This window comes from Lysobacter sp. DMC97 (genome assembly GCF_056313745.1).
Genome location: NZ_JBQUZR010000003.1, coordinates 449497 through 646054 on the forward strand (window position 1 = coordinate 449497; position 196558 = coordinate 646054).

Annotated in this window: 193 protein-coding genes, 5 tRNA genes and 1 pseudogene (1 of these 199 cut by a window edge); 129 read left to right on the forward strand and 70 right to left on the reverse strand. The window is 68.3% G+C overall.

Annotated features, from left to right (window positions below):
• The 6 genes from ACT53Q_RS08195 to ACT53Q_RS08220 all read left to right on the forward strand — a co-directional run.
• Positions 1–819, forward strand: partial view of a serine hydrolase gene (locus ACT53Q_RS08195; RefSeq protein WP_476186165.1) — the 3' portion only. The gene continues 402 nt to the left of window position 1, outside the view; only the last 819 of its 1221 coding nucleotides appear in the window; the start codon falls outside the window, past its left edge; its stop codon occupies positions 817–819.
• On the forward strand, positions 816–1517 hold the full coding sequence (locus ACT53Q_RS08200) for an ion channel (protein WP_476186166.1): 702 nt from the start codon (positions 816–818) through the stop codon (positions 1515–1517). Before ACT53Q_RS08195 ends, ACT53Q_RS08200 begins: the two co-directional genes overlap by 4 nt.
• Before the next feature lie 102 nt (positions 1518–1619).
• A complete protein-coding gene (locus tag ACT53Q_RS08205) occupies positions 1620–3908 on the forward strand; it encodes a winged helix-turn-helix domain-containing protein (protein ID WP_476186167.1) in 2289 nt (762 codons plus the stop codon).
• A gap of 124 nt (positions 3909–4032) precedes the next feature.
• A complete protein-coding gene (locus ACT53Q_RS08210; protein WP_476186168.1) occupies positions 4033–4992 on the forward strand; it encodes a helix-turn-helix domain-containing protein in 960 nt (319 codons plus the stop codon).
• A 154-nt stretch (positions 4993–5146) separates the two neighbouring features.
• Positions 5147–8179: a TonB-dependent receptor domain-containing protein gene (locus tag ACT53Q_RS08215; RefSeq protein ID WP_476186169.1), complete on the forward strand. Its 3033-nt coding sequence runs from the start codon at positions 5147–5149 to the stop codon at positions 8177–8179.
• A 175-nt stretch (positions 8180–8354) separates the two neighbouring features.
• Positions 8355–9326, forward strand: coding sequence for an aspartyl/asparaginyl beta-hydroxylase domain-containing protein (locus ACT53Q_RS08220; protein WP_476186170.1), 972 nt, complete (start codon positions 8355–8357; stop codon positions 9324–9326).
• Positions 9327–9768: 442 nt separating this feature from the next.
• On the opposite strand, the gene ACT53Q_RS08225 is transcribed toward ACT53Q_RS08220, so the two are convergent.
• Complete coding sequence (locus tag ACT53Q_RS08225) at positions 9769–12753, reverse strand: SEFIR domain-containing protein (RefSeq protein ID WP_476186171.1); 2985 nt, start codon at positions 12751–12753, stop codon at positions 9769–9771.
• Entirely contained in the window at positions 12746–12955 is a 210-nt protein-coding gene (locus ACT53Q_RS08230) for a hypothetical protein (RefSeq protein WP_476186172.1), read from the reverse strand. The genes ACT53Q_RS08225 and ACT53Q_RS08230 overlap by 8 nt, the downstream gene beginning before the upstream one ends.
• 161 nt (positions 12956–13116) lie before the next feature.
• Here ACT53Q_RS08230 and ACT53Q_RS08235 point away from each other — a divergent pair, with 161 nt between their 5' ends.
• The gene (locus ACT53Q_RS08235) at positions 13117–13374 is read left to right on the forward strand and encodes a hypothetical protein (protein WP_476186173.1); all 258 of its coding nucleotides are present in this window, start codon (positions 13117–13119) and stop codon (positions 13372–13374) included.
• A 307-nt stretch (positions 13375–13681) separates the two neighbouring features.
• Here the strand turns inward: ACT53Q_RS08235 and ppa are convergent, their stop codons facing one another.
• From ppa to ACT53Q_RS08250, 3 genes are all read right to left on the reverse strand, one after another.
• Entirely contained in the window at positions 13682–14236 is a 555-nt protein-coding gene (gene ppa / locus ACT53Q_RS08240) for an inorganic diphosphatase (protein WP_476186174.1), read from the reverse strand.
• 82 nt (positions 14237–14318) lie between these two features.
• Positions 14319–14900 (reverse strand): DUF805 domain-containing protein, encoded by a 582-nt coding sequence (locus tag ACT53Q_RS08245; RefSeq protein ID WP_476186175.1) that lies wholly within the window; start codon positions 14898–14900, stop codon positions 14319–14321.
• A gap of 321 nt (positions 14901–15221) precedes the next feature.
• On the reverse strand, positions 15222–17765 hold the full coding sequence (locus ACT53Q_RS08250; RefSeq protein WP_476186176.1) for a sodium-translocating pyrophosphatase: 2544 nt from the start codon (positions 17763–17765) through the stop codon (positions 15222–15224).
• 329 nt (positions 17766–18094) lie between these two features.
• On the opposite strand from ACT53Q_RS08250, the gene ACT53Q_RS08255 reads away from it, so the two are divergent.
• Positions 18095–18604 carry a hypothetical protein gene (locus ACT53Q_RS08255; RefSeq protein ID WP_476186349.1) on the forward strand — a complete coding sequence of 170 codons (510 nt, stop codon included), beginning with the start codon at positions 18095–18097 and terminating at the stop codon, positions 18602–18604.
• 12 nt (positions 18605–18616) lie between these two features.
• On the opposite strand, the gene ACT53Q_RS08260 is transcribed toward ACT53Q_RS08255, so the two are convergent.
• From ACT53Q_RS08260 to ACT53Q_RS08285, 6 genes are all read right to left on the reverse strand, one after another.
• Positions 18617–19510 carry a hypothetical protein gene (locus ACT53Q_RS08260; RefSeq protein WP_476186177.1) on the reverse strand — a complete coding sequence of 298 codons (894 nt, stop codon included), beginning with the start codon at positions 19508–19510 and terminating at the stop codon, positions 18617–18619.
• A gap of 139 nt (positions 19511–19649) precedes the next feature.
• Positions 19650–20585, reverse strand: a complete 936-nt coding sequence (locus tag ACT53Q_RS08265) for an alpha/beta hydrolase (RefSeq protein ID WP_476186178.1) — start codon at positions 20583–20585, stop codon at positions 19650–19652.
• Positions 20582–21172: a DUF3106 domain-containing protein gene (locus tag ACT53Q_RS08270; protein WP_476186179.1), complete on the reverse strand. Its 591-nt coding sequence runs from the start codon at positions 21170–21172 to the stop codon at positions 20582–20584. The genes ACT53Q_RS08265 and ACT53Q_RS08270 overlap by 4 nt, the downstream gene beginning before the upstream one ends.
• A complete protein-coding gene (locus tag ACT53Q_RS08275; protein ID WP_476186180.1) occupies positions 21169–21708 on the reverse strand; it encodes a hypothetical protein in 540 nt (179 codons plus the stop codon). Before ACT53Q_RS08275 ends, ACT53Q_RS08270 begins: the two co-directional genes overlap by 4 nt.
• Positions 21705–22289 carry an RNA polymerase sigma factor gene (locus ACT53Q_RS08280; RefSeq protein WP_476186181.1) on the reverse strand — a complete coding sequence of 195 codons (585 nt, stop codon included), beginning with the start codon at positions 22287–22289 and terminating at the stop codon, positions 21705–21707. Before ACT53Q_RS08280 ends, ACT53Q_RS08275 begins: the two co-directional genes overlap by 4 nt.
• Positions 22290–22358: 69 nt before the next feature.
• Positions 22359–22706 carry a hypothetical protein gene (locus ACT53Q_RS08285; RefSeq protein WP_476186182.1) on the reverse strand — a complete coding sequence of 116 codons (348 nt, stop codon included), beginning with the start codon at positions 22704–22706 and terminating at the stop codon, positions 22359–22361.
• 106 nt (positions 22707–22812) lie between these two features.
• Between ACT53Q_RS08285 and ACT53Q_RS08290 the strand changes: the two genes are divergently transcribed.
• The 6 genes from ACT53Q_RS08290 (at position 22813) to ACT53Q_RS08315 (ending at position 27839) form a co-directional block, all read left to right on the forward strand.
• On the forward strand, positions 22813–23142 hold the full coding sequence (locus ACT53Q_RS08290; RefSeq protein ID WP_476186183.1) for an NAD(P) transhydrogenase subunit alpha part 2: 330 nt from the start codon (positions 22813–22815) through the stop codon (positions 23140–23142).
• Complete coding sequence (locus tag ACT53Q_RS08295) at positions 23139–24551, forward strand: NAD(P)(+) transhydrogenase (Re/Si-specific) subunit beta (RefSeq protein WP_476186184.1); 1413 nt, start codon at positions 23139–23141, stop codon at positions 24549–24551. Before ACT53Q_RS08290 ends, ACT53Q_RS08295 begins: the two co-directional genes overlap by 4 nt.
• Before the next feature lie 333 nt (positions 24552–24884).
• Positions 24885–26180, forward strand: coding sequence for an AAA family ATPase (locus tag ACT53Q_RS08300; protein ID WP_476186185.1), 1296 nt, complete (start codon positions 24885–24887; stop codon positions 26178–26180).
• Positions 26177–26641, forward strand: a complete 465-nt coding sequence (locus ACT53Q_RS08305; protein ID WP_476186186.1) for a hypothetical protein — start codon at positions 26177–26179, stop codon at positions 26639–26641. Before ACT53Q_RS08300 ends, ACT53Q_RS08305 begins: the two co-directional genes overlap by 4 nt.
• A 302-nt stretch (positions 26642–26943) precedes the next feature.
• Positions 26944–27126 (forward strand): hypothetical protein, encoded by a 183-nt coding sequence (locus ACT53Q_RS08310; protein WP_476186187.1) that lies wholly within the window; start codon positions 26944–26946, stop codon positions 27124–27126.
• 140 nt (positions 27127–27266) lie between these two features.
• Positions 27267–27839, forward strand: a complete 573-nt coding sequence (locus ACT53Q_RS08315) for a hypothetical protein (RefSeq protein WP_476186188.1) — start codon at positions 27267–27269, stop codon at positions 27837–27839.
• Between the two features lie 25 nt (positions 27840–27864).
• On the opposite strand, the gene ACT53Q_RS08320 is transcribed toward ACT53Q_RS08315, so the two are convergent.
• Positions 27865–28185 (reverse strand): glutaredoxin domain-containing protein, encoded by a 321-nt coding sequence (locus ACT53Q_RS08320; RefSeq protein ID WP_476186189.1) that lies wholly within the window; start codon positions 28183–28185, stop codon positions 27865–27867.
• 185 nt (positions 28186–28370) lie between these two features.
• Here ACT53Q_RS08320 and ACT53Q_RS08325 point away from each other — a divergent pair, with 185 nt between their 5' ends.
• Complete coding sequence (locus ACT53Q_RS08325) at positions 28371–28703, forward strand: helix-turn-helix domain-containing protein (RefSeq protein ID WP_476186190.1); 333 nt, start codon at positions 28371–28373, stop codon at positions 28701–28703.
• Positions 28704–28973: 270 nt separating this feature from the next.
• Here ACT53Q_RS08325 and ACT53Q_RS08330 read toward each other — a convergent pair whose 3' ends face one another.
• Positions 28974–29201: a hypothetical protein gene (locus ACT53Q_RS08330; RefSeq protein ID WP_476186191.1), complete on the reverse strand. Its 228-nt coding sequence runs from the start codon at positions 29199–29201 to the stop codon at positions 28974–28976.
• Positions 29202–29517: 316 nt separating this feature from the next.
• Here ACT53Q_RS08330 and ACT53Q_RS08335 point away from each other — a divergent pair, with 316 nt between their 5' ends.
• The 7 genes from ACT53Q_RS08335 to ACT53Q_RS08365 all read left to right on the forward strand — a co-directional run bounded on the left by ACT53Q_RS08335 (position 29518) and on the right by ACT53Q_RS08365 (position 34761).
• On the forward strand, positions 29518–30378 hold the full coding sequence (locus ACT53Q_RS08335; protein ID WP_476186192.1) for a CPBP family intramembrane glutamic endopeptidase: 861 nt from the start codon (positions 29518–29520) through the stop codon (positions 30376–30378).
• 60 nt (positions 30379–30438) lie between these two features.
• Positions 30439–30744 carry a hypothetical protein gene (locus ACT53Q_RS08340; protein ID WP_476186193.1) on the forward strand — a complete coding sequence of 102 codons (306 nt, stop codon included), beginning with the start codon at positions 30439–30441 and terminating at the stop codon, positions 30742–30744.
• 211 nt (positions 30745–30955) lie between these two features.
• Complete coding sequence (locus ACT53Q_RS08345; protein ID WP_476186194.1) at positions 30956–31171, forward strand: hypothetical protein; 216 nt, start codon at positions 30956–30958, stop codon at positions 31169–31171.
• 12 nt (positions 31172–31183) lie between these two features.
• A complete protein-coding gene (locus ACT53Q_RS08350; RefSeq protein WP_476186195.1) occupies positions 31184–31621 on the forward strand; it encodes a DUF1843 domain-containing protein in 438 nt (145 codons plus the stop codon).
• Positions 31622–31716: 95 nt separating this feature from the next.
• Positions 31717–33165, forward strand: coding sequence for a GDL motif peptide-associated radical SAM/SPASM maturase (locus tag ACT53Q_RS08355; protein ID WP_476186196.1), 1449 nt, complete (start codon positions 31717–31719; stop codon positions 33163–33165).
• A 296-nt stretch (positions 33166–33461) separates the two neighbouring features.
• Complete coding sequence (locus ACT53Q_RS08360) at positions 33462–34175, forward strand: hypothetical protein (RefSeq protein ID WP_476186197.1); 714 nt, start codon at positions 33462–33464, stop codon at positions 34173–34175.
• 133 nt (positions 34176–34308) lie between these two features.
• Complete coding sequence (locus tag ACT53Q_RS08365) at positions 34309–34761, forward strand: hypothetical protein (RefSeq protein WP_476186198.1); 453 nt, start codon at positions 34309–34311, stop codon at positions 34759–34761.
• Positions 34762–34830: 69 nt separating this feature from the next.
• Here ACT53Q_RS08365 and ACT53Q_RS08370 read toward each other — a convergent pair whose 3' ends face one another.
• Positions 34831–35946: a Kelch repeat-containing protein gene (locus tag ACT53Q_RS08370; protein WP_476186199.1), complete on the reverse strand. Its 1116-nt coding sequence runs from the start codon at positions 35944–35946 to the stop codon at positions 34831–34833.
• Between the two features lie 315 nt (positions 35947–36261).
• Here ACT53Q_RS08370 and ACT53Q_RS08375 point away from each other — a divergent pair, with 315 nt between their 5' ends.
• From ACT53Q_RS08375 to ACT53Q_RS08385, 3 genes are all read left to right on the forward strand, one after another.
• A complete protein-coding gene (locus ACT53Q_RS08375) occupies positions 36262–36711 on the forward strand; it encodes a DUF4279 domain-containing protein (protein ID WP_476186200.1) in 450 nt (149 codons plus the stop codon).
• 104 nt (positions 36712–36815) lie between these two features.
• Positions 36816–37304: a hypothetical protein gene (locus ACT53Q_RS08380; protein WP_476186201.1), complete on the forward strand. Its 489-nt coding sequence runs from the start codon at positions 36816–36818 to the stop codon at positions 37302–37304.
• A gap of 13 nt (positions 37305–37317) precedes the next feature.
• Positions 37318–37674, forward strand: coding sequence for a hypothetical protein (locus tag ACT53Q_RS08385; protein WP_476186202.1), 357 nt, complete (start codon positions 37318–37320; stop codon positions 37672–37674).
• A gap of 10 nt (positions 37675–37684) precedes the next feature.
• Here the strand turns inward: ACT53Q_RS08385 and ACT53Q_RS08390 are convergent, their stop codons facing one another.
• Both ACT53Q_RS08390 and ACT53Q_RS08395 read right to left on the reverse strand, forming a co-directional pair.
• Positions 37685–38332 carry a response regulator gene (locus ACT53Q_RS08390; RefSeq protein WP_476186203.1) on the reverse strand — a complete coding sequence of 216 codons (648 nt, stop codon included), beginning with the start codon at positions 38330–38332 and terminating at the stop codon, positions 37685–37687.
• The gene (locus tag ACT53Q_RS08395) at positions 38329–39516 is read right to left on the reverse strand and encodes a sensor histidine kinase (protein ID WP_476186204.1); all 1188 of its coding nucleotides are present in this window, start codon (positions 39514–39516) and stop codon (positions 38329–38331) included. Before ACT53Q_RS08395 ends, ACT53Q_RS08390 begins: the two co-directional genes overlap by 4 nt.
• Positions 39517–39660: 144 nt before the next feature.
• Here ACT53Q_RS08395 and ACT53Q_RS08400 point away from each other — a divergent pair, with 144 nt between their 5' ends.
• The gene (locus tag ACT53Q_RS08400) at positions 39661–40368 is read left to right on the forward strand and encodes a hypothetical protein (RefSeq protein ID WP_476186205.1); all 708 of its coding nucleotides are present in this window, start codon (positions 39661–39663) and stop codon (positions 40366–40368) included.
• 65 nt (positions 40369–40433) lie between these two features.
• Here ACT53Q_RS08400 and ACT53Q_RS08405 read toward each other — a convergent pair whose 3' ends face one another.
• From ACT53Q_RS08405 to ACT53Q_RS08455, 11 genes are all read right to left on the reverse strand, one after another.
• Positions 40434–40646: a hypothetical protein gene (locus tag ACT53Q_RS08405; protein WP_476186206.1), complete on the reverse strand. Its 213-nt coding sequence runs from the start codon at positions 40644–40646 to the stop codon at positions 40434–40436.
• A gap of 72 nt (positions 40647–40718) precedes the next feature.
• Positions 40719–41969 (reverse strand): glycosyltransferase, encoded by a 1251-nt coding sequence (locus ACT53Q_RS08410; protein WP_476186207.1) that lies wholly within the window; start codon positions 41967–41969, stop codon positions 40719–40721.
• Complete coding sequence (locus tag ACT53Q_RS08415) at positions 41966–42562, reverse strand: hypothetical protein (protein WP_476186350.1); 597 nt, start codon at positions 42560–42562, stop codon at positions 41966–41968. The genes ACT53Q_RS08410 and ACT53Q_RS08415 overlap by 4 nt, the downstream gene beginning before the upstream one ends.
• Positions 42563–42564: 2 nt before the next feature.
• Positions 42565–43788, reverse strand: a complete 1224-nt coding sequence (locus tag ACT53Q_RS08420) for a glycosyltransferase (protein WP_476186208.1) — start codon at positions 43786–43788, stop codon at positions 42565–42567.
• Positions 43767–44717 carry an NAD-dependent epimerase/dehydratase family protein gene (locus tag ACT53Q_RS08425; protein ID WP_476186209.1) on the reverse strand — a complete coding sequence of 317 codons (951 nt, stop codon included), beginning with the start codon at positions 44715–44717 and terminating at the stop codon, positions 43767–43769. Before ACT53Q_RS08425 ends, ACT53Q_RS08420 begins: the two co-directional genes overlap by 22 nt.
• A gap of 10 nt (positions 44718–44727) precedes the next feature.
• Positions 44728–45606, reverse strand: a complete 879-nt coding sequence (locus ACT53Q_RS08430; RefSeq protein ID WP_476186210.1) for an MBL fold metallo-hydrolase — start codon at positions 45604–45606, stop codon at positions 44728–44730.
• Between the two features lie 11 nt (positions 45607–45617).
• Positions 45618–46619 carry a 3-oxoacyl-ACP synthase III family protein gene (locus ACT53Q_RS08435; protein ID WP_476186211.1) on the reverse strand — a complete coding sequence of 334 codons (1002 nt, stop codon included), beginning with the start codon at positions 46617–46619 and terminating at the stop codon, positions 45618–45620.
• Positions 46620–46748: 129 nt separating this feature from the next.
• The gene (locus ACT53Q_RS08440; RefSeq protein WP_476186212.1) at positions 46749–47906 is read right to left on the reverse strand and encodes an isovaleryl-CoA dehydrogenase; all 1158 of its coding nucleotides are present in this window, start codon (positions 47904–47906) and stop codon (positions 46749–46751) included.
• A gap of 140 nt (positions 47907–48046) precedes the next feature.
• On the reverse strand, positions 48047–49147 hold the full coding sequence (locus ACT53Q_RS08445; RefSeq protein WP_476186213.1) for a Glu/Leu/Phe/Val dehydrogenase dimerization domain-containing protein: 1101 nt from the start codon (positions 49145–49147) through the stop codon (positions 48047–48049).
• 261 nt (positions 49148–49408) lie between these two features.
• Positions 49409–50680, reverse strand: coding sequence for a 2OG-Fe(II) oxygenase (locus ACT53Q_RS08450; RefSeq protein ID WP_476186214.1), 1272 nt, complete (start codon positions 50678–50680; stop codon positions 49409–49411).
• The gene (locus ACT53Q_RS08455) at positions 50677–52230 is read right to left on the reverse strand and encodes a phospholipase D family protein (RefSeq protein ID WP_476186351.1); all 1554 of its coding nucleotides are present in this window, start codon (positions 52228–52230) and stop codon (positions 50677–50679) included. The genes ACT53Q_RS08450 and ACT53Q_RS08455 overlap by 4 nt, the downstream gene beginning before the upstream one ends.
• A 166-nt stretch (positions 52231–52396) precedes the next feature.
• Here ACT53Q_RS08455 and ACT53Q_RS08460 point away from each other — a divergent pair, with 166 nt between their 5' ends.
• The 3 genes from ACT53Q_RS08460 to ACT53Q_RS08470 are packed head-to-tail and all read left to right on the forward strand — an operon-like array spanning position 52397 to position 58168.
• Positions 52397–55996, forward strand: coding sequence for a methylmalonyl-CoA mutase family protein (locus ACT53Q_RS08460; protein WP_476186215.1), 3600 nt, complete (start codon positions 52397–52399; stop codon positions 55994–55996).
• A complete protein-coding gene (locus tag ACT53Q_RS08465; RefSeq protein WP_476186216.1) occupies positions 55996–56676 on the forward strand; it encodes a DEAD/DEAH box helicase family protein in 681 nt (226 codons plus the stop codon). Before ACT53Q_RS08460 ends, ACT53Q_RS08465 begins: the two co-directional genes overlap by 1 nt.
• Positions 56677–56728: 52 nt before the next feature.
• Positions 56729–58168 (forward strand): hypothetical protein, encoded by a 1440-nt coding sequence (locus ACT53Q_RS08470; RefSeq protein WP_476186217.1) that lies wholly within the window; start codon positions 56729–56731, stop codon positions 58166–58168.
• On the opposite strand, the gene ACT53Q_RS08475 is transcribed toward ACT53Q_RS08470, so the two are convergent.
• Positions 58149–58892 (reverse strand): hypothetical protein, encoded by a 744-nt coding sequence (locus ACT53Q_RS08475; RefSeq protein WP_476186218.1) that lies wholly within the window; start codon positions 58890–58892, stop codon positions 58149–58151. The two genes, ACT53Q_RS08470 and ACT53Q_RS08475, sit on opposite strands and share 20 nt — an antisense overlap.
• Between ACT53Q_RS08475 and ACT53Q_RS08480 the strand changes: the two genes are divergently transcribed.
• From ACT53Q_RS08480 to ACT53Q_RS08495, 4 genes are all read left to right on the forward strand, one after another.
• Positions 58891–59979, forward strand: coding sequence for a dTMP kinase (locus ACT53Q_RS08480; protein WP_476186219.1), 1089 nt, complete (start codon positions 58891–58893; stop codon positions 59977–59979). The two genes, ACT53Q_RS08475 and ACT53Q_RS08480, sit on opposite strands and share 2 nt — an antisense overlap.
• Positions 59980–60286: 307 nt before the next feature.
• Positions 60287–60490 carry a hypothetical protein gene (locus tag ACT53Q_RS08485; protein ID WP_476186220.1) on the forward strand — a complete coding sequence of 68 codons (204 nt, stop codon included), beginning with the start codon at positions 60287–60289 and terminating at the stop codon, positions 60488–60490.
• A 102-nt stretch (positions 60491–60592) separates the two neighbouring features.
• Positions 60593–61048 carry a hypothetical protein gene (locus tag ACT53Q_RS08490; RefSeq protein ID WP_476186221.1) on the forward strand — a complete coding sequence of 152 codons (456 nt, stop codon included), beginning with the start codon at positions 60593–60595 and terminating at the stop codon, positions 61046–61048.
• A gap of 209 nt (positions 61049–61257) precedes the next feature.
• Entirely contained in the window at positions 61258–61746 is a 489-nt protein-coding gene (locus tag ACT53Q_RS08495) for a hypothetical protein (RefSeq protein WP_476186222.1), read from the forward strand.
• An 815-nt stretch (positions 61747–62561) separates the two neighbouring features.
• On the opposite strand, the gene ACT53Q_RS08500 is transcribed toward ACT53Q_RS08495, so the two are convergent.
• Both ACT53Q_RS08500 and trmY read right to left on the reverse strand, forming a co-directional pair.
• Entirely contained in the window at positions 62562–63260 is a 699-nt protein-coding gene (locus tag ACT53Q_RS08500; RefSeq protein ID WP_476186223.1) for a DUF2306 domain-containing protein, read from the reverse strand.
• 306 nt (positions 63261–63566) lie between these two features.
• Positions 63567–64163 carry a tRNA (pseudouridine(54)-N(1))-methyltransferase TrmY gene (gene trmY / locus ACT53Q_RS08505; protein WP_476186224.1) on the reverse strand — a complete coding sequence of 199 codons (597 nt, stop codon included), beginning with the start codon at positions 64161–64163 and terminating at the stop codon, positions 63567–63569.
• A 250-nt stretch (positions 64164–64413) separates the two neighbouring features.
• Between trmY and ACT53Q_RS08510 the strand changes: the two genes are divergently transcribed.
• Positions 64414–65022, forward strand: coding sequence for a hypothetical protein (locus tag ACT53Q_RS08510; protein ID WP_476186225.1), 609 nt, complete (start codon positions 64414–64416; stop codon positions 65020–65022).
• A gap of 176 nt (positions 65023–65198) precedes the next feature.
• A complete protein-coding gene (locus ACT53Q_RS08515) occupies positions 65199–65747 on the forward strand; it encodes a hypothetical protein (RefSeq protein WP_476186226.1) in 549 nt (182 codons plus the stop codon).
• Between the two features lie 34 nt (positions 65748–65781).
• Here ACT53Q_RS08515 and ACT53Q_RS08520 read toward each other — a convergent pair whose 3' ends face one another.
• Genes ACT53Q_RS08520 through ACT53Q_RS08530 form a run of 3 tightly spaced genes read right to left on the reverse strand, consistent with a single transcriptional unit; the run spans position 65782 to position 68543 of the window.
• On the reverse strand, positions 65782–66039 hold the full coding sequence (locus tag ACT53Q_RS08520) for a hypothetical protein (protein ID WP_476186227.1): 258 nt from the start codon (positions 66037–66039) through the stop codon (positions 65782–65784).
• Positions 66036–67373 (reverse strand): TFIIB-type zinc ribbon-containing protein, encoded by a 1338-nt coding sequence (locus ACT53Q_RS08525; RefSeq protein WP_476186228.1) that lies wholly within the window; start codon positions 67371–67373, stop codon positions 66036–66038. Before ACT53Q_RS08525 ends, ACT53Q_RS08520 begins: the two co-directional genes overlap by 4 nt.
• Positions 67374–67391: 18 nt before the next feature.
• Positions 67392–68543, reverse strand: a complete 1152-nt coding sequence (locus ACT53Q_RS08530) for an SPFH domain-containing protein (protein ID WP_476186229.1) — start codon at positions 68541–68543, stop codon at positions 67392–67394.
• Here ACT53Q_RS08530 and ACT53Q_RS08535 point away from each other — a divergent pair.
• Both ACT53Q_RS08535 and ACT53Q_RS08540 read left to right on the forward strand, forming a co-directional pair.
• The gene (locus ACT53Q_RS08535) at positions 68542–69162 is read left to right on the forward strand and encodes a hypothetical protein (protein WP_476186230.1); all 621 of its coding nucleotides are present in this window, start codon (positions 68542–68544) and stop codon (positions 69160–69162) included. The two genes, ACT53Q_RS08530 and ACT53Q_RS08535, sit on opposite strands and share 2 nt — an antisense overlap.
• Positions 69163–69208: 46 nt before the next feature.
• On the forward strand, positions 69209–70273 hold the full coding sequence (locus tag ACT53Q_RS08540; RefSeq protein WP_476186231.1) for a hypothetical protein: 1065 nt from the start codon (positions 69209–69211) through the stop codon (positions 70271–70273).
• Between the two features lie 27 nt (positions 70274–70300).
• On the opposite strand, the gene ACT53Q_RS08545 is transcribed toward ACT53Q_RS08540, so the two are convergent.
• From ACT53Q_RS08545 to ACT53Q_RS08565, 5 genes are all read right to left on the reverse strand, one after another.
• Complete coding sequence (locus ACT53Q_RS08545; protein ID WP_476186232.1) at positions 70301–70522, reverse strand: hypothetical protein; 222 nt, start codon at positions 70520–70522, stop codon at positions 70301–70303.
• A gap of 36 nt (positions 70523–70558) precedes the next feature.
• Positions 70559–70813 (reverse strand): hypothetical protein, encoded by a 255-nt coding sequence (locus tag ACT53Q_RS08550; RefSeq protein ID WP_476186233.1) that lies wholly within the window; start codon positions 70811–70813, stop codon positions 70559–70561.
• A 30-nt stretch (positions 70814–70843) separates the two neighbouring features.
• On the reverse strand, positions 70844–71143 hold the full coding sequence (locus ACT53Q_RS08555) for a YkgJ family cysteine cluster protein (protein WP_476186234.1): 300 nt from the start codon (positions 71141–71143) through the stop codon (positions 70844–70846).
• Positions 71140–71799, reverse strand: a complete 660-nt coding sequence (locus ACT53Q_RS08560) for a class I SAM-dependent methyltransferase (protein ID WP_476186235.1) — start codon at positions 71797–71799, stop codon at positions 71140–71142. The genes ACT53Q_RS08555 and ACT53Q_RS08560 overlap by 4 nt, the downstream gene beginning before the upstream one ends.
• 236 nt (positions 71800–72035) lie before the next feature.
• Positions 72036–73058: a TIGR00266 family protein gene (locus ACT53Q_RS08565; RefSeq protein ID WP_476186236.1), complete on the reverse strand. Its 1023-nt coding sequence runs from the start codon at positions 73056–73058 to the stop codon at positions 72036–72038.
• Between the two features lie 144 nt (positions 73059–73202).
• On the opposite strand from ACT53Q_RS08565, the gene ACT53Q_RS08570 reads away from it, so the two are divergent.
• The 4 genes from ACT53Q_RS08570 to ACT53Q_RS08585 all read left to right on the forward strand — a co-directional run bounded on the left by ACT53Q_RS08570 (position 73203) and on the right by ACT53Q_RS08585 (position 78638).
• Positions 73203–74330 carry a DUF7832 domain-containing protein gene (locus tag ACT53Q_RS08570; protein WP_476186237.1) on the forward strand — a complete coding sequence of 376 codons (1128 nt, stop codon included), beginning with the start codon at positions 73203–73205 and terminating at the stop codon, positions 74328–74330.
• Positions 74331–74473: 143 nt separating this feature from the next.
• The gene (locus ACT53Q_RS08575; RefSeq protein WP_476186238.1) at positions 74474–75358 is read left to right on the forward strand and encodes a hypothetical protein; all 885 of its coding nucleotides are present in this window, start codon (positions 74474–74476) and stop codon (positions 75356–75358) included.
• A gap of 80 nt (positions 75359–75438) precedes the next feature.
• Positions 75439–77484, forward strand: coding sequence for a M13 family metallopeptidase (locus ACT53Q_RS08580; protein ID WP_476186239.1), 2046 nt, complete (start codon positions 75439–75441; stop codon positions 77482–77484).
• 227 nt (positions 77485–77711) lie between these two features.
• Entirely contained in the window at positions 77712–78638 is a 927-nt protein-coding gene (locus ACT53Q_RS08585; protein WP_476186240.1) for an acyltransferase, read from the forward strand.
• A 1-nt stretch (position 78639) separates the two neighbouring features.
• Here ACT53Q_RS08585 and ACT53Q_RS08590 read toward each other — a convergent pair whose 3' ends face one another.
• Positions 78640–79482, reverse strand: coding sequence for a class I SAM-dependent methyltransferase (locus ACT53Q_RS08590; RefSeq protein WP_476186241.1), 843 nt, complete (start codon positions 79480–79482; stop codon positions 78640–78642).
• 82 nt (positions 79483–79564) lie between these two features.
• Positions 79565–80767: an extracellular native short-chain-length polyhydroxyalkanoate depolymerase PhaZ7 gene (phaZ7, locus tag ACT53Q_RS08595; RefSeq protein ID WP_476186242.1), complete on the reverse strand. Its 1203-nt coding sequence runs from the start codon at positions 80765–80767 to the stop codon at positions 79565–79567.
• A 183-nt stretch (positions 80768–80950) separates the two neighbouring features.
• On the opposite strand from phaZ7, the gene ACT53Q_RS08600 reads away from it, so the two are divergent.
• The 5 genes from ACT53Q_RS08600 (at position 80951) to ACT53Q_RS08620 (ending at position 86245) form a co-directional block, all read left to right on the forward strand.
• Positions 80951–81898 (forward strand): M14 family metallopeptidase, encoded by a 948-nt coding sequence (locus ACT53Q_RS08600; protein ID WP_476186243.1) that lies wholly within the window; start codon positions 80951–80953, stop codon positions 81896–81898.
• Positions 81899–82027: 129 nt separating this feature from the next.
• Positions 82028–82759, forward strand: a complete 732-nt coding sequence (locus ACT53Q_RS08605) for a hypothetical protein (RefSeq protein WP_476186244.1) — start codon at positions 82028–82030, stop codon at positions 82757–82759.
• A 250-nt stretch (positions 82760–83009) separates the two neighbouring features.
• Positions 83010–84656 carry a flavin monoamine oxidase family protein gene (locus ACT53Q_RS08610; protein ID WP_476186245.1) on the forward strand — a complete coding sequence of 549 codons (1647 nt, stop codon included), beginning with the start codon at positions 83010–83012 and terminating at the stop codon, positions 84654–84656.
• An 87-nt stretch (positions 84657–84743) separates the two neighbouring features.
• Positions 84744–85487: a restriction endonuclease gene (locus ACT53Q_RS08615; protein WP_476186246.1), complete on the forward strand. Its 744-nt coding sequence runs from the start codon at positions 84744–84746 to the stop codon at positions 85485–85487.
• A 53-nt stretch (positions 85488–85540) separates the two neighbouring features.
• Entirely contained in the window at positions 85541–86245 is a 705-nt protein-coding gene (locus tag ACT53Q_RS08620; protein ID WP_476186247.1) for a hypothetical protein, read from the forward strand.
• Between the two features lie 18 nt (positions 86246–86263).
• Here ACT53Q_RS08620 and ACT53Q_RS08625 read toward each other — a convergent pair whose 3' ends face one another.
• From ACT53Q_RS08625 to ACT53Q_RS08635, 3 genes are all read right to left on the reverse strand, one after another.
• Entirely contained in the window at positions 86264–87382 is a 1119-nt protein-coding gene (locus ACT53Q_RS08625; RefSeq protein WP_476186248.1) for a DUF1615 domain-containing protein, read from the reverse strand.
• A 108-nt stretch (positions 87383–87490) separates the two neighbouring features.
• Complete coding sequence (locus ACT53Q_RS08630) at positions 87491–88261, reverse strand: hypothetical protein (RefSeq protein WP_476186249.1); 771 nt, start codon at positions 88259–88261, stop codon at positions 87491–87493.
• 129 nt (positions 88262–88390) lie between these two features.
• Positions 88391–89413: an L-threonylcarbamoyladenylate synthase gene (locus ACT53Q_RS08635; protein ID WP_476186250.1), complete on the reverse strand. Its 1023-nt coding sequence runs from the start codon at positions 89411–89413 to the stop codon at positions 88391–88393.
• Between the two features lie 105 nt (positions 89414–89518).
• On the opposite strand from ACT53Q_RS08635, the gene ACT53Q_RS08640 reads away from it, so the two are divergent.
• From ACT53Q_RS08640 to ACT53Q_RS08650, 3 genes are all read left to right on the forward strand, one after another.
• Entirely contained in the window at positions 89519–89785 is a 267-nt protein-coding gene (locus ACT53Q_RS08640; RefSeq protein ID WP_476186251.1) for a DksA/TraR family C4-type zinc finger protein, read from the forward strand.
• A 346-nt stretch (positions 89786–90131) separates the two neighbouring features.
• A complete protein-coding gene (locus ACT53Q_RS08645) occupies positions 90132–91610 on the forward strand; it encodes a hypothetical protein (protein ID WP_476186252.1) in 1479 nt (492 codons plus the stop codon).
• Positions 91611–91757: 147 nt separating this feature from the next.
• Positions 91758–94322: an alpha/beta hydrolase family protein gene (locus ACT53Q_RS08650; protein WP_476186253.1), complete on the forward strand. Its 2565-nt coding sequence runs from the start codon at positions 91758–91760 to the stop codon at positions 94320–94322.
• 6 nt (positions 94323–94328) lie between these two features.
• Here ACT53Q_RS08650 and ACT53Q_RS08655 read toward each other — a convergent pair whose 3' ends face one another.
• The 3 genes from ACT53Q_RS08655 to ACT53Q_RS08665 all read right to left on the reverse strand — a co-directional run bounded on the left by ACT53Q_RS08655 (position 94329) and on the right by ACT53Q_RS08665 (position 98308).
• A complete protein-coding gene (locus ACT53Q_RS08655) occupies positions 94329–96164 on the reverse strand; it encodes an extracellular catalytic domain type 1 short-chain-length polyhydroxyalkanoate depolymerase (RefSeq protein ID WP_476186254.1) in 1836 nt (611 codons plus the stop codon).
• A 131-nt stretch (positions 96165–96295) separates the two neighbouring features.
• Positions 96296–97213, reverse strand: a complete 918-nt coding sequence (locus tag ACT53Q_RS08660) for a hypothetical protein (protein ID WP_476186255.1) — start codon at positions 97211–97213, stop codon at positions 96296–96298.
• A 210-nt stretch (positions 97214–97423) separates the two neighbouring features.
• Positions 97424–98308 carry a UbiA family prenyltransferase gene (locus ACT53Q_RS08665; RefSeq protein WP_476186256.1) on the reverse strand — a complete coding sequence of 295 codons (885 nt, stop codon included), beginning with the start codon at positions 98306–98308 and terminating at the stop codon, positions 97424–97426.
• A 181-nt stretch (positions 98309–98489) separates the two neighbouring features.
• Here ACT53Q_RS08665 and ACT53Q_RS08670 point away from each other — a divergent pair, with 181 nt between their 5' ends.
• The 5 genes from ACT53Q_RS08670 (at position 98490) to ACT53Q_RS08690 (ending at position 105456) form a co-directional block, all read left to right on the forward strand.
• Positions 98490–99308, forward strand: a complete 819-nt coding sequence (locus ACT53Q_RS08670) for a DUF2189 domain-containing protein (RefSeq protein WP_476186257.1) — start codon at positions 98490–98492, stop codon at positions 99306–99308.
• A 66-nt stretch (positions 99309–99374) separates the two neighbouring features.
• Positions 99375–99722, forward strand: coding sequence for a zinc ribbon domain-containing protein YjdM (locus tag ACT53Q_RS08675; protein WP_476186258.1), 348 nt, complete (start codon positions 99375–99377; stop codon positions 99720–99722).
• Between the two features lie 320 nt (positions 99723–100042).
• Positions 100043–101461, forward strand: coding sequence for an alpha-amylase family protein (locus ACT53Q_RS08680; RefSeq protein WP_476186259.1), 1419 nt, complete (start codon positions 100043–100045; stop codon positions 101459–101461).
• Between the two features lie 322 nt (positions 101462–101783).
• Positions 101784–103691 (forward strand): diguanylate cyclase, encoded by a 1908-nt coding sequence (locus ACT53Q_RS08685; protein ID WP_476186260.1) that lies wholly within the window; start codon positions 101784–101786, stop codon positions 103689–103691.
• A gap of 412 nt (positions 103692–104103) precedes the next feature.
• Positions 104104–105456 carry a TIGR03013 family XrtA/PEP-CTERM system glycosyltransferase gene (locus tag ACT53Q_RS08690; RefSeq protein ID WP_476186352.1) on the forward strand — a complete coding sequence of 451 codons (1353 nt, stop codon included), beginning with the start codon at positions 104104–104106 and terminating at the stop codon, positions 105454–105456.
• Between the two features lie 24 nt (positions 105457–105480).
• On the opposite strand, the gene ACT53Q_RS08695 is transcribed toward ACT53Q_RS08690, so the two are convergent.
• The 4 genes from ACT53Q_RS08695 to ACT53Q_RS08710 are packed head-to-tail and all read right to left on the reverse strand — an operon-like array spanning position 105481 to position 110657.
• Positions 105481–106635, reverse strand: coding sequence for a glycosyltransferase (locus ACT53Q_RS08695; RefSeq protein ID WP_476186261.1), 1155 nt, complete (start codon positions 106633–106635; stop codon positions 105481–105483).
• Positions 106636–106645: 10 nt separating this feature from the next.
• Complete coding sequence (locus tag ACT53Q_RS08700) at positions 106646–108733, reverse strand: NAD-dependent epimerase/dehydratase family protein (RefSeq protein ID WP_476186262.1); 2088 nt, start codon at positions 108731–108733, stop codon at positions 106646–106648.
• Positions 108730–109929: a glycosyltransferase gene (locus ACT53Q_RS08705; RefSeq protein ID WP_476186263.1), complete on the reverse strand. Its 1200-nt coding sequence runs from the start codon at positions 109927–109929 to the stop codon at positions 108730–108732. The genes ACT53Q_RS08700 and ACT53Q_RS08705 overlap by 4 nt, the downstream gene beginning before the upstream one ends.
• A complete protein-coding gene (locus ACT53Q_RS08710; RefSeq protein WP_476186264.1) occupies positions 109926–110657 on the reverse strand; it encodes a hypothetical protein in 732 nt (243 codons plus the stop codon). Before ACT53Q_RS08710 ends, ACT53Q_RS08705 begins: the two co-directional genes overlap by 4 nt.
• A gap of 130 nt (positions 110658–110787) precedes the next feature.
• Here ACT53Q_RS08710 and ACT53Q_RS08715 point away from each other — a divergent pair, with 130 nt between their 5' ends.
• The 9 genes from ACT53Q_RS08715 to ACT53Q_RS08755 are packed head-to-tail and all read left to right on the forward strand — an operon-like array spanning position 110788 to position 120789.
• Complete coding sequence (locus ACT53Q_RS08715; protein WP_476186265.1) at positions 110788–111891, forward strand: polysaccharide deacetylase family protein; 1104 nt, start codon at positions 110788–110790, stop codon at positions 111889–111891.
• Between the two features lie 4 nt (positions 111892–111895).
• Positions 111896–113224: an O-antigen ligase family protein gene (locus ACT53Q_RS08720; protein WP_476186266.1), complete on the forward strand. Its 1329-nt coding sequence runs from the start codon at positions 111896–111898 to the stop codon at positions 113222–113224.
• Complete coding sequence (locus tag ACT53Q_RS08725) at positions 113221–114768, forward strand: oligosaccharide flippase family protein (protein ID WP_476186267.1); 1548 nt, start codon at positions 113221–113223, stop codon at positions 114766–114768. Before ACT53Q_RS08720 ends, ACT53Q_RS08725 begins: the two co-directional genes overlap by 4 nt.
• Positions 114765–116123, forward strand: a complete 1359-nt coding sequence (locus ACT53Q_RS08730) for a phenylacetate--CoA ligase family protein (protein ID WP_476186268.1) — start codon at positions 114765–114767, stop codon at positions 116121–116123. Before ACT53Q_RS08725 ends, ACT53Q_RS08730 begins: the two co-directional genes overlap by 4 nt.
• Positions 116120–117259, forward strand: coding sequence for a glycosyltransferase (locus ACT53Q_RS08735; RefSeq protein WP_476186269.1), 1140 nt, complete (start codon positions 116120–116122; stop codon positions 117257–117259). The genes ACT53Q_RS08730 and ACT53Q_RS08735 overlap by 4 nt, the downstream gene beginning before the upstream one ends.
• A complete protein-coding gene (locus tag ACT53Q_RS08740) occupies positions 117256–117933 on the forward strand; it encodes a polysaccharide deacetylase family protein (protein WP_476186270.1) in 678 nt (225 codons plus the stop codon). The genes ACT53Q_RS08735 and ACT53Q_RS08740 overlap by 4 nt, the downstream gene beginning before the upstream one ends.
• A gap of 28 nt (positions 117934–117961) precedes the next feature.
• The gene (locus tag ACT53Q_RS08745; protein ID WP_476186271.1) at positions 117962–119167 is read left to right on the forward strand and encodes a hypothetical protein; all 1206 of its coding nucleotides are present in this window, start codon (positions 117962–117964) and stop codon (positions 119165–119167) included.
• Positions 119164–119913, forward strand: coding sequence for a glycosyltransferase family 2 protein (locus ACT53Q_RS08750; RefSeq protein WP_476186272.1), 750 nt, complete (start codon positions 119164–119166; stop codon positions 119911–119913). The genes ACT53Q_RS08745 and ACT53Q_RS08750 overlap by 4 nt, the downstream gene beginning before the upstream one ends.
• Before the next feature lie 9 nt (positions 119914–119922).
• A complete protein-coding gene (locus ACT53Q_RS08755; protein ID WP_476186273.1) occupies positions 119923–120789 on the forward strand; it encodes a hypothetical protein in 867 nt (288 codons plus the stop codon).
• Positions 120790–120818: 29 nt separating this feature from the next.
• Here ACT53Q_RS08755 and ACT53Q_RS08760 read toward each other — a convergent pair whose 3' ends face one another.
• The 3 genes from ACT53Q_RS08760 to hemA form a co-directional block, all read right to left on the reverse strand.
• A complete protein-coding gene (locus ACT53Q_RS08760) occupies positions 120819–121322 on the reverse strand; it encodes a pyridoxamine 5'-phosphate oxidase family protein (RefSeq protein ID WP_476186274.1) in 504 nt (167 codons plus the stop codon).
• Between the two features lie 322 nt (positions 121323–121644).
• Entirely contained in the window at positions 121645–122733 is a 1089-nt protein-coding gene (gene prfA / locus ACT53Q_RS08765; protein WP_476186275.1) for a peptide chain release factor 1, read from the reverse strand.
• Positions 122705–124069, reverse strand: coding sequence for a glutamyl-tRNA reductase (gene hemA, locus ACT53Q_RS08770; RefSeq protein ID WP_476186276.1), 1365 nt, complete (start codon positions 124067–124069; stop codon positions 122705–122707). The genes prfA and hemA overlap by 29 nt, the downstream gene beginning before the upstream one ends.
• 116 nt (positions 124070–124185) lie before the next feature.
• Between hemA and ACT53Q_RS08775 the strand changes: the two genes are divergently transcribed.
• From ACT53Q_RS08775 to ACT53Q_RS08815, 9 genes are all read left to right on the forward strand, one after another.
• Positions 124186–125934, forward strand: a complete 1749-nt coding sequence (locus tag ACT53Q_RS08775; protein WP_476186277.1) for a tetratricopeptide repeat protein — start codon at positions 124186–124188, stop codon at positions 125932–125934.
• Entirely contained in the window at positions 125931–126593 is a 663-nt protein-coding gene (lolB, locus tag ACT53Q_RS08780; protein ID WP_476186278.1) for a lipoprotein insertase outer membrane protein LolB, read from the forward strand. Before ACT53Q_RS08775 ends, lolB begins: the two co-directional genes overlap by 4 nt.
• A 5-nt stretch (positions 126594–126598) precedes the next feature.
• Entirely contained in the window at positions 126599–127522 is a 924-nt protein-coding gene (gene ispE, locus ACT53Q_RS08785; protein ID WP_476186279.1) for a 4-(cytidine 5'-diphospho)-2-C-methyl-D-erythritol kinase, read from the forward strand.
• A 96-nt stretch (positions 127523–127618) separates the two neighbouring features.
• A tRNA-Gln gene (locus ACT53Q_RS08790) sits at positions 127619–127694 on the forward strand.
• 248 nt (positions 127695–127942) lie between these two features.
• A complete protein-coding gene (locus ACT53Q_RS08795) occupies positions 127943–128902 on the forward strand; it encodes a ribose-phosphate diphosphokinase (protein WP_476186280.1) in 960 nt (319 codons plus the stop codon).
• A 103-nt stretch (positions 128903–129005) separates the two neighbouring features.
• A complete protein-coding gene (locus ACT53Q_RS08800; protein WP_476186281.1) occupies positions 129006–129662 on the forward strand; it encodes a 50S ribosomal protein L25/general stress protein Ctc in 657 nt (218 codons plus the stop codon).
• 106 nt (positions 129663–129768) lie between these two features.
• Positions 129769–130347 (forward strand): aminoacyl-tRNA hydrolase, encoded by a 579-nt coding sequence (pth, locus tag ACT53Q_RS08805; RefSeq protein ID WP_476186282.1) that lies wholly within the window; start codon positions 129769–129771, stop codon positions 130345–130347.
• Between the two features lie 83 nt (positions 130348–130430).
• On the forward strand, positions 130431–131522 hold the full coding sequence (gene ychF / locus ACT53Q_RS08810; protein ID WP_476186283.1) for a redox-regulated ATPase YchF: 1092 nt from the start codon (positions 130431–130433) through the stop codon (positions 131520–131522).
• A gap of 141 nt (positions 131523–131663) precedes the next feature.
• Positions 131664–132026, forward strand: coding sequence for a VOC family protein (locus ACT53Q_RS08815; RefSeq protein ID WP_476186284.1), 363 nt, complete (start codon positions 131664–131666; stop codon positions 132024–132026).
• 34 nt (positions 132027–132060) lie between these two features.
• Here ACT53Q_RS08815 and ACT53Q_RS08820 read toward each other — a convergent pair whose 3' ends face one another.
• Positions 132061–132957, reverse strand: a complete 897-nt coding sequence (locus ACT53Q_RS08820) for an SDR family oxidoreductase (protein ID WP_476186285.1) — start codon at positions 132955–132957, stop codon at positions 132061–132063.
• A 113-nt stretch (positions 132958–133070) separates the two neighbouring features.
• Here ACT53Q_RS08820 and ACT53Q_RS08825 point away from each other — a divergent pair, with 113 nt between their 5' ends.
• Complete coding sequence (locus tag ACT53Q_RS08825; protein ID WP_476186286.1) at positions 133071–133505, forward strand: winged helix-turn-helix transcriptional regulator; 435 nt, start codon at positions 133071–133073, stop codon at positions 133503–133505.
• Positions 133506–133615: 110 nt separating this feature from the next.
• On the opposite strand, the gene ACT53Q_RS08830 is transcribed toward ACT53Q_RS08825, so the two are convergent.
• The 3 genes from ACT53Q_RS08830 to ACT53Q_RS08840 form a co-directional block, all read right to left on the reverse strand.
• Complete coding sequence (locus tag ACT53Q_RS08830) at positions 133616–136699, reverse strand: TonB-dependent receptor domain-containing protein (protein WP_476186287.1); 3084 nt, start codon at positions 136697–136699, stop codon at positions 133616–133618.
• Between the two features lie 140 nt (positions 136700–136839).
• Positions 136840–137919 (reverse strand): FecR family protein, encoded by a 1080-nt coding sequence (locus ACT53Q_RS08835; protein WP_476186288.1) that lies wholly within the window; start codon positions 137917–137919, stop codon positions 136840–136842.
• Complete coding sequence (locus ACT53Q_RS08840) at positions 137894–138622, reverse strand: RNA polymerase sigma factor (RefSeq protein WP_476186289.1); 729 nt, start codon at positions 138620–138622, stop codon at positions 137894–137896. Before ACT53Q_RS08840 ends, ACT53Q_RS08835 begins: the two co-directional genes overlap by 26 nt.
• Positions 138623–138643: 21 nt before the next feature.
• On the opposite strand from ACT53Q_RS08840, the pseudogene ACT53Q_RS08845 reads away from it, so the two are divergent.
• From ACT53Q_RS08845 to ACT53Q_RS09080, 48 genes and pseudogenes are all read left to right on the forward strand, one after another.
• A pseudogene (locus ACT53Q_RS08845) lies at positions 138644–139180 on the forward strand (cyanophycinase); the annotation flags it as partial.
• Between the two features lie 489 nt (positions 139181–139669).
• Complete coding sequence (locus ACT53Q_RS08850) at positions 139670–140626, forward strand: isoaspartyl peptidase/L-asparaginase family protein (RefSeq protein WP_476186353.1); 957 nt, start codon at positions 139670–139672, stop codon at positions 140624–140626.
• A 118-nt stretch (positions 140627–140744) separates the two neighbouring features.
• Positions 140745–140830: transfer RNA gene (locus ACT53Q_RS08855), tRNA-Tyr, on the forward strand.
• A gap of 25 nt (positions 140831–140855) precedes the next feature.
• Positions 140856–140929: transfer RNA gene (locus tag ACT53Q_RS08860), tRNA-Gly, on the forward strand.
• 68 nt (positions 140930–140997) lie between these two features.
• Positions 140998–141073, forward strand: a tRNA-Thr gene (locus tag ACT53Q_RS08865).
• 39 nt (positions 141074–141112) lie between these two features.
• Positions 141113–142303 (forward strand): elongation factor Tu, encoded by a 1191-nt coding sequence (gene tuf / locus ACT53Q_RS08870; protein ID WP_476186290.1) that lies wholly within the window; start codon positions 141113–141115, stop codon positions 142301–142303.
• A 168-nt stretch (positions 142304–142471) separates the two neighbouring features.
• Positions 142472–142547: transfer RNA gene (locus tag ACT53Q_RS08875), tRNA-Trp, on the forward strand.
• Between the two features lie 91 nt (positions 142548–142638).
• Positions 142639–143022, forward strand: coding sequence for a preprotein translocase subunit SecE (secE, locus tag ACT53Q_RS08880; RefSeq protein WP_476186291.1), 384 nt, complete (start codon positions 142639–142641; stop codon positions 143020–143022).
• A 26-nt stretch (positions 143023–143048) separates the two neighbouring features.
• Positions 143049–143609: a transcription termination/antitermination protein NusG gene (nusG, locus tag ACT53Q_RS08885; protein WP_476186354.1), complete on the forward strand. Its 561-nt coding sequence runs from the start codon at positions 143049–143051 to the stop codon at positions 143607–143609.
• A 109-nt stretch (positions 143610–143718) separates the two neighbouring features.
• Entirely contained in the window at positions 143719–144147 is a 429-nt protein-coding gene (gene rplK, locus ACT53Q_RS08890) for a 50S ribosomal protein L11 (RefSeq protein WP_476170386.1), read from the forward strand.
• Between the two features lie 4 nt (positions 144148–144151).
• The gene (rplA, locus tag ACT53Q_RS08895) at positions 144152–144850 is read left to right on the forward strand and encodes a 50S ribosomal protein L1 (protein ID WP_476186292.1); all 699 of its coding nucleotides are present in this window, start codon (positions 144152–144154) and stop codon (positions 144848–144850) included.
• Positions 144851–145339: 489 nt separating this feature from the next.
• Positions 145340–145870, forward strand: coding sequence for a 50S ribosomal protein L10 (rplJ, locus tag ACT53Q_RS08900; protein WP_476186355.1), 531 nt, complete (start codon positions 145340–145342; stop codon positions 145868–145870).
• Positions 145871–145942: 72 nt separating this feature from the next.
• Positions 145943–146314: a 50S ribosomal protein L7/L12 gene (gene rplL / locus ACT53Q_RS08905; protein ID WP_476170384.1), complete on the forward strand. Its 372-nt coding sequence runs from the start codon at positions 145943–145945 to the stop codon at positions 146312–146314.
• Between the two features lie 395 nt (positions 146315–146709).
• Positions 146710–150879, forward strand: a complete 4170-nt coding sequence (rpoB, locus tag ACT53Q_RS08910; RefSeq protein ID WP_476186293.1) for a DNA-directed RNA polymerase subunit beta — start codon at positions 146710–146712, stop codon at positions 150877–150879.
• 68 nt (positions 150880–150947) lie between these two features.
• On the forward strand, positions 150948–155213 hold the full coding sequence (gene rpoC, locus ACT53Q_RS08915; RefSeq protein WP_476186294.1) for a DNA-directed RNA polymerase subunit beta': 4266 nt from the start codon (positions 150948–150950) through the stop codon (positions 155211–155213).
• Between the two features lie 373 nt (positions 155214–155586).
• Entirely contained in the window at positions 155587–155961 is a 375-nt protein-coding gene (gene rpsL / locus ACT53Q_RS08920; protein ID WP_476186295.1) for a 30S ribosomal protein S12, read from the forward strand.
• Between the two features lie 114 nt (positions 155962–156075).
• On the forward strand, positions 156076–156543 hold the full coding sequence (rpsG, locus tag ACT53Q_RS08925; RefSeq protein WP_476186296.1) for a 30S ribosomal protein S7: 468 nt from the start codon (positions 156076–156078) through the stop codon (positions 156541–156543).
• 110 nt (positions 156544–156653) lie between these two features.
• Complete coding sequence (gene fusA, locus ACT53Q_RS08930; protein WP_476186297.1) at positions 156654–158771, forward strand: elongation factor G; 2118 nt, start codon at positions 156654–156656, stop codon at positions 158769–158771.
• Between the two features lie 66 nt (positions 158772–158837).
• Entirely contained in the window at positions 158838–160028 is a 1191-nt protein-coding gene (gene tuf, locus ACT53Q_RS08935) for an elongation factor Tu (RefSeq protein WP_476186290.1), read from the forward strand.
• A 553-nt stretch (positions 160029–160581) separates the two neighbouring features.
• The gene (rpsJ, locus tag ACT53Q_RS08940) at positions 160582–160893 is read left to right on the forward strand and encodes a 30S ribosomal protein S10 (RefSeq protein ID WP_005408208.1); all 312 of its coding nucleotides are present in this window, start codon (positions 160582–160584) and stop codon (positions 160891–160893) included.
• Positions 160894–160904: 11 nt separating this feature from the next.
• Entirely contained in the window at positions 160905–161555 is a 651-nt protein-coding gene (gene rplC / locus ACT53Q_RS08945; RefSeq protein WP_476186298.1) for a 50S ribosomal protein L3, read from the forward strand.
• 11 nt (positions 161556–161566) lie between these two features.
• A complete protein-coding gene (rplD, locus tag ACT53Q_RS08950) occupies positions 161567–162172 on the forward strand; it encodes a 50S ribosomal protein L4 (RefSeq protein WP_476170376.1) in 606 nt (201 codons plus the stop codon).
• On the forward strand, positions 162169–162465 hold the full coding sequence (gene rplW / locus ACT53Q_RS08955) for a 50S ribosomal protein L23 (protein ID WP_476170375.1): 297 nt from the start codon (positions 162169–162171) through the stop codon (positions 162463–162465). The genes rplD and rplW overlap by 4 nt, the downstream gene beginning before the upstream one ends.
• 10 nt (positions 162466–162475) lie before the next feature.
• Complete coding sequence (gene rplB / locus ACT53Q_RS08960; RefSeq protein WP_476186299.1) at positions 162476–163303, forward strand: 50S ribosomal protein L2; 828 nt, start codon at positions 162476–162478, stop codon at positions 163301–163303.
• A 6-nt stretch (positions 163304–163309) separates the two neighbouring features.
• Positions 163310–163576: a 30S ribosomal protein S19 gene (gene rpsS / locus ACT53Q_RS08965; protein WP_476170373.1), complete on the forward strand. Its 267-nt coding sequence runs from the start codon at positions 163310–163312 to the stop codon at positions 163574–163576.
• Between the two features lie 10 nt (positions 163577–163586).
• Positions 163587–163922: a 50S ribosomal protein L22 gene (gene rplV / locus ACT53Q_RS08970; protein WP_476170372.1), complete on the forward strand. Its 336-nt coding sequence runs from the start codon at positions 163587–163589 to the stop codon at positions 163920–163922.
• Between the two features lies 1 nt (position 163923).
• Entirely contained in the window at positions 163924–164688 is a 765-nt protein-coding gene (gene rpsC, locus ACT53Q_RS08975; RefSeq protein ID WP_476186300.1) for a 30S ribosomal protein S3, read from the forward strand.
• A 3-nt stretch (positions 164689–164691) separates the two neighbouring features.
• Entirely contained in the window at positions 164692–165105 is a 414-nt protein-coding gene (rplP, locus tag ACT53Q_RS08980; protein ID WP_386823126.1) for a 50S ribosomal protein L16, read from the forward strand.
• Positions 165105–165290 carry a 50S ribosomal protein L29 gene (gene rpmC / locus ACT53Q_RS08985; RefSeq protein ID WP_137851365.1) on the forward strand — a complete coding sequence of 62 codons (186 nt, stop codon included), beginning with the start codon at positions 165105–165107 and terminating at the stop codon, positions 165288–165290. Before rplP ends, rpmC begins: the two co-directional genes overlap by 1 nt.
• A gap of 12 nt (positions 165291–165302) precedes the next feature.
• Complete coding sequence (gene rpsQ, locus ACT53Q_RS08990; protein ID WP_476170369.1) at positions 165303–165566, forward strand: 30S ribosomal protein S17; 264 nt, start codon at positions 165303–165305, stop codon at positions 165564–165566.
• A 16-nt stretch (positions 165567–165582) separates the two neighbouring features.
• Positions 165583–165951, forward strand: coding sequence for a 50S ribosomal protein L14 (gene rplN / locus ACT53Q_RS08995; RefSeq protein ID WP_476170368.1), 369 nt, complete (start codon positions 165583–165585; stop codon positions 165949–165951).
• A gap of 14 nt (positions 165952–165965) precedes the next feature.
• Positions 165966–166280, forward strand: coding sequence for a 50S ribosomal protein L24 (rplX, locus tag ACT53Q_RS09000; protein ID WP_476186301.1), 315 nt, complete (start codon positions 165966–165968; stop codon positions 166278–166280).
• An 11-nt stretch (positions 166281–166291) separates the two neighbouring features.
• Positions 166292–166834 (forward strand): 50S ribosomal protein L5, encoded by a 543-nt coding sequence (gene rplE, locus ACT53Q_RS09005; protein ID WP_476186302.1) that lies wholly within the window; start codon positions 166292–166294, stop codon positions 166832–166834.
• 17 nt (positions 166835–166851) lie between these two features.
• Entirely contained in the window at positions 166852–167157 is a 306-nt protein-coding gene (gene rpsN, locus ACT53Q_RS09010) for a 30S ribosomal protein S14 (protein WP_476170366.1), read from the forward strand.
• Positions 167158–167363: 206 nt separating this feature from the next.
• Complete coding sequence (rpsH, locus tag ACT53Q_RS09015; RefSeq protein ID WP_476186303.1) at positions 167364–167759, forward strand: 30S ribosomal protein S8; 396 nt, start codon at positions 167364–167366, stop codon at positions 167757–167759.
• Between the two features lie 13 nt (positions 167760–167772).
• Positions 167773–168300 (forward strand): 50S ribosomal protein L6, encoded by a 528-nt coding sequence (rplF, locus tag ACT53Q_RS09020; protein ID WP_476186304.1) that lies wholly within the window; start codon positions 167773–167775, stop codon positions 168298–168300.
• A 56-nt stretch (positions 168301–168356) separates the two neighbouring features.
• Positions 168357–168710, forward strand: coding sequence for a 50S ribosomal protein L18 (gene rplR / locus ACT53Q_RS09025; RefSeq protein ID WP_476170363.1), 354 nt, complete (start codon positions 168357–168359; stop codon positions 168708–168710).
• Positions 168711–168898: 188 nt separating this feature from the next.
• The gene (gene rpsE, locus ACT53Q_RS09030; RefSeq protein ID WP_476186305.1) at positions 168899–169438 is read left to right on the forward strand and encodes a 30S ribosomal protein S5; all 540 of its coding nucleotides are present in this window, start codon (positions 168899–168901) and stop codon (positions 169436–169438) included.
• Positions 169431–169613, forward strand: coding sequence for a 50S ribosomal protein L30 (gene rpmD, locus ACT53Q_RS09035; protein WP_476170361.1), 183 nt, complete (start codon positions 169431–169433; stop codon positions 169611–169613). The genes rpsE and rpmD overlap by 8 nt, the downstream gene beginning before the upstream one ends.
• A gap of 4 nt (positions 169614–169617) precedes the next feature.
• On the forward strand, positions 169618–170052 hold the full coding sequence (gene rplO, locus ACT53Q_RS09040) for a 50S ribosomal protein L15 (RefSeq protein WP_476186306.1): 435 nt from the start codon (positions 169618–169620) through the stop codon (positions 170050–170052).
• A 7-nt stretch (positions 170053–170059) separates the two neighbouring features.
• A complete protein-coding gene (gene secY, locus ACT53Q_RS09045; protein WP_476186307.1) occupies positions 170060–171397 on the forward strand; it encodes a preprotein translocase subunit SecY in 1338 nt (445 codons plus the stop codon).
• 420 nt (positions 171398–171817) lie between these two features.
• Entirely contained in the window at positions 171818–172174 is a 357-nt protein-coding gene (gene rpsM / locus ACT53Q_RS09050; protein WP_476186308.1) for a 30S ribosomal protein S13, read from the forward strand.
• Between the two features lie 12 nt (positions 172175–172186).
• Positions 172187–172579, forward strand: coding sequence for a 30S ribosomal protein S11 (rpsK, locus tag ACT53Q_RS09055; RefSeq protein ID WP_476170357.1), 393 nt, complete (start codon positions 172187–172189; stop codon positions 172577–172579).
• Between the two features lie 28 nt (positions 172580–172607).
• On the forward strand, positions 172608–173234 hold the full coding sequence (gene rpsD / locus ACT53Q_RS09060) for a 30S ribosomal protein S4 (RefSeq protein ID WP_476186309.1): 627 nt from the start codon (positions 172608–172610) through the stop codon (positions 173232–173234).
• Between the two features lie 155 nt (positions 173235–173389).
• Positions 173390–174388 carry a DNA-directed RNA polymerase subunit alpha gene (locus ACT53Q_RS09065; RefSeq protein WP_476170355.1) on the forward strand — a complete coding sequence of 333 codons (999 nt, stop codon included), beginning with the start codon at positions 173390–173392 and terminating at the stop codon, positions 174386–174388.
• A gap of 66 nt (positions 174389–174454) precedes the next feature.
• Positions 174455–174826 carry a 50S ribosomal protein L17 gene (rplQ, locus tag ACT53Q_RS09070; protein WP_476186310.1) on the forward strand — a complete coding sequence of 124 codons (372 nt, stop codon included), beginning with the start codon at positions 174455–174457 and terminating at the stop codon, positions 174824–174826.
• 207 nt (positions 174827–175033) lie between these two features.
• The gene (locus ACT53Q_RS09075) at positions 175034–175546 is read left to right on the forward strand and encodes a disulfide bond formation protein B (RefSeq protein ID WP_476186311.1); all 513 of its coding nucleotides are present in this window, start codon (positions 175034–175036) and stop codon (positions 175544–175546) included.
• A gap of 64 nt (positions 175547–175610) precedes the next feature.
• The gene (locus ACT53Q_RS09080; RefSeq protein ID WP_476186312.1) at positions 175611–177005 is read left to right on the forward strand and encodes a class II 3-deoxy-7-phosphoheptulonate synthase; all 1395 of its coding nucleotides are present in this window, start codon (positions 175611–175613) and stop codon (positions 177003–177005) included.
• Positions 177006–177319: 314 nt separating this feature from the next.
• Here the strand turns inward: ACT53Q_RS09080 and ACT53Q_RS09085 are convergent, their stop codons facing one another.
• From ACT53Q_RS09085 to cydP, 7 genes are read right to left on the reverse strand one after another with little or no spacing between them, the layout of a single operon-like run.
• A complete protein-coding gene (locus ACT53Q_RS09085) occupies positions 177320–177787 on the reverse strand; it encodes a hypothetical protein (RefSeq protein WP_476186313.1) in 468 nt (155 codons plus the stop codon).
• 52 nt (positions 177788–177839) lie between these two features.
• Positions 177840–178160, reverse strand: coding sequence for a cyd operon YbgE family protein (locus ACT53Q_RS09090; RefSeq protein WP_476186314.1), 321 nt, complete (start codon positions 178158–178160; stop codon positions 177840–177842).
• Positions 178126–178269 (reverse strand): cytochrome bd-I oxidase subunit CydX, encoded by a 144-nt coding sequence (gene cydX / locus ACT53Q_RS09095; RefSeq protein WP_476186315.1) that lies wholly within the window; start codon positions 178267–178269, stop codon positions 178126–178128. Before cydX ends, ACT53Q_RS09090 begins: the two co-directional genes overlap by 35 nt.
• Before the next feature lie 12 nt (positions 178270–178281).
• A complete protein-coding gene (locus ACT53Q_RS09100) occupies positions 178282–178677 on the reverse strand; it encodes a NifB/NifX family molybdenum-iron cluster-binding protein (protein WP_476186316.1) in 396 nt (131 codons plus the stop codon).
• A 7-nt stretch (positions 178678–178684) separates the two neighbouring features.
• Positions 178685–179827, reverse strand: coding sequence for a cytochrome d ubiquinol oxidase subunit II (gene cydB, locus ACT53Q_RS09105; protein ID WP_476186317.1), 1143 nt, complete (start codon positions 179825–179827; stop codon positions 178685–178687).
• A gap of 12 nt (positions 179828–179839) precedes the next feature.
• Positions 179840–181408, reverse strand: a complete 1569-nt coding sequence (locus tag ACT53Q_RS09110; RefSeq protein WP_476186318.1) for a cytochrome ubiquinol oxidase subunit I — start codon at positions 181406–181408, stop codon at positions 179840–179842.
• Positions 181405–182055, reverse strand: a complete 651-nt coding sequence (gene cydP / locus ACT53Q_RS09115; RefSeq protein ID WP_476186319.1) for a cytochrome oxidase putative small subunit CydP — start codon at positions 182053–182055, stop codon at positions 181405–181407. The genes ACT53Q_RS09110 and cydP overlap by 4 nt, the downstream gene beginning before the upstream one ends.
• Between cydP and ACT53Q_RS09120 the strand changes: the two genes are divergently transcribed.
• Complete coding sequence (locus tag ACT53Q_RS09120) at positions 181982–183334, forward strand: sigma-54 interaction domain-containing protein (protein WP_476186320.1); 1353 nt, start codon at positions 181982–181984, stop codon at positions 183332–183334. The genes cydP and ACT53Q_RS09120 overlap by 74 nt on opposite strands.
• 48 nt (positions 183335–183382) lie before the next feature.
• Here the strand turns inward: ACT53Q_RS09120 and ACT53Q_RS09125 are convergent, their stop codons facing one another.
• Together ACT53Q_RS09125 and typA are read right to left on the reverse strand one after the other, a co-directional pair.
• Positions 183383–183874, reverse strand: coding sequence for a DUF2127 domain-containing protein (locus ACT53Q_RS09125; protein WP_476186321.1), 492 nt, complete (start codon positions 183872–183874; stop codon positions 183383–183385).
• Positions 183875–183881: 7 nt separating this feature from the next.
• Positions 183882–185741 (reverse strand): translational GTPase TypA, encoded by a 1860-nt coding sequence (gene typA, locus ACT53Q_RS09130; RefSeq protein ID WP_476186322.1) that lies wholly within the window; start codon positions 185739–185741, stop codon positions 183882–183884.
• A gap of 122 nt (positions 185742–185863) precedes the next feature.
• Between typA and ACT53Q_RS09135 the strand changes: the two genes are divergently transcribed.
• The 3 genes from ACT53Q_RS09135 to ACT53Q_RS09145 all read left to right on the forward strand — a co-directional run bounded on the left by ACT53Q_RS09135 (position 185864) and on the right by ACT53Q_RS09145 (position 187304).
• Positions 185864–186088, forward strand: coding sequence for a hypothetical protein (locus tag ACT53Q_RS09135; protein ID WP_476186323.1), 225 nt, complete (start codon positions 185864–185866; stop codon positions 186086–186088).
• A gap of 146 nt (positions 186089–186234) precedes the next feature.
• Positions 186235–186726 carry a macro domain-containing protein gene (locus ACT53Q_RS09140; RefSeq protein ID WP_476170340.1) on the forward strand — a complete coding sequence of 164 codons (492 nt, stop codon included), beginning with the start codon at positions 186235–186237 and terminating at the stop codon, positions 186724–186726.
• A gap of 83 nt (positions 186727–186809) precedes the next feature.
• A complete protein-coding gene (locus ACT53Q_RS09145) occupies positions 186810–187304 on the forward strand; it encodes a peptidylprolyl isomerase (protein WP_476186324.1) in 495 nt (164 codons plus the stop codon).
• A gap of 58 nt (positions 187305–187362) precedes the next feature.
• Here ACT53Q_RS09145 and ACT53Q_RS09150 read toward each other — a convergent pair whose 3' ends face one another.
• Positions 187363–188205, reverse strand: a complete 843-nt coding sequence (locus ACT53Q_RS09150; RefSeq protein ID WP_476186325.1) for an AraC family transcriptional regulator — start codon at positions 188203–188205, stop codon at positions 187363–187365.
• Between the two features lie 101 nt (positions 188206–188306).
• Here ACT53Q_RS09150 and ACT53Q_RS09155 point away from each other — a divergent pair, with 101 nt between their 5' ends.
• On the forward strand, positions 188307–188864 hold the full coding sequence (locus ACT53Q_RS09155) for a carboxymuconolactone decarboxylase family protein (protein WP_476186326.1): 558 nt from the start codon (positions 188307–188309) through the stop codon (positions 188862–188864).
• A 61-nt stretch (positions 188865–188925) separates the two neighbouring features.
• On the opposite strand, the gene ACT53Q_RS09160 is transcribed toward ACT53Q_RS09155, so the two are convergent.
• From ACT53Q_RS09160 to ACT53Q_RS09170, 3 genes are read right to left on the reverse strand one after another with little or no spacing between them, the layout of a single operon-like run.
• Positions 188926–189516, reverse strand: a complete 591-nt coding sequence (locus ACT53Q_RS09160; RefSeq protein WP_476186327.1) for a hypothetical protein — start codon at positions 189514–189516, stop codon at positions 188926–188928.
• Positions 189513–190697, reverse strand: coding sequence for a M48 family metallopeptidase (locus tag ACT53Q_RS09165; protein WP_476186328.1), 1185 nt, complete (start codon positions 190695–190697; stop codon positions 189513–189515). Before ACT53Q_RS09165 ends, ACT53Q_RS09160 begins: the two co-directional genes overlap by 4 nt.
• Positions 190698–190702: 5 nt before the next feature.
• Positions 190703–191455 (reverse strand): hypothetical protein, encoded by a 753-nt coding sequence (locus ACT53Q_RS09170; RefSeq protein ID WP_476186329.1) that lies wholly within the window; start codon positions 191453–191455, stop codon positions 190703–190705.
• A gap of 165 nt (positions 191456–191620) precedes the next feature.
• Between ACT53Q_RS09170 and ACT53Q_RS09175 the strand changes: the two genes are divergently transcribed.
• The 3 genes from ACT53Q_RS09175 (at position 191621) to prpE (ending at position 196172) form a co-directional block, all read left to right on the forward strand.
• Positions 191621–192826: an aminotransferase class I/II-fold pyridoxal phosphate-dependent enzyme gene (locus tag ACT53Q_RS09175; protein ID WP_476186330.1), complete on the forward strand. Its 1206-nt coding sequence runs from the start codon at positions 191621–191623 to the stop codon at positions 192824–192826.
• A gap of 200 nt (positions 192827–193026) precedes the next feature.
• Positions 193027–194010 (forward strand): malate dehydrogenase, encoded by a 984-nt coding sequence (locus tag ACT53Q_RS09180; RefSeq protein ID WP_476186331.1) that lies wholly within the window; start codon positions 193027–193029, stop codon positions 194008–194010.
• Positions 194011–194270: 260 nt separating this feature from the next.
• On the forward strand, positions 194271–196172 hold the full coding sequence (prpE, locus tag ACT53Q_RS09185; protein ID WP_476186332.1) for a propionate--CoA ligase: 1902 nt from the start codon (positions 194271–194273) through the stop codon (positions 196170–196172).
• The last annotated feature ends 386 nt before the right edge of the window (positions 196173–196558 follow it).

Consider the following 196558-nt stretch of genomic DNA (forward strand, 5'->3'; position numbering starts at 1 on the left):
ACCTTCGCGCGCGGCCTGCGCCGCACCTTCACGATCAGCGAGAACCGCCCGTTCAACCGCTGGTACGAACTGCTCGGCGGCGATCGCGTCCACGCGCGGCTGGCGGCGTTGGGTTACCCGCATGCGCGGCTGATCGCGCGGCTGGGTTCGCCCGATCCCGAGGCCAACCGGCGCACCGGCGGCGGCACGCTGCGCGGCGCCGATGGCCGCGTCCTGGCCCGCTGCGCGCCGACGACCGCCGAAGCGCGGCGGTTCCCGTTCGGCACGGCGCTGCGCGGCGAGGGCTGGCTGGGCGACGACGGCGTGCTGGTGCCGGGTCCGCATGACTTCTCGCACGCGAACTTCCTGCCGCTGGTGGACAGCCTGCGGATGCTGCAAGCGTTCCTGGCGCCCGGGACGGTGCCGCCCGCGCAGCGCTGGCGGATCGACGGTGCGCTGCGCGACCGCCTGCTGCGCGCGCTGGCCCTGCGGCCGCGCGAGAGCGAAGACCCGGTCTACCCCGAAGCCGCGCATCCCGACGGCGAGGCGCGCTGGTTCTTCGTCGGCGATGGCACGCAACGGTATCCGGAGGGATTGACGGTGTTCGGCAAGAGCGGCATGGCCTACGGGTCCCTGAGCGAAGTGGCGTGGGTGGTCGACCGCGACTCCGGCGCGGAATGCCTGCTCGCCGCCAGCGTGCTGTGCAACGCCGACGGCATCTACAACGACGACCGCTACGAATACGAGAGCGTCGGACTGCCGTTCCTCGCGGCGTGGTCGCGCGCGGTGCTCGCCTGCGAGCGCGAGGCGCGCGCCGGCGCCGCAGGGCGCACGCGATGAGCGCCGACCTGCGCCGCTGGATGCGCCATCCCTCGCGCACGCTGCTGCTGGTGCAACTGGCGGCGCTGCTGCTGTATCCCTTCGTCGGCCACACGCCCGCGGGGCAGGTGGTGTCGACCGCGATCAGCGTCGGCGTGCTGTCGGCGGCGGTGTGGATGGTGCATCGCTCGCCGCGGCCGGGCTGGGTGGCGGGCGTGCTCGCCATCGTCGGCGTCGGTGCGTGGACCGCGTCCGTGCTGCTCGGCGCGCCGACGCCGGAGGCGCCGTCGTCCGTCGCGAAGATCTTCGGCACGCTCGGCGCGCTCGGTTACGCCGCCGCGTACTTCTACGCCGCGATGTCGCTGATCACCTACATGATGGGCGACCAGCGCGCGACCCGCGACGAACTGTGGGCGGCGGGCGCGACGTTCATGCTGTTCGTCGAGGCCTACGCCTGGGTCTACGTGCTGTGCCAGCTGTGGGAGCCGCACGCCTTCCAGTCGCCGGCCGGCACCGATCGCGCGCCGGTGTGGGTGGAGCTGCTGTTCCTCAGCGCCACCAACTTCTCCGCCACCGGCCTCGGCGACATCCTGCCGCTGTCGCCGGTGGCGCGGGTGATCACGATCGTCGCGCAGTGGAACGGCGTGATGTACATGGCGCTGATCGTCTCGCGCTTGGCCGGCATGATCGGACGCCGCAGCAGTGACCCGACGCCCTGACGCCCGTGCACATCGTGACGCCTGCGCCGCGCCCGCAGGCACGGGCACGCGTCGGCCGGCGGCGACGCCGGGGCCCGGCCGCTTCGCCGCCGCGGGGGCGCCATGCTGAAGTCGCACCGCAACCTGCTGGAACCACGTCCCTCCGACCGCCTGCGCATCGGCGACCGCGTGGTCGACATCCCGCTGCGCGAGATCGCGCCGGTGGCGGGCGGCGATGCGATGCGGGTGACGCTGAAGTCGCTCGGCGTGCTGATGGTGCTGGTCGCGCACGCCGGCCGGCCGGTCGGCCGCGAGGCGCTGCTGGAATGGGTGTGGCCGGACACGCTGCCGACCGACGACGTGGTCACCCAGGCGATCACGCAATTGCGCAAGGCGCTGGGCGACGACCGCGAACGCCCGCGCTACATCGAGACGCTGGCGAAGCAGGGTTACCGGCTGATCGCGCCGATCGAGTGGCTGGAGGGTGCCGATGCGCCGGCGTCGCCCGCGGAGTCGGCCGTTTCCGACGCCGTTTCCGATGCCGTTGCGGTGCCTGCCGCGATGCCCGCACCGGGCCGCGGTGCACGGCGCGCGTGGGCGGCCATCGATGCCGTCGGCGTGCTGCTGCTGGCCGCGGCCATCGCCGGCGCGTGGTGGTGGCAGCGCGACGCGCGTGCGCCGGTGTCGCCCGTGTCGCCATCGGCCGCGGCGACGGTCGCGGAACCGGTGGACGTGCAGCGTGTCGCGACTTCGCGCCTGAGCGAGGACTCGCCCGCGCTCTCGCCCGACGGCGCGCTGCTGGTCTACGCCCGCAGCGTCGAGGGTGACGACAGCGGCGGCAGCGAGCTGATGCTCCAGACCGCGGCCTCGGTGACGCCGCGCCCACTCACCGAGCCCGCGCCGGGGCGGCGCGACCTGTTGCCTGCGTGGTCGCCGGACGGCCGCGAGATCGCGTTCCTGCGCCGCGCCGGCGCGACCTGCCGGGTGATGCTGATGCCTGCCAGCGGCGGCACGCCGCGCGAGATCGGCGACTGCCTGGCCGGCGCGGCGGACATCGCGTGGTTCCCCGATGGCCAGTCGCTGGTCGGGGGCGGCGGCGAGTCCGGCGCGCGGCAACTGCACCGCATGCGCATCGACGAAGGCACGTGGCGGCCGATCGCGTACGCCCGCAGCGACGAGGACATCGACCTGCATCCGCGGGTGTCGCCGGACGGGCGCTGGATCGTGTTCCAGCGCAATCTCTCGCTCGGCGACCTGTGGCGCATCCCGGTCGCGGGCGGCACGCCGCAGCGGCTGACCACGCTGCGCACCAACTTCTTCGGCGTCGCCTGGACGCGCGACAGCGCCGGGATCGTCTATGCGCGCTACACCAGCGAGGGCGCGATGCTGGTGCAGCAGCGCCTGGCCGATGGCGCGACCGCCGAGTATCGATTGCCCGGCAACGGACTGACCTCGCCGGCCACGTCGCTGCACGGCGACACGCTGGCCTTCGCGATCGAACAGGGCGAATCGCGGCTGCGCACGCTGCGCCTGCAGGACGGCGAGCATGCGCTGGCGCGCAGCGAGCTGCTGTTCCCGTCGACGCGGTCGGACCTGCTGCCGGCGGTGTCGCCGGACGGCCGGCAGATCCTGTTCATCTCCGATCGCGACGGCGCGATGCGGCTGTGGTGGGCGGACCTGGGCCGGCCCGATTCGCTGCGCGCGCTGGACGGCTTCGAGCCGATGGCGCGTTTCGTGCCGGTGTGGCGCGCGGATTCCGAGCGCGCGCTGGTGATCGCCGACCATCCCGACGGCCGCAAGACGGTGGTGGAGATCGAGCCGCGGCAGGGCCGGGTGCGCACGCTGCCGGTGCCCGACGCGGTGCCGGTGCATGTGGCGTACCACCCGGACCCGCGGCGCCTGCTGGTGGTGGCCGAGCGCGGGGCGGGGCGGCTGGGCCTGACCCTGTACGACCGCACCACGACCCCGTGGCGGCCGCTGGCGCAGGTGGCGGACGCGATCCTGGCGGTGCCGGACCCGGCGGCGCACCGGATCGTGTTCGTGCGGCCGCTCAAGCCGGAGATCTGGCAGACCGATCTGGACCTCGGCGCGGCGAAACGCGTCGACGAGGTGGGCTACCAGCCGCGGACCCGGACCCTCGTCGCGCAGCCCGATGGCGTGCGCGTGCTCGACGGCTCGCCCGCCTGCGGCTGGCTGTGGCGCCGGGTGGCCGGCGGCGCGGGACCGGCCGATGCGCAGTGCCTGGGCAAGCCGGCCAGACCCGTGTCCGGCGTGGCCCTGCTGCCGTCGCCGCCGCGGCTGCTGGCCGCCACCTGGGACGCCTCGAACATGGACATCGGCCTGCTGCCGCTGTCGGCGCTGGCCCTGCCGCCGACAGCGCCGCCGGGCGCGCGAACCGACGCAAGGCCTTGATCCGCAAGGTTTCGGAACGATTTCGGAACACTTTCGCGCCGATTTAGGTGAAATCTCGGCGCGATTTCCTGCCGCCGCGTCGCGGCCGGGCCACACCGGAGCCAGTCCCCCAAGGAGTGGCGCCATGCAGGCCGAAACCCGAAGTCCCGTTTCCCGTGCTTCCCACCCGCGGCTTCCGTTTCCCCCCTTCTTCGCGGACCGGGGCGGCGCGCTGTCGCTGTCGCCGCTGTCCGCGGCCGCCGACGTGCGCTGGCCGGCGGTGGCGCGGCTGGGCAGCCTGCGCCTCGGGGCCGGCGCGTTCTCGATCTGGCTGCAGGTGCGCGGCGAGGCCGAGGTGCGGGCGCGCGAAGGCCGGTTCGTGCTGCGGCCGGGCGACTGGCTGGCGTTCGAGCGCGACTCCATGCCCGAACTCATCGCCGGCCGGCACGGCGTGACGCTCGGCCTGGTGCTGCCGCCCGGTGGCAGCCGGCATGCCTGCGACCTGCTGCCCGGGCACGGGCGGATGTCGCGCGGCGACCTGCGCATCGCATTGCGGCTGTGGCGCAGCGGCCACGTCGCCGCGGCGCGACGCGACGCCACCGGCGACCGCGCCGTGGCGGCGATGCTGCGGCACCTGGCGATCCAGCAGCGCGACCTCGACCATGCCGTCGGCCGCTGCCCGGGGCGGTCGCTGCGGCGCAAGCGCCAGGTGCTCGGTCGCCTGCAGCGCGCGCGGCTGTTCCTCGAAGGCCACCGCGATCGCGTGGTGCGCCTGACCGAGCTGGCGGAGCTGACGAGCTTCTCCAGCTGGTATTTCTCCAAGACCTTCCACGGGCTGTACGACGAAAGCCCGCAGGCGGCCTCGGTGCGACTGCGGCTGGAGCGCGCCTGCGAACTGCTCGCGCGCACCGACGATGCGATCGGCGACGTCGGCGCGGCCTGCGGCTTCGACAACGGCTGCAGCTTCGCGCGCGCGTTCCGCACGCGCTTCCGCACCACCGCCAGCGCGTGGCGCGAGGAAGCACGGCGCGGCGCCAAGATCGGCACAGGCAGGCAACCGTCCATGCAAGGCGATGCCCGCGACGCGTCCGTAACGTGTCCATGACGTGATCCACAACGATTGATTCACGCGCGATGCGCGACGGCCGCGCCGCGTGCCGTCGGCATCGTCCGCACACCGCGTGCCGCAGGGGTGGCCTGCGGCCTTCACTTCCGATCCCGTGCGCCTTCACCGGTGCGCATCCGCCATGGAGACTCCGATGACCCGTTCGCCCGACAAGTCCGTCCTGCGCCCGGCCGCGTTGCCCTTCGCGATCGCCGCCGGCCTGCTGCCGGTCGTGTTCGCGCCGGCCGCGCTCGCCCAGGACACCGCTGTTCAGGACGCACCGCCGAAGGACACGCTGGACACGGTCGTCGTGACCGGTTCGCGCATTCCGCGCGCCGCCGAGGTCGAAGGCACGTCGCCGGTGCTGTCGATCGACCGCGCCGCGATCGAGGCCACCGGCCTGACCTCGGTCGGCGACGTGCTGTTCAACATCACCGCCAGCGACGGCGGCGCGCTGCGCAACGTCACCACCGCCACCAACGGCAGCGACGGCACCCAGAACGTGTCGCTGCGCGGCCTCGGCCCGACGCGCACGCTGGTGCTGGTCAACGGTCGCCGCTGGGTGACCGCGGGCATCACCAACTCGGCGCTGGTCGACCTCAACTCGATCCCGATCTCCGTGGTCGAGCGCATCGAAGTGCTGAAGGACGGCGCTTCGGCGATCTACGGGTCCGACGCGATCGCGGGCGTGATCAACGTGATCACGAAGAAGAATTTCGACGGCGCGGCGATGAACGCCTACCTCGGCGGCTACACGCAGGGCGATGGCTTCCAGCAGTCCTACGACTTCACCGTCGGCGCAAGCAACGACCGCTGGAACGCGGTGATCAGCCTCGCCTGGCAGCGCCAGGAACCGGTGTACGCCGGCGATCGCGAACGCTCGTCGGTGCCGGTCTACGGCGGCGGCGACATCGCGTCGGGCGGGGCCTTCGGTTCGGGCAGCAGCGAGCGCGGCAACTTCGTGCGTTGCGCCGGCGGGTTCACACCGACCTCGACCGGCTTCCAGACCTGCACGCCGGTGGCGGGCGGACCGTACACGCTGCGCGAAGGCCGCCCCGGCACCACCGCCGGCGATTTCCGCACCTTCATCGGCTACACCACCGACGGCTCCGGGCATTCCGACCGCTACAACTTCGCGCCGGTGAACTACCTGCTGCAACCGATCGATCGCTTCAGCGTCTACGCGCAGGGCGGTCTGCGCCTGACCGACCGCATCAACGCCAACGCGATGGCGGCCTACGTCAAGCGCGATTCCAACCAGCAGCTGGCCGAGGTGCCGCTGACGATGGACACGCGCGGCCTGGCCGGGCCGCAGTGGGCGTTCGCGCCGACCGCCGGCAACGTGTTCAACCCGTTCGGCGAGAACCTGCGGCAGGCGAGTTTCCGTTCGATCGCGGTCGGGCCGCGCAAGCCGTACTTCGACAACGACAACACCGCCGTCACCCTGTGGCTGGACGGCCAGTTCGACTTCGCCGGCCGCGACTTCTACTGGGACGCCGGCTATTCGTGGCTCGACTCGCGCATCGCGCAGCGCGGCAGCAACTTCATCAACCTGTTCAACCTGCGCCAGGCGGTGGGCGATTCGCGGCGCAATCCGGTGACCGGCGCGCTGGAATGCCTCGACGGCGGCGGCGCGGTGATCCGCGGCTGCGTGCCGTACAACGTGTTCGGCGGCCCGGACCTCGGCCTCGGTGCCGGCGTGATCAGCCGCGACGAATACGACGCGATGAACGCCTACATCCGCTACACGCTGAACTCGCAGCAGCAGATGACGACCAAGGACTACTTCGCCAACCTGTCCGGCTCGATCATCGAACTGCCCGCCGGCCCGCTCGGCTTCGCGGTGGGCGTGGAGCACCGCCGCACCGCGTTCGTGAACTCGCCGGATGCGCTCGTCGCCGGCGGCGGCTCGTCGTCGAACTTCACCGAGCCGACCGAAGGCCGGGTCAACGTCGACGAACTCTATGCCGAACTCAACGTGCCGCTGCTGGCCGACCTGCCGGGCGTGAAGCTGCTGGAGATGAACCTCGCCGCGCGCCGTTCCGACTACGATTCCGAGGGCCGCTTCGGCGGCAGCATCGTGCGCCCGGACATCGGCGGCGACACCTCGCGCAAGCTGGGACTGAAGTGGCAGGTGTTCGACGACCTGATGCTGCGCGGCACGTATTCCGAATCCTTCCGTGCGCCGGACGTGCTGGACCTGTACCTCGGCGGTTCGGAAAGCTTCCCGGCCGCGATCGATCCCTGCAACACGCTCAACATCGGCCTGCCGACCACCGACGCGACGCGCTGCACCGCCGACGGCGTGCCGGGCGGCGGCGTGGTCCAGCCGAACGGACAGATCCGCTCGCTGGCGGGCGGCAATCCGCAGCTCACGCCCGAGACCGGCACCACCCGCAGCCTCGGCGTGGTCTACAGCCCGTCGTGGGCGCCGGGCCTGAACGTCACCCTGGACTGGTACCGCATCACCCTCGACAACGTGATCTCCTTCCGCGGCACGCAGGCCATCCTCACCGCCTGCTACGCCACGCCGGGTACGCCCGGCGCCGCCACGGACGATGCGCAGCGCGCGCTGTTCTGCTCGTTCATCGGCCGCGACGCCACCGGCAACCTCGTCGACGTGCGCCAGAGCCTGTTCAACCTCACGACCGGGCAGGTCGAGGGCTACGACCTGCAGGTCGTCTACGCCCTGCCGGAGACCCGCCTGGGGCGGTTCACGCTGCAGTGGGACAACACCTATTCGGTCGAGAACACGCTGTTCGGCAAGGTCGGCGAGTACAACGGCGCGCCGTCGTGGCGGCTGCGTTCCAACCTCACCGCCGGCTGGCGCAAGGGCGACTGGGACGCGACGTGGGCGATGCGCTACTACTCGGGCATGGACGAGCTGTGCCCGTCCGGGCCGAACTACTTCGAGTACGGCATCACCCCGACCGAACTGTGCGACCAGGAAGTGCACGACGCCAACGGCAACATCCTGCGCTACGAGAACCGGATGGGCTCGCGGCTGTACCACGACGTGCAGGTAGGCTGGAAGACGCCGTGGAACGGCCGGGTGGTCGTCGGCGCGCGCAACGTCTTCGGCCGCGAACCGCCGATCGCGCGCAACGCGTTCGCGCATTCGTTCGACGGTGCCTACGACCTGCCCGGCGGCGGCTTCTTCTACCTGCAGTACAACCAGAAATTCTGACCCGGCGCGTCGGCGCCCGCCGTTTCCCGCCTGCTGGCCGCCCCTTGCCCGGCCACGGCCCCGGTGTCGCCACCGGGGCCGCTTCTTTCCGGCGCGGCGGATTTGACCCCGCGCAACCGGGCGCCGGCGGGAATCGGCCTACAATCCGGCATCGTCGCCGTCCGGGTCTTCGGCCTTGAAACTCCAGGTTCCCTTCATCCAGCTGCCGCTGCGCTTCGACGCCGCGGCGCTCGCCGCCGAGATCGATGCGCTGGGCGAATCCGTATGGAAGCCGCACCCGCAGGGCTTCGCCGGCAACTCGATGCTGCCGCTGCTGGCCAGCGACGGCGATCCCAACAACGAAGCCTTTTCCGGCGCGATGCGCCCCACACCCGCGCTGCAGCAGTGTCGCTACCTGCGCCAGGTGATCGCCAGCTTCGGCGCCACCATCGGCCGCACCCGGCTGATGCGGCTGGCAGGGCAGGCCGAGGTCAACCGCCACGCCGACCAGGGCTACTACTGGGTCGAGCGCGTGCGCGTGCACGTGCCGCTGGTGACGCAGCCGACGGTGCGTTTCGAGTGCGATGGCCACACCATCCACATGGCCGCCGGCGACTGCTGGATCTTCGACACCTGGCGCCAGCACAGCGTGGTCAACGATGCCGAGCGCGCGCGCATCCATCTGGTCTGCGACACCGTCGGCGGCGGCGCGTTCTGGGATCAGGTCGCGCAGGGCCGCCCGCACGACACGCCCGCGAACGGCTGGCAGCCGCGCTTCCTCCCGCCGGGCACCGATGCGCCGGACACCTTCGCCTGCGAGACCTTCAACGTGCCCGTGGTGATGACGCCATGGGAACTCGCCCAGCACCTGTCGTTCCTGTTCGGCGAATGCCAGCCGCACCCGCAACTGGCGCAACTCCAGCAGCACGCCGCGCGCCTGCTGCGGCAGTGGAAGGGGCTGTGGGCGCAGCACGGTGACGGCCCTGAAGGGCACGCCGCGTTCCGCGCCGCGTTCGATGCCTTCGCCCAAGCCGCGCGTCCGTTCGCGCAGGGCCTGATGCTGCGCAACGAGATGCCGTGGATGCAGGTGATGATGGTGATGCTGTCCCGCACCGCCGTCGCGCCCGCGGGGCTGCGGGCGAACAAGCCGCAGGGCGAGTACGCCTGAGCGTGCGATCGGCGGCGTGGCGGCCTGAGCCGCCTTTCGGCTGTCGGAGCTGCGGTCGCTGCTTTGGCGCTTTTTGCTCGGTAGAGCGGCATTCATGCCGCTGCTTTTCGAGATGAAGCCAAACGCAGCGGGCTGTTGAACACCAGGCCGCTGCTTTTGCTTCTGACGATAGGGCTCAAAAAAAGCAGCGGGCTGAAGCCCGCTCTACCGAGTCGGTATCGGCGATGTGCGCGTAGCCGGCGAACACGTTGAAGCTGCGAGATCCGTGGGTGTCCCGGTGCCGTCTCTGGCAGGCATACAGGCGGGGCTGAGAACCGCTGCCACGGCGTCCGAACGCATACCGGGAAACGGGTTGTCCCAAACATCTTGCGGGTCATTCCGGATGAGGGGTGTCCCGGTTCGGCGGTTCAGGTTTCGGCGGCAGTGGCGGCTGAAGTCATTTTTATCCGCTGCCCCCGATCGCCGCTTCGGCATCGGCAAGTTCCTGGTCGCGACGGCCGTAGCCGAGGGTCCGGATGAGGGTAGCGGCTTGGGCCAGTTCGGCTTTCGCATCGACGTCCATCCTTCCGCCTTCCCGCTTCACACATGCGGCGAGTCTGGCTCGTGTCAGGCGGATATCGGCGAGGAAGAGCGGCATGGGGCCGCGTTCGGCGATCTGCTGGGCTTCGGCCAGGTGCTTCAGGGCGAGGTGGTGCTCGCCGCGGACGAAGTGGTAGAGCGCGGCGGCGAGCAGGCCGCAGGGAAGGTAATGCATCTGCCCTGCGGCGCGGAGGCCGTTGACGGCGGCGGCGACGTGCGGCAAGTCGAGCGTCGGTTGCGGGAGCGGGTTCGCCAGGATCGCCCGGATCAGCCCGACGCGGGCGAGGGTCAGGCGATCAAGCGCGATGGTAAGTAACGGGGCGTTTGGGTCAATCGTCATCCAATTGAGAGTCGTCGTCCCTCGCCGTTCGACATCGGCCAGTCCATCTGAGAATTGAGATTTGGAATTTGAGAGGGGCTGATTGAGCAAGTGCTGCCACGCGGCCTGTTCGGCGGGGGCCAGCAGCCAGTCGCAGTATTGGAAGCCCCGCAGCGAATAGAGCAGGTCGAACTGCGGCTGATTTTCCTTCTGCATCCGTTCGGCCTCGGCGTAGAGTGTGCCGGCGTCCATCCGCTGGCCGGACTGGTGCAAGGCATCCGCCGCCTTGGCGCGACCTGCCATCCGCCAGAACGCATCGCCGCTCTGGTCGGCGTGGGTGATCGACTGAAGGGCGTCGGTCACGGCATCCGACAAGCAGCCCAGTGTCACCTCCAACTCGCTCAGGTTGCTGGCACCGATCGCCGCTTGCTTCCAGTTCTTCTGCTGAACCCGCATCTCCAACCCGGCACGCATCGGTTGCAGCGCTTCTGTCAAGCGGCCGAGGGCGCGGAGGCGGAATGCGGCCTGGCTCAGCAGCCAAGCATGAGCAGCTTCGGTCAGGTTCGGTGACGCCTGGGTCCACGGCGCGTCGAAGAAGGCGGCCACCGCCGCGAGGTCGGCCCCGATCGCTCCGAGTTTTTTCGTGCTGTAGAAACCGTTGCTGTCCGTGCCGCGGAGGATGCGGTCGCGGTAGACCTTCTCGCGCGCCTCCTGCTGTCGTCCGGCGAGGCAGCCGTGGGTGACGGCTTCGTAGAGCGGGGCCAGGCCGTCGATGCCGTCCGGCTGGTGCGGCGTGCTCTCGCACAGGTAGTCGAACAGCCGCGAGTGGGCCGCCCGGAACGCCGCCGGCTGCTCCCGCTGCAACTGCGCCGCGAAGTACTCGCGGATCAGCGGGTGGGCGTCGATCGCGTCGGCCGAGTTCGAGAGCAGGTCCACCTCGCTCAGCCGTGTCACCGCGATGTTCCATTGCTGCGGCGACAGCGTCACCAGCGCGTCGGTCAGCCCGGGAATCGCCGGTTCCGCCCGCAGGGCCTGCAGGCAACCCTTCGCCATCGGCCGGTCGAACAGGCCGGTCAGCCGCAGCACGGCCAGTTCGCGCTGGCGCTCGGGTCCGCCGCTCTTCAGCCAGCGCTCGTAGGCGACCATCACCTTGAACGCCGAACGGCCCTGGTGCTCCCGGTCCGCCGCTTCGAACTTCACCTCGCGGTAGTGGCGGATGTCGCGGTCCTCATAGGCGTCGGCGATGAAGCGCCCCAGCAGGCTGAGGGTCAGCGCGTGGCCGCCGGCATCCTGCCATGCTGCGTGCAACTCCTCGTCCGTGCCGACGATGTTCAGGTCCCGCAGCAGCGCGACCGCCGCTTCCTTGCTCAACTTGTCGAGTTTCTGCGCTTCGGTGTTGGCGAGTTTGTCGATGTCCGTCAGGTGTTCGCGGGTGGTGATGACGACCAGCCCGGGGTTTTCGGCGGCGAGTTCGCGCAGCAGCGCGTCCAGCGCCTGGTCCTTCAGCCGCCCGGCCTGGGGATCGTTTGGCGGGTATTGCAGCGGTTCGATGCCGTCGAGGATCAGCAGCGTGCGGTGCCGGCGAATCAGCTCGGCCAGCCGCTCGCCTCGTTCATACGGTCCGCCGACGGTCGGATCCGGGTCGCCGAAGAAGGCGAGTGCCTTGGCGATGAACAGGTCGGCGGAGGTCTGCCGGCTTTCGCCGGTGCCCTGGCTGTAGAAGCTCCAGTCGAAATAGCGCTCGACGCCGGGCCAGCCCGTCGCCGAGAAGCGTGTCTGCACCCAGTGGAACACCAGCGAGGTCTTGCCCGCCCCGCCCCAGGCCACCAGCGTGTAGACATTCAGCGTCCCCTTCGCCCACGCCGCATCGAGTGCTTCCAGCTCCGTTTCGCGGCCGAACAGCACGCGCGGCGCGTGTTTGTCCAACTGCGTCCTCGCGATATTGCGGGTGACATCGGACGTGGTGGTGTCGGCTTCGGCGGCTGGCGAGGCGGGCGGGAAGGACAGCGGCTCGCCCGTCGCCCGAGGCTTGCGTTTCAGGCTGCCCACCGGCCCCGGGACGACACCGCTCTGGTTCAGCAATGCGTCGTACAAGGCCTGATAGCCCGCATCGGAATCCATGACATGAAACGTCTGTCCCCGCAGCGGTTCGGGAACATGAGGCGCGTCGGTATGTGCGAAGAGCACGGGAACAAACTTCGTCGAAACGCTGCGGGCGTCATACAGCGACTGGGTCATCAGTGCGCCTTCCCAGTCCACGCCTTTGCCTTTGCCCGGCACCTCCCGTCCGCGAAACCGGCGGTAGTACGTTTCCGTGCAGACGCACAGAACGTGCGTCGCTTGATCCAGACCGTTCAGCATCCATCGCGGCCAACCCTCGGGCGGCGATCCCCTTTCGACGTAGCGGTCGAGGATCGTTTCGATGCCGTCTGCCCGCAGACGCTCCGAAAGCGCCAGCACCCGCTCCCGATGTTCGTCGGAGTCATGGCTATAGCTGATGAAAATGCAAAGGGGCATTTGCTCAGTCATGGCAGCGCTCGAAACTATGGGATCCGTTCTTGAATGCGCAGTCACTTTCTGCACGCATTGCCGCGAAGTGACGCACCACGTGCGGGGCCGGTTCGTTCCCCACGTTGCCCGGGATCGACGAGTCCTCCGCAGCGACGGCGGTCGCCGAGGGTTCGGATGCGGGGGTGGCCTGGGCGCATTCGGCTTCTGCATCGACATCCATTCTTCAGCCTTCCTCCTTGAAGCTTCCGGCGAACTTCGCTCGCGTCGGGTGGATGGCGGCGAGGAAGAGCGGTGCGGGACCGCGTGTGGGCAGTCCAAGCGTCCTTTTCGAAGAGTCTGGCGAGGACGCGGCGGCCGCGCAAGGATCGCCCCCCGGAACTGGTGCTAGTCCAGCACCACGCCGCGCGCCTGCTGCGGCAGTGGAAAGGCCTGTGGGCGCAGCACGGCGACGGCCCCGATGGCCACGCCGCGTTCCGCACCGCCTTCGACGCCTTCGCGCTGGCCGCGCGTCCACTCGCCCAGGGCCTGACCCTGCGCAACGAGATGCCGTGGATGCAGGTGATGATGGTGATGCTCTCGCGCACCGCGGTCGCGCCCGCGGGACTGCGGGCGAACAAGCCGCAGGGCGAGTACGCCTGAGCGAGCGACCGATCGGTGGCGCAGCCGTCTGGTTCGCCTCTCGGCCATTGAGACGAAGTCGCTGCCTCGTCGCTCCTGCTCGGTAGAGCGGCCTTCAGGCCGCTGCTTTTACGCCCTAGCGAGTGCTCGATCGAAAGATCGGCACGACCGGCCTTCGGCTGTCGAAGACTTGGTCGCTGTTCTTCTCTGGTTCTTTGAAAAGCAGCGGCCTGAAGGCCGCTCTACCGAGCACGAGAAAAGGGGATTCCCACGAAAAAGCCCGCGCAGTGCGCGGGCTTCTTGCTGTTCCGTCGAACGGTCGCGATGCTCAGAAATGCGGCTTCTCGCCTTCCGGGGTCGCGTTGTAGCGCTCGATCGACTGCAGGATGATCTGCTTCGCTTCCTCGGCGCCGCCCCAGCCGTCGAGCTTCACCCACTTGCCCTTCTCGAGATCCTTGTAGTGCTCGAAGAAGTGGCCGATGCGCTCCAGCCAGTGCTGGCTGACCTGGTCGATGTCGGCGATGTGCGCGTAGCCGGCGAACACCTTTTCCACCGGCACCGCGAGCAGCTTCTCGTCGCTGCCGGCCTCGTCCTTCATGCGCAGCACGCCGACGGGGCGCACGCGGATGACCGAACCGGGGACCAGCGGCAGCGGCAGGATCACCAGCACGTCGGCCGGGTCGCCGTCGCCGCAGAGGGTGTGCGGGATGTAGCCGTAGTTGCAGGGGTAGCGCATCGGGGTGGACAGGATGCGGTCCACGAAGATGGCGCCGGTCTCCTTGTCGACCTCGTACTTGACCGGTTCGGCGTCCTTGGGGATCTCGATGATGACGTTGACTTCGTCCGGCGGGTTCTTGCCGGTGGGAACCAGGTCCAGGCCCATGGGGCGCTCCAAATCGGTACGGAAGAGAGGCGCGCATTCTACGCCGCCGGTTGCTGCGTCGCAGCATCCCCGGCCGGCGCACTCACCCCGCGGGCTTCGCTGGCTCGGCCTCGCGGGGCTTCGCGGGATAGGTCAGCAGCCAGAGCAGGACGAGGATGCCGGCAACCGGCGCGAGGCTGATCAGCTGCCACCACGGGTTCATGCCGGCGTCGCGCAGGCGGCGGGTGCAGGCGGCGATCCACGGGATCAGCACCACCAGACCGGCGATCCGGACGGGCATCGGCCCCATCGCCTCGCCGAGGGCTTCGCCGAAGGCGAGCACCATCGTCACCGCGAGCGCGAACCACCAGAAGTCGGGGCGCGAGGTCGTGCCGCGGAAGTCGAGGCCGCGGATCACGCCGTCGCGCATGGCGTCGAGCGCCGGCTGGCTGGGCGAGGGCGGGCGGACCAACAGGGTCTCGGCCGGCACCTCGAACACCGCGGCGAGGGCGCGCAGGGACTCGGTCGAGATCTTCGCGCCGGCTTCCAGGCGCTGGATGGTCCGCAGGTTCAGGCCGGAGAGTTCGGCCAGTTGCTCCTGCGACCACTGGCGGGCGCTGCGCAGCTCGCGCAGGCGGGTGCTGTCGATGTGCAGGCTGGCGGAGGGCGGGGCGCTGGGTGGCATGGGGGCGGGCGGCGGGGGGCTCGGCGGCAAGTGGTCGGAGGACATGGGGAGTTTCCGTGCGATGGGCCCGCCGGCATGGCCGGCCCGTGGCACGGGATCATGGTGAGGCAAGCCCGGCAGCGTGACGACATCGCCCCGCCACGGACCCGCCACGGGCACGACATGGTCGTTTCGCCTGCCCATGCCGGGTCCGATGCGGCCTGCGGCGGCCCGGTGTCGGCCCGGTTGCGGTGTTCGTCCGGCGGGACTCGCCTGGCGAGGCCGGGAACGCGAACGGCGGCCCGGAGGCCGCCGTTCGAGGGGTGCTGCAGTAACCGGGGATCACTCCACCGTGACTTCCACCCGGCGGGCTTCGTCGGCGTTGGTGCCGCCGCTGGTCGCCTGCGGCTTGCGCAGGTCGATGCGGTCCCCGGCGACGCCGGCGTCGGTCAGGGCCTTGGCCACGGCCTGGGCGCGCTTCTTCGCCAGTTCAGCGTTCTTCGCCGGGTCGCCGCTCAGGTCGTGGTAGCCGGAGATCGCCGCCTTCGCCTCCTCGCTGCCCTTGAGGGTCATCACGACGTGCGAGAGGGTGGTGGCGGCGTCGGCCGGCAGGTCGGCCGAACCCGCGGCGAAGTACAGCGTCGCGGTGTGCGCGGCCGCATCCGCCGGCTCGGCGGCCGCGGTGCGCACGGCGTCGGCCGAGGCCGGCATGGCGTCGTCCTTCTTCGCGGCTTCGGCGGCGGCGGCCGCGGCTTCGGCCGCAGCGGCGGCGGCCGCGGCAGCCGCGGCGACGGCGTCGTCATGGCCGGCCGGCGTGCCGCCGGCGGCTCCCGAGGCCTGGCTCATGTCCAGCGGCAGCAGCGGCACCAGCAGCAGGGCGACGATGTTGATGATCTTGATCAGCGGGTTGATCGCCGGGCCGGCGGTGTCCTTGTACGGGTCGCCGACGGTGTCGCCGGTCACCGCGGCCTTGTGGGCCTCGCTGCCCTTGCCGCCGTGGTGGCCTTCCTCGATGTACTTCTTGGCGTTGTCCCAGGCGCCGCCGCCGGTGCACATGGAGATGGCGACGAACAGGCCGGTGACGATCGTGCCCATCAGCAGGCCGCCCAGCGCGGCCGGGCCGAGGAACCAGCCGACGAGGATCGGGATGATCAGCGGCAGCATCGACGGGAAGATCATTTCCTTGATCGCCGCGCGGGTCAGCAGGTCGACCGCCTTGTCGTACTCCGGCTTGCCGGTGCCTTCCATGATCCCCTTGATGTCGCGGAACTGGCGGCGGACTTCCTCCACCACCGCGCCGGCGGCGCGGCCCACGGCCTGCATGGCGTAGGCGCCGAACAGGAACGGGATCATGCCGCCGATCAACAGGCCGATCAGCACCTTCGGATCGTTGATGGCGAAGATCGCATCGCTGTAGGCATCGCCCATGCGCTCGTGCAGCTTGTGCGCGTAGTCGGCGAACAGCACCAGCGCGGCCAGGCCGGCCGAACCGATGGCGTAGCCCTTGGTCACGGCCTTGGTGGTGTTGCCCACCGCGTCGAGGGCGTCGGTCGTCTTGCGGATGTCCTTGCCCAGCTCCGACATTTCGGCGATGCCGCCGGCGTTGTCGGTGATCGGGCCGTAGGCGTCGAGGGCGACGATCACGCCGGCCATCGACAGCATCGACACCGCGGCCACCGCGATGCCGAACAGGCCGGCGAGGCTGTGGCAGCCGTAGATCGCGGCGGCGACCGCGAGCACCGGCAGCGCGGTCGACTTCATCGACACGGCGAGGCCGGCGATGACGTTGGTGCCGTGGCCGGTTTCGGAGGCCTTCGCGACCTGCTGCACGGGGGCGTACTCGGTGGCGGTGTAGTACTCGGTGATCACCACCATCGCCGCAGTCAGCGCCAGGCCGATCAGCGCGCAGTAGAACACCGGCATGGCGTTGGCGACGATCATCTGCTGGGTGACGAAGTAGAAGCCGATCGCGGACAGCACGCCCGCGACGATCAGCCCCTTGTACAGCGCCTTCATGATCTTGCCGTCGCTGCCGACCTTCACGAAGAAGGTGCCGACGATCGACGCGACGATCGACACCGCGCCCAGCACCAGCGGGTAGAGCACGCCGCCGTTGCCGTAGGTGGCGAACGAGATGCCGGCGATCAGCATCGCGGCCACGATCGTCACCGCGTAGGTCTCGAACAGGTCGGCGGCCATGCCGGCGCAGTCGCCGACGTTGTCGCCCACGTTGTCGGCGATGACGGCCGGGTTGCGCGGGTCGTCCTCGGGGATGCCGGCCTCGACCTTGCCCACGAGGTCGGCGCCGACGTCCGCACCCTTGGTGAAGATGCCGCCGCCGAGGCGGGCGAAGATCGAGATCAGCGACGAGCCGAACGCCAGGCCGATCATCGGCTGCAGCGCGGCCTTGATGCCGGCCTCGTCCGTCGCGCCCTTGCCGACGAACCAGTAGTAGCCGGCCACGCCGAGCAGGCCGAGGCCGACCACGAGCATGCCGGTGATCGCGCCGCCGCGGAAGCTGACCGCCAGCGCGTCGTTGAGGCCCTTGGTGGCGGCCTGCGTGGTGCGCACGTTGGCGCGGACCGAGACGAACATGCCGATGAAGCCGGCCACGCCCGACAGCACCGCGCCGATCGCGAAGCCGATCGCGGTCGGCCAGTCGAGGGCCAGGCCGATCACCGCGAACAACACGACGCCGACCACGGCGATGGTCGTGTACTGCCTGCGCAGGTATGCGCCGGCGCCTTCCTGGATCGCCGCGGCGATCTGCTGCATGCGTTCGTTGCCCGCGGGCTGCGCCATGATCCAGCGCGCGGACACGATGCCATACAGGATCGCGATGGCCGCTGCGACCAGTGCGATCCACATTGCGTGTTGCTCGAGCATGAAACCCTCCCCAGAGTCGGAAATCGCTGCGAAAAACGGCACGGAGGCATCCTCCGCCGGACCGTACGTGACCGTGTGGCCTCGCGGCCGCAACGGACAACCGCCCGACTATGGCACAGCCGCCGCGCCGGGTGGAAACGGCGACGACGGGCGCGCGATGGCCTTCACGGTTGGTGCGTCGCAGCATGCCGGCAGTCGCGGCACGCGGATTTGATCCAGCCCAAGTTCACGCGCATTCGGGCACTGTCCGGGGCGTTTCCGTCCCCGTCTTCCGGATTCCCTGCATGCGCCAGCCGCCCCGTCGCTTCGTCCGCCCGCTGCCGATGGCGATGCCGTTGGCCCTGGCGCTGCTGTGGCCTGCCTGGCTGGCCGCGCAGGCCCCCGAGGTGAAGCGCGACCCGTTCCCGGCGCAGGCCGTGGGCCAGGTGCACACGCTGCGCATCATTCCCGAGACCTGCGCTTACCTGCAGGGACGCTTCGTGGCCGATCCCGCGAAGCCCTATCTGCTCGGCGCCGCGCGCACCGCGCCGCGCTGCCAGCCGCGGGCGCGGCTGGTCGACCCGGCGAAGGCCGCGCCTTCGACGGCCGGTGGCTGGATCCTCAACGACGAACTCCGCGTGCCGAACGCCACCTGCCCGAAGCAGGTGGCCGTGGTGCGGATCTGGCGCAAGCCCGCTGCGTCCGCGCCGCTGCGCCCCGACGCCCAGGGCCGGCCGCGCATCTATCTCGAAGACGCCAAGCAGCAGGCCGCGGCCGGCCGGCTCAATGCCTTGCCGCAGTTCGCGGCGGTGCTGACGGTGGAAGGCGGCGGTTGCACCGCCGCCACACCGGGACGCTGACGTCCCTGCCGATCAGGGCGTACCCGATCCCGTTGCGGCCGTGGCCGGCGGGGGCGTGGCCGGCGCTTCCGCTGCCGGTTGCTCCGGGGCTGCGTCGGTCGGGGCGGGTGCCGCCGTGCCCGCGTCTTCCGGAGCCGCGGCGGGCGTGGCCGCCGGGGTGCCGGCCGGTTGCAGGCGGAGGAGCGGGTTCACGTATTCGGCGGGGATCGCCGGGATCTTGTCCTGCGGGATCTTGAACTGGTCCTTCGCCAGCAACTGCACGCACAGCCAGCCCAGGCCGTTGAGGATGTCCTTGGTCAGCTGCGCGCGATCGGCACGGAGGTTCTCGAGGGTCGGCTTGATCGGATTGGCCTGGGTGTTGGCGCCGCAGACCGCCTGGCTCATCGACTTGCCGGTCTTGGCGTCGACCAGTTGCACTTCCGCGGCGTAACCGACCCAGTAGTGGCTCCAGTCCGTCGCGTAGTAGCCGTAGTTCCAGCCCAGCGAACGCACGGACAGCACCACGTCGGCGTCCGCGGCGTGCAGGGCGGCGATCTTCGCCGGCTTCTTTTCCTCGGTCACCGTCGTGTCGACCGGTTTGACCTGCAGGCCGTAGGTGTCCTGCAGCAGGGCGCCGAGGCGGTCGCGCAGCAGGATCGAAGGATCGGGGATCTCGTTGTTCTTCACGAAATCGTTGCCGGCCTTGACCATGCCGGCGACGCCGAGCAGACCGAAGCCGGCCTTGCCCGCCGTCATCGCCATGAACGACGGCGTTTCGTGCAGCGTCACCGCCGCGGTCTTGCCGCGCAGCGCCGCGGCATCGGCATCGCTGATCGGCGTCGGGGCCTTCGCGGCCTGTGCGCCGAGCGGCAGAAGAGAGAGCGCCATGGCGGCGGCGAGCAACGGAAAGCGGATATGCGTGTTCAAGAATCCCCCTGTGACCTCATGGGCAGCGCGGTTCGCTGCGAGGGCGCTTTCTAGCATCGACCGCGCGTCGGAGCAACGAAGGTCGTGCATTTCGCCGGAATCGTCGGCGATCGGCCTCGGCAACGCGGCGTCGCACGGCTCAGGGCCGAGGGGCGATGTCCGACGGTGCCGGCAGCCTTTCGCCGGTCGCATCGTCGCGATCGAGTCGCAGGCCCGCATCGCGCAGGAACGTCTCGACCGTGCGGGTGTAGGCGTTGTCCTCGCCGAGCCGGCGATTGATGCCGCCGTGATCCAGCGCCACCGGCAACAGTTGCGTGCGGGTGCCGAAGCTCGCGGCGCGGGCGAGGAAGTCGCGATTGCGCGTGCAGGCATCCGGGCGCGCTTCGGCGCACACGGCGAGGATCGGTGCGGTGGCCGTCTTCAGCCTGTGGCGCGGCGAAGCCGCCTGCCAGAACGCCGGATCGCTGCCGAAGGCCTGCGCGAACAGCGGGCGGTCGGGCGGGGCGTGCATCGTCGCCACCACGTCGACGGCGGCCGAATCCAGCAGCACCGTCGCCCGCCATGGCCGCACGCCGGCGTCGCGTTGCAGGTCGGGCGAGGCCGCCAGCAGCGCGACGAGATGCGCGCCCGCGGAGTGGCCGATCAGCGCGAAGGCATCGGGATCGCCGCCGGCCCGCGCGGCGCGCGCCTGCGCCCAGGCCAGTGCGCGACCGACGTCGCGGGCCTGTTCGACCGGATCGACGGCCGGCACCCGGCGATAGTCGACCGACACCACGATCGCCCCGAGCGCATTCCAGCGCCGGCGCTTGGCGTCGATCGCCGAGGGCGACGCCTTGTCGCCGCCCTGCCAGCCGCCGCCGTGCACATACACGATGGTTGGCGCATTGACCGGATTCGACGGCAAGTACACGTCGACGCGCTGGTGCGGGTCCGGGCCGTAGGCGAGGTCGCGCAGCGTCGCGGCCGACGGCGCCGCTTCGGCCGACGGCGTGGCGGCGCGGAAGAACGGGCTCGCGGCCAGCACCGCGAGGAAGGCGAGTAGCGGCCAGGGCGTGCCCCGCCGCCGCAGGCTCACAGCGATCCCTGACCGTTCCGGCGCCGGTTGCGCAGCCATTCGCGGCGCTGTTCGGGCGTCATCGATTCCCACTGCCGGCGCGCCTGCTCGCGCTGTTCGGGCGGCATGGCCCGGTACTGCTGGCGCAGTTCGCGGCGATCGTCCTGCGGCAGGCTGCGGAGGTCGTCCTGCAGTTCGCGGCGCTGGTCGGGAGGCAGGCCGCCATTGCGCGGCTGGCCCTGCCCGCGGGACTGGCGATAGGCGGAGAGTGCGCGTTCGCGTTCCTCCGGCGACATCTGCTCCCAGCGGTGCTGGCCGTGCATCGCCTGGCGGCGCTGGTCGGGCGTCATCTGCCGCCAGCGTTCGGCGTGCTGCAGCATCCGCGCGCGCTGGCCCGGATTGCCGTTCCAGCGCTCGCGCACCACGGCCATGATCGCGTCGCGCTGCGTCGGCGAGAGGTGGTCCCAGTCGGGCAGCGACGCCGGCGCGGCGGTGCCTGGCCGCATAGGCGGCGGCGGGGGACGCGACGCGGACTGCGCGAACGGCGTGGCGGCCGGCGCCAGCAGGCCCGCGCACACCAGGAGCAGCGACAGGAACGAGCGGTTCATAGCGACTCCGGGGCGGTGGACGGGTCGCCCTGCGCGGCCAGCCACAGATAGAAATCGGGGCTTTCGTCGATCGTGCCGAGGTCGCCGATCGCCTCCGCGGCGTCGAAGTCGGCGGCGGTCCAGTCGGCGGGCAGCGCGTCGACGGCGACCACGTCGCCGGCCTGCGCGGCGGCGACCTGCTGCGGTGCCGGTGCGGGTGCCGGCAGCGCGGGAGCGGGGGCGGGCGGTGCCGCGACGGGCGTGGCGTCGGCGACGGCCGGTGCGGCCTGCGCCGATGCGTGGCCGGCGTCGTCCGCGGGCGAGCGCAGGAACAGCAGGCCCACCGTCAGCGCCAGCGCGGCGCTGCCGCCGACGGCCAGCATCGGCCACAGGCGGGCGCCGGCCGGGGCCTCGCCCTTGAGCGCGGCGCGCCGGCGCTGCACGAGCTGCGCCTGCACCCGCGGCGACAGGCGGTCGAGCGAGGCCGCGTGGGCGCGCCGTGCGGCGGCGTCGAAGGCGGCATCGGTCGGGGCGGGGTCGGGGCGGTCCGAGGTCATCGGAAATCCTCCAGTCGTTTCTGCAGGGTGTCGCGGGCGCGGGAGAGATGGGTCTTCACCGACCCCTCGCTGCAACCCATGATCCGCGCGGTGGTGGCGACATCGCAGTCCTCCAGCACGCGCAGGGTGAAGGCTTCGCGCTGCCGCGCGGGCAACGCGCGCAGGGCCTCGGCCAGGGTGTCGTAGGCCTCGCGGTGATCGTGGGCCTGCGACGGATCGGGGGCACCGTCCGGCGCCTGTTCGGTCCAGTCGATGTCGTCCTCGCCGTCGCGCGACGACTTCGGCGACACCAGCCAGCGCATCCGGAACAGCCCCCGCCGCTGGATGTCCACGATCCGGCTGCGCAGGATGCTCCAGAACAGCGGCGTCCATTCGTCCGACGGCCGGTCGCGATAGCCCATCATCCGGATCATCGCGTCCTGCACCGCGTCCAGCGCGTCCTCGCGGTGGCGCAGCCCCAGTTCGGCGAACCGGAACGCGCGCGCCGAGATGCCTGCCAGGAAGGCATCGAAGGAAAGGCCCCCGACCGCCCCCGGGGAGGGAACGGCGGGGACAACGCGCTGGCCTGCGTCCGGACTCACGCGCGAAAGCTTATGCGGTGCTGCGGGGGTGGCGCGACCGCGGGGCGAGCCGTCCGCCATGGGCGGCGCTCAATGCCGGTGGTCCCAGCGACGCTCGGCGCGGTCGCCGCGACGGTCCCAACGCTGTTCGGCCTGGTTGCCCTTGCGGTCGAAGCGGGCGTCGGCGCGGTCGCCTTCGCGCGCCAGCCGCGTGGCGCGCTGGTCGTGGCCGTTGGCCTCGGCGTGCGCGGCGCGCTGGTCGAAGCGGCGTTCGAGGCGATCGCCCCGGTGGTCGAAGCGGGCCTCGGCCTGCTCGCCGCGGCGGTCGAAACGGTGGTCGATGCGGTCGCCGCGATCGGCGGCGAGGGCGGTGCCTGGGGTGATCAGCGTGCCGAGCAGCGCGCCCAGCGCGAGGGGAAGGGCAAGGAGCGATTTCATCGGGAGGGTCCTGTCGGAGTAGTCGGGGGCTTGCCGGCCGGCGGGACAGAGAACGCCCCGCCGTTGCGACGGTTGACAGCCCTTTCGCATTCATCCCGCGGTTATGATGCGGACAGACCCTGGGGAAGAGAGGACATCGTCCGTGGATGGTTTCGTAGCGCTCTACATCTTCATGCTGGCGGCCATCGCCGGCCATGTGATCATTTCGCGGGTGCCGGTGATCCTGCACACCCCGCTGATGTCCGGCAGCAACTTCATCCACGGCATCGTCCTGATCGGCGCCATGGTGGTGCTGGGCCACGCCGAGACGCCGCTGGAGAAGGCGGTCGGCTTCCTCGCGGTGCTGCTGGGCGCCGGCAACGCCGCTGGCGGCTACGTCGTCACCGAACGCATGCTCGACATGTTCAAGTCCTCGAAGAAGGGGGACAAGGCATGAGCGCCGCCGATCTGCTCTCCCTGCTGGTCAAGGCCAGCTACTTCGTCGCCGCCACGCTCTTCCTGCTGGGCCTGCAGCGCATGGCCTCGCCGAAGACCGCGCGCAGCGGCATCCAGTGGGCCGGCGTGGGCATGGTGCTGGCCACCGCCGCCACCTTCTTCCTGCCCGGCCTGCACAACCTGCCGCTGATCGCCGCCGCCATCGCACTCGGCCTCTCGGTCAACTGGGTCTGGGGCAAGAAGGTCGCCATCACCGACATGCCGCAGATGGTCGCACTGTTCAACGGCATGGGCGGCGGCTCGGCCGCGGCCATCGGCGCGGTGGAACTGCTGAAGATCTCGGCCAGCTTGCACGGCCCGCGGATCGTGGGCCCCCACAACGCCACGCTCGCACTGGCCGTCATCGGCGCGCTGATCGGCGCCGTGTCGCTGACCGGCTCGATCATCGCCTGGGCCAAGCTCGACGGCCGCATGGACAAGCGCTACACCTTCCCCGGCCAGCAGGTGCTCAACGCGCTGGTCGCGATCGCCGCGGTCGTGCTCGGCGCGATGGCGCTGTACACGCTGCAACTGCCGTACATCGTCGGCTTCTTCGCCGCCGCGCTGGCGCTGGGCGTGCTGATGACCCTGCCCATCGGCGGTGCCGACATGCCGGTGGTCATCTCGCTCTACAACGCCTTCACCGGCCTCGCGGTCGCGTTCGAAGGCTACGTGCTGGGCAACGAGGCGCTGATCATCGCCGGCATGATGGTGGGCGCCGCGGGCATCCTGCTCACCCGCCTGATGGCGAAGGCGATGAACCGCTCCATCAAGTCGGTGCTGTTCTCCAACTTCGGCGCCACCGGCGAGGCCCAGGCCATCACCGGCAGCCAGAAGCCCATCGACGCCAGCGACGTCGCCGCGATGATGGCCTTCGCCGAACGCGTGGTGATCGTGCCCGGCTACGGCCTCGCCGTCGCCCAGGCCCAGCACAAGATCTGGGAACTCACCCAGCGCCTGATCGAGCGCGGCGTGAAGGTGAAGTTCGCCATCCACCCCGTCGCCGGCCGCATGCCCGGCCACATGAACGTGCTGCTCGCCGAAGCCGGCGTGCCGTACGACCTCATCGCCGACATGGACGACATCAACCCCGAGTTCGCCAACACCGACGTCTCGCTGGTCATCGGCGCCAACGACGTGGTCAACCCCGTCGCCAAGACCGACCCCGCCTCGCCGATCTACGGCATGCCCATCCTCGACGTCGTCAACAGCAAGAACACCATCGTCATCAAGCGCGGCAAGGGCACGGGGTTTGCGGGTATCGAAAACGCACTCTTCTATGCCGACAACACGCGGATGCTCTACGGCGATGGGGCGGACATGGCGAGTCAGCTCGTGAGCGAGTTGAAGGCGTTGGATGGGGGGCATTGAGTTTGTAGGGTGGTGGTGAGCGTAGCGAACCCCACCCTAGACAGCGGTGGCCTATATGAACGGCTGTGAATCAAGCGGGGGGGGCAGCTTATCAGCGGCGTCGCAACTGTAGCGCTACCGACTGGCTGACTTTGCTGCAGATCATTGTTCTTGATCGGCAGGGTTTTTTGCTTAATGGAGGTGGTAATGCTGCATGGGCTGTGGCGGATTAGTCATCCAGTTTGTGTTGGGGATGAGGAGCCCGAGGAAGGTATGTGACGGTGCGGCATCGTTCGAAAAATCATGTTGAAACGATGCTATTGCATCATTCGATTCTGAAGGAGGGTGTCGAACGTGGCAAATAACTTTCTTCGCGAGCTTTCTCTGCAGGACTTCCGTGCCCACAAAAAAACTGGGCCGATCAAGTTGTCGCAACTAAATATCTTCATTGGGGCAAATAATTCAGGCAAAACATCTGTTTTGGCCGCAATAGAGGTTTTTTTGCGAACGATGACGGGTGAGAGTAAGAAGCCTTTGGTTATTGATGGGGTTCCGCAATTTAGTTCATTTGATGCCGCCGTGCGAAAAAATTGGTCGAAAGGTGTTCCTCGTGCGAACCATTTTTCGATGCAGTTTGTTGTCAAGTCGCCCCAAGCTGATTTTCCAATTTCACTTGAGTATAAGCTCGTCCAATCTGAGTACGGCGGCGGCATTGAGACAATCCGCATGGTGGCGAAAGCCGGATCTGAAATGATTGATCTGGATTTCAAAGAGATGATCGTCAATTGGAAGTCTCTCACCGATTCAGGATCGCAGTCTTTGGATGGTGTCCCTGCGTTTTTTTACAGGTTGATACCTGTGTTTTTTATGGCTCAGAAACAAGAGCTGGCATCGTTGGCAGGAAGGTTTGGGCAGGTAGTTGGTGGGCAACGCAGGGATCTAGAGGTCGTAAATCCACACCGACCTGCTCCAAGATCAATCTACGTTCTTGATGATCCTGGGTTGCGCTCCGAGGACAGGGAATTGGTGAAATTCCTTGTTGAGTGCTGGTCAAGAGATGATCAGTGGAGCAAGGCAGTTCGAAGCAGAATCGAGCTTGGTATGAAGCGGCTGGGTTTGGCGCAAAGCTTTGATGTAAAAGAGGCTTCCGGGAGAAAGAGTGGTGGGGTTTTTGAAATAATAGTATCTCCGACAAAATCAAGGCAGAAAGTTTCAATTGCAGATGCTGGGTTCGGCTTAAGTCAAGTTTTGCCCTTGATTGTTGCTGATGCGCGATTGGAGGAGGGATTTCTCTTGGCGTATCAGCCTGAGCTTCATTTGCACCCTCTTGCCCAATCGCGTTTAGCGGACGTTTTCACGGATTCGGTGCGTCGAGGCAATCAGATTTTCGTCGAGACACATAGTGTCGATTTTGTTCTTGGTGTTCAAAGATTGATTGCAAATGGATCTCTTGATTCGGATTCGGTTGCTCTTTTTTTTGTCGAGAACAGTGGCGCTAGTGCGGATGTGCAACGTGTTGGATTCAATGATAAAGCAGCACCAGACCGTCCGTTCCCTAAGGGTTTTATGGATGTCTCTCTGGACACCGTTAAAGAAATTTCGCTAGCAAGGATGAAAAAAAATTCTTCTTCTCATGGGTCAAAGTCATGAGATATTACGACACCAATATATTTCAGCATGCGCAGAACCAAAATGCTGATGCCTATCTGGATTGCAATAGAATATTGAACCCGGAATCTGTGAGTTGGCATGTTTCGGTAAACATGCAGTTAATAAATTCGGAGAGCTCTGTTGGAGATTATGCGGAGCAGGTGTTGTCTTTCTTGGTGGTTTCGAGTGTCCACGGAATTGCGGTGAATTATGTTTCCGATAGCGATCTTCGTGCGTCAAAAAGGGCTAACAGAGCGCTAAAAAAATCTTTAGAGAAGTTTTTAGAGCCAATTGATATTGGTCACGCCCTTTCTTCTCTCGCGTTTCAATGCGAGTTTTTGGTAACTAGTGATTCTGATTTCTGGGATCCTTCAATAAAGTCGGGATCTGATGGCGATCGTGTGGAGCGGCTTATTTCCGGTGTGGGTGTTGTCCCTTGTAGGCCTCGTGATTGCATTTAATTTAAAGCCGTAAGGCGCATACGCTTCGTGGGGTGCATAAGCGAAGCGTCATGCACCTTCATTGGGCGCGATGTTGGCGGGCTATGACGGCGCATGACGCCTTCGGCTTATGCGCCCTACAAAAGAAAAAGTCTACGCAGACAGGTTAAAGGTACCCACCGTTGTCGTCCCAGCATCGCATCGTGCTCGGCGCGTCAAGGTCGAGGCGAGTTGCTGCGCAAACCTTGACGCGCCTGCGCGCGATGCGGGTTGGACTCGCCAACGGCGCTCACTCCGGGCGTCGGGCGAAACGGGGTTCCGCCATGTCCAAGCCGCAGTTCCAGCCGTCCAACGTCCTCATCGTCGAAGTCCCGCCGCAGTTCATCGCCCTGTGCGAAGCCAGCGGCGCCAGCCCGCAGGCCACCCTGCGCGGCATGGCCGCCATGCTCTGCGGCCTGCAGTACGATGCCGACAGCCGCCTGGTGCCGCTCGACGGCGCCGTGTGAGGGTGTTCCCGGGTGCGGGCATCGCCTGCGCCCGATGCATCGTGCGAATCTGCAAACGACGTCGGCGTCGTGCTGCGGCTTCCGTTCGAAGCACATGATCCGGCGGCATCCGAAGACACCGCCGCAGACCGGAGGATCGCGTGGAATCAATTGCCGAATACGGGTTTTATCCCGTCACGATGGCGTTCGTGCTCGGCGTCATGTACCTCCATGTCGGCCTCCGCAGCAGGTCAAGCCTCGTCGCGCTGGTGTCCCTTGTCCTCATGCTGGCCTGGTCGTACCTGGCGCATTGGGTGGTGCATGAATTTGTCATCGCCCCCGATGACGTCACGTTCGAGCGGGTGGGCCAGTATTCCGCGCATCCCGTCCTCGACGCGGTCAACGCGGTGGTGACGATCGTGCTGACACTGGTCTTCGTGGTCTCGTTCCTGCTTTCGGCCATTTCCGTTTCCGTGCGCCTGTCGCAGGCATCGACCATGCCGTCGGCACAACCGGGAGTCGATCGTCGGGCGACGAAGGTCCTGTGGATCGCTGCCGCCGCATCCACCGCAATTGCGTTGTCAGCGGCCTCGGTATTTCGCCATCTCGCGGCGATCGGCCCCGAAGATGCCCGCTCGATCCTCGCCGCCGCCATCGCCTTGACGGGCGCCTTCTGTGGCCTGTTGCTCGCCACGATCGCGATCCGCCGGAAGTTAATCCAGGCTGGCAGATAACGCGCAAGGCGGGCTTGAGCCCGCCCTACGGCCGAGCGCTCGCCGTGGACAACATCCGTTGGAGATCGCCGGAATCGAGGCGGTCCATGATGGTGTCGTAGCCGCCGACCAATTCGCCATGGATGTACAGTACCGGGGGCGGCGTCGAATGGGTTGCATTCTGCAGGGAGCGCTTGATGTCCGGGTCCTGCAATATGTTGATCGTGCAGGGGCGGCAGCCGACGTCGTTGAGACATTGCACGACCGAGGCGCCGAAACTGTCCATCGGAAACGCCGCGTTGCCCCTCATGAACAGCACGATCGGGTTTTCTTCGAGTATTTTCTGGAAATCATCACGGGTGGACATGGGAGGTCTGCTTCCGGGTGCATTCGGTGTTGCGCGACCGGCTTCGTGTGGGCGGTGGCGCGCTTGTTCCCGCAATGTAGCGCGTAGGGTGGGCCCCAGGCCCACCCCCGCGTAACGACATCGTCGTGATGGTGGGCCAGGGGCCCACCCCACAGGGGTATCGGTTCGACGGAGGAAGTGATCGCATGGCAAGGCGCGCGCAACCGAAGGACGGCGTCCCGCAGGCATCGGTGACGCCCCATGCCACGCTGCCATCGGCGGCGGGAACTGGCGGCGGCGACGGCGGCAGACCGCCGTTGCCCGGTGTCGTGCTGGCACCGCAACCGACCGCGCTGACCGCTCGGGAAAAGCAATGCCTGCAACTGGCCGCACGGGGCATGCGGCGCCGTGACATCGCGGCGATGCTCGGCACCAGCCTCGCGACGACCTCCTTCTACCTGCATAGTGCCGCGAAGAAGCTCGGCGCGCCTGACGTGCAGACGGCGATCGCATGGACGTCGCCGGGCGAGGTGTCCTGATGCGCCGGATTCGAATGACGCAGGCCAGATCATCGATCTGGTGATTTCGGGTCGGTCATCGCCGGGGGCAGAGTGTCCCGCGTGATAGCGGGGCGAATCGCGCTTGCTCCCATCGCCCGCACTGCATGCGCCGGCATCGAACTCGCAAGGCGGGCTTGAGCCTGCCCTACGGCCTGGATGGGGGCATTGAATTTGTCGCAATGGCTGGGTTGTCGGCCCAGCCATTGCATGTTTCACGAAGCTTGGCCGTTGATTCGCCTTGCTTTCTGCTCAGTCGCGACGACCATCGACGAGCGGGGTGGCCGCGGATTTCGCGGGCTGATAGCCATAGAGGCAGTAGTAGTAACCGGCCTGGCATTCGCTCTCCGGATAATTTTCCGCCAAGCATGCGCGGAATCCCGCTCTGCATTCCTGCGGATTACCGGCATGGCTGCTGGAAATCGGGAAAAGAATAGCGATAGATATCACGAATGCGCCGATCTTCATCATGGTCTTCATGAACAACTCCTTTTGTTGCTCCCCTGTGGTCCGAGTACAGGTGGGGAGATGCGTGGATGCATGAGCGAAGCGTCATGCACCTGACTTGTAGCATGCGGCATCGGTGGGGAACAGTGATGCAGGATGCTGTTGGCGTATGGTCGGATCGGTCATCGCCGAGGGTAGAACGCCCGATGGTGACGATGGGGTGAGGGCCTGCCTCCACGAAATCGAGGCTGCGAATCCCGCTTGCGCCCACCGCCTGCACCGCATGCGCTAGCATCGACCGCGCCGTGCAGCGAGGCCTGCACCTTTCGCAACGACAGGACTGCACGCCATGGACGACCTCGCCGCTTCGCCGCGCCGTACCGCCTCGCCGAAGCGGGCGCTGGCCGTGTTCTTCGCCGTGCTGGTGCCCGCGACGGTCCTGATCGAGACGCTGCTGATCACCGGCGTGTTGCGCAAGTCCGCGCTCGCCTTCTTCCTGCTGATGTGGACGCCGGGCGTCGCCGCGCTGGTCGCGAAGTTCGCCTGCGATCGCAGTCTGCGCATCGGCTGGCGCCCCGGGCCGCCCGGGTATCTGGCCATCGGGTTCTTCCTGCCGATCGTTTATGCGCTGGTGTACTACGGATTCGCGTGGTCGTCCGGCTTCGGCGACTTCTCGCTCGCGGGGCTCGCGGCGGAAGGCGATTACGCGGCGGACTGGGGCGGATTCCGGCGCTACGTCGTCATGCTGCTGACCTCGGGGCTGGCGATCGGCGTGCTGTTCGCGCTGGGCGAGGAGATCGGCTGGCGCGGCTTCCTCGTGCCCGTGCTGCTGCGCACGCGCTCGTTCCTGCAGGCGAGCCTGATCGTCGGCGCGCTGTGGGCGGTGTGGCACTTCCCGCTCATCGTCACCGGCGATTACGGCGACCCGTCGACGCCGCTGTGGTTCCGGCTCGGCTGCTTCTTCGTCTCGGTGCTGGCGATCTCGGTGGTGCTGACGTGGCTGCGGATGAAATCGAACAGCGTCTGGCCCTCGACGCTGCTGCACGCCTCGCACAACCTCTTCATCCAGTCGCTGTTCACCCCGCTCACGCATGCGAACGCGAGCAGCGGCTACGTGATCGGCGAGTTCGGACTGGGGCTCGCCGCGACGACGCTGCTGGCAGCGTGCGCGGTGCTGTGGTGGCGACGGCGCGGGATCGCGTGGTCGTAAGCCGGTATCCTCGGGGCGCCGCAACTGGCCATTTCCCGTTTCCCGGAGCCGCGATTGCCCATGCCGCCCTCGCTGCCGATCTTCCTCGCCCTCGCGGCCGCGTTCTGGGGCGCGAGCGTCTTCATCGGTCGGCGCGGCGGCGTGCGCGATCTGCCCGGCAACTGGACGATCGTGCTGGTCGCCATGATGGCTGCGCTGCGCTCGCTGTACGAGGATCGCCTGCCGCTCAATGACTGGTCGAAGAACGCGCTGTGGCTCGCCATGCTGGCGGTGCCGTACCTGTCGTTGCAGTGGTTCTTTTCGCGCCGGAAGCGGCGGCAGGCGGATGCGCCGGACACGGACGCCGAGCCGCGACGGGAAGGCTGATGCGGCGCGCCATCGCGGCCTCGCGTGCGGCGTGTTCGTGCGTTTCGATCACGATTGATTCCATCACTCGAAACATGTGGAAGCATTCGCGATCCATCGGGAAATCCAGCATTTCGCGTGCATTGAAAATACGAATCGCGTTCGTCGCCATTTGCCTTGACAACGACGAAAGCGCGGTCCTAGATTGACCGCAGGAAGCTTGGACAAGGACATGTCGCAGCATGCCATCGCGCATCGCGCCATGGACACGGTGCGGGTTTCCGACAGGGGGTCGTCGACATTCGGCATCGTTGATCCGGTGCGCGCGATGCCGCTCTCCCGCATCCCGGTGCAGTTCCTTCTTCGGCATGGGCCGGCCCCACTGCATGTCCGGTTGTGCAGGATCTTTCCAGACAAGGAACTGGTGATTCGTTTCGTCCATCCATGACGGAGATTGCCGATGTCGACCCCGAACCCGCATTTCATTCCGCTGTACGGCGTGGCCATGCAGGACGCGCTCAAGAGCGGCACGCTCGCCGATCTGCAGAAGGCCCGCGACGACGCAGTGAAGTTCCTGTCCGACGCGGCCGACGTCGCGCGCCTGCTGCCGCAGGTGGAGAAGGCCCTGGCCGCGCAGGGCGGCGTCATCCGCCCGCTGTACGCGGTCACCATCCAGGACGCGCTGGCGCGTGGCGACCAGGCCGAGATCGGGCGCATCAAGGGCGAGATCGCCGCGTATGCGCAGATGATCGCCAATCCCGAGAGCGGCGCGGTGTCGGTGACGCCGTACGGCCTCGCGATCCAGCAGGCGAAGGATCGCGGTGATCAGGCCGAAGTCGATCGCCTCACGAAAGTCGCCGAAGGCCTGCTGGCGCAGTTGAACGCCGGCAAGACCTGATCGACGCAGTACCGGTTCTCCGGGGTGGCCGGCCGTTCCATGCAGGGATGGGCGGTCGGCCGCCTTCTTCTCATGCACGCATGGCAGGGGACGAGATGGACGAGCTGACGAAGCCGCAACCGGCGCGTGCGCGCAATCTCAACGACCTCAACCGGCACGTGCCGGTGCACGTGGTCTGGGAAATCACGCTGTCGTGCAATCTCAAGTGCCAGCACTGCGGTTCGCGTGCGGGCAAGCGTCGGCCCGACGAACTCAACACGGCCGAGGCGCTGTCCGTCATCGACCAGCTGGCCGCACTGGGCACGCGCGAGATCACGCTGATCGGCGGCGAAGCCTACCTGCGGCGCGACTGGCTGCAACTGGTCGAGCGCATCGCGCACCACGGCATCCGCTGCGGCATGCAGACCGGGGCGCGCGCGCTGACCCGCAAGCGACTCGAGGACGGCAAGCGCGCCGGGCTGTTCGGCATCGGCGTGTCGCTCGACGGCATGGAGGATCTGCACGATCGCGTGCGCGGCGTGAAAGGCGCCTGGCAGGAAGGCATCCGCGCGATCGAGACCGCGAAGGAACTCGGCCTCGGCGCCAGCTGCAACACGCAGATCGGCGCCGAGACGATCGACCACCTGGAGCCGCTGTTCCACAAGCTGATCGAGGTCGGCGCAAGCCACTGGCAGCTGCAGATCACGGTGGCGATGGGCAATGCGGTCGAGAACGACCACCTGCTGCTGCAGCCATATCGCATCCTCGAACTGATGCCGCTGCTGGCGCGGCTCTACACCGAAGGCGTGTCGCGCAACTTCCTGCTGACCTTCGGCAACAACCTCGGCTACTTCGGTCCGTACGAACACCTGTGGCGCGGCTTCGGCGACGAGCGCCTGCACTGGAGCGGCTGCGCGGCCGGGCAGAACGTGATCGGGCTGGAAGCCGACGGCACCATCAAGGGTTGCCCGTCGCTGGCGACCGAAGGCTACGGCGGCGGCAACGTGCGCGACGCCACCGTCGCCGACCTGTGGAACCATTCGCCGGAACTGCATTTCGGGCGGCTGCGCGACATCGAGTCGCTGTGGGGCTTCTGCCGCACGTGCTACTACGCCGATGTCTGCCGCGGCGGCTGCACGTGGACGTCGGACTCGCTGTTCGGCAAGCCGGGCAACAATCCCTACTGCCACTACCGCGCGCTCGAACTCGAGAAGCGCGGCCTGCGCGAGACGATCCGCAAGGTCGCGCCGGCGCCGGACAAACCGTTCGCGATCGGACGCTTCGAGCTGATCGAATCGCCGATTCCCGGTCGCGATGTCGTCGCCACGCCGCCCGCGCTCGAACCGTTCGTGCCGCTGCGCACGCCGGACGCACCGCTGCCGAAGCTCGCGCTGTGTCGCAGCTGTTCGCAGTACGTCTGGCCGCACGAGCGCACCTGTCCGCATTGCCATGCCGACATTGCCGCGGCGGACGCCGCGCATGCGCAGGAAGCCGCGCGGCAGAAGGCGATCCTGCAGGAGCTGCGTTCGGTGCTGGATCGCCTCCGGCAGTTGACGACGCCCTGAGCCGCGCCGCCGCCTTCGCGTCGCGATGCGTGAGATGACGCATCGCCATCCTCATTCCCGACGGCGCGGCCGATCCGCATCACCGAACCGCAACGCAGCGGCATGCGTCGCGATCCGTCTCTCTCGCCCCCTCCCATGGGCGCCGGGCACCGCCTCGCGGTGCCCGGTTTTCGTCGTGCGTCTCCGTCGATTTCGTTGCCGCATGCCTCCGCTTCGGCGATGATCCCGGGCCGTGTCGTCCGCCGTCGACGACCGTGCGGCGCCACGGAATTTCCCCATTCCACAAGGAGCGTTTCATGCAGGCTGGAGCTTCCCTTCCGTTGTCCGATGCGTTCGCGTGCTGGCGGGCCGTGCTGCCCGATGGCCGCCGGTTCGATCTCTGCCTCGACAAGGCCGGGCTCTACGACGGCGCCGCGCGCGGCTTCGCCACGTTGTCCGCCGGCGAGGAACCGCTGCCCTTCTCGGTCGACGGCCGCGCCGAAGGCGAGCGAGTCGACGTGGCGCTGGTCGGGCGCGGGCATGCGCAGGCCTTCCATTTCGTCGGCGTGCGTCGCGAGCAGGGATTCGAAGGCGAACTCCGCGAACCGGCCACGGGTGCCGTGCACGCGATCACGTTCGCACGCGCGCCGGTGCACCCGAAGGCCGCGATGCCGCTGAAGGGCGGCCCGGATCCGGTGCCGGTCAACGTGACCTACGACGTTTCCACGAGCGGCGGCTCGTTCCGTTTCGCCAACTTCACGATCATCCCGTGGCCGATCGGCACCTGGCGCGGCAGTCGGCTGTGGGGCGCCACCGACGGGTTCGTGTACCTGAGCTTCAGCGTCATCGACCTGTTCGAGGACGTGCTGGTGTGGAGCATGACCGTCGGCCTGTCGCCGGTGGGCACGCTGTACTGCCGCCGTTCGCAGCTGGGCCCGAACAAGACCGCCGATCTCGTCGACGGCACGGTGCTTTGGCTCGATGATCGCTGGACCAAGGTCACCGGCCACATCACCCAGAACCAGCGCTGATCTCGATCAGGTCGATGCGACTGCGCCGATGCGGTCGCGCACGATGCGCGGCCGCACGGCTCGCGTTGCCGCCAAACCGGATCAAGTCCGTCATGGGATGATGCGGCGTCGACGGGCGACGTGGAGGCGGACGATGACGCGATGCCTGCGGGCGATCCTGATTGGCGGTGCGATCGGCGGCGCGGGCGATCTCGCGTTCGCGCTGGTCAACGCCGCCGTGCACGACAGGACGCCGATGTTCCTGCTGCAACTGATCGCGAGCGGCGCCTTCGGCCAGGCCGCGTTCGACGGCGGCCTGCCGATGGCGGTGGCCGGTGCCGCCTTCCATTTCGCGCTGTCGTGGCTGTGGGCCGGCGTCTACGTGGCCGCATCGCGACGCCTGCCATGGCTGATCGCGAAGCCGTGGTCGTCGGCCTTCGCGTTCGGCACGCTCGTGTTCCTCGCGATGCGGCTGGTCGTGCTGCCGCTGTCGGCGTTTCCGTTCCCGGTGTCGTTCAAGCCGGTGCCGAGCCTGCTCGACCTGCTGTCGCACCTGTTCCTGTTCGCGCTGCCGATCGCCTGGGCGACGCGGCGCTGGTGTCGCTGAGCCGCCGATACGCATTCGCGGACGATGCAGGAGACGCAGGGCGGCGAACCGCCCCGCGTCCCCCTTCGCTCACTCGCTGTAGAGATCGCTGCTGGCGAGCACGACGTAGGTCGGCGACTTGCCGCCCGCGATCACCGCGACGCCGTTGCCCGCGAGCGCGCCGCTGGGCATGCTGCGCCCGGTCGACAGGTTGCCCGCGAGGCTCCACGTGTTGGTGACGGGGTTGTAGAGCTCGGCGCTGGTCAGCGTGTTGGGCCAGCCGGCGGCGATCAGCACCTTGCCGCTCGGCATGCGCAGCGCGACATGCTGTTGGCGCGCGGCGGACAGCGTGCCGGCGGAGCTCCAGCTGTTGGTCGCGGGCGAATACAGTTCCGCCGTCGCGACCGAGCCGTTGTCCGCGGCGCCGCCGACCACCAGCACCTTGCCGTTGCCGAGCGTGGTCGCGGTGTGCATGCTGCGCGCCGCTGCGAGCGTGCCCGCCGGGCTCCACGTGTTGGTGGCGGGGTTGTAGATCTCCGCGCTGGCGAGCTTCACGTAGCCGATGCCTTCGCCGCCGGAGACCAGCACGCGGCCATCGGGCAGCAGCGCGGTCGCGGGCTCGCGACGCGCGGTCGCCAGCGGCGCCATCGTCGTCCACGTGTTGGTGGCGGCGCTGTAGCGTTCGACCGTGGCCTGCGGCGTGCCGTTGGTGATGACGCCGCCGACCGCGAGCACGTCGCCGTTCTGCAACTGGGTCATGGCGATGCCGTAGCGGCTCTGGTTGAGCGAGCCGGCGCCGGTCCAGGTGTTGGTCGCCGGGTTGTAGAGCTCGGCGGTGCTCTGGATGCCCGTGGCGCCGAGGCCGCCGGCGACCAGCACCTTCCCGCTGGGCAGCACGGCGAGGCCGGCCAGGTAGTGCGAGGCGATGCTGTACGAACTCTGCGTCCAGGTGTTGGTGGCGGGGTTGTAGAGGTCCGCGGTGTAGAAGGCGAAGGCGGAACGCTTGGCGTCGGCGCCGCCGACGACCATCACCCGGCCGTCGGGCAGCGTGATCGCGCTGGTGCCCATGCGCGCGTTGGTCATCGCGGGGCCGGGCGTCCAGCCGGCGGCCTGGGCGAAGCCGGTGACGGCGAGCGCGGAGGCCAGCAGGCCGAGGCCGAGCGCGCGGCGGGTGGAAGGGGTACGACGGGACTGCGTGTGCGTCATGGTCATCCTTTGTGTGCGACGTTGGGGAGTGCACCGTGCGCGCCTCCATGCGCCCGCCGGCGCGACCGGCCCGCGACGGGTCGGCGTGTCCGATGCGCGCGCAGGGCGCACGCATCGCGCGGCGTGTCCGTCGCCGCGGAAAAGTGGGGGGGAAGTCCGCCGGGCGCAGCGTCGGGCGTGCGTCGCGGGAAGGAAAGGATGCGCCCGGGCCGTATCACCGTTCGCGACTGGCGGCATCGCGGCGATGGACGCGCGCGGCGGCACCGGGGCGGACGATGCCGGACGGCGCGCCAGACTGCGCGCTAGACTGCGCCGATGGGCATCGCACACCACTCCCGCTGCACCCTGCGGCTGTACGGCGACGCGCTCGATCCCGATGCCGTCACCGCCGCACTGGGCTGCGTACCGTCGCGCGGCTGGCGCAAGGGCGACCAGCGCGTATTCCCGAAATCAGGGCGGGTGGCGATCGAACGCACCGGCGGCTGGGCGCTGTACGCCGAGGATCGCGAACCCGAGGACCTGCCCGCGCAGATCCGCGAGGTGCTGGATCGATTGAACGACGATCCCGCGGTGTGGGCCGACCTGCGCACGCGCTGCCGCATCGACATGTTCTGCGGCGTGTTCATGGGCTCGCGCAACGACGGCCTCGAATTCGAGCCCGAACTGCTGCATGCGCTCGCCGTGCGCGGCATCAAGCTGTCGCTGGACATCTACCACGCCGAGGACGCGGACGACGCCGGCGCCCCGCCCGTGCCGGCAGCCTGACGCCGCCATCGGCGCACGGGCCGCGTATGATGCCCGGGCCGTTCCGGGGAACGTCCGCAGGACGGGAACGGCGCATCGCACACACACATCACGGGGGCATCATCATGGCGGCATGCGGCGCTTGCGGCACGACCATCCTGTTCGGCGGCGTGGACCATCAGGGTCGACGCTACTGCAACGCGCAGTGCGCGCAGAACGGCGCCATGCTGCAGCTGGCCGGCCAGGTGCCGGACGCCGAAGCGCAGCTGCTGGCGTCGAAGATCCACGCCACGCGATGCCCGAAGTGCGGCGGCGCGGGCCCGGTGGACGTGCACAACGCCTACCAGGTGTGGTCGGCGCTGTTCATGACCAGTTGGAAGACCGTGCGCCAGATCTCCTGCCGCCGCTGTGCGGTGAAAGCTCAGGCGCTGCACCTGGTCGGCAGCGGGTTGCTGGGCTGGTGGGGATTCCCGTGGGGCCTGATCATGACGCCGGTGCAGATCGCGCGGAATATCGGCGCGATGTCGACGCCGCCGTCGCCCGCGCGGCCCTCGCGCGACCTCATCGAACACGCACGACTGGTGATCGCGCAGCACGTCGCGTCGTCACAGTGAGTGAACGACGCCCGTGACGCGGGACAGTGAACGCAAGCCCAGCACCCCGCCTGCCTCGCAAGTGGAGGCAGGTGCGCCGGCGCACGGGATGTGGCGGGAAACGCTGCGCATCACAGGACTTTTCCTGCTGGGGGCGATCGGCGTCCTCGTCTACATCGTCCTGACAAGCTTCGGCGCACCGTACTGGACGAAACTCCTGTCGATCTGGGCATTGTCGATCCCGTTCGTCCCGGTGCAGCGCCGGCATCACTTGCGCAAGACCGGTGGCGACCGCAGTCGGGCGACCTGGACGGCCGCAATCATCCAGGTGGCGCTGTTCGGCGTGCTGATGCTCCTGGCGCTGGACTTCATGCTCCACAGCGGGGCATGAGGCCGTATCGCTACAGCAACCGCTGCGTGATCGCCTTCAGCACCGCATGCGTGCGGTCGCGGCAGTCGAGTTTCACCAGCAGTTCGGAGATGTAGTTCTTCACCGTGCCTTCGGACAGGTGCAGGCTGCGACCGATTTCCTTGTTCGAATAGCCGCCGGCGACGAGGCGCAGGATCGAGCGTTCGCGTTCTGTCAGGCGCACACCGCTGCTGCCGGCTCTGTCGTCGCGCCACGCCGCGCGCACCGGTCCCAGGCTCACCGGCTGCAGCAGCGTTTCGCCCGCCGCCACGCGCAGGATCGCGGCCTTGAGGTCCTCGGGCGAAGCGTCCTTGAGCAAAAAGCCCTGCGCACCGGCCTCCACGGCCTGCATCATCAGCGTCGGATCGTCGAAGGTGGTCAGCAGGATCACCGGCGTGGCGTCGCCGCGTTCGCGCAGCGTGCGCAGCAGGCCGATGCCGCCGAGCCCGGGCATGCGGATGTCGCTGACGATGAGGTCCACCGGTCGCTGCGGCAACGCGGCGAGCAGGCGCTCGGCGTCCTGGCTTTCCAGCGCGATCTCGATGCCGAGGTCGGCCAGCAGGCTCGACAGCCCGCGCAGCACCAGCGCCTGGTCGTCGCACAGCGCGATGCGCACCGCGCGGGTCGCCGGCGCGGTCATGACGCGTGCTCCGGCAGCGCCACGGTCAGGCGCAGTCCGCGCGGCGGCGTGGGCGCGAACGCGAGCGTGCCGCCCAGCGCCTCCACGCGCTCGCGCATGCCGGTGAGGCCGTTGCCGGGTCGCAGGTCCGTCGGCGCGAGGCCGTCGTTCTCGACGAGCAGTTGCAGGCCGTCGGTGACGCGATGCAGGCGCAGGTCGATGCGTCCGGCGCGACCGTGGCGCAAGGCATTCGTGATCGCTTCCTGCGCGCAGCGCAGCAGCGTCTCGGCCCGGTCGATGTCGTCCACGCGCAGGCTGTCCTCGATGTCGATGCCGATGCGCACGCCGGGCATCGGCCGCGCCAGCGCTTCGAACGCGGCGCGCAGGTCGACGCCGTCGTGCGCGCGCAGCGCACCGACGACCTGGCGGATCTGCGCGAGCAGGTCGTCGGCGAGCGCAGTCGAGACGCGCACTTCCTCGCGATCGGCGAGCGCGGGATCGCGCGCCAGCCGGGCGAGGTTGAGCTTCAGCGCGGTCAGACTGTGCCCCGCGACGTCGTGCAGTTCGCGCGAGAGCTTGAGCCGTTCGCCGGCACGCGCGGATTCCTCCAACAGCAGGCGCGTCGCCATCAGTTCGGCGTTGACCTGCGCGAGGTGCTCGCGGGCGCGTTCGCGGCTGGCGGCGTAATGGCCGGTCAGTGCGGCGAACGCCTGGAAGCCGGCGACCGGCACCAGCGACAGCGCCACCATCGACGGCTGGTGGGTGCGCGCATACCACAGTCCGGCAAGGCCAGCGTCGAGCAGCGCGATGAAGCCGATCGCGGATCGCACCGGCATCACGGTCGCGGCCTGCGCGGCGACGATGATCAGCAGCACCGCGGTCTGCCCCGCCTTCAGGCAGGCTTCGGCCGCAACCACCGCCAACCCCTGCAGCAGCACGCCGGCGACGATGCGGCGGTCCGGCGCGCGATGTTCCGGCACCGTGGTGGCGACGAACAGCGCGAGGAAGGCGAGCAGGCAGGCGACACCGGCCCATTGCGCCGGCTCGCCGGCGCGCAGCTGCGACACGTTCAGCGCCACGACCGACACGGCGCACCAGGTGACGTAGGCCGCGATGTTCAGCGGCGTGAACAGCCGCTGCCGCAGCGTGCCGGTGTGCGGCTGGATGAAACCGGGCGAAGCGTCGGCGGAAGGAGCGGTCGGCATGGCGCCAGCATGGCAGCCGCGACGGCACGCCGGAAGTCCGCGGAGGCACGAGGTGACTTTTCTCACCCCCTGCGGGTGACCTCGGGCAGGTACCGGCCACGACGGCCGATCCGGAGACTGTCCGCATTCCCGCAGGAGTTCGCCATGGACACGTTCTACCGCCTTCTGGTCGCCGCGCACGGTCTCGTCGGTCTCGTCGCCCTCGTCACCTTCTGGATCGCGGCGGCCGCGAAGAAGGGCTCACCGCTGCACGTCCGCACCGGCAAGGTCTACATGGTCGCGATGATCGGCATCATCGTCACCGCGACGCCGATGGCGGCCATCATCGGCCTGCGCGGCCACCTGGTGAACGCGCTCTTCCTCGGCTACCTGGCGATCATCACGTCGACCGGCGTGTGGCTGGGCTGGCGCGCGGTCAAGCGCAAGCGGGACCAGACCGGATTCCGCGGCGTTGCCTATGTCACCGTGGCAGTGCTGAACCTGCTGGCGGCCGCGGTGGTGCTGGCGACAGGCCTCGAGATCGGCAACGCGCTGCTCTCCGGTTTCAGCATGGTCGGCGTCATCGGCGGCGTGCAGATGCTGGCGCGCCGCCTGCGGCCGCTGGCGGAAACGCGCTGGTGGCTGCGCGAACACTTCGGCGCGATGATCGGCTGCGGCGTCGCCACCCACGTCGCGTTCCTCTCGATCGGCCTGGGCCGGCTGATCGAGGCCGCGGGCCTGCAGGCGCCATCGTGGTTCGGGATGGTCGCGTGGTTCCTGCCGCTGGCGCTGTCGATCGTGGTCGGCATCCGGCTCAACCGGAAGTACTTTCCGAAGCGTGCGCCCGGCGCGTCGGTGACAGCAAGCGCCTGAATCCGCGCCGCCGGACGACCGCCCCGCCGATCGCGGGGCGGTCGCGTTCCGGTACCGCGATGCCGTCAGCGGGCCACCATGCAGCCGTTCATCGCGTAACACGCTTCGCGCTGTTCCCAGCAGACATCGATGCTCGTGCCGCTGCGCACGCACTGGCGGTACTGGTATTCGCAGAAGGCACAGCCGTCCTGCGATTGGGCGAACGACGACGCGAACAGCAGCGTCGCGGCGAAGCACAGCAGGGTCTTGCGAGTGAGGCGCTTCCTCGTGCGTTCCATCTTCGGCTCCTTGAAGCGTGGCATTGGCCACGGGTGCCCCCTGCGAGCCGGAGCATAGCACCGGCTGCGGGATCAGCAGCCCAGCCGCGCGCGCACCAGCGCGACCACGCGCGCTTCGGCCAGGCCCGGCCGCAGGGCGTCGACGAAGCGGTCCGGTCGCAGGTCGTGATTGCCGTCGAGCACGCGCCGTAGTGCCGGCCCGATCTCGCGCGGGTGGCGCAGGCGGAGCGCGACGCCCGCGGCATCGAGCCGCGCGGCATGGTCGAACTGGTCGTAATCGCGCGGCAGCACCAGCGCCGGCACGCCGGCGCGCAGGCATTCCCACAGCACGCCGGCGCCGCCGTGATGCAGCACCGCACGCATCCGCGGAATCCACGTCGGGTAATCCACCCAGCGATGCCGATGCAGTGCGACATGTGTGCCGGATGCGCCGTCGTCGAGGCGGCCGTCGCTGAAATGCAGTGCGATGTCCGGCTGCGTCTGCGCGACGGATTCGAGCGTCATCGCGAGCGCATCCTTCGCGAAGCCGAGATGCGTGCCCAGTGTCGCCAGCACGAGCCGGCGATCGTCCGGGCAAGCGTTGTCCGGCGGCGGCGCACCACGATCGGGCGGGCTCCACAGCATCGGCCCGACGAACTGCAGCGACGCCGGCCACGCGCGCTCGAATTCGAGTTCGCGCAGACCCAGCGCGAGGATGCACTCGTCGGAATAGGCGGCCTCGCTGCCGTCGTCGCGATACAGCGACGGGAATCCGAGCGCCGCCAGTCGCCGGCCATGCAGGCGATGCACGCCGCGCTTGAACGTGCGCACGGCGCGCGCGGCGACGGCATCGCGCGCGCGGCCGAACGCACCGGTGCCGGGCAACCAGCCGCCGAGATACGCCGGCGGCCCGCCGGGCGCTTCGATCACGCAGGGCGACGGATGCGAGGTCCACCACGGGATGCCGCGCCGCCGCGCGACCGCACCGGCCACGGGCAGCGTGAAGTCGGCGATCAGTAGCTCGGGTCGCTGCGTCGCGTAGCGCGCGTCGAGCGCGGCCGCGAAGGCGTCGAGCAGATCGAGGCTGCGCCGGAACTGCGCATGCAGCCGCAGCGGATGGCTGCCGACCGGATGCGGCGGATCGGTGATCGCATGCAGTGCCGCGTCCGCGCCGGGCACCACGGCCACGCCGTCGAGTCCGGCCGCGCGGATCCGCGCCTGCGCGCCGTCGGTGCTGACCACGGTGACATCGGCGATGTCGCGCAGCGCGCGCCCGATCGCGAGGATCGGATGCAGGTGCCCGGCGAACGGCGGCGCGAGCAGGTCGATGCGCGGGCGGCTCATGTCGTGCCCCGCAGCCAGCCGAACTGCGCACGCGCGGCGTGGACGACGGCCTCGTGATCGAGGTAGTCCATGTGTCCGCAGGGCAATGCCTGCGGCGCGGGACCATCGGCGGGACCGAACCAGCGCGCGATGCGGTCGCGGTCGCCGCGCAACTGCACGCCGGCGATGCCGCTCGGCCAGCGCGGTGCGACACTGCCGTACGCGACGACGCGCAGCCGTGCGCGCACTCCCGCTTCCATCGGTGCGAGCAGCAGATCGAGCAGACCCAGTCCGCAACTGCCGACCAGCAGCAGCGTGCGCGGCGTCGAATCCAGCCATGCGCGCGCGGCAACGATGTCATGCGATGCGAACGGCGACAGCGCGCCGCGGCGTGCGGCCAGGTACTGGCGGCCGTTCGCGACGCTGGCACGCAGCAGCGGCACCGGGCGCCAAGGCGCCGTGCCGACATTCCACGGGAAATTCAGCGCGACGGGGTCGATGCCGTCGGCGTCGGTCGCGAGCGCATCGAGCGTGCGCCGCTGCGCCGGCGACAGCGCGCAGCGCCCCGGATCGCTCTGCCCGGTGAGGAAGGCGATCCGCGGCCGCGGCGCCATGGTCACGGCAGTTCCTCGAAGCGATCGTTCGCGAGCACCCGATAGCGATGCGAACGCCAGCGGATGCGGCGATCGAGCAGCGCGTGCAGCAGGTGCAGCGGCAGCAGCAGCGCGATCAGCAGCGACAGCGCGGGCTCGGCCTTCGTCGTCGTGCCCGCGCAGGCGCGCTGCAGCGCGCGTCGCCCGAGCTCGTGTGTGGCGGCGCCGACGACGAGCGCGACGGCGCCCGCCCACGTCGGTGCGCAGGCGAACGCGACGAACGCCGCCAGCGGCAGCAGCGACGGCAGGCCCTGGCCGAAGAGGATGCGCAATTGCTGCGACATCGGCTGGGACTGCATCAACAGGTGCGCGAACAGCATCCAGCGATGCATCTGCCGCGTGTAGGCCGCGAGATCGGGCAGTGCGGTGCGCATCCACACCGGTTCGCGGCACTGCGCGATGCGGCCGCCGGCGGCGAGCACGGCCTGCGCCATCGCCAGATCGTCGGTGAGATGGCGCAGTCGCGGCGCGAAGCCGCCGATCGCGTCCAGCGCGTCGCGACGCATCGCCCAGCACATGCCGTTGATCGTGGGCGAACGGTCGCCGAGGCGCGCCGGCAGGTAGGTGATCGGCGCGTGGTCGTTGACGAAGCGCGCCAGCAGACGTGATCCGCGTCCCGGTGCCGGCAGGTAGGCGGGCAGTGCGGTCGCGATCGCGGGCGCATCGCAGGTGGCGGCGCTGCGCACCAGTGCGGCGAGCAGCGCGTCGAGCGTCGCCGCCGGCAGCCGCGCATCATCGTCGAGCACGAGCACGATGCCACCGGCGCATTCGACGAGCGCGCGATCGAGCTTGAACAGCTTCGGATTGAGGCCGGCGGGGCAGGGCGGATGCAGCGTGACCCGCACGCGCGCCGCATGCGCGGCCTCGCGCGCCAGCACGCCGCGCACGATGCCCGCGGCGGCAGGATCGTCCTCGTCGATCAGCCAGTGCAGCGTCGCGCCGCGCGCACCCAGCGTGCGCAGGCTCGCGCCGAGCGCTTCGCCGAGCGTGGGATCGCCGCTGCGGATCGGTTGCAGCACGTCGACCTGCGCGAAGCGATCGGGCACATCGTCGCGCGAGGGCAACGCACGATCGCCGCGGAGCGAATGCCACGCCAAGGCCTGCCGCAGCGCTTCGACCAGCGGCCAGGCCACGCACAGCGCGGTGGCGACGAGCGCGGCCGGCGTCACGGCTGCGTCCTCTGCCACGCGACGAAGTCGTCCACGCCCTGCGCCAGCGTGCGCGACGGTGGGCCCAGCACCGCGACGGCCTTCGCGATGTCGAAGGTCTTGCCGAAGGCCAGCACGTCGACGCCGAAGCGCGTCACCGGTGGCTCGCCGCGCAGCGGCAGGACGGTCCACGCGAGTTCGGCCGCGTGCGCCGCGATTCGCGCGGCGCGATACGGCACGACGCGCGTCGGCGGCGGCAGGTCGAGGCGGCGGAACACCTCGGCGAGGAAGTCCTGCATCACCACCGGTTCGCCCTGGCTGAGGTTGAACGCACCGATCGCCTCGGGCCGCTGCGCCGCGCGCAGCATGTAGTCGACCAGCGCGTCGACGCCGATGAGATCGCCGACTGCGGGCGTATCGCCGCGCACGATGATCGGCAACTTGCCGCGCTTCGCCGCGGCGAGCAGGCGCGGGAACAGCACGGTGTCGCCGGGCCCGAACACCGCGCGCGGGCGCAGGATCGTCCACGCGCCCTCGTAGTCGCGCACCAGCGTCTCGCCGGCGGCCTTGGTCTCGGCGTAGGTGTTGGCGAAGCGCGGGCCGATCGGATCGTCCTCGCGGATGCCGAACTGGTCGCGCGGCTGGTAGTGCACGGAACTCGACGAGATGTAGACGAGCTTCGGCCGGCCATGCGCGCGGCACCAGTCGACGACGTGGCGGGTCGCGTCGACGTTGTGGCGCAGGTACTCGCGGCGCGGCGCGAACGGCGACGACAGCGCCGCGGCGTGGATGACGACATCGGGGGTGAAATCGAGGTCGAACGGCTTCGACAGGTCGATCGCGCGGTAGTCCGCATCGGACAACGTGCGGCGACCGACGCCGAGCAGCTCCAGTCCGGGCGTGCCGCGGAAGCGCTGCATGAAGCGGCCGCCGATGAAGCCCGAGGCGCCGGTGAGCAGCAGTTTCATGGCCGGCCCTTCATGGCGTGCCCCGCATCGCGGCGGGCAGTCGTGCGTAACTGGCTTCGCAGTGCGACGGCAGGAGACAGTGACTGTCGTCGCCGTGATCGAGCACTGCCTGCAGCTTCGCCAGCGTCGCGTGCTGCAGTGTCCAGTCGTCGCTGAGCGAGCGAGTCGCGGCCGATGGCGCATGCGCATGCCGCGCGTCGTCGATGCGCCACGTCGCATCGCCGGCGAGCAGGACTTCGCGGTCGTCCTCGTGGCGCAGCAGCAGGCCGAAGTGGCCGCGCGCGTGGCCCGGCAGCGGCACTGCGCGCAGGCTGCCGTCGCCGAGCAGGTCGAGGCCGTCGCCCAGCGCCTGCCAGCCGGTCGGCAGCGGAATGCGCGGCAGCGTGTCGATGGCGACGTGGCGGCGGTCGAAGTCGTCCGGCAGCAGCGCCTGCAGCGTCGCCTTGCGCAGGCGCGCGATGCGTCCGGTCGTGCGCGCGAAGCGCAGCGCCGCGTCGCCGCACCAGAGGCGGGCGCGCGGCAGATCGCGCAATCCGGCGATGTGGTCGGCATGCAGGTGCGACGCGAACACGCCGGCGATTTCGTGCGCGGCGAGGCCGTGGCGCGCGAGCTGCGGCAGCAGGCATTCCTCCGGCGGCAGCGTCACCGGCGTCGCCCAGCGATACAGGCGTTCGGGGAAGGCATCGGTGGCGCGCAGGAAGTGCTCGGCGTAACCGGTGTCGAACAGCAGTGCGCCGGCGTCGGGATGGCGGATCAGGCCGACCAGCGCGGGAAAGGTCGCGCTGCGCAGACCACCCCCGCGCAGCGCGAGGCATTCGGGATGCGTGCAGTGGCCGACGCGCAGCACGGTCAGCGACGTGCGCGGGAAGGCGGTGTTCGACGATGGCACCGTCGCCACCGTCACAGCCGCAGCACCGCGCCGCCTAGGGTGACGCCGGCCGCGGTGCCGATCAGCAGCGCGGTGTCGCCCGGCTTCAATCGGCCACCGGCGAGCGCATGGTGCAGCGCCGTCGGCAGCGAGGCCGAGACCTGGTTGCCATGCGTCGCGAACAGATCCTCGATGCGATCGCGCGGCAACCCGAGGCGCTTGAACACGTGCTCCATGCCCAGGCGCGATGCCTGGTGCGGGATCACGCGGTCGATCGTCGCAAGATCGCGTCCCGCATCGGCGAGCAGGCCGTCGACGAAGCCCTCGAAATGCTCGGCCGCGATGCGGTACAGCCGCTTGCCGTCCATGCGGAACGTGCAGACGTCGCGATAGTCGCCGTCGTGGCGCGAGGGCGGCAGCCGCGAACCGCCGCCGGGAATCTCGCAGGCGTGCGCGCCTTCGGACCAGGTCTCGAAGCGTGCGGCGAGCAGCGCCGGGCCGCTGTTCGCATCGCCCGCTTCGAGTATCGCCGCTGCTGCACCGTCGCCGAACAGGCCGAAGGTGTCGAGGTCGCGCGGATCGAGCGCGCGCGAGGCGAGGTCGCAGGACACCAGAAGCACGCGGCGATGGCGTCCGGTCGCGAACAGCGACGCGATCACGTCGAGCCCCATCAGGAACCCGATGCAGCTTGCGTTGATGTCGAAGGCGGCTGCGCCGCGCAGCCCGAGTTCGCGATGCAGCAGTGCGGCGTTGCAGGGCATGGCCTGATCGTGGCTGGCATTGGCGCAGACGACGGCATCGAGCGCGTCGATCGTCAGGCCCGCGGCGTCGAGGGCGACGCGCGCGGCCTCGGCGGAGACCTGCGCGGCGTTGCGATCCGGTTCCACGCCGCGGCGACGTACGCCGGTGCGGGCTTCCACGGTGCCGGGTGCGAGGCCGAGCCGCGCGTCGAGCGCCGTGCTGTCCAGCCACGATGCCGGCGTCGAAAGACCGGTGCCGAGAAGACGCAGCGGGCGGGGCAGTGGGGACGGCATGACGGGACGCGATGGAGACTGCGTGCACTGTAGCGTGCGGGGCGCCGGATGTCCGGCGCGCGATGCGTCATGGTGCGCCGGTCGCGCGCGACGCGACCGGCGGTCGCATCGGCCGCGACCGCGAAAGCCTCAGAAATTGCCGTTGAACAGCTCGCGGCCGATCAGCATGCGCCGGATCTCGTTCGTGCCGGCGCCGATTGCGTAGAGCTTGGCGTCGCGCAGCAGGCGGCCGGTCGGGTATTCGTTGATGTAGCCGTTGCCGCCGAGCGTCTGGATCGCCTCCAGCGTGACCTGCACCGCGGCCTCGGAGGCGTGCAGTAGGCAGCTGGCGGCGTCGATGCGCGACTTGTAGCCGGCGTCGTAGTCGCGTGCCACCTGGTAGGCGAAGGCGCGGCTGGACTGCAGTGCGGTGTACATGTCGGCGATCTTCGCCTGCATGATCCCGAACGTGCCGATGGCCTGGCCGAACTGGCGGCGGTCGCGGACGTAGGGCAGGGCGACGTCGAGCGCGGCCTGCATCAGCCCGATCGGGCCGCCGGTCAGCACGAGACGCTCGGTGTTCAGGCCGCTCATCAGCACCTTCACGCCGTTGTTGACCTCGCCGAGCACGTTCTCCGCGGGGATCTCGCAGTGCTCGAACACCAGTTCGCAGGTGTTGCTGCCGCGCATGCCCAGCTTGTCGAGCTTCTGCGCGGTGCGGAAGCCCTTCATGCCCTTTTCCACGATGAACGCGGTCATGCACTTGGAGCCCAGCTCGCGGCTGGCGGTACGCATGTAGACCACCAGCACGTCGGCCTCGGGGCCGTTGGTGATCCACATCTTGTTGCCGTTGGCGATCCACGTGTCGCCCTTCAGCTCGGCGCGGCAGCTCATCGAGCCGACCACGTCGGAGCCGGCGCCGGGCTCGCTCATCGCCAGCGCGCCCTTCCACTCGCCGCTGCACAGCTTCGGCAGGTACTTGCGGCGCTGGGCGTCGTTGCCGTTGGCGTACAGGTTGTTGACGCAGAGGTTGGAGTGCGCGCCGTAGCTCAGGCCGACCGAGCCGGACGCGCGGGAGATTTCCTCCATCGCGACCAGGTGCGCCAGGTAGCCCATCTCGCTGCCGCCGAACTCCGCCGGCACGGTGATGCCCAGCAGGCCGAGTTCGCCGAGCTTCGGCCACAGGTCCTGCGGGAACGTGTTCTCTTCGTCGATCTGCGCGGCACGCGGCGCGATCTCGCTTTCGGCGAAACGACGCACCGCCTCGCGGAGCGCATCCAGTTCTTCATCCAGGGGAAACGGACGCATCGGCACAACCTTGTCGACGAAGTGAGGAAAAACCCGGTAGAGCGGCCTGACCAGCCATTCGGCTGTTGAATACCAGGCCGCTGTCGCGTGCCCTGCACGGCATGAGCGGCCTGAAGGCCGCTCTACCGGAAAGGCGCGATCTAATGACCGCGCATGCGCCCGAGGAAACGCGGGGCGGCGCGGCCCATCGGGAGCTTCAGCTTGCCGATCGCGGCGATGCGCTCCTCGGCGAGGCGGTCGGCGGCGCGGTAGGTCGGGATGCCATCGCGGTCCGAGATCTCGTAGATGCGCGCGAGGTTGTGGTAGATCGTGCGCATCATGCGCATCGCGCGTTCGCGGTTGTAGCCGTCGATCTCCAGCGACACGTTCATCACGCCGCCGGCGTTCACGGCGTAGTCCGGCGCATAGACGATGCCGCGCTTCATCACTTCGTCGCCGATCGCGTTGTTGGCGAGCTGGTTATTCGCGGCGCCGCAGATGATCTTGGCCTTCAGGCGCGGCAGCGTGTGTTCGTTGATGGTGCCGCCCAGCGCGCACGGCGAGTAGACGTCGGCCGGGACGTCGTAGATCTCGTCCGGAGCCACGGCCTCGACGCCGTATTCCTCGACCGCGTGCGCGATCAGGTCCTTGTTGATGTCGGTGACGAAGATCTTCGCGCCGCGCTCCTTGAGCAGCTTCACGAACTCCATGCCGACGTGGCCGAGGCCCTGCACCGCGTAGCTGTGGCGACCGACTTCCTCGTCGCCGTACTTCTTGTTGAGTGTGGCCATCAGGCCCTGCAGCGTGCCGTAGGCAGTGAACGGCGAGGGATCGCCCGAACCGCCATGGACCTGGTGCACGCCGGTGACGAATTCGGTCTCGCGGTAGACGTATTCCATGTCGTTGACGTCGATGCCGACGTCCTCGGCGGTGATGTAGCGGCCGCCCAGCGAATCGACGAACTTGCCGAACGCGCGGAACAGCGCTTCGGACTTGTCCTTCGACGGATCGCCGATGATCACCGCCTTGCCGCCGCCGATGTTGAGGCCGGCCACCGCGTTCTTGTAGGTCATGCCGCGCGAGAGGCGGAGCACGTCGTTCAGCGCGTCCTGCTCGGTCTTGTACGGCCACATGCGCAGGCCGCCAAGGGCGGGGCCGAGCACGGTGTTGTGGATCGCGATGATGGCCTTCAGGCCGGCGTCCTTGTTGTGGCAGAACACGACCTGCTCATGGCCGTTGTTTTCGATGTGTTCGAAGATCATCGGAAGCTCCCTTGCGCCGGTGGCCGGGCTCGAAGATACGGCTCGGTACGTTGCAAGTCGTTGAATTGATGGAAGTCAGCGTCGTGTTCATGCGGCAGGGGGTGGCCGCAGGCGCGCAAGTGTAATGCAACCGCACCATCCGGTCGTGTGGCGCTGCGGCATCGGTCTTTCGGCACGTGCAAACGCGCGTCATCCGGTCATGCGAAATGCGCGGAAACGTCGTCGGCGGACGTGTTCAGCAGGCCTGTTCAGCCGTCATGTTCAGCAGACGCGATAGCGACCCTGGCGGATCCACAGCGTCGCCAGCCATTTCTCGCCTGTTTCCACCGGCGTGCCGGCATGCAGCGAATCCGGATCGGGCGAGCCGTCGGCATGCAGGTTGTCGAACACCACCGCGCGACCTGGAAACGGTTCCACGCGCAGGCCCGGCACCGGGAATTCGGTGGCGCCGCCGGCTTCGACCGCGTTGAGATAGACGATCACCGTGCGCGTGCGGTTGCCGGCATGCGGACGGTCCATCTGGATCGTGCCCGGCGGCAGGTAATCGCGATGCGGGCGGTACTGCTGGCCCGGCTCGTAGCGCAGCACGGTGAGCTGTTCGGCGTTGGGCAGATCGATGCCCGCGGCCGCCGCCATGCGCAATTGCGCGAGGCGCAGCGCGCTGTTCTCCAGCAGCGGATCGAAGCAGGTTTCGCTGCTGGTGCGCAGTTGCAGCGTGTGCGGCACGCCGGTGATCGGATCGGCGGTCTGCGATGCATGCAGGTGCGGCTGTGCGCTGGCGATGTACAGCCGGCATTCGTCGGCGGAAAAGAAGCGGTCGATCACCGACACGCGCGGCAAGGCGCTCAGCGGCTGCGCCGGCGGCGGATGCAGCGCATCTTCCAGCGCGAGCTGGCGTGGCGCGCCGCTCGCGGGTTCCGGCGGCGGCAGCATAAAAGCGGGCAGGCGACGCAGACCGTTCGCTTCGAGCTGCGTCCACAGGTCCGCGGCGGCGGCGGGATCGGCTTCGCAGCCTTCGCCGTGCGCCAGGCGTTCCGCGAACAGCGCCGCAGCGACTGCGCTGCCGCGGGCGGCGGCGCGCTGCAGCAGTTGCAGGCACAGTGCCTGGTCCTCGGGATGCGCCTTGCGTCCGAAGTGGATCGCCGCGGTCAGCAGCGCCGGCGGGAAATCCGCCTGCACCGCGCGCAGGATGCGTTCGTTGATGCGCCCGTCGCGCGGCAGCACGGCACCGCCGATCGCGATGTTCGCCAGCAGTTCGCTCGCGGCCGGATGTCCGGCCTGCTCGGCGCGCTGGAGCCATTGTGCCGCGGCCTCCGGCGCCGGCGCGCCGGCCATGCCGTAGAGGCGCATCCGCGCGTATTCGAGCTGCGCGTGCGGGTGCCCGGCCTCGGCCGCGCGCAGCAGCCACGCCTGCGCCTCGGGCATGCGCTGGGCGTCGATCAGCGCCATCGCGAGTCGCAGCGCGTCGTCGGGTCCGCCCGATTCGGCGGCGCGTTGCAGGGTGTCGAGGGAAGCGATGGCAGCGACGTTCACAATTGCGACTCCACGGGAAGCCAGGACACGACGCGCGCGAGGACGCGCTGCGTCGTCGTCGTGTCCGGCGGGACATCGATGATCTGCGGCGGACGATGCGTGCGGTCCACCCAGCGGGTTTCGCCGTCCGCGCCGAGCGTGACCCGATAGCTCAGCTCCGGCCCGGACAGGCGCAGGTATTCCTGGCGCAGCGCGCGCGCCAGTCCGGCGTCCTCGAACAGCACGCCCATCTCGGTGTTGAGGTAGGCCGAGCGCGCATCGAGGTTGAACGAGCCGATGAACCCGCGCGCGTCGTCGACGACGTAGGCCTTGGTGTGCAGGCTGGCGCCGCTGCTGCCGAACAGGCTGCTCTCCGGCGTGCCCTGCGCGCGGATCTCGTACACGTGCACGCCGCCGCGCAGCAGCGCTTCGCGGTAGTTGCGGTAGCCGCCGTACACCGCGGGCACGTCGTTGGCCGCCAGCGAATTGGTGATCACGCCGATCGACTTGCCGGTGCGCGCCAGTTCCGTCAGCGCGGCGGCGCCGTCGTCGCCGGGCACGAAGTAGGGCGAGATCAGCAGCGCCTGCTGCTTCGCGCCGGCGATGTCGCGGGCGATGCGATCCACCAGCCAGCCGCCGGTGGCGTCGTCGCGCCCCTTCAGCGGCGGATCGGCCTGCAGGTGGATGCCGGCGCTCCAGAACGGCACCAGCTGCTGGCGCGCGTAATCCTGCACGCGCGCCGAGCTGTCCAGCCGGCGCAGGTAGCGCTTCGCGTCGGGGCCGGCGGCTTCGGTCTCGATCTCCTGCGCCAGGCTGTCGAAGCCGGCCTTCGGCGCGTCGGCCAGCGCCGACAGCGGCACCACCGCGGGGCTGTTCCAGTAGCGATCGAAGATCGCGCTCGTTTCCTGCACGGCCGGACCGAACAGCACCATGTCGAGGTCGCGGAAGTTCACGTCCTCGCCGGCGCCGAAATACTCCACGCCGATGTTGCGCCCGCCCACCACCGCCACGCGGTTGTCGGCGATCCACGCCTTGTTGTGCATGCGGTGGTTCACGCTGAAGAAGCGCTGCGCCAGCTCGACCACGCGCGCCAGCCCGGTGCGGTTGCGGAACGGGTTGTAGAGCCGGATCTCGATGTTGGGATGGCCGTCGAGCAGCAGCAGCTTCGAGTCCATGCCCTTCGCGTTCATGTCGTCGAGCAGCATGCGCACGCGCACGCCGCGCTCGGCCGCGCGCCAGACCTCGCGCGCCAGCAGCCGGCCGGCGAGGTCGTCGTGCCAGATGTAGTACTGCAGGTCGAGGCTGCGCCCGGCGCGCTGTGCCGACAGCGCGCGGGCGGCGAAGGCGTCCACGCCGTCGTTCACCAGCAGCGCCCCGGTCTGGCCTGGATGGGCCGCCAGCAGCGGGGTCAGTTCGCGATCGAGCGCGGTCGCCTCCGCCTGAGGCGGCAGCGCAGCGGACGGCTTGCCGGTGGCGGGCGGGGTCAGGTGGTCGGCCAGCAGCAGCCCGCTGAACGCCAGCGCCGCCAGCGAGAAGGCGCCCCAGCCGAGGATCCGCAGCGCCCGCCGCATCGTCATCGCCGCCATCCGCCACCTCGCGCCCGAACCGTGCGCGGGAGTATCCACGCCGCCGCCGGCCGCCGGCAAGGCGACCCCGGCGCAGCGGGACCGTCGGCACGGGGCCGACCCGGACCGGCACGCTAGAATGGGCATCATTCGATTCCAGCACGGAGCGCGCATGAGCACGCCAGTCGCCCACACCGCCGAAGGGCACGTCCCCGCCTCCCGCACCGAAGCCGCACCGCTGCGCTTCGTCACCGCGGCCAGCCTGTTCGACGGCCACGACGCCGCGATCAACATCATGCGCCGGCTGATCCAGGCGCAGGGCGCCGAGGTCATCCACCTCGGCCACAACCGCAGCGTCGAGGACGTCGTCCGCGCCGCGCTGCAGGAAGACGCCGACGCCATCGCGCTGTCCAGCTACCAGGGTGGCCACGTCGAATACTTCAAGTACATGGTCGACATGCTGAAGGAGCGCGGCGCCGGCCACATCAAGGTCTTCGGCGGCGGCGGCGGCACCATCACGCCGGAGGAGATCCGCGAACTCCAGGCCTACGGCGTGGAGCGCATCTACCACCCGAACGACGGCATGCACATGGGCCTGGTCGCGATGATCGAGGACGTGGTGCGCCGCGCCGGCGCGGCCCGCCTGCCGGTCGAGAAGCCGCATCGCGTCGGCTTCGACGACGAGATCGAGATCGGCCGCATGCTGTCGGCGATCGAGGAAAGCGCCCTCGACGAATCCGAACTCGCCCACCTGCGCAAGGAATGGCAGCTCGCCGGTGGCAAGACGCCGGTCGTCGGCATCACCGGCACCGGCGGCGCCGGCAAGTCGTCGGTCACCGATGAACTGCTCAATCGCTTCCTCGCCAACTTTCCGGAAATGCGCATCGCCGTGATCTCGGTCGACCCCACCCGCCGCCGCACCGGCGGCGCGCTGCTGGGCGACCGCATCCGCATGAACTCGCTGCGGTCGAAGCGCGTGTTCATGCGCTCGATGGCGACCCGCCGCCAGCACATGGCGACGAACGTCGTGCTGAAGGACTGCATCGGCTTCCTCAAGTCGCTGGGCTACGACCTCGTCATCGTCGAGACCGCCGGCATCGGCCAGAGCGATTCGGAGATCGTCGACCTCGTCGACTTCCCGATGTACGTCATGACCAGCGACTTCGGCGCGCCCAGCCAGCTCGAGAAGATCGACATGCTCGACTTCGCCGAACTGGTCGTGCTGAACAAGTTCGACAAGCGCGGTGCCGAGGATGCCCTGCGCGACGTGCGCAAGCAGTGGAAGCGCAACCGCGTCGCCTTCAACGTCGCCGACGAGGACGTGCCGGTCTACCCGACCATCGCCAGCCAGTTCAACGACCCCGGCATCAGCTGGATGTTCGCGAACCTGTGCCGGCTGCTGCGCGAGAAGCTGCATCTTGAACCCTCCCCTTCAAGGGGAGGGCAGGGTGGGGATGGGGTTGCGTCCCGCTGCGACTGGCATCCGCAAGTCGACACCGCCCTCAAGGAGCCCCGCGCCACCGTCCTCATCCCCGGCCAGCGCGTGCGCTACCTCGCCGAGATCGCCGAACAGGGTCGCGGCATCAACCGCCGCATCGAATCGCAGGCCGAGATCGCCGACCGCGCGCAGGCGTACTGGCAGTCGCTGGAAAGCCTCGGCGACCCGGCGCTGCCGAAGATGCTGGAGCTGTACGCCCCCGATGCTCTGCTTCCCTCTCCCCCCGGGAGAGGGACCGAGGGAGAGGGTACGGCGGCCGGTGACGCATCCGCTGCGCCGAACCCTCTCCCCAACCCCTCTCCCGAGGGGAGAGGGGCTCAAGCCGTCGACCGCACCCTCCTCACCCTCCGTCAGCGCTACAACGACGCCGTCCAGTCGCTCGACAGCGAAGCGCTCAAGCTGCTGCGCGAATGGCCCGCGCGCCTGAAGTCCATCGTCGAGGAGGTCAACGAATACCAGGTCCGCGACAAGACCATCCGCGTCGAGAACTACCGCGAATCCCTCTCGCACCAGAAGATCCCGAAGATCGCCGCGCCCACCTACAAGAGCTGGGGCGAACTGCTGACCTTCCTGCAGAAGGAAAACCTGCCCGGCTACTACCCGTACACCGGCGGCGTGTACCCGTACCGCCGCACCGGCGAAGACCCGATCCGCATGTTCGCGGGCGAGGGCACGCCCGAGCGCACCAACCGCCGCTTCCACTACCTCAGCGTCGGCCAGCCGGCCGCGCGGCTGTCCACCGCGTTCGACAGCGTGACGCTGTACGGCGAAGACCCGGCGCCGCGCCCCGACATCTACGGCAAGATCGGCAACTCCGGCGTCAACATCGCCACGCTGGACGACATGAAGAAGCTGTACTCCGGCTTCGACCTCTGCGCTCCCAGCACCTCGGTGTCGATGACCATCAACGGCCCGGCGCCGATCATCCTCGCGATGTTCATGAACACCGCGATCGACCAGCAGGTCGAGAAATACCTGCGTGCGGATCAATCGCGCTGGGACGCCGCGCACGCGAAGATCGAGGCGATGTTCGACGGTCGCCAGCGCCCCGAATATGGCGGCCTGCTGCCCGAGACCAACGACGGCCTCGGCCTCGGCCTGCTGGGCGTGACCGGCGACCAGATCGTCGACGCCGAGACCTACGCCAACATCAAGGCGCAGACGCTGTCGACCGTGCGCGGCACGGTGCAGGCCGACATCCTCAAGGAAGACCAGGCCCAGAACACCTGCATCTTCAGCACCGAATTCGCGATGCGGATGATGGGCGACATCCAGCAGTACTTCGTCGAGAAGAACGTCCGCAACTTCTACTCGGTGTCGATCAGCGGCTACCACATCGCCGAAGCCGGCGCGAACCCGATCAGCCAGCTCGCCTTCACCCTGTCGAACGGCTTCACCATCGTCGAGTACTACCTCGCCCGCGGCATGAAGATCGACGACTTCGCGCCCAACCTGTCATTCTTCTTCAGCAACGGCATGGACCCGGAATACACCGTCATCGGCCGCGTCGCCCGCCGCATCTGGGCACGCGCCATGCGCGAACGCTACGGCGCCAGCGCCCGCAGCCAGATGATGAAGTACCACATCCAGACCAGCGGCCGCAGCCTGCACGCGCAGGAGATCCAGTTCAACGACATCCGCACCACGCTGCAGGCCCTGTACGCGCTGTTCGACAACTGCAACAGCCTGCACACCAACGCCTACGACGAAGCCATCACCACGCCGACCGAAGAGAGCGTGCGCCGCGCCGTGGCCATCCAGATGATCATCAACAAGGAACTGGGCCTCAACTTCTGCGAGAACCCCTGGCAGGGCAGCTTCATCGTCGACAAGCTCACCGACCTCGTCGAGGAAGCCGTCTACAAGGAGTTCGAAGCCATCAGCGAACGCGGCGGCGTGCTCGGCGCCATGGACACCATGTACCAGCGCGGCAAGATCCAGGAAGAGTCGCTGTACTACGAACACAAGAAGCACGACGGCAGCCTGCCCCTGATCGGCGTCAACACCTTCCTGCCCAAGGACCACGGCGGCGACATCGTCACCGAGATCGAACTGATCCGCAGCACCGAGGCGGAGAAGGGGCAGCAGATCGCGAATGTGGCGGGGTATCAGGCCCTGCGCAACACGCAGGAAGGACTGGGCTACCTGCAGAAGACCGCCCGGGATCGCGCCAATGTGTTCGCGGCGCTGATGGAAGCTGTCAAATCTTACAGTCTGGGGCAGATCTCACATGCGCTCTATGATGTGGGTGGAGAGTACCGGAGGAATATGTAGTGATATCTCATGACTGTCTGAATCCCGCTGAGTCTATTTTCAAGAAGAGTGTAATTGCATTTGCAGGTCTTCCGAGCTCTGGCAAGTCATCTACAGCGAAGGCCCTAGGTGTGCTCACGGGCTCGGAGACTTTTCTTGAGCCAGAGGAATCGGTTTGGCCGGACTTGGTTCGCCAGCGAAATGAAGTCGGATTTTTTACGGCTCTAACGTGGTTTCGATCGGCCCGAATACCTCATTTGTATGCGGCCAATAGTATTAGAGCTTCAGGAAAGTGCGCAATTGTTGATAGTTATTACGATGTGTTGGCCGCAGATTATCTTGGTCATCCTGCTTTTCATTGGCTCATCGATCCACAAGACCCCTATTTTTCTGTGGCAGATTTAATGGCGAGAAATGATTGGGTGCTCTTGCCAAAAGCGGATGTCATTGTTTTCTTGAGCATGGACGAGTCCACGTGGGTTGAATTCATGAGGCGTCGCGACCGAAATTTTGATCGCTCTGCAGGTTTGAATCATTTTTTTGACATGCAGGGAAAAATATTGAGTGCATGCAGGCGAGCAGTGGAGGAGCATGGTGGGAAAATCATTGTTGTCGAGCAACGCGCATCAGCTCCAGAGGAAACGGCTGAGCGAGTCTTGAAATCTATCTTGGCCAGCTTTGAAGTGACTTTTGATGCATAGCTCGGTTGCTCTAACTCTTTCGCGGGGTCTCTTGCGAATCAAACAAGGCCAAATGGAAGTGGTCCTGCTTTGTGGTCATCTTCTGCCATCCCAATCAGGATGTGCGTTTAGATTGATCCGAGAGGGTTTGGCGGAGCTTGATCTGATTGCTGCCCAAAGCGTTTTTGAGTTCAAAGAAACGCTCGAAAATGCTTTTGGGACCCATGGTTATGCGTCTGAAGTCGTGGGTCGAACTCCTGATCCATTACAATTTGCTCGAATTTGTGCGGCATGGTTTGATGGGGCGAGTGGGCGAAGTGGCGAGGCGCTTGCAGGCTATTGGCTTGCAGATGCATATCTGCGAGAAGTGAGCTTTGATGAGTCTGTTGCGCTAACCATATTTTTGGCGAGTGGTAAGGTGTCATCGCCTAGAACCAATCTTGTAAATGTGCGCCGTTATCCAAGCGGAGGAATTTCAGAAAAGCAGGCTCTCTTGCTTCCTCCTCTTCTTAGGGCATTGTCTGCGGAATGCGGGTGGTGTTCTTCGTTCTTGGTCGCAAGGAAGCTGGCTCACACAGGGGGGACACGCGACAAATTGGCTGTTTTGCCGGGTCTAAGGCTCAGTTCGATAAATTCACTTCGTGAATGGGATCAGTTGCGATCCCCGGTGAAGTATTTTTCCGCAGATGCAGATTTTTGCCCTAGAGATGCTGTCATGTACCGTATCAGATCAGAGACTGGAACGGTTGCTGATTTTGGTTTGATGGCTGCCAGCATAATGTCGAAGCACATATCAGCGCCTGCTGATATTGTCATTCTTGACATTTTATATGGCGAATCTGCTTTCTTGCCTACTCAAGAGTGTGCAATCGATTTTTCACGGTGGTGCCGTGAAATCGGAGCTTCGCATGGCTTGGCTGTAACGCCTGTTGTGCGTCCCAGTCGCCAAATGCTCGGGCGTGCTGTGGGTTCAAGCACGGAGATTCTTGAGGCCGTCCAAATATTAAGAGGTGAGAGGGATTATTCTTCGGCACGTACAGAGATTGAAGTCTCAAAGAGATTTATTGCGCATTTTTTGGCGGATACAGGCAAAAGAAATTTTTCTGTAGAAAAAAAAGTTGAGCAATTGATTTCATCAGGAGATGCATTTAATTCATTGTGTGATCTGTGGTTGGATCATCATATTGACAAGGCTTTTCTGCAGTGCATTCAGAAGAATCCAAGCGATGCCCTTGTCGGTGACTTGCATGCCTCTGTTGAGCGAGCTCCGGAGACTGGGGAGATTAGTTGGCGCGCGATTGATTTGGCTGATTTAGTTAATAATAATATTAATTTTCACAGGGCAGCGTCGGCGGGGGGCGGAGAGGTTGGTAGGGGTGGAGTTGAGATATTGGTTGAAGATGGTAAGCAAGTGAGTAGGGGTGATCCGATTTTGATCTCTTATAGAGAAGAAAGCGATAGCGCATTATTAAATTTTCGTCAAACATATGATATTAAGGTGTTTCATGGGTGACTGGAGTGGCATGATCCCATAGGACTTCAAAGTCTTGGAGTTGTCTATCAAAAACCCAGCCTGGACCTAATTTGAATGTGAGTGCGGTTGCGCTTCCTCCTGATTGCGGATATGGGCCCGTATACATTATGTCATCAATTCTATACACCATCATCGACAGGTGCCTATTGATGATGCGGATAGAGACACCTTCAATTGGGCCAAGTTTGCGCATTAGAGCGACGAGCGCGGCTTTATATTGCCCTGGAGATTGCTTTTCTGCGCGTTCCATTATCAATGAGGCATTGGATTCTGGATCTACTAGAAGTATTCTGGCGTTGATTGGGTTGCCGCTCGCGGAGCGATCGATGAAAATTTGTTCATTCTGCTCGCTGAAGTAACGGAGAGAATAGCCGGTGACATCTATTGTTTTCGCGCACTTAACCAATTCATGGTACTCGTCAAGGTTTCTTTTTTTGTATGCAGCTTGAATTCCTGTTGATATCAGGTCATTGACGCGAAGTTGCTCTCCATCTTTAATACTTTCTATTGCAAGCAGGGTGATAGACACTACTGCGGTCGCTATAAGGGAGGTTCCTAGTGACAAAGTTAAATCGTTGCCTATGAAGACAAGAATGATCCCTAGGGTCATAAAAAAGGCGAAAATAGCGACAGTGGCCCCAGTAGTAGTAGCAATAGCCTTTCGCGCATCAGCAATCTTGTAACGCAAAGAGGTTTTAGTCATGGCAGTAGGCTCATCTGGGCTGTTGATTGTTGTGGAAGGAGGGGATGGCCTTGGCAAGTCTACCCAAGTTAGATTGTTGAAGGAACAGCTAGATGCAATGGGGTTTCGAGTGATGCTGCTCGATTTCCCAAATAAGCAAGGTACCCCCATAGGTCGACTAATTGGAGAGTATTTGCGAGGCGAACATGGGGAGGTTTCTCCAGAATTCCTGAGTTTGGCGTTCGCGACAGATAGGCTCGTCTCGTCCGAATTTATTTTGCGGCACCTTGACCAAGGCGATGTGGTTCTTTGTGATCGCTTTGTAAGATCAAATATTGCGTTTCAAGGAGCGAAAATTTCGGATTTTGCGCGAAAAAAGAGGCTTGGAGAGATGCTGGAGTGGCTAGAATTTGATGTCCATCGCTTGGCAAGGCCGGACATAGAGATTGTGTTGACTGCGCCTGAAGATTTTTATAATAGCGGGGCTCACTTGGCTCGTGAAATTGATGTGTCTCGGAAATATCTTGATGAGCAGGCGGATATACATGAAGGGTCGCCGCGCTTGCAGTTGGCAGTAAATGAATATTTCTGTCAGCTTGATGATTCCTCGTGCCTACATAAGATTAACATATATAAGGATGGGGTCAGAAAAACGAAGGATAACCTGCGGCGAGAGATATGGAGTTGCGTGAATAGTTTTTTTCATTCTTCTCCATATCAGTGGGGTCGTTCTATAAAGATGACCGATAAGATTGCCGGCGTTTGGTCTTCGGCGGCTATTTGCGAAAAAGTTGATGAGGTTTTCGATGCTCTTTCTCCAGCGGAGATGAGGCGATTGTTTAATATATATCGTCAGATAAATGAATCAGATATCGACGGAGACAGGCGCGCGGATCGCGATTTTCTTATCGAAGGAATTTCTGGGCGTGGCCTTGTGCTTTTGTATGCTTTCGGACTTGAAGAGGCTGATGTTCTTCTTTATCTCCCTCAGGATTTGAGAAATAAAAAAATCGAGCAAGTTGCAGAGGAGGCCGGCGTGCCGACCCACATTGTACGCAGGGTGGCCATACTTGGTTCTAAGGGAATGTCGAGGCTTCTTGATTCTTGAAAGGTATGTGCAAACTCGTGAAGCGGGCTTCAGTCAGCCCTACGCTTGGCAGAATGATATTTTTTCGTAGGGCGGGCCTTTGGCCCGCGGATGCCGAAGCGGACATAACGGCAGGTGCGCCGAGTTTAAAGGCGGAAGACTGGTAGCATGATACGTTTGCCCGCCGTTGTCGTCCCAGCATCGCACCGTGCTCGGCGCGTCAAGGTCAAGGCGAGTTGCTGCGCAAACCTTGACGCGCCTGCGCGCGATGCGGGTTGGACTCGCCAACGGCGGCCACAGTGGCTGCCGGGCGAAACGGAGTGCCGTCATGTCCAAGCCCAAGTCGCCGCCCGCGTCCCGCGCCGCGGTGTCGAACGTCCTGCTGGTCGAAGTCCCGCCCCAGTTCATCGCCCTGTGCGAAGCCAGCGGCACCCGCCCGCAAGCCGCCCTGCGCGGCATGGCCGCCATGGTCTGCGGCCTGCGCTACGACGACGACAACCGCCTGGTGCCGCTGGAAGGTGCGGCCGCGTAAGCTTCGCCGGGCGCAGGCAATCCCGCGCCTGGCGTTCTTCCCGATGACGGAGTCCCTGCGTCGAATCGATGCGAGAATCGCGGGGCCGAATCCACCCTCCGCGTGATGACGATGAAATGTCGCTTCCTCCTTCTGGCGTGCGTGTGTGGCTTGTCTGTTGCGTGCTCGCTTCCCCGGGACCCGTCCGCGGAGAACGTCTTCCCGATCCAGACGCTTCAAGGCGATTGGGGATGGACCGGTCTCGATGAATGCACGAAAGGGCCGATCAGGTTCCGCTTCACCGATGCATCCCGACGGATGCATCTGTCTCACTTGACCGAAGCGCCGGATGGCAGCAAGCAGTTGCCGCGGGTCGAGACGTCCTACACCGTTCTTGGCGGATCGCCCGATCGCTTGCACCTGCGAATGGATGGGGATGAAAAGGGCGAAGACGGACTGCCCGTGACCTGGGATCTGGTCCTCTTCGACGAGAATACCTACCGCTGGCATCGCAGCGACTGGCCACCGGGCGGCCATACCAAGGCGGTGCGACGCTGCGGACAATCACCGCGCGCGTGATGAGCGAGAAGCTTCGCGACCTTCGAGGTGGCGCCGGCTTCATCGCTGGTGACGGGCCGTAGGCCGGGTCATCGACCCAGCGCTTTCCGGGCCGGAAATGCTCGGATGCGTAGCACCCGGCTTGCGGGTTTCATCAGTGCCGGCTCGATACGCGCATCCATGTTCTTTCCGAATGTCATGGCGGATCCTGCCACTCCACGAGGGCGACAATGCGACTTGCCGAGCAGGTGATTGATTCCGTCCAGTGGAACGAAATCGAGGTGCTGCGTGGCCATGGCGATGACCTCGCGGATTCGCTCAGGAAGTTTGTTCGCGTCGGCTCTGCAGATGAAGCCGCTGTCCTGTGGGAAACGCTCGAGGGCGTCGCCTTCGCGCAGAACACGATTTGCGGTGCTGCGGTGCCGGTCGTGGACGTGATGCTGGCCGTGCTCGCCGACCCGCCTCCGGACTTCCCGCGGCCGTGGGCCGTCGAAGTGCTTCGGTTCATCATCGCTGGCGACTCGGCGTCTGACCCATCTCTCAGGCGTGCGTGCCTGCAACGCGTCGCGCGAGGTCATTGGTTGTTGGCTGCGGAAGCCTGTCGAACCGATCTCGCTGACTATCGTGATGCGCTGATCGACGTGCTGGATGTGGTCGATCAGGCTCTGGGGCAGATGGTGGCTGGCGCTGTGGCACCAGATAGCAAGTTGCCCGGGTAAGGCCAAAGGCCGCACTCGGGAATTCCGGTGAGGCATGCATTCCTTCTTCCCGGGTGCGCGCGTTGCGCTTACCCGGGCTACGAACCGCGGTCAGTCGCGAGACGTCCGCCCCGGGCACACAAAAAATCTGACACCCCCGGCGCCCGCCGCCGGATCGCCGCGTTGCCCTTCGGACTCGCACCTTTGCCCCATTTTGGTGCGTCGCTGCCCCTCGAAGGGCCGGCGTTGCCCCTTTTACCGGCAACGATGCCGCTTTTTTCGCCACCATTGCCCTTCCGAAGAGTCGGCGTCGGCACTTCGAGGGCCATCGATGCCGCTTTTTTCGCCACGCGTGCCCCTTTTCGGGGCAACGTTGCCGCTCGGAGCGGCATGCATGCCCCTTTTGGGTGCAACGTCGGCGCTTTCACCGGCACGCGTGCCCCTTTTCGGGGCATTGTTGCCCCCTGAAAGTGCCGACGATGGCCCTCGGAGCGGTAGCGATGGCGCTTTTTTCGTCGCTGATGGCGCTTTGAACGGCGGCGGTGCGGGTGAAAGCGACAAGGCAGGGGCTGGTGGTTGCGGTGCCGCGAGGTCGAGGACGGGTTGGGGTGCGGTGCTTTGCCGGGCGTCTATTGCCGGGGCATGCCGGGATGGTGGGCCAGGGGCCCACCCTACGAGGCTGTGTGGCGACGTCAGACCAGCCGCGGTCCCCGCTGAACCGCTTCGACGCCTTGCTGCTGCGATGGTGCCTGCGTCGTCTGCTCGACAGTCTGCTGCTGGGCGAGCCGTGAGACCTGCTTTCTGCTTCGGGCGAGCGATGACCCGACGCGATGCCGTCAACCGTACTCGCGATGCGCCGCAGGAAACGTCTGTGCTGGCCCCGGTGTCCCCTGCGCGCGGCGCGAACGCCGGACGATCCATTCGGCCACGAGGCAGTTGATGCAGAACCCGAGCCAGGTCACCGTGGCCGCTTCGAACTCGGTGGGATTGCCGTTGATCAGGTAGGCGGGAATGAAATACAGGCGTGTCGTCGACAGCGACAGGCCGATCGCATAGCCACGGACCACCCACGCGCGATGCCGATCGATCCGGCGCTGCACCGCGGCGCGCCAGGCGAGCACCAGGGTGGCGAGCATCGCCAGCGAAAACAGCACCATCGCCGCGCGTTTGAAATAGCCGCCGCGCAGCGGAAACACGAACTCCACGCCCAGTCCGGTCGCTGCGGCGATCAATCCGCAGACGAGGAAGACGCGTCCCGTCACCCGATGGAGCTTGGGCCGGTCGCGACGGATCCACGGGATGAACTGCAGCGGGCCCAGCAGCATGAACACCGTGCCGGACAGGATGTGGATCGCCGGCATCCAGGGCTGCTCCACATACACCTGGAAGACCGGGTCGGCGACCGGTTGACCCGTGGCCATGGAATGGCCGGTGATCAGGAATCGCATGATTCCCGAGAAGACCACGATGCCGCCGTACAGCCACAACACGATCGGCACCCAGCCGATCGCCCGTTTCCTGCCTGCCGAATCCATTCCTCGACTCCCCGAACTCCCCGCTGGCGATGGTACCCGGAAACGACCGGGCTGGCTGGGCGCGGGGCGATGGCGATTGCGGCGGAGCGTTGCTGATCTTGTTCGAGTGGAGGCGCTGTCTGCGGAACCTGTTCCGGCGCATTGCCGGCACTCGGTCAGGTCGGCGGGCGCGTGGCGACACGGTCCCATCACTTGGACGACGCGGCGATCGGGCGTGAAGCCGGCATCGCGCCAAGCGCATAGACATGTCCGCAACCGTGGATGCTGCGGCGGACGTCCTGCCGACAGTCGCGCGCTCGGGCCGAGCTAATGCCGCTGATCCAACTCGTGATGGATCAGGGTCACGCACTGCGAGGCGAACAGCATGGTCGGTCCGAGTGCGATCGGTTTCGCGCCCATGCGTTCGAGGCCGGGGATGGTCTTCTTCGGCATGGGGATGTGGTCGGTGAGCAGGAAGCAGGGGTTGTCGGTGAACGCCTGTTCGCGGATCGGCGTGCCCTTGCGGTCCATGAGGAACAGCTGGTGGTCCGCGGACAGCGCCTGCACCAGTTTCTCGAAGCTGATCGTCTGCACGGTGACGCCGGATTCGACGGGGCGGGTTTCTTCCTTGGCCATGCCGCGCGATGCGTCCAGTGCCTTGGCGACCTTGGTCAGCAGCGAGCGTTCGTCGAAGCCGCCGATGTCGTGCATGGCGTTGATGTCGAAGCGCACGGTGCGGGAGAAGTCGCGGGTGCTTTCCAGTACCAGGTAGACGATGACGTCGGGTCGGTGCGATTGCGCCACGAACAGCGCGTTCATCAGCGTATGCGCGAGGATCTCGGTGTGCGCATCCCCGCCCACCGATGCCCACAGGGCCTGGCTCTCGGTGGGGGCGGCGCGTGCCCGGAGTACGAAGGTCCGCATGCGTGTTCCCGCTGTCTGGTCGTGCACGGCACCCGGCGTGCCGCGGGCATTGTCGCGCGGAAGCGGTGCCGGCGGCCATGGCGCGGAACCGTGCTGGCAGATGACGTCAGGCCCGGATTCGCCACGCCCGCGACGCCGGCGGCAGACGCAATGCCTCATGCCGTGCGATCCTCGCGTGGCGGCCGTTCGGCGCAATCGCCATGGCCTCGCAGCAAGGCAATATTCCCCTGGCCACCAAGGAGCATCGCGCATGGCCCATGTCACGCTGATCAACAGGACGAACGAGATGGTGCGCCTGGCCTTGTTCATGGCCCCGGTGCTCAACCCCAACCTCGGCAGCATCGCCTGGAAAATCGCGTCGCCGCCGCCCGGCGGTTCGACCACGATCGAGATTCCCGACGATTTCGCGGTGCAGGCGCGTTATTCCAGCGATCCCGCCAATCCCTCGCGTCTCGACACCGAGACGGCGGCCGTTGCGTTCACGGAGTACACGGCGAGCTTCGCCATCGAGGGCGAAGCATCCGGAGACGGGCAGGCCACCGGCGCGGTCATCCGCCAGTTGTTCACCGATCTGGTGATGAACGAGGTGCGGGTCGTGAACCACTATCCGATCGGCGTCGAGCTCTCGATCCTCAAGGGCGGCGACCCGATCCATGCGTCGCAGGTGCTGTGGCCCGGCGGCATGCTGATGGAGGACCTTCGCGGCGCGATCCACGTCGCCGTCGTGTCGCAGTTCGCGGTCGCCGGCGGGCGACTGGTGCAGGAGGAGATCAGCATGACCCGGATCGATGTACTGCCCGGCGACACGCTCGTGGTCACGGGATCGATGTGGACGGGGTATGCGTTGTCGCGGGGGTAAGGGCCCCGCGTGCGCGTGCAGCGCACGCAGCCCGTCGACATCGATCGATCCGCACGCACCCGCTTCCATCTCTGCGAATTCATGCGCTCCGGCGGCTTCGCATGGTTGCCGGATCCGGAAACCAACCGGGCCGCATTCGCCGTAAGCTGCCCGCACCCCTCCGACAAGGACGCCCCATGAGCTTTCTGACCCTGCGCAACAACACTGCCTACATCGCCCAGTTCGTGGTGTCCCGCGGCCAGCAGGTGATCGCGCGCATTCCGGGTCTCGCGCCCGGCGCGCAATTGCAGGTGCCGACCGCGGCGGTTTACCAGGTCGTCGCCACGACGGTGATCGAGGGCAACACGTACACGTCGGCGCCGCTGGAGGTGACCGGTGCCGCCGGCTTCCTCGCCCAGGTGCGGCAGCATGCCGCGCAGGGCACGTACCAGTTCGAAGCGGTGCAGATGGCCAGCACGCGGCCCGACGAGTTGCAGTTCCGGAAGACCAGCCTGTCTCCGGTCACCTTCACCATCGCCAGGAACGGGGTCATGTTGCAGACCGTGGTGGTCGCCAACAGCTTCCAGATGGTGACGCTGAACATCGGCGACACCTACAGCATCTTCGCGGTCATCAACGGCGTCACGACCGACACGGTGACCACCACCGATCCCGACGCGACGATCACCGCCATCGCCGACACGAGCGACCTGAAGTTCGGTTACGTCACATTGCAGGTCGGCTGAGGCGAACGGCAGCCGACGTGCGCGATCGGGGCGCTTATCCGTCCTGCAATCGCTGCACGCGCTGCCGGTACGCCCTGACGTTGTCGCCGTCGATGCGGCGCTCGCGCGTGCCGTTGTTCTCGCCGATCTTGTCGTCGTCGAGGCGTTCGACGGGCTTGGCGTCGATGCGGGTCTCGCGCTCGAAACCGTGCGACTTGTCGGTGTTGCGGTAGTACCGGTACAGGGTCCAGTACAGCGCGGTGGCGCCGGCCGGGCCGGCCAGCAGGATCCAGAGTCCGCCGTCGTCGCTCATTGGGAACCTGCCACGATCGCGATCGCGATGGTTTCGAGGATGGTGCCGGTGGCGAGCGCGGCCAGCAGCAGTTTCCACTGCTGCACGGGCACGCTGCCCATGGTTTCGCCGGTGCGGCCGTTGACCGCGATGTAGTGCAGCATGCCGCCATTCGCGCCGGGCTGGTGGTACGAGTACAGCCACACCGGCAGGTACATCGACACCCAGCGCGTGCCGTGCACTTCGAGGCGTTCCTGCTCCCAGCGCACGCCGCGGTCGTAGCGGTTCACCGACGCTTCGACCTGCGCGCGCGCGATCGACAGCAACTGGTCTTCCAGCCGCGGCTTGAGCTGCTCGACGTTGCTGTTGCGCTTCTCCGAGCTGAAGCCGGCGAGGTAGGACGCGTTCCACTTCACCGCGTTCTTGGTGTCGAACGGCAGGATGGTGTTGATGATGTTGTTGGTGTTGACCTTGGTATCGAGGTTGCCGCGTTCGCTGGACGATTCTAGCGGCAGGTCGTCGACGGTGAAGTCGACATGGCGCCCGACGCGGTAGACGTCGGCGTCGTAGTAGGTCTTCTTGTTGTTGTCGCTGCCGCGGGTGTATTCGCGCGTCTTGATCTCGCCCTCGCCGAAGAGGTCGGCGCTGGCGTTGCCGTCGACGATCATGTACGGCAGGTAGACGCCGATGACGTTCTCGGGCGTGAACTGTTCCTTGAATGCCTTCAGCGCGAACAGCCGTCGCTTGTCGACGAACTGGCGGATGCGCGCGACCGCGTCGTCCTTCTTGATGTGGAAGGGCAGCACGGCGTCGGGGACGGCGCCGTTGGCCACCTGTTCGTTCACGCCGAAGACGTGGCGGCACCAGTGGCAGCGCGCGGTCATCGCGTTCTCGGTGTTGACCGTGACCTCGGCGCCGCAGCCGCTGCACTTGAAGCTCATCATCACCTTGGCATCGGCGGCGATGTCGCGCGCGCCCGAGGCGATGACGGTGCCCCTGAGCTGGTCGATGCCGTCGCCGAGCCCGAACAGCTCTTCGACCCGCGCGCCGTCCCACTCGTGGCGGCAGTAGAGGCAGACCAGCAGATCGGTGCCTGGCTTGTGGCGGATGTCGGTCGAACCGCACTTGGGGCAGCGGTTCATGCCGTCGGCGAGTTCCGTCGACGCGGTGTCGATCGCGACCGGGTCCGGCGCCTCCAGTTCCTTGCGGATCGGGTCGGGCAGGGTGGCCGGGTCGACGGGCAGGGTGCCGGGGAGCGGCGGCACGTCCCGCGGCGACCCCGGGCCGTCGACGCGCGGCGGCAGCGGGGGCGGCGAGGACGGCGGCAGCGGTGGCGGGACTCTCGGGTCGGTCATGGTCGCTGCGCCTGCGGCTTACAGACCGAGCGCCTTGGCCTTGAGCGCGTCGTAGTCGGACTGGGTGATCAGGCCGAGGTCGAGCATCTCCTTCGCCTTCTTCAGCTTGGCGACCGGGTCGTCGGCCGCCGGCGCGGGCGGTGCGACCGGCTGCTGCAGGCCGGCGAAGCCGCCGGTCATGCCGGTGGCCATGCCGATGCCCATCAGGCCCGCGGCGCCGCCGGTCTCGCCGGCGGACTGGATGCCCTGCGCCACGCTGGCCTGCAGGTTCGCATTGCCGCGCGCGCCGGACAGCGCGTCGGCGCGCTGCACGGTCTTCAACAGCTCGCGGGTGTTGGCGTCGTACTCGATCGAGACGATGGCGGTCTTGACGATCGCCAGGCCGCGGTCGGACTTCCACTGGTAGCCCTGCTCGACGGCGTCGGAGAGGCTCTTCGCGAAACCCACCGAATCCTGCTGGATCTTGGTGATGCGGTTGCCCTTGCTCGGGTCGTTCGTGTACAGGCTGAAGGCCGGCGCGAGCGAACCGACGACTTCGTTGAACAACTGGCTGGCGGCCGCGTTGTCGAGGTCGGTGAAGTCGAACACCTTGCCCGGCTGCAGGTAGCTGGCGGGCACGAAGTTCTTCACGAACAGGATCGGGTCGACGATCTTCAGCGTGTACGAGCCGCGCGTGATCGCGCCGACCTGGGTGTTGAGGAAGGCGTCGTCCCAGTAGATCTCGGACTGCGTGCCGAAGCGGTTGTCCGGCAGTTCCTTCAGGGAGACGAAGAACGCCGCCTGCTGCGAGCCCGGCTGGCCGCCGAACTTGAAGCGCTCCCAGCTCTGGGTGATCAGCGACGACACGAGGCCGTCGCCGGCGAAGATCGACTTGGAGTTCAGGTCGTCCGAGCGCCACTCGTAGCCGCCCGGCTCGGCGACGAACGCCGTGACCTTGCCGTCCTGGAACAGCAGCAGGCCGTAGCCCTCGGGCACGATGATCTTCGAACCGTTGGTGATGATGTTGGAGGAGCCGTGGGTGTTGGACCCGCGCCCGGCGTTGGTGCCCTGCGGCACGGCCGCGAACAGCGCCGCCGTCGACGGCAGACCGGCCGGCACCGTGTAGAAGTCCTTCCACTGGTCCGCGAGCGTGCCGCCGACCGCACCCACCACCGCCTGTACGAGACCCATGACCGCTCTCCGCAATTTCTGGCCGGACGACATGTCCGCCGTGCAGCGCACTATAACGGCGGATCCACGGCGGACGGGACATGTCGATCGTCATGTGGTGCACGTGAGCGGGAACCGGTCGGGCGGGCGGTATGCTGCGCCGAGGGCCGGTCGCACGTCGCGATCGGAGGGGAGGCGGCCGATGCGGCATCGGACGGGACGATGGGCGCGATTCGCGAGATTCGCCGCGCGGTGGTGGTGGCGCATCGCGTCGTTCGGCCGTCCTGTCACCAGCACGCCGTGGAATCGCGAGAGGCACTGGCCCAGCGGGGACTACGACGAGATCGCCGAGATCGATCTGACGGACGAGGCGATCGTGGGCCGGCTCGCGCGTCCGCTGCTCCGCGGCGTGCAGGACGGCATGGGGCCGTGGCGGGCCGAGGGGTTCCGGCTGTCCACCGGCGAGGTCATGGAGCTGATCTTCTACGAGTATTACGAAGGACAGTGCTACATCCTGCGTGTCGATCAGGGCACGCCGATCGCCGCCGCGATCGCGCACTTCCTGGAAGCGTTCGACCTCGACGAGACCGCCGTGCGCTGGCGACTCGATGTCCATCTGAAAGACAGGGCAAGCACCTAGGCGGCGGTATCCTGTCGGCTTGCCTGCCGTCGTCCACGGATTCGCCATGATCGTCCGCACGTCCCTGTCGAAGCTCTTGCTCGTGCCCTTGCTGTCGCTCGCCGTCGCCGGCTGCGAGTGGCCGAACGGGTCGCCGCCGCGCATGGGGCGGACGCCGCCTGTCGATGCGCAGGCGCCTGCCGATGCGCAAGCGCCGAATGCGGCAACGCCGCCGAAACCGATGCCGACCAAGCCTTTCGATTTCGGCGCACCGCCGTCGGCCGGACCGGCGACGGCCTGCGGCTTTCCGGCGCTGCCGGCCGATGCGCACCTTTACGCCGCGGGTGCATACGGCGGCGCGAAGGCGGATTTCCAGATCGACGAGAGCGGGCACGAGGCGACGACGATCCGGGTGGCGGTGAACAAGCCGGGCGAATCGGTCGCGCTGCTGCTGGGGGCGTACGAGCCGACGGTGTGGAGCGTGGGCTGGTCGCCGCGGACGCGGGTCGTCGCGGTGCTGGTCAGCGGCTATCACGCGCAGCGGGTGTCGGGCGTGCCGGCGAACGTGCCGGTGATCGTGAGCACCTACGACAACCGCGGTGCCTGCGGCTACGCCCATGTCGGCGACGACAGCGCGGGCGCCGTCGAGGCCCTCGCGCAGCGTGCGTTCGGGCGCCTGCCCGAGGCCACGTACGTTGCGCGCGACGGGCATGCACTGATCGGTGGCGCCGTGGCGGATGCGGCGCTCGTCACCGATGCGTCGGCGCGCGATGCCGCGAGCTTCGCGCTGAAGGATGCACCGCCCGCCGGCGATGCCGGGTTGCAGGCGGCGCTGCAGGCAGGCGTGCTGCGCCTGGCCACCGATGCGGACGTTGCTGCATGGCGCGAGGCCCATCGCCGGCAGTTGCCCGCGGGGATGACGGACGACATGCGCGCGCCTGCAGTGATGCAGGATCGCGCGTACGTCGTGCTCAAGCCCTTCCGCATCCCGGCCGGGCTGTACGGCGCGCACCTTGCGGTCTTCTACGTCGCCGAAGGCGTGCCGCTGCCGACCGGCGATCCCGGCCACTCGCCGATCTACGACATGAACTCCGGGCGCTGCCTCGGTGCCGTCTGCGGCATGGGCCGCTAGCGCGCGTCGCGCGCTGCGGCGTGTGCGTCACTCGCCGGCGGGCTTCCGCAGATGCACGCGCGGCGCGGGGGCTGCCGGGGCCGCCGGCTCGGCAGGCTCGGTCGGCGCAGGCGAGGGTGCGGCATCGCTGCCGGCGGCGTTGGCTTCGGCCGCACGCGCTTCGCGGCGGCGCGCATCCTTGGCTTCCTGTTTCTTTTTCTTGGCCAGCTCGCGCTGGCGTTTCTCGAACGAATAGTTGGGTGTGGCCAAGACGGGCTCCTGTCTGGAAATGAAGGGGAAAGGTGTTCAGCGACGGCGCTTGCCGGCGGGCGTCGGCGCGACGGACGGGGCCTCGCCTTCGATGCGCGTCAGCGTGCGTGTCACGCCCAGCACCTCGATGCGACCGCCGGCGCGGCGGAAGGCGGCCAGGTCTTCGGCGATGCGTTCGCTGGTGAGTCCGGTGTTGCGACTGCCGCGTTCGCCTGTCTTCTGCGGTGCGAAGGGCGGGCGAGCCTTGGACGGCGACGCGGCGATGGGGTCAGGCGTTTTGACGCGGGGCATGTCGATGCTCCTGGGTTCGGTCGGGTTCGATCAGTAGAGGACGAGGGGAATGCCGCGTGCGAGCCGATCCGCGTGTTCGCTGCGGACCGATCGGCAATACGGACCGGCTTCGACGAAGCGCCGGCACACATCGGGGCGCGTCTCGTAGATCGAGCACAGGCCGCTCGATCCCTCCACGGCCACGCACCAGCCGTCCTCGTCGCGCGCCATCACGTGCAGCCCGGCGGCGGTGTGGGTGGTGAGGTGCCCGGGGACGCGGTCTTCCGGCTGCAGGACCACGGTCAGGCGGCAGCACACGGCGTCGCAGTTGCGGCAGGAGACGAGGCTCATGCTGCCAGCCCGCGACGGTAATGCAGCAATCGACCGCGCTTCGCGATGTCCTCGTCGTCCATGGCGCAGCGTTCCTCCTCGACACCGAATCCCTGCGTCTCGAGGTGGCGCGTGAACGCCGCGCTCTGGCCGCGTCCGGGATCGGTGATCAGCACTTCGCAGGCCGGGCGTGCGTGGCGCTCGACCACGCGCGACAGCAGGTCGGCGTGCCCGCGCTCGTACAGCACGTCGCTGGCGATGATCATGTCGAAAGCGCCCAGCGTCGGCAGCGGCTGGTCCCAGCGCAGTTGCCGGTAGTGCAGCGCCGGCAGCGCGTTCAGCGCGGCGTTGTAGGCGAGGAACGGCTCGGCCAGCGGATGGATGTCGGAGGCCACGACCTCGGCGCCGCGCCGTTGCAGGACCAGACTGGCCAGGCCGATGCCGCAGCCGAGTTCGAGCACCCGCTTGCCGGTGACCTCGGCCAGCGCCATCGCCCGGGCGAGGAGGCGTTCCGAGGGCCACAGCTGGCCGAACAGGCTCCATTGTGCGGAGGAAATGCCGAGTCGGGCGCCGTGGCCGTCGGGGTCGGCGAATTGCTGGCGGTCGCTCAGGACCCGCAGACGGTAGGCGTGCCCGCCGATCTGGACGGTGAGATTGCGTGTGGTGAAGCCGGGCAAGTCGCTCCCCTGGAAGCGTCGCCCGGTGTGCGGGCGATGACGCATGGAAGGAAGCGAAGCGGCGACGAAGGTCGCGCGGGACGCGCAGTGGCAGGAGACGACCTGCCGCGGGATCATAGCAGGCCCGCGGCAGGCCATGGCGGAAACCGGGCAATCCGCAGGTGCGGCCTGCCCGGTTCAGGTGGGTCGATTCAGGGTCTGCCGGTTCCGGGCATGCCTGTCCGGGGCTGGCCCGTTCAGAACCCGTTGTCGCCGTCCAGCAGACGCCCCAGCCCGCCGAGCACCGAGCCCTCGTCGCGACCGCCGCCGCGCTGCGGGGCCGCGGCCAGCATGCGGCCGGCCATGCGCGAGAACGGCAGCGACTGCAGCCACACCTTGCCCGGGCCGGTCAGCGTGGCGAGGAACACGCCTTCGCCGCCGAACAGCATGCTCTTGATGCCGCCGACCGCGCGCACGTCCATGTTCACGGTGTCGTGGAAAGCCATGACGCAGCCGGTGTCGACGTCCAGGCGTTCGCCCGCGCGCAGTTCGCGCTCGATCACGGTGCCGCCGGCGTGCACGAACACCCAGCCGTCGCCTTCCAGCTTCTGCATGATGAAACCTTCGCCGCCGAACAGGCCGGTGAGGATCTTGCGCTGGAAGTGGATGCCGACCTGCACACCGCGCGCGCCGGCGAGGAAGCTGTCCTTCTGGCAGATCAGGCGGCCGTTGTGTTCGTCCAGCTTCATCGCCAGCACGGTGCCGGGGTAGGGCGCGGCGAACGCGACGTGCGCCTTGCCGGTGCCGGTGTGCGTGTAGACCGTGGTGAACAGGCTCTCGCCGGTGACGACGCGCTTGCCGGCGGCCATCAGCTTGTCGAGGAAGCCGCCGCCCTGGCCGGAATGCGAGCCGTTGCCGAAGACGGTGTTCATCTCGACGTCGGCGTGCTTGTACATCAGCGCGCCGGCTTCGGCGATCGCGCTTTCGCCGGGGTCGAGTTCCACTTCGACGAACTGCATGTCGTTGCCGACGATGCGGTAGTCGATGTCGTCGTTGCGCAGCGTGCCGCGCGCGCCGGCTGCGGTCGGCAGCGGCGGCGGCAGCGGGGCCTGCGGGCCGGTCGCACGCAGTTCGGCGACTTCGGCGACCGGGCGCCACGCGGTGAAGCCCTCGCGCCAGCACTGCGTGGCCGGATGCTGCCGTGCGTACGCCTGCGCGGCGGCGTCGTCGAGCGGGCCGATGCGGTCGCCGCCGGCGGCGTGGAAATACCAGTGGTTCATCGTGCGATCCTTCGGTGGGGTGGAATGGCGCACACGCTAGCAGGCGGCACCGTGCGGGACCCGTGCCGCCGGTCACGACGCATCCCGGCGGTGGCCGTCCGGGCGCCTGCCTATACTCTGCGGTCCGCCGAACCGCCGCCCGCGATGAAATACGACGACGCCGAGTACTACTTCCTCGAGTTCGAGACCGACCTGCCCAACGAGAACGGCGGCCGCCACATCGGATTGTTCCTGGAGTGGGCGATCCTGCGCGGGCTGGCGGGCGACACCTTTGCCGACGAGGCCGACGCGCTGCGGGCCGGGACGACGACCGGGCTCGACCTGCTGTTCGAACACTGCGACGGCAAGCTGCTCGACGACGATCTGAACGAGGAAGGCAACGCCTTCGCCGCCGCTTGCTACGAGCGCTTCGTGCTCAACGACTTCATCGAGGCGATGAACTGTGCGCCCGATGCCGGCGTCGACGCCATCTTCGGCGCCGACCTCACGCCGCAGCGGCATGCACGCGTGCTGTGGCAACTGGACCGGCGCTACGCCGAGTGGCGCCGGGGCTTCGGTTTTCCGGCACGCGCCGACGTGCTGGAACGGCTGGTCGACGCGCTGCAGCCGGTCCTCGACGCCGCGCGGTTCCAGCGCATGCCGCCATCGGTCTGGAGCCAGATCGCCGACGTCGCGACCTTCGAGCGCAAGGTCGGCGATGCCGTGCAGTCCGTGAATCTGTACGCTGTCGACGATCCCGAGTGGTTCCACGGCGTGCGACTGGAATGCACGCTGCACGTGCCGGCGCTGTACGACGCCATCCTGCGCGAGAAGACCGAAGACCAGGGCGTCGTCACCTCGCTGCAGAATTCGGCCGAAGTCCCGTTCGCACGGCTCGCCGACGGCTGGGCGGGGGCGGTGCAGGACTATCGCCGCGACCAGTCGGGCTTCTGGCTCTTCCGCGAGGACGACCTCGCGCCGCTGCTGGCCTGGCTGGCCGCGCGCGTGAAGACCTTCGTGCTGCCGTTGCTGCGCAGCCTGGACGGCATCGACGGACTGGCGCTGGCCCACGGCACCCGGCCGATGTCGGCGTCGCCGCTGTTCCTGCCGCACGATCCCTATCCCGCGTTGCTGGCCGCCGAGATGGCGAAGCATCCGCGCCTGCGCGGCATGCTCGACGAGACCGAGGCGGCGATCCTCGCGCTCGCACCGCGTGCGCACAGCCGTGACCAGGACGGCGCGCTGGCGCTGATCCCGCGCCTGCGCGACCGCGCGCGCGGCTGGATGCCTTGATGCCCTGACGTCGCGGCGCGCGGCAAGTGATGAAGGTCATGGCAGGGGGCGTCGGTCGCCATGCGTCTCCTGAAATGCGGTGCAGTGCAGGATCGATTCCCGATTCGGGGCTCGTGTCGCGTCCCCCTCTTCGGAAATCCTCCATGAAACGATCGATCCTCTCCGCCGCGCTGTGCCTGTCGTGCGCGAATGCCCTGCCTGCGACGACCGCCTTCGCGGCGCAGGCGTACAGCCCCTATCCGCCCGCCGGCACCTACGACGCCAGCGACGCCGCATTCGAGCGCCAGCTGACGGTACGCCGCGACGGCAGCTTCACGCTGGAGGTCATGCAGAAAGGACGACCGGGCAACCTGCGCAGCGGCGCGGGCGAAGGCCGCCTCGCGGACGCGCCCGGCGGTTGGCGCTACGCCGAAGGACGCTGCAGCATGGCCCTGCGCCGCGCAGCGGGCGGCATGCAACTGCATGTCGACGGCTGCGCCGGAGAGTGGGGCGACGTGCCGTTCGATGGCAAGTACGTGCTGCAGGGCGCGGCGCCGGTCGCACCGCCTGCGCCTGCGGCGTCGCCGGCAGTGCCCGGCGGCGCCGGGCTCCCGTCGCGCAGGGAATTGAACGATGCGTGGTCGACGCTGGATGTCGGCAGCATGGCCGGCAAGACCGTGATGGTGATGGCCAGGCCCGTCGCGGGCGGATCGGAGGACGCCGCCCTCGAACGTTTCTCCCGGGCGGTGTTCGTCATCGACACGACCAGCGATTACGCGTCGCTGTCGCGCGCGGAGATGGCGCGTCCGCCGCTCGCGCTCGTGGAGATCCCGCTGCCCGCGACCGGCCCGGGCCAGGGGCTCGCATTCGAGATCGAATGCACGAGCGGGAAGATCGAGGACGTCGTCGTGGTCAGCATCGCGAGCGCGCACGGCGACAAGCCGATGTCGTACCGACGCGCCGGTGCGTGGGTGCTCGACGGCAGTCTGCACGCCGTGGAGATCAAACCTGCCGCCAAGGTCGAATGCCCGGTGCAGCCCGGCTACTGAGCGCGCCGCATGACCTCCGGCGCTTGCCCGGGGAGGGCGCCGTCGGCACAGTGCGCGCTTTCTTCCCGAGCGAGACCGCCATGACCCCGTCGCTTGCCCCGTTCCGCGTCGCGCTGCTCACGGCCGCGCTGGCGTTCGCCTCCGGCACCGCCTTTGCCGCCGACGCGCCGCAGGATTTCCTCGCCGCGCACCTCGACACCTCGGTCGATCCGGGCGTGGACTTCTTCCAGTACGCGAACGGCGGATGGCTGAAGGCGCACCCGATCCCGGCGTCGGAAGCGGCGTGGGGCATCGGCAACGAGGTCGAGGAAGAGTTGTACGCGCGGCTGCGGACGATCAGCGAGAACGCCGCGACGTCGCAGGCCGCGACGGGCAGCGACCAGCAGAAGATCGGCGATTTCTGGTCGACGGCGATGGACACGGCGCGGGCCGATCGCCTCGGCATCGCGCCGCTGCGCGACGAACTGGCGCGGGTCGACGCGATCACGACGCCGGCCGGCGTCGTCGACACCGTGTTCGCGTGGAAGCAGATCGGCGTGCCCGGCCTGTTCAGCCTGTTCGTCGCGCAGGACGACAAGGACAGCGCGACGATGGCGGTGCAGGCGTACCAGGGCGGCCTTGGCCTGCCCGAGCGCGACTTCTACTTCAACAAGGAAGCCGGCGTCGCGAAGATCCGCACCGAGTACGTGGCCCACATCGCGCGCACCTTTGAACTGCTGGGCCGCAAGCCCGCGGACGCGAAGGCGGCGGCGCAGCGGGTGATGGCGTTCGAGACCGCACTGGCGAAGGCCTCGCGCAAGCTCGAGGACCTGCGCGACCCGGAGAAGAACTACAACAAGATGTCGCCGGCGGAACTGACCGCGAAGTACACGCCGTCGATCGACTGGCGCGCGCGCTTCGCCGAGTGGGGCCTGCAGCCCGACTACCTGCTCGTCGGCCAGCCGGAGTTCTTTGCGGCCGAGGAGAAGTTGCTGCACGCGACGCCGGTGTCCACGCTGAAGGATTACCTGCGCTACCACCTCGCCGACGCCTACGCGCCGTACCTGTCGACCACGTTCGATGCCGAGCATTTCCGCTTCCACGGCAAGGCGATGTCGGGTCAGGAAGAGCAGCGCCCGCGCTGGAAGCGCGTGGTCGACGAAGAGAACGACGCGCTGGGCATGGTGCTGGGCCGGATCTTCGTGAAGGACTATTTCCCGGAAACCTCGAAGCGTCGCTACACCGCGATGGTCGAGGCGATCCGCGGCACCTTCCACGACCGCATCCAGCGCCTGGACTGGATGAGCGACGCGACCAAGGCCAAGGCGCTGGCGAAGCTGGCCGCGGTCACGCCCAAGGTCGGCTATCCGGACACGTGGAAGGATTTTTCGACGCTGCAGATCGGTCGCGATTCGTATGCCGCGAACGTGATGGCGGCGGCGCGCTGGCAGTTCCGCGACAACCTGTCGAAGTTCGGCAAGCCGGTGGACCGCACCGAGTGGGGCATGACCCCGCAGACCTACAACGCCTACTACAACCCGTCGAACAACGAGATCGTGCTGCCGGCGGCGATCCTGATGATCCCGGGCACGACCGATGCGCAGGTGGACGACGCGGTCGCCTACGGCTACGTCGCGGCCAGCACCATCGGCCACGAGATCACCCACGGTTTCGACGACCAGGGCCGCCAGTACGACCAGCAGGGCAACCTGTCTGGCTGGTGGTCGAAGGAAGACGAGGACCGCTTCAACGCCGCCGCGCAGAAGATGGTGGCGCAGTTCGATGCCTACGAGCCGCTGCCGGGCCTGCACATCAACGGCAAGGCCAGCCTGGGCGAGAACATCGCCGACTACGGCGGCGTGCTGCTGGGGCTGGAGGCGTTCCAGAAGACCGAGCAGTACCGCAAGGGCGAGAAGATCGGCGGCCTCACCCCGACCCAGCGCTACTTCCTGGGCTATGCGCTGGGCTGGATGATGCAGCAGCGTGAACAGGTGCTGCGCAGCCGCCTGCTGTCGGACGTGCACGCCCCGGCGAAGTGGCGCGTGCTGGCGCCGATGTCGAACATCCCGGAGTTCTACGAGGCGTTCGGCGTCAAGCCCGGCCAGCCGATGTGGCGCAAGCCGGAAGACCGGGTGAAGATCTGGTGACGTCCCCGGCCGGGGCAGCGCACCGCGCCGCCCCGGTCCGTCGCGGTAGCCTTGCCGGCCCCGATGACAGGCCCGATCGCCGGCCCGATCTCCTGCCGATCAGGCCGCGGCCGGGCCCGCGGGTGTGACCGGTACCCGAAATGCCGCGATCGGGGCCCTATTGCCGTCATCGTCGACGTAGGACAATGGCCCGCCTTCTCCTTGGCTGTCGACGACCGGTGTCCTTCATGCTCTGGCTGCGCGTGGTTCCGATCCTGCTGCTCATCGCGGCGAACACCATGCTGCACGTCCCGCCGCTGATGGTGGTGGCGGTGTTCAAGGCGCTGCTGCCGTTCGAGAAGGTCCGGCTGGCCTGCAATCCCGTGCTGACCGGGCTGGCGGCGAGCTGGATCGCGGTCAACAGCGCGATGATCGACCGCTTCACCCGCACCCGCTTCCACGTCGAGGAAGCGGTGTCGCCGCGGATGGACGGCCATTACCTGGTACTGGCCAACCACCAGAGCTGGGTCGACATCCTCGTCCTGCAGAAGCTGTTCAACCGGCGCATCCCGCTGCTGCGCTTCTTCCTGAAGCGGCAGCTGTTCTGGGTGCCGATGCTGGGGCTGGCGTGGTGGGCGCTGGATTTCCCGTTCATGGGCCGCTACACCAAGAAGCAGATCGCGAAGCGCCCGGAACTCGGCCATCGCGACCGCGAAGTCACCCGCCGCGCCTGCGAGAAATTCCGCAGCATCCCGGTGTCGGTGATGAACTTCGTCGAGGGCACCCGCTTCACGCCGGAGAAGCACGCGCGGCAGCTGTCGCCGTACCGGCATCTGCTGAAGCCGAAGTCCGGGGGCGTGGCGTTCGTGATCGACGCCATGGGCGACAGCCTGCACTCGGTGCTCGACGTCACCATCGTCTATCCCGGCGGCCGGCCGACGATGCTGGACCTGATGGGCGACCGCATTCCCGAAGTGCGCGTGGCGGTGCGCGAGCGGCCGATCCCGCCGGCGCTGGTCGGCGGCGACTACCAGGCCGATGCCGCCTACCGCGTGCAGTTCCAGCGCTGGCTCAACGGGATCTGGCAGGACAAGGACGCGGAGATCGCGCGCCTGCTGGGCGAACCCGACCTGCCGCCGGTGCCCGCGACCGCCGCCGCCGCGACCGCGGACTGAGTCAGCGGCGCACGCCAAGCACGCCGTCGAGCGCGAGTTCGGTCCGGAACCCGGCCTTCTCCAGCCGCTTCGCCACTTCGCGCGGCACGTCGCGGCCGCTGGTCAGCGCGTTGGGCGTGCCGGTGTAGTGGAACAGCCGCGCATCGCGCCGCGCCACGCGCGCGAGCTGGTCGTAGAACGCCTGCGAATACAGCTCGCCGGCGATGCCGAAGCGCGGCGGATCGTGCAGCAGGGCGTCGAATGCGGCGTCGGGCAGCTGCGTGATCGCCTGCGACACGTCGCCGTGCGTGAGCGACAGCCGACCGCCGTGTTCCGGTGCGTCGGGATCGGGCGACCACGGGTTGAGCGTGCGCAGCCACAGCACGTCGGCGTTCTTCTCGAACGAGACGATGCGCGCGGCGCCCGCCTCCAGCGCGCAGGCGGCGAAATAGCCGAGACCGCCGCAGGTGTCGAGCACCGCCCGGCCCTGCGGCCGCACCAGCGCGACCTTGCGCCGCGCGTCCTCGACCGGCGAGGTCTTCGCCGTGGGCAGCATCTTGATGCCGTCGATCTCGAACGTCGGCGCGCCCCAGTCGGTGGGCACGAGCTTGATCAGGCCGCCGGAGAAACGCGAGACCGGCGCGAAGTCGTCGCCGTCCCAGGCGTGGATCGTGCGGTCCTTCAGCTTGCCGGGCCACGGGTAGCGCAGGTCGCGCCAGGTCCAGCCGTCCGCGTCGAGCCGCGACGTGTCGGTGCTGCGGCCGAGGTCGAGCGAACCGGTCCACACCTCGGCGCTGGCGTCGCGCGCAGCGACCAGCGCCTCGGCGAGCGCGCGGGTGAGCAGGGGGCCGGCGTACTTCGGCACGGGGACGTTCCGCGGGAGGGGCGGGCAGGATACCCGTCACGCCTCCCGCATGTCGCCCGATGCCCGCATCGGGACCGCAGGATCAGCGGTTGAACGCGGGCCCGTTCACGCCGGCATAGCCGTTGGCGCAGCCGGTGGTGCAGGTGGTCGCCAGCATGTTGTAGGCGATGCGGCCGGCGTTGGTCTTCGAGCGGAAATGGCCGACGCCGTTGCTGGTGTCGCCGCCGCCGGCGTTGTACGGGCTGCCGTCGTTCCAGTTCCAGTCGTAGGCGTAGGCGCTGCTGCCGATGCCGATGTCGACCTGCGCCTTCACGTTGCTGGTCGCGTTGAACAGCGCGCCGCTGCTGCATCCGCCGGCGTAGCTGGTGGTGAAGCAGTGGACCTGGTCGTAGAGGCCGGCGGTGATGGTGTAGAAGCTGATCGACGGATACGCCGTCGGCATCGCGCGCAGGCTGTCGCTGCCGCTGCCGGTCCAGCGGTTGTAGCCGTAGAAGGTGACGCCGGTGCTGGGGTAGTAGCCGAACGTGTAGTAGTTGTACGGATACACGTACGCTTCGGCGTTGCACGTCGGCGCCAGCGGCGACTGGTAGCCGGTCGAGTAGCACGTGTTCAGGCCGCGCAGGCCGCCGCCGATGTTGACGAAGCGGCGCACGCTGCCCTGGATGCCGTAGTACTTGACCGTCGCCAGCGCCATGCTCGAACCCATCGAGTGGGCGACGATGTCGACCTGGCTGCGGCCGGTGTAGGCCTTCACCGCGTCGATGAAGGTCTTGAGGATCTGGTACTTCGTCGGGCTGTGGTAGTTGTTCTGCGGCGATCCGCGCTCGCTCGACGACAGGTAGGTGATGCCGAACAGTTCGCAGTCGCTGTAGCCGCGCGCCTTGAACTCGTCGTACATCGAATTGGCCGGCGTGGTGTAGCCGCTCACCGCGCCCGGTGGCATGTCGAAGCTGATCGCGCTGTCGCCGTTGCCGGGGATGAACACCACCGGCGTGCGCGTGGCGGTGCAGCCGGACGTGCCGCCGAAGCCGCCGCTGCCGACGCCCGGGTTGAAGCCGCCGGCGTACTGGGTGGCGGTGCCGGTGCAGGTGAAGCCGTTGTTGGTGCCGCAGTCCAGCGCCTGCGCGCGGCCGGGCAGCAACAGGGCGGTGGCGCCGACCATCGGCAGGGCAAGGGCCAGCAGCGCGGACGCGGCGGCGGAAGCGAACATGCGGGAAAGCGGCGTGCCGGCGAGCGGCATGCTCGCGGACGACGTGACGGGGAACTTCGACGTGCTGCGCGACATGGGCATCCTCTCCGCTGGGTCGGTACGACGATGATGACGACCGATCCGACCGATAGTGATCCGCGGCATCGCCCCGGCCTATTGCCCGAAAGGGCATGACGCGGCGCAGCATGCGCGTTCCGTGACGCGAGGCCGGCTGCCCGGCACTACACTCTGCGTCCCGACCGCCGCCGACGACACGCCATGACTCAGACCTTTCCCGCCATCGGCACGCCCGGTCAGCCCTGGGGCGCGGCGGAGATCGCCGAATGGCGGTCGCGCCAGCGTCGCCGCCGCAGCTACGCCGACGACGTGCTGGCCGCGATCGAGCGCCTGCGCGACCGGTTCGACGTCGAGCGCTATGGCGAGATCGACGATGGCGACGGCGGGCGGCATCCGCTGTTCGCGGTGCGCAGCCGCGGCTGGGACGACGCACGGCCTTGCGTGCTGGTCACCGGCGGCGTGCACGGCTACGAGACCAGCGGCGTGCACGGCGCGCTGCGCTTCCTCGACCACCATGCGGCGGCTTATGCCGATCGCGTGAACCTGCTGGTGGCGCCCTGCGTCAGCCCGTGGGCCTACGAACACATCCAGCGCTGGAACGCGCAGGCGATCGACCCCAACCGCTCGTTCCGCGAGGACAGCCCGGCGCCGGAGTCGGCCGCGCTGATGCGCTTCGTCGCGCCGTGGCGCGACCGCTTCGCGCTGCACATCGACCTGCACGAGACCACCGATTCGGACGAATCCGAATTCCGGCCCGCGCTGGCCGCGCGCGACGGCAAGCCGTTCGAGCCCGGCACCATCCCCGACGGCTTCTATCTGGTCGACGACACCGAGGCGCCGCAGCCGGACTTCCAGGCCGCGGTGATCGCCGCCGTGGCGCAGGTCACCCACATCGCGCCAGCGGACGCGCAGGGCGAGATCATCGGCTCGCCGGTGGTGGCGCCGGGCGTGATCCGCTATCCGCTGCGCGAACTCGGCCTGTGCGCCGGCCTCACCGACGCGCCGTACCGCACCACGACCGAGGTCTACCCCGACAGTCCCCGCGCCACGCCCGGGCAGTGCGATGCCGCGCAGGCCGCGGCGGTGTGTGCCGCAATCGATTTCGCGCTCGCCGTACCCCCGGTCGGGCGAAGCCTGCCGCCTGTCTGAATCGTGGCCGTCCGGTCGCCCGGGCTGTGACGTCGCGCATTGACCGGCCGCCGGCCGGCCCTTAGCGTCGCCGGCAGTCGGCGCGACCCCCCGCGCCGAGCGAGGACGTCCCTTCGCTCAGGAGAGCCCATGCGCGTGGAGCGCCGTTTTTTCCCGGACAGGACCCGGATCCTGTTCTTCGATCTCGAGTACTACGTCCCGGCGCCGGATCGCGCGCGGCACACCCGCAGCGGCATGCGCTTCTCGCCGCACCTCCCGGACCACAAACTGCTGGGCGGCGCCTTCCTGACCTACCTGCCGATGCTCGACCGGGTGACCCGGCGCACCGAGTTCTGGGTGTGGTCGCACGACGACGAGACCGCGATGCTGCGCGCGCTGACCGCGCACCTGCAGGCCGAGTGGAAGCCCTACGCCGACGCGCGCCAGGAAGGGTCGCCGATCCTCGCCGGCATCGGCATCGGCCACAGCGACGTGCCCTGCCTCGTGACGCGGATCGCGCAGCACGGGATCCTGGACGCGGTGCAGGCCCACGATCTGCTGTACGGCTGCCGCCAGCTGGACCTGGGCGTGGCCAGCTTCGGCCAGTTCGCGCTCAACCACCCGTACTTCGCGTATCCCAAGACCAAGCGCCAGCTCTACGAGAAATACGCCGGCGGCAAGCGCATCGACCCCGGCCGGTCGGTGTGGGACCTGTACGACCGCGGCGACCATGCGGCGATCGAGACCCGCTGCCGCGAGGAGGTCGAGGACGCGCTGGCGATCTACCGGGCGATGTGCGAGACCAAGCACCAGACCGACGCCGCGCTGAAGCGCCTGAAGCAGCTGCGCAAGCGGTTCGCGGACGAACTGGCCCCGGCCTGAGCCGGGCGGCGATGGGCGTCCGGCCGAAGCGGCGGGCGACCCCGTCGATCCGGCGGGCATCCGCGGCGGCACCATCGCCGCCGGTTATGGCACACTCCCCACGGGCCCGCGCGCCGGGGGAAACGCGCCGCGGGCAAGGGGTACGACGGACGGACCAGGGACGGGTGTCGCCGTGAGGCGACCCGGCCTTCGTCATGGCCGAACATATTGTGAAGACATCGGGGGGAACCACATGAGCGGAAGTTCGATGATGGCGCGTCTGCAGCGCCTGGCAGGCCTGGCGGCGCATTGCGAAGCCACGGGCGCGAGTGCGCAGGAAGCGATCGAGCATCTGGACGGTCCGCGCGACGCCGGTCGCCGCCGGTTCACGACGGGCGCGATGGCCGGTGCGGTGGCCGCGGCCGCCGGCGCCGGGGCGATGAGCCCGATGGCGATGGCCGGCGCGGCGAAGCTGCGCAAGGCGCTGGTGACGGGCAACGGCGGCGTGGCGGTGGTCGGCGCCGGCATCGCCGGCCTGAGCTGTGCGTTCGAACTGGGCCGCAACGGCGTCGCCGCCCAGGTCTACGAGGCCTCCGGCCGCGTCGGCGGCCGCTGCTTCAGCCTGCGCGGTGCGTTCGGTCCCCAGGTTGCCGAGCGCGGCGCCGAGTTCATCGGCGGCTCGCACCACACCATGCTGGGCTACGCCCGCATGTTCGGCCTGCAGCTCGAGGATTTCTCGATGCTGCCCGGTTCCACCCGCTACCACTTCGACGGCCGCGTCTATTCCGAGGCGCAGGTGGTCGACGAATTCCGCGGCTTCGTCGGCGCCATGCGCGAGGACCTCGCGCTGATCGGCACGCCCACCGCCGAGCGCCACAACGTCGCCGACGAGACCTTCGACCTGATGAGTCTCGACGACTACCTGACCCTCAACGGCGCCGGCGGCCTGCTGCGCAAGGTGATCGGCGCGGCCTACGCCGCCGAGTACGGCGCCGGCATCGACGAACTCAGCGCGATCGGTTTCCTGCGCTTCCTGCACGGCGACAAGCGCGGCAAGTTCGCGCAGGTCGGCGCGTTCGGCGGCGACGGCTTCCACGTCGTCGACGGCAACGACCGCATCGCCACCGAGCTGGCCGCGCGCCTGCCGTCGCCGGTGCAGACCGGCCATCGCCTGGTCGCGGTGAACAAGCTCGCCGGCGGCCGCGTGCGCCTGACCTTCGACGCCAACGGCCGCACGTTCCAGCGCGACCACGACGTGGTGGTGCTGGCGCTGCCCTTCAGCGTGCTGCGCGACGTGCAGATCGACGCCAGCGTCGGCTTGCCGGACTGGAAGCGCTTCGCGATCCAGCAGTCGGCGATGGGCGACAGCGCCAAGCTGATGGTCGGCTTCAACCAGCCGTACTGGTACATCAAGCACGGCACCAACGGCACCACCTACAGCGACCGCTCGCGCGTGCAGGCCACGTGGGAAACCAACCCGGCCAACGGCAGCGAGACGCGTGCGGTGCTGACCGGCCTGATCGGCGGCGCGGCCGCGCGCAGCTTCGATCCACGCAACCTGACCGCCGAGACCTCGCGCTTCCTCACCGAGCTCAACACGGTGATGCCGGGCGCGTTCCAGGCGGTGCAGCGCAGCGCCAGCGGCGACCCGGTGTCGTTCGCGCAGCACTGGTCGAACAACCCGTACAGCAAGGGCGCGTACACCTGCCATCGCCCGGGCTACTTCACGATGATCGCCCACAACGAAGCCAAGGCCGTCGACAACGTGCTGTTCGCCGGCGACCACACCAGCAGCTTCTACGAGTGGCAGGGCTTCATGGAAGGCGCCGCGCTGTCCGGCCTGCGCGCCGCGGGCGAGACGCTGGCGCTGTCGCAGAGCCGCAGCTTCTTCGCCCGCGCGATGCGGGCGATGGCCTGATCGGGGAACCCGCATGACGTCGCCCGCCGGTCTCGGCGGGCGGCGCGCTCCCGCCACGCGACGTACGATGCAGCCAGGGAGGCCGGCATGTCGCGATTGAAGAACGTCCGCACGCGTCACGACGACGCCCTCAGCCGGATCGGCTGGGAGGAATTTGAACGCGTGCTCGCCGCGTACTACCGCGACGTCGGCTGGTGGGTCGAGCACGTCGGCACCGGCGGCACGGGCGCGACGTTCGACGGCGGCGTCGACTTGCGCCTGCGTCGCGATGCGCAGGTGGTGCTGGTGCAGTGCAAGCACTGGAACGCGAAGCAGGTGACGCACAACGCGGTGCACGAACTGCTCGGCATTCTCGTCACCGAGGGCGCGACCGGCGCGATCCTGATCACCAGCGGCGAATTCACCGACGCCGCGATCGCCGCCGCGCAGCGCACCGACAAACTGAAACTCATCGACGGCCGCGGCGTGCGCGACATGCTCGGCGACGACGCGTTCGCGCCGCCCGACACCGCGCCGGAGGTGTCGCCGCGACGCACATCGCCGCGCCCGGGCGCGAGCCTGCGGCTGTTGCTCCCGATCGTCGCGCTGCTCTGCGCGATCGGCTTCGTGCTCGTGGTGCGCGAGATGCTGGCGCGCACTGCGTCGACCGCAGGCGAGCCACCTGCCGTCGAAGCGCGCACGACGCCGGTCGTCGTCGCGACGCCGGCCATCGCACCGGCGCCGCCACCCGTCGAAGCGCCGCCGCCGCCCACCGCGGCCGAGATCCGCGAATCGCAGCGCAAGGCCGACGAAGCGATGCGCACGATCGAGGACACAACGCCGGAGATGTAGCCGGCGGTCACTTTCCGACGGATGGCCGGGGTCGCCCGGATCGCGCTCGTAAGATGTCGTCGGACCGCAGGGGGCGGGAGGACATGATGAACCGGATGTGCATCGTCTTCGGCATGACGGCCGTTCTGCTTGCGGGATGCGGACCCGCCGCTGAAGACGCGACGGAGTCTCGGCCGCAGCAGGCCGGTCGGCCGATGGACCCGGTGACGACCACCGGGCGCATGGCGGTGATCGAAGGCGCCGCCGTCCTCGGCGATCGCGAGGCTTCGCGCGAGCAGATGGAAGCGCTCACCCGCGATTACATGCAGGCGATCAAGCTCGCGGACGCCACACGCGTGGTCGATCACGAGGCCGCGCGCCGTGCCGCGCGACAGATCGCGGGCGTGCGCTCGTTGGCCTGGATCGACCGCGAGAACCTGCTCGTGATCGTGTCGAGCAACGAAGCGCGTTCCTACGCGACGATCGACGCCATCTGCCTCGCGCTCGAACCGCTCGGGGATACGCTTGGCGTCGTCGTGCATCTGCAGAGTGGCGCGGCCGTCGACGTCGACGATCTCGGCATCCTCAGCCGGAATTGCCAGCTGGCGCCCGGCGAGCGTGCATTGCTTCAGTCGCAGCGCGTCGTCGACGTCGTGCCGGCGGACGTGCAGGCCCAGCATCGCGCCGACAATCCCCGTGCAGCGTTGGATCGCCGTGAACGGGAGCGGCGCAACCGGGAAGCGATGCGGATCATCGAGCAGTCGACGCCGGAGATGTAACCGGCGCCGGCGTCGCACTCAACCCTTCTTCGCGCGCCCCATGCAGCGGCGGTAGCGGCCGTCGACGCGCTTGGCGAACCATTCGGTCGTGAGGTGGCGGGTGATCTTCGGGCTGTGCAGGTCGATCTTCGGCAGCAGCGCGCGCGGCAGCGGCTTGCCCGCGCGCTTGTCCGCCAGCGCGAAGGTCTTGGTGTACAGCGCGGTGTCGGCGAACGACGCGTCGGTGCCGTCCTCCAGATCGCTGCGGATCTGTGCCGGCGTCATGCCGAGCTTGCCGGCCAGCGCGAGCGCGGCGGTTTCGGTCGCGCCCTGCGTGCTGCCGTCGTCGCCCTTGCCGTAGCGGACGAGATCGCCGTCGAGCTGCAGCTTGGTGCCGCCGACCACGCGCAGCGCGTTCTGGAACGCCGCGTTGCGGCTGGCGTAGTGGCCGGCGTTGAAGTCCGCGAAGCGATACAGCGGCTTGTCGTACGGCGCGTCGTAGCCCAGCAGGTGCGCGATGCCGAAGTACACGCCGCCGCGACGCGAGAACACCTCGTGCCGCACCGAGCCGGCGAAGGCATACGGATACGGATGCCGCTTCGCGTGATCCTCGGCGAAGCCGATCGAGACCTGCATCGGTCCGCCGGTGTGCACGGGATTGAGCCGCGCCAGCAGCCGCGAGCCCATCGGCACCTGCGCGATCATTTCCTCGAACAGGTCGCTGAGCTGCTTTTCGGTCTTCGCATCGGTGATGCGCGTTTCCCAGGTGTCGCCGCCGGGCGATTTCAGTTGCAAGGCGCCACGGACCACGAACGCCGGGATGTGGTGGCGCGCGGCGCGGGCCTCGATTTCCTTCAGCGCGATCGCACCCAGCCCCGGCACGGTCGGGTCGGCGACGAACCCCGATTCCTGTTCGATCACCGCGATCGCGGTGCAGAGGTTCGCGGACGAGGGTTCGATGTCCAGTGCCGTGAACGCGGACTGCAGGTCCGCGGCCCAGCCGGGGCGATCCTGGGCGTTCGCCGGTATCAGTCGCTGGAGGCGGGCGCGCACCTGTTCCGGGCTCGACGATTCGTCGTCGGCGCAGCCGGCGAACAGGAAGGCGAGGGAGAGGCAGAACGCGACGCGGCGCGCGCGGAACGGGGTCGGGGCGGTCATCGCCCGCGACTGTAGCCGCGGGCGCGGGTGGCGGGAAGGCGGTGCGATGGCGTCACCGCCGTCACCGCGGTCACGCCGGCCGTACGGGGCGGCGGGCGCGGGCCGGACTCAGTGCAGGCTGTCGGTGATCGAAATGTAGCCGTTGCAGTCGCCGGTGCCGCTGACCATCGCGAGTGCATACAGGTCGTGCGCGAAATCCGGGCCGCTGTAGACGTAGCCGGTGCCGGCGGACGCGCCGCTCACGCCGGCGCCGGTGCGGAAGACGGTCTGGCCGCTGATCCGGTTGGCGGCGTAGGCATCCGCGTACAGCGACACCCGCGACGGCACGCCGACGGGGCGGCTGACGATGCCGGTGGCGTTGGCGAGGGCGCGCGCGTAGTAGTAGTTGAGCCCGCCGCCGCCGTTGTCGAGGTAGTAGCCGGTGGTCGCGTCGATCCATGCCTGCGCGGTGTAGGTGATGGTGCGCGTGCCGTTGAAATAGCGGCAGAAGAGCAGGCCGCTGGTACTCAGCTTGGCGTTGTCCGTGCCGGTGCCGGCACGAGCGGTGGCGAGCCGCGCCTGCGTCGCTTCGAGCCGGCGCACCAGCGTCCGCGTCTTCATCTCGGTGCGCGCATCGTCGCCGACCCGGGCGCGCAGCGCGGCGAGGTCGTAGCGCAGGCCGGCTTCGCCGAGGGCGACGGTCTTGCCTGCGAGCGGGCCGCGGACGACCTGGTAGACGCCGGGGGCGGCCGCTTCGACCTGGTCGCCGTAGTCGCGGAGGAACTGGGCTTCGCTTTCGATGCGGAAGCCGTTCGGGGCGGTCGCCGGACCGGCGAAGGCGTTGCCGGCGAGCAGCAGGGTGGCGCAGGCGGTGGCGAGCGAAGACATCTTGCGCGTCATGGAACGGAGCTCCTGAAGGGGATCGTCTGGCGCGGCGCCCGGGGCGGCCGCGGACCCGCGGGGCGGGTTCCCTTCCTCCAGCGGAATCCGGTGCCGGACCGGATCACGCCCCGGCGCGCGTTCGCGTCGTCAGGCGATGTCGCCGGGTGCGGCGCTGGCCGCGCGGGCGAGACGGTCGTGCACGTCGCGCCAGTCCTCGTCCGCGGGCGGACGCTCCAGCCAGATCGCGTCGACGCCCGCGGCGTCGGCGGTGTGCAGCGCGTCGTACAGCAGGCGGGCGTAGCCGGCCTTGTCGGTCGGCATGGCGATGCGCAGCGCCACGCCGGTCGCGGGCAGGTCAGGCGTCTGCGCGAGCAGCGCGATGCGCGCATCCGCGGGCAGCCTCGCCAGCCGCGCGCGCAGGGCCTCGGTGGCGAACACGTGCAGCGGCGCATGCGGCCGGTAGTGCACGGCGACGTTGCCCGGCACTGCGGTGTCGTGGGCCTCGGGGAAGGCGACGGCGACGCCGAGCACGTCTTCGAGCTGGCGGCGCGTGATCGGCCCCGCGCGCACGATCCGCGGCGCGTCGCCGGTCAGGTCGCCGCTCAGATCAACGATCGTCGATTCCAGCCCCACCGCGCACGGGCCGCCGTCGAGCACGGCGTCGATGCGGCCGCCGAGGCCGGCCAGCACCTGGTCGGCGGTGGTCGGGCTCAGCCGCTGGTAGGGATTGGCCGACGGCGCGGCCACGCCGCTGCCGAGCGCGCGCAGCACCCGCAGCAGCACCGGGTGGTCTGGCATGCGCAGGCCGATGCTGGGGCGGCCGCCGGTGGCGGTGTCCGGCACGTGGTCGGCGCGGTGCAGCAGCAGGGTCAGCGGGCCGGGCCAGAACGCCGCGGCCAGCCGCCGCGCGGCCTCCGGCACGTCGCGGGCCCAGTCGCCGAGCCACGCCGCGTCGCCGAGGTGCACGATCAGCGGATGGTTCGCCGGCCGACCCTTGGCGGCGAAGATCCCGCGCACGGCCTCCGGGTTCATCGCGTCGGCGGCCAGCCCGTAGACGGTCTCCGTCGGCACCGCGACCAGCCGACCCGCGCGCAGCAGGCGCACGGCCTCGGCGACATCGGCGTCGCGCGCGGCGTCGAGGCGGCGGGTGGCGAGGGGGGCGGCAGGCATCGCGACAGGGTAACAAACCGGCCCCGCGCGCCTTCCCGGTGCAGGTCCGACGCGACCGGACTACCATCCGGACTCGCCCCGTTTTCCCGTGCGAAGGAGACTCCCATGGCCACCGGTTGGGCCGGCGACGGCGCCGTGCAGGACCAGATCGACGCAACCGTGAAGGACGGCATCGCGCGGGCGCGCAGCCGCCTGCGCGAGGGGCCGGGCCTGGAGCGTTGCGAGGACTGCGACGCGGTGATCCCCGAAGCGCGCCGCCGGGCGATCCCGGGCGTGCGCCTGTGCGTGCCCTGCCAGGAAGCGCACGATCGCGAGGAGGCCGGCCATGCCGGCTACAACCGCCGCGGCAGCAAGGACAGCCAGTTGCGCTGAACGGTGGCGTGGGCGCGACGGCATCGGCGCCCCGCATCGCGCCGGCGCCTCCGGAAGCCGGCGTCGATCGATCCCGCAAGCGTGCGGCGTGCCGGGGACCGTCCGTCGCCGGTCGATGTGACCGGCGTCCTGTTTCGCCGTTTCCGCTGGCCGTCGCCGGCGGCCCGGGGCGTTGGACCGGATGGCGATCGCCGATCGCCAGGCGGTTCATCGGAAGGAGCGCCCGACGCGCGCAAGGCGCGCAGGCATCGCGTCGTGGCCCGGCCGGAGACGCCGCCACGATGCACGCCGGGACCTCGCGTCCGCGAACCGTCTTCCTGGATCCTCTCGAAAAGGAAGACGCCACATGAACGCATCCAGAAGAACGGCACTGACGCTGGCCTGCCTGTCGCTGCTGCCCGCCGCCGCGATGGCCTCGAACTGGGAAATGACCTCGGGCCTCGCGACCCAGAAGGAACTCCACACCGGCAACCGCGAGGTGCGCGCCTGCGCCGGCGGGGGCTCGGTCAGCGTGGGCACGGCCACCCAGGCCGGCGGCAACACCGACATCCTGATCGAGCGGCTGAACGTCTCGGCCGGCCTGATCTGGCGCAACCAGTACGACACCGCCGGGCGCCCCGAGCGGGCGGCCAAGGTCGCGGAGTTCCGCGACGGCACCGGTTTCGCCGTGGTCGGCAGCCTCGATCCCGTCCCCGGCGGTGCGCTGAACTCGTACTTCACCATCGCCAAGTTCGACTGCAACGGCAACCCGGTGTGGCGCTTCTATTACGGCGACAACGTCGACTACAACAGCGGCTTCGACATCCTGCAGACCACCTCCGGCGACGCCGCGGCCGGCACCGCCGTCGGCGATCTCGTCGCGCTGGGCAAGTACTACAAGCCCGCGGCGGGCGGCCTGCCGGCGGTCTACCGGCCGCGGATCGCGCGCACCCGTTCGACCGGCGCGGCGATCTGGGTCCGCGATTACCAGGCCGCGATCGCCGGCGATTTCGAACTGCAGGCCATCGCCGAACTGCCGCCGGTCGCGCCCAGCCTCACCGGCGACCTCGTCGCGGTCGGGAGGATCAACGGCGAGACCGCGCTGATGCAGGTCAACGGCAACAACGGCAGCGTGGTCTGCACCGCGCGGACCGTCGGCCTCGGCACCGCCCAGTACCACGACGTGGTCGGCGTGAAGACGGCCGGCGGCCCGGAAGTGCTGGCGATCGGCGAGACGATGCCGACCGCCGGCGGCACGCAGCAGGTCTACCTCGCGCGCTACGTGCCCAACTGCCTGCTCCGCGTGCACACCGTCTGGGGCAGCAGCACGGACCGGCAGATCGGCTGGAGCAACGACCTCACCCTCGCCACGACCTACACCGGCGCGCCGGCGGGCGTGCTGGTGATCGCGGGCGAGGTCAACGGCCCCTACGGCACGGTGCTCAACAGCCAGGACGCCTTCACCCACCTCGCCCATCCGCAGTCGCTGCTGCCGTACGTGCTGCCGAGCGGCGCCCCGGTCATCGGCAAGCGCTACGGCACGCAGGGCCCGCTGGCCGAGAAGGCCTACGCGGTGTCGGCCGGGAGCAACGGCGCCTACTTCGCCGGTGCGTCCAGCACCGACTGGCTGGCGAACGGCGACCCGCTGCACGCGCTGACCGTGCGCCCCGATGCCAGTTCGTTCAAGACCGTGTGCTCGGTCGACTGGAACCCGCCCGCGAACGCGCTGCCGCTGTCGAGCAACGTCTACGCCGTGACGATCCTCGCGAAGACGTTCAACCAGCTGTCGGTGCCGACCCGCATCCCGCTGCCGAACCAGCAGCCGTGCTGCGCGATCGTGCCTTGAAGACCGTGCCATGACGACGGCGTGACGCGCCCCGCCAGGTGCGCGTCCGTCGCCGCCATGCGGACCGGGACGATCGAGGTCGTCCCGGTCCGCGCGGGCGATCGGCTATCCTGCGGCCGCCGAGGCCGGGGATCGCAGGGGAACGCAATGGGCAGCATCGACAGGCGGCATTGCCGGATCGTGGCGCGGGTCCGCAGGATGGTGTGGCTGGTGCTGGTGTGCCTGTTGGCCTGCGTAGCGCCGGCGCAGGCGATCATGCGCGAGGTCGATCCGGGCGAAACGCCGCGGCTCGGTGCCGCCGAAGGATTGCTGCTGATCGCCGTCGACACCGACGTCGAACTGACGGCGGTGCGGATCTCGCGGCAGGGCATCAATCTCGACATGCGCACGCTGCGCGGCGTGAAGATCGGTCGCAGCCAGCGCCTGTATGCCGTGCCCGCCGGCCGTTACCGCTGGGCGTCGGTCGACTACGTGGGCGAATTCCGCCTCTCGAAGGATCCGGAATTCGGTTTCGAGGTGAAGCCCGGCGTGATCAACTACCCGGGCGATCTCGTGTTCCGCTCCACGGGCTGGCTGAGCGCGATCGTCCACGTCAGCAACCGGGGCCTGCGCGCGATGGACGCGCTGGCGCCGGACCATGCGGCACTGTTCGCCACGCAGCGCTTCGCCTTCACCGGCCATTACCCCGATCCGTTCCCCGAGTTCTACCGGCAGGCGATCGCCACTGCGGGGCGTCCTGCGGAAGACGGGACGGTGGATCCGCCCGAACCCGGCACGCTGCCGCTGTCGCTGCGCGAGCTGTGGTGGCCCAGCCGCGTGCAGATGATCGAGTTGAATCCGCGTGGCGACCTGTTCGCGGAAGCCGTGCTGTTCCGCAAGCCCGCCGCGCGGAAGGAGAAGAACGGCGCCGGAGAGCGGGGCAGCGAAGCCAAGGCCGAGGACGAACCCGACTGGCGCTGGGCGATCGACCTCGTCGACCTCCGGCAGGACAAGGTCGTGCGGCTGTTCGAATCGCCCAAGCCGGTGTCGCGCCTGGACTGGGCCGACGACCGCTCGCTGATCATGAGCATCGGCGGTGCCAACGAACCGGACGCGCTGGTCGTCGCCAATGTCATCGACGACGCGCAGGGGCGGCGCTACGACAAGGTCATCGTGCCGCGCGTCGGCGCGCTGGTGAAGGTGCTCGACAACGAGCCCGGGCACATCCTGTTCGCCTCGGTCAGCGGCAGCAGCGTCGCGGTGCACAAGCTCGACATCCGCACACAGGCGGCGATGAAGCGGTTCGACTTCACCACGTCGCCGCGCTACGACCGCGGCATCACCGACGGCCGCGCCTTCTTCGCCGATGCCGCCGGCCGCATCCGCCTGGCGATCACCGTCGACAAGGCCGGCAAGCGCGTGCTCGTGCATGGCGGCGACGGCGTGTTCCGCAAGGTGCTGACGCTCGACGAGGACACCGATTTCGAGCCGATGGCGCTGTCGGCCGACGGCGCGCTGGTCTACGGCACGGCCGAGCGCGATCGCGGCCAGCGCGAACTCGTCGAATTCGATCCCGCCACCGCGCAGATCACCCGCACCGTGTTCTCGAAGCCGGGACGCGACGTGATCCGGCCGATCATGTCGGTGAAGGGCGAACTGATCGGCGCCAGTTACTACGAGAACGGCCTGCTCTACACCCAGTATTTCCGCGACGCCGACGCCACGCTCTACCGGCGGCTAAACGCGGCCTTCCCCGGCCGTTCCGCGACGATCCTGCAGGCGACCCCGGAGCGGCGGAAATTCCTGGTCGGCGTCGGCGGCAGCGACAAGCCGATGGACGTCTATTTCTTCGACGCCGACGCCAACACGGCGTCGCTGGTCAGCGAGACCATGCCGTGGCTGGCCTCGCGCACGTTCGCGCCGGCGACCGCGCTGCGCACGAAGAGCCGCGACGGTTTCGAGATCGAGGCCTACCTGACCCTGCCGCCGGGCGCGAAAGGCAAGGTGCCGCTGGTGCTGTTCCCGCACGGCGGTCCGATCGGCGTGCGCGACGACCGCTACTTCGATCCGGAAGTGCAGATCATCGCCTCGCTCGGCTACGCGGTGCTGCAGGTCAACTTCCGCGGCTCGGAAGGCTTCGGCACCGCGTTCCGCAAGGCCGGCGAGCGCAGCTACGGCACCGCGATCGAGGACGACATCGACGCGGCGCTGGCCGCGGCCCTGGCGCAGTATCCGCTCGATCCCGATCGCATCTGCGCGGTCGGCGCCAGCTACGGCGGCTATTCGGCGATGGTGACCGCGATCCGCTGGCCGGGGCGGCTCAAGTGCGTGGTGTCGATGGCCGGCATCAGCGATCGCGCCCTGTTCTTCACCGCCAGCGACAGCGCCCGCAGCGAAGAGGGACGCAAGCTGATGGAGCGCGTGATCGGCGATCCCAATACCGAGATGGACGACATGCAGCGCAACTCGCCGCTGTATCGCTACAAGGAACTGACGCTGCCGATCCTGCTGGTCCACGGCCGCGAGGACCTGCGGGTGGACTACGAACACACGCGACGGCTGGTGCGGATGCTCAATCTCGCCGGCCGGCCGCCGGCGCTGATCGCGCTGGACCACGAAGGCCACGGCTTCGACGCCGACGCCGACAAGACCCGGGTCTGGAGCGCCGTCGCCGGCTTCCTCCGCGCCCATCTCGGCAACGCGCCGGCGCCTGTGACGGCGCCGGCGCATTGAGGAACATCAGGGCTGGTACGTCACCGTCAGCGTCGCGCTGGCGGCGTTGCCGATCCACAGGTAGTTGGTGGCCGCCTGGTTGGCGCTGAAGCGCAGGCGCAGTTGGGTGCGGCCGGTGCGGTTGACGGCGGACAGGCCGGCCGCGGAGAACAGGTTGCTGGTCTGGGTGCCGCCGGTGAACGGCGTGAGCTGGGCGGCGGCGCTGGCGGTGACGGCCGCGCCCCAGTCGGGCGTGCCGATGGTGCACACGTCGATGCAGCCGTTGTTGACGTCGATCACGAGCGTGTTGCCCGCGGGATCGCTCCACGGGTCGCCCGAGGCGCTGCGGTAGGTCACGGTGACCTTCGCCGACAGCACGGTCGCGGTGTCGGGGATCGACGACGTGTCGAACGACAGCACGCTGCGGTTGAACTTGCCGTCGGTGCCGCGGCCGATCGCCAGGCCCAGGCTGGATTCCAGCGTGCCCACCGCCGGCGAGGTGCCGTTGGCGGCAGCCTTCACGTAGCCGTCGTTGGCGTCCTCGTTGGTGAAGGTGACGGTGACCGGCGTGCCGCCGCCACCGCCGCCGGTGCCGCCGCTGACGGTGACGTTCACCTGCGGCGAGCTGCCGGTGTTGCCGGCCAGGTCGACGGCGCGTGCGGTCAGCACGTGCGCGCCGTTGGTCGCGGTGGTGCTGTTCCAGGCGTAGGCGTAGGGCGAGGTGGTGTCGCTGCCGAGCAGCGCGCCGTCGAGCAGGAATTCCACGCGATCCACGCCGATGTTGTCGCTGGCGGTCGCCGTGATATTGACCGTGCCCGACACGCCGGCGCCGTTCGCGGGCGCGGTGATCGTCGCCGTCGGCGGCACGCCGTCGAGGTTGTCCAGGCCGAAGAAGCGCGCGATGTAGTAGCTCGAACAGATGTTCACGTCGAGGATGTATGCGCCCGCGGTGCCGCACTGGCTTTCGCCGGTGCCCGGGTCGACCGGCGTGCCGTGGCCCATGCCGGTGATGGTGTACGTCTCGACGCGGGCGACGCCGGCCGCGGTCTTGTAGACCTTGTGCGGATAGCCGGCGACGGTGTCGCTGACGTCCGCGGTCTGGTCGATGCCGTGGACGTTGGTCCACTGCTCCATGCTCTCGGTCAGGTTCATCGGCCGCACGGTGAAATCGGAATCGCCGTGCCAGATCGACACGATCGGCCACGGCCCGGTCCACGTCGACGCCGCGCGCACCTTGTCGCCCCACTGCGCCGGCGTGAGGTCGCTGCCGGGATTCATGCAGCTGAAGGCCGCGCTCTGCGACGTCGCGCAGCGATACGGCAGGCCGGAGAGGATCGCGCCGCCGGCGAAGACGTCGGGATACGTCGCCAGCAGCACCGAGGTCATCGCGCCGCCGGCCGACAGCCCGGTGACGTAGATGCGCGAGGTCGCGACGCTGTGGTCGGCGACCATGCGATCGACCATCTGCTTGATCGACAGCGCCTCGCCCTGGCCGCGCGCGGTGTCGCCGGCCTCGAACCAGTTGAAGCAGCTGCTGCTGTTGTTCGCGCTCTGCTGCTGCGGCAGCAGCAACGCGAAGCGGTAGCGGTCGGCGAACAGTTGCCAGCCGGTTTCGGCATCGTAGTTCGCGGCGGTCTGCGCGCAGCCGTGCAGCGCGACGACCATCGGCGCGCCGGCGGGCAAGCCGCTCGGCACGTACTTGAACATGCGCAGGTTGCCGGGATTCGTGCCGAATCCGGTGACTTCGGTCTGTGCGAACGCGGGGCCTGCGAACGCGGCGAGGCAGAACAGCATCAGGAGCAGGAGTCGCCGATGGAGTCGGGCGACGGAACGGGGCACGGCGTGTGCGGCGACGATCGACATCGGCGGATCCTCTGCGGGAGACGCGCGCAGTGGGCCACACGCCGCTGTTCGCGGACATTGGTCGATGGGGCAAGCTGCGCCGCAGCATGCGCAGTGCGACAAGCGCAAAGCGTGATGCGCGACCGCATCGCTCACGCGCCGGCGCGATCCTCCGGCGATCGCCACCACGCGGTGCCGCTCGCCGGCGGGTCGGACGGCGTGCGGTCGGTGCCTTCGATCGCATCCAGCCAGCGCCCCGGGCCCACGGCCTTCCAGCGCTCGATCAGGCGCTGCACCGAGGATCGGCTCTGCGCGGCCACGCCGAGGCTGCCGCGCGGCCTGCCATCGGTCCAGTCCTCGACGCTGCCGATCCCGGGCACGCGCAGGTCGCACAGCGCTTCGACGGCCGCGCGTTCCATGCAGCGCACGGACACCGCGAACGTGCGGAATCCGGAAGTCTGCAAGCGTTGCAGCGCGTTGTAGACCGGCACGCGGCTCTGGTGGAACAGGCGTTCCCCGGCCGGTGCGACATCGTGCAGCACCACGTCGCCATAGCGGTAACCGCTGTCCGGCAACGGCACGTTGATGAGGCTCGCGCGCACCGGATCGAGGCGTCGCGCGAACACCGTTTCGCTGCGGCCCCAGGCCTCCAGCCGCAGCGCGGCGACGCCGAAGGGCCGCTCGATCGCGCCGTCGCCCGTCGCCACCTCGATGCCGCAGGCCGACCAGTGCCGCCACGCGTCCTCGCGGTCGCCCAGTGCGGTCGCGGCGAGCGCGGCGTTCCACCGTGCCGTTTCGGCGTCCGCGGGATCCTCGTGCAGCGCCAGCGCGCACAGGCTGTGGTGCCGCGATGCCGGCCAGTCGCGCTGGTACTTCGCGATCCGCCCGAGCATGTCGTGCGACGCGGCGTGCGCGGGATTGCCCGCGAGCAGCGCCTCGAAGGCCGCGCGCGCCGCGGGCAGGTCGCCGGCGTCGAAGGCGGCACGGGCGCGCGCCGCGAGAGGCGCGACGGCGTCGTCGTCGAGCGCACGCGCGGTGCCGGCATCGGGCTGGGTCACGGGCGCGGTCATGGGCGATCCCCGGAGGCCAGCGGCCATCCTGCCATTCCCGTACCAGTGCGCAAAGCGGGCGCTCGGCAGGTCATTGAAAAACGATCATCCAGATCGTTTTTCATCTCGCCAGTCCGGTACAGGCCCGGACTGGCTCGCGACGAATCAAGCGCTTGCTTTGTCGTCGCGGCCATCCCTGGTCGCGCTGACAGGCTGCTTTTCGACAGCCTGTCAGCGCGGCGCGGCGAACAGGGCCGCCGCCATCAGCGCGCCGTGCAGGTGCAGGGTCGCGAGCGTGGCGACGATCGCGGGCCGCAGCCGCTGCGGCGTCGCGGCATGGCGCGCGACCTCGCGGGCGGCGAACAGCGCCAGCGGCAGCGTCGCCAGCGACCACAGCGCCGTCGTCGGCAGCGCATCGAGGGCCACGCCGGCGACGACCGCCGCATGTGCGAGCAGCGCGATCGCCGCGTACAGGCGCGCGGCCCCGCGCGGCCCGAGCGCGACCGCCAGCGTGCGCTTGCCCGCACGCGCGTCGCCGTCGGCATCGGGCAGGCCGTTGACCAGCAGCAGGTCGGCGACCAGCAGCGCATAGCCCGCGGTGGCGGCGATCGGCAGCAGGTCGACATGGCCGCGTTGCACCAGGTCAGCGCCGATCGCGACCAGCCACCATGCCGCCGCCACCGTCGCCTCGCCCAGCTGCCGCGTCATCAGCCGCAGCGGCGGCATCGAATAGGCCCAGCCGAGGCCGAGCCCGACGCCGCCGATCGCCCACACCGCCGGCATGCGCAACCACAGCGCCAGCGCGATGCCGCCGAGCGCGCACGCACCGAGCAGCGCCAGCGCGAACCGCCGCGTCTGCGCGGCATCGACCTCGCCGCGCGCGATCAGGCCCGCGCCGCCGGTGAAGGGTGCGATGCCGCCGGTGTTCGCCGCGTCCGCGCCGTTGACCGCATCGGCGTAATCGTTGAGCACGTTGGCCGCGGCGTGCGCGAGCACCGCCAGCAGCAGCGTCGCGAGTGCCAGCGGCGGCGAGAGGCGAACGCCCGAGGCGTGCGCCGATGCCAGGCCGATCGCGACCGCGACGACGGTGGCGGTGAGGAAGGCCGGGCGGGTCATGCGCCAGAGTGTCGGGGCGTCGGGCAGCGCGACGCGGGTCCGGAGCGGTGTCGTGGCGTGTGTGGAAGATGGGTCGGTCATCACGGCATGGTAATCGCCCGTGGCCCGGCGTCGCGGGGCTTCCGCCGCGGCGCCGGCGGTTGTAGGGTGATGCGATGCGTTCCAGACGCGGGAGGGCGTCATGGAAGAGCAGTCCGGCCAACCGCCGTCGCCTCGCGACGGCGACGCGGCAGCGTCGCAACAAGACGACGCGCCCGTCCGCCCCTTCGTCGTGCCCTGCGCGACGCTCGGCTTCGATGCGCCCTGGCGCTGGCTGCGCGCGGGCTGGCGCGACCTGCGCGCCGCGCCTGCGCTGACGTCGGTCTTCGGCGTGGTCATCCTGCTGGTCAGCGCAGGCATCTCGCTGCTGGCGTGGAAACTCGGCCGTTTCGCGCTGCTGGCGACGCTGCTGTCGGGCTTCGTCTACGTCGCGCCGCTGATCTGCGTCGGCCTGTATTGCGTCAGCCGCGCGCTGGAACGCGGGCGCACGCCGCTGCTGGCGGAATCGTTCGTGCTCGCGAAGCGCGTGGCCGGGCAGGCGGGCGTGTTCGCGCTGGCGCAGGGCGTGATCGTGCTGCTGTGGTCGCGCGCCGGCATGATGGTCGGCGCGTTCTTCCCGATCGACGAGAGCAACGCCGACACGGTGTGGCAGTTCCTCGCGATCGGCTCGGCGGTCGGTTCGATCTTCGCCGCGCTGACCTTCGCCGTGGCCGCGTTCTCGCTGCCGATGATCGCCGACCGCGACGTCGACATGGTCACCGCCTGCGTCTCCAGCATCAACGCGGTGCTGCGCAACAAGGGTGTGATGGCGCTGTGGGCGGGGATCATCGTCGTGCTGACCGCGGCGGGCTTCGCGACCGGCCTGCTCGGGCTGGCGCTGCTGATGCCGTGGCTGGCCTACGCGGCCTGGCACGGGTATCGCGAGACGCTGGACGCCGCCGCCTGGCCCGCGCTGGAGTGAGCCGGCACTCGGCCGGTCGGTGGCGCGATCGGCGATAATCGCGGTTTCCCTCCCACGGACACCGCGATGACCGCCCTGCCGAACTGCCCGCTCTGCGCCATGCCCAACACCTACGAGGACGGCGACAACTTCGTCTGCGCCGACTGCGGGCACGAGTGGCCGATCGCCGGTGGTGCCGGCGAGGCATCGGGCGAAGCGACGACGGTGCGCGACAGCAACGGCAACCTGCTCGCCGATGGCGACACCGTGGTGGTGATCAAGGACCTGAAGGTGAAGGGCTCGTCGATCCCGCTGAAGCAGGGCACGGTGATCAAGCACATCCGCCTGGTCGACGGCGACGCCGAGCACATCGAAGGCAACTCCGACAAGATCAAGGGCCTGGTGCTGAAGACCTGCTTCCTGCGCAAGGCCTGATCCGCGCACCGCGCATGTGCCTCGATGCGCATCGAGGCACATCGCGACGATCGCACCGCTCCGCCTGCGCATGCGCGTGAATCGTATTCATGCGCGCATTCGTGATCGTCGTCGACGAGCTTTTCCCTGAAAACGTATGCACCTGCGCGTGCTGCGGCGCGATGCGGTCCTAGCATGCGTCGGCATCGCGGCAGGGAGCCGCGATGCGTCGCCTGCATGCGGGATCGCCATGCCGCCGCCACCGTCGCCATCGCCGCGACGGCGCAGGGACGCGTTCAATCGCCACGGCGTGGCCATGCCCGGTCACAGGGAGAAACCGCATGTCGTCCGAATCGAAGTCCGTCGCCCGTTCCGCCACGCTCCGCGCCTGCACCGTCGCCCTGCTCGCGGCCTCCGCCGTCGGCCAGGCCCGCGCCGATGCCGTGCTCCATGCCTTCAACTGGACCTACGCCGACGTGCAGGCGCACGCCGCGGACATCCAGTCCGCCGGCTACAAGGCGGTGCTCGTCGCGCCGGCCTATCGCTCCGAAGGCAGTGCGTGGTGGGCGCGCTACCAGCCGCAGGATTACCGGCTGATCCACAATCCGCTGGGCGACACCACCAGTTTCCGCAACATGGTCACCGCGCTGCGCGCGAAGGGCATCGACGTCTACGCCGACGTGGTGCTCAACCACATGGCCAACGAATCCGCGCAGCGCAGCGACCTGAACTACCCGGGCAGCCGCGTGCTCGGCATCTACGCCGGCAATTCGGCGTACTACGGCGGCCTGCGGATGTTCGGCAACCTGAGTTTCAATTACCTCAGCGGCAGCGACTTCGGGCCCGCCAACTGCATCAGCAACTACAGCGACGTGTGGCAGGTGCAGAACTGGCGCCTGTGCGGCGGCGCCGGCGATGCGGGCCTGCCGGACCTGACGGGCAGCAGCTACGTCATCGGGCAGCAGCAGGAATACCTGCGTCAGCTGAAGGCGCTGGGCGTGAAGGGCTTCCGCATCGACGCGGCCAAGCACATGCCGTTCTCGCACATCAACGGCGTGCTGACCGCCGACATCAAGAGCGGCATGTACGTGTTCGGCGAGATCATCACCGGCGGCGGTGTCGGCAACAGCGAGTACAACCAGTTCCTGCAGCCGTACCTGCAGAACACCGATCACGCCGCCTACGATTTCCCGCTGCAGGCGCAGCTGCGCAGCGCGTTCGGCCTCGGCGGCAATCTGGCGACGCTGTCGGATCCCGCCTCCGTCGGGCAGGCGCTGCAGGGCAACCGCGCGCTGACCTTCACGATCACGCACGACATCCCGAACAACAGCGGCTTCCGCTTCATGCTGATGGACCCGACCGACGAGACGCTGGCCTACAGCTACCTGTTCGGCCGCAACGGCGGCAAGCCGATGGTGTTCTCCGACCACAACGAAAGCGGCGACAACCGCTGGGTCAACGCCTACCTGCGCAACGACATCAAGGGCATGGTCCGCTTCCACAACGCCGTGCAGGGCACCGACATGCAGGTGCTGTCGTCGAGCAGCTGCCACCTGCTGTTCCGCCGTGGCAGCCTGGGCATCGTCGGCATCAACAAGTGCGGCAGCACGGTCAACACGACGATCAACATGAACAACAGCGTCCTGTGGTGGTACGCCAACTACACCGACACGCTGGGCTCGGGCAGCGTCGTCAACATCGGCAGCGCCAGCTACACCTTCAGCCTGCCGGCCCGCAGCGCGCGGATGTGGCTGCGCTGAACCGGTGCCGCCGCGGCCCGTGTTGCCCGGTTTCGCGGGCACGGGCCGCGGCGGCGACATGAATCGCGGCCCCCTCCGGAGGCAAATCCGCGGCCGGAACGCGATCCAGGCCGCAAATTTCCGGTGGTTGCGCCCCTAGAATCGCCCCATGCGCCTCCCGGGGTTCCTCCGGGAGGCACGACGATCGATCGGCCGCAGGGGGCGGAACATGCATCGAGAGCCCATGACCCGCCTCCGGGTCGCCCGTGGCGTGGCGTGCGGTGGCAGCCACCGCACGCTGCGTCCTCCGCGATCGCGCCGCTGCGTGCCAGACTGAGACGGCATGCCGATCCGGAATCCCCGTTCCCTGCGCCGATGGTGGCTGCTGCTGGCCTGGGCGGCCAGCTTCGCCCTGTCCGCCGCGCCGGCCCCGGCCTCCGCGCCGGCGTCGACCGCGCAGGTGCGTGCGCTGATGGCGCAGGCCGACGAGGAAGTCGAGCGCGATCCCGATGCCGCGCTGCGCATCCTCGCTCGCGCGATCGACATGGCCGATCGCCTGGGCGATGCCGCGCTGCGCCGCGAGGTCGAGGTCGACGCCTGCGACGCGCGCGGCGTGCTCGCGCCTGTGGCCGCGCAGGCCCAGGCCGAGGCCGGATTGCGCGCCGCGTGGACGGCGAAAGACGGCAAGGCGGCCGCCGGTTTCCACGCCTGTCGCGGCGCGGCGCTGGATCACCAGGGGCATCCGGTGGAGGCGGCGGTCGAATACGAAGCCGCGGTGATGCAGGCCGAACGCGCCGAGAGCCGCGATGTCCTGGCCGACGCGCTCGCCGTGCGCGGCGAGAGCCGCCACTACCAGGGCCGCTACGACGAAGCCATCGCCGACCTCGATCGCGCCTACGCGATCAGCGTCGAACTGGGCCTGGTCAGCGAGCAGCGCTATGCGCTCAACGCCATCGCCAACGTCTACAGCGACGAGAACGTCGGCGAGTACGACAAGGCCATCAGCTACTACCGGCAGCTGCTCGAACAGGATCGCGCCGCCAACGCGCGCCTGGGCGAAGCGACGACCCGCTACAACATCGCGTCCGCGCTGGAGAAGAAGGGCGCCTACGCGCAGGCATTGACGGAATACCGGCAGGCGCTGGAGACCTACACCGCCGCGGGCGACCGCAGTTCGACCGCCGAGACCGAGCGCGCGATCGGTTCGCTGCTGGTACGGCAGGGCAAGGCGGAGGAGGCGCTGCCGTGGATCGAGCGGGCGCAGGGCCGTTTTGCGGACCTCGGCGACGAGGAGAGCTTCGAACGCTGCCGCCTGCCGCACGCACGGGCGCTGCGTGCGCTGGGCCGCCTGCGCGAGGCCGGCGCCGAGCTCGATCTGGCCGAGCGCCATTTCCGCAGCAGCCAAAATCCGCGCTTCCTCGCCAGGATCTATGCGGAGATGGCCGAGCTGCACGCCGCCGCCGGCGACTGGCGCAAGGCGTACGAGGCCTCGGTGGCGTATCGCAACGCGCAGGCGCAGCTCGATCGCCGCGCCCGCGAGGAACAGACCTCTCGACTGCGCGTGCAGTTCGACACCGCCAAGAAGGAACAGGAGAACCGCGCGCTGCTGATCGAGAACGCCCATCGCGGCGAGGCGCTGCGATCGGCGGAACGCATGCGCACGCTGCAGCGGGTGACGATCATGCTCGGCGCGGCCCTGCTGCTGCTGCTCGGCATGATGGCGCTGCAGCAGCTGCAGAAGGGGCATCGGCTGCGCCTGCTGGCGATGACCGACGACCTCACCGGCCTGCCGAACCGGCGCGGCATCCTCGATGCGCTCGAGCGCGGGCTGTCGGCGCATCGCGAAGACGGCCGGCCGCTGTCCATCGCGGTGTTCGACATCGACCACTTCAAGCACATCAACGATGCCCACGGCCACCATGGCGGCGATCGCGTGCTGGAGAGCATCGCCGCGGTCGCGCGCGCGCGGACGCCCGAGGGCGGCAGCGTCGGCCGGCTGGGCGGCGAGGAGTTCCTGATGGTCCTGCCCGGCATGGACGCGACTGCCGCATGCCGGGTGGCCGAGGCGTTGCGCGAAGCGGTATCCGCGGGCGCCGGTCTCGGCCTGCCGGACGACGCGACCCGCGTGACCATCAGTCTCGGTGTCGCCGGGGCGCAGGCCGACGAGCGCAGCGAGACCCTGCTGCGCCGGGCCGACGATGCGCTGTACCGCGCCAAGCGCGAGGGGCGCGACCGCACCGAACTGGGCTGAGTGCCCGCGCGGCATCGGGAGCGGGGCCGGCGAGGCGTTCGATTTTCCGATGCGAGTCTGTTGAAGATTTCGAACGATTGTTTCCGTCGATCGGATTCGTTCGCGGCAGGGCCTCGTCTTGCCTGCATGGATGGAACGATGCGGGCCGCCTGTCGTGGCCTGGTTTCACGATTTGTGACGTTGATCGATACTGTGACGGGGGCAGGATGCCGCGTGGCGTGGAAAACGCACCGCCTTGCCCGACGACAGGGGGTGGTCTGCACAGGGGGAATGTGCGGGACGATCGAAGCCGTCCGTCCATCGCGACGGAGGGACTCGTTCGTCGCGCGCCTGTCCGCCGTCCCCGTTCACGTCTTTCAGGGGGACAGGATTGAAGACCGTTCGATCGAGTCGGAAGCAGCACGCCATCCGCGTGCTGTGGTGTACCGAAACCTGCGCGTTGATGCTGGCGGTGCTCATGGCCGCGCGCCTGCGCTTCCACGGCGATCCCTTGGGGATGCAATCGTTTGCCGTCGGCATCGCGCCGCGCGCGCTGCTGGTCGCGCTGTGCGTCACCGGGGCGATGTTCACCTTCGGCCTGTACCAGAGCTACGTCCGCCACCGGCGGATCGACCTGCTGCTGCGCATCGCGCTGTCGTTCGTGCTGGGCGGCGTGGCGCTGCTGACGATCTACTACGTGGTGCCGGGCACCTACATCGGCCGCGGCGTGCTCGCGATCGCGCTGGCGACCGGCGCGTGCGCGGTGATGGCGATCCGCTGGCTGGTGTCGCGGCTGTCGGCCGCGCAGATGCTGAAGCAGCGTGTGCTGATCTACGGCGCGGGCAACAACGCGAACCTGATCAACACCCGGCTGCGCCGGAAGAGCGATCGCCAGTCGTTCAACGTCCTCGGTTTCGTGCCGGCGCCGAACCAGCCGATCCACGTCGATCCCGAGCACGTGATCCACACCGACGAGACGCTGTGCACGCTGGCCGACCGGCTGGACGTGGACGAGATCGTCATCGCGCCGGACGAGCGCCGCGGCGGCATGCCGATGGAACAGATGCTCAAGTGCGTGCAGCAGGGCGTGCTGATCACCGACCTGTCGACCTTCTTCGAGCGCGAGGCCGGCATGGTCCAGCTCAACGTGGTCGATCCGTCGTGGCTGGTGTTCTCCGGCGGCTTCGACTACTCCACGCCGCGACGGCTGACCAAGCGCTTCTTCGACCTGCTGGCCGCCGGTGCGCTGCTGGCGGTGGCCTGGCCGGCGATGCTGCTGACGGCGATCGCGGTGAAGCTGGAATCGAAGGGGCCGGCGATCTACCGGCAGGTGCGCGTGGGCGAACACGGCCGCCATTTCGAGATCGTGAAGTTCCGCAGCATGCGCGTGGACGCCGAGAGCGACGGCGTGGCGCGCTGGGCGCAGCCCGGCGACGACCGCAGCACGCGCGTCGGCAAGTTCATCCGCAAGACCCGGCTCGACGAGTTGCCGCAGCTGCTGCTCGTCATCACCGGCGAGATGAGCTTCGTCGGCCCGCGCCCGGAGCGCCCGCAGTTCGTTGAGATGCTGGCGCAGGAAATCCGCTACTACGACGTGCGCCATTCGGTGAAGCCGGGCCTGACCGGCTGGGCGCAGCTGCGCTATCCGTACGGCGCGTCGGTCCGCGACGCCAACGAGAAGCTGAAGTACGACCTGTTCTATGTGAAGAACCACGGCATGATCTTCGACCTGATGATCATGCTGCAGACGGTCGAAGTGGTGCTGTTCGGACGCGGCGCGCGCTGATCGCGCCGCGGGTCCTGCGCACGGTCAGCGGCGCGCTTCGGCGAGGGCTTCCTCGCAGGCGAGCAGCGTGTCCGCCGCGACCGCGTCCCAGTCGCGCGAGAAGCGTCGCGCCAGCGCATCGGTGTCCCAGCTGCGATCGAGCGCATCGCGCAGCCCGCCCGCGAGCGCCGTCGCATCGCGTGCCGGCACCAGCAGGCCCGACGCGGCGTCGACGACTTCCGGAATGCCGCCGACCGGCGTCGCCACCACCGGCCGGCCGCACGCCAGCGCCTCGACCAGCACGTTGGGATGGCCTTCGGAATAGCTCGGCAGCGTGACGACATCCGCCGCCGCCATCCAGCGCGCGACGGCCTGCGCGTCCTGCGCGCCGGGCAGGTGCAGCCGATGCGGTGCCGCGGCGACGCGTGCATCGAGTTCGGCGCGCATCGGGCCATCGCCGACCAGCGCGAACTGCAGTCGCGGCCGCGACGACGCCAGCGAGGCGGTCGCGTCGAGCAGTTCGCGCAATCCCTTTTCCGGCACGAGCCGGCCGACGTAGACCACCAGTTCGGCATCGGCATCCAGCCCCAGCGCGGCGCGCGCGGCGGCGCGATCCTGCGGATGGAAGATCGAGGCATCGCAGCCGTTGGGGATCGCGCGGATGCGCGCCGGATCGGCGCCGTAATCGCGCACCGCGACGCGGCCGAGGTCCTCGCTGACCACCAGCAGGCGCCGCGCGGACTGCACCACCGGCTCCGTCAGCCGGCGGCTGATCGCGTCGCGCACGCGCAGGTCCGAGCCGCGCGCACCGGCGACCAGCGGCACATTCGCGTGCCGCGCCGCGCGCATCGCGCCGTAGGCGTCGGGATACAGCCAGTACGACAGCACCACGTCGGGCGCGAATGCGCGCAGCGGCGCGTGCAGCGCGTGCGCGCAGAGCGCGCCGTTGAACGGCCGGCTGATCGCGGGCAGCGCCGGGTATTCGACGTACTGCACGTCGATCCCGGGCACGACGTGCGCGGGATCGGCGGCACGGAACAGGTAACTGCGCGGCCGCGCCCAGCGCGGATAGGTCGCGATCGGGCTGAGCACGCGCACGTCGGCCAGCCGCGACAGCGCGCGCACGGTCTGCAGGATCGGCCGGCCGCGGTTGGGCTCGCCAGCGATCGGGAACTGCGAGGTGACGATCAGCAGGCGCATGCGGCGACCGTCAGCGCTTCTCGGCGCCGAAGGTGATGTCGAGTCCGCGCTTCACGCCCACGCGCGGCGTCCAGCCGAGCACGTCGCGCGCCGCCGACACGTCGAAATTCGCCAGCGGCCGCAGCGAGCGCACGCGGTAGCGGGTCAGCGGAACGTCGCGCTTCAGCACCTTGCCGAGCAGCTCGACGCCGATCGCCAGGCACATGAACACCCATTGCGGCACCCACAGCTTTTTCAGCGACGCGCCGAGTTTCGCCTGGCAGCGGCGCAGGTAGGTGGTGCGATCGACGGTGTCGGTGGCGACGAGGTTGAAGGTGCGGCCCAGCGCCTTCGGGTTTTCGGCAGCGAGCAGCAGCGCGTCGACCACGTCGTCGCGATACACCAGCGGCAGCGGGCGGCGACCGCTGCCGATCGCGACCCAGCGGCCGGCCAGCGCGATGGTGCCGTTGGGCGTGACCTGCTCCGCGCCGGGGCCGAAGATCTGGCCGGGACGCAGGATCACCGCCGGCAGGCCGTCGTCGACGATCGCGCGATGCACCGCGTCCTCGGCGGTCAGCTTGGTCTGGGTGTAGGCGCCGCGCCATTGCGGGTACGGCTCGAAGCGGTAGTCCTCGGTCAGCGTTTCGTTTTCGCGGCGACCGGCGTGGTCGAACACGCTCATCGAACTCACGTACACCAGCCGCGGGCTGCCGTGCTTGCGGCACGCATCGAGCACGTTGCGCGTGCCCCACACCGTGCCGGATTCGAAATCGCGCGGGCCGCCGCGCATCGCCGCGCCGACGTGGTAGACGATGCCCGCGCCGGCGACGGCGTGGTCGACGATCCGCGGATCGCCGAGATCGCCGATGACCTGCTGCACGCCGGCGTCGTCGCGGAACGCGGCGACCGGGCGACGCACCAGCACGCGCACGGTCTGGCCGCGTTCGCGCAGCGCGGCGACCACGGCCTTGCCGAGGAAACCGGCGGCGCCGGTGACCAGCGCATCGGCCGGCGGCAGCGCGACGTAACGCGATGCCAGCTGCTGCGTGCGTTCGCGATCGGGCGCGGCGCACAGCGGATCGAGCAGGCGCGCGATCCGCAAACCGTCCTCGGCGGGGAAGGGCGGCGCCTCGCCGCGATGCACGGCGCGCGCGAACGCTTCCGCGCCGGCGCGGATGCCCGGCGACGGCTTCAGCCGGCCGGTCGCGAAGCGCAGCACGTTCATCGGGATGCGCACGCTGTCCTTCACCGCGGCGAAGAAGCCGTTGAGCAGGATGCCGATGAACTTCGGCCCCGGCAGTTCGCGATGCACGCGGCAGGTCTGGGTGAACCGATCGACCTCGATCCGGCCGCGCTTGCCGCGCACGGTCAGCCGGTTCTCCATCGGCCGCGCGTTCCACGACAGCAGCAGCCGGCCGACACCGGTGGCGGTCAGCGCCTGCGCCTGCCATTCGTCGAACGCGATCTGGGGGTTGTCGCCGCGCGACTGGTACTGCACCTCGGCCTGCGCGATCGGGCCGAGGAACGCCTCCAGCGTGTACAGGCCATGGACGCCGAGGTCGCGGAACGCATACGAACCCTGTGCGACCAGCCCCGGCAGCGGGCCGCCGGCGTAGGGCGGATAGTCGGAGTTGCGCATGATGTCGACCGAGCGCACGTCGCCGATCGCGCCGCTGCGGACGGTGGCCAGCGCCTGCATCAGCACCGGGTCGAAGAGATCGGAATGGTTCACGCCGAGCGTCAGCCCGGTGGCCTTGGCCTTCGCGAGCATGGCTTCGCAGTCGGCGGCGCTGTCGGCCATCGGCTTCTCGACCAGCACGTGGCAGCCCATGTCCATCGCCTGGATCGCCAGCGTCGCGTGCGAGGCCGGCGGCGTGAGCACGTAGACGACGTTGGGCGTCGCATCGGCCAGTTCGCCCAGCGTGGCGGCGACGCGCGCGATGCCGAAGCGCTTCGCGAGCGCCTGCGCGGCGTCGAGATTGCTGTCGCAGAGGCCGACGAGGTCGACGAAGTCCAGCCGCGACAGCGCGGCGAGATGGTGCGTGGCGACGTAGCCCGCGCCGATGATGGCGACGCGGAGACGGGCGGGCGGGGACGTGCTGGTGGACGACAGGGTCATGAACGGACTGCGGAAGGAGGATTCGGGGAAAGCCGCGCGGCGACTTCGGCGAGGACGGCGTCGACGCGCGCGTCCCAGGTCTGGTCGGCGACGGCGGCCATGCGCGCGGCGACGGCCTCGGGCGCATCGTCGGCGACGGCGGCATCGAGCGCGGCGAGGAACTGTTCGCGACCGTCGACCAGGCGCACCACATGCGCGAACTTCTCGATCTCGGGATTGCGCACGCTGACCACGGCCTTGCCGGCGGCGAGGTATTCGCGCAGCTTCAGCGGATTCGCGTTGGCGACCTGGCGGTTCAGGCGGTACGGGATGATCGCGGCGTCGAACGCCTTCGACCACTGCGGCAGGCTCGCGTACGGCTGCGCGCCCGCGAGGCGCACGTTCGGCAGCGCGCGCAGGTCGTCGACGTTCACGTGGGCGTGGCCGACCAGCAGGAAGGTCCACTGCGGGCGCTGCTGCGCTAACCACTGGATCAGCGGCACGTCGATCCATTCGTGGATCGAGCCGATGTAACCGACGACCGGCCGCGGCAGGTCGCGCGCCAGCGCGGGCACCGGCGTCGCCGGATCCTGCGCCTGCGCGAACAGGGCGACGTCGACGCCGTGCGGCGAAAAGACCGTGTGCGCGTTGAGCGCGCGCTTGGCGTCGAGCAGCGCCGGCGGCGCGACGCAGAGCAGGTCGGCGCGACGGCTCAGGGCCTCGTCGCGCTGCGCGATCAGCGCGGCGTCGACGCCCGGATGCGCGGCGTAATCGTCGATGCAGTAGTAGACGACGAGGTCCTCGCCGAGCCGCCCCGCATGCACGCCCGGATGCGGCACGACGAACCACGAGATGCGCTTGCGGATGCCGGCGAGGCGCAGCGCGCGGCGCACCGCCCAGCGGCCGAACAGGCGATTGAAGGCGTCGACGCCGGGCAGGCGGCGGAACGGCAGTTGCGGCACCGTGCAGTGCCAGAGGCCGTCGGCGACGCGCGTGGGCCGCCTGAATGCGGCGAGCAGCTTGCGCGCCGCGCGCTTGAGATCGCGGCCGGAGGCGTTCGGCGCGCGCATGCCGGGCGAATCGACGTACAGCACCGGCAGCCGCTGCGCGAGCCGGGTCGCGACGTGGTGGCTGCTGGTGCGGTTCTCGGCGAACCAGTCGTTGCCGAAATACACGATGCCGTGGCCCGCGAGCGCAGGCGGCGCGGGCTCGGTCATTCGCAGGGGCCTTCGGCGTCGGACGACGGCGTCACGTCGGCGACGTCCACCGGCAGCGTCCGCTCGGCCGCACTGTGCCAGCCGGCGACGCGGTCGCAGCGGAAATCCACCCAGGACGGGCCGTAGTGCCAGCGCAGCGCATGCATCTCGAGCGGTTCCCCCAGGCGCTTGCGCACCGTGTCTTTGTCCTGTCCCGTCGCGAGCCAGTTGGACGGGGCCGGGGCGGCGTCTCCGATCGCGTTCCGGACCGCACCGCTCCCCACGGCAGCGGCCAGCGCGACGACGAGCGCCACCGCCATGACGGCGATGGTCGCCAGCGGATAACGCGACATTCTGCCGAATCCGGCCGCGGGATGCGATGCGGCCGCGGCATCCGCGCGTCGCCACGTCGGCGTTTCGGCGGCGGTCGGCGCTGCCGGTTCCGCCATCGGCGAGGCGCGTTCCGCCGCGGGGCGCACGAGCCGCAATCCCGGCGCCGGTGCGCCCGGCAGGCGTCCGAAACGGGCATGGAACGCGACCGCTGCGGTGTAGGCCCGGTTCAAATGCTGCAATCGTCCGGTATCCTCCGCAGTCCCGCCGAGATCGGGGTGCAGCCGGGCGACGCGACGTCGCCGGGCGAGGCGCAGTTCGGCGAGCGAGCAGGTCGCATCGAGCCCGAGTTCTCGGTACATCGCCGCGAAATCCGGCGGTGCAGCATCGGGCGGCGTACCGCGGTCCTGTTCGCCCATGCGCGTGCGTCCCCGTTGCCGCCGTGCCGATCAAACGCGCAGTGGACCGCGTCCGGCCGGGCTTTGCAAGCGCGGTCGGATGCCGTGGACGGCGGCCGGTGGGGACGGGAAATGACGTAAGGCAGAGGTGATGGGGGATCCGGAACAGGGGGCGCAGGTGCAGGCGGAGAACGGCGGCGAGCCGTCGGCCGGTCTCAGGCCGCGGCTGGCGCGCGCGCTGCACCGCATCGGGACATTGCCGCTGGCAGGGCGTCTTCGTGGCGCGCTGCGCGGCGATGTGCGCATCCTCGCCTACCATCGCGTGCTGGAGACGGCGGTGCCGGACGATTTCCGCTTCGATCCCGATCTGGTCAGCGCTTCCGCGGAAGGTTTCCGCGAACAACTGCGCATCGTCCGCCGGCGGTTCTCGCCGATGCGCTTCGACGAACTGCTGGCGCGGCTCGACCGTGGCCGCCGGCTGCCGCGCCGCGCGGTGCTGATCAGCTTCGACGACGGCTACGACGACAACCACCGCGTCGCCTATCCGCTGCTGCGCGAGGCCGGGTTGTCGGCGATGTTCTTCGTCTCCACCGGCCACATCGATTCCGGACGTCCCTTCGCCTACGACTGGCTGGTGCACATGCTGTGCAGCGTGCAGGACGCCCACCTGCATGCGCCGGAGCTGGGGCTCGACCTGCGGTTGCCGGAAACGCTGGCGGCGCGGCGGGCGCTGGCGGCGCACGTGCTCGATCGCCTCAAGCGGCTGTCGGCGGAGGCGCAGCAGGCACTGGTCGACCGCCTGCAGGCGGACTGGGACATGCCCGACACCGCGGGCCATCCCGATTGCCGGCCGATGACCTGGGCGCAACTGCGCGAGATGCGCGAGGGCGGCATGGAGATCGGGTCGCACGGCGTGCGCCACCGCATGCTGGCGAAGATGCCGCGCGAGGAGATGCGCGCGGAGCTGGAGGCCTCGCGGCAGGCGATCGAGCGCGGGATCGGCGTCGCGCCGCTGGCGGTGTCGTACCCGGTCGGCGGCGTCGATGCCTACGACACCGCGGTGCTGGAGGCCGCGCGATCGGTCGGCTACGGCGTGGGCTGCAGTTACCTCGCCGGCGCGCAGCCGCTGCGCTGCGGCGCGCGCCACGACTGGCGGCGCATCCCCGTGGAGCGCGCCACCGACCCGGCCTGGTTCGAGGCGATGCTGTCCCTGCCCGAGATCTTCTGCTACCGCTCGCGCAGCAGGACGGGGTAGGCGCATGTTCGTCGCGCTGCTGCTGTATCTGCTGCTGGTGCTGATCCGGCCCCAGGACTATCCGGCGCTGGCGGACTACGCCACCCTGCCGCTGCAGCCGGTGGTACTGCTGATCGCGGCCGGGTTCTGGATGTTCTCGCCGAACAAGCGCTTCGAGGCGCCGCAGTACGTGCTGCTGGCCTGCTTCTTCATGGCGATGCTGGCCTCGCACGTGTTCAACGGCTGGGTCGGCGGCGCGATCGAGCAGTTCGGCAAGTTCGCGCCGATCGTGCTGGCCTACGTGGTGTTCGCGAACGGACTGGACCGGCGCAGCCGGATCCTGAAGGTCATGGCGGTGTTCGCCTTCTGCGGCGCGGTGCTCGCGGTGCACGGCATCGAGCTGGCGACCACCGGCCAGAGCTGGACCGGGATCGAACTGTCGCAGGGCACGCGCATCCAGTACGTCGGCATCTTCAACGATCCCAACGACCTCGGCATGCTGTTCGTGGCCTGCGTGCCGATGGCGGCGTACCTGGGCAGTCGCGGCGGCCTGATGGGCCTGCGCCGGCTGTTCTGGACGATCGCGCTGGGCGTGCTGGTCTACGGCGTGTATCTCACCGATTCGCGCGGCGCGCTGCTCGCGCTGCTGGCGGTGATGGGCGTTTACATCTGGCAGCGTCGTGGCCTGATGACCGCCGGCGCGCTGGGGGCGATGGCGGTCGGCGTGCTGCTGGCGCTGCCGTCGCGGTTCAGCGAGATCGATCCCGAGGAGGAATCGGCGCAGGGCCGCGTCGAATCGTGGTTCGAGGGGCTGCAGATGTTCCGCGAGCATCCGCTGTTCGGCGTCGGCCCCGACCAGTACACCGACTACAACCCGCTGACCGCGCACAATTCCTTCGTGCTGGTGCTGGCCGAGACCGGCATCATCGGTTTCACGATCTGGCTGGCGTTCGTGATCTACGGCTTCCGCATGATGTGGACCGGCTCGCGCCCGCTGGGCGAACTGACCTGGGAAAGCGACGCCGCGCCTGCAGCCGACGGCGACGCCGAGAGCGCGCTGGCCGAACTCGACGCGATCGAGGCCGACATGGCCGAAGGCCGCGCGATCTCGATGACCCTGCTGCTGTCGCTCGTCGGGTTCTTCACCGCGTCGTTCTTCCTCAGCCGCAGCTACGTGATCGTGCTGTACCTGCTGTCGGCGCTGGTGGTGGCGCAATACACCGACCAGCGGCGCGGGGACCCGGGATTGCCGGTCTTCGTGCTGGGCGACGATCTGCTGCTGTGGCCGGTGGTCGGCGTATGCAGCGCGATCGGCCTCTACATCGTGGTCAAGATCCTGCTGGTGATGCAATGAGCCTGCGCGCACGGACCCTGCGCAACACGATGTTCTCCTCGGTGGCGATGTACACCGAGTACGTGCTGGGCATGGTCACGTCCATAGTCATTGCCCGCCATCTCGGGCCCGAGGGCTTCGGCGCCTACGGGGCCGCGATCTGGCTGGTGGGCATGGGCGTGGCCGCGACCAACTCCGGCACCGCCACCACCGCGATCCGCTTCGTGGCCGAACTGCGCGGCGCCGGGCGCGAGGAGCTGGTGCGGCCACTGGTGGCCTACCTGCGCCGCGTGCAGCGCACGTTCCTGGCGGCGGTGCTCGCGATCGGCGCGCTGGCGCTGTGGCTGGCGGGGTCGAAGGTCGCGCCGGGCTTCGACCATCGCCTGCTGTTCGGCTTCCTCGTGGTCTCGATCGCGCTGCGCTCCAGCTACATGTTCAACATCGGCGTGGCCAAGGGGCTGGAGGATTTCCGCATCAACGCGCGGGTCGCGCTGGTGGCTGCGCCATTGAATCTGGTGCTGGCGGCGTTGGTGGCGTGGCTGGACAAGCCGGTGGAATGGCAGCTCGGCGTGTTCCTGGTGTCCGGCGCGGTGTTCTTCGCGATGTCGTGGACGCAGGTGCAGGCGCTGCTGCCGCCGGGCGAAGGCCGGCCCGCGCTGCCCGCCGACCTCGTGCCGCGCATCCGCCGGCAGATGCTGTACGCGACGATGATCGTCACCGTCGGCTTCGTCGTCGCCAGCGAGGTCGAGGTGATGTTCCTCAACGCCGGTGGCCTGGCGCACGACGCCGGCCAGTTCAAGGTCGGTTACCAGCTGGCCAGCGGCGCGGCCACGCTGGTGCCGGGCGTGTTCGCCGCGCTGCTGCTGCCGATGATGGCCAGCGCGCTGACCCAGGGCCGTGCCGTCGCCGGCAGCCGCTTCGCCGCGTCGACGGTCTATCTCACGCTGCTGGCCGCGCCGCTGACGACGTTCGGCATCGCGCTGTCGGGCGCGCTGGTCCACGTGTTGTACGGCGCGCGTTACGACAGCGCGGCGTCGGTGTTCGCGCTCTGCCTCGCCGGCAGCGCGCTGCTGGCCACGGCGCAGGGGGCCACGAGTCTGTTGATCAGCGCCGATCGCCAGCGCCTGGTGCTGATCCTGATCGTGACCTGCGGGCTGTCGAAGCTCGCGCTGGATGCTTGGCTGATCCACGCCGACGGCCTGCGCGGCGCGCTGATCGCCTTCGCCGTCGTCGCGGCGTTCAATGTCGTCGCCAACTTCACGCTGGCGATCCGCGAGTGCGGCGTGTCGCCGGACTGGGCGCGGCTCGGCCGCATCCTGCTGGCCGGCCTCTGCGCCTCCGCGCCGGCGGCGCTGCTGGCGGTGTGGCTGCCGCCGCTCGCCGCGTTGCTGGCGGGCGCGGCGTGCGCGGCGACCTACCTGCCGTGGACGCTGGCGCTGCGCTGCTGGTCGCGCAATGACATCGCGCACATGCTGCAACTGCACGCGCGGCTGATGCGCGGCCACCCGCGCTTCCTCGCGCGCCTGTTCGCGTGGGGCGATGCGCGCATGGAGATCACCGCATGAGTCTGTACGCACCGCTGTTCCGCCGCGTGCTGTACCCGGCCTACGAGTCCGGACTGCGTCGGCGCGACACGTTCGCCCACCTCGCGCGGTACGAACGTGACCAGTGGCGCTCGCCCGACGAGTTGCAGGCGCTGCAGTGGCAACGGCTGCAGGCCCTGATCGCGCACTGCTGGGAGCATGTGCCGTTCTACCGGCAGTGGTGGGGCGACGCGGGCGTGACCGCCGCCGCGGACATCCGCGATCGCGACGACTACGCGCGCCTGCCGGTGCTGACGAAGGCAACGATCCGGGAACATTTCGAATCGCTGATCGCACCGTCGCGCCGCGACGGCCTGTATTTCAAGGCGACCGGCGGTTCCACCGGCGAGCCGATGCGCTTCGGCTACACCCGCGAGAGCTACGAGCGCCGGGTCGCGGTGATGTACCGCGGCTATGGCTGGAGCGGCGCGCACCTCGGCCAGCGCACGGTCTACCTGTGGGGCGCGCCGGTGGCGGCGCCGGCCGGCTTCGGGCTGTTCAAGGACCGGCTGTACCACGCGGCGTTCAACCGGCGGATGCTCAACGCCTTCGACATGGACGAACGGCGCATGGCGGAGTACGCCGACGTCATCGACCGTTTCCGCCCGGAAACCATCATCGGTTACGTCGGGCCGCTGTACGAACTGGCGCGCTGGATCGAGCGCCATGGCCGTACGCCGCATCGGCCGAAACGCGTGCTCGGCGCGGCCGAGGCGCTGCTGCCGCACCAGCGCGAGACGATCGAGCGCGTGTTCGGTGCGCCGGCCTACGACACCTACGGCTGCCGCGAGGTCATGCTGATCGCCGCCGAATGCGAGGCCCGCGATGGTCTGCACATCAACACCGACCATCTGCACGTCGAATACGTCGGCGCTCATGCCGGCGCCGACGTCGACGGCCCGCGCGAACTGGTGATCACCGACCTGTCGAACGACGGCATGCCGCTGATGCGCTATCTAAACGGCGATCTCGGCACACCGGGCAAGACCACCTGCGCCTGCGGCCGCGGCCTGCCCAAGCTGGCGAAGGTCGACGGCCGCAAGCTCGACGCGCTGCGCACCGCCGACGGCCGCCTGCTGCCCGGCGAATACTTCGTGCACACGCTGATGAACCTCCGCGGCTTCAGCAAGTACCAGGTGGTGCAGCGCCGGATCGATGCGCTGGTCGTGCGCCTCGTGCCCGAGCCGGATTACGGCCCGCACGTCGAGGATGCGATCCGCACGGAACTGCGCAAGCTGGTCGGCGACAGCATCGCGATCGAGTTCGAGCAGGTCGACCGGATCGCGCTCACCGCCAGCGGCAAGCACCGCGTCACCCTCTGCGAGCTGCCGTCGTGAGTGGTACGCACATCGCCCCCGGCACGCTGGACATCGTCCATGTGGTCGAGACGCTGGAGCGCGGCGGCCTCGAACGCATGGTCGTCGATCTCGCCGCCGCGCAGCGCGCCGCAGGGCATCGGCCGCAGGTGATCTGCCTGTACCGTCCCGGCCTGCTGGCCGCGGAGCTGCCGGCGCTGGGCATTCCGCTGCACGATTGCGGCAAGCGCAGCGGCTTCGACGTGCGCGCCCTGCGTCGCCTGCTCCACTGGCTGCGCGCGGCACCCGGGGCGGTGCTGCACACCCACAACGCGAACGCGCACTACCACGCCGTGCTCGCCGCGACCGGGCTGCCGCTGTCGCGCATCGTGAACACCCGGCACGGCATGGGCGCGTCGCAAACGCGCGGCCGACTGGAGTGGCTGTATCGCCGCGCGATGCGTCGCACCGATGCCGTGGCCGCGGTCTGCGAGGCCGCGCGCGCCCTGTTCGCTGCGCACGGCGTGAACCCGCGCGGTGCGCTGCTCGCGGTGCCGAACGGCATCCGCATCGAACGCTTCGAGGCGTCGACGCCGACGCACCGCGCCGCCCTCCGCGCCGCGCTGGGATTGTCGGAAGACACGCGCATCGTCGGTACCGTCGGCCGGCTCAATCCGGTCAAGGATCAGTCGATGCTGCTGCGCGCCTTCGCGCGCGTGCACGGCGGCATGGCGGACACCGCGCTGGTGCTGGTCGGCGACGGCCCGCTGCGCGAGACGCTGGCGACGGAAGCGGCGGCGCTCGGCATCGGCGATGCGGTGCGCTTCCTCGGCGATCGCGGCGACGTCGATGCGTTGTTGCCGGGCTTCGACATCTTCGTGCTGTCCTCGCGCAGCGAAGGCTATTCGATGGCGCTGCTCGAAGCCTGTGCCGCGGGCTTGCCGATCGTCGCGACCGATGTCGGCGGCAACCGCGAGATCGTGCGCGACGGCGTCAACGGCCGCGTGGTGACGGGCGGCAGTGACGTCGTGCTGGCCGAGGCGATCGCGTCGCTGCTGCGCGATGGCGACGCCGCGGCGGCGATGGGCCGCGCCGGCCGCGACTGGGCGCTGCGCGAAGCGTCGGTGGACGCGATGATGCGTCGTTACGACGCGCTGTACGAAGGACGCCTGCCGTGAATCCGAGACCCAGGAAACTCCAGCTGCTGCGCTGGCTGCCCGATCGCTGGGTCCTGACCCGCGGCGAAACGGGCCGGCGCGTGCTGCATCTCACCTTCGACGACGGCCCGAACGAGACGCACACGCCGCCGCTGCTGGACCTGCTGGCCGCGCACGACGCGCGCGCCGACTTCTTCCTGATCGGCGATCGCGCCGAGCAGTCGCCGCAACTCGTCGAACGGCTGGTGCGCGAAGGCCATGCCCTCGGCAATCATTCGTGGCACCACCGCCACTTCGATGCACAGCCGCCGGCCGCGCAGCGCGCCGAGATCGACCGCACCGATGCGCTGCTGGCGCGCTTCGATGGACGCACGCGCCACGATTTCCGCCCGCCGCGCGGACTGCTGCCGCGCGGCCTGATGCTGGACTGCCTGCGCCACGGCACGCGCATCGCCTACTGGTCGTACGACACGCTCGACTACAGTCGGCGTCCGGTGGCGGAGCTGATCGCGTCCGCGCGCCGGCATCCGCCGCGGCCGGGCGACATCCTGCTGATGCATGACGACGCCGAAGCGTCGCTGTGCCTGCTGGAGACGATGCTGCCCGAGTGGAAGGCGGCGGGCTTCACGTTCAAATCGTTGCCGCCGTGTCCGCGCGAAGACCGCGCGGAGCGGTCGCGGAAGGGCACCCCATGATCGATACCGACACGATGCGGAGGCGGACATGACCCCGGCCTGGCTCCTCGCGATATCCGCTGCCGCCTGTGCCGCCGCGTTCGCGGTGCTGCTGGTCCTGCGCGGCATGCGCCGGCGCAACATGCACCTGTGGCTGCGCGACTATTTGCGCCCGCGCCCCGCGGCGCCCGCGGATGGTCCGGTGCACGTGCTGTTCTGTTTCGTCGACCACTTCGAGCCGATGTGGAAGGGTGGCGATCTGGAGACACAGCGCCGCCGCGTCGATCGCTGGTGCACCGAATACCGCGCGATGGCGGAGAAGCATCGCGATGCCGACGGCCGTCCGCCGCAGCACGGCTTCTTCTATCCGGAAGAGGAATACGCCGAGGAGCACCTCGACAAGATCGCCGCGCTGTGCAGCGACGGTTACGGCGAGATCGAGGTGCACCTGCATCACGATAACGACACCGAGGCGAACTTCCGCGCCTCGCTCGGCCGCTTCTGCAAGGTGCTGCACGAGCGCCACGGCGCGCTGCCGCGCGATCCCGAGACCGGGCAACTGCGCTTCGGCTTCATCCACGGCAACTGGTGCCTGGACAATTCGCGCGCCGACGGCCGCTGGTGCGGACTCGACAACGAGCTGATCCTGCTGCGCGAACTCGGCTGCTATGCCGACTTCACGCTGCCGTCCGCGCCCAGCGACACGCAGACCGCGACCGCCAACCGCATCTACTACGCCACCGACGATCCCGACGCACCGAAGTCGCACGACACCGGCGCACCGGTGAAGGTCGGTGGCGGCACGCAGGGCGACCTGATGATCGTGCAGGGGCCGCTGGGCCTGAACTGGCGCGAACGCAAGAAGGGCCTGGTGCCGGCGATCGAGAACGCCGACATCCGCCGCAACTGCCCGCCGACCGAGGCGCGCGTCGACCTGTGGGTGAAGACCGGCATCCACGTCGAGGGGCGGCCGGAGTGGGTGTTCGTGAAGATCCACACCCACGGCACGCAGGAGCACGACATGGACACGCTGCTGGGCGCACCGGTCGACGCCATGCACGACTACCTCGAACGCGCCTACAACGACGGCAAACGCTACGTGCTGCATTACGTCAATGCGCGCGAGATCTACAACATCGTGAAGGCGGCCGAAGCCGGCGAGACCGGCGATCCGGGGCAGTATCGCGACTACCTGCTGCCGCCGCCGCGCGCCTCGTGGGCGGGCGGCCGCGCCGCACGGACGACCTCGGCATGAGCACGGCGAAGGTCAGCGTCGTCATGCCGGCGTACAACGCCGCGGCCACGCTGTACGCCTCCATGGTCTCGGTGCTGGCGCAGAGCCACGCCGACCTCGAACTGCTGGTCATCGACGATGCGTCCGCCGACGCCACGCCGGAGATGATCGCCGAGGCGGCGGCGCGCGATCCGCGCGTCGTGCCGATCCGGCAGCCGCGCAACGCCGGCGTCGCCGCCGCGCGCAACGCCGGGCTGGAAGCCGCGACCGGCACGCACATCGCGTTCCTCGACAGCGACGACCGCTGGCGTCCCGAGAAACTCAGGATGCAGCTCGCGCACCTGCGCGCCACCGGCGCGATGATCGGCTACACCGCCTACCGCCGCTTCGATGCACGCGATGCGACGCTCTCGATCGTGCGGCCGCCCGCCGAAGTCGGGTATGCCGACATGCTCAAGAGCAACCGCATCGGCAACCTCACCGGGCTCTACGACCGCGCGATCGGCGACGGCCGCTTCGAGAAGATCGGCCACGAGGACTACGTGTTCTGGCTGGCGATGGTGCGCAAGGCCGGCCGCGCGCATCGCGTGCCGACCGACGAACCGCTCGCCGACTACCTCGTCCGCGACGGTTCGCTGTCGGCCGACAAGCGCAAGGCCGCGCAGTGGCAATGGAACATCTACCGCAACGTCGAACAGTTGGGGCGCGTGCGCTCGGCGTGGTACTTCGCGCACTACGCGGCGATCGCGGTGGCGAAGCGGCGCTGAGGGTGGACGATGCGAATCTCCGCGAAGATAAAGCTAAAACACCCTTTGACAATTTTCCTGATAAAAGTCGGGGGTGTATTTCCTCTCTTGTTTGAGGATGGGGTTGTTGCTATTGATAGAAACATCTTGTCAAAAATATCTGGAAATAAAATCTCAAAGGCAGACGAATATTGGATTGGATTTCTTAATTCGGATAAATTCTTAATAAATCCCATTCTCTGTGCGTACGAGGGAAATTTGAGGAGAGTTCCGAATTTTAATGAATTTATTGATGAGCTTTCTTTGGCTTCAGAAAAAATATCGAAATTTCTTCCCGGTGCAAAGTTGATTCAGCACAAAGACGAGGATTTGTCTGGCATCTATTCTGTTGTTTTGGATTTGCAGTCAAGGCAATCAAATGAGGTTGATTTCTTGCTTGAGGCTTGTCCGCTGCTTGCAGAGAAATGCTCTGATTCAAAGTTGAACGGAAAGTTTGATGAAATAATTAAATTGGCAAGAAGCTTTGATCTGGTTTCAAGATCCTTGAGTGTTATTGCGGTGATTTCTTGTTTGTATGAGGATAAAAGAAATTCAGAAAAATCATATGGTCGTCTGGTGCTAAAGCCAAAAAAAGCCTACGGGAAAGAGATGGCGCATAACGCAATCTCAGACCTTAGGGCTTTGGAATTTTTAGCTATGTCTCAGGCTTATGGGTTGGGGGGAATAAGTCTGTGTACTGCAGATCGTGGGCTTGCTGGGTTCTGGAGGGCATTGAATGTATGGATTCCAGCGCCGGGAAGGATGCCGCCTGTGTTCAATGTTGAGTTGACGCCTGAGTTGTTTCCTAGGTATTCCGGTGAAATTTCAGATCTCCGCGATCAGATTTTCGGGTTCTAGAATTTCATTGCGAAAGGACTTTGACGCAGTCAAGCCGCCGCGCTCGGCACGATGATCTCGTTCTCGTTCATCACGCCGGGGTTGCCGGTGATCGCGGCCGCGGCGAGGTAGATGAGTTTGCCGACCAGCGTGCCCGGGCCGTTCCAGTACTCGGCGCGTTCGACTTCGACGCGGATCAGCGTGAGATTGGGATCATCCTTGCCCTGCGGGAAGAAGATCGACATCGCCGGCGACCACAGCGCGTCGATCTTCTCGCGGTCCTGCACCAGGCGTGCGGGGCCGGAGACCGATACGAAGCTGTTGGCGTGATGGTCGGCGAAGGACAGGCCGACGTGCGGACGGGCGCGGATTTCGGTGGCCTTCTCGCTGTCGAGGCCGGTGGCGAACCAAAGCACGCCGGCTTCGTCGAAGTCCAGCGCCTGCAGTGGGCGGGCGACCACGCTGCCGTCGTGGGCCACGGTGTTGAACATCGCGATCGGCAGGGACTTCAGCATTGCGCGCAGCGGCGCGAGATCGTTCGGCTGTGCTGACATCGGGCATCTCCGTGGCGGGGCGGGTGGGGCCGCATTCTGCGCATGCCGCGCCTCGGGAATGCGGTCCGGTGCGCGCGAATGCCGCGAAAGCCCGGTTTCGTTCGGAGTACGCTCAGATTGCGCCGCGGCGTCGTGCGCGACGCGCGGATGCGCACGACGCGATCACGCATCCTGCATGCCGCGCACGCGGGAAGCGTTCAGCCTGCGCCGCTCGGCTCTGCTTTTCTGTAGGAGCGACGTGAGTCGCGACAGGCTGCGGAAAGCGCTGCGGTTGCCTGTCGCGACTCACGTCGCTCCTGCAAAGGCAAATGCAATGCCGCGATCAGACGCCCTGCGCGGTCAGCTGTGCCAGCGCGTCGGCCTGGTGTTCGCGCGACAGGCGTTCGATCAACGGGTCGATGCCGCCTTCCATGATGTTCGGCAGGTCGTACAGGGTCAGGCCTTCGACGCGGTGGTCGGTGATGCGGCCCTGCGGGAAGTTGTAGGTGCGGATGCGCTGGCTGCGGTCGCCGCTGCCGACCTGCAGTTTGCGTTCCTGCGCCTGCGCGGCCTCGCGCTTCTCGGCTTCGGCTTCCACCAGCATCGCCTTCAGCCGCTTCATCGCCTTGTCGCGGTTGGCGTGCTGGCTGCGCTCGGTCTGCGATTCCACGACCACGCCGCTCGGCACGTGGGTGATGCGGATCGCCGATTCGGTCTTGTTGACGTGCTGGCCGCCGGCGCCGGAGGAGCGGAAGGTGTCGACCTTCAGGTCGGCGGGATTGATCTCGATGTCGACCTCGCCGGTGTCCTCGGCGATGATCGCCACGGTCGCGGCGGAGGTGTGGATGCGGCCCTGCGATTCGGTCTCGGGCACGCGCTGCACGCGGTGCGTGCCGGACTCGAACTTCAGTTTCGAGTACGCGCCGCGGCCGTCGACGCGGGCGATGATCTCGCGGAAGCCGCCGTGCTCGCCGGGATTCGCGGACTCGACCTCGACCTTCCAGCCCTGTCGCTCCGCGTAGCGCGCGTACATGCGGAACAGGTCGCCGGCGAAGATCGCGGCCTCGTCGCCGCCGGTGCCGGCGCGCACTTCGAGGTACAGGCCGCCGTCGTCGCGGACATCCTTCGGCACGAGCTGCGCCATCAGCGCGTCGTCGAGCGCGGCGAGGCGCGCCTGTGCGGCGGCGATCTCTTCCTCGGCCAGTTCCGCGAGTTCGGCGTCGCTGCGCATCGCTTCGGCGGACGCGAGGTCGGCGCGGGCGCGGCGTTCTTCGGTCAGACCGGTCGCGATCGGTTCGAGCTGCGCGAATTCGCGCATCAGCCCGCGGTAGCGCGCGGCATCGGCGACCGTCGCCGGATCGGCGAGCAGGCGTTCGATTTCCTCGCGGCGCTCGGCCAGCGCTTCAAGCTTGCGGCGCAGGGTCGGCGTCATCGCGGGCTTGGCGGGCGTGGTCGGGGTGCAGTTGGTGGTCGACCGCGTCGGACAGCGCCGTGTGCGACGGCGCGCGATGCGGGAACAGCCGCTCGGCGGCGCGGACGACGTCGACGTCGCCGTTGAGGGCGGCCTCGCGCACGGCCGTGGTGGGTGCGTGCAGCAGGCGATTGGTGAGCGTGTGCGCGAGCTGTTCCAGCACTTCGGCCGGGTCGCGGCCGGCGGCGAGCAACTGCCGCGCCTTCGCCAGCGATTCGTCGCGCGCGGCTTCGCCGTGCGCACGCAGCGACTTCAGCGTGCCGTGGTGCGCGCTGGCGGCCAGCGTCTCGACGAACCGCGCGACCTGCAATTCGACGATGGCCTCGGCGGCGTCGGCGGCTTCGCGGCGGCTGCGGCGGTTGTCCTCGATCACGCGTTCGAGGTCGTCGACGGTGTAGAGGAACACGTCCTGCAGTTCCGCGACGTCGGGCGCGATGTCGCGCGGCACGGCGAGGTCGAGCAGCAGCATCGGCCGGTGCCGGCGCTGCTTCAGCGCCGCGGCGACTTCGGCGCGGTGCAGGATCGGATCGCGCGCCGCGGTCGCGGAGAAGACGATGTCGGCTTCGGACAGGTGCTTGTCGAGTTCGGTCAGCGGCAGCGCGACGCCGCCGTGGCGGGTCGCCAGCTCCTGCGCGTGGGCGAGGGTGCGGTTGGCGAACAGCAGCCGCTTCGCCTTCGCCTGCACCAGGTGCAGCGCGGTGAGTTCGATGGTCTCGCCGGCGCCGATCAGCAGGATCGTGCTCTCGGCCGGCCGGGCGAAGGTCTCCTCGGCCATGCGCACGGCCGCGGAGGCCACCGACACCGGGTTGGCGCCGATGCGGGTGTCGGTGCGGGCGCGCTTGGCGGTGACGAAGGCCTGCTGGAACAGCCGGTCCAGCCGGTTGCCCAGCGTGCCGGCGCCGCGCGCGGCCGACCAGGCCTGCTTCACCTGGCCGAGGATCTGCGGTTCGCCCAGCACCAGCGAGTCGAGGCCGGTCGCGACCCGGAACAGGTGGCGCACGGCCGCGTCGTCGCGGTGCCGGTACAGGTAATCGTGCAGTGCCAGCGGGGCGCGGGTGCCACCGCCGTCCTGCGGATGCGCCGCCAGCCAGTCGACGAGGGCGTCGCCGTCGCCGCCGGTGAGGGCGTAGATCTCGGTCCGGTTGCAGGTCGACAGCAGCGCCACTTCCTCCACCCCCGGCAGCGCGCGCAGCGCGGCGAGGGTGGCCGGCAGGGTGTGTTCGGAGAACGCCACCCGCTCGCGCAGGGACACCGGCGCGGTCTGGTGGTTGAGTCCGAGGGCGACGAGATGCGACATGAAGACTGGGGCAGGACGACTTGGGGCAGGACGACTGGGGCCAGACAGCCGGGGCAGGTCCGTTCAGGCGGTTCGGGTAAGCTGGCGATTCCTCGTATTGTACGGCCCTACCGCCGATGCCCCCACGTTTCCGCCTGCCACTTTCGTCGCGTCGCCCGCGTCCGGCGTCGCTGCTCCCGGGGTTGGGCCTGGCGTTCGCGCTGGCGGCGGGGGCCGTCCCGGCGAAGCCGCCGGCGGCCGCGCCCGATCCGCTGACGCCGGCGATGGCCGGCGAATACGCGCTGCAGGCCGGCAAGCTCGACGAAGCCGCGCACTGGTACCTGCAGGCCGCCCGCGCCGCCGACGGCGACGCCGTGCTGGCCGAGCGCGCCACCCGCATCGCCATGCTCGCGAAGGACGACGCCAGCGCCGCAGCCGCGCTGAAACTGTGGCGTGCCCGCGTGGCCACGCCGACCTCCGCGATCCGCGCCGCCGAAGCCGGCCTGGCGCTGCGCCGCAAGGACGAGAAGACCGCCTTCCGCCTGCTCGACGGCCTGATGCGCGGCGAGCGCGGTGCCAAGCCCGATCCCGACGGCTGGCGGCACGCGCTGCTGGCGCTGGACGCCGGCTCCGGCGATCCCGAACTCGCCGGCCGGCTGCTTGGCCGCCTGCTCGACGCCGTGCCCGATCGCCTCGACGCGTGGCTGGCGTTCGGCGAGTTCTCGCAGCAGCTGCAGCGCGACGACCTGGCGGCGAAGATCGTCGACCGGGTGATCGCGCGCTTTCCCGACGAACCGGCGGTGGGCCTGCTCCAGGCCAGCCAACTGCGCGAAGCGGGCAAGGACGACGAGGCCCGCAAGGTGCTGGACACGCTGCTGGCCGCGCCGCGGGCCACCCCCGAACTGCGCGCCGCCGTCGCCCGTGAATACGGTGCGATGGGCGACAACCCGCGCGCCGCCGCGGTGCTGGCCGAAGGCCCGCAGAGCGACCGCAGCTACACCCTGCGCGCCGCCTACCTCGCCCAGGCCGAGGACAAGGCCGGCATCGCGAAGGTGTACGAGGAACTGAAGCGCGACTCCGCGGCGCCCGATCCCGATCGGCGCCTGCTGCTGGGCCAGATCGCCGAATACATGGAACAGTACCCGCAGGCGCTGGACTGGTACGCCAGCGTCCCCGGCGGCCCGCAGCGCTGGCAGGCGCGCCTGCGCAGCGCGAGCGTGCTGCACAAGCTCAAGCGCCAAGACGAGGCCTACGCCCGCCTGCACGAACTCCAGTCGGACGCCTCCGCCGCCGAGGAAACGCAGCGCGACGCGTATCTCGTCGAATCCGAACTGCGCAAGGACGACAACGACGCCGCCGGCGAACTCGACGCCTTCACCCGCGGCCTCGCCGCGTTCCCGGACGAAGTGCAACTGCTGTACGCCCGCGCGCTGATGTGGGAACGCCGCGACGACATCGCCCGCGCCGAGGCCGACCTGCGCCGCGTGCTCGCGACCGACGCCGACGACGTCAGCGCGCTCAACGCGCTGGGCTACACGCTGGCCGATCGTACCGACCGCTACCGCGAGGCGCTGGAGCTGATCTCGCGCGCGCTGGCCGCGCAGCCGGACAACGCGGCGATCATCGACAGCCATGGCTGGGTGCTGTACCGGCTGGGCAAGCCGGAGGAAGCGCTGACCGAACTGCGCCGCGCCTTCACCAAGCAGAAGGACGCGGAGATCGCCGCGCACGTGGCCGAAGTGCTGTGGAAACTCGGCCGCAAGGACGAGGCGATGAAGTATTTCGTCGAAGCGCGCGACATTGACCCCGAAAGCCGCTCGCTGCAGCGCGCGCTGGAAGCGACCGGCGCGACGCTGCCGCCGGCACCGGCCAAGCCCGCGGCATGAGCGGCGCACGCCTCCGGACGCTCCGTGCCGCCGGCGCGCTGCTCGTGCTGGCGCTCGCCGGCTGCGCGACCACGGCGGAGACGGTCCGCACGCCGCCGGCGGCGGAAGCGATCACCGCCGCCGATGCGACGCGGCAGGCGTGGTGGGCCGCGTACCCGGCCTGGGCGTTCTCCGGTCGCGCCGCGATCGAAAGCGGCGGTCGCGGCGGCAACGGCCGCATCGAATGGCAGCAGCACGACGCCCGCCGCTACGAGATCGCGCTGAGCGCGCCGATCACCCGCCAGAGCTGGCGGCTCAGCGGCGACCTGCATTCCGAAGCCGGGCGGATCGACGGCCTCGAAGGCGGTCCGCGCGATGGCGAGGACGCCGAAGCCCTGCTGCTGGAGACGACCGGCTGGCAGGTGCCGCTACAGCAGATCGGCGACTGGGTCCGCGGCATGCCCGCGGATGCGATGCCGGTGGCCGGGTTGGTCCACGACGCCGACGGGCGGCCGGCGCGTTTCGAGCAGGCCGGCTGGACCGTGCGCTACACCGGCTGGCGTCCCGGCGCCGCCGGCGGGCCCGACCTGCCGGCGAAGATCGAGGCCGAGCGCCGCGACGGCGCCGCCGTCGCGCGGGTCCGGCTGGTGATCGAGGACTGGACCTTCGCTGCGCCGTGAGCCCGATGTCCGACGATCTGTCCCTGGCCCCCGATGCCGACGGCTGGTCGGTGTGGCCGGCCCCCGCCAAGCTGAACCTCTTTCTCCGGATCGTGGGGCGCCGCGACGACGGCTACCACCTGCTGCAGACCGTGTTCCGGCTGCTGGACGACGGCGACACCCTGCGCCTGCGGGTCCGCGACGATGGCCGGATCGTCCGCCACGGCCCGTCGGTGCCGGGCGTCGCGGCCGACGACGACCTGACCGTGCGTGCCGCCAAGTCCCTGCAATCGGCAGCGAACACGTCGCTGGGTGCGGACATCATCGTCGAAAAGCGTACGCCGACCGGCGCCGGCATGGGCGGCGGTTCCAGCGACGCCGCGACCGTGCTGCGGGCGCTGGGCCGGTTGTGGGGCTGCGCTCTGGGCGAAGACGCCCTGGCCGACCTCGGTCTGGCCCTCGGCGCCGACGTGCCGGTCTTCGTCCGTGGCCGCAACGCCTGGGCCGAAGGCCTCGGCGAACGCCTGACCCCGCTGGACCTGCCGCCGGCCTGGTATCTGCTGCTGGCGCCCGGCGTCCACGCTGCCACCGCCGGTCTGTTCCAAGCCCCTGAATTGACGCGCAATGCGGCGCCCGCGACAATATCGGACTTCGTTTCGGACCCATTCCTGCAAGGGCAGGCGCTCGGCAACGCGTTCGAGCCCGTCCTGCGTCGCCGCGAACCCGCCGTCGAGGCTGCGTTCGTGCTGCTGCGCAGCGTCGGCACGCCGCGTCTGACCGGCTCCGGCAGTGTGTGCTTCGTCGAATTCGCCGACCGCGGATCCGCCGAAAACGCGCTGGACGCGCTGACGCCACGGCTGTCGCCGGGGCAACGCGCCTGGATCGCCGCCGGTGCGCCGCGCTCGCCGCTGCTGGATGCGCTCGACACGCAAGCATCGAACGTCCGCTGACACGGGGGCGGCCATGGCTTCCTCGGCATGGCGGTGCGCGATGCCGTTCGGCGTGTCCGCGAGGACGGGCCGGGCGGCCGTCGCGAGACCTTCCGGAGGGGCGTCGCCAAGTGGTTAAGGCACCGGGTTTTGATCCCGGCACTCGTAGGTTCGAATCCTTCCGCCCCTGCCATCCCGGTCTTGCGCAGTCCGCTTCAACGCAGTCGTTCAAACGCAGTTCGTTCCAACGTACTCGTTCCATCCAGTTTTCCGCAGTCGTTCGTCGTCGGTTGTCAGGTTGTCGGTCGTCCGCGGCAGGAAGCGCGGATGCGAGGCGCACAGCGCCGAACGCGGGGTTTCCCGCGACGCGAAGCGGAAGTCGGACCGGAGGTCCGGTGTCCGCCCCTTCCACCGCCAAGGTCAGAGCGAAGCGGAGCCCCCATGCAGGACGATCGTCAGTTGTTGATCTTTTCCGGTAATGCCAACCGGCCGCTGGCCGATGCCGTGTGCAAGGAACTCGGGGTGCGCCCGGGCAAGGCCCTGGTCTCGCATTTCTCGGACGGCGAAGTGCAGGTCGAGATCGAGGAGAACGTGCGCCGGCAGGAAGTGTTCGTGGTCCAGCCCACGTGCGCGCCCAGCGGCGAGAACCTGATGGAGCTGCTGGTGATCATCGACGCGCTCAAGCGTGCGTCGGCCGCCAGCGTCACCGCGGTGGTGCCGTACTTCGGCTACGCCCGCCAGGATCGCCGCCCGCGCTCCTCGCGCGTGCCGATCACCGCCAAGGTCGCGGCCAAGATGTTCACCGCCGCCGGCGCCGACGGCGTGCTGACCGTCGACCTGCACGCCGACCAGATCCAGGGCTTCTTCGACATCCCGGTCGACAACGTGTACTCGTCGCCGCTGCTGCTCGCCGACATCTGGCGCGCCTACGGCACGGACAACCTGATCGTGGTGTCGCCGGACGTGGGCGGCGTGGTCCGCGCCCGCGCCATCGCCAAGCGCCTCGACGACGCGGACCTCGCGATCATCGACAAGCGCCGGCCGCGCGCCAACGTCGCCACGGTGATGAACATCATCGGCGACGTGAACGGCAAGACCTGCGTGCTGGTCGACGACATCGTCGACACCGCCGGCACCCTCTGCGCCGCCGCGGCGGCGCTGAAGGCGCAGGGCGCGCAGCGCGTGATCGCCTACTGCACCCACCCGGTGCTGTCGGGGCCGGCGATCGACAACGTCACCAAGTCGCAGCTGGACGAACTGGTGGTGACCGACACCATCCCGCTGTCGGACGCGGCGCGCGCCTGCCCCCGCATCCGCCAGCTCAGCGTCGCCGAGCTGCTCGCCGAGACGATCCGCCGGGTCGCGTTCGGCGAATCGGTCAGTTCGCTCTACGTGGACTGACCTGCCGCATTCCCCGGCTCCGGCCGGAACCCGGCTCCCCTGGTCGCGGGGGAGTCGCATCGCCGCCGCGAGGCGGTTCAATCGCAAGCAAGAGAGTTGTCCAATGGCCATTACCCACGAAATCAAGGTCGAACGCCGCACGGACGAAGGGAAGGGTGCGAGCCGCCGCCTTCGCCATGCCGCCAAGATCCCCGCCATCGTCTACGGCGGCGAACTCAAGCCGGTCAGCATCCAGATCGACCACGAAGCCATCTGGCTCGCCAGCCAGCACGAGTGGTTCTACTCCTCGATCCTCGACCTGAGCCTCGGCGGCGACGTGCAGAAGGTGCTGCTGCGTGACATGCAGCGCCATCCGTTCAAGCAGCAGATCATGCACCTGGACTTCCAGCGCGTGAACGAGAACGAAGCGCTGCGCACCGCGGTGCCGCTGCACTTCCTCAACGAAGACAAGTCCCCGGCCGGCAAGTCGGCCGAAGTGGTCGTCACCCACGAGCTGAACGAAGTCGTGATCGAGTGCCTGCCGAAGGACCTGCCGGAGTTCATCGCGGTCGACCTGTCGGAGCTGGCCGTCGGCCAGATCATCCACATGTCGGACCTGAACCTGCCGACCGGCGTGTCGATCCCGGAACTGAAGCTGGGCAAGGAACACGATCTCGCGGTCGTGATCGCCAAGCACGGCAAGGAAGAGGCCGAGTCCGCCGATGCCCCGGCCGCCGCCGAAGTGCCGGCTGCCAAGGTCACCAAGAAGGACCAGAAGTAATCGTCGCCTCGCGACGATGACTTCGACGGTAGAGCGGGCTTCAGCCCGCTTCGTCTCCTCCGGAGGCGGGGCAGCGGCCTGAAGGCCGCTCTACCGGACCGATCCGATGGCAGGCCTCCGCCTCATCGTCGGGCTGGGCAATCCCGGTCCCGAACACGCCAGAACCCGGCACAACGCCGGGTTCTGGTTTGTGGACGCCCTCGCGCAGCAGTGCGGGGCGCGGTTCGGGCTGGAGAGCAAGCTCTTCGGCGAGACTGCGAAGGTCGAGATCGCCGGGCAGACCGTGTGGCTGCTCAAGCCGGCCACGTTCATGAACCTCAGCGGCAAGTCGGTCACCGCCGCGCTGCGCTACTGGAAGATCGAGCCCGAGGAGATGCTGGTCGCCCACGACGAGCTGGACCTCCCGCCGGGCGTCGCGCGCTTCAAGTTCGACGGCGGCCACGGCGGCCAGAACGGCCTGCGCGACATCATCAAGCTGCTGGGCCACGGCAAGTTCCATCGCCTGCGCGTCGCCATCGGCCATCCCGGCCACAAGGACAAGGTCACGCCGTGGGTGCTGGGGCGCCCGGGCAAGGACGACGAGGCGCTGATCCTGCGCGCGATCGACGACGCGCTGTCCGCACTGCCGCTGGCGGTGCAGGGCAACGTCATGGACGCGATGACGAAGCTGCACACCCCGAAATGAATGCGTGACTGAATCCAGACGTCGGCGGCCGGGCGCGAATCCGGCCGCCGACGTCTGCATTCCGAACCGGACGAACACAGCACATGGGCATCAAATGCGGCATCGTCGGCCTGCCGAACGTCGGCAAGTCGACGCTTTTCAACGCGCTGACCAAGGCGGGCATCGCCGCGGCCAACTTCCCGTTCTGCACCATCGAGCCGAACGTCGGCGTGGTGCCGGTGCCGGATCCGCGCCTGGGCGCGCTGGCCGAGATCGTGAAGCCGGAGCGCGTGCTGCCGACGGCGGTGGAGTTCGTCGACATCGCCGGCCTGGTCGCCGGCGCGGCCAGCGGTGAAGGCCTGGGCAACAAGTTCCTGGCGCACATCCGCGAGGTCGACGCGATCACCCACGTGGTGCGCTGCTTCGAGAATCCGGACGTCATCCACGTGAACAACAAGGTCGACCCGATCGCCGACATCGAGACGATCGACACCGAGCTGGCGCTGGCCGACCTGGAATCGGTCGAGAAGGCGCTGCAGCGCGCCGAGCGTTCGGCCAAGACCGGCGACAAGGACGCGAAGGCGCGGGTCGAAGTGCTGGCGCGCATCCGCGCCGGCCTCGACCAGGGCACGCCGGCGCGCGCGCTGGGCCTGTCCGACGACGACCGGCTGGCGGTGCGCGACCTGTTCCTGCTCACGCTGAAGCCGGTGATGTACGTCGCGAACGTGCTGGAGGACGGCTTCGAGAACAATCCGCACCTCGACGCCGTGCGCGCGCGCGCCGTGGGCGAGGGCGCCGAGGTGGTGCCGGTGTCGGCGGCGATCGAGGAAGAGCTGAGCCAGCTCGACGACGCCGACCGCGACACGTTCCTGGCCGACCTCGGCCTGGACGAGCCGGGCCTGAACCGCGTGATCCGCGCCGCGTACAAGCTGCTCGGCCTGCAGACCTATTTCACCGCCGGCGTGAAGGAAGTGCGCGCGTGGACGGTGAAGGCCGGCGCGACCGCGCCGCAGGCCGCCGCGGTGATCCACACCGATTTCGAGAAGGGCTTCATCCGCGCCGAAACCATCGCCTACGACGACTACATCAAGTATCGCGGCGAATCCGGTGCGCGCGACGCGGGTCGCCTGCGCCTGGAAGGCAAGGAATACCGCGTGCAGGAAGGCGACGTGCTGCATTTCCGCTTCAACGTCTGACGCCGCCGCTCTACGCGTTCCGCACACGCCCCGCCTCGCGCGGGGCGTGTCGTTTCGGGGCTTGCTGCGCGCTTGCGCCCGTCGTTCGCGTGCGCCGAGAATGCCGGTGCCGACGACCGTCGGCGCGACTGCGAGGTCTCCATGCGGATCGATCGCGTCATCCCGATGCAACCCGTCGCCCATCTGGCGAGAGCCATCGACTTCTACGAATGCCTCGGCTTCACCGTCGCCGACCGCAACGACGACTGGGGCTGGGCGCTGCTGTCCTGCGGCGACAGCCGGATCATGCTGGACCAGTCGATCAACACAGGTTCGCCTGCGTATCGCGCGGCGGTGCTGTACCTGTATCCCGACGACATCGTCGCGTACCACCGCACGGCGCGGGAACGCGGCCTCGACGTGCCGGAACTGCACACGACGTTCTACGGCATGACCGAATTCCGCATCGACGATCCCGACGGCAACCGGCTGTGGATCGGCCAGGATACCGGCGCCGCGCCTTGAGTCGACGCGGCGCGGTGTCGATGGCATTCCCGGCTCAGCCCGCCAGCGCAGCGAGCGCCGGTGCCTGCTCGGCCAGCCAGTCCTCGAACGGCCGCGGGTCCTGCCCGGTCAGCGCGCGGTAGTCGCCGGTGACCGTGGCCACGCGGCCGGCGGCGGTGTTGGTGTCGAACGAGGCGAACACCTGCGCCAGCGGTTCCGGCAGGCCGGCGCCGACCATGCCCTGCACCAGCGCCTCGACCGGCACCGGCACCACGGCCAGCGGCTTGCCGGTCGCCTGCGCGACCGCGGCGGCGATCTCGCCCGTGATCCAGGCGCGGTCGCCACTGAGGGTGAAGACGCGCTTGCCGTTGCGGCCGTCGGCCAACGCGGTGGCCGCGGCCCGGGCCAGATCGTCGCGGGCGATGTGGGCGATGCCACCCTGGCCGGCGGCGCTGTACCACTGCCCGTTCGGCAGCGCCGACGGCAGCCACAGGAACAGGTTCTCGAAGTACCAGTGGTTGCGCAGCACGGTCCAGCCGGGCAGGGCGCTGGCGGCCAGCGCCTGTTCGGTGCCCAGGTGGTCGGGCGCGATCAGCAGTGGGGAATCCTCGGGCTCGGGCATCGAGGTGTAGACGACGTGGCGCACGCCGGCGGCCTCGGCCGCGGCAATGGCCGCGCGATGCTGCGCCAGGCGGCGGCCGGGGCGATCGAGGGCGTCGGTGCTGATCAGCAGCAGGCGGTCGCCGCCGGCGAACGCCGTCGCCAACGAGGCGGCGTCGTCGAAGTCGGCGGCCCGGACGGTGACGCCACGGGCGGCCCAGGCGGCCAGGCTGTCGGGCTTGCGGGTGGTGGCGATGATGTCGCCGGCGGGGACGCGCAGGGTATCGAGCAGGTGCGCGAGCACGCGCTGGCCGAGATGGCCGCCGGCGCCGGTGACGATAAGCTTGGACATGGGGATGTTTCGAGAGTAAGTCTCAAATCGAGACCATGTGCATAATAGGGACCGGAATCGCCTCGACAAGCAGGCACTTCCGCCGCCGCTGGTCACCTTCAGGGAACCACCCCATGCCGTCCGACGTCGTTTCCGTCCCGCCCGCCCACCCCGACCCCCGCAGCGCGGCCGATCATCTCGTCGCCGGCTGGGAAGACTGGCGCGAGGGCGGCCAGCCGAGCGAGGCCTGCCCCGTCCGCAATGTGCTCGACCGCATCGGCGACAAGTGGAGCGTCCTGATCGTGCTCACGCTGGCCGGCGCCCCGCACCGGTTCGGTGCCTTGCGGCGCGCGGTGCCGGACATTTCGCAGCGCATGCTCACCCAGACCCTGCGCGACCTCGAACGCGACGGCCTGCTGTCGCGCACCGTGCACCCGACCAAGCCGCCGAGCGTGGAATACGCGCTCACGCCGCTGGGCGACTCCTTGCTGGTGCCGCTGTCGGGCCTGGTGCGCTGGGCCGACGAACACCATGCGGAGATACTCGCCGCGCGTGCGCGGATGGACTGAGCCGCAGCGGCTGCGATCCGCCGATCGCGGGCGAAAAAAAAGCCCCTCCATCCGGAGGGGCCTGTCCACTTCCTTGCGGTGCATGCTGCGCGGGGGAGGTCACCCGAAGGTCAGAGGCTTCCGTTGCCGCCGAACTTCCAGGTGAAATCGAGGTAGACCGTGCGGCCGATCGAGTCGAACCACGACACGTCGTAGTAGGGATACGAGGTGTAGGTGCGGTCCTTCGGCGGCATTTTGTCGAACACGTTGTCGACCGCCAGGCCGACGCGCATCGCGTCGTTGATGCGATAGCCGGCGGTGAGGTTCCAGCGCCAGGTCGACCCGATCCATGCGCTGTTGCCGTCGGCCGGGTCGTAGACCTGGTCGTACGAGTCCGAGGTCGGCAGCTTGCCCAGGCGCGTGCCGTGCACGCCGGCGGACCACTGCGCGCGGGTCCAGGCGACCGAGAGGCTGGTCTTGGTGCGCGGGATGTCGAAGCCGCTGTTGACCGCCAGCTCGTTCTCGACCGGATCGCCGCTGTAGCGCTGGAAGTCGTGGCTGCGGACCCAGCTGTGGTCGAGGCCGAAGCGGAAGTCGCCGGCCGCGGTTTCGAGCTTGTAGTGCGCGCTCAGGTCGACGCCGCTGGTGTTCTCGCGGGCGACGTTGATCGGGTTGACGAACACGCCGTACAGGCTGCCGTTGACGCGGGTGATGCGGCCGAGCGCGTCGACGCAGGTCGGCGACGCCGGATCCAGCGAGCCGAGGCGGCAGCTGGCCTCGTTGCGCAGGATCTCGTCGACGCTCATGTCCTGCACCTGGTCGCGCATGCGGATGTCGAAGTAGTCCAGCGACACGTCGAAGGCAGGCGACGGCGACCACACCAGGCCGGCCGTCCACGACGTGCTGGTCTCCGGGTCGAGCTTGCGGTTGCCCTGACGGGTGCGGATCAGGTGTTCGTCGTAGTCCGAGCAGTCGTTCGCGCCCGGGTCGTCGCTGAAGCAGCCGTAGTAGTCGATGCCCGAGGTCTCGTCGTTGCCGACGCCGGCGTAGAGGTAGTGCAGGTCGGCGGCGCGGAACGCGGTGCCGTACGAGCCGCGGACCAGCAGCGACTCGACCGGGCGCCACTCCAGACCGCTGCTCCAGGTCAGCTTGCCGATGCTGTGGCCGGAATAGCGGTACTGGTCGTAGCGGGCGGCGACGCTGGCGTTCACCGTCTCGTGCAGCGGTGCACGCAGCTCGCCGGCCAGTGCCCAGCGGTTGCGGCTGCCGTGGCCGTCGGAGTCCTTCCAGCTGTAGTAGTAGAACTCGGTGGCCTTGGCGTCGGGATGCAGGTCGTAGGCCTGGTTGCCGAATTCGACGACGCCGGCGAAGCCGACCGGACCGGCCGGCAACTGGAAGAGATCGGCGTTGGTCAGCGTCAGCGACACCGTGTCGGTGCGCGAGGTCGGGTGGTAGGTGCTGCGGCCGGAGATCGCGTCGTACTGCGCGCGGGTCAGCGGCGTGTACAGGCGCGCCGGGTCGGCGTCGAAGATCGGGAAGCCGTCCGGATCGGTGCCCAGCTGCGGGCCGAGGAACAGCGCGTTCGCCGACGCGGCGACGATCTGCGGCCAGCCGATGGTGGCGTGGTACTGCGAATGGCTGAGCGTGGCCTCGTAGTCCCAGTTGCCGCCCAGCGGGCCGGTGAAGCCGGTGGCGATGCCGAAGGTCTTCTGCGTGCTGCGGATCATCCCGCGGTTCAGCCCGCCCATTTCCTCGGGGCTGAACTGGCGCTGCCAGTATTCGACCTGGCCGGTGGCCTGGTTGAAGAAGTAGCCGTCCTCGTTGCCGTCGGGCGCCTGGTAGCTCCACGAGGTCACGTCGCGGAACAGCCCGATCTTGTGGTAGCCCAACTGCACGTCCGCGAACCACTGGTGGCCGTTGCCCAGCGTGTAGTTGAACGCGCCGTAGGCGTTGAGGCCCTTGCGCTCGCTGAGGATGGTGCCGTAGCCGATCGCCTTGTCGCTGCCGCAGTAGTAGCCCGGGCCGTAGTCATCGAGGATCGGGTCGTACGGGCCGAAGCCGGGGCGGGAGGCGTAGTAGGTCGAGCCGCGGTTGAGCGACGACAGCGCGTCGCACGCGGCCTGGCCCGGATCGAGGTATTCGTCGTCGTAGTTGGTGCGCAGGAACGCGCGGCGCGCCGCCTGCGAACGCGCGGTCGGGCCGTCCTGGGTGGAATCCTGGATCGCGCGGTCGTAGGCCCACAGCGGGCGCTGGACCTGCAGTTCGGCGCCGATCACCGCGTCCAGGCCGCCGCGTTCGAAGCCCGTGGACAGCGACACGTCGTAGGACTCGCCGCCGCCGCGGGTGGTGTCGCCGTAGCGCACGTCGACGGTGGTGCCGTCGGCCTGCTTCTTCAGGATGAAGTTGACCACGCCGGAGATCGCGTCCGAGCCGTACACCGCGGACGCGCTGCCGGTCAGCACCTCGACCCGGTCGACCATGCCCAGCGGGATGCTGGAGATGTCGGTGAAGTTGCTGCGGCCCTGGAACGGCATCGGGAAGTCGGCGATGCGGCGGCCGTTGACCAGCACCAGGGTGTGGTTCGGGCCGAGGCCGCGGAGGTCGACCTGCTGCGCGCCCGGCGAGAAGTCGGCGCCGCTGGCCGACTGCTGGCTCTGGGTCTCACCGGAGTTCTGGGTCAGGCTGCGCAGCACTTCCGGCACGGTGGTGAAACCGCCGGCGCGGATGTCGCGGGCGTTCAGCACCGTCACCGGCGCCGGGCCCTCGATCTTCGCGCGCGGGATGCGCGAACCGGTGACCTGCACGCTTTCCAGCTGCTGCGGCTGCGGGGGCGTCGTCGCGGCGGCGCCCCCGCTGGAAGGTTCCGACTGCGGGGCCGGCTCCGGAGCGCGCTTGGGGGTGTCGTTGCGGACGATTACCACGGCACCGGAGGTGTCGTCGCGGCGGGAGGCGAAGCCGCTGTTGCGCAGCAGGCGCTGCAGCGCAGTGTCGGCGTCGGGTGCCGACTGCACGCCCGAGGTGCGGGCGCCGCGCAGCTGGTCGCTGCGGTAGACCAGCTGCGTCCCCGACTGTCGGGCCAGGGTGTCCAGCGCGGAGGCGAGGTCGCCTGCCGGAATGGTGATCGGCGCACCGGGGGCGGTCGAGCCCTGGGCATGGGCCTGCAGCGCGAGGCTGCAGGCTGCGGTCAGCAGCAACAGTCGGAACGGTCTGGACATGGTTTCCCCTTGGTCCCCGGAATGCATATGGCGGCGCGGCATGCGCCAGCCCGAATTGTCGGGACGAACGGCTGCGATGAATCCCTCCGCCGGCCGGACTTCGACGAAAGTCGCATGCCGCGTGGCCCCGGCCCGGGTCGTCAGCGCGTGTGCAGGACGATCAGCGTCCCGCGGGTCTCGGCGCGCACGCCGAAGCCCTGCTCCAGCAGGCGGACGAAGCCCTCGGGGTTGGACCAGCGGAAATTCCCGCCGATCCGCAGCGCCGCCACGTCGGCGTCGCCCATCACCAGCTTCTGCGTGTTGTAGCGGTTGAATTCCTCGGCCGCGACCGACAGCGGGGTGTCGTCGAAGTACAGCCGGCCGCCGCGCCATTCCACGGCGCGCTCGGCTTCGGCCAGGGTGCCGCGGTGGACGGTCACGCCGCTGCGGGTGGCGATGGCGATGCTGCCCGCCGGCAGCAGCACCGGTTCGGCGCCGATCCGGCCCGGCTGGGCCGGGGCCTCCAGGCGCACCACGCCCTCGGTCACCACCACGCGCAGCGCCTCGCCGTCGCGGCGCACCGAGAACCGGGTGCCCACGGCGATGGCGCGGCGGCCGTCGGCGGCGACCACGAACGGCCGCGACCGGTCCTTCGCCACTTCGAAGAAGGCTTCGCCGTCGAGCAGGTCGATGTGCCGCTCGCCGGGCGACATCGCCAGCGCGATCCGGCTGTCGCTGCTCAGCGTCGCGTGCGAGCCGTCGCTCAGCCGCACGGTGTCGAGCCGGCCCAGCGTGGTGGCGTACTCGACCGGGACGGCCGTGCTGGTCCACCGCTTCCAGCCGAACGTGCCCGCCGTCCCCAGTGCCAGCAGCACGACAGCCGCGGCCGCGTACGCACGGAGACGCGAGCGCGGCGCCTGCGGGCGGGCGGCACGGCGGCGCACCGCCTGCCAGTGCGGATCGGGCGGGGCGTCGTCGGTGTCGGTGGTGTCCGCCTCCGGCGGGGCCGGCCAGAAGCTGCGCTCGGGCGGGCCCATGGCCTCGCGGCCCGCGGCCAGCGCCTTCAGCCGGCCGCTCTCTTCCCAGGCCGCTTCCAGACGCAGGAACGCCACCCGGTGCGCGGTCGCGGCCGCCAGCCAGGCCGACAGGCGCGCGTCGTCCGCGGCGGTCCAGCCGTCGCCATCGCGCTGCGCCAGCCAGTCGGCGGCGACGCGTTCAATCTGCCTGCTGTCCGCGGACACCGCGCGCTCCCGCAGGCCACGCGGCGCCATCGGCGTCCGCGTGCGGCCGTTCGCCGCCGTAGTAATGCCCGGCGATCAACCGCACGCCGTGGGCCAGATGTTTTTCCACCGTTTTCTCGCTGATTCCCAGTTTGGCGGCCACGACCTTCTGCGGCAGTTCTTCCACCCGCCGCAGCCATACCACCTCCCGGCAGCGGTTCGGCAGCCGGTCGAACGCCTCCGCCAGCCGGCGCAGGGCCTGGCGCCCGCCGAACCGACGTTCCGGGGACACCTCGTCGATCAAGACGTTCAACGTGTCCGGATCACCCAGTGTCTCGATCGACACGACGCGCCCGCGGCGCAGGCGGTCGGTGACGAGGTTGCGCGCGCTGGTGAACAGGAAGGACTTGGGCGAGGCCGGCAGCGACCGCCCGGCGGCCTCGTAGACGCGGACGTAGACCTCCTGGCGCAGGTCGTGCAGGTCCTCGCCGGCGGGCGCGCAACGGCGCAGGTAGCGCGCGAGCGCCTCCTCGTGGACGAGGATCTCGCGGACGAACCAGTCGTCGAGGGGAGTGCGCATCACCGCACGATAGCCGATGATCGGCGGCCCCGGGCGTCGTTGCGGCCCGGCGGGCGCGCCGGGAGGGAAGATCGGCGTCCGTTCGTCTGAATGCGGATCGGCCCTGCGCGTCGCGAATCCGCGCCGCGCGCCGACCGCCTGCATCGCCCCTTGCCGGAGATCGCCATGCCCCGTTCCGCCTCCCGTGCCGCCGCACCGCTGCGTCGCCTGTTCCGCGCGCTGTGCCTGGCCTCCCTGCTGTGCCTGGTCGCGCTGCCGGCGTTCGCCCGCGACTACCAGCGCCTGATCATCGGCGATCGCGGCCTGCCGACGCCGGGCCGGGTCCAGCCGGGCCTGCTGCTGGCCGGCGGCGGCGACCGCAACCGCGACGCGGTGCGCTGGTTCCTCGGTCGCGCCGGCAACGGCCACATCGTCGTGCTCAGCGCTTCGTACACGCACGAGATCGCCGACGAGTTCTACAAGGACGTCGGCGGCGCGGCCTCGGTGGAGACCTTCGTCTTCGCCAACGGCAAGCCGGCGACCGACCCGAAGATCCTCGAAGCGCTGGCGCACGCCGACGGCATCTTCATCGCCGGCGGCGACCAGGCCCGCTACGTCCGCTACTGGAAGGGCACGCCCGTCGCCGCCGCGCTGGACGCCCACGTCCGCGCCGGCAAGCCGCTGGGCGGCACCAGCGCCGGCCTCGCCATCCTCGGCGAATACCTCTACGGCGCGATGGACGGCGGCAGCATCGTCAGCCCCGAGGCGCTGGCCGACCCGATGGGTCCGGCGGTGACGATCGAGCAGGATTTCCTGCACATCGCCACCCTCCACGGCGTGGTCACCGACACCCACTTCAAGGAGCGCGACCGCCTCGGCCGCCTGTTCGCTTTCGTCGCCAAGGCCGAGACCCTGACCGGCACCCCGCATCGTCCGCTGGTCGGCGTGGGCGTCGATGAGAGCGCCGCGCTGGCGGTGGACGGCGAGGGCAACGCCCGCATCTTCGCCACCGACCCGCACGGCAGCGCCTGGGTGGTCCGCGGCGGCTTCCCCGAAACGCAGATTGCCGGCAAGCCGCTGCAATTGGCGCGGGTCGAGGTGACCGGCGTCGGCGCGGGCTCGACCCTGCACCTGCCGGCCGGCAGCGTCGACGCGCCGACGTTCCGCAAGCACTATCGGGTGGACAATGGCCGCCTGCAGGAGGTCGCACCCATGATCCTCGTGGTCCATGGCGGCGCCGGCGTCGAGCGCGCCGACCTCACCGCCGACGAAGAGCGCGATGCCCGCGCCGCGCTGGAACTGGCCCTGCGCCGCGGCTACGAGGTGCTGCACGCCGGCAAGCCGGCGCTGGAGGCCGTCACCGCCGCGATCACCGTGCTGGAGGATGATCCGCACTTCAATGCCGGCCGCGGCGCCGTGTTCACGCATGACGGCCGCAACGAACTGGATGCCTCGCTGATGGACGGCACCACCCGCCGTGCCGGCGCGGTCGCCGGCGTGCACCGCGTGAAGAACCCGATCCTGCTGGCCCGCGCGGTGATGGAGCGCTCGCCCCACGTGATGATGGTCGGCGACGGCGCCGAGGCCTTCGCGAAGGAGCAGGGCGTCGAGCTGGTCGACCCGGCCTGGTTCCGCACCGAGAAGCGCTGGCAGCAGCTCCAGCAGCGCCTGCGCGAGGACGCCGCGAAGCAGGCCGCCCTCGACCCGCACCCGGGCCGCCGCTACACCGGCACCGTGGGCGCCGTGGCGCTGGACGGGCAGGGCGGGCTGGCCGCCGGCACCTCCACCGGCGGCATGACCGACAAGCGCTACGGTCGGGTCGGCGACTCGCCGATCATCGGTGCCGGCACCTATGCAAACGCGGTCTGCGCGGTCTCGGGCACCGGCTGGGGCGAGTTCTACATCCGCACCGCCGCCGCCCACGACATCTGCGCACGGATGACCTACCTGCACGAATCCGCGGCCGCGGCCGGGCAGGCCGTCATCAACCGCGACATCCCCGCGATGGGCGGCGACGGCGGCGCGATCGTGCTGGCCGCCGACGGCAGCGTGGCCATGCCGTTCAACACCGAAGGCATGTACCGGGGCTGGATCGGCGAAGACGGCGTGCCGCATGTTGCCGTTTTTGCCAGCGAAGCGCTTACAATGCCCACCCCGCCGGCGCCCTGACCCGGGTCGTCGCGGAAGTCGCATCGAGCGACTGCTTCAAGCGTTGACACCTGCCCGCTCTACCGTCAGAATTGCGGGCTGTTTTCACCGTGTACCGTTTTTCCGGAGTTGTTCAGCTGGAGGGATACCCAAGCGGCCAACGGGGGCAGACTGTAAATCTGCTGGCTTACGCCTTCGGTGGTTCGAATCCACCTCCCTCCACCACGCTGGCCACGCCGTTCCGCACGAAGCGGGAGTAGTTCAATGGTAGAACCTCAGCCTTCCAAGCTGATGGTGCGGGTTCGATTCCCGTCTCCCGCTCCAGGGCGGTGCCATGGACACCCCGGTCGACGCGGTCCGTTCCGGACGGGTCACCCGGTCACCACATCGTTGCTCACGTAGCTCAGTCGGTAGAGCACCTCCTTGGTAAGGAGGAGGTCGAAGGTTCGATTCCTTTCGTGAGCACCACCCCATCGTCAACCCAGTTGAGTTCAAAGAGAAGCAATCATGGCCAAGGGTAAGTTCGAGCGCACCAAGCCTCACGTGAACGTGGGGACGATCGGTCACGTGGACCACGGCAAGACGACGCTGACGGCGGCGCTGACGAAGATCGGCGCTGAGCGTTTCGGTGGCGAGTTCAAGGCATACGACGCGATCGACGCGGCGCCGGAAGAGAAGGCGCGCGGGATCACGATTTCGACGGCGCACGTGGAATACGAAAGCCCGATCCGCCATTACGCGCACGTGGACTGCCCGGGCCACGCCGACTACGTGAAGAACATGATCACGGGTGCGGCGCAGATGGACGGTGCGATCCTGGTGTGCTCGGCCGCGGACGGCCCGATGCCGCAGACGCGCGAGCACATCCTGCTGTCGCGCCAGGTGGGCGTGCCGTACATCGTGGTCTTCCTGAACAAGGCGGACATGGTGGACGACGCCGAGCTGCTCGAGCTGGTCGAGATGGAAGTGCGCGAGCTGCTGTCGAAGTACGACTTCCCGGGCGACGACACCCCGATCATCCACGGTTCGGCGCGTCTGGCGCTGGAAGGCGACCAGTCGGAGATCGGCGTGCCTGCGATCATCAAGCTGGTGGACGCGCTGGACACGTTCATTCCGGAGCCGCAGCGCGACATCGACAAGACGTTCCTGATGCCGGTGGAAGACGTGTTCTCGATCTCGGGTCGCGGCACGGTGGTGACGGGCCGCATCGAGCGCGGCATCATCAAGGTGGGTGACGAAATCGAGATCGTGGGCATTCGTCCGACGACGAAGACGACGGTCACGGGCGTCGAGATGTTCCGCAAGCTGCTGGACCAGGGCCAGGCGGGCGACAACGCGGGCCTGCTGCTGCGCGGCACGAAGCGTGACGACGTGGAGCGCGGCCAGGTGCTGTGCAAGCCGGGCACGATCACGCCGCACACGGACTTCGAGGCCGAGGTGTACGTGCTGTCGAAGGACGAGGGTGGCCGTCACACGCCGTTCTTCAAGGGCTACCGTCCGCAGTTCTACTTCCGCACGACGGACATCACCGGTGCGGTGACGCTGCCGGAAGGCGTGGAGATGGTCATGCCGGGCGACAATATCAAGATGGTGGTGTCGCTGATCAACCCGGTGGCGATGGACGAAGGCCTGCGCTTCGCGATCCGCGAAGGCGGTCGTACGGTCGGCGCCGGCGTCGTCGCCAAGATCATCAAGTAAGGATTCGCCTGCAGGGGCGGGCCTTCGCCCCGGCGAGCGCCGGGGCATGAGGTCCACTTCCCCCGGAACTTGTTTTTGGGTGTGGCAGTCCAAACTTGAAAGGCAGGCGACAGGCGAGTCGGAAACGGCTCGCCGTCGCCGTATCAGAACACCGGTCAACACAACTACACGCCAGTAGCTCAATTGGCAGAGCAGCGGTCTCCAAAACCGCAGGTTGGGGGTTCGAGTCCCTCCTGGCGTGCCACTCAGGCGGATCGTTCCGCGTCCGGGCCCCTCGCGGCCCCGCCTCCGGGCGAGTTGGCGCGACGACGCCCCGCGATGCAGGCGACACGTACTTGAACAGCAGAGTCGAACAACCCAAGGCCGGCGGTTCCGCGGGCGATATCGTCAAGTACGCCCTGGCGCTGCTCTTGGCTGCGGGCGGTCTGTTCGCGTTCTACTGGTTCGATGGCCAGTGGCCGACCGTGGCCCGGGTCATGTCGGTCATCGTCGGCCTGATTGCCGGCGCCCTCGTCTTCATGGTCACGCCCAAGGGTGCGCAAACCCGCGATTACCTCGGTGAATCGCGTTTCGAACTGCGCAAGGTCGTGTGGCCGACCCGTCAGGAAGCGACGCGCACCACCTGGGTCGTCATCATCGCCGTCATCGTCATGAGTCTGATCCTCGCCGTGTTCGATCTGATCGTGCAGAAGAGCGTGGAACTGCTGCTGGGGGCCTGATGGAGAACGTTGTGAGCAATACCGAGATCCCCAAGCGCTGGTACGTGGTGCACGCCTACTCTGGCTTCGAGAAGTCCGTGGCCCAGGCGCTGCGCGACCGCATCGCACGCACCGGCATGCAGGACAAGTTCGGCGAAGTGCTGGTCCCGACCGAAGAAGTCGTGGAGATGCGCTCCGGCCAGAAGCGCCGTTCCGAGCGCAAGTTCTTCCCGGGCTACGTGCTCGTGCAGATCGCGACCCATGAAGAAGCGGGCATCCCGCGCATGGACAACGAGAGCTGGCACCTGGTCAAGGAAACGCCGAAGGTGATGGGGTTCATCGGCGGCACCGCCGACCGCCCGCTGCCGATCCGCGATTCCGAGGCCGACGCGATCCTGCAGCGCGTGCAGGAAGGCGTCGAGAAGCCGCGTCCCAAGGTGCTGTTCGAGCCGGGCCAGATGGTCCGCGTCACCGATGGCCCGTTCAACGACTTCAACGGCGTGGTCGAGGAAGTCAATTACGAAAAGAGCCGCCTGCGCGTCTCGGTGCTGATCTTCGGTCGCGCCACGCCGGTCGAGCTGGAATTCGGCCAGGTCGAGAAGGCATAAGCCACTCGATCCGGCCTCATCCGCCCGCCGCATCCCGCGACGGGCCGCAACGATGGAGGAGCCTCGCAGCCGCAAGGCGTGCAGGCGCTAAGACTCCGGGAGATCCCCAATGGCAAAGAAAGTCGTCGGTTACATCAAGCTGCAGGTGAAGGCCGGTCAGGCCAACCCCTCGCCGCCGGTCGGTCCCGCGCTCGGTCAGCGCGGCCTCAACATCATGGAGTTCTGCAAGCAGTTCAATGCGGCGACCTCCAAGCTGGAGCCCGGCCTGCCGACTCCGGTCATCATCACCGCCTACTCGGACCGTACCTTCACCTTCGTCACCAAGTCGACCCCGGCTTCGGTGCTGCTGAAGAAGGCCGCGGGCATCCAGTCCGGCTCGAAGCGTCCGAACACCGAAAAGGTGGGCAAGGTCACGCGCAAGCAGCTGGAAGACATCGCGAAGATGAAGGAAGCGGATCTGACCGCGGCCGATCTCGACGCGGCAGTGAAGACCATCGCGGGCTCGGCCCGTTCGATGGGTCTCGTAGTGGAGGGCTGATCCCATGGCGATGAACAAGCGACAGAAAGCGATCCTCAACGCGGTCGAGCCGGGCAAGGCCTACGCCTTCGACGACGCGATCAAGATCATCAAGACCGCGACCAAGGCCAAGTTCGTCGAGTCCGTCGACGTGGCCGTGCGCCTCGGCGTCGATGCCAAGAAGTCCGACCAGCAGGTGCGCGGTTCGACCGTGCTGCCGGCCGGCACCGGCAAGACCGTGCGCGTCGCGGTGTTCGTGCCCGCGGGCGCCAAGGCCGATGAAGCCCTGGCCGCCGGCGCCGACATCGTCGGCATGGACGACCTCGCCGAGAAGATGCTCGGCGGCGACCTGAACTACGACGTCGTGATCGCGACGCCGGACGCCATGCGCGTCGTCGGCAAACTCGGCCAGGTGCTGGGCCCGCGCGGCCTGATGCCGAACCCGAAGGTCGGTACCGTCTCGCCGAACCCGGCGGAAGCGGTGAAGAACGCGAAGGGCGGCCAGGTCCGCTATCGCACCGACAAGGCCGGCATCATCCACTGCACCATCGGCAAGGCGAGCTTCCAGGACGCCGACCTGAAGGGCAACCTCGAAGCGCTGCTGCACGACCTGATCAAGGCGAAGCCGGCCACCGCGAAGGGCACGTACCTGCAGAAGGTGTCGATCAGCTCGACGATGGGCCCGGGCGTGACCGTCGACCAGTCGTCGCTCGCGCTGAAGTGATGTAACGGCGCGCTCGCGCAATGCGCGAGCGCCTTTGCCGTTGCGTCATCCCGACGCAAGTCGGGATCCAGCTTCCAGGCAGTGCCAACCTGCATTGAAGGCTGGAAACAAACAAAGAGCCGGGTCTTGGCCTCCGCCGGGATGACGGTTCAACGGCGTCGGGCTTGCGCCCGACATCGTGCAAGCAAATTTGAGGGCATCGCCGAGGAGTCCGCTCCGACGCGATCGCCGTCAAAGACCGCAGGTGCGGTTCGCGCGCGACGCGCACGGGCACGGAAGCGTCCGGTATGGCAAGGAGTCGTCACGTCGCAAGCGGGATCGCTTAATCGCATCCGCAAGGGTGCTGCCTGCGCAGATGGTGCCGCCCCCTCTGGAATTTTCTGGATGGGCCGCCACCGGGACGCGTCCGCGTCCCCGATGTTCAGGATGAACGTCGCCCGGGACCGCAAGCGGCAGGAGCCGCGAGCGGAGTTCACAAGAGGAGTGCACATGGCTCTGAATCTCACCCAGAAGCAAGACGTCGTGGCCGAAGTGGCGGAAATCGCCGCGAAGGCCCACTCCCTGGTCGCTGCCGAATACGCAGGCACCACGGTCTCCCAGATGACCGCAATGCGCAAGAAGGCCCGCGAAACCGGCGTGTACTTGAAAGTCGTCAAGAACACGCTGGCCTCGCGCGCCGTGGCGGGCACCGAATACGAAGCTGTCCAGGACAAGCTCGTCGGTCCGCTGCTCTACGCATTCTCGCTGGAAGAACCGGGCGCCGCCGGCCGCCTGATCAAGGAATTCTCGAAGGGCAACGACAAGCTGCAGCCGAAGGTCGTCTCCGTCGGTGGCCAGGTCTATCCGGCCAGCCACGTCGACGTCCTGGCCTCGCTGCCGACCCGCGATCAGGCGCTGGCCATGCTGGCCCGCGTGCTGGCCGAGCCGGCTTCGATGTTCGCCCGCGCCATCAAGGCCGTGGCCGACAAGCAGGGTGGCGGCGATGCCGCGCCTGCCGAGGCCGCCCCGGCGGAAGCCTGAGTCCAACGTCTTTGACGATCGCACGGCGCGTGCCGCGTGATCGCTAACCAATCAAATCCAGAGGTCAACACAATGTCCCTTACCAACGAACAGATCGTCGAAGCCGTTGCCGGCAAGACCCTGATGGAAGTGATGGAGCTGGTCAAGGCCATCGAAGAGAAGTTCGGCGTCACCGCCGCTGCCCCGGTCGCCGTGGCCGTCGCCGCCGGCCCGGCCGCCGTGGTCGAAGAGCAGACCGAGTTCAACGTCATCCTGAAGGCCGCCGGCGAGAAGAAGGTCGAGGTCATCAAGGCCGTCCGCGCCATCACCGGCCTGGGCCTGAAGGAAGCGAAGGACCTGGTCGAAGGCGCTCCGCAGACCGTGAAGGAAGCGGTCTCGAAGGAAGACGCCGAGAAGTTCAAGAAGGATCTGGAAGCCGCCGGCGCCCAGGTCGAGCTGAAGTAATTTCCGCGATGGGTCGTCCCGGGCGGCGCGCGACAGCGCGGTGCCCCGGGATCCGGTGACACGGTCGTATTCCGTCACCGGATCCTCGCTTCCGCGGGGATGACGGCGACCAAGGCTGGGGGCGGAAGCCCCCGGCCTTTGGCCGTTCTGACGGGCACCGCGCGCATCGCGACGTTCGTGCTTCACCGGCCGTTCGTTCGTTGCAGTCCCAGGCGTCACCGAAGCAAGTCGACAATCGGAAGTAGCGGGAGAGGGCGTGCTGGTGCCGGCAATACCAGCGACTTCCGACTGTCGATTCCCCGGGGCACCGGTTCCACCGGAGCCGCCCCACCCGGCCGCAGCCGACACAGGCGCGCCGGCGACAACGCAATCCAAAGCTGAGAGGCCTTTCTCCCATGACCACAGCTCACTCGACGACCTATTCGTTCACCGAGAAGAAGCGCATCCGCAAGAACTTCGGCAAGCGCCGTTCGATTCTGGAAGTGCCGTTCCTGCTCGCGATCCAGGTCGATTCCTACCGCGAATTCCTCCAGGCCGACGCCGATCCCGCCAAGCGCGATGATCGCGGCCTGCATGCCGCGCTGAAGTCGGTGTTCCCGATCACCAGCTACAACGGCTACGCCGCCCTCGAATACGTCGGCTACAAGCTCGGCGACCCGGTGTTCGACGAGCGCGAGTGCCGCAACCGCGGCCTCAGCTACGGCGCCCCGCTGCGCGTGACCGTGCGCCTGGTGATCTACGACAAGGAGTCGTCGAGCAAGGCCGTGAAGTACGTGAAGGAGCAGGAGGTGTACATGGGCGAGATCCCGCTCATGACCGACAACGGCACCTTCATCGTCAACGGCACCGAGCGCGTCATCGTCTCGCAGCTGCACCGCTCGCCGGGCGTGTTCTTCGACCACGACCGCGGCAAGACCCACAGCTCGGGCAAGCTGCTGTACAGCGCGCGCATCATCCCCTACCGCGGCTCGTGGCTGGACTTCGAGTTCGACCCGAAGGACGCGGTGTTCACCCGCATCGACCGTCGCCGCAAGCTGCCGGTGACGATCCTGCTGCGCGCCCTCGGCTACAACAACGAGGAGATCCTGGCGCAGTTCTTCGAGGTCAACACCTTCCACATCCTGCCGGAAGGCGTGCAGCTCGAACTGATCCCCGAGCGCCTGCGCGGCGAGACCCTGGACTTCGACCTCGCCGATGGCGACCGTGTCATCGTCGAGGCTGGCAAGCGCATCACCGCGCGCCACATCAAGCAGCTGGAACAGTCGGGCATCGCCGCGCTGGCCGTGCCGGACAGCTACCTCGTGGGCCGCATCCTGTCGCACGACGTCATCGACGGGAACACCGGCGAGCTGATCGCCAGCGCCAACGACGAACTGGGTGACGACCACCTGCAGAAGTTCCGCAAGCACGGCATCGACAGCGTCGGCACCCTGTGGGTGAACGACCTCGACCGCGGTCCGTACATCTCGAACACCCTGCGCATCGACCCGACCCGCACCCAGCTGGAAGCGCTGGTCGAGATCTACCGCATGATGCGTCCGGGCGAGCCGCCGACCAAGGACGCCGCGCAGAACCTGTTCCACAACCTGTTCTTCACCTTCGAGCGCTACGACCTCTCGGCCGTGGGCCGCATGAAGTTCAACCGCCGCATCGGCCGCAAGGAAGTGGAAGGCAGCCCCGTGCTGTACGACTACAAGTACTTCGCCGACCGCAAGGACGACGAGTCCGCGCGCCTGCGCGAGGCCTGCGGCCCGGAGATGTCGGACATCCTCGACGTCATCCGCGTGCTGTGCCAGATCCGCAACGAAGGCACCGGCGTGGACGACATCGACCACCTCGGCAACCGCCGCGTGCGTTCGGTCGGCGAAATGGCCGAGAACGTCTTCCGCGTGGGCCTGGTCCGCGTCGAGCGCGCCGTGAAGGAGCGCCTGACGATGGCCGAGTCCGAAGGCCTGACGCCGCAGGAACTCATCAACGCCAAGCCGGTCGCGGCCGCCATCAAGGAGTTCTTCGGCTCCTCGCAGCTGTCGCAGTTCATGGACCAGAACAACCCGCTGTCGGAAGTGACGCACAAGCGTCGCGTCTCGGCGCTGGGCCCGGGCGGCCTGACCCGCGAGCGCGCCGGCTTCGAAGTGCGCGACGTGCACCCGACCCACTACGGCCGCGTCTGCACCATCGAGACGCCTGAAGGCCCGAACATCGGCCTGATCAACTCGCTCGCCGTGTTCGCGCGCACCAACCAGTACGGCTTCCTCGAGACGCCGTACCGCAAGGTCGTGGACGGCCGCGTCACCGACGACATCGAGTACCTGTCGGCGATCGAGGAGAACGAGTACGTCATCGCCCAGGCCAACGCCCAGCGCGACGACAAGGGCCTGATCACCGCCCCGTTCGTGGCCTGCCGCTTCCAGGGCGAGTCGATGCTGCGTCCGCCGAGTGAAATCCACTTCATGGACGTCTCGCCGATGCAGACCGTGTCGGTCGCGGCGGCGCTGGTGCCGTTCCTCGAGCACGACGACGCGAACCGCGCGCTGATGGGCGCGAACATGCAGCGCCAGGCCGTGCCGACGCTGCGTTCGCAGAAGCCGCTCGTGGGCACCGGCATCGAGCGCGCCGTGGCGCGCGACTCGGGCGTGACCGTGAACGCCCGCCGTGGCGGCGTGATCGAGCAGATCGACGCCGGCCGCATCGTGGTCAAGGTCAACGAGGTCGAGATCACCGAGGCCACCGACGCCGGCGTCGACATCTATACGCTCATCAAGTACACCCGTTCCAACCAGAACACCTGCATCAACCAGCGTCCGCTGGTGAACGTGGGCGACGTGGTCGCGAAGGGCGACGTGCTGGCCGACGGTCCCTCGACCGACATCGGCGAGCTGGCGCTCGGCCAGAACATGCTGGTCGCGTTCATGCCGTGGAACGGCTACAACTTCGAAGACTCGATCCTGCTGTCCGAGCGCGTGGTGAAGGAAGACCGCTACACCACGATCCACATCGAAGAGCTGACCTGCCAGGCCCGCGACACCAAGCTGGGTCCGGAAGAGATCACCGCCGACATCCCGAACGTCTCCGAGCAGGCGCTGTCGCGCCTCGACGAGTCGGGCGTGGTGTACATCGGTGCCGAGGTCCGCGCCGGCGACATCCTGGTCGGCAAGGTTACGCCCAAGGGCGAGAGCCAGCTGACCCCGGAAGAGAAGCTGCTGCGCGCGATCTTCGGCGAGAAGGCCTCCGACGTGAAGGACAGTTCGCTGCGCGTGCCCCCGGGCATGGACGGCGTGGTCATCGACGTGCAGGTGTTCACCCGCGACGGCATCGAGAAGGACAAGCGCGCCCGCCAGATCGAGGAAGAGGAAATCCGCCGGGTCAAGAAGGACTTCGACGACCAGTTCCGCATCCTGGAATCGGCGATCTACGCGCGCCTGCGCGACCAGCTCCTCGGCAAGATCGCCAACGGCGGTCCCGGCCTGAAGAAGGGCGACACGGTCAGCAGCCTCGTCCTCGACGGCCTGAGCAAGAAGGACTGGTTCTCGATCCGCATGAAGGACGACGACGCGGCCGACGCGATCGAGCGCGCCCAGAAGCAGATCGACGCGCACCAGAAGGAATTCGAGCGCCGCTTCGCCGACAAGCGCGGCAAGATCACCCAGGGCGACGACCTCGCTCCGGGCGTGCTGAAGATGGTGAAGGTGTTCCTGGCGGTGAAGCGCCGCATCCAGCCGGGCGACAAGATGGCCGGCCGCCACGGCAACAAGGGCGTGGTGTCCAACATCGTGCCGATCCAGGACATGCCGTACATGGCCGATGGCCAGACCGTCGACATCGTGCTGAACCCGCTGGGCGTGCCGAGCCGAATGAACATCGGCCAGATCCTCGAAGTGCACCTGGGCTGGGCCGCGAAGGGCCTGGGTCAGAAGATCCAGCGCATGCTGGACGCACAGGCCAAGCTCGCCGACCTGCGCAAGTTCCTCGACGACATCTACAACCACGACGAGAAGTTCCACGGCCAGCGCGTCGACCTCACCCAGTTCAGCGATGCCGAGCTGCTGCGTCTGGCGCAGAACCTGACCGACGGCGTGCCGATGGCGACGCCGGTGTTCGACGGTGCGGCGGAATCCGAGATCAAGCGCATGCTCGAACTCGCCGACCTGCCGGAGAGCGGCCAGACCCAGCTGTACGACGGCCGCACCGGTGAGGCGTTCGACCGCAAGACCACCGTCGGCTACATGCACATGCTGAAGCTGAACCACCTCGTCGACGACAAGATGCACGCGCGTTCGACCGGTCCGTACTCGCTCGTCACCCAGCAGCCGCTGGGCGGCAAGGCGCAGTTCGGCGGCCAGCGTTTCGGCGAAATGGAAGTCTGGGCGCTGGAAGCCTACGGCGCGGCCTACACCCTGCAGGAAATGCTGACGGTGAAGTCCGACGACGTGCAGGGCCGCAACCAGATGTACAAGAACATCGTCGACGGCGAGTACGAGATGGTCGCCGGCATGCCGGAATCCTTCAACGTCCTGGTGAAGGAAATCCGCTCGCTGGCCATCAACATGGAGCTGGAAGAAACCTGAGCCGACCGCGGGCCGCATGACGGCCCGCCACCGCCCAGCCCCCGCTTCCAGATTCCCGGAGAAATCAAATGAAAGATTTGCTCAACCTCTTCAACCAGCAGCGCCAGACCCTCGACTTCGACGCGATCAAGATCGCGCTGGCGTCGCCGGACATGATCCGTTCGTGGTCGTACGGCGAAGTGAAGAAGCCCGAGACCATCAACTACCGGACCTTCAAGCCGGAACGCGATGGCCTGTTCTGCGCCGCGATCTTCGGTCCGATCAAGGACTACGAGTGCCTGTGCGGCAAGTACAAGCGCATGAAGCACCGCGGCGTGGTCTGCGAGAAGTGCGGCACCGAAGTCACGCTCGCGCGCGTCCGCCGCGAGCGCATGGGCCACATCGACCTGGCCTCGCCGGTCGCGCACATCTGGTTCCTGAAGTCGCTGCCGTCGCGCATCGGCCTGATGCTCGACATGACCCTGCGCGACATCGAGCGCATCCTGTACTTCGAAGCCTACGTCGTGACCGAGCCGGGCCTGACCCCGCTCGAGCGCGGTTCGCTGCTGACCGAAGAGCAGTTCATGACCGCGCGCCAGGAGCACGGCGACGACTTCGAGGCCGCGATGGGTGCCGAAGCCGTGTACGAGCTGCTGCGCACGATCGACCTGCAGTCGGAGATGGTGACCCTGCGCGAGGAGATCGCCAGCACCGGTTCGGAGACCAAGCTCAAGCGCCTCACCAAGCGCATCAAGCTGGTCGAGGCCTTCCTGGAATCCGGCAACCGTCCGGAGTGGATGGTCATGACCGTGCTGCCGGTGCTGCCGCCGGACCTGCGCCCGCTGGTTCCGCTGGACGGCGGCCGCTTCGCGACCTCCGACCTCAACGACCTGTACCGCCGCGTCATCAACCGCAACAACCGACTGAAGCGCCTGCTTGAGCTCAACGCGCCCGACATCATCGTGCGCAACGAGAAGCGCATGCTGCAGGAGTCGGTGGATGCGCTGATGGACAACGGCCGTCGCGGTCGCGCCATCACCGGCACGAACAAGCGTCCTTTGAAGTCGCTCGCCGACATGATCAAGGGCAAGCAGGGTCGTTTCCGCCAGAACCTGCTCGGCAAGCGCGTCGACTACTCGGGCCGTTCGGTCATCGTGGTCGGCCCGTACCTCAAGCTGCACCAGTGCGGCCTGCCGAAGAAGATGGCGCTGGAACTGTTCAAGCCCTTCATCTTCGCCAAGCTGCAGCGCCGCGGCCTCGCCACCACCATCAAGGCGGCGAAGAAGCTGGTCGAGCGCGAAGAGCCGATCGTGTGGGACATCCTCGAAGAGGTGATCCGCGAGCATCCCGTGCTGCTGAACCGCGCCCCGACCCTGCACCGCCTCGGCATCCAGGCGTTCGAGCCGGTGCTGATCGAAGGCAAGGCGATCCAGCTGCATCCGCTGGTCTGCACCGCGTTCAACGCCGACTTCGACGGTGACCAGATGGCCGTCCACGTGCCGCTGTCGCTGGAAGCCCAGCTCGAAGCGCGCGCGCTGATGATGTCGTCGAACAACATCCTCTCGCCGGCGAACGGCGAGCCGATCATCGTGCCGTCGCAGGACGTCGTGCTCGGCCTGTACTACATGACCCGCGCCCTGGAGAACAAGGCGGGCGAGGGCATGGTGTTCGCCAACATCGCCGAGGTGAAGCGCGCGTACGACAACCGCGTCGTCGAGCTGCACGCCAAGGTCAAGGTGCGCATCGCCGAGACCGTGATCGCCGAGGACGGCACCCGCGAGAAGAAGACCGCGATCGTCGACACCACCGTCGGCCGCGCCCTGCTGCAGGAAATCCTGCCGGAAGGCCTGCCATTCGCGCTGGTGAACACCGAGCTGACCAAGAAGGCGATCAGCCGCCTGATCAACAGCTGCTACCGCCAGCTCGGCCTGAAGGACACGGTCGTGTTCGCCGACAAGCTGATGTACACCGGCTTCGGGTTCGCGACCCGCGCCGGCATCTCGGTCGGCATCAACGACATGACCATCCCGGACGAGAAGAAGGCGATCCTCGCCGAGGCCGAAGCCGAGGTGCTGGAAATCCAGCAGCAGTACCAGGGCGGTCTGGTCACGGCCGGCGAGCGCTACAACAAGGTGGTCGACATCTGGTCGCGCACCAACGAACGCGTCGCGAAGGCGATGATGGACGCGATCGGCATCGACACCGTGACCAACGCCAAGGGCGAGCGGGTCGCGCAGAAGTCGATGAACTCGATCTACATCATGGCCGACTCCGGTGCGCGTGGTTCGCAGGCGCAGATCCGCCAGCTGGCCGGCATGCGCGGCCTGATGGCCAAGCCGGACGGCTCGATCATCGAAACGCCGATCACGGCGAACTTCCGCGAAGGCCTGAACGTCCTCCAGTACTTCATCTCGACCCACGGCGCCCGAAAGGGCCTCGCGGATACCGCGCTGAAGACCGCGAACTCCGGTTACCTGACCCGCCGCCTCGTCGACGTGGCCCAGGACGTGGTGATCACCGAGGTCGACTGCGGCACGACCGAAGGCCTGATGATGACCCCGATCGTCGAAGGCGGCGACGTGGTCGAACCGCTGCGCGACCGCGTGCTCGGCCGCATCGTGGTCGACGACGTGTTCCTGCCGGGCAACGACGAGGATCCGTTCGTCACCCGCAACACGCTGCTCGACGAAGCCTGGGTGCAGAAGCTCGAGGACGCCGGCGTGCAGTCGGTGAAGGTCCGTTCGACCATCACCTGCGAATCGTCGTTCGGCGTTTGCAGCTTCTGCTACGGCCGCGACCTCGCGCGTGGCCACGTCGTCAACATCGGCGAAGCGGTCGGCGTCATCGCCGCGCAGTCGATCGGCGAGCCGGGCACCCAGCTGACCATGCGTACCTTCCACATCGGCGGTACGTTCTCCGGTGCGGCGTCGATCGACAACGTGACGGTGAAGACCACCGGTACGGTGAAGTTCAACAACCTCAAGCACGTCGAACACGCCGCCGGCCACCTGGTCGCGGTGTCGCGCTCGGGCGCGATCTCGGTGCTGGACGCCCACGGCCGCGAGCGCGAGCGCTACAAGCTGCCGTACGGCGCCACCATCCTGGTGCAGGACGGCGGCGAGGTGAAGGCCGGTCAGACCGTCGCGAACTGGGATCCGCACAGCCATCCGATCATGTCCGAAGTCGCCGGTTTCGTGCGCTTCATCGACTTCGTCGACGGCGTGACGGTGGTCGAGAAGATGGACGACCAGACCGGCCTGTCGTCGCGCGAGATCACCGATCCGAAGCGTCGCGGCTCGCAGGGCAAGGACCTGCGTCCGCTGGTGCGCATCGTCGACGCCAACGGCAAGGACCTGACCATCCCGGGCACTGATCTCCCCGCCCAGTACATGCTGCCGCCGAAGTCGAACGTCAACCTGCAGGACGGCGCGCCGGTGGGCGTGGGCGACGTGATCGCCAAGATCCCGCAGGAAGCCTCGAAGACCCGCGACATCACCGGCGGTCTGCCGCGCGTGGCCGACCTGTTCGAAGCGCGCAAGCCGAAGGATCCGGCGATCCTCGCGGAGCGTTCGGGCATCGTTTCGTTCGGCAAGGACACCAAGGGCAAGCAGCGCCTGATCATCAAGGACACCGATGGCAACGAGCACGAAGAGCTGATCCCGAAGTACCGCCAGGTCATCGTGTTCGAAGGCGAGCACGTCCAGAAGGGCGAAACCATCGTCGACGGCGAGCCCAGCCCGCAGGACATCCTGCGCCTGCTCGGCGTCGAGCCGCTGGCCTCGTACCTGACCAAGGAAATCCAGGACGTCTACCGCCTGCAGGGCGTGAAGATCAACGACAAGCACATCGAGGTGATCGTTCGCCAGATGCTGCGCAAGGTCGAGATCACCGACCAGGGCGACAGCAAGTTCCTGAACGGCGAACAGGTCGAGCGCCAGCGCCTGATCGAGGAGAACGCGCGCCTGCTGGCTAGGAACGAGATCGTGGCCGGTTACGACCCGGTGCTGCTCGGCATCACCAAGGCGTCGCTGGCGACCGAGTCGTTCATCTCGGCGGCTTCGTTCCAGGAAACCACCCGCGTGCTCACCGAGGCGGCCGTCCGCGGCACCCGCGACACGCTGCGCGGCCTGAAGGAGAACGTGATCGTCGGTCGCCTGATCCCGGCCGGTACCGGTCTGGCGTACCACAGCCAGCGCCGTCGCGGCGGTGGCCTGACCGACTCGGAGTTCGAGGCCCTGTCGGCCCCGACGCCGGCGCCGGTCGCGGCCGCCGAGCCGGTCATGCTGGAAGACGTTCCGCCGCCGGCCGCCGGCAATCCCGTCCCCGACATGATCGAAGGCGATTCCGCCGAGTGACGTCGGCGACTCCCAGGCCGGCCCGCGTGGCCGGCCGAGGGCGTCACGCGGGGCAGGGTGGCACGGGCGCGTCGGCTGCTGTATGATGCGCCCCTCTTTCGGCGACCTTGGTCGCCCAGATCACGAAATGAGGTCACAGGACGTGCCTCGTATTCGGCCCACGGCAGGGCGGGAAAGTCCGGAACACCGCGGCAGTTGCGCCTGAACGGGCGGCAGCGGCGAGGTTCCGGGACCGCGTCGGTCCACCAGACCGGGGCGGGCGAAGAATGCGTGTCGGCAGAGCGGAGCGATCCGGTCTGCCGGCGTTTTTTGTCGTCGTGATGCGTTCGCGCATCCCGGCGTTGTCCAGGCCCAATCAAGCAGACCCAGACGGATGGCAACGATCAATCAGCTCGTGCGCAAACCGCGCAGCCCCGAGACCTACAAGAGCGCTTCCCCGGCGCTGAACAAGTGCCCGCAGCGTCGCGGCGTGTGCACCCGTGTGTACACCACGACCCCGAAGAAGCCGAACTCGGCCCTCCGCAAGGTCGCCAAGGTGCGCCTGACCAACGGTTACGAAGTCATTTCGTACATCGGCGGCGAAGGCCACAACCTGCAGGAGCACTCGGTGGTGCTCATCCGCGGCGGTCGCGTCAAGGACCTGCCGGGCGTGCGCTACCACACCGTCCGCGGCTCGCTCGACGCCGCCGGCGTGGCGAAGCGTCGCCAGAGCCGCTCCAAGTACGGCGCGAAGCGTCCGAAGAAGTAAGGCGGATCCCGGCCCGCGCAGGCGCGGGTCGATCTTCGTCTCCGGCGGGGGAATCCCCCGCCGCCCGATCCATGCGACGGGCCCTGGCCCGTCCAACAGACACCGGTAATCAACATGTCCCGTAAAGGTTCCGCACCCCAGCGCACCGTCCTGCCCGATCCCAAGCACGGCAGCGAGACCATCGCCCGCTTCATCAACATGGTGATGCAGAGCGGCAAGAAGTCCATCGCCGAAAAGATCGTCTACGGCGCGATGGACGTCATCAACGAGAAGAACCCCAACTCGCTCGAGCTGGTCGAGAAGGCGCTCGGCAACGTGGCCCCCGCGGTCGAGGTGAAGTCCCGCCGCGTCGGCGGCGCCACCTACCAGGTGCCGGTCGAAGTCCGCGCCTCGCGCCGCATGGCGCTGGCGATGCGCTGGATCATCGAGTCGGCCCGCAAGCGTGGCGAGAACTCGATGCCGCGCAAGCTCGCCGCCGAACTGATGGATGCCTCGGAAAACCGCGGCGGCGCCATCAAGAAGCGCGAAGAGACGCACCGCATGGCCGAGGCCAACAAGGCCTTCGCGCACTACCGCTGGTAAGCGATCCACGCACGGGTGCGCGCCCAGGCGTGCACCACCAGCGATCTGCACCGGAAGCCGCCTCAGGGCGGCGTTCGGTCAATTGAACTTCGAGAAACGAGAGGTTTCCAGTGGCCCGTACCACTCCCATCGAGCGTTACCGCAACTTCGGCATCATGGCGCACATCGATGCCGGCAAGACGACGACGACCGAGCGCATCCTGTTCTACACCGGCGTCAACCACAAGATCGGCGAAGTGCACGAAGGTGCCGCGACGATGGACTGGATGGAGCAGGAGCAGGAGCGCGGCATCACCATCACTTCCGCCGCCACCACGGCGTTCTGGAAGGGCATGGACAAGTCGTTCCCCGAGCACCGCTTCAACATCATCGACACCCCCGGGCACGTCGACTTCACCATCGAAGTCGAGCGTTCGCTGCGCGTGCTCGACGGCGCGGTGTTCGTGCTGTGCGCCGTGGGCGGCGTGCAGCCGCAGTCGGAGACGGTGTGGCGCCAGGCCAACAAGTACCAGGTCCCGCGCATGGCGTTCGTCAACAAGATGGACCGCACCGGCGCGAACTTCGACAAGGTCGTGGACCAGCTGAAGGCGCGCCTCGGCGCGTACGCGGTCCCGATGCAGGTGCCGATCGGCGCCGAGGAAGGCTTCGAGGGCGTGGTCGACCTGCTCAAGATGAAGTCCATCATCTGGAACATGGAAGACAAGGGCGCCACCTTCGTCTACGGCGACATCCCGGCCGACCTGGTCGAGAAGTCCAAGGAAGCCCGCAACTTCATGGTCGAGGCCGCCGCCGAAGCCAGCGAAGAGCTGATGGACAAGTATCTCAACGAGGGCGAGCTGTCCGAGGAAGAGATCATCGCCGGCATCCGCGCGCGCACCCTCAAGACCGAGATCGTCCCGGTCTTCTGCGGCACCGCGTTCAAGAACAAGGGCGTGCAGGCCATGCTCGACGCCGTCGTCCAGCTGCTGCCGTCGCCGGCCGATCGTCCGCCGGTGAAGGGCATCGACGAGAACGACAAGGAAGACAGCCGCACCGCCGACGACAATGCGCCGTTCTCGGCGCTGGCGTTCAAGATCATGACCGACCCGTTCGTGGGCTCGCTCACGTTCTTCCGCGTCTACTCGGGCACGCTCAACTCCGGCGACCAGGTCTACAACCCGGTCAAGTCGAAGAAGGAGCGCATCGGTCGCATCCTGCAGATGCACGCGAACAACCGCGAAGAGATCAAGGAAGTCCGCGCCGGCGACATCGCCGCGGCGGTCGGCCTGAAGGACGTCACCACCGGCGACACGCTGTGCGCGCAGGATCACCTGATCACGCTCGAGCGCATGACGTTCCCGGAGCCCGTGATCTCGATGGCGGTCGAGCCGAAGACCAAGTCGGACCAGGAAAAGATGGGCATCGCCCTGGGCCGCCTGGCGCAGGAAGATCCCTCGTTCCGCGTCCGCACCGACGAGGAATCCGGCCAGACCATCATCGCCGGCATGGGCGAGCTGCACCTCGACATCATCGTCGACCGCATGCGCCGCGAGTTCAACGTCGAGGCGAACGTCGGCAAGCCGCAGGTGGCGTACCGCGAGACCATCCGCAAGTCGGACGTGAAGTCGGACTACAAGCACGCCAAGCAGTCCGGTGGTAAGGGCCAGTACGGTCACGTCGTGATCGAGCTGTCGCCGATGAACGAGGCTGATCGCGCCAACGAGGATGTCGAGAACGATTTCCTGTTCATCAACGACATCACCGGCGGCGTGATTCCGAAGGAATTCATCCCGGCGGTCGAGAAGGGCCTGCGCGAGACCATCACCAGCGGTCCGCTGGCCGGCTTCCCGGTCGTGGGCGTGAAGGTCAAGCTCGTGTTCGGTTCGTACCACGACGTCGACTCGTCGGAAATGGCGTTCAAGCTCGCCGCGTCGATGGCCTTCAAGGAAGGCTTCCGCAAGGCCGATCCGGTCCTGCTGGAGCCGATGATGAAGGTCGAGGTCGTGACGCCGGAAGAGTACGTCGGCGACGTGATGGGCGACCTGAGCCGTCGTCGCGGCCTGCTGCAGGGCCAGGACGACACGCCGTCGGGCAAGACCATCAACGCGATGGTGCCGCTGGGCGAAATGTTCGGTTACGCCACCACGATCCGCTCGCTGACCCAGGGGCGCGCGACGTTCACGATGGAATTCGACCATTACGCCGAAGCGCCGACCAACATCGCCGAAGCGGTCATCAAGAAGAACTGATGCGTGGCCGGCTCCGGCCGGCCCGCACCATCGTTTCACGCATTCAATCCAAGAGAGATACAGATCATGGCCAAGGGTAAGTTCGAGCGCACCAAGCCTCACGTGAACGTGGGGACGATCGGTCACGTGGACCACGGCAAGACGACGCTGACGGCGGCGCTGACGAAGATCGGCGCTGAGCGTTTCGGTGGCGAGTTCAAGGCATACGACGCGATCGACGCGGCGCCGGAAGAGAAGGCGCGCGGGATCACGATTTCGACGGCGCACGTGGAATACGAAAGCCCGATCCGCCATTACGCGCACGTGGACTGCCCGGGCCACGCCGACTACGTGAAGAACATGATCACGGGTGCGGCGCAGATGGACGGTGCGATCCTGGTGTGCTCGGCCGCCGACGGCCCGATGCCGCAGACGCGCGAGCACATCCTGCTGTCGCGCCAGGTGGGCGTGCCGTACATCGTGGTCTTCCTGAACAAGGCGGACATGGTGGACGACGCCGAGCTGCTCGAGCTGGTGGAGATGGAAGTGCGCGAGCTGCTGTCGAAGTACGACTTCCCGGGCGACGACACCCCGATCATCCACGGTTCGGCGCGTCTGGCGCTGGAAGGCGACCAGTCGGAGATCGGCGTGCCTGCGATCATCAAGCTGGTGGACGCGCTGGACACGTTCATTCCGGAGCCGCAGCGCGACATCGACAAGACGTTCCTGATGCCGGTGGAAGACGTGTTCTCGATCTCGGGTCGCGGCACGGTGGTGACGGGCCGCATCGAGCGCGGCATCATCAAGGTGGGTGACGAAATCGAGATCGTGGGCATTCGTCCGACGACGAAGACGACGGTCACGGGCGTGGAAATGTTCCGCAAGCTGCTGGACCAGGGCCAGGCGGGCGACAACGCGGGCCTGCTGCTGCGCGGCACGAAGCGTGACGACGTGGAGCGCGGCCAGGTGCTGTGCAAGCCGGGCACGATCACGCCGCACACGGACTTCGAGGCCGAGGTGTACGTGCTGTCGAAGGACGAGGGTGGCCGTCACACGCCGTTCTTCAAGGGCTACCGCCCGCAGTTCTACTTCCGCACGACGGACATCACCGGTGCGGTGACGCTGCCGGAAGGCGTGGAGATGGTCATGCCGGGCGACAATATCAAGATGGTGGTGTCGCTGATCAACCCGGTGGCGATGGACGAAGGCCTGCGCTTCGCGATCCGCGAAGGCGGTCGTACGGTCGGCGCCGGCGTCGTCGCCAAGATCATCAAGTGATCGATCGCCTTCGGGCGATCGATCATCCCGGCGAAGGCCGGGATCCGGCTTGAAGATCCATGGTCGCCTCCGGGCGATCGATTCCCCGGGCCGCCTCGCCAGGCGGGGTGACCCGGGACCGGTTCCGGGATGGTCGTCAGGCCGTCCCGGCGGGGAAAGCAGGGTGCGCTTGCGCGGTCCGCGGGCGCTCCCTATAATGCACGACCTTCGCGGCCCCTCGGGGCAGCGAGACAAGCGAAATGAGGCACAGGATGCGCCTCGTCTTCGCCGGACAGGGATCTGTCGCGACGGCTTCGCCCCGCCCGCTCCGAAATGCTTCGGGGCACTCATGGCAGGGGCGGATTGCCACGTTCGCGCATCTCCGTCTGGCGGGCCGGGCAACCGGCCTGCCTTTGTTTTTGGGGTTCACTTGCCCTTCGGGGCGTCTTTCCGGGGTCTGACTCTTTCCGGAAGGCCATTGGCAACACCGAGTTAGGCGTCACCAGCAGTACAAAAGGGGGTTCGGCGCACCCAGCCGTCGAGCCTGTCGCTCTTTCTACGAGGAATTTCCGTCATGGCGGATCAGAAAATCCGGATCCGGCTGAAAGCGTTCGATCATCGACTGATCGACCGCTCGGCCAGCGAGATCGTCGAGACGGCTAAGCGGACGGGCGCCCAGGTGCGCGGCCCGATCCCGCTGCCGACCAAGATCGAACGCTACACCGTCCTGGTGTCGCCGCACGTCGACAAGGACGCGCGCGACCAGTACGAGACCCGCACGCACAAGCGCGTGCTCGACATCGTCGACCCCAACGACAAGACCGTGGACGCGCTGATGAAGCTCGAACTCGCGGCTGGCGTCGACGTCCAGATCAAGCTGACCTGAGGCTTCGGACCATGACCGCGAAGAAATATTCGTTGGGCATCGTCGGCCGCAAGGCCGGCATGAGCCGCATGTTCACCGAGGACGGCAAGTCGATCCCGGTGACCCTGATCGAGGCGACGCCGAACCGCATCGTCCAGATCAAGACCCCCGACACCGACGGCTACAGCGCCGTGCAGGTCACCGCAGGCGTCAAGCGCGCGTCGCTGATCAACAAGCCGGAAGCCGGTCACCTCGCCAAGGCGAAGGTCGAAGCCGGTCGCGGCCTGTGGGAGCTGCGTGTGGAAGCCGACCAGATCGGCGGTTTCGAAGTGGGCGGCGAGATCAAGGCCGACATCTTCCAGGCCGGCCAGATCGTCGACGTCCAGGGCGTGACCAAGGGCAAGGGCTTCCAGGGCACGATCAAGCGCTGGAACTTCACCATGGGCGACGCCACGCACGGCAACTCGCTGTCGCACCGCTCGCCGGGTTCGATCGGCCAGCGCCAGACGCCGGGCCGCGTGTTCCCGGGCAAGAAGATGTCCGGCCACATGGGTGCCGAGACGCAGACGACGCAGCGCCTGGAAGTGGTCAAGGTCGACGCCGAGCGCGGCCTGATCGCGATCAAGGGCGCGGTCCCCGGCGCGCCGGGCGGCGACGTCATTGTCCGTCCGACCACGAAGTAAGGGAGACGACAATGGAACTCGCCATCACTGGTAGCAACAACAAGCTGAACGTCTCCGACGCGATCTTCGGCCGCGATTTCAACGAGGATCTGGTCCACCAGGTCGTCGTCGCCTATCGCAACGCCGGTCGCGCCGGCACCAAGGCGCAGAAGACCCGCGCCGAAGTCAACGGCACCACCAAGAAGTCGAAGAAGCAGAAGGGCGGCGGCGCTCGCCACGGCGCCCTGACCGCGCCGATCTTCGTCGGTGGTGGCCGCGCCTTCGCCGCGAAGCCGCGCAGCTTCGCCCAGAAGGTCAATCGCAAGATGTACCGCGCCGCGATCGCCGCGATCCTGTCGGAACTGAACCGCCAGGGCCGCATCAAGATCGTCGAGGCCTTCGAGGTCGACGCGCCGAAGACCAGCGGTCTCGTCGCCAAGCTCGCCGGCTACGAACTCGGTCAGCGTCCGCTGATCGTCACCGAGGACGCCTCGGAGAACCTGTTCCTGTCCGCGCGCAACCTGCCGTACGTGCAGGTCCGCGACGTGCAGGGCCTGGACCCGGTCGCCCTCGTCGGCGCCGACAGCGTGCTCATGACCGCCGATGCGGTGAAGAAGATCGAGGAGTGGCTGGCATGAACGACGCCAAGCTCTACAGCGTGATCCGTGCGCCGCGCGTGTCCGAAAAGACCGTTCGCGCCCAGGAAATGAACCAGTACGCCTTCGAGGTCGCCACCGACGCCACCAAGGCCGACATCAAGACCGCCATCGAGAAGCTCTTCGACGTGCAGGTCAAGTCGGTCAACGTGGTGAACGTGAAGGGCAAGACCAAGGCCTTCCGCTACCGCAACGGTCGCCGCGCCGACTCGCGCAAGGCGTACGTGACGCTGGCCGACGGCCAGTCGATCGACGTCACCGCGGTCAAGCTCTGAGGAACCGACGATGCCATTGATGACTTTCAAGCCCACCTCCGCCGGCCGCCGCAGCGCGGTCCGCGTGGTGACGCCGGGCCTCCACAAGGGCGCCCCGCACGCTGCTCTCGTCGAGAAGCAGGGCAAGACCGGCGGCCGCAACCACCACGGCCGCATCACCACCCGCCACATCGGCGGTGGCCACAAGCAGCACTACCGCATCATCGACTTCAAGCGCGACAAGGAAGGCATTCCGGCGAAGGTCGAGCGGATCGAATACGATCCGAACCGCACCGCGCACATCGCGCTGCTGTGCTACGCCGACGGTGAGCGCCGCTACATCATCGCGCCGAAGGGCCTGAAGGCCGGCGACCAGGTGATCGCGGGCAACGATGCGCCGATCAAGGCAGGCAACACCCTGCCGCTGCGCAACATCCCGGTCGGTTCGACCGTGCATTGCATCGAGATGAAACCCGGCAAGGGTGCCCAGATCGCCCGCGCCGCCGGCGCTGGCGTGCAGCTGGTCGCCCGCGAAGGCACCTACGCGATGCTCCGCCTGCGTTCGGGCGAAATGCGCAAGGTCCCGTCCGAGTGCCGCGCCACCATCGGCGAAGTCGGCAACGACGAGCACAACCTCGAGAAGCTGGGCAAGGCCGGCGCCGCTCGCTGGCGCGGCGTCAAGCCGACCGTCCGCGGCGCCGCCATGAACCCGGTCGACCACCCGCACGGCGGTGGCGAGGCGAAGGCCGGCCAGGGCAACCCGCATCCGGTCACCCCGTGGGGCGTCCCGACCAAGGGTTACAAGACGCGCAAGAACAAGCGCACCCAGAAGTTCATCGTGCGCGATCGCAGGAGCTAACCGACCATGGCACGTTCACTCAAGAAGGGTCCGTTCGTCGACCACCACCTGCTCAAGAAGGTGGAGACGGCCGGCTCCAGCAAGAAGCCGATCAAGACCTGGTCGCGTCGTTCCACCATCCTGCCGGAAATGATCGGGTTCACGATCGCCGTGCACAACGGGAAGAACCACATCCCGGTGCTCGTCAACGAGAACATGGTCGGCCACAAGCTCGGCGAGTTCGCTCTGACCCGGACGTTCAAGGGTCACGGCGGCGACAAGAAGGGCAAGTAAGGAGATCATGATGGAAGCGAAAGCAATCCTGCGCACTGCGCGCATCTCCCCGCAGAAGGCCCGTCTGGTCGCCGACCAGGTGCGCGGCCTGCCGCTCGCCCGGGCGCTGAACCTGCTCAAGTTCTCGGACAAGAAGGCCGCGGCCATGATCTACAAGGTCGTGTACTCCGCCGCCTCCAACGCCGAGAACAACCTCGGCGCCGACGCCGACGAGCTCAAGGTCAAGGCCATCACCGTGGACGAGGGTCCGGCGCTGAAGCGCTTCATGGCGCGCGCCAAGGGCCGCGGCACCCGCATTCTGAAGCGTACCAGCCACATCACCGTGGTCGTGGGCGAGGGCAAATAAGATGGGTCACAAAGTTCATCCCACCGGTATCCGCCTCGGCATCGCCAAGGACTGGAACTCCAAGTGGTACGCCGGCAAGAAGGAATACGCCGAGTACCTCGCCGCCGACCTCAAGGTCCGCGAGATGCTGCGCAAGAAGCTGGCCGCGGCCGGGATCAGCAAGATCCTGATCGAGCGCCCGGCGAAGACCGCCCGCGTCACCGTCCACACCGCCCGCCCGGGCGTCGTGATCGGCAAGCGCGGCGAGGACATCGAGAAGCTGCGCAAGGAGATCAGCGACCTGATGGGCGTGCCCGCGCACATCAATGTCACTGAAGTCCGCAAGCCGGAACTCGACGCCCAGCTCGTCGCCGAGTCGATCGCCCAGCAGCTCGAGCGCCGCATCATGTTCCGCCGCGCCATGAAGCGCGCCGTCGGCAACGCGATGCGCCTCGGCGCCCTCGGCATCAAGGTCAACGTCGCCGGCCGCCTCAACGGCGCCGAAATCGCCCGCTCGGAGTGGTACCGCGAAGGTCGCGTGCCGCTGCACACCCTGCGTGCGGACGTCGACTACGGCTTCGCCGAAGCCCACACCACCTACGGCGTCATCGGCATCAAGACCTGGATCTACAAGGGCGAGATCTTCGATTTCTCCCAGGTGGGCCAGGAGAAGCAGGACGACTCCCCGCGCAACGAGCGCGGTGACCGTGGCGACCGTAACGATCGCGCCGACCGTCCGCGTGGCCCGCGCCGCGAGCGCGGTGACCGCAGCGAAGCGAGGGACTAAACCATGCTGCAACCCAAGCGAACCAAATACCGCAAGGTCTTCAAGGGCCGCAACGAAGGCCTGAGCTGGAACGCCAACCAGGTCAGCTTCGGCGAGTACGGCCTGAAGGCGACCATGACCGGCCGCCTCACCGCCCGCCAGATCGAGGCCGCGCGCCGCACGATCAGCCGCTACGTGAAGCGTGGTGGCAAGATGTGGATCCGCGTGTTCCCCGACAAGCCGATCACGCAGAAGCCGATCGAAGTCCGAATGGGCTCCGGCAAGGGCAACGTCGAATACTGGGTCGCGCAGATCCAGCCCGGCCGCATGATCTATGAAATCGAGGGCGTCGACGAGGCGACCGCGCGCGAGGCGTTCCGCCTGGCCGCCGCCAAGCTCTCGGTCACCACCACTTTCGTGACCCGGACGGTGCGCTGATGGAACTCAAGCAACTCAAAGCCAAGTCGGCCGACGAGCTGAAGGCCCATCTGACCGACCTGCAGAAGGAGCAGTTCTCGCTTCGCATGCAGAAGGCCACCGGCCAGCTCGCCAAGACCCACGACATCCGTCGCGTGCGCCGTGAAATCGCTCGCGTCAACATGTTGCTCGGTCAGCAGAAGTAAGGAACCGACGCCATGAACACCAACGAAAAGAAGCAGCGCACGGTCCAGGGCCGCGTCGTCAGCAACAAGATGGACAAGACGGTCACCGTGCTGGTGGAACGTCAGGTCAAGCACGAGCTGTACGGCAAGTACATCCGCCGCTCGACCAAGCTGCACGCGCACGACGCGGACAACAGCTGCAACGAAGGCGACATCGTGCGGGTGGCCGAATGTGCCCCGCTTTCCAAGACCAAGAACTGGCGCGTCGTCGAAATCGTCGAACGCGCGGCCGAATAACCGAGGAGGCTGAATCATGATCCAGATGCAGAGCCACCTCGAAGTGGCCGACAATTCCGGTGCGAAGGAAGTGATGTGCATCAAGGTGCTGGGCGGCTCGAAGCGCCGCTACGCCGGCATCGGCGACATCATCAAGGTGTCCATCAAGGACGCCATTCCCCGCGGCAAGGTCAAGAAGGGCGAGGTCTACAACGCCGTCGTGGTGCGTACCCGCAAGGGTGTGCGTCGCGCCGACGGTTCGCTGATCCGCTTCGACGCCAATGCCGCCGTGCTGTTGAACAACAAGCATGAGCCGATCGGCACCCGTATCTTCGGGCCGGTCACTCGCGAGCTGCGCTCCGAGAAGTTCATGAAGATCGTTTCGCTCGCGCCTGAAGTGCTCTGAGCGGAGGAGCCCACATGAATCGCATCAAGAAGGGCGACCGCGTGGTCGTCATCGCCGGCAAGGACAAGGGCAAGCAGGGCGACGTGGTGAGCATCCACGGCGACCGCGTGGTGGTGGCCAACATCAACATGGTCAAGCGCCACACCAAGCCCAACCCCCAGGCTGGCCAGCCCGGCGGCGTGATCGAGCGCGAAGGCTCGATCCACATTTCCAACGTCATGCTGTTCAACCCTGCCTCCGGCAAGGGCGAGCGCATCGGTATCAAGAAGCTGGAGGATGGACGCAAACTGCGTGTGTTCCGCTCCAGCGGTGAGGCGGTTGACGCCTGAGGAATGCAGAAATGACGACTCGTCTGGAACAGTTCTACAAGGAAGAAGTGGTGCCGAAGCTGATGAAGCAGTTCGGCTACACCAATCCGATGCAGGTGCCGAAGCTGGTCAAGATCACGCTGAACATGGGCGTGGGCGAAGCCGCGGCGAACAAGAAGGTGCTCGAGAACGCCGTGGCCGACATGGCCAAGATCTCCGGCCAGAAGCCGGTGGTCACCAAGGCGCGCGTCTCGGTGGCGTCGTTCAAGATCCGCGACGGCTGGCCGATCGGCTGCAAGGTCACCCTGCGTCGCGCCAAGATGTTCGAGTTCCTCGACCGCCTGATCAACATCTCGCTGCCCCGCGTCCGCGACTTCCGCGGCGTGTCGGGTCGCGCGTTCGACGGCCGCGGCAACTACAACATGGGCGTGAAGGAACAGATCATCTTCCCGGAAATCGACTTCGATCAGGTCGACGCGCTCCGCGGCATGGACATCGCCATCACGACCACGGCCAAGACCGATGCCGAGGCCAAGGCGCTCCTCGAAGCCTTCCGCTTCCCCTTCCGCAACTGATCCCGGGACACGACGCAATGGCCAAGACCTCGATGGTGAACCGCGAAACGAAGCGGGCCAAGCTGGCGAAGAAGTTCGCTGCCAAGCGCGAAGCGCTGAAGAAGATCATCAACAGCCAGGACGGCGACTTCGACGAGAAGATGGCGGCTGCCGCCAAGCTCCAGAAGCTGCCGCGCGACTCCTCGCCGAGCCGCCAGACCCTGCGCTGCGCCCTGACCGGCCGTCCGCGCGGTGTCTACCGCAAGTTCGGCCTGGGCCGCAACAAGCTGCGCGAAGCCACCATGCGCGGCGACGTGCCGGGCCTGCGCAAGGCCAGCTGGTAAGCAGCCCGTCCGGGCTGCTAGACTAGGCGGCTGCTGAAAGGCAACGCCACCGCAGGCCGGCTCGTCCGGCCTGCCGCCGTCTCCGACGGCATGCTCCAACGCTGCATGTCCCGCAAGGGACGCCCGCCGGGTCCCCGGGCCCGACGTCACAACCCAAGACAGATTTCGCGAAAGCGGATATCGGTGCTACTCATAGGTGAATTGCAATGAGCATGACTGATCCCATCGCCGACATGCTGGTCCGCATCAAGAATGCGGCCGCGGTCGGCAAGCAGACGGTGAAGATGCCGTCGTCCAAGATCAAGGTCGCCATCGCCAAGGTCCTGAAGGACGAAGGCTACATCGGCGAGCTGCGCGTGACCGAGAACGGCGCCAAGGCCGAACTCGAGATCGTCCTGAAGTATTTTGAAGGCAAGCCCGTCATCGAGCGCCTGCACCGCGTGTCGCGTTCCGGCCTGCGCCAGTACCGCGGCAAGGACGCGCTGCCGAAGGTCCTCGGTGGCCTCGGCGTCGCCATCATTTCCACCTCCAAGGGCATCATGACCGATGCGCAGGCGCGGCAACAGGGCGTCGGCGGCGAGGTCCTGTGCTTCGTGGCGTAAGGAGAACAGACCCATGTCCCGCGTCGCCAAGAAGCCTATCGCCCTGCCCAAGGGCGTCGAATTCACCATCAATGCCGACAGCGTGAGCGTCAAGGGCCCCAAGGGCACCCTGTCGATCGCCAAGCCCGCCGGCATCGAAATCTCCGTCGAGAACGGCACCGCCCAGCTGTCGGCCAACGATGCGCAGCTGGTCCCGCTGACCGGCACCCTGCGCGCCATCCTCTCGAACATGGTCCACGGCGTCAGCCAGGGCTTCGAGCGCAAGCTCGAGCTCGTCGGCGTCGGTTACCGCGCCTCGATGCAGGGCAAGGACCTGAGCCTCGCGCTCGGTTTCTCGCACCCGGTCGTGTTCCCGGCGCCGGAAGGCATCACCATCGCCACGCCGACCCAGACCGAAATCCTGGTCTCGGGTGCCGACAAGCAGCGCGTCGGTGAGGTCGCCGCCAAGATCCGCGCGTTCCGTCCGCCGGAACCCTACAAGGGCAAGGGCGTGAAGTACTCCGACGAAACCATCATTCGCAAGGAAGCCAAGAAGGCCTAATGCCCGGCGGCGCCGATGGCGCCACGTCGCATCCTTCAGCTTCCGAGGACACCGCAATGGAAAAGAAAATCGCCCGCCTGCGTCGCGCCAAGTCGACCCGTGCGCACATCCGCGAACTCGGCGTGCCGCGCCTGTCGGTGCTGCGCACCGGCCAGCACATCTACGCCCAGGTCTTCACCGCCGACGGTTCGAAGGTGCTGGCTGCGGCCAACACCCAGCAGGCCGACGTGCGCGACGGCCTGAAGAACGGCAAGAACGCCGATGCTGCCGCCAAGGTCGGTCGCCTGATCGCCGAGAAGGCCAAGGCCGCCGGCGTCGAGAAGGTCGCGTTCGACCGCTCGGGCTACCGCTACCACGGTCGCATCAAGGCGCTTGCCGAAGCGGCCCGCGAAGGCGGTCTGCAGTTCTGATCTTCCCAGGGCGGGCCTCGTCCCGCCCCGCGGAACTCCGACTGGATCGCATGGTCTAGACGGGTTCCCAGCCGCCGGCACGGTCTGTGCCGGGCGCGCCTTCCGGTTCCGGATTGCGCGATTCACCCGATTCGCATCACAACCATAAGCGGCCCAGCCGCAAATCCCATACACAACCGAGAATCGAAATGGCAGAACAACGTGAACCGCGGGGCCGCGATCGCGATCGCAACCGCGAAGAAGTCGACGATGGCATGATCGAGAAGCTGATCGCGGTCAACCGCGTCAGCAAGACCGTCAAGGGCGGTCGCCAGTTCACCTTCACCGCGCTGACGGTGGTGGGCGACGGCAACGGCAAGGTCGGTTTCGGCTACGGCAAGGCGCGCGAAGTGCCGGTCGCCATCCAGAAGTCGATGGAATACGCCCGCAAGAACATGAGCAACGTCGATCTGAACAACGGCACGCTCTGGCACGCGGTGAAGTCGGGCCACGGCGCGGCGCATGTGTTCATGCAGCCGGCGTCCGAAGGTACCGGCGTGATCGCCGGCGGCGCGATGCGCGCCGTGCTCGAAGCGGTCGGCGTGAAGAACGTGCTGGCCAAGGCCACCGGTTCGCGCAACCCGATCAACCTGGTCCGCGCCACCGTGAAGGGCCTGGAAGCCATGCAGTCGCCGGCCCGCATCGCGGCCAAGCGCGGCAAGAAGACGGAGGAGATCCTCAATGGCTAATGGCACCATCAAGGTCCGCCTGGTCAAGGGCCTCCGCGGGACCCAGTCGCGTCACCGTCTCTCGGTGAAGGCGCTCGGTCTGAACAAGCTCAATGACGTGCGCGAACTCAAGGACAGCCCGCAGGTGCGCGGTCTGATCACCCAGCTGCACTATCTGGTTCGCGTCGAGGAGTAATCACATGCGTCTCAACACTCTCAAGCCCGCCGACGGCGCCCGCAAGGACCGCGTCCGCGTCGGTCGCGGCATCGGTTCCGGCCTCGGCAAGACCGCGGGTCGCGGTCACAAGGGTTCGTTCGCGCGCGCCGGCAAGGGCAAGATCAAGGCCGGCTTCGAAGGCGGCCAGATGCCGATGCAGCGTCGCCTGCCGAAGATCGGCTTCCGTTCGCCGATCGCGAAGGACACGGCCGAAGTGCTGTTGTACCAGCTGGACAAGCTGGAAGGCACGATCGACTTCGCTGCGCTCCGCGCCGCCAAGCTGGTGCCGACCACCGCGAAGAAGGCCAAGATCGTGAAGAAGGGCGAGCTGACCAAGAAGCTCGTGATCAAGGGCATCGCGACCACCGCGGGCGCCAAGGCGGCGATTGAAGCCGCCGGCGGCTCCGTCGAGGAGTGATCGAAGCATGGCGCGCAGCGCGAGTGCGATGAGCGGGATCGGTGGCGGACTCGGCAAGTTCACCGAGCTGAGGCAGCGTCTGCTGTTCGTGCTCGGGGCCCTGCTGGTCTACCGGATCGGGTGCTACATCCCGGTCCCCGGCGTCAGCCCCGAAGCGCTCAAGAAGCTGATGGAAGGCCAACAGGGCACCATCCTAGACATGTTCAACATGTTCTCGGGAGGCGCGCTGCACCGCTTCAGCCTGTTCGCATTGAATGTCGTGCCGTACATCTCGGCCTCGATCATCGTGCAGTTGCTGGTGCAGATCGTGCCCAGTCTGAAGTCGATCCAGAAGGAAGGCGAGTCCGGTCGCCGTCGCATCAACCAGTGGTCGCGCATCGGCGCGATCCCGCTGGCGGTTTTCCAGGCGGCTGGCACGGCAACTTGGATCCAGGCTCAGGGCGCGACATACACGACAGGGATGAGCTTTGTCCTGACCGCCGTGGTCTCGCTGACCGCCGGTACCATGTTCCTGATGTGGCTCGGCGAGCAGATCACCGAGCGCGGCGTCGGCAACGGCGTCTCGCTGATCATCTTCTCCGGCATCGTCGCCGGTCTGCCGAGCGCCAGCTATCGCACGCTCGAACAGGCCAGCAACGGCGACATGAGCCCGCTGGCGGTGATCGCGATCCTCGCGATCGTGCTGGTCTTCACGTACTTCGTGGTGTTCGTCGAACGCGGCCAGCGCCGCATCACGGTGAACTACGCGCGTCGCCAGGGCGGCCGCAACGCGTACATGAACCAGACGTCGTTCCTGCCGCTGAAGCTCAACATGTCCGGTGTGATTCCGGCGATCTTCGCGTCGTCGATCATCATGTTCCCGGCCACGGCGTCGACCTGGTTCAGCGCCAGCGGCAACGTCAGCGCCCTGCAGAAAGCCGCGCAGATGCTGTCGCCGGGCGAACCGCTGTACATGATCCTCTACGCGGCGCTGATCATCGGCTTCTCGTTCTTCTACACCGCGCTGGTCTTCAACTCCCAGGAAACCGCGGACAACCTGAAGAAATCTGGCGCGCTGATCCCCGGCATCCGTCCGGGCAAGGCCACCGCCGATTACATCGACGGCGTGCTGACCCGACTGACCGGCGCCGGTGCCCTGTATCTCGTCATCGTCTGCCTGCTGCCGACGTTCATGCAGCAGGAACTCAAGGCCTCCTTCTACTTCGGCGGCACCTCGCTGCTGATCGTGGTGGTGGTCATCATGGACTTCATCGCCCAGATCCAGGCTCACCTGATGTCGCATCAGTACGAGAGCCTGCTCAAGAAGGCGAACCTGAAGGGTGGCAACCGGGGTCTGACCCGGTAAGCCGCACAGGGGCGGCTCGCCGTCCCGCATCGGTGTCCCTGGCCGTGACCGGCCCGGGCACCTTCCGCCCCGGTCAACAGCCGGGGCGTTTCCCCGGCCAGAAGCCGGGGCGAGGGCGACTCGCGCGGCGGTCTCGAGCGCGGGTGGGCCGGAGCCGGTGCTGACACCTGAGGAGTGTCGGACGGCGGGGCAGGGCGCCGGAAGGCGTGCTGCATCGCCAGCTTCGGGTCCGTCGCCGGAGCATGGGCACTCTCCCCATGCCGGAAGGGTCGCCGCTGTCCGCGAGGGCAGAGGCGATGCATGGCTTCGGCTGTGCGCCCCTTCCCTGTAGATCGAGGCCCTGCTAGAATTTCGAGTTCACTTAGTCAAGTGTCCAATCCGCTGGGGAAACCCGGCCGCCAATCAGTTGGAGATCCGCGCATGGCGCGTATTGCAGGTGTCAACCTGCCTGCCCAGAAACACGTCTGGGTCGGGCTGCAAAGCATCTACGGCATCGGCCGTACCCGTTCGAAGCTGGTCTGCCAGGCCGCTGGCGTGGCCTCGACCACCAAGATCCGCGACCTGTCCGAAGCCGAAGTCGAGCGCCTCCGCGCCGAAGTGGGCAAGTACACGGTCGAAGGCGACCTCCGTCGCGAGGTCGGCATCGCCATCAAGCGCCTGATGGACCTCGGCTGCTACCGCGGCCTCCGTCACCGCCGCGGCCTGCCGCTGCGCGGTCAGCGCACCCGGACCAATGCCCGTACCCGCAAGGGTCCGCGCAAAGCCATCAAGAAGTAAGGGGCATAGACCATGGCCAAGCCGGCTGCCACCAAGACCAAGAAGAAGATCAAGCGCGTCGTCACCGACGGCATTGCCCACGTGCACGCGTCCTTCAACAACACGATCGTGACCATCACCGACCGCCAGGGCAATGCGCTGTCGTGGGCGACCTCGGGCGGCGCGGGTTTCCGCGGTTCGCGCAAGTCGACCCCGTTCGCCGCGCAGGTCGCCGCCGAGAAGGCCGGCAAGGCCGCGCTGGACTACGGCCTGAAGGCGCTCGAAGTGCGCATCAAGGGCCCGGGCCCGGGTCGCGAATCGGCCGTGCGTTCGCTGAACGCCGTCGGCTACAAGATCACCAACATCATCGACGTGACGCCCATCCCGCACAACGGGTGCCGTCCGCCGAAGAAGCGCCGCGTCTGACGCGGCGGCCTGAGGAGCAGACAACACCATGGCTCGTTATATCGGTCCCACCTGCAAACTGGCTCGTCGCGAAGGCGCCGATCTCAGTCTCAAGTCGCCCGCCCGTGCCCTCGACTCGAAGTGCAAGCTCGAGCAGAAGCCCGGCCAGCACGGCGCCGCCCGCAAGGGCAAGCTGTCCGACTACGCCACCCAGCTGCGCGAGAAGCAGAAGGTCAAGCGCATCTACGGCCTGCTGGAACGCCAGTTCCGCAACTACTACAAGAAGGCCTCGACCAAGAAGGGCAACACCGGCGAGAACCTGCTGCAGATGCTCGAGACCCGTCTCGACAATGTCATCTACCGCATGGGCTTCGCGGTGACCCGTCCGGCCGCCCGCCAGCTGGTCTCGCACCGCGGCGTGCTGGTCAACGGCAAGTCCGTCAACCTGCCGTCGTACCAGATCAAGGCCGGCGACACGATCGCCCTGTCCGAGAAGGCCCAGAAGCAGCTCCGCGTCCAGGAAGCGCTGAACGTCGCTTCGACGATGGACCTGACCCCGGGCTGGATCGAGGTCAACAGCAAGACCTTCAGCGGCGTCTTCAAGGCCGTGCCGGATCGTGGCGACCTGCCCGCCGACATCAACGAAGCGCTGATCGTCGAGTTGTACTCGAAGTAAGACTAGGCGATGCGCCTCCGGGCCTCCCGGCGGCGCGGTTTTCCGCCCCCCACGGCCGTCGTGCTCTGCATGGCGGCCGCCTCCCATGTCAGGGAGGCCCACAGAAACACCGCCGGCGCCGCGAGGCATCGGCTGGCTCCAGGAGACACCACAAGATGACGGTATCCGCCAACCAGGTTCTGCGTCCGCGCGCTCCGCAGATCGAGCGCCTTGCCGGCAACCGCGCCAAGGTTGTGATCGAACCGCTGGAGCGCGGTTACGGCCATACGCTGGGCAACGCGCTGCGCCGCGTGTTGCTGTCCTCGATCCCCGGCTACGCCATCACCGAGGTCGAGATCGACGGCGTGCTGCATGAGTACACCACGGTCGAAGGCCTGCAGGAAGACGTGCTGGAAGTGCTGCTGAACCTCAAGGACGTCGCGATCCGCATGGGCACCGGCGAATCCGCCACGCTGAGCCTGGCCAAGCAGGGCCCGGGCACCGTGACCGCCGCCGACATCAAGACCGACCACAACGTCGAGATCCTCAATCCCGGCCACGTGATCGCCCACCTCACCAAGGACGCGGCGCTGAACATGCGCCTGAAGATCGAGCGCGGTTTCGGCTACCAGCCGGCCGCCGCCCGTCGTCGTCCCGACGAGGAAACCCGCGCCATCGGCCGCCTGATGCTGGATGCCAGCTTCTCGCCGGTCCGTCGCGTGGCGTATGAAGTCGAAGCCGCGCGCGTCGAACAGCGCACCGACCTCGACAAGCTCGTCCTCGACATCGAGACCAACGGCACGATCGATGCCGAGGAAGCCGTCCGCACCGCGGCCGACATCCTCACCGACCAGCTGTCCGTGTTCGGCGACTTCACGCACCGCGACCGCGGTGCCGCCAAGCCGGCCGCCACGGGCGTGGACCCGATCCTGCTGCGTCCGATCGACGATCTGGAACTCACGGTGCGTTCGGCCAACTGCCTCAAGGCCGAGAGCATCTACTACGTCGGCGATCTGATCCAGAAGACCGAGGTCGAGCTGCTGAAGACCCCCAACCTCGGCAAGAAGTCGCTGACCGAGATCAAGGAAGTCCTCGCCCAGCGCGGTCTCTCGCTCGGCATGAAGCTCGAGAACTGGCCGCCGGCCGGCATCGCCGCGCACGGCATGCTGGGCTGAGCGATCCCCGTACCGAATTGAATCGACGCCGGCACGCGATGCCGGCCTGAACCAGGAACCACGACCATGCGTCACCAGAAGTCCGGCCGCAAATTCAGCCGCACCAGCGCCCACCGCGAAGCGATGTTCCGCAACATGGCGGCGTCGTTGATCAAGCACGGCCTGATCCGCACCACCCTGCCCAAGGCGAAGGAACTCCGTCGCGTCGCCGAGCCGCTCATCACGCTCGCCAAGACCGATGGCGTCGCCAACCGTCGTCTCGCCTTCTCGCGTCTGCGCGACAAGGAAGCCGTCGGCACACTGTTCACCATGCTGGGCCCGCGTTATCGCGAGCGTCCGGGCGGCTATCTGCGCATCCTCAAGTGCGGCTTCCGCGACGGCGACAACGCGCCGATGGCGTACGTCGAGCTGGTCGATCGCCCCGAAGTCGCGGCCTGATCGCGCCACGCCGGTCGCGCGATCGCACGGCCGGCCGTCGCGTCAGGGTGTAGCCCGATGCGTCACCCGAAAACCCCGGCCCATGCCGGGGTTTTTGCTATCTTCGGGCCGGTCGTCGCGCGTGCCGCGATCGCGTCCGCGCATTGTCCGGAACCCGGGCCGGCGTCGGTCGGTCCATCCTGAACACTTTCCTGCCGAAGCCCCCGCATGCGCCCGAATCCCTTCGCCTGGTCCTTCCGCCTCCAGTTCCTGCTGGGGTTCCTGCTGTGTGCGGCCTTCATCGGCTTCGCGATCTTTTCGCAGTTCCAGTGGGGCCTGAATCCCTGTCCGCTGTGCATCTTCCAGCGCATCGCCTACGCCGGGCTGGGCGTCGCCTTCCTGCTGGGCGGGCTGCATGCGCCCAAGGGCAAACTCGTCCGCCGGCTCTACGGCCTGCTGGCGCTGATCCCCGGCGGCATCGGCATCGGGATCGCCGCCCGTCACGTCCGGCTGACCCACCTGCCGGCCGACCAGGTGCCGGAATGCGGCCCGCCGCTGCAGTTCATGATGGAAACCAACCCGTTGACGGACGTCATCCGCAAGGTGTTGACCGGGTCCGGTGAATGCGCCAAGGTCGACTGGACCTTCCTCGGCCTGTCGATGCCGGCGTGGAGCCTGCTGTGGTTCATCGTGCTCACGCTGTGGGCGCTGTACGCCGCGTTCCGCCCGCGCCAGGCCTGATTGCCGCCTCGATTCGCCGTTTCGATTCGCCGTTCTTCCCACGATCACCCCACGGATCGCCCCCATGACCCGCCCCGAACCGCTCCAGGCCATCCCGGCTCCGCCGCCCGGATGGTCACCGTCCACCTGGCGACAACGCCAGGCCCTGCAGCAACCCCGGTACACCGATGCAGACGCCCTCGAAGGCGTCCTCAACGAACTGCACGCGCTGCCGCCGCTCGTCACTTCGCGCGAGGTGATGAACCTCCGCCAGCAGATCGCCGAAGCCCAGGAAGGCAAGCGCTTCCTGCTGCAGGGCGGCGACTGCGCCGAGATCTTCAGCGACTGCACGCCCGAGGTGATCTCCAATCGCCTCAAGGTGCTGCTGCAGATGAGCTTGGTGCTGGTCCACGGCCTGCGCCTGCCGGTGATCCGCGTCGGCCGTTTCGCCGGCCAGTACGCCAAGCCGCGCTCGGCCGACACCGAGACCAAGGACGGCGCCACGCTGCCGAGCTACCGCGGCGACCTGGTCAACGGCCCCGAGTTCACCGCCGACGCCCGCGAGCCCGACCCGCGCCGCATGATCAAGGGTCATGCGCGTTCGGCGATGACGATGAACTTCATCCGCGCGCTGATCGACGACGGTTTCGCCGACCTGCACCACCCCGAATACTGGAACCTCAGCTGGGTTGGCCATTCGCCGCTGGCCGAGGAGTACCAGACGATGGTCGCCGGCATCGGCGACGCCGTGCGCTTCATGGAGACGCTGTCCGGCGAGTCCATCCACAACCTGCGCAGCGTCGAGTTCTACACCTCGCACGAAGCGCTGCTGCTGCCGTACGAAGAGGGCGTGACCCGCCAGGTGCCGCGCCAGCCGGGCTGGTTCAACCTCGGCACCCACTTCCCGTGGATCGGCATGCGCACGGCCGCGGTCGACGGCGCCCACGTCGAATACTTCCGCGGCATCCGCAACCCGATCGCGATCAAGCTCGGCCCGTCGGTCACGCCGGACCAGCTGCTGCGCCTGATCGACGCGTTGAACCCGAACGACGAACCGGGCCGCCTCAGCCTGATCCACCGCATGAGCGCCGCCTCGATCGGCGAGAAGCTGCCGCCGCTGCTGGAGGCGATCAAGCGCGACGGCCGCCGCGTGCTGTGGATCTGCGATCCCATGCACGGCAACACCGAGTCGACCACGAACGGCTACAAGACCCGCCGCTTCGACAACATCCGCAGCGAGCTGGAGCAGGCGTTCGAGATCCACGCCGCGGTCGGCACGCGTCTCGGCGGCGCCCACCTGGAGTTGACCGGCGAGGACGTCACCGAATGCACCGGCGGTGCGCGCGAGCTGACCGAGACCGACCTGGAGCGCGCCTACCGCACCACGGTCGATCCGCGCCTGAACTACGAGCAGGCGCTGGAGATCGCGATGCTGATCGTCCGCAAGCAGGCACAGCTCAACGCCCCGTCGAAGCTCTGAGGTTGTCCCGCACGCCGCCGACGGGCGGTCTGCGCCGGGGGTCGCAGCGGTCGCAGGACGCCGGGTCGGCGTCTCTGCGGCCGTCGCCGTGCGATGCTCACCTCCGGGCCGAAGCCCGACAGTGCGCCGGCCCTCGTCGGCGCGCGGGCCGGCGCTCACCGGATCGAAGCCGGGCGCCCCTGCTGGTTCGCGGCCCGCAGCGCGTGCGGAGGACGGCCTCGGTGATCTCGGGTCCGATGCCGTCGCCGGCGGCTACGGCGATCTGCCGGCGATGGTCGGCGGCGCCACGACGTCATTGCCGACCGCGCACGCGCTCAGTCCGCGGGGCGTTCCTCGATGCGATACGCCGCGTGGCAGGCGGTGCACTGCGCCATCACCGAGGACAGGTGCCCGAGCGCGACATCCTTGCGCCGCTCGCCGCGGGCTTCTTCGGCGATGGTGCCGTAGGCCTGGTGCATCGGCCGCGCCAGATCGAACCAGGTCGGCGGCAGATGCGCGCGGAATCCCGGCGGGCCGGCGGGGTGGCGCTGCGGACCCGGGCGCTGCGTGTCGGCCTGCTCGGTGACCGCGTTCCAGTCGTCCGCAGCCAGTGCGGACACCAGCCCCTGCACGTTGATGAGCTGGCCGCGCATCTCGGCGCGCAAGGCCGCGGCATCGGTCGGCGACAGCGGGATGGCGATGCGTGCATCGGCCGCCGCCGGCGTCTCGGCGGAGACGGCAGCGGCCAGGCCGGCCGTCGCCAGGCAGAACGGGAGGATCCAGACCGACACCTGCGAACGCATCTCGAGACTCCTCTTCGATGAATGACCGGGCGTCGCATCGGCGACCGGGGCGTCACGCGGCCCAACGCAGCGCCGCGTACGACACCAGGCCGACCGCGCAGGCCCAGCCCGACAACAGCCATCGCGGCACGGGATGCCGCGGCACGAATCCCACGCCGCGCACGAAGCCCGCGGCCATCGCCCACAGCAGCAGCGTGGCCAGACCGTGATCGGCCTTGCCCGCGGCGTTCGCCATCACCGGGGGCAGGGCGGTGCCGGCGACCATGATCGCCAGTCCGACCAGCAGCGCCGGCCAGTGCATGCGTGCGTCGGCGACGGGCGCCTCGTGCGCGGGGTCATCAGGCGTCCGGTCCGTGTCCATGGCGGTCTGCATGCTCCGTCTCCGATTGCTGGCGGTTCTCCTCGTTCTCGCCCCACATGGCGTTGAGGATGGACAGCAGCACGGCGAAGCCGACGCCGAGAATCCAGGCGAAATACCACATGGCGGGTCTCCTTCAGTGATCGGAATGGTCGGCGGTGGTCCCGCAGTTGCAGCCGCCCTGGCCGCGACGCGACGTGCAGGTGGGCTCGGACACCGGCAGCGTGCCGGCCATCCACGCCGCGATCGCCTGGTCGGGCAGCAGCACGTCGGTGACGATCAGCTGCACGCCGTGGCGGGCCATGCGCGCCTGCAGGCCGGGGCCGGCGCCGGCGGTGATCAGCACGTCCACGTCCTGCAGCGCGGGCGGCAGGCCGGCGACGGCGTGCAGCGTCTCCTCCTTGCCGAGCGTGCGCATCTCCCAGTCGCCGACGGTGCCGCCATCGATCCGACGGATCATGAAGTGCCGGCAGCGTCCGGCGTGCGAGGTGATCTGGCTGCGGTTCTGCGTGGTGAAGGCGATCGTGACCATGGCCGCCTCAGTACGCCGAATGTTCGTTGGCGCGGATCTGCGCGACGGTGACCTTGCCGCGCATCACCCGGTAGGCCCAACTGGTGTAGAAGACGATGATCGGCATGAAGATCACCACCGCCCAGAACATCAGGCCCAGGGTCAGGTGGCTGGAGGTGCTGTCCCAGATCGTCAGGCTGGCGCCGGGATGGGTGGAGGACGGCATCACGAACGGGAACAGCGCCGCGCCCGCGGTGCCGATCACGCCGACGATCGACAGCGACGACAGCACGAACGCGCCCAGCGTCCCGCCCGCGCGCACCCGCCAAGCGGCGAGCAGCGCGCCGGCGATGCCCAGCGCCGGCAGCAGCCAGATCAGCGGCTGGCGATCGTAGTTCGTCCACCATGCGTCGGCGCTGCGGACCACGGTCTTGGCCAGCGGGTCGGGCAGGGCGTCGGTGGCGGGCATCGACGTGATCGCATAGCCCTCGATCCCGCCGAAGCGCAGCCACAGCCCGGCGCCGACGAACGCGGCGACCATCACCAGCGCCGCGATGGAGGCGGCGCGGATGGTGCGGCGCTGCACGTCGCCCTCGGTGCGATGCGCGAGATACATGCCGCCGTGCATGGTGATCATCGCGCTGGACACCACGCCGACCAGCAGCGCGAACGGGTTGAGCAACGCCCAGAAGCTGCCGGTGTAGGTCGAGACCAGGGCATCGTCGAACCCGAACGGCACACCCTGGAACAGGTTGCCGAAGGCCACGCCGAAGATCAGCGGCGGTACCGCGCCGCCGACGAACAGGCCCCAGTCCCAGGTGCTCCGCCACGTGGGGTTGTGGATCTTGCTGCGGTAGTCGAAGCCCACCGGCCGGAAGAACAGCGCCCACAGCACCGCCAGCATCGCCCAGTAGAAGCCGCTGAAGGCGGTGGCGTAGACCAGCGGCCACGCGGCGAAGATCGCGCCGCCGCCGGTGATGAACCACACCTGGTTGCCGTCCCAGTGCGGGCCGACGGTGTTGATGACGACGCGGCGTTCGTCGTCGTTCTTGCCCACGAACGGCAGCAGCGTGCCGACGCCCATGTCGTGGCCGTCCATGATGGCGAAGCCCACGAGGAGCACGCCGACCAGCAGCCACCAGATCAGTTTCAGGGTCGTGTAGTCGAGCATGGTGCGATCTCCTCAGGCGTGGGCCGCGACGGGCGCGACTTCTTGGTCGTAGCGCCCCGTGCCGAGGCTGCCGGGCCCCTGCCGCGCGAAGCGCACCATCAGGTACATCTCGACGATCAGCAGCAGGGTGTAGAAACCGATGAAGCCGGCCAGCGAGCCGTACAGGCTTTCCACGCTCAGCGTCGACACCGACAGGTGCGTCGGCAGCACGCCGTAGATGGTCCACGGCTGGCGGCCGTACTCGGCGACGAACCAGCCCAGCTCGCTCGCGATCCACGGCACCGGCAGCATCCACAGCGCCCAGCGCAGCAGCCAGCGCTTGCCGCCGCAGCGGCCGCGCACGGTCTCGACGAACGCCAGCACGAACAGCGCGAGCATCGCGAAGCCGGCGGCGACCATCGCCCGGAACGCCCAGAACATCGGCGTGACCCGCGGCACGGTGTCGTCCACCGCGCGCTGGATCATCGCCGGCGTGGCCTGGCGTACGTCGACCACGTATTTCTTCAGCAGCAGGCCGAAGCCGAGGTCGGCCTTGTGAGCCTCGAACCGCGTCTTCGCGTCGGCGTCGTCGCGGTGCCTGCGCAACTGTTCGAGCGCGGCGACGGCCTCGATGCCGCTCAGGATCCGCTCGCGGTTCTTTTCCTTGATCTCGACGATGCCCGGAATCGTCTTCGTCACCGAGCGCGTGCCGATCAGGCCCAGCACCCACGGCACCTGCATCTCCCAGGTGTTGCGGCCGGCGCGTTCGTCGATGCCCGCCGCCAGCGCGAGGCCTGCCGGCGCCGGCTGCGTTTCCCACATCGCCTCGATCGCCGCCATCTTGGTCTGCTGCGCCTCGCCGACGGTGTAGCCCGACTCGTCGCCCAGCACGATCACCGACAGCGCCGAGGCCAGGCCGAACGCCGAGGCGACGCGGAAGCTGCGCTTGGCGAATTCCACGTTGCGGCCCTTCAGCAGGTACCACGCCGAGATCGACAGCACGAACATCGCGCCGGTGACGTAGCCGGCCGACACCGTGTGCACGAACTTCGCCTGCGCATCCGGGTTGAAGACCACGGCCCAGAAATCGGTCATTTCCATGCGCATGGTGGTGTAGCTGAACTCGGCGCCGACCGGGTTCTGCATCCAGCCGTTGGCGATGAGGATCCACAGCGCGGACAGGTTGGTGCCGATCGCCATCAGCAGCGTCACCAGCAGGTGCATCGGCCGCGTGAGCCGGTCCCAGCCGAAGAAGAACAGGCCGATGAAGGTCGATTCGAGGAAGAACGCCATCAACCCCTCGATCGCGAGCGGCGCGCCGAAGATGTCGCCGACGTAGTGCGAGTAGTACGCCCAGTTCGTGCCGAACTGGAATTCCAGGGTGATGCCGGTGGTCACGCCCAGCGCGAAGTTGATGCCGAAGAGCTTGCCCCAGAAGCGGGTCATGTCCTTCCAGACGACCTTGCCGGTCATCACGTACACGCTTTCCATGATCACCAGCAGCCAGGTCATGCCGAGCGTCAGCGGCACGAACAGGAAGTGGTACATGGCCGTCGCCGCGAACTGCAGCCGCGACAGGTCGACGAGGTGCTCGGAAATCATTCGGGTCGTTCCTGCTGGGTCGAAAGGAGATGCGAGGCGGCGGCTTCCGCCGTGATGGCGGGTCGTGCCTCGCGGAAGAAGCACCACCAGAGGGCGGCGAGGAGGACGCACTTCACTGCGAGCACGACGCCCAGGTGGCGTCGGAGCCATGCGGTCGTCATCGGATGCGGGCCTGCGTGGGGGGGGGCGGAGGGTGTGCCGGATGCCTCGCCTGCGCGTAGGCCCGGTCGGTCGTCGGATGGCCATGCTAGGCGGGCCTCCCCGTCGTCTCGATTGGGCATTTCGACGCAGTCGAAGCGGGTGTTCGGGGCCTCCGGTCGCGAGGGGCGTGCGTCAGTACCCGCTTCGCCACGACGATCGCGACGTGATGGCGCACCAGACGGGCGATGGACGAGGCGGGCTTCACACTCTCTCCAATGCAGCATCCGTGCCATCGCGAATCCGTCATGGCAGGTCTTTGAAATCAACGGCTTGCTCGCTCCGGGTCGACGCGTCCGCCGCGGAAACTGCCGAAAATGGCAGTCGCTGCTGCCAGAGTGGCATGATGGCTGCCTCGCCCGCGGAGCCGCCGCCATGGCCGGTGAACACAGTCCCGACGCTCCGACGCTGCTGGTGTCGCTGATCGACAGCCTGCCCGAGCCGCACATCCTGTTCGATCGCGATTACCGGATCCTCGCGGCCAATGCCGCGTACCGGGCGCAGTTCGGGGACGGTGCCGTCGTCGGCCGCACCTGCCACGCGGTGTCGCACCACGTCGACGTGCCCTGCGACCGCGCCGGCGAGTCGTGTCCGCTGGCGGCCGCGCTCGCCAGCGGGCAGCGCGAGAAGGTGCTGCACCTGCACCAGTTACCCATCGGGCAGGAATACATCGAAGTGGAGCTGACACCGCTGGCGGATGGCGACGGTCGTTTCGTCTACTTCCTGGAGAAGATGCTGCCGCTGCGCGCCGTGCGCGATGCCGGCCGCGGCCAGCGCTTGGTCGGGCGCGCGCCGGCGTTCCGGCGGATGCTGGAATCCGTGGCCCGCGTGGGGCCATCGCAGGCCAGCGTGCTGCTGCTGGGCGAATCCGGCACCGGCAAGGAACTGGTCGCGCAGGCCCTGCACGAGATGAGCCCGCGCCGCGCGCGGCCATTCGTGGTGGTGGAATGCGCCAGCCTGTCCGAGAGCCTGTTCGAGAGCGAACTGTTCGGCCACGAGAAGGGCGCCTTCACCGGCGCGAGCAGCGCCAAGCCCGGGCTGGTCGAATCCGCCGACGGCGGCACCCTGTTCCTCGACGAGGTGGGCGACATCCCGCTGTCGATGCAGGTGAAGCTGCTGCGCCTGCTGGAGTCCGGCTGCTACCGGCGCGTGGGCGGCAACGACCTGCGCCACACCGACCTGCGCGTGGTGTCGGCCACGCATCGTGACCTGCGGCGCATGGTGGCCGAGGGCGGGTTCCGCCAGGACCTGTTCTTCCGGTTGGCGACCTATCCGGTGCGCATCCCGTCGCTGCGCGATCGGCTGGAAGACATCGAACTGCTGGCGCGTGCGCTGCTGCAGCGCATCCCGGAAGGGCGCGAGCGCACGCTGACCGCCGGTGCGCTCGAACGCCTCCGCCGGCATGCTTATCCCGGCAACATCCGCGAACTGCGCAACATCCTGGAGCGCGCAGTGCTGATGGCCGACGGCGACCGCATCGGCGAAAGCCACGTGCGGCGTGCGATGGATGACGCGGTGTGGAGCGGCGCCGCGATGCCCGACGCCCCGTCGACGGACGACGACATCGGCGGCGATGCGCCGCGTCCCGGTTCACTGAAGGCGCTGGAAGCCGATGCGTTGCGCAGCGCGTTCGCGACGCACCGCGGCGATCGGCGCAGCCTGGCCGCGAGCCTCGGCATCAGCGAGCGCACGCTCTACCGCAGACTGCGAGCGCTGCAACTGATCTGAGGACGGGCGAAGGAATGGCGACCCGGCGATGGCCGGGCGGCGCCGCGCTCAGGCGGCTGGCGCGGCGTGCGGACCGCGCCGCTTGTAGAGATCGCGCGCCAGCACCCAGACGATGGCGACGTTGATCGTCACCACGCCCAGCGCGATCCAGCCGGGGCTGCGGATCAGTTCGTAGAGTTCGAACGGCACGTAGATGGCGGCGGCCAGGCAGCCCAGCCACGAGGCCCAGGCCTTGGCGCGCCACAGGCCCCAGGCTTCGACGAGATGCAGCAGCCCGTAGGCGGCGACCACGCCCGCGGCCCAGTGCACGGCGCCGGGGCTGACCTTCTGGGCGAGCACCGACAGGGCGCTGTGCTGCGCATCGAACTGGAACATCTCGACCAGCCGATGCAGGAAGGCCCGGATCGAGACCGGGCCGAAGAGTTCGAGGCCGCTGGCCGCGAGCAGGGCCAACAGGCTCTTGCCCAGTTCGATCAACGCGATGGCATGCAGCCCCGGATGCGCTTTGGGGCTTGGGTTGTAAGGCGCATCCGGTCGCATGTGCGGATTATGCCGCGCGCGAGGCCCGTTTGCGATCCACCTCGGTGCGCATCTTCTTGCGCAGGCGGATCTGCTTGGGGGTGACTTCGACCAGCTCGTCGTCGTCGATGAACTCCAGCGCCTGCTCCAGCGAGAACTTGATCGGCGGGATCAGACCCTCGTCGTCGTCCTTGCCGGAGGCGCGGAAGTTGGTCAGCTGCTTGCCGCGCAGGGCGTTGACCGTGAGGTCGTTGTCCTTGGCGTGGATGCCGACGATCTGGCCTTCGTAGATTTCCTCGCCCGGCTCGATGAAGAGGCGGCCGCGTTCCTGCATCGCGATCTGCGCGTACGCGGGCGAGCTGCCGGTGCCGTTGGAGATCAGCACGCCGTTCTGGCGCTGGCCGATGGCGCCGTCGGTCTTCGGGCCGTAATGGTCGAAGACGTGGAACAGCAGGCCGGTGCCGGCGGTGAGCGTGCGGAATTCGGTCTGGAAGCCGATCAGGCCGCGCGCCGGGATCAGGTAGTCGAGGCGCACGCGGCCCTTGCCGTCGGGCTCCATGTTCTGCAGCAGCGCCTTGCGCTCGCCGAGGCGGCCCATCACGCCGCCCTGGAACTGCTCTTCCATGTCGACGACCAGCGCTTCGTACGGCTCCTGCAGCACGCCGTCGATTTCGCGGATGATCACTTCCGGACGCGACACCGCCAGCTCGTAGCCTTCACGGCGCATGGTCTCGATCAGGATCGACAGGTGCAGTTCGCCGCGGCCGCTGACCTTGAACTTGTCGGCGTCGCCGGTGTCCTCGACCTTCAGCGCGACGTTGTGCTGCGTTTCGCGGGTGAGGCGATCACGCAGCTGGCGCGAGGTCAGGAACTTGCCGCCCGAACGTTCCTTCACGCCGGCGAACGGTGAATCGTTCACCTGGAAGGTCATCGAGATGGTGGGTTCGTCCACCGCCAGCACCGGCAGCTGCTCGACGGCGTCGGGCGCGCACAGCGTGTCGGAGATGCCGACGCCCTCGATGCCGGAGAACGCGATGATGTCGCCGGCCTGCGCCTCGGCCACTTCCACGCGCTCCAGGCCCATGAAGCCCAGCACCTGCAGCACGCGACCGTTGCGGGTCTTGCCTTCGCGATCGATGATCGTGACGTTCTGGTTGGTCTTCACCTTGCCGCGCTGGATGCGGCCGACGCCGATGATGCCGACGTAGTTGTTGTAGTCCAGCGAGGTGACGCGCATCTGGAACGGGCCATCGGGGTCCACGGGCGGCGCCGGCACGTGCTCGCAGATCGCCTCGAACAGCGGGGTCATGTCGCCGCCGCGCACGTCTTCGGTCATGCCGGCGAAGCCCTGCAGGCCGGAGGCGTAGACGGTGGTGAAGTCGAGCTGGTCGTCGGTGGCGCCGAGACGGTCGAACAGGTCGAACGTCTGGTCCAGCACCCAGCTCGGGCGCGCGCCGGGGCGGTCGACCTTGTTCACGACGACGATCGGCTTGAAGCCCATCGCGAACGCCTTCTGGGTGACGAAGCGCGTCTGCGGCATCGGGCCGTCCATCGCGTCGACCAGGATCAGCACCGAGTCCACCATCGACAGCACGCGCTCGACTTCGCCGCCGAAGTCGGCGTGGCCGGGGGTGTCGACGATGTTGATGCGCCACTGTTCGCCGGTCTTCGGATTCGTCCAGCGGATCGCGGTGTTCTTGGAGAGGATCGTGATGCCGCGTTCCTTTTCCAGATCGTTGCTGTCCATCACGCGGTCGGGGACCACGGCGCGTTCGTTCAGGGTGCCGGACTGCTTCAGCAGCTGATCGACGAGAGTGGTCTTGCCATGGTCGACGTGGGCGACGATGGCGATGTTGCGGAGGCGTTCGACGGAATTCTGTGCGGACATGGCGAATGGCGCCGCGGGTGGGCCGGGCGCGGATTGTCGTGAAGGAAGCCGACTATTATAGGCTGCCCGGTCGAGCAATGGCTCGATCGGCCTCGATTGCCCCGTTCATCAAGGACCCGCGCATGGCTCCGACCCCCTGGAAACCGCCGCTGTGGGCGCTGGCGCTGGACACCCTGGGCCTGCTGGTGCTGGGCCTCGGGCTGTGGATGCAGTTCTCGCCGGCATCGGCGATCGCACAGGCGTTGCCGGCCACGCTGCGGGTGCCGCTGCTGGCGCTGGGCGGGGTGATGGTGCTGCTGGGCTGGGCCGGTCTGGCGATGTCGTTGATCGCCAGCCGCCGGGGCTGAGCCGCGACGCCATGGTCTGCGGAAGTACGGCGGCGAATCGACGATTCTAGCGGTTTTCGCGTCATGCGCGCCTGCCCGGAGGCAAGGCGATGCGGGCGGAGGCGTGGGAGGCTGGCGCCATCCCATTTCCACCCCAAGGAAGCCCCATGCTTCAGGAAACCACCGGCGACATCCTCAAGACGCGTGCCCAGGCCATCGCCCACGGCGTGGCCCCGAACGACGATTTCCACACCGGTCTGGCGCTCTCGCTGCGCGAGTACGCCCCGGCGCTCTACAAGGACTTCCGGCATTACTGCCAGTCCACCCATCCCAAGCCCGGCACCCTGTGGACCTGGGCGGGCGCCGACGGTCGCCGCATCGTCAACCTGTTCACCCAGGACGGCGCCGAAGGCCACCACGGCGGCAAGCCGGGCAAGGCCAGCCTGCAGCACGTCCGCCATGCGCTGAAGGCGCTGCGGGCGGAGATCGAGGAACAGGGCCTGACCAGCATCGCGCTGCCGCGGCTGGCGACCGGCGTCGGCGGTCTGGCGTGGGACGACGTGCGCCCGCTGATCCTCGAACATCTGGCCGACGCGGGCATCCCGGTCTACGTCTACTCGACCTACCGCCCGGGCCAGCTGGCCGACGAAGTGTTCTGAATGACGGGGGCCACCGCCACGCCCGCCGGGGAGGGCGGGCGTGGTACGGTGTGCGCCCTTTTTCGTCGCCCGGAGACTCTGGCATGTCCCTGATCGCCCATTTCGACACCGACCGCGGCCCGATCCGCATCGAACTGTTCGCCGACAAGGCGCCGCTGACCGTCGCCAACTTCGTGAACCTCGCCCAGCGCGGCTTCTACAACGGCCTGGTCTTCCACCGCGTGATCGCCGACTTCATGGTCCAGGGCGGCTGCCCGCAGGGTCGCGGCACCGGCGGTCCGGGCTACAAGTTCGAGGATGAGGCCAACAACGGCGTCCGCCACGAGCGCGGCGTGCTGTCGATGGCCAACGCCGGCCCGAACACCAACGGCAGCCAGTTCTTCATCACCCACGTGGCGACCCCGTGGCTGGACGGCAAGCACACCGTGTTCGGCAAGGTGCTGGAAGGCCTGGACGTGGTCGACGCCATCCGCCAGGGCGACGTCATCAAATCGGTGAAGATCGAAGGCGACGCCCAGGCCGCGCTCGACGCGAAGGCCGACCGCGTGGCGGAGTGGAACAAGATTCTCGCCGCCTGATCCGGGCTGCGGCATCGCATGGAAAACGCGCCTCCGGGCGCGTTTTTCGTTTGCGGGGTTACTGTGGCGATGCAGTGCCGGCCTCCGACAGCCAGTCAGTGGGCGACGTGCCCGCATGCCGCGCCGCGAAGGCGCGCGCGAACGCCGAGGCATTCGCGTAGCCGACGTCGAGCGCCACGGTCTTCACCGGTTGCCCGCGCTTGAGCAGCGTCTTCGCGACGCTGAGGCGCCAGTCGGTCAGGTAGTCGCCCGGCGGCGTGCCGACGACGCGGTGGAAGTGCGCCGCGAACCGGGCGCGCGACATGCCGCAGACCCGCGCCAGACCGTCGAGCGTCCACGCCTCGCCCGGGGCGCCATGCATCGCGTTGAGCGCTTTCGCCAGGCGCGGATCGGCGAGGCCGGCGAGCACGCCGTCCGCGACCACGCCGGCGGTCATGCAGTGGCGCAGCAGTTGCAGGATCATCAGTTCGCTGAGGCGATCCAGCGCTGCCTGGCGCCCGCAGTAGCCGGCGAACGCTTCCTCGAACAGCAGTTCGAGCGTGCCGCGCAGCAGCGCGTTGTCGCGCAGCGGCAGCACCAGCCGCGCGGGCAGGCTGCGCGTCAGCGGATTGCCGGCGTCCGCGCCCAGTTCGATCGACGAACACACCAGCTCCGCGCCGTGCGCGCCTTCGCCGCGGATCCAGTGCGGGGCCGGCCGCGGATAGAAGATCAGGCTGGGCTCGGCGATCACGGTCTCGCCGGCGACGCCGTCGCCGATCCGCAGCGTGCCGCCGCGCAGCACGTGCAGGTGGCCGACGCCTTCGCGGGCGTCGAAATCGGCGGTGTCGCACAGGCTGCCGGTGTGGAAGACCCGGGCCCGCAGGCGGAAGCAGTCGAGCAGTGCGCTGAGGCGATCCTGCATGACGAGACGATCCGTGGCTTTTCGTGGACGAAATGATGCCATGCGTATCGGTCGAGCCGCCACAGTGGCGCCTCCTTCCACGGCTTCACAGGAGCCCCGCCATGACCACCTCGTCCCCCCGCATCGCCCCGCTCGACCCGGCCTCGGCCGATCCCGCCGTCGCCGCCACCCTCGCCGCGGTCAAGGCGAAGCTCGGCGTCGTCCCCAACCTGTTCCGCACCTTCGCCCGCGCACCCGCCACGCTCAACGGCTACCTGGCGTTCTCGGACGCGCTGGCCGGCGGCCGCCTCGATGCGGGTCGACGCGAGATCGTCGCCCTCGCCGTCGCGCAGGCGAACAGCTGCGGCTACTGCCTCGCGGCGCACACGCTGATCGGCAAGGGCGCCGGCCTGTCGGAAGCCGACATCCGGGCCGCGCGCTCGGGTGCCAGCGCCGATGCCGGCGATGCCGCGCTGGCGGCCTTCGCCCGGCGGCTGACCGAGACGCGTGGTGTGGTCGACGACGCCGAGCTGGCTGCGTTCAAGCTGGCCGGCTTCGACGACGGCCACGTGCTGGAAGTGGTGGCGCTGGTCGCGCTGAACACGCTGACCAACTACGTCAACCACGTCGCCGGCACGGTCGTGGATTTCCCGGCGGTGCCGCTGGAGATCGCGGCCTGAGTGCCACGGGACTTTCCGGAAACGCCGCGCACCTCCGGGCGCGCGGCGCAAGGCTGCGCGATTACTTGAACCGCATCCCGTCCAGCATCGCGTCCACGGCGGCGACGTCGCGGCCGTGGTAGTACTCCTTCGGGGCGACCCACACGATCAGGTTGAGCAGGCCGTTGCGTTCGGCGGCGGCGACGGTGCCGCGGTAGATCAGGCCGTCGGGATCGGCCATCTCGACGTCGAAACGGATGCCGTCCACGCCGCCGAAGCTGTGCGGGCGCAGGTTCGTCGCCTGCACGCCTACCCACTGGCCGTCGACCAGGCCGTCGGTAATCAGCTTCTGCACTTCGTCCAGGCGCATGCCGCTGCGGTACCACGGGCCGTCCGGGCGCGACTTGCGCTCGCGGGCCATCTGGAACACGTGCTCGCCCGGCTTGATCTTCGAGAAGATCAGCAGGCGGTTGAGCAGCACGCCGTCGATCGTCCAGATCTCGCGCCGGTTGGCCTTGATGCGGCTCCAGTCGAGCGTGGTGTCGAAGGTCATGTCGAAGGCCGACGCCTTGCCGGCGGTCTGCAGCGACTGGCTGGCGCAGGCCGCCAGCAGCAGCGCCAGCAGGGCGACCAGCAGCGTCTGCAGCAGCGGGCGCATCGTGCGCAGGGTCATGGCGTCTTCTCCCATCGTTCGAGGGTATGCCGCATCAGCGCGGCGTCGCCGGCCTCCGGGGCCGCGTCGAGGTAACGGCGCAGCGCCGCGATCGCGCCGGGCTCGTCGCCGTGCGCCTGCAGGTACAGGCCCTGCTCGCGCCACGCGGCGGCGGGCGGGTCGGGCAGGGCGAGCGCTTCGGCGTACAGCGTGCCGGCCTGCGCCATGTCGTCGCCCTTGTTGCGGCGGCGATGCGCTTCGGCGAGGTAGAACGTGGCCAGCGCCGCGGTGTCGGGCGTGGCGTCCTGCCTGAACTCGGACAGCACCTGCAGGCTGGTGTCGTAGGTGCGTCGCGACAGTTCGCCTTCCATCCAGCGCTGCAGGAACGGGCGGATCGCCGCGCGGTAGGCCTCGGCGTTGGTGACCGGGTGCTCGGTCGACACCTGCGCCGCGGCGGCGCGCATGTCGGTCAGGCGTTCCTCGGTCTTCGGGTGGCTGGCGAACACGCCGCCGCTGTGGTGGTGCTTGTCGGCCTGTTCCTCTCGGCGCATGCGCTCCCACACGCGCACGCCGCCCTGCGGGTCGTAGCCGAGCGCGATGGTGGCGGCGTAGCCGAGGCGGTCGGCCTCGCGTTCGTTGTCGCGCGACTGCTTGGACAGCCCGCCGATGCCGCCGAGATAGGCGATCTCGCCCGCCAGCGGGATGCCGCCGACCCAGCTCACCAGCCCGAACGTGCTGAGGAAGGCGCTGGCGCGCTTGGTGGTCTCCCAGCTTTCCAGCGAGTGCCGCGCCTTGTAGTGCGCGAATTCGTGGCCCAGCACCACCGCCAGTTCGGATTCGTCGCGCATGCGCAGCAGCGCGCCGGTGAACACCAGCGTCGCGCCGTTGGGCGCCATCGAGGCGTTGAACACCGGGTAGTCGACGATGTAGACGCGCAGGTCCTTGCAGTAGTCGCCGGTGACGCGGCAGACCACGCCCTCGACGTAGCGCTGCAAATCGGGGTCGTGGACCACGATCGGCGCCTGGCGCAGGTATTTCTCGGCCTGGTCGGTGCCGTACCACAGCTCGGATTCCGTCGAGCCCGGGGCCGGGCGCTCGCCCGGCTTGAGGTGCGGCAGCGGGGCGGCGGCCTTGGCGCCGGTCATCGCGCCCGCCAGCGCGGCGGCGAGCAGGGCGGCGGTGAAGGAGCGGGGCGCGCGCATGGGCGTCACTCCACCGGCAGCTTGCTGAGCATCTGCCGGACCGTGGTCGCCGCGCCTTCCTGGTCGCGCAGGTCGCCGCTCTGCTTGGCCAGCAGGTTGTACCAGACCACCTGGCCGGTGCGCAGGTCGACCAGCGTGGCCACGCCGACCTGGACCCCGCCGCCGATGTCGCCGCCCAGCAGCAGGGCACCGACGATGCGCAGCGCGGCACGGCCGCTGCTGGTGTAGCTGTCGCGCAGGTAGGTGAACAGGGCGTAGTCGGCGCCGGTCTGCTCGCGCAGCGCCTGCACGCCGGGGCCGAGGCTCCAGTCCATCCGCGCGCGGCCCTTGGCGTCCTTCTTGGTCGCCAGCACGTTGCCGGGGGTGGTGTACTGCAGGATGCTCATCGCCACCGCCTGGTGCAGGCGGATGACCTGGCCCAGCTGCGAGGCCGGGGCCAGATCGTCGGGGATGTCGTAGTCGGGGACCATCACCACGCGACGGCCTTCGAGCTGCCGGCGCACTTCGGCCGGATACAGCCGGCGCGCGGTCTCGGACCATTCGCGCCGGGGCTCCAGCATGCCGCCGGCGGTGACCAGCGACAGCTCGATGTCCGGCTCGACCAGCGCGATGCTGCCGTCGACCTTGACCAGGCTGCCGGTGGCGTCGACGGCGGTGCGGGAGCGGGTGGCGGCCGCGGCGCCGGAGGTCGCCAGCACGCAGGCGACGAGCAGGGCGCAGGCGGGGTACAGCAACCGGGCGTACGGACGCATCTTCACGCGATTCCCCTCTTTCCGGGTCTCAGGACGGGTCTCATGGCGAGCATGCGCCCGGTCGCGCCGGGCAGCGGCCCTGTGCATGTTCCGGTTCCGCCGCACCGCGCATGCTGCGACGCGGGATCGCCGCGGCTACAATAGTGCATACCTTCTCCAGGTCAAACCCTCATGCCACAGCTCGCCCGGCGCATCGGCCGCGCCAAGCCCAGCGCGATCATGGTCGTCGCCGAAAAGGCCAAGAAGCTCAAGGCCGAAGGCCGCGACATCATCAGCTTCTCGATCGGCGTCCCGAACTTCCTCCCCGGCCCGCACGTGTACGAGGCGGTGCGCGAGGCCCTCGCGAAGGACAGCGGCCAGTACGGCAGCAACCGCGGCGCGGACGCGCTGCTCGACGCCTTCCTGCGCCACATCGAGGCGCTCGGCCTGACCGGCTACGCCCGCGCCAACGTGGTCACGGCGATCGGTGCCAAGCACATGATCTACAACTTGGCCGAGGCGCTGCTGGACGAGGGCGACACCATCGCCTTCCCGACGCCGTACTGGACCAGCTACGTCGACATCGCCGAGATCGTGAATGCGAAGATCGACCTGCTGCCGTGCCCGCCGGAACAGGACTACAAGCTCACCCCCGCGCAGCTCGACGCCGCGCTGGCGAAGAAGCCGAAGGTGTTCCTGTTCAACAACCCGTCCAACCCGACGGGCATGGCGTACACGAAGGACGAGATCGCCGCGCTGGCCGACGTGGTCGCGAAGCATCCGGACACGTGGATCATCACCGACGACATCTACAACACGATGGTGTTCGACGGCGTCGGCTACCACAACTTCCTGCATTTCCGCCCGGAACTGCGCGACCGCCTGATCTTCCTCGACTCGCTGTCGAAGACCTACGGCATGCCGGGCTGGCGCGTCGGTTTCATGGCCGGCCCAGAGTCCGTCGCGAAGGCCGTGGTCACGCTCAACTCGAACCACATCACCAACATCCCCGAGCTCACCACCGCCGCGGCGATCGCCGCGCTGGACGGCCCGCAGGACGTGCCGGCGCAGAAGTGCGCCGAGTTCCAGTCCAAGCGCGACGAGGTGATGGCGGTGCTGGCGCAGATCCCCGGCATCGTCTGCCCGAAGCCGCTGGGTGCGTTCTACGTCTTCCCCGACGTCAGCGCCTACTTCGGCAAGACCCACGGCCCCAGCGGCGCGAAGATCGCCAACGACGTCGACCTGTGCAACGCGCTGCTCGACGCCAAGGGCGTGGCCTGCGTCCCGGGCTCGGCCTTCGGCGAGCCGCGCGCGCTGCGCATCAGCTACACCTGCCCGACGCCGCAGCTGGCACCGGGCATGGCGCGGATCCGCGAGTTCTTCGCCGAGCTGTCCTGAACCACGGGCCGGGTCGCCTCCGCGATCCGGCCTTTTTCGTCGGGGGGCTGCATACGATTTCCCGACGCCTCCGCGGCCTTCGACGGAAGTCGTAGCCGCGGGCGATGGCCTCCCGGCCATGTCGCGTCTACCCTTGCCACCCGTCCCGATCGCGTTTCCTTCCTTCGATCTTTCCTCAAGGCTTTCTGGAGCTACCGCACATGAAGACCCCCGTCCGAGTCGCCGTCACCGGCGCTGCCGGCCAGATCGGTTACGCCCTGCTGTTCCGCATCGCCTCCGGCGAAATGCTGGGCAAGGACCAGCCGGTGATCCTGCAGATGCTGGAACTGCCGCTGGAGAAGGCCCAGGCCGCGCTCAAGGGCGTGATGATGGAGCTGGAAGACTGCGCGTTCCCGCTGCTGGCCGGCATGGTCGGCACCGACGATCCGAAGGTCGCGTTCAAGGACGCCGACTACGCCCTGCTGGTCGGCGCGATGCCGCGCGGCCCGGGCATGGAGCGCAAGGACCTGCTGCTGAAGAACGCCGAGATCTTCACTGTGCAGGGCAAGGCCCTGAACGACGTCGCCTCGCGCAACGTGAAGGTGCTGGTCGTCGGCAACCCGGCGAACACCAACGCCTACATCGCGATGAAGTCGGCCCCGGACCTGCCGGCGAAGAACTTCACCGCGATGCTGCGCCTCGACCACAACCGCGCGCTGTCGCAGCTGGCCGGCAAGGCCGGCGTCGCCGTCGCCGACATCAAGAAGATGGTCGTGTGGGGCAACCACAGCCCGACCATGTACCCCGACTACCGCTTCGCCACCGTCGGCGGCGCGTCGCTGCAGGACAAGATCAACGACGCCGACTGGAACGCCAACACGTTCATCCCGGTCGTCGGCAAGCGCGGCGCCGCCATCATCGAGGCCCGCGGCCTGTCGTCCGCCGCCTCGGCCGCCAACGCCGCCATCGACCACATGCGCGACTGGGCGCTGGGCACCGATGGCGACTGGGTGACGATGGGCATCCCGTCCGACGGCAGCTACGGCATCCCCGAAGGCGTGATGTACGGCGTGCCGGTGACCTGCGCCAACGGCGAATACACCCGCGTCGAAGGCCTGCCGGTCGACGAGTTCAGCCGCGCCCGCATGGACAAGACCCTGGCCGAGCTGGAAGAGGAACGCGCCGGCGTCGCGCACCTGCTGTAAGCGCACCCGTTGCCGATCCGAATGCCAGCCGGCTCACCCCCGGCTGGCATTTTCGTTTGCGAGGCATTGATCTCTTGCTTTGGTAGAGCGGCCTTCAGGCCGCTGCTCTTGATCCATCGCACATCTCCAAAAGCAGCGGCCTGAAGGCCGCTCTACCAAGCGAGGAGCGTCTTCATGATCCCCGCCTCCGACCAAGGTCGGAAGGCCGCCGTCGCCGCGCGGGACTATGCTCCCGGCATCGCGCCACGCCGGGAGGGGCCATGCGCTACGAAGACGAATATCGCCGATCGGTCGAAGAAACGGAGGCATTCTGGGCGGAGCAGGCCAAGGCCATCCACTGGCACGTGCCGCCGCACACGATCCTGCAATACGACGAGCCGCCGTTCCGCAAATGGTTCGTCGGCGGCGAGACCAATCTCTGCTACAACGCCGTCGACCGGCACCTGGAGGCGCGCGGCGACCAGCTCGCGCTCGTCGCGATCTCCACCGAGACCGACACCACCCGCGAGATCACCTACCGCGAACTGCATCGCGAGGTGAATGCCTTCGCCGCCGTGCTGAAGCGGCTGGACGTGGGCCGCGGCGATCGCGTCGTGATCTACATGCCGAACATGGCCGAGGCGGTGTTCGCGATGCTCGCCTGCGCGCGCATCGGCGCGATCCACTCGGTGGTGTTCGGCGGCTTCGCCGCGCACAACCTCGCGCTGCGCATCGACGACGCGAAACCGAAACTCCTCATCGCCGCCGACGCCGGCATGCGCGGCGGCAAGGTCATCCCGTACAAGGCGCTGGTCGACGCCGCCTGCGCCGAAGCCGAGTTCGCGCCGCCGAAGGTGCTGATCGTCTCGCGCGGGCTCGACCCGGCCGAGCCGAAGGTCGCCGGCCGCGACGAGGACTACGCCACGCTGCGCACCGCCGTCGGCGATGCGCAGGTGCCGGTCGAATGGCTGGAGTCGAACGAACCCAGCTACCTGCTCTACACCTCCGGCACCACCGGCAAGCCCAAGGGCGTGCAGCGCGACGTCGGTGGCCATGCGGTCGCGATGGCGCTGTCGATGCGCACCGTCTACGACGTCGGCCCCGGGCAGACGATGTTCTCCACGTCCGACGTGGGCTGGGCCGTCGGCCATTCGTACAACGTCTACGGCCCGCTGATCGTCGGCGCGACCTCGCTGCTGTACGAAGGCCTGCCGGTGCATCCGGATCCCGGCATCTGGTGGGCGCTGTGCGAGAAGTACCGCGTGCGCACGATGTTCTCCTCGCCGACCGCCGCGCGCGTGCTGAAGAAGCACGACGTCGATTACATCCGCCGCCACGACCTGACGTCGCTGCGGTACCTGTTCCTCGCCGGCGAACCGCTGGACGAACCCACCGCGCACTGGATCACCGACGCGCTGGGCAAACCGGTCATCGACAACTACTGGCAGACCGAGACCGGCTGGCCGGTGCTGTGCCTGCTGCCGGGCCTCGACATGAAGCCGGTGAAGTTCGGCTCGCCGGGTTTCCCCAACCTCGGCTACCGCACGAAGATCATCCACGAATCCACCGGCGAGGAAGTCGGCCCCGGCGAGAAGGGCGTGCTGGTGCTGCAACCGCCGCTGCCGCCGGGCTGCATGAGCACGCTGTGGCACGACGACGCGCGCTTCCTGCGCAGCTACTTCGGCCACTTCAAGGAACTGCTGTACAGCTCGCTCGACTGGGCGATCCGCGACGAAGACGGCTACACCTTCATCCTCGGCCGCACCGACGACGTCATCAACGTCGCCGGCCATCGCCTGGGCACCCGCGAGATCGAGGAAGCCGTGTCCAGCTGCCCCGTCGTCGCCGAAGCCGCGGTCGTCGGCGTCGCCGACGAACTGAAAGGGCAGGTGCCCGTCGTCTTCGCCACCCTGCGCCAGACCACGACGGAGCGCGACGCCCGCGTCGCCGCCGCCGACGGCATGCGCAAACAGGTCGAGCACAGCCTCGGCGCCGTCGCCCGTCCCGCCCGCATCTACGTCGTCGGCGCGTTGCCGAAGACACGCTCCGGCAAGCTGCTGCGCCGCTCGCTCCTCGCCCTCGCCCAGGGTGGCGACCCCGGCGACCTGTCCACCCTCGACGACCCGAACGCGCTGGAAGAAGTGAAGCGCGCGCTGGCGCGGGGGCCGGAGTTCGGGAGCTGAGGCCTCGCATGTCTGCGTCGCCCGGGTAAGCCACCGTAGGGCGGGCTCAAGCCCGCCATTGCGTGACATCACCTTGCCTCGAAGAGGATCGAGCCGCGATGCGGGTTCCGGGTGATCGTGATCCCCTCTTTAGTCATCCCGAGCCGAAGGCGAGGGATCTGCTTTATGCCGCAACACCATCCCCGTCATCCCGGCGGTTTTCAACAGCCGAATGGCTGGTCACGCCGGGATCCCGCTTTGAAGGAACTGCTGTCGTTCTCTTGTTTCGCTCGCTGCCGCGAGCGAGTGACTTTTCTTTGCTTGTGCAAAGAGGGTGTTGCCGAATCACCCCTCGCTCAGCCCCCTGAGCAGCCTTCTGGCTTCGGAGAGCCAGACCCAGCTCTCGG

Bases quoted from the DNA above. Each gene is read 5' to 3' on its own strand.
- ACT53Q_RS08200 (WP_476186166.1), top strand. From the start codon at position 816: ATGAGCGCCGACCTGCGCCGCTGGATGCGCCATCCCTCGCGCACGCTG.
- ACT53Q_RS08205 (WP_476186167.1), top strand. From the start codon at position 1,620: ATGCTGAAGTCGCACCGCAACCTGCTGGAACCACGTCCCTCCGACCGC.
- ACT53Q_RS08210 (WP_476186168.1), top strand. From the start codon at position 4,033: ATGCAGGCCGAAACCCGAAGTCCCGTTTCCCGTGCTTCCCACCCGCGG.
- ACT53Q_RS08215 (WP_476186169.1), top strand. From the start codon at position 5,147: ATGACCCGTTCGCCCGACAAGTCCGTCCTGCGCCCGGCCGCGTTGCCC.
- ACT53Q_RS08225 (WP_476186171.1), bottom strand. From the start codon at position 12,753: ATGACTGAGCAAATGCCCCTTTGCATTTTCATCAGCTATAGCCATGAC.
- ACT53Q_RS08230 (WP_476186172.1), bottom strand. From the start codon at position 12,955: ATGGATGTCGATGCAGAAGCCGAATGCGCCCAGGCCACCCCCGCATCC.
- ppa (WP_476186174.1), bottom strand. From the start codon at position 14,236: ATGGGCCTGGACCTGGTTCCCACCGGCAAGAACCCGCCGGACGAAGTC.
- ACT53Q_RS08245 (WP_476186175.1), bottom strand. From the start codon at position 14,900: ATGCCACCCAGCGCCCCGCCCTCCGCCAGCCTGCACATCGACAGCACC.
- ACT53Q_RS08250 (WP_476186176.1), bottom strand. From the start codon at position 17,765: ATGCTCGAGCAACACGCAATGTGGATCGCACTGGTCGCAGCGGCCATC.
- ACT53Q_RS08255 (WP_476186349.1), top strand. From the start codon at position 18,095: ATGCCGTTGGCCCTGGCGCTGCTGTGGCCTGCCTGGCTGGCCGCGCAG.
- ACT53Q_RS08270 (WP_476186179.1), bottom strand. From the start codon at position 21,172: ATGAACCGCTCGTTCCTGTCGCTGCTCCTGGTGTGCGCGGGCCTGCTG.
- ACT53Q_RS08275 (WP_476186180.1), bottom strand. From the start codon at position 21,708: ATGACCTCGGACCGCCCCGACCCCGCCCCGACCGATGCCGCCTTCGAC.
- ACT53Q_RS08285 (WP_476186182.1), bottom strand. From the start codon at position 22,706: ATGAAATCGCTCCTTGCCCTTCCCCTCGCGCTGGGCGCGCTGCTCGGC.
- ACT53Q_RS08290 (WP_476186183.1), top strand. From the start codon at position 22,813: ATGCGGACAGACCCTGGGGAAGAGAGGACATCGTCCGTGGATGGTTTC.
- ACT53Q_RS08295 (WP_476186184.1), top strand. From the start codon at position 23,139: ATGAGCGCCGCCGATCTGCTCTCCCTGCTGGTCAAGGCCAGCTACTTC.
- ACT53Q_RS08305 (WP_476186186.1), top strand. From the start codon at position 26,177: ATGAGATATTACGACACCAATATATTTCAGCATGCGCAGAACCAAAAT.
- ACT53Q_RS08310 (WP_476186187.1), top strand. From the start codon at position 26,944: ATGTCCAAGCCGCAGTTCCAGCCGTCCAACGTCCTCATCGTCGAAGTC.
- ACT53Q_RS08320 (WP_476186189.1), bottom strand. From the start codon at position 28,185: ATGTCCACCCGTGATGATTTCCAGAAAATACTCGAAGAAAACCCGATC.
- ACT53Q_RS08325 (WP_476186190.1), top strand. From the start codon at position 28,371: ATGGCAAGGCGCGCGCAACCGAAGGACGGCGTCCCGCAGGCATCGGTG.
- ACT53Q_RS08330 (WP_476186191.1), bottom strand. From the start codon at position 29,201: ATGAAGACCATGATGAAGATCGGCGCATTCGTGATATCTATCGCTATT.
- ACT53Q_RS08335 (WP_476186192.1), top strand. From the start codon at position 29,518: ATGGACGACCTCGCCGCTTCGCCGCGCCGTACCGCCTCGCCGAAGCGG.
- ACT53Q_RS08340 (WP_476186193.1), top strand. From the start codon at position 30,439: ATGCCGCCCTCGCTGCCGATCTTCCTCGCCCTCGCGGCCGCGTTCTGG.
- ACT53Q_RS08345 (WP_476186194.1), top strand. From the start codon at position 30,956: ATGTCGCAGCATGCCATCGCGCATCGCGCCATGGACACGGTGCGGGTT.
- ACT53Q_RS08350 (WP_476186195.1), top strand. From the start codon at position 31,184: ATGTCGACCCCGAACCCGCATTTCATTCCGCTGTACGGCGTGGCCATG.
- ACT53Q_RS08355 (WP_476186196.1), top strand. From the start codon at position 31,717: ATGGACGAGCTGACGAAGCCGCAACCGGCGCGTGCGCGCAATCTCAAC.
- ACT53Q_RS08360 (WP_476186197.1), top strand. From the start codon at position 33,462: ATGCAGGCTGGAGCTTCCCTTCCGTTGTCCGATGCGTTCGCGTGCTGG.
- ACT53Q_RS08365 (WP_476186198.1), top strand. From the start codon at position 34,309: ATGACGCGATGCCTGCGGGCGATCCTGATTGGCGGTGCGATCGGCGGC.
- ACT53Q_RS08370 (WP_476186199.1), bottom strand. From the start codon at position 35,946: ATGACGCACACGCAGTCCCGTCGTACCCCTTCCACCCGCCGCGCGCTC.
- ACT53Q_RS08375 (WP_476186200.1), top strand. From the start codon at position 36,262: ATGGGCATCGCACACCACTCCCGCTGCACCCTGCGGCTGTACGGCGAC.
- ACT53Q_RS08380 (WP_476186201.1), top strand. From the start codon at position 36,816: ATGGCGGCATGCGGCGCTTGCGGCACGACCATCCTGTTCGGCGGCGTG.
- ACT53Q_RS08390 (WP_476186203.1), bottom strand. From the start codon at position 38,332: ATGACCGCGCCGGCGACCCGCGCGGTGCGCATCGCGCTGTGCGACGAC.
- ACT53Q_RS08395 (WP_476186204.1), bottom strand. From the start codon at position 39,516: ATGCCGACCGCTCCTTCCGCCGACGCTTCGCCCGGTTTCATCCAGCCG.
- ACT53Q_RS08400 (WP_476186205.1), top strand. From the start codon at position 39,661: ATGGACACGTTCTACCGCCTTCTGGTCGCCGCGCACGGTCTCGTCGGT.
- ACT53Q_RS08405 (WP_476186206.1), bottom strand. From the start codon at position 40,646: ATGGAACGCACGAGGAAGCGCCTCACTCGCAAGACCCTGCTGTGCTTC.
- ACT53Q_RS08410 (WP_476186207.1), bottom strand. From the start codon at position 41,969: ATGAGCCGCCCGCGCATCGACCTGCTCGCGCCGCCGTTCGCCGGGCAC.
- ACT53Q_RS08415 (WP_476186350.1), bottom strand. From the start codon at position 42,562: ATGGCGCCGCGGCCGCGGATCGCCTTCCTCACCGGGCAGAGCGATCCG.
- ACT53Q_RS08425 (WP_476186209.1), bottom strand. From the start codon at position 44,717: ATGAAACTGCTGCTCACCGGCGCCTCGGGCTTCATCGGCGGCCGCTTC.
- ACT53Q_RS08435 (WP_476186211.1), bottom strand. From the start codon at position 46,619: ATGCCGTCCCCACTGCCCCGCCCGCTGCGTCTTCTCGGCACCGGTCTT.
- ACT53Q_RS08440 (WP_476186212.1), bottom strand. From the start codon at position 47,906: ATGCGTCCGTTTCCCCTGGATGAAGAACTGGATGCGCTCCGCGAGGCG.
- ACT53Q_RS08445 (WP_476186213.1), bottom strand. From the start codon at position 49,147: ATGATCTTCGAACACATCGAAAACAACGGCCATGAGCAGGTCGTGTTC.
- ACT53Q_RS08455 (WP_476186351.1), bottom strand. From the start codon at position 52,230: ATGCGGCGGGCGCTGCGGATCCTCGGCTGGGGCGCCTTCTCGCTGGCG.
- ACT53Q_RS08460 (WP_476186215.1), top strand. From the start codon at position 52,397: ATGAGCACGCCAGTCGCCCACACCGCCGAAGGGCACGTCCCCGCCTCC.
- ACT53Q_RS08470 (WP_476186217.1), top strand. From the start codon at position 56,729: ATGGAAGTGGTCCTGCTTTGTGGTCATCTTCTGCCATCCCAATCAGGA.
- ACT53Q_RS08480 (WP_476186219.1), top strand. From the start codon at position 58,891: ATGGCAGTAGGCTCATCTGGGCTGTTGATTGTTGTGGAAGGAGGGGAT.
- ACT53Q_RS08475 (WP_476186218.1), bottom strand. From the start codon at position 58,892: ATGACTAAAACCTCTTTGCGTTACAAGATTGCTGATGCGCGAAAGGCT.
- ACT53Q_RS08485 (WP_476186220.1), top strand. From the start codon at position 60,287: ATGTCCAAGCCCAAGTCGCCGCCCGCGTCCCGCGCCGCGGTGTCGAAC.
- ACT53Q_RS08495 (WP_476186222.1), top strand. From the start codon at position 61,258: ATGCGACTTGCCGAGCAGGTGATTGATTCCGTCCAGTGGAACGAAATC.
- ACT53Q_RS08500 (WP_476186223.1), bottom strand. From the start codon at position 63,260: ATGGATTCGGCAGGCAGGAAACGGGCGATCGGCTGGGTGCCGATCGTG.
- trmY (WP_476186224.1), bottom strand. From the start codon at position 64,163: ATGCGGACCTTCGTACTCCGGGCACGCGCCGCCCCCACCGAGAGCCAG.
- ACT53Q_RS08510 (WP_476186225.1), top strand. From the start codon at position 64,414: ATGGCCCATGTCACGCTGATCAACAGGACGAACGAGATGGTGCGCCTG.
- ACT53Q_RS08515 (WP_476186226.1), top strand. From the start codon at position 65,199: ATGAGCTTTCTGACCCTGCGCAACAACACTGCCTACATCGCCCAGTTC.
- ACT53Q_RS08520 (WP_476186227.1), bottom strand. From the start codon at position 66,039: ATGAGCGACGACGGCGGACTCTGGATCCTGCTGGCCGGCCCGGCCGGC.
- ACT53Q_RS08525 (WP_476186228.1), bottom strand. From the start codon at position 67,373: ATGACCGACCCGAGAGTCCCGCCACCGCTGCCGCCGTCCTCGCCGCCC.
- ACT53Q_RS08535 (WP_476186230.1), top strand. From the start codon at position 68,542: ATGACCGCTCTCCGCAATTTCTGGCCGGACGACATGTCCGCCGTGCAG.
- ACT53Q_RS08530 (WP_476186229.1), bottom strand. From the start codon at position 68,543: ATGGGTCTCGTACAGGCGGTGGTGGGTGCGGTCGGCGGCACGCTCGCG.
- ACT53Q_RS08540 (WP_476186231.1), top strand. From the start codon at position 69,209: ATGATCGTCCGCACGTCCCTGTCGAAGCTCTTGCTCGTGCCCTTGCTG.
- ACT53Q_RS08550 (WP_476186233.1), bottom strand. From the start codon at position 70,813: ATGCCCCGCGTCAAAACGCCTGACCCCATCGCCGCGTCGCCGTCCAAG.
- ACT53Q_RS08555 (WP_476186234.1), bottom strand. From the start codon at position 71,143: ATGAGCCTCGTCTCCTGCCGCAACTGCGACGCCGTGTGCTGCCGCCTG.
- ACT53Q_RS08565 (WP_476186236.1), bottom strand. From the start codon at position 73,058: ATGAACCACTGGTATTTCCACGCCGCCGGCGGCGACCGCATCGGCCCG.
- ACT53Q_RS08570 (WP_476186237.1), top strand. From the start codon at position 73,203: ATGAAATACGACGACGCCGAGTACTACTTCCTCGAGTTCGAGACCGAC.
- ACT53Q_RS08575 (WP_476186238.1), top strand. From the start codon at position 74,474: ATGAAACGATCGATCCTCTCCGCCGCGCTGTGCCTGTCGTGCGCGAAT.
- ACT53Q_RS08580 (WP_476186239.1), top strand. From the start codon at position 75,439: ATGACCCCGTCGCTTGCCCCGTTCCGCGTCGCGCTGCTCACGGCCGCG.
- ACT53Q_RS08585 (WP_476186240.1), top strand. From the start codon at position 77,712: ATGCTCTGGCTGCGCGTGGTTCCGATCCTGCTGCTCATCGCGGCGAAC.
- phaZ7 (WP_476186242.1), bottom strand. From the start codon at position 80,767: ATGTCGCGCAGCACGTCGAAGTTCCCCGTCACGTCGTCCGCGAGCATG.
- ACT53Q_RS08600 (WP_476186243.1), top strand. From the start codon at position 80,951: ATGACTCAGACCTTTCCCGCCATCGGCACGCCCGGTCAGCCCTGGGGC.
- ACT53Q_RS08605 (WP_476186244.1), top strand. From the start codon at position 82,028: ATGCGCGTGGAGCGCCGTTTTTTCCCGGACAGGACCCGGATCCTGTTC.
- ACT53Q_RS08610 (WP_476186245.1), top strand. From the start codon at position 83,010: ATGGCGCGTCTGCAGCGCCTGGCAGGCCTGGCGGCGCATTGCGAAGCC.
- ACT53Q_RS08615 (WP_476186246.1), top strand. From the start codon at position 84,744: ATGTCGCGATTGAAGAACGTCCGCACGCGTCACGACGACGCCCTCAGC.
- ACT53Q_RS08620 (WP_476186247.1), top strand. From the start codon at position 85,541: ATGTCGTCGGACCGCAGGGGGCGGGAGGACATGATGAACCGGATGTGC.
- ACT53Q_RS08625 (WP_476186248.1), bottom strand. From the start codon at position 87,382: ATGACCGCCCCGACCCCGTTCCGCGCGCGCCGCGTCGCGTTCTGCCTC.
- ACT53Q_RS08630 (WP_476186249.1), bottom strand. From the start codon at position 88,261: ATGACGCGCAAGATGTCTTCGCTCGCCACCGCCTGCGCCACCCTGCTG.
- ACT53Q_RS08635 (WP_476186250.1), bottom strand. From the start codon at position 89,413: ATGCCTGCCGCCCCCCTCGCCACCCGCCGCCTCGACGCCGCGCGCGAC.
- ACT53Q_RS08640 (WP_476186251.1), top strand. From the start codon at position 89,519: ATGGCCACCGGTTGGGCCGGCGACGGCGCCGTGCAGGACCAGATCGAC.
- ACT53Q_RS08645 (WP_476186252.1), top strand. From the start codon at position 90,132: ATGAACGCATCCAGAAGAACGGCACTGACGCTGGCCTGCCTGTCGCTG.
- ACT53Q_RS08650 (WP_476186253.1), top strand. From the start codon at position 91,758: ATGGGCAGCATCGACAGGCGGCATTGCCGGATCGTGGCGCGGGTCCGC.
- ACT53Q_RS08655 (WP_476186254.1), bottom strand. From the start codon at position 96,164: ATGTCGATCGTCGCCGCACACGCCGTGCCCCGTTCCGTCGCCCGACTC.
- ACT53Q_RS08660 (WP_476186255.1), bottom strand. From the start codon at position 97,213: ATGACCGCGCCCGTGACCCAGCCCGATGCCGGCACCGCGCGTGCGCTC.
- ACT53Q_RS08665 (WP_476186256.1), bottom strand. From the start codon at position 98,308: ATGACCCGCCCGGCCTTCCTCACCGCCACCGTCGTCGCGGTCGCGATC.
- ACT53Q_RS08670 (WP_476186257.1), top strand. From the start codon at position 98,490: ATGGAAGAGCAGTCCGGCCAACCGCCGTCGCCTCGCGACGGCGACGCG.
- ACT53Q_RS08675 (WP_476186258.1), top strand. From the start codon at position 99,375: ATGACCGCCCTGCCGAACTGCCCGCTCTGCGCCATGCCCAACACCTAC.
- ACT53Q_RS08680 (WP_476186259.1), top strand. From the start codon at position 100,043: ATGTCGTCCGAATCGAAGTCCGTCGCCCGTTCCGCCACGCTCCGCGCC.
- ACT53Q_RS08685 (WP_476186260.1), top strand. From the start codon at position 101,784: ATGCCGATCCGGAATCCCCGTTCCCTGCGCCGATGGTGGCTGCTGCTG.
- ACT53Q_RS08695 (WP_476186261.1), bottom strand. From the start codon at position 106,635: ATGCGCCTGCTGATCGTCACCTCGCAGTTCCCGATCGCTGGCGAGCCC.
- ACT53Q_RS08700 (WP_476186262.1), bottom strand. From the start codon at position 108,733: ATGACCCTGTCGTCCACCAGCACGTCCCCGCCCGCCCGTCTCCGCGTC.
- ACT53Q_RS08705 (WP_476186263.1), bottom strand. From the start codon at position 109,929: ATGACCGAGCCCGCGCCGCCTGCGCTCGCGGGCCACGGCATCGTGTAT.
- ACT53Q_RS08710 (WP_476186264.1), bottom strand. From the start codon at position 110,657: ATGGGCGAACAGGACCGCGGTACGCCGCCCGATGCTGCACCGCCGGAT.
- ACT53Q_RS08715 (WP_476186265.1), top strand. From the start codon at position 110,788: ATGGGGGATCCGGAACAGGGGGCGCAGGTGCAGGCGGAGAACGGCGGC.
- ACT53Q_RS08720 (WP_476186266.1), top strand. From the start codon at position 111,896: ATGTTCGTCGCGCTGCTGCTGTATCTGCTGCTGGTGCTGATCCGGCCC.
- ACT53Q_RS08725 (WP_476186267.1), top strand. From the start codon at position 113,221: ATGAGCCTGCGCGCACGGACCCTGCGCAACACGATGTTCTCCTCGGTG.
- ACT53Q_RS08730 (WP_476186268.1), top strand. From the start codon at position 114,765: ATGAGTCTGTACGCACCGCTGTTCCGCCGCGTGCTGTACCCGGCCTAC.
- ACT53Q_RS08745 (WP_476186271.1), top strand. From the start codon at position 117,962: ATGACCCCGGCCTGGCTCCTCGCGATATCCGCTGCCGCCTGTGCCGCC.
- ACT53Q_RS08750 (WP_476186272.1), top strand. From the start codon at position 119,164: ATGAGCACGGCGAAGGTCAGCGTCGTCATGCCGGCGTACAACGCCGCG.
- ACT53Q_RS08755 (WP_476186273.1), top strand. From the start codon at position 119,923: ATGCGAATCTCCGCGAAGATAAAGCTAAAACACCCTTTGACAATTTTC.
- ACT53Q_RS08760 (WP_476186274.1), bottom strand. From the start codon at position 121,322: ATGTCAGCACAGCCGAACGATCTCGCGCCGCTGCGCGCAATGCTGAAG.
- prfA (WP_476186275.1), bottom strand. From the start codon at position 122,733: ATGACGCCGACCCTGCGCCGCAAGCTTGAAGCGCTGGCCGAGCGCCGC.
- hemA (WP_476186276.1), bottom strand. From the start codon at position 124,069: ATGTCGCATCTCGTCGCCCTCGGACTCAACCACCAGACCGCGCCGGTG.
- ACT53Q_RS08775 (WP_476186277.1), top strand. From the start codon at position 124,186: ATGCCCCCACGTTTCCGCCTGCCACTTTCGTCGCGTCGCCCGCGTCCG.
- lolB (WP_476186278.1), top strand. From the start codon at position 125,931: ATGAGCGGCGCACGCCTCCGGACGCTCCGTGCCGCCGGCGCGCTGCTC.
- ispE (WP_476186279.1), top strand. From the start codon at position 126,599: ATGTCCGACGATCTGTCCCTGGCCCCCGATGCCGACGGCTGGTCGGTG.
- ACT53Q_RS08795 (WP_476186280.1), top strand. From the start codon at position 127,943: ATGCAGGACGATCGTCAGTTGTTGATCTTTTCCGGTAATGCCAACCGG.
- ACT53Q_RS08800 (WP_476186281.1), top strand. From the start codon at position 129,006: ATGGCCATTACCCACGAAATCAAGGTCGAACGCCGCACGGACGAAGGG.
- pth (WP_476186282.1), top strand. From the start codon at position 129,769: ATGGCAGGCCTCCGCCTCATCGTCGGGCTGGGCAATCCCGGTCCCGAA.
- ychF (WP_476186283.1), top strand. From the start codon at position 130,431: ATGGGCATCAAATGCGGCATCGTCGGCCTGCCGAACGTCGGCAAGTCG.
- ACT53Q_RS08815 (WP_476186284.1), top strand. From the start codon at position 131,664: ATGCGGATCGATCGCGTCATCCCGATGCAACCCGTCGCCCATCTGGCG.
- ACT53Q_RS08820 (WP_476186285.1), bottom strand. From the start codon at position 132,957: ATGTCCAAGCTTATCGTCACCGGCGCCGGCGGCCATCTCGGCCAGCGC.
- ACT53Q_RS08825 (WP_476186286.1), top strand. From the start codon at position 133,071: ATGCCGTCCGACGTCGTTTCCGTCCCGCCCGCCCACCCCGACCCCCGC.
- ACT53Q_RS08830 (WP_476186287.1), bottom strand. From the start codon at position 136,699: ATGTCCAGACCGTTCCGACTGTTGCTGCTGACCGCAGCCTGCAGCCTC.
- ACT53Q_RS08840 (WP_476186289.1), bottom strand. From the start codon at position 138,622: ATGCAGGCGGTCGGCGCGCGGCGCGGATTCGCGACGCGCAGGGCCGAT.
- ACT53Q_RS08850 (WP_476186353.1), top strand. From the start codon at position 139,670: ATGATCCTCGTGGTCCATGGCGGCGCCGGCGTCGAGCGCGCCGACCTC.
- tuf (WP_476186290.1), top strand. From the start codon at position 141,113: ATGGCCAAGGGTAAGTTCGAGCGCACCAAGCCTCACGTGAACGTGGGG.
- rplK (WP_476170386.1), top strand. From the start codon at position 143,719: ATGGCAAAGAAAGTCGTCGGTTACATCAAGCTGCAGGTGAAGGCCGGT.
- rplA (WP_476186292.1), top strand. From the start codon at position 144,152: ATGGCGATGAACAAGCGACAGAAAGCGATCCTCAACGCGGTCGAGCCG.
- rplJ (WP_476186355.1), top strand. From the start codon at position 145,340: ATGGCTCTGAATCTCACCCAGAAGCAAGACGTCGTGGCCGAAGTGGCG.
- rplL (WP_476170384.1), top strand. From the start codon at position 145,943: ATGTCCCTTACCAACGAACAGATCGTCGAAGCCGTTGCCGGCAAGACC.
- rpoB (WP_476186293.1), top strand. From the start codon at position 146,710: ATGACCACAGCTCACTCGACGACCTATTCGTTCACCGAGAAGAAGCGC.
- rpoC (WP_476186294.1), top strand. From the start codon at position 150,948: ATGAAAGATTTGCTCAACCTCTTCAACCAGCAGCGCCAGACCCTCGAC.
- rpsL (WP_476186295.1), top strand. From the start codon at position 155,587: ATGGCAACGATCAATCAGCTCGTGCGCAAACCGCGCAGCCCCGAGACC.
- rpsG (WP_476186296.1), top strand. From the start codon at position 156,076: ATGTCCCGTAAAGGTTCCGCACCCCAGCGCACCGTCCTGCCCGATCCC.
- tuf (WP_476186290.1), top strand. From the start codon at position 158,838: ATGGCCAAGGGTAAGTTCGAGCGCACCAAGCCTCACGTGAACGTGGGG.
- rpsJ (WP_005408208.1), top strand. From the start codon at position 160,582: ATGGCGGATCAGAAAATCCGGATCCGGCTGAAAGCGTTCGATCATCGA.
- rplC (WP_476186298.1), top strand. From the start codon at position 160,905: ATGACCGCGAAGAAATATTCGTTGGGCATCGTCGGCCGCAAGGCCGGC.
- rplD (WP_476170376.1), top strand. From the start codon at position 161,567: ATGGAACTCGCCATCACTGGTAGCAACAACAAGCTGAACGTCTCCGAC.
- rplW (WP_476170375.1), top strand. From the start codon at position 162,169: ATGAACGACGCCAAGCTCTACAGCGTGATCCGTGCGCCGCGCGTGTCC.
- rplB (WP_476186299.1), top strand. From the start codon at position 162,476: ATGCCATTGATGACTTTCAAGCCCACCTCCGCCGGCCGCCGCAGCGCG.
- rpsS (WP_476170373.1), top strand. From the start codon at position 163,310: ATGGCACGTTCACTCAAGAAGGGTCCGTTCGTCGACCACCACCTGCTC.
- rplV (WP_476170372.1), top strand. From the start codon at position 163,587: ATGGAAGCGAAAGCAATCCTGCGCACTGCGCGCATCTCCCCGCAGAAG.
- rpsC (WP_476186300.1), top strand. From the start codon at position 163,924: ATGGGTCACAAAGTTCATCCCACCGGTATCCGCCTCGGCATCGCCAAG.
- rplP (WP_386823126.1), top strand. From the start codon at position 164,692: ATGCTGCAACCCAAGCGAACCAAATACCGCAAGGTCTTCAAGGGCCGC.
- rpmC (WP_137851365.1), top strand. From the start codon at position 165,105: ATGGAACTCAAGCAACTCAAAGCCAAGTCGGCCGACGAGCTGAAGGCC.
- rpsQ (WP_476170369.1), top strand. From the start codon at position 165,303: ATGAACACCAACGAAAAGAAGCAGCGCACGGTCCAGGGCCGCGTCGTC.
- rplN (WP_476170368.1), top strand. From the start codon at position 165,583: ATGATCCAGATGCAGAGCCACCTCGAAGTGGCCGACAATTCCGGTGCG.
- rplX (WP_476186301.1), top strand. From the start codon at position 165,966: ATGAATCGCATCAAGAAGGGCGACCGCGTGGTCGTCATCGCCGGCAAG.
- rplE (WP_476186302.1), top strand. From the start codon at position 166,292: ATGACGACTCGTCTGGAACAGTTCTACAAGGAAGAAGTGGTGCCGAAG.
- rpsN (WP_476170366.1), top strand. From the start codon at position 166,852: ATGGCCAAGACCTCGATGGTGAACCGCGAAACGAAGCGGGCCAAGCTG.
- rpsH (WP_476186303.1), top strand. From the start codon at position 167,364: ATGAGCATGACTGATCCCATCGCCGACATGCTGGTCCGCATCAAGAAT.
- rplF (WP_476186304.1), top strand. From the start codon at position 167,773: ATGTCCCGCGTCGCCAAGAAGCCTATCGCCCTGCCCAAGGGCGTCGAA.
- rplR (WP_476170363.1), top strand. From the start codon at position 168,357: ATGGAAAAGAAAATCGCCCGCCTGCGTCGCGCCAAGTCGACCCGTGCG.
- rpsE (WP_476186305.1), top strand. From the start codon at position 168,899: ATGGCAGAACAACGTGAACCGCGGGGCCGCGATCGCGATCGCAACCGC.
- rpmD (WP_476170361.1), top strand. From the start codon at position 169,431: ATGGCTAATGGCACCATCAAGGTCCGCCTGGTCAAGGGCCTCCGCGGG.
- rplO (WP_476186306.1), top strand. From the start codon at position 169,618: ATGCGTCTCAACACTCTCAAGCCCGCCGACGGCGCCCGCAAGGACCGC.
- secY (WP_476186307.1), top strand. From the start codon at position 170,060: ATGGCGCGCAGCGCGAGTGCGATGAGCGGGATCGGTGGCGGACTCGGC.
- rpsM (WP_476186308.1), top strand. From the start codon at position 171,818: ATGGCGCGTATTGCAGGTGTCAACCTGCCTGCCCAGAAACACGTCTGG.
- rpsK (WP_476170357.1), top strand. From the start codon at position 172,187: ATGGCCAAGCCGGCTGCCACCAAGACCAAGAAGAAGATCAAGCGCGTC.
- rpsD (WP_476186309.1), top strand. From the start codon at position 172,608: ATGGCTCGTTATATCGGTCCCACCTGCAAACTGGCTCGTCGCGAAGGC.
- ACT53Q_RS09065 (WP_476170355.1), top strand. From the start codon at position 173,390: ATGACGGTATCCGCCAACCAGGTTCTGCGTCCGCGCGCTCCGCAGATC.
- rplQ (WP_476186310.1), top strand. From the start codon at position 174,455: ATGCGTCACCAGAAGTCCGGCCGCAAATTCAGCCGCACCAGCGCCCAC.
- ACT53Q_RS09075 (WP_476186311.1), top strand. From the start codon at position 175,034: ATGCGCCCGAATCCCTTCGCCTGGTCCTTCCGCCTCCAGTTCCTGCTG.
- ACT53Q_RS09080 (WP_476186312.1), top strand. From the start codon at position 175,611: ATGACCCGCCCCGAACCGCTCCAGGCCATCCCGGCTCCGCCGCCCGGA.
- ACT53Q_RS09085 (WP_476186313.1), bottom strand. From the start codon at position 177,787: ATGCGTTCGCAGGTGTCGGTCTGGATCCTCCCGTTCTGCCTGGCGACG.
- ACT53Q_RS09090 (WP_476186314.1), bottom strand. From the start codon at position 178,160: ATGCAGACCGCCATGGACACGGACCGGACGCCTGATGACCCCGCGCAC.
- cydX (WP_476186315.1), bottom strand. From the start codon at position 178,269: ATGTGGTATTTCGCCTGGATTCTCGGCGTCGGCTTCGCCGTGCTGCTG.
- ACT53Q_RS09100 (WP_476186316.1), bottom strand. From the start codon at position 178,677: ATGGTCACGATCGCCTTCACCACGCAGAACCGCAGCCAGATCACCTCG.
- cydB (WP_476186317.1), bottom strand. From the start codon at position 179,827: ATGCTCGACTACACGACCCTGAAACTGATCTGGTGGCTGCTGGTCGGC.
- ACT53Q_RS09110 (WP_476186318.1), bottom strand. From the start codon at position 181,408: ATGATTTCCGAGCACCTCGTCGACCTGTCGCGGCTGCAGTTCGCGGCG.
- ACT53Q_RS09120 (WP_476186320.1), top strand. From the start codon at position 181,982: ATGGCCGGTGAACACAGTCCCGACGCTCCGACGCTGCTGGTGTCGCTG.
- cydP (WP_476186319.1), bottom strand. From the start codon at position 182,055: ATGTGCGGCTCGGGCAGGCTGTCGATCAGCGACACCAGCAGCGTCGGA.
- ACT53Q_RS09125 (WP_476186321.1), bottom strand. From the start codon at position 183,874: ATGCGACCGGATGCGCCTTACAACCCAAGCCCCAAAGCGCATCCGGGG.
- typA (WP_476186322.1), bottom strand. From the start codon at position 185,741: ATGTCCGCACAGAATTCCGTCGAACGCCTCCGCAACATCGCCATCGTC.
- ACT53Q_RS09135 (WP_476186323.1), top strand. From the start codon at position 185,864: ATGGCTCCGACCCCCTGGAAACCGCCGCTGTGGGCGCTGGCGCTGGAC.
- ACT53Q_RS09140 (WP_476170340.1), top strand. From the start codon at position 186,235: ATGCTTCAGGAAACCACCGGCGACATCCTCAAGACGCGTGCCCAGGCC.
- ACT53Q_RS09145 (WP_476186324.1), top strand. From the start codon at position 186,810: ATGTCCCTGATCGCCCATTTCGACACCGACCGCGGCCCGATCCGCATC.
- ACT53Q_RS09150 (WP_476186325.1), bottom strand. From the start codon at position 188,205: ATGCAGGATCGCCTCAGCGCACTGCTCGACTGCTTCCGCCTGCGGGCC.
- ACT53Q_RS09155 (WP_476186326.1), top strand. From the start codon at position 188,307: ATGACCACCTCGTCCCCCCGCATCGCCCCGCTCGACCCGGCCTCGGCC.
- ACT53Q_RS09160 (WP_476186327.1), bottom strand. From the start codon at position 189,516: ATGACCCTGCGCACGATGCGCCCGCTGCTGCAGACGCTGCTGGTCGCC.
- ACT53Q_RS09165 (WP_476186328.1), bottom strand. From the start codon at position 190,697: ATGCGCGCGCCCCGCTCCTTCACCGCCGCCCTGCTCGCCGCCGCGCTG.
- ACT53Q_RS09175 (WP_476186330.1), top strand. From the start codon at position 191,621: ATGCCACAGCTCGCCCGGCGCATCGGCCGCGCCAAGCCCAGCGCGATC.
- ACT53Q_RS09180 (WP_476186331.1), top strand. From the start codon at position 193,027: ATGAAGACCCCCGTCCGAGTCGCCGTCACCGGCGCTGCCGGCCAGATC.
- prpE (WP_476186332.1), top strand. From the start codon at position 194,271: ATGCGCTACGAAGACGAATATCGCCGATCGGTCGAAGAAACGGAGGCA.